This window comes from Corynebacterium sp. HMSC04H06, from assembly GCF_001815935.1.
Classification (GTDB): domain Bacteria; phylum Actinomycetota; class Actinomycetes; order Mycobacteriales; family Mycobacteriaceae; genus Corynebacterium.
In genome coordinates this window covers 1-180,668 of the sequence record NZ_KV823440.1, presented here as the reverse complement: position 1 = coordinate 180,668, position 180,668 = coordinate 1, and the positions used below count along the sequence as shown (strand labels likewise).

Sequence of the window (180,668 nt, the reverse complement as noted above, 5' to 3'; positions counted from 1 at the left end):
AAACGCCCGGGTCACCAACTCCGCACCACTGATCACCGCGCCGTTGGTCAGCTGCACGGTAATATCCGCGGCATCCTTGCCGCCGACCAAGTGCCCGAAATCCTTGAGATTGAGCACCACATTAGTGGTAACCGACGCGCGCACCCCGCCGCGGCACCTACCGCCGGCACCGACACCATCACCGGTCCCGGCACCTTCCCCGTCGCCGCTGGTGAAAACCGCGCGCGCATCCTCGACAGTGCGAACTTGAGCTTTGATATCGGCGACGAGACCAGCATCGGCGAGAAGACGCATCGACCACAACCCCTCAGCCGAACGCCGGTAGATCACCCCCGGCTGCGGCGTCAGGGCAGGCCGGGCCTCCTGAATCTTGCGGCGGGCCGTGGCGGCCATCTCCTTGACATCAACCGGCTGGGCAGACAACTCCTCCATGATGCGCCAAGCATCGTTTGTGTTTTTCACCCGCCGCAGCACCCCACGCAACACGTCGAGCACGGGCAGGCAGTGGCCGTGGCGGACAGCATTCGCGCGCACCCGACGCTGGCGGCGGACGTGCCTGACCGGGCCGAAAAACACCCCGGCCAAGTCGAAGAGACGCTCCAGCTCGTCACGGCCGGACCCAGCGGCCGCACGCTCGGCATCCCAATCAGCGTGCCAGGCGCCTTCCACGATCTCAATGCCAGGCTGGGTCACAGCAGCCACAAACCTAGAAAAACAATCCCCCGATGTCATACCCCACACACTAAGGCAGACCCCACCACCCCGCAACCGGGGCGGGGCAACTACTTGCCCAACCAGGCGTAAGCGGCGGTGATGAGGGCCTCGGTGCCGGTCTGCAGCGTCGGCTGCTGGACGGGCGCGAAGAACGGGCTGTGGTTCGGCATCTCCTCGCCCTCCTGGCCGCCGCCGAAGATCCAGTAGCAGTACGGGGTACCGAAGGCGTCGGCGACCACGGAGAAGTCCTCGGAGGCGGTAAACCGGTCGGCCTCCTGGACGCGGTCGCTGCCCAGGTGTTCCTCGAGGGCCTCGCGCACGCGGGCGGTGACGTCGGTGTCGTTGTCGGTAAGCGGGTAACGGTCGGAGAAGCTGAACTCCGGCTCCTTCGGCGAGCGCGCGGCCTCGCACTCGGCCTTCACGATCCGCTCGATGGCGGCGATGATCTTGTCCCGCACGTCCTCGTCGTAGGCGCGGATGTTGATCTTCAGGGTGGCATCAAACGGGATGACGTTGGCCTTGGAACCAGCCTGAACAGAGCCGACGGTAACCACGCCGAACTCGCTCGGGTTAAGCTCACGGGAAACGATGGTCTGCAGGCGCATGACGATCGAGCTGGCCAGCACCACCGGGTCGACGCTCAGGTGCGGCATGGACCCGTGAGAGCCGGTGCCGAAGACCTTGACGGTCACGCTGGTGCCCGTCGAGAGCACCGGGCCCGGCTTGATCGCCACGCTGCCGGCGGGCACCACGCTGCAGAAAACGTGCTGGCCCAGCATGACGTCCGGCTTGGCGACCTTGTCCACCACGCCGGCGTCCACCATGGACTGCGCTCCCTCGGCGGTCTCCTCGCCGGGCTGGAAGAGGACTTCCAGGGTGCCGGACCAGGCATCGGTGGCGTCCTTCATGAGGGCGGCCACGCCCATGAGCGCGGCGACGTGAGAGTCGTGGCCGCAGGCGTGCATGACGCCGTCGACGGTGGAGGAATACTCGAGGCCGGTGTCCTCCTGGATGGGCAGGGCATCGAAGTCGGCGCGCAGCATCACGGTGGGTCCGTCGCCGTTTTCTAAAACGCCGACGACACCGCCGCCGACCTCCACGACGTCGTAGTCGAATTCGCGCAGCTTGTCCGCGATGATCCCGCGGGTACGCTCCTCTTCCATGCTGAGCTCGGGGTGCTGGTGCAGGTCGACGTACAGCGCCTCCTGCTTCTCACGAATCCCGTCGTAGCCGCTAACGATGTCCCCTACTGCCATGGGCTGGCTCCTTCCGGTTCACTAAAGCGTACGGGAGCCAGCCTACGCCGAAACCAACGCCTAGCGGCTGGCCTTGTCCAGCAGCTCCAGGATGTGGTGGTAGTCGGAGCCGGTCGCACGTGTCAGCCCCAGCTCGCAGGTGCGGTTGGTCGACGCATGGTATTGGGCGCCGAATTCCTTGGCCTGGGCGGCCTCGGCCCGGGTGGCGGACGCGGTCAGCTCGGGGTGGAGCATGCCGCGGTCGCCGGCGTAGCCGCAGCAGTTCCAGGCGGTCGGCACGTTGACCTCGCGCGCGGCGGCACCGGCTACCTTTTCCAGGTCGGGCATAATCCCCAGCTGGAAGGCGGAGCAGGTCGGGTGCAGCGTGACGGACTCGGCGGGGTGCGCAACATCTAGGGCCGGGAGGATGTGCTCGGCGGTGAAGGCGATGGCATCGATAACGGTGACGCCGTGAGCTTCCAACAGGTCGCGGAAGCCGGCGGTACAGCTGGAGGCGTCGACGATAACGGGCAGCTTCCCGCCGTCGGTCAGCGGCGCGACGGTGTCCACGACGCGCTTTTCCATCACGTCGTGGCCCTCGCTTAAGCCCTTGGACGACCACGGGGTGCCGCAGCAGAGCTTGTCGATGCCACCGGGCACCTCCAGCGCCAGCCCGGCGCGCTCCAGGAGGTTGACGAAGGCATCGGTGGCGCCGGGACCGTCGCCCTGCGGGCCGAACATGGTGTTCACGCAGGCGGGCAGGAAGATGCCGGTCACGGCGGCGCGGTTGTCGCCGACGCGGCGGCCCAGGCGGGCGCGCGGCTTGCCGCCCTTGGACAGCTCGGGCTGATACTGCGGCATGACGTCGGAGCCGACCAGGCGGCGGCCGACGTCGGTGACGGCCTTGACCAGGGAGGTCGGCAGGAAGTGGGCGCCGGTCAGCGCTACCGATGCGCCTTCGCTGACCACCGGCCAGCCCTTCGCCGCGGCCTTCCACCCGGCCTGCAGGACCGGCTGGGCCTGATCGCGGCGCAGGCGCTTGATGAACTTGCCGGTGTCGATGCCCACCGGGCAGGCGGTGCGGCACATGGAGTCGACGGCGCAGGTCTCGATGCCCTCGTACTGGTAGGCCTCGTCGAGCTCGGCGACGGTGGCGTTATCACCGGCCTCCTCGGCGCGCTTGCGGGCGCGGCGGACCACGATGCGCTGGCGTGGGGTGAGCGTGAGATCCCGCGACGGGCAGACCGGCTCGCAGTAGCCGCACTCCACGCAGCGGTCGATCTCTTCCTCGACGGTTGGGTTGAGCTTGATGTTTTTGACGTGGGCGTCCGGGTCGTCGTCGAGGATGACGCCCGGGTTCATGGTGTTGCCCGGGTCGCAGGCGCGCTTGAGCTCCTGCATGACGGCGTAGAGCTCGTCGCCGTACTGGCGGCGCACATACGGCGCCATCGCGCGGCCGGTGCCGTGCTCGGCCTTGAGGTTGCCCTCGGCCTCCAGCACCAGGGAGACCATGTCCTCGTTGAAATTGTTGAAGCGGCCGATGGCCTCGTCGCCCTCGAAGCGGTCGGTGAGCAGGAAGTGGATGTTGCCGTCCTTGGCGTGGCCGAAGATGACGGCGTCGTCGTAGGAGTAGCGGGCGAAGATGTCCTGCAAGCCGGCGCAGGCGTCCGCCAGGTCGGCGACCGGCACGACGATGTCCTCCAGCAGCGCCGTGGTGCCCGACGGGCGGGCCTCCGCGACCTGGGCGTAGAGGCCCTTGCGGAAGTTCCAGGCGGCGGTGCGGGTGGCGGCATCGGCGGAAAATTGTGCCGGGGACTGGAGGTTGAGCTCGGCCAGCAGCTTCGATCCGGCCTGCTCCTTGGCGTTGATTTCGTCCTCGCTGTCGGCGTGGTACTCGATGAGCAGGGCGGCCTGGGAGTCGACGTCGAAGCCGGTGATGGCCTCCGGGACCTTGTCGAAGGTGCGGCCCACGCGGATGGAGGCCGAGTCCATCAGCTCCAGGGTGGCCGCGCCGGTATCCAGCAGGTCCGGCAGGCTGCGGGTGGCGGCGTCCACGTCCGGGAAGACGGCCACGGAGGTGGTGGTCAGGCGGGCGATCGGCACGGTGCGGAAGACGGCCTCGGCGATAAAGGCCAGGGTGCCCTCCGAGCCGATGATGAGGTGCTCCAGGATCTTCGCCGGGGTCTCATAGTCCAGGAAGGAGTTCAGGCCGTAGCCCATCGTGTTTTTCAGGCTGAAGTGCTTGGTGATTTTCTCCACCGACGCCGGGTTGTCCACCACGCGGCGGCGCAGGCGCTGGAGGGTCTCGAAGAGCTCGGGCTCCTGCTGGGCCAGCTGCTGATCGGCGTCCGGGCGGGCGGTGTCCAGGACGGTACCGGACGGCAGGACCAGGGTCATCGACTCCAGGGTGCGGTAGGTGTTTAGCTCCGTGCCGCAGGCCATGCCGGAGGAGTTGTTGGCGATCACACCGCCCATCGTGGCGGCGGACTCGCTGGCTGGGTCCGGGCCCAGCTTGCGGCCATACAGCCCCAGGCGGGCGTTGACCTGGCGGACTGTGGCGCCCGGCTGGACGCGCACGCGCTCGCCGCCATCGAGGACCTCGATGCCGCGGAAGTGCTTGCGCACGTCCACTAGGTAGCCGTCGCCGGCGGACTGGCCGGCCAGGGAGGTGCCGCCGGAGCGCAGAGTCACGGAGATGTTGTTAGCGCGCCCGGCGCGGAGGGCGGCGGCGACGTCATCGGCGTTTTTGGCTTCGATGACGGCTTGCGGGGTGAACAAGAAGTGGGAGGCATCGCTGGCCGCGGCCACGCGATCGATCAGGGCGGTGTTGACGTCGAGGCTCATGCCTTTAATTGCACGCCCGCCGGCACACCCCCGCAAGTAAGGAGGGGGTTAGAACGGGGTTAGTTCCGGGGTGCGGGCGGCGTCGGCGCACCCGCGGGCGGGGTGACACGCGGGTAGTGCCGCCAGGTGCCGCGGCGGGCGTCGGCCCCGGCATCGGTGGCGGCGCCGGCATCGGTAGCTGCCTCGTCGTGCGCGGTCGGCGCGGAGCGGTGTGGGGTGGGGTCCCAGTGGGCATCGACGAGCCGGACCTGGCAGAACCAGCCCAGGGCCAGCACGGCCAAACCGACGAGGCCGACCAGGATGAGGCCCACTACCCCGCCGGGCGCGGACGCCCAGCCGATGAGCATGCCGAACCAGCCGAAGTCGGCGTCGCCGAAGGTGGTGTTCGCCGATCCGAAGGAGCCCAACACGCCCAGCAGGAAGGCCGGCAGGAAGGTGATGAGCAGGCCGTTGGCAAAACCGCCGGCGGCCGCGCCCCGGCGCCCACCGGTGGCGTTGCCGTACACACCCGCGGCGCCGCCGGTGAAAAAGTGCGGGACGAGACCGGGCAGGATGAGTGCGGCCCCGAAGGCCGGGCCCAGCCACAGCGACAGGGCCGCCAGGCCGACCAGCCCGCCGGCAAAGGAGGTTAGGAAGCCGACCAGGACGGCATTTTGGGCGTACGGGAAGACGATGGGGGCATCGAGGGCCGGGATGGCTCCGGGCACGACCTTGGCGGCAATGCCCTGGAAGGCGGGCACGAGCTCGCCCAGGATGGTGCGCACGCCGAACAGGATGACGGCGACGGCCACGCCGAACTGCAGGCCCTGGGTCAGCGACTGCATGAGGTAGTTGCCCACCCCGGTCGCGCCGTTCTCGAAGGCGGCGAAGGCCGCGTCGCCGGCGCGGGCCAGAAACAGCAGGGCGAGCACGATGTACATCAGCGCCATCGACAGCGCGGTGGCGACCATGGAGTCGCGCAGGAAGCGCAGGCCCTCCGGCAGGCGGAGCTGCTCCGTGGAGGCGGACGGGCGACGCTTGCCGCCGACCAGCTTGCCCACCGCGCCCGCGGCGACGTAGCCGGCGGTGCCGAAGTGGCCAATTGCCACGGAGTCGTCACCGGTGATGCGCCGGGTCCACGGGTGCGCGATGGCCGGCAGGGAGACCATCAGGATGCCCAGGAGGGCGGCGCCGAAGACGATGACCACCCAGGCGGGGTAGCCGGCGGGGGCGAAGACCATCGTTAGCAGGGTGGCCATGAACAGCACATGGTGGCCGGTCAGGAAAACGTACCGCAGCGGCGTGAACCGGGCCAGCAGCAGGGAGACCACGAAGCCCAGGATCATCACCCAGGCGACCTGGCTGCCGAACTGCTGCTGGGCGATGCCCACGATGGCCTCGTTAGTCGGCACCACCCCGTGCGCGCCGGTCGCGCCGGTAATCATGACGCCGAGCGGCTCCAGGGAGGCGGTGACCAGCCCGGCGCCGGCGTCGATAAGCAGGAAGCCGAGCGTGGCCTTAATCGCCCCGCCCAGCACCTGGCCGATGCCCCGGCCCAGCGCGCTAAGCCCAATGGCGGTGATGATGCCGATGAGGAAGGCCGGCACGGCCAGGATCTCATTGACCACGAAGTTGGCGGCGTCTACCAGGATGTTCATGTGCTTCTACCGGCCTTCCTGTGCGGCGGGGATGTCGTAGATTTCGCGGAGCGCGCGGTCGAGCTCCGCGGCGGAGGTGAAGTTGTCGATGACGTAGACCGGCGCCCCCACATCGCCTAAGGCGGCGGCGATTTCGCCGGAGGTCAGCAGGACGTCGGCCTCGCTGGCGCGCCCCTTCGCGGAGATGGTGTCGGTGGCCTCGACGGTGAAATACGGCGACCAGCCCCACTCGCCCAACACGCCGTCCAGAGTGTTCTTCAAAAACAGCGAGGTGCCCAGCCCGTTGCCGCAGACGGTAAGTATCTTGCCCTTGCTCTCGACGGCGCCGTCGGGGCGCGCGGCGGGGCCGCCGGTTGCGGCGGCTGAGCCCGCCGTGCCGGTTGCGGCGGCCGCAGCGGCTTCTTGGGCCTCGCGCTCTTCGCGCTCGCGGCGCATGGCGATGGCGTTCGCAGCGGCGGTGGGCACGTAGCCGTCCAAGACGTTGCGCAGCTGCCCTTCGGAGGTGACGACGTCGAGAAGCTCGCGCTTGTCGGCATCGCCGAGCACGCGGGCCAGTTCCTTCATGGCGCGGGTGTGGGCGAAGTCGTCGCGGGCGGCCAGGGCCACGACCAGGGTGACCGGGTCGTTAGTGCCGTGGCCAAAGCGGACGGGCTCGGCCAGGCGCACCCAGCTAATCGCGGTGTGGCGGACCGCCTCCGAGGGGCGGGCGTGGGCGAAGGCGAAGCCGGGTGCGACGACGATATAGGGCCCGTTGTTGTCCACGGTCTCGATCATCGCCTGGGTGTAGTCGGCGGTGGCGGAACCGCTGGACTCCAGCAGGCGGCCGGCGCGGGTGATAGCGGCGCGCCAGTCCGCGGCGGGCGCGTCCAGCTCCACGGCCCCGGGCGCGAGTAAGGCTCCTAGTTTGGACATGCTCTCTCCTTGCACTTTTCGATTGCGTCAGCGTCAACTAGAGATCAACTAGGGCGCCGCCCTGCGGTAGATACACCTGAATTTAGCAACCCGCACGCCGCGGACTCAAAAAGCAAATCCCGCAGGTGTGTTGTTTCCCAAGCTCACCGACACCCTGAACGCGGGGGTGTGCGTGTTAACTTGAGTTATGGGCCCCGCGCCCGCCCACAGCGAGCGGAGCCTTCCCCCTAACTACACAAACCACAGAGGAAAAGAGGTTTGTCCCTATGGAGACAATGGAGACGTGGGAGCCGACGCTGGGCGCGGGCCCGCTGTTGGGCATCGCGGTGGCGGCCATCGCGCTGATTCTGGTGATGGTCATCTATTTCCGCGTGCACGCTTTCGTCACGCTGGTGGCCGTGTCTGCGCTCACGGCTTTGGCGGCGGGGCTGCCCATCGCCGGGGTGGTCGAGACGATGACGGATGGCTTCGGGAGCACGCTGGCATCGGTGGCGCTTCTGGTCGGCCTGGGCGCGATGATCGGACGGCTGGTGGAGGCCTCCGGCGGCGCGAAATCGCTTGCCGATGCCCTAGTAGCCCGCTTCGGCGAAGACCGCGCGCCGTTGGCGCTGGGCATCGCCTCGCTGATCATGGGCTTCCCCATCTTCTTCGACGCCGGCCTGGTGGTCATGCTGCCGGTCATCTTCGCGGTGGCGCGCCGACTCAACGGCCCAGTGCTGGCCTATGGCATCCCGGCCGCCGGCGCTTTCTCGGTCACGCACGTCTTCCTGCCGCCGCACCCGGGCCCGGTCGCGGCCGCGGAGTTTTTCAACGCGGACATCGGGCTTATTTTGGCGCTGGGCCTGCTGATCGCTATCCCGACGTGGTACTTCTCCGGCTACCGCCTGGGCCTGTTTCTGGGTAAGAAATTCCCCTTCGACGTTACGGAAATGCTCACCGGACCGGCCGTGAAGGAAGCGGAGATGCCCAACCGCCCGGCCTCCCCAGCGGCGGTGGTTTCGGTGCTGCTCATCCCGCTGGTGCTGATCTTCTGCAACACGGGGCTGAGCACGCTGGCGACGGCCGGCACCATCGATGGCGAGGCCACCTGGGCGCAGGTGCTCATCATGGTGGGCCAGACCCCCATCGCGCTGCTGATTACCACCTTCGCCGCGATGGCAATCCTGGGCCTGGGCCGCGGGGTGGACAAGAACGTCATCGAAAAGACCATGGAGTCCTCGCTGGGGCCCATCTGCTCGGTGGTGCTCATTACCGGTGCGGGCGGCATGTTCGGCGGGGTGCTGCGCACCTCCGGTATCGGGGATGCGCTGGCGGATTCACTGTCGGGTATCAGCATCCCGGTGATTCTGGCCTGCTACCTCATCGCCGTGGCACTGCGCCTGGCGCAGGGCTCGGCGACGGTCGCGCTGACCACCGCCGCCGCGCTGATGGTCCCGGCGGTCGAGGCCGGCGACTTTAACGAGGTCCAGCTCGCGCTCATCGTGCTGGCGACGGCGGCGGGCTCGGTCTTCGGCAGCCACGTCAACGACTCGGGCTTCTGGCTGGTCGGTCGCCTGATGGGCATGGACGTGGCCACCACTCTGCGCACCTGGACCGTCAACCAGATGCTCATCAGCGTGATCGGCTTCGTCCTCGCGCTAGTGCTCTTCGGAGTCGCCGCGGCGTTCTAACGCGTCGGGGAATCCCGCAGTGTTTCACCTAGCGGGAAATCCCACGATGTGTGGCTGGCTGCGTTTAACTGGCTACGTTCAAGCAGCCAGGTAGTCCGCCACCTGGCGGGCGATTTCTTCTTCCGGCTGGTCAACGTCAAAGACGGCGCCGGTCTCGTCGGCCTCTAGCGGCTCGAGAGTGTCGAACTGCGACTGCAACAGCGAGGCGGGCATGAAGTGGCCGGCGCGGTGCTGCATGCGCTCGGCCAGTACCGAGAATTCCCCGGCCACGTGCACGAACACGACATCGGGGCAGTGCTCGCGCAACAGGTCTCGGTAGGAGCGCTTGAGCGCGGAACAGCCGACCATGGTGCCGCTAGGCTGCTCGGCCAACCAGGTGCCGATGGCGGTGAGCCAGGGCCAGCGGTCGGCATCGTTGAGCGGGGTGCCCGCAGACATCTTGGCGATGTTTTCGGCCGGGTGCATGTCGTCGCCGTCGCGGTAGGCGTTACCGGTCAGCGCGGCGACGTTGTGGCCGACGGTGGTCTTGCCGGAGCCGGAGACGCCCATGATGACGACGTGGTAGGAACTGCTAGTCATTCTCCCAAGTTTAGTGGCGCGACCTGCGCCAGCGGCAAAGGGTGAGCAGGGGCACTTGACGAGGCGCGGTCTAACGTCGTAAATTTAGCCGCAAAACACAATGCAAACGTTTGCAGCAATCGTTTGCACCCCTCCCCTCCGACTGGGAAGAAGGTCCGCCCCCTACCATGCCTGCCCACAGCGCCAACCTGAAAGACGTCGCCCTGGCCGCGGGAGTCTCGGTGTCCACGGCCTCCCGCGCGCTGGCCGGCAAGGACTCCATCTCCGCGGCCACGCGCCAGCGCGTGGAGCGGGCGGCCCAGGCACTCAACTACCACCCGAATATCCAGGCCCGCGGGCTGCGCACCGCGCGCACCTACACGCTAGGCCTGGTCATCCCGACGCTGCTCAACCCCTACTTCGCCACGATGGCCGACGCGGTCCAGGCCCGCGCGACCGCCAATGGCCTGGCCACCATCATCACCTCCTACTCGGAGGACTCGAGCCGGCTGCGCGACGCGGTGACCACACTGTCGCAGCAGAACGTGGACGGCATGCTGGTCGTCCCCACCGCGGACGCGCTCTCCCTGCTCGGCGCGGTCAAGGCGGCGGGCACGCCGGTCGTGCTCATCGACCGCTCCCTTGCCGGATCCGACCTGCCGACGGTGGTCTCCGACCCGGAGCCCGGCATCACGGCGGCGGTGGAGCTGCTCTACGCGCGCGGACACCGGCGCATCGGCTACCTGGCCGGCCCAGAGGAGCTGTCCACCGGCGCGGAGCGGCGGGCGGCCTTTAGCGCGGCGGCAGACCGCGTGGGCATCGGCAGCGAGCATGTTTTCCAGGGCGGCTTCGAGGTCTCGCAGGGCATTACCGGCACGCGGGAGCTGCGGGAAGCCGGGTGCACGGCAGTCATCGCGGGCGATTCCATGATGACCCTCGGCGCGCTGGAGTACTGCCACCGGGAGAAGGTGCGCATCGGCAAGCAGCTGGCGCTGGTGGGCTTCGACGACCTGGACTACATGCGGGTCCAGCCCACGCCGCTTTCTGTCATCGACCAAGACGTGACTCAACTGGGCTACCGCGCCGCCGATGCCCTGGTCGCCGCCCTGTCCGGCATGTCGCCGCCGGACGTGACCCTGCCAACCCGGCTTATCACCCGTCAATCCACCGAACACTATCTCCAGGAGGTGCCGCGATGAACCACCCGGTCATCATGCGGCTAGAAGGAATCAACAAATCCTTCGGACCCGTAAACGTCATCCGCGACGTCAGCCTTGACGTGCGCGCGGGCCACGTGCACGCGCTACTGGGCGAAAACGGCGCCGGCAAGTCGACGCTTATCAAGATGATGTCGGGCGTCTACCAGCCGGATACCGGCCGCGTCCTCGTCGACGGCGCGGAGGTCCAGCTGCCGAACACGAAGGCGGCGGAGGCGCTGGGCATTGCCACCATCCACCAGGAGCTCAACCTGGTGCCGACGATGTCCGTGGCCGAAAACATCATGCTGGGCCGCACGCCGTCGCGCTTCGGGCTGGTCAACAAGAAGTACCTGCGCAACGAGGCGGCGGCCGCCCTGCGGCTCATCGGCCTGGACGTCAACCTGGACACCCCGGTCGGTGAGCTAGGCATTGCCCGCCAGCAGCTGGTGGAAATCGCCAAGGCACTGTCGATGAACGCGCGCCTGCTCATCCTGGACGAACCCACCGCCGCGCTGACCGGCAAGGAAGTCGACCAGCTCTTCGCCGTGGTCGAGGATCTGCGCGCCAAGGGCGTCGGGATGGTCTTCATCTCCCACCACCTGGAGGAGCTGGCCCGGATCGCGGATTCCATCTCCGTGCTGCGCGACGGCAACGTCGTCGCCGAGGTCGGCCCGGACACCCCGGAGGCGGAGCTGGTCCGCCTGATGGTCGGCCGCGACATCGACAACCAGTACCCGCGCGAGGCGGAAACACCCGGCGAGGCCCTGCTCAGCGTGCGGGGGCTTTCCACGCAGGGCAGCTTCGCAGACGTCAGCTTCGACGTCCACGCCGGCGAGGTCGTCGGACTAGCCGGGCTGGTCGGCGCGGGCCGCACGGAGATCATCCGGGCCATCGCCGGCGCAGACAAGGTGGATTCCGGCGAGGTCCGCGTGGCCGGCAGCCCGCTCAAGCTGGGCGATATCGCCGCCGCCATCCGCGCCGGCATCGGGCACGTGCCCGAGGACCGCAAGTCCCAGGCGCTCATCCTGGACGCCACCATCGGCGAGAACCTCGGCCTGGCCACGCTGAATAAGACCAGCAAGGCCGGGCTCGCCGACCGGCGCGGCCAGAAGGCCCGCGCCCGCGAGGTGGCCGAGAAGCTGCGCATCCGCATGGCCGACATCGACCAGCCCATCCGGGACCTGTCCGGCGGCAACCAGCAAAAGGCCGTCTTCGGCCGCTGGGTGCTGGCTGGCTCCCGCGTGCTGCTGCTGGACGAGCCCACCCGCGGCGTCGACGTCGGCGCGAAGGTGGAGATCTACCGGATCATCAACGAGGTCACCGCCGCCGGCGGGGCCGTCCTGATGGCTTCCTCCGACCTGCCGGAGGTGCTGGGCATGTCCGACCGGGTGCTGGTGGCCTCCGGCGGCAAAATCGCCGGCGAGCTGCCGCCGACCGCCACCCAGGACGAGGTCATGACCCTCGCCGTATCCAACGTCACCAGCACGATTACCGAAAACCCCCACGACTTTGAGGAGATCGCCTCATGACCACCACCGCTACCGCCGCCAGCGCGCCCGCCGGCGCCCCGACGGGCCCGAGCCGCTGGCACCGGGTATCCAACTGGATGATGAACAACGGCGCGCTCGTCGGACTCATCGTCCTGTGCGTGGCGCTTTTCATCGCCACCCCGCACTTCCTGACCGTTAACAACCTGGTCAACATCGGCATCCAGGCCGCCACCGTGGCCATCCTGGCCTTCGGCATGACGTTTGTCATCATCACCGCCGGCATCGACCTGTCGGTGGGCTCCGTCGCCGCCCTGGGCGCGATGGTCTCGGCCTCCTTCTTCGTCAACACCGGCCTGCCGGGCTGGGTCACGCTGATCCTCGGCCTGCTCACCGGCCTGCTGGCCGGTGTCATCTGCGGCATGGCGACGGCCTGGGGCAAGATCCCGTCGTTCATCGCCACCCTGGCCATGATGTCGATCGCCCGCGGCGCCACCCTGGTCATCTCTCAGGGCTCGCCGATGCCCACCGCCGACGCCGTCAACTGGATGGGCTCGACCGTGGCCGGGGTGCCCATCCCGATCGTGATGATGGTCATCGCCGGCCTGGTGTGCTGGTTCATCCTGGAGCGCACCGTGCTGGGGCGCTCCATGTACGCCATCGGCGGCAACCTGGAGGCCGCGCGCCTGTCCGGCCTTCCGGTCCGCAAGATCCAGGTCGCCGTCTTCGGCCTGTCCGGCCTCTTCGCCGCGCTGTCCGGCCTGGTCATGGCCGGCCGTCTGACCTCGGCGCAGCCGCAGGCGGGTGTGGGCTACGAGCTGGACGCGATTGCGGCGGTGGTCATCGGTGGGGCATCGCTAGCCGGCGGCGCCGGCAAGGCCACCGGCACCCTGGTCGGCGCGCTGCTGCTAGCCGTCATCCGCAACGGGCTGAACCTGCTCAACGTCTCCTCCTTCTGGCAGCAGATTGTCATCGGCCTGGTCATCGCGCTGGCCGTGGGCTTCGACGTCATCCGTAACAAGACCGCTAACTAAATACCCTCCCCTCCCCCGGCGGCGCGCGAAAAGTACCCCGCCGCCACACGAAAAGTAAGGAAAACTCATGTCTGCATCCCGGACCCGCACCCTTGTCCGCAAGTCCCTGGCCGTGGCCTCCGTCGCCGCGCTGACGCTGTCGGTTGCCGCCTGCAACCGCGGCGAGGCCGCCAGCGACAACGTCACTCTGGCGCTGTCGACCCAGACCAACCCCTTCTTCGTCGAGCTGCGCGACGGCGCCCAGGAAAAGGCCGACGAGCTGGGCATCAACCTGGATATCCAGGACGCCTCCGACGACGCTTCCACCCAGACCAACCAGCTGAAGAACGCGGAGACCTCCGGCGCCGGCGTCGTGATTGTCAACCCGACGGACTCCGACGCCGTGGGCTCGGCCGTCCAGTCGCTCAACGCCGCGGACATCCCGGTCGTGGCGGTGGACCGCTCCTCCAGCGCCGGCGAGGTTGCCTCGTTTGTGGCCTCCGATAACGTCGCCGGCGGCGAGCAGGCCGCCGATGCCCTGGCTGAATCCATCGGCGAGGAAGGCGAGATCCTCGTCCTGCAGGGTATTTCCGGTTCCTCGGCCTCCCGCGACCGCGGCGAGGGCTTCGAGAAGGGTCTGAAGAAGTACCCGAATATTAAGGTCGCGGCCAAGCAGACCGCGAACTTCGACCGCACCGAGGGCCTGAACGTGACCACCAACCTGCTGCAGGCCCACCCGAACGTCAAGGCCGTCTTCGCCGAGAACGACGAGATGGCCCTCGGCGCCATCGAGGCCCTGGGCGCTAAGGCCGGCAAGGAGGTCAAGGTCTTCGGCTTCGACGGCACCGAGGACGGCATCAAGGCCATCGAGGACGGCACCCTGGAAGGCACCATCGCGCAGCTGCCGGACGAGCTGGGAGCCAAGGCCGTGGAGCAGGCCGCTGCTATCCTGAACGGCGAGGACCCGGAAGCCGAAATCCCGGTCGAAGTTGTCACCGTCACCAAGCAGAACGTAGCTGAGTACAAATAATGACTGAACCGACCAGCATCCCGTCCACCGCTGCCGCCCAGCCCGGCCGCCTGGCCGTCGTGGGCTCCATCAACGCCGACCTCATGGTGGGCGTAGACCGCCACCCACACCCGGGCGAGACCCTCCTGGGCAGCGGCGGCGGCATCCTGGCCGGAGGCAAGGGTGCTAACCAGGCCGTGGCCGCGGCGTTGCAGGGCGCGCAGGTGGACTTCGTCGGCGCGGTGGGCGACGACCCCTACTCCGCCCCGGCGATGAGCCACCTGAAAAGCAGCGGCGTGAACCTGGAGCATGTAGCAACCCGTTCCTCCACGACGACGGGGCTGGCGGTTATCACGGTCAGCGCGGACGGGGAGAACACCATCGTAGTCATCCCCGGCGCGAACGCCACCGTGGACGGCGGCTACGTCGACGCGCACTCGGCGGCGGTGTCGGCGGCCGACATCGTCCTGCTCCAAGGCGAAATTCCCGCCGAAGGCTTTGCCGCCGCCGCCCGCCACGCCCACCGCCTGGTGGTCAACCTAGCCCCGGTCATTGAGGTCGACCGGGACAGCCTGCTGCGCGCGGACCCGCTGGTGGTCAACGAACACGAGGCCGACCTGGTGCTGGCCCAGCTGGGCGCACCGGTGGCCTCGGCGGACCCGCACGACTTGGTGCAGGCGCTGCTGGGCGTCGGCTTCACCAGCGTCGTGCTGACGCTGGGCGCCCAGGGCGCCCTGGTCGGGGACGCCTCCGGTCTGACGGACATCCCCACCCCGCGCATCCACGCGGTGGATACCACCGGCGCCGGCGACGCCTTCACGGGCGCGCTGGTAGCCCGCCTGCTGGCCGGGGCATCGCTAACCGATGCCGCCCGGCACGCCGCCCGCGTCGGCGCTTTTGCCGCCCTGTCCACTGGCGCCCAGCCGTCCTACCCCGGCTTGGACGCGGAACTACCACAGGTATAAAAACATGCGTAAACAAGGAATTCTAAACCCCGAGCTGACCTGGGCGATTAGCCGCTTGGGCCACACCGACACCTTCGCCATCGGCGACTGCGGCCTGCCGCTGCCGGACGGCGTGAAGGTCATCGATTTGAGCCTCGTCTTCGGCGTGCCGAGCTTCGCGGACGTCGCCCGCGCCATCCTCAACGAGGTGGTCGTGGAGGCCGTCGCGATTGCCGACAGCACCCCACGCGAAATCCGCGAGCTACTCCCAAACGTGCCCGTCCGGGAGACCACTCACGAAACACTGAAGAACCGGCTCGCGGAGTGCCGGTTCATCGTGCGCACTGGGGAGACTACCCCGTTTGCTAATGCGATTTTCCGCAGTGGCGTGGCCTTTTAATGGAAGACCATGCCGCCGTCGACCACTAGGGTCTGGCCGGTGACATAATCCGAGTCCTCGCCGGCCAGGAAGGAAATCGCCTTGGCGACGTCCTCGACCTCGGACAGGCGCTTGAGCGTGATGTTCTTGGTGAACTGCTCCCAGCCCCACTCCTCCGGCTGGTTGTTGCTGCGCGCCAGGTCCTGGGCGAGCTTCTCCATCAGCGGGGTGCGGACGATGCCCGGGGCGTAGGCGTTGACGGTGATGCCGTCGTCAGCCAGGTCCTGGGCCGTGGTCTGGGTCAGGCCACGGATGGCGAACTTGGTGGAGGTGTACAGCGGGATACCCGGGTTGCCCTTCACACCGGCCTGGGACGTGGCATTGATGATCTTGCCGCCGTGGCCCAGCTCGCGCAGCTTCTTGGCTGCCGCCTGGATACCCCAGATAACACCCTTGACGTTGATGTCGTAGATGGTGTCGATGTCCTTTTCGGTCACGTCGAGGATATCGATCTGCGGCGCGATGCCGGCGTTGTTGATGATGACGTCAAAGCCGCCGAGCTTTTCCACCGTCTGGTCCACCGCCGCGTAGACCGAGTCCCGGTCCGCCGCGTTGACCTCGATGGCGATGGCACCTGCGGCCTCACCGCCCAGGTCTTGCGCGACCTTCTGCGCGGTGTCCAGGTTCAGGTCCCCCACCGCAACGCGGAAGCCATCCCGGTACAGGCGCTTGATAGCCGCCTCACCGATTCCCTGACCGCCACCGATCATCAGGGCGACCTTGCCGTTTTCTACGCGTTCCGTAGCTTGAGCAGACATTGGTTTTCTCCTTAAGTCCAGCACGTTGGAATCCAACGTAAACTTCTGAATGTGCTCACCAGCAAGCCTACTCCGCACCAGCAAACACGGCAGTCCAACCAGCAACTAGCTGACCCTTCGCGTGAAAATAACCGATATCCGGTTGTTTTGGGGTGCTTTTGCTTGGATTTTGGAACACAGCTAGCCCCCCGGCGTTGCCTCTGTCGCTGCGCTCGGAGAACGAGACGGTCGGGGGTAGCGAAAATCCGCGGCTGCCCAGCGGGTTTAACCCTTGACCAACCGGGTGTCCGGCAGATGTTCATAATGAAGGAATGAGCTTTGTCATACGAGTTGTGGGCGCGGTCTTCCGCGCCGAGGACAGGATCTTGGCGTGCCGCAAAGCCCCCGGCAAGTCGCTTGCCGGCTACTGGGAGTTCCCCGGCGGCAAGATCGAGGCCGGCGAGTCCCCGGAGGAAGCGCTCGCGCGCGAAATCCGCGAGGAGCTGTCCGTCACCGCCGAGGTGGGCTCGCAAGTGACCACCACGACGCACAAGTATGACTTCGCCACCATCGAGCTGACCACGTTCTGGTGCACGATCTCCTCGGGCAGCCCGCAGCTCAGCGACCATGACGAGGCCCGGTGGGTCACCGCCGCCGAGGCCACGGAACTGACCTGGGCCCCAGCCGACGTCCCGGCGCTCAAACTGGTGGTGGACGCCCTGTGAGCCACCACCCCGACGACTCCACGCTGCCCTTCGGCTACTACGAGACTCCCCTATCCGCCCGGGTGCGCGACGAGCTGCGCCGGAAAGAGGCCGCCTACCCTACCGCCGGCTTCCAGATTGCCGACGGCGCGAGCGAGGAAGTCTCCCGCCGCTACCAGGCTGCGGTCTCCCAGGGCATCGCCAGCATCCTCGAGCAAAGGCTCCGCGAGCTGACCAAGCCGGCCGACCGCCTGGCTTTGGTCAACCGTCTCACCTCGGCACTAGGCGCCGAGGAAGCCATCGATAGCGAAGCGCTGCTGTACGCGATCTTCGACACCAAGCTCGCCGGTCCGCCCCAGATGCCGGAGATCCCTTTCCATTCGAGCGCCCTTTTCACCAACGCGCCTGAGGAATCGAACCTCTGGACCGAACTCGACCGCGAGATCAAGACCGCCGACGAGGTGCACCTCCTGTGCGCTTTCGTGAAGAACACCGGCGTCTCCGCGCTTACGGAGCAGTTCGAGTACCTCCGGGATAAAGGCATCCCGCTGCGGGTGTTGACCTCTACCTACTGTGGCGCGACCGACGCCCTGGCGGTCAAGACTCTGGTGGAGCGCTACGGCGCGCAGGTGCGCGTGTGCTACGAACACAAGAGCACTCGCCTGCACGCCAAGGCCTGGCTGTTTAAGCGTAATTCGGGCTTCGATACCGCCTTCATCGGCAGCTCCAACCTGTCCCGGTCCGCGCTGGTAGACGGCTGGGAATGGAACGTGCGCGGTTCCAGCAAAACCACGCCGGAGGTCATCGATAAGTTCATCAAGACCTTTGACACGTACTGGCACGACCCCCACTTCGTGGATTTCCGTCCCGAACGCGACTTCGACAAGCTCGATAAGGCACTGCTCCTTGCCCGCGGCGGCGAGCGCAAGAATGAGTCCTTGGAGATCTCCGGGCTGCGAGTCGAACCTTTAAGCTCGCAGCGGCCGATGCTCGAGGCTTTGGAATCCGAGCGCACCGAGCACGACCGGCACCGGAACCTCTTGGTGACGGCCACCGGTACCGGCAAGACCGTCGTGGCGGCCCTGGACTACCGCCACCTGTGCGAAAAATTCGGCCGCCAGCCGCGCCTGCTTTTCGTGGCTCACCAGAAGAGGCTCCTCCTCCAGGCCCAGCGCACGTACCGGGAGGTGCTTTCCGATGCCACCTTCGGCGAGCTCTTAGTCGATGGCCAGCGCCCCGGACAGTGGGACTACGTCTTCGCCAGCGTGCAGTCCCTCAAACCCGCGATCCTCGACCAATTGGCCCCCGATCACTTCGACGTCGTGGTCATTGACGAGTTCCACCACGCCGAGGCAAAGAGCTACCGCCGCATCCTGGACCACTTCGCCCCGCAAGAACTGCTGGGGCTTACCGCCACGCCGGAGCGCGCGGATGGCGAGAATGTACAGAAGTTCTTCGATTACCGCGTAGCCTACGAGCTGCGGCTTTGGGACGCCCTGCGCATGCAACGGTTGACGCCCATGCACTACTACGGCATCGCCGACGGCACGGATCTGACCGGGGTGACCTGGAACCGCCGGACCAACGGATACGACGTGGACGAGCTGAGCGAGCTCTACGTCAAAGCCGGACAAAAGCGCACGCGGTTTATCATCCAAGAAATTGAAAAACGCGTCCTCGACATGTCCGAGCTCAAGGCGCTGGGCTTTTGCGTGTCCGTCACCCACGCTCAGTTCATGGCCCAGCAGTTCACCGAGTTCGGAATCCCGGCCAAGGCCATCGACGGCAGCACTCCCACAAACCAACGCGAAGCGATCATCCGTCAGCTCCAGGACGGCGACATCAAGGTGATTTTCGCCGTTCACCTCTTCAACGAGGGCGTGGACATCCCCCAGGTCAACACGTTGCTGCTCCTGCGCCCCACGCAGTCCCCGGTGGTCTTCATCCAGCAGCTGGGACGCGGCCTGCGCCGGTCCGAGGGCAAGGACTCCTGCCTGATCCTCGACTTCATCGGGCAACAGCACCAAAGCTTCGACTTCACGGAGCGCTACCAGGCGCTGACCAAGAAGCGCGGGCAGAACCTGGTCAAGGAGGTGGAAAAGGGCTTTTATTCCATGCCGGCCGGCTCCAATGTCAGCCTGGACCGGGTGAGCCAGGAGCAGATTCTGCGGAGCATCAAGAAGGCAGCCAGTAGCTCCCTGAAGAAGATTAAATCCTTGGTCGCGGAGATCCGGACGACCGATTTGTCGCAGTTCTTGGCCGAGTCCGGCATCGATATCAGCGATATTTACAAGACCCGGCCCAACCAGTACTCGTGGACCAGGTTACTCCGGGAGGCTAACCTCCTGCCAGGAAGCGCCGACGAGACAGAGACCTTCCTCCTCAAGCGTCTGCGCACCATGTTGCACATCAACGATCAGGATCGCGCGAATGCCTACCTGCGCTTGCTCGATCCGGAAGGCCCCGATCCGGAAAACCTGAAGGGCGACGACCAGGCGTACGCGCGCATGCTGGTGCTGTCCTTCTGGGGCGGGCAGGCTACGGTCACGCCGCCGGAGGATTTCGCTGCGGCACTGCGACTGTTGCGCAACTACCCTGCCGTGCGCACCGAGCTAGGCCAAATCATGGACTACGCCGTCAGTTCCTCCCGCGTCATCCCGCGCCCGACGGGAATCTCGCTGCTCAAGAGCCACGCCGAGTATTCGCTGTCCGAGCTCGTCGCCGCCATGGAGGAACGGCCGCTGCCCAAGATGGTCAGCCTCCCGCGCGAGGGCGTGCGCTACTTCCCCGAGCAGAACACGGACCTGTTCCTGGTGACCTTGAAGAAGCGCGAAGACGTCAGCGCCTCAACCGATTACCACGACTACCCGGTCTCCCCGGAGCTCATGCGCTGGGAATCCCAGAACAGCACCACGCTTAAGAGCAAGACCGGGCAGCGTTATATTCACCACCAGGCGCTCGGCGGTTCCATCGCCATGGCGACCCGGTTCCTCAGCAGCAACGAGGTGGGCACCGCTTCGGCCTATACCTTCCTAGGCAAGGTCGATTACGTCTCCCACCAGGGCGAAAAGCCCATCAAATTCGAGTGGGCCCTGGAGCGACCCATGCCGGAGAAGCTCTTCGTCGAAGGCCGCACCGTGGCCTAGAACGACCGGGCCGCCACCGAATCGGAGGAAGAGATTAACTTTCTTCCGAAAACTAACGTGACGCACGGCACATCGGGGTACAGTGACTTCCATCACTGTTCCTCCTAGTGTCGCCCGTGAAGGAGTGCGTCATGGGATCTGACCCTGCTGCTCGTCCGGTTTGTGCGTCCGGTAGCTCGCCGGTTGCTGGTGCCGCCGCTGATGAGGGACAACAGAAGGTTCGCTGGACCCTGGTGGGGCCTGGCCTGGTGGCGGCGGCCACTGGCGTGGGCGCGGCGGACATGGTGGCCACGATGATTGCAGGCCAGCGCTACGGCTTTGCGCTGCTGTGGGCGGTCATTCTGGGCACGTTCATGAAGATCGTGCTCGTGGAAGGGGTAGGCCGATACAGCCTGGCCACGGGGAATACTATCTTCCACGGCTGGCGGGAGCTAGGGCCGTGGACAGCCTGGTACTTCGCGCCGTACATCGTGATCTGGGGGCTGGTCTACGGGGCCGCGGCGATGTCCGGTACCGGCTTGGCGCTGTCCGCCCTCTTCCCCGGCACGAGCCTGAACATGTGGGCCATCGGCACCGGGCTGGTCTGTTTCGCACTGACGTGGCTGGGCCGCTACCAGCTCTTCGAGAGGATCTCCGCGGTTCTGGTGGGCATCATGTTCGTCACCGTCGTGGGTGTTGCCGCGATTACCGCGCCTAACCTGCCCGGGATTATCGCGGGGCTGGTCCCCACCGTCCCGGACGGGTCTTTCGTCTACGTGCTCTCCATCGCCGGCGGCGTGGGCGGCACTATTACCCTGGCTGCCTACGGCTACTGGCTGCGGGAGAAGAAGTGGTACACCCCGAAGTGGATGAAGGTCATGCGCCTCGACAACTCGGTGGCCTACCTCGTCACCGGTATTTTCGTGCTGGCCATGCTGGTGCTCGGCGCGGAACTTCTCTACAGCGCCAATGTGGCGGTAGCGGACAACGACGAGGGCCTGGTCGACATGGCCGACGTGTTGGAGGCCCGCTACGGGACCGTGCTGTCCAAGGGCTTCATCGTCGGCTTCTTCGCCGCCGCGTTCTCGTCTTGCCTGGGTGTATGGAACGGGGTGTCCCTGATGTTTGCCGACTACATCGGCCACCTCAAGAAGCTACCGCAGGATGATCCTTCCACCAAGACCGGCGGCAAGTACTACCGCGCCTACCTGGTCTGGCTGACCTTCCCGCCCATGCTGCTTTTACTGCTGGGCAAGCCCACCGGCCTCATCATCACCTACGGGGTCCTCGGCGCGTTATTCATGCCGTTTTTGGGGCTGACCCTCCTAGTGCTGCTCAACACGAAGCTCACGCCGAAGCGCTGGCGCAACGGCTGGATTGTCAACACCCTGATGGCTGTCATCTCCGTCGCGTTCGTCTACCTGTGCATCACCCAGGTCGCCGGTCTCTTCACCTAGAAGCCCCTAGCCAATCTGCACCTTGGTCGAGCAATCGATCTTGGCGTACGGCCGACCCTGGTTGTCCACGGAGGTCAGCGCGTAGTTTCCGCCGTAGGCGCGGCAGCCGGTGTAGGTATCCGGCGCGGGCGCGGCGGGAGCTGGTGCGGCGGGGGCATCGTTAGCCGGGTTGGGGTTAGCCGGGGCAGGGTTAGCCAGCGCGGGGTAATCGGCGCTGTCGGGGCTGGCGGGGTCACCGGTCGGGCGGCTGGCTTCTTCCTGCCGTTTTTTGTCGCGCTCGGCTTTCTCGACCGCGTCGGCGCGCTCGTCGTGGAGGTGCTCCTCGGCCTCGTCGAGTTCGGCACGACGTTCGGCCAGTATGGTGTTGAGGCGATCGACCAGGTAGGTGCCGTAGAAGGCGTTGTGGCCGCCGCCCTCGATGGCGTCTAGATCGGCGCGGCGGGCGGCGGTGCCGGCCAGTAGCTTGTCGATGGCAGCCACCTCGTCGCTGGAACCATAGGTCGTGGTCGGGGACGAGCTCAGCGCGGTGGCCGCGGGACCACCGTCGGTGGCGAAGCACTCGGGACCCACGTCGAAGATGCCGCGGCGGGCCCGCTGGGCGGCATCGACAGCCTCCTGGACGGGCGGGTAGAATTTCCGGTTCTCACCGACCACCATGGCCGCGGCCAGGCCTTCCTCCGCGATGCGCGCGTTGACCAGCTCGTCATCCAGGAAGACGCCGGCCAGATCACGGCCGTACTTGTCCTGGTGCTCGACGTCGTATTCCAGGCGCACGGCGGTGCCGGCGGGCAGGAGATCGGCCAGGAAATCCCGGGCGGCCTCCGCCAGGCAGTCGGCGGGGCGGCCGTCACGGGCGAGCTCCGGGGTGTCGATGTTGAGCAGCCGCACGCGCTTGTCACCGTCGGCGGTGTGCACGTCGATGGTGTCGCCGTCGATGACGCGGTTGACGGTGGTCTGTTCCTCCCCGCCGCCTATGATGGCCACCCCGGCGACCGCGGCGATGGCCACCCCGCCTATGCCCAGAAGCGCTTTCCCGAAACCCATTGCGCAGGTCCTTCCTCTAAGAACAAAATCTTTCCGATCTTAGCCCGCCGCGGCTGTGGGGGTAGCCGGGGAATCCGCCAAACGTAACCCCATTCACAAATCGACGTGACGCGCGCTACACTAGATCCATCAGATTGTTCAACAATTTTAGGGATGGTGTTGATGTCTTCGCTTGTTATTGATCTCAACGCAGATTTGGGTGAGACGACCGCCGGCAACCCCGTGGCCGATGACGCGGCCATGCTGGAGCTGGTCTCCTCCGCCAACGTGGCTACCGGCTTCCACGCCGGGGACCCGCACTCAATCGCGCAGACGGTCCAGGCCGCGGCCCGCGCCGACGTGGTCATTGGCGCGCACCTGGGCTATAACGATGCCGCCGGTTTCGGCCGTCGCTTCATCAACTACGCCCCGGCGGAGCTGGCCGATGAGATTACTTACCAGATCGGCGCGCTGGAGGCCCTGGCACGCGCGGCCGGCACCCGGGTGCGCTACGTCAAGCCGCACGGGGCGCTCTACAACACCATCGTGCACGACCAGGCCCAGGCCCAAGCGGTCATCGACGGCGTACGCGCCTTCGGCGACCTGCCGCTGATGCTGCTGCCCGGCGGCGTGGCCGTGGACATGGCCGAGGACCAGGGCCTGACGGTGGTGCGCGAGGCCTTCGCCGACCGCAACTACAACGCCGACGGCACGCTGGTCTCCCGGCGCGAGTCCCACGCGGTCATGCACGACCCACAGGCCGTGGCCGCCCGCGTCCTGCAGGTAGCCCGCACCGGCTCTATCACCGCCTACGACGGCACCGAGCTGGCCGTCGATGCCCAGTCCGTGTGCACCCACGGCGACTCCCCCGGCGCCGTCGAGCTGCTGCGCGGCGTGGTGGACCTGCTGGGCCGCGAAGGCGTGGAGATTCGGAGCTTCCTCGATGTCTAACCCCACCATCCACCCGGTCGGCACGCGCGCGATGCTCATCGACTTGGACGGGCTCGACCAGGTCATGAGCTGGCACGCGGAGCTGTCCGAGCACCCGCTGCCGCACCAGGTCGACTGTATCGCCGCCGCCACCACCTTGCTGGTCACCTTCGACGCCCCGCGCGCGGCCGAGCTCGCCGCCGAGCAGCTGGCCGAGTTCCAGCCCACGAAGGCGGGCCGGCGCGAGCCGCGCACCGTGGACATCGACGTGCGCTACGACGGCGAGGACCTGGCCGACGCCGCGGAGTTGCTTGGCATGTCGGAGCAAGCGCTCATCGACTGGCACACTTCCACCACCTGGACCGCCGCCTTCGGCGGCTTCGCGCCCGGGTTCACCTACTGCGCGCCGGAGGACCCGGCCCAGGCCAAGGCCATGCCGCGCCGCCCCGACCCGCGTACGGCCGTGCCGGCAGGCGCGGTGGGCATCGCAGGCGATTTCTCCGCGGTCTACCCGCGCGTTTCCCCCGGCGGCTGGCAGCTCATCGGCACCACGAACACCCCGATGTGGGAGTCTCACGCGGAGCCGCCGGCGCTGGTCCAGCCCGGCGACCGGGTGCGCTACAACGCGGTGCGCGAGCTGCCCGAGCTGACCCGCGACCACGACGGAGCCAAGAAGTCCCCGGCGCGCCTGCCCCGCATGGAGGTCGAGGACGCCGGCCTGCTGACCCTGTACCAGGACCTCGGCCGGCCGGGCCGCGGCGACCTGGGCGTTACCCCCTCCGGCGCGGCGGACCGCGCGGCGGCCGCCACCGCCAACATCGCGGTGGGCAACCCGCGCAATGCGACGGTGCTGGAAAACATCGGCGGCATCAAGCTCAAGGCGCTGACCGACACGGTCATCTGCGTCACCGGCGCAACCGCCGTGGTGCGCGTGGGCGAATACCCGCTGCAGTTGGCCCGCCCCATCCTGGTCACCGCCGGCACCACCCTGACCGTCAGCCCGGCGATTACCGGCATGCGCTCCTACATCGCCATCCGCGGCGGCATCATCGCTGACACGGAGCTGGGCTCGTCCGCCACGGACGTGCTCTCCGGGCTGGGCCCGGACCCGGTGCGTGCCGGCGAGGTCATCGGCGTGCTGCCGCGCTCGAACGCCATGACCGACGCCCAGCTGGCCAACCCGCTGCGCGTGCGCGATGACAACGGCACCACCACCGGCGTGCTGCGCTGCGCGCTGGGACCGCGCGACGACTGGTTCGGCGAGAACGTCCAGCAGTTCCTGGACACCGAGTGGACCGTCACCTCGGACTCGAACCGTGTCGGCCTGCGTCTGGCTGGGGATGCCACCATCGAACGCGTCGTCGACGGCGAGCTGCCCTCGGAGGGCATGGTGGCCGGCAGCGTGCAGATCCCGCCCAACGGCAAGCCCGTGGTCTTCCTGCGGGATCACGCCGTGACCGGCGGCTACCCCGTCGTCGCCACCGTCTTGGAAGAAGATATTGATATTGCCGCCCAGCTCCCGCCCGGGGCCCGGGTCCGCTTCGAACTAGTCTCAGGAGTCAACTAACCATGGCCATTTCTGCTGTACTTATTGCTAACCGCGGCGAGATCGCCGTGCGCATCGCCCGCGTCGCCCGCGACCTGGGCATCCGCTCCATCGCCGTTTACTCCGAGGCCGACGCCGGCGCCCTGCACACCGTGGTGGCCGACGAGGCCTACGCCCTGCCGGGCAACTCCGCCGGCGAGACCTACATGAACATCCCGGCGCTGCTGGACATCGCCGTGCGCGCCGGCGCGGACGCCATCCACCCGGGCTACGGCTTCCTGTCGGAAAACTCCGAGTTCGCCCGCACCGTCAGCGCCGCCGGCCTGACCTGGATCGGCCCGGACCCGGACGCCATCGACCTGCTGGGCGACAAGATCGCCGCCCGCCGCGTGGCAGAGGAGGTCGGCGCCCCGCTGGCCCCGGGCACCTCCGATCCCATCGGCGACTGGCAGGAGGCCCGCGCCTTCGCCGAGGAGCACGGCCTGCCGATCGCCATCAAGGCCGCCTACGGTGGCGGCGGGCGTGGCCTGAAGGTCGTGGACACCATGGAAGAGATCGAGGGCGCGTTCAACTCCGCCGGCCGCGAGGCCATGGAGGCCTTCGGCCGCGCCGAGTGCTTCGTGGAGAAGTTCCTGGTCCACCCGCGCCACGTGGAGGCCCAGGTGCTGGCGGATACCCACGGCAACGTGCGCGTGCTGGGCACCCGCGACTGCTCCACGCAGCGCCGCTTCCAGAAGCTCATCGAAGAGGCCCCGGCCCCGAACCTGACCGAGAAGCAGTACCAGGGCATCATCGAGGGCTCCCGCGCAATCTGCCAGAAGGTCGGCTACACCGGCGCCGGCACCGTGGAGTTCATCGTCTCCGAGGACGGCACCATCTCCTTCCTGGAGGTCAACACCCGCGTCCAGGTCGAGCATCCCGTCACCGAGGCCGTGACCGGCGTGGACATCATCGCCGAACAGTTCCGGATCGCCGCCGGCGAGGAGATCTCCATCGCAGAGGATCCGGAATCCCACGGCCACGCCTTCGAATTCCGCATCAACGCCGAGGACATCCTCAACGGCTTTGCCCCCTGCCCGGGCACCATCGTGGCCTTCGAGCCGCCGACGGGCCCCGGCATCCGCGTCGACGCCGCCGTGCGGACCGGATCCATCGTGCCGCCGTACTACGACTCCCTGATTGCCAAGCTGGTGGTCTGGGGGCCTAACCGCCAGGTGGCCCTGCGCCGCGCCCAGCAGGCGCTACAGGAGTTTACGGTCTCCGGTGTGCGCACCGTGCTGCCCTTCCACCGCGACATGGTCAACAACCCGGCGCTGACTGGCGACGAGCTGGGGCTCTACACCGACTGGGTGGACCACAACTACCGCCCGTCCGCCGGGCACCAGACCGAGCAGGTGGAAGCCATCTACACGCAGCGCCGAACCATGGCCATCGAGGTCGACGGCAAGCTGATGAACATCGGCCTGCCCGTCGAGTTCTTCCAGGCGCCCGCCGGGGCCACTAGCTCCGCCGCCCCCGCCGGCGGCGAGGCCAAGGCCGGCTCCGCCGGGGCCGTGACCGCCCCGTTCGAGGCCAACCTGGTCGAGTGGAAGGTCGAGGACGGCGCCGAGGTCGCCGAGGGAGACGCTATCGCTACCATCGAGGCCATGAAGATGGAATCCGCCGTCAAGGCGCCCAACGCCGGCACGATCTCCATCAAGGTCGACGCCGGCGAGCGCGTTAGCCCCGACGACGTCATCGCCACCATCAACTAACCGCCTACCCCGCCGCGTTACCCCGGCGCGCGCAGGTGCTGCTTTCGGCTTGGAGGCGGCACCGGCAAGCTGGTTTGGCCAAAGTGCCCTGTAAGCCGGGGCGCGGCACTAGAGTGTTACGCATGCTTTCTCAGACCGTCGCGGCGGGCCTTCGGGACGCCATCTCCCGGGGCGAGTACCAGCCGGGCCAGCAGCTCAGCGAGGTCAAGGTGGCCGCGCGCTTCGAGTGCTCCCGCAATACCCTGCGCGAGGCCTTCGCCCGGCTGACCGCGGAGCGGCTGGTGGAGCGCATCCCCAACCGCGGGGTCTTCATCGCCACCCCGGACCGCGCCTATATCCAGGATCTTTTTCGCGCCCGCGCCGCCATCGAGCCCTCCGGAGTGCTCTGGGGCGACTTTTCCGACGCCGCGGCGCTGGTCGAGCTAACCGAGTCCGCCCGCGCTTCCGCCGCCCGCGGCGAGCACCAAGAGGTCTCCAACATCAACCAGCGCTTCCACAGGGCGCTGGTGGCTGCGCTCGGCTCGCCCACGCTGGACGAGCAGATGGGCAACCTGCTCGCGCGCATGCGCCTAACCTTCCTGTTGGTCATCCCCCGCTACCCGCTGCTGCACGCCGATCACATCGACGGCAACGTGGAGCTCGCAGGCCTTATCGCCCGCGGCGAGCGCCGCGCGGCCGCCGATCTCTCCCACGCGACGCTGCGCGCGACCTGCGACAAGATTTTAGCTGTGGTTTAAAGCCGCGGTTTAGGGCACCTGGTAGCCCAGGTCGCGGGCGTCGGTGACCAGCATCTGCCCCGGCGCGTGGGTAATGGCCAGGCTGGGCGCAGAGTTCATCACCACCGCCTGCGGCGTAACCCCGCAGGCCCAGAAGACCGGGATGTAGCCGGCCGGCACGTCGATGGCCTCGCCGAAATCGGGCTCGTCCAGGCTATCGATGCCAATCGCCGCCGGATCCCCCACGTGCACCGGCGCCCCGTGGACGCCGGGATAGCGCGAGGTAATCCGCACGGCATCGGCTACCTGGGAGGCCTTGATGGGACGCATGGAGACCACCAGCGGCCCGCTGAAAACCCCGGCCGGGGTGGTGGCGATATTCGTGCGGTACATAGCCACGTTCTTGCCCTGGGCGATGTGGGGGATTTCCACGCCGTTGTCCAGCAGTGCGGTCTCGAAGGTGAAGGAACAGCCGATGAGGAAGCTGACCATGTCCGGGGTGTAGAAGGAGGTGGCATCGGCAGTCTCCTGCGTCAGCTCGCCGTTTACAAAGACGCGGTAGCCCGGGATGTCGGTGCGGATGTCCCCGCCGGCAAGCAAGTCCGAGGAGTGCTGGCCGGCCTCCAGCACGCCCACGATGGGGCACGCCTTGGGGTTGCGCTGGGCAAACAGCAGGAAGTCGAAGGCGTATTCTTGGGGCACAGCCAGCAGGTTGGCCTGCATATAGCCGCGGGCCAGCCCCGAGGTCGTCGGCAGCGGGTGGTGGCGGGCGAAGGCGCGCACCTGGGCCGGGGTCGAGTTCGGGTTAAGTTGCTGGGTGCGATCCCATGCCATGGGGCGGCCTTCCTTAGTTGTTTTCCTTGACGCTGGTTGTTCCGGTCCGGCGTTCCCTGTTCTGAGGCCTAGGACCAGAGGGCGGCGATGCCGCTGAAGGCCATCACGCCGATGAAGATGGTCAGGAACCAGGCGAGGACGCCCAGGACCAGCAGCCAGGTCGGGTACTTGTAACCCTGCAGCAGGTCGCGGCGGCACCAAGCCACCCACATCACGATGGCGAAGCCAATGGGCAGGATGAGACCGTTGATGGCGCCGGCGAAGATCAGCAGGGTCTGCGGGGCGGAATTCAGGACTACGAAGGCCACGGCGCAAACGGCGATGAAGGCGACGGTGGCGAAGTTACGGGTTTTGTCGCTGGACTGCTGCGAGGTCACGAAGGACACGGAGGTATAGGCCGCGCCGATGACCGAGGACAGACCGGCCGCGAATAGGACCACACCGAAAGCGCGGAGGCCGAATTCGCCGGCGGCGTGCTGGAAGGCATCGGCAGCAGTGTTGTCCTCGGACAGGGTCACGCCGGTGGCCACCACGCCCAGGACGGCCAGGAAGAGTAGCACGCGCATGATGCCGGTGATGATGATGCCGGAGACCGAGGTGTAGGTGATGCTCTTGACGTTCTCCACGCCGGAATAGCCGGTGTCAATCAGGCGGTGCGCGCCGGCGAAGGTGATATAGCCGCCCACGGTGCCGCCGATGATGGTGGTGATGACAAACGGGTCGATGGTCTCCGGGGCCAGGGTGTTTTTCAGGGCCTCGCCCAGCGGGGGCTGGGAGACGATCGCGACGTAGAGCATGAGCAGGATCATGATGGCGCCAAGCGCGGCCACTAGCCGGTCCAGGGCCATGCCAGCGCGCTTGGACAGGAAGATGAAGATGGCGATGGCGGAGGCGATGAGGCCGCCCCAGCGGGCGTCCAGGCCCAGCATGGCGTTCATGCCCAGGCCGGCGCCGGCGATATTGCCGATGTTAAAGACCAAGCCGCCGAAAAAGACGAAGGCGGCCAGCACCCAGCCGAGCCCCGGCAGGACCGTGTTGGCCAAGGTGTTGGCGCGCATGCCGGACACGCACAGCACGCGCCAGACGTTGAGCTGGATAGCGATGTCCACGAGGATCGACACCGCAATAGCGAACGCGAAGGCCGCGCCCATCTGGACGGTGAAGACGGAGGTCTGGGTCAAAAAGCCCGGGCCGATGGCGGAGGTCGCCATGAGGAACATGGCGCCGGCCATGGCGCCGATCCCCTTCGAGGCCGGAGACTTCTTCTTGGCGCCCGAGGGGGAGGCTGCGGCATCGGCAGCCGGTTGGGCGGTGCCTGCGGCCTGGGCGGGGCCCTGGTTGTCGGCCGGGCTGGCGCTCTGGTTGCTGTGGGCGGGGCCCTGGTTGGAGCCTCGGCCTGGGTTAGAGCCGGCGTGAGAAGTGGATTCGGGTGTCTGTGCACTCATTGCTTTCCCTCCGCGATATAGGTCACACGGGTTTGTGATGTGCATCATCTTAGGGGGTTGTTGAACAATATGTAAAGGCGAACCCCACCCGCCTAGCCCCGCGGGCATCGTGGGTACCCCGGGGAACGGTCCCGGATGCCGGTACGGTTTACTAGTAGGCATGGAACCCGTCGATCTCGCCGCGTTGGTAGGTACAGAATCACGTACTTACCGATCGCGAAAGGTCACCCCGCAGATGCACAACGCGCCGGTGCACGTGGCCATCGCCATGTGGGACGTCCCCTGGAAATCCGCCGCGGAGGGCAAGCTCAACGGGTGGGTCATCGCCGTGGATGCCAAGCCCGGCCCGCGCTTCGTGCGCACCGGGCGGACCACGGAGGAAGACACCGTGGGGCCGGTGATGCGCGACCTCAATGACGCAATCAGCGGCATCCGCAGCTTCAACGGCGCCAAGAAGAAGGTCTGGTGCAACGTCGGCCGCCGCCGCGGGGCACTGCGCCTGGAGCTGGAGAAGCAGGGCTACCTGGTCACGGGTAGTTTCTCCGAATACAACCGCGCCTGCCCGCGGGCCAGCAAGCTGCGCACCGTCGAGGAGACCAAGGCTAAGCGCGAAGGCAAGCGCAACGGGCAGTCCCCCAAGCGCAAGCCCACTCCCCCGCCCGCCACGGAGGCCCACTGGTGGCCGCAGTTCTCCGACTTTTCTAACGCTAACGATGCCACCCCCACCCGCATCGCCACCGATGCCTCCTCCGACACCAACATCAAGGGCGCGTCGTGTTTCGTCGCCAGCAACGGCGACTACCAGCTGCTCACCCGCCGGACGAAGGCCTCCACGGATGAGCTAGAGCTCGAGGCCCTCACCCTCGCCCTGAAGTACTTGGCGCGCACCGATGCCACCGACGTCCTCATCGAAAGCGACAGCCAGGCCGCACTGCGCGCCGTCGATTACATCACCGGCGAGGGCAAGCTCGGCAAGCGCTGGCGCGGCATCCATCCGGGCGCGCTCTCCCGCTTCCAGCAGGCCTGGAAGGACAACCAGGGGCAGCGCCGCATCACCTTCCGGCGCGTCATGGGCCACTCCGGCGACCCGCTCAACCGCGCCGCCGACAAGATCGCCATCATGGGGCTGCGCGCCATCGCCTACCGGCAGAAGGAGGTCCGCGACACCCTGGCGGAGGGCATCGATAAGGCCCTGCAGGAAGCCGCGAAGGACGCCCACAAGCGGGCGGCGTCGCGCCTGCCCGAGTCGGCCACGCGGGGTACTGGTGGCTCTGGTGCTGGTTCTAGGTCTGGTTCTAGGTCTGGGTCTCGGTCTGGTTCTAGGTCTGGGTCTCGGTCTGAAGCTGGCTCTGGCGCTGGGTCTGGCTCTGGCGCGCGAAATAAGCGACGTCGGGGCGGACGCCGCGGGGGCCGTCGTCGCGGTGGGCGCCGGCGCGAAAGTTCGGGCGCGGGTTCTGAGGCCTAGTTTTTGGGGGACTGTTTAGGGGGCTGTTTGGACCCGTTCAGGATTAGTCGGGGCGGCCCTCGAGGCGGTGCCGGAGGCGTCGCCAAGCGATGCGCAGCGCGGAATGCGGCGTCGCGGCGAGCTCGCGGGCATAGTTATGTAGTTTGTGGCCGTGCGGAGTCGGGGCGGCGACCGTGTGGATGGGAATTTTGAGGTGCCAGGCCCAGAGTCGGGTGCGCAAGATGTGGAAGTTGCTGGTGACGACGGTCATCGTTGAGCCCGGGGACAGCAAGCGTGCGGAGTTTTCGAGGTTTTCGTTCGTGCTGGTTGCCAGGGGCTCCAGGAGGATGCGCTCCGGATTGATGCCTTGAGCGGTGAGGTAGTTGTGCATCGGTAGCGCTTCCCCGTGCCCGCTGACCACGATGGGGGCGTCGGGGTGCGCTTGGGAGAGGCGGGCAGCGGTGGCGAGGCGGGCGCGGAGCAGCAGTTCGGGGCGACCGGCGGTGGTGCGCGAGCCAAGGACGACGATGGGGGCCGTCGGATCAAGCGTTGGTCGCCGGGAGGCTTTTCCGCCGTCGTCTTTGAACATAAGAATTAGGATACTTGAGGGTATTGACCGCCCTGTTCGGCGCCGGATATACCTATTTCTGTCAGAGGTTACCCCCGTTTTACTAACAATGTAACCATCTAGAACAAAGTTTTGTTTGAGGGGGTTGCGTGAGGTGGTTGGATGAATAGGATTGAAGGCGTAATGAACAAAGGTTCGAGCACCTCAAGGGGGTGAAGGTCATGACCAAAGCAACTCAATCTATTGCCGAATGCGTAGCCGAAATCGAACAGGCATACTCACGCCTGCACGCCGCTGTCACGGAGGTGGACTCGGTGTACTTTGGTGAGATCTACCCTTATTTCGAGAAGCTCGCTGCCCTCTCCGGCACCATCACCACTATCGATGCCGCCTTTGCGTTCATCGCCGAACGCGACGACGCTGGCCGCCACGTCAACTCCACGCGGGTGATGGACTACCTAATGAACCGGCTGGGGCTGTCCTACGGGGAGGCGAAGGACCGGCTCCGCAACGGGCAGACCATCTTCGGGACCGCTCCCCTATCGGAGCCGCCGCTAAAGGACCCGCTGGAGGATGCTGCAGATTCTGGGGAAACTGGGGAAACTGGGGAAACTGGGGATTCCACGGAGGATGCGAAGGCAGCAGAAGAACGTCGGAAGCAGGCCGAGGAGCGCCGCAGGAAGGCCGAGGAAGAGGCGCGTCTCCGCAGGGAGCGCGAGGAACAGGCCCGCGCCGAGGCGCAGCGCAAGCTGCGGGAGAAGGAAGCTCTCCGTGGCCGCTACCTGGCCATCATTGACCGCGAGCTCAAGCACCTCAACGCCCACGCCACCCCGGGGCCGAACGAACTGCGTAACAAGGCCATCGACGAGGCGAAGAAGCGGAACCTCAAGGACTTCGCCCAGTGGCTGCGCCGCGAGGTCCGTGCGGCGAATGCTCGCAGCCGGGATCCCTTCGGCAACCGGGACCGGTTTGCCGCCACCCGCAAGCGTCATTTGGAGTTCAGCCCCGCGGACGCCGACGGTGGCGTGCACGTGAGCGGTTACCTGGACGGCGCCACCGCAGCGCTGATGAGCCAGGCGTTTGCGCCCGCCACGCGTCCGGGCACCCCGGACCTGCCGCCGGAGGAAGACAAGCGTAACTACCGTCAGCGGATGGCGGACCAGTTCACCGCAATTCTGCAGGAGTACCTCGGCTCGCGCGAGAAGGAGCACCCCGGCCTGGGCTCGATCATCATCTCCGGCACGGTCGATGATTTCGAGAACCTCAAGGCGGATTCCCTGCTGCCGACCAACACCGGGCACTCGCTGACCCCGCTGGACATTATCCGGCTCGGGGCCGCGGCTAGTGATTACCTCTGCATCATGGACTGCGAGGACTTCCAGCCGCTGGCATTGGGGCGCTCGAAGCGGACGGCGAGCTTCATGCAGAAGCTGGCGCTGATTGCCTCCGAGCTGGTGTGTTCCCACCCCGGGTGCGACCGGGCCGCCAATGCTTGCGATGTCCACCATCTGCAGGCCTGGTACTACGGCGGGGTCACAGACATACACAATCTGACCTTGTTATGCCGCTCCCATCACGTCAACAACAACGACAGACAAGATGGCAGAGGAAACATGGGCCACGCGGCCAGGGATCCGAGAAGTGGAAGGGTCGGGTTCGTCAGACCTGGAAGTAGCGACGTCGAATGCAATGAATCAGTCGCCGCCCAAGAGGCCGCCGGATATAAGCTCCGACGGCAAACCGCGGCCGCTAGTTAAAGTGGCCTAGTTAAAACGGTAGTGAATGCCGGTAGCGGATACTGGTAGTGCATACCAGCTGTGAATATCGGTAGTGGATCCTGCCCGCGGCTAGGTCAGTGAGATCCGTGCTAGTCACCCAGCAGTTTCCGGCGGAGGTTTGTGTCCTTTTCCTCCACGGAATCTGCCATGTCCTGCTGGTATTTGCTCATCTTCTCGATCAGCTGGGGATCGCCCGCGCCCAGGATCCGAACCGCCAGGAGGCCGGCGTTCTTGGCGCCTCCGATGGAGACGGTGGCGACCGGGACCCCGCCCGGCATCTGGACGATAGACAGCAAGGAATCCAGCCCGTCGAGATCCTTCAAGGCGCGCGGGATACCGATGACCGGCAGCGGGGTGGCTGCAGCGACCATGCCCGGCAAGTGGGCCGCCCCACCAGCACAGGCGATGATGGCCTGCAATCCGCGGGTGTGGGCCTGCTTGGCGTAAGCGAGCATCTTCTCCGGAGTGCGGTGGGCGGAGACGACGCCGACCTCGAAGGGGACGCCAAAATCGGCCAGCACCTGGGCGGCCGGTTCGACGGTGGGCCAGTCGGAATCGGATCCCATGATGATGCCGACGCGGGCCTGGGTGTTCTCTGGGGTAGCAGTCATGCTGTAGGGCACTCCTTCGGTGGGTTTCGGGTTCTGAGGCTGAGGCTGGGTTCTGGAGTCAGGTCCTGGGCTGGGGTGAAGATACGCGGGGCCCGGGGAAGCCGCCGAGCCCCGGTGGCCTAGTCGTCCCAGCGAGCGTTGACCAGGAAGCCAGCCGCCAGGCGGGCTTCGTGCCGGGTCTGCTCCGCGTCCTGGCCGGTCAGGTTAACGTGGCCAATCTTGCGGCCCGGACGGTGGCCCTTACCGTAGAGGTGGATCTTGGCCTGCGGGAAGCGGCGGTGGACCTCGACGGCGCGCTGGGCCATCGGCATCTCCGGATCCTCCTCGGCGCCCAGGACGTTGGCCATCACGGTGACCGGGGCAGTCGGGGTGGTCGACCCGAGCGGGTAGTCGAGGACGGCCCGCAGGTGCTGCTCGAACTGGGAGGTCACGCAGCCATCCTGGGTCCAGTGGCCGGTGTTGTGGGGGCGCATCGCCAGTTCGTTGATGGCGACATCCTCCTCGCCGGCATCGTTGGTAAAGGCGAAGAGCTCGACCGCCAGGACGCCGGTAACGCCGAGCGACTCGGCGACCAAGACTCCCAGCTGGGAGGCGCGGGACTCGAGGGCGGAGCTTAGCCCGGGGGCCGGGGCGACCGCCTCGGAGCAGATGCCGTCGCGCTGGACCGACTCGGTGATCGGCCAGGAGGCGGTCTGCCCCGACGGGGTGCGCGCCACCAGGGCGGAAAGCTCGCGGGTCAGGGCGACCTTCTTCTCCGCCATCAGCGGGGTGCCGGCGTCGAGGAGCTCGCTGACTAGGTTGACCAGCTCCTCCTCGGTGGAAGGAAACCAAACACCCTTGCCGTCGTAGCCGCCGCGGCGGGCCTTCAGGCAGACCTGGCCGGAGGTGGCGGACCAGAAGGAGGCGGCATCGTCGGTGCTGGTGATTTCGGCAAACTCCGGGACCGGGGCGCCGAGCTCCCGCAGGCGGCGGCGCATGACGAGCTTGTCCTGCGCGTTGACTAGGGCGGACGGCACCGGCTGCACGTTGTAGCCGGCCTCGATGAGGGCCTCCAAGTGCTTGTTCGGGACGTGCTCGTGGTCGAAGGTGACCGCGTCCGCGCCCTCGACGGCCCGCAACAGATCGTCGTAATCGGTGTAGTCGCCCACCACCACGTCGGCGCAGACCTGCGCGGCCGACGAATCAGGGCTGCCCGCCAGCAGGCGCAGGGACTGCCCCAGCTCGATGGCGGCGGTCTGCATCATCCGCGCCAGCTGACCGTCACCGATGACGGTGACCGCTGGCATACCGGGGGCATGGGCTTGGGGATTTCCAGCTTGTTCACTCACGTTTTCAATCCTAGCGCGGCGCCGGCGGCTCGCGCGTCACCCCAGGAAACCGGGCATGACGGTACCCCAATTAGCTAGTAGCCGGCCGCTAGCGCCAGATGGGAGATCGCAGCGCTCGCAGCTGATCCCCGATGGCCGCCTCGACCTTCTTGGTCTTCGGCACGTCCGGGAAGTACAGCGCCTGGTCGTAGCCGCGGATCGCCAGCGAAATCCCGCCCCGGCGACGCCGCGCCCCCACGATGTCGCGCAGCGGAATCGAATCCGGCCGGCCCCCCAGCCGGGCCGCCCGGGCGATAACCCGCCGGTCCGTGACGATGAAACGCTTCCGGCGAGAACGGATGACCGGCAGCACGAAGCGCCACACGCTGAGCGCGCCCCACAGCACGACCAGCGCGTTGCGCAGGCGCAGGTCCGCCCCCTGCGCGTCCAGCCAGCCGATGGCTATCCAGCACACCCCCGTAATCAGGATGAGCTCCAGCAGCGGGAAGACGAGCGTGCGGAAAGGCGCGGTCACGTCAACCCGCTTGGCCTCACCGGGCCCCATCGTCATATATCCCATAGCGCCCTAAAGCTTACCCGGGATGGCATCGGCGGCGAAGGGGCGGTGGAGGTTTCTAGTGCTGCGGCCGCAGGTGGGTCACGTCGCCGGCCGAGTAGTACTCGCCGCCGACGTTGATGCGGCCGTCGTCGGCAACGCCCTCAACGATGCCCTCCACATCACCCGTCGGCGCCTCCAAGCGCACCTCCTGGCCAATCGACGAGCACACCGCGCGGTAGTCCCGCATCAGCTGCGGATCCTGGTTCTGCCACTGCGCGATGCGGCGGCGCAGGTTGGTCAGCAGGTCAATCGCCAGCTGGGTGCGGTCCGTGTCGCGGCCCTCCAGCGCTAGCGATGTCGCCTTCTCAATCGGCAGGTCCTCCCGGGTCAGGGTGACATTCAGGCCCATGCCCAGCACGACGCGGGCGCTCGGGGAGGCACCGGCCTCGGTTTTGGGGGCTGCCTCGGTCTTAGGGGCGACCTCGGCCTTGTTCAGCTCGGCCTTGTTGATCTCAGCCTTGTTAAGCTCAGCCTTGTTCAGCTCGCCGGTGGCCTTGCCGGACTTGAACTCGCCGCCCTTGAACTCGCCGGTCTTGAAACCGCCCGACTTGAAGGCAGCGCCGACCGGGCCGGCCTCGGCGAGGATTCCGCAGAGCTTGTTGCCGTCGATGTGGACATCGTTCGGCCACTTCAGGACGGATCCCTCAACGGTGTCGGTCACCGCCAGTCCGCCCGCCAGGGGTAGGGTGCCCAGGTGCTCGAGGGAATCCGGGAGCAGCAAGACCGAGAAGATGAGCTGCTTGCCGGCCGGGGCAACCCAGCTGCGGCCTAGGCGGCCCTTGCCGCTGACCTGCTCGTTGGCGAGGAGGACGGTGCCGTCGGCGACATCGTTAGCCCCCAGCAGATCCGTGTTCGTGGATCCCGTCTGTTCCTTGTAGTCAACGGTGCTGTAAAGGCCGGACAGTGCGGCGCGGATGCGGTCCAGGTCCAGATCGCTGCTGTTGTGCACGGCATCGTTGTGCTCAGTTTCGTTTCGCTCAGTCATAACCCAAACAATACCCGCCGGGCCCACCTGCCCTGTGGGCGAGAGTGGTGCCGGGCCCGCTACCCCCGGCGTGGGGCAAGAACCCCAAAAACTATTCTTCCGGACGTTGGTGAATATAACCTGGAATACACCTACTGTTTCCCGAAAGGTAAATCACTATGATGCAGTCACCTTCCCGGCGCGCCGTGCGCAACGGCGTCATCGCCAGCACCGCCGCCCTCGCCCTGGCGCTTTCCGCGTGCAGCTCCGACTCCGGCAGCTCCAACGCCGACGGCTCCTCCACCGAAAACACCGACGGCCGTGGCCCCATCACCTTCGCCATGGGCAAGAACGACACGGACAAGATCCAGCCCATCATCGAGAAGTGGAACGAGGAGCACCCCGAGGAGAAAGTCACCCTCGAAGAGCTCGCCGGTGAGGCCGACGCCCAGCGGGAGACCCTCGTGCAGTCCCTGCAGGCCGGCAACTCCGACTACGACGTGATGGCACTCGACGTCGTCTGGACCGCCGACTTCGCCGCCAACCAGTGGCTCGCCCCGCTGACCGAGGACCTGGCTGTCAACACCGACGGCCTACTGCCGGCCACCGTCGAGTCCGCCACCTACAACGACACCCTCTACGCCCTGCCGCAGAACACCAACGGCCAGCTGCTCTACCGCAACACGGAGCTCGCCCCCGAGGAGGTCTCCACCTTCGACGACGTCAAGTCCGCCTGCGAGGCGCTCAAGGACGACACCGACTGCCTGACCACCCAGCTCAAGCAGTACGAGGGTCTGACCGTCAACAGCGTCGGGTTCATCGAGGGCTGGGGCGGCAAGGTCCTGGCCGACGACGGCACCATCACCGTCGACTCCGCCGAGGCCAAGGAGGGGCTGCAGGCCCTGGTCGACGCCTACGAGGACGGCACCATCTCCCCGGACTCGACCGCCGCCACCGAGGAGGAGACCAACCTGGCGTTCACCGAGGGCAAGTCCGCCTTCGCCATCAACTGGCCGTACATGTACACCAACGCCGAGGAATCCCCGGAGACCCAGGGCAAGTTCGAGGTCCAGCCGCTGGTCGCCAAGGACGGCGTGGGCGTGTCCACCCTGGGCGGCTACAACAACGGCATCAACATCAACTCCGAGTACAAGGCCACGGCCCGCGACTTCATCGAGTACATCATCAACGAGGAAAACCAGACCTCCTTCGCGGAAGCCTCCTTCCCGCCGGTGCTGGCCGCGATCTACGATGACCCGGAGCTCATCGAGAAGTTCCCCTACCTGCCGGCCCTGAAGGAGTCCCTGGAGGCCGCCTCCCCGCGTCCGGTCTCCCCGTTCTACTCCGCCATCTCCAAGGCAATCCAGGACAACGCCTACGCCGCCATCACCGACGGCAAGAGCGTTGACGACGCCACCAAGGACATGAAGGCCGCCATCGAGTCAGCCTCCCAGGCCTAAACCTTCCAGGTCTAGAACGTCCCGGCCTAAGGCCCACCCCGGTCCGGCCGGACACCGATCTAGCGAACGATGCCCCTTCCCGTGCGGCGAGGTGGCATCGTTCGCTTTTGCATGAACACGGTGAGTTTCGAGGCTGCGTCGGGGCCGTGCGTTATGATCAGTGCCATCCTCGGTGCAAACCATTGCACGCCGCACAGCAGCGGTAAGCACACAACACCACAGCAAGCATCAGAAAGGCCATGCGCGTGACCGAGAAAACCGCCCACCGGCGCCGCCCCGCGCCCAAGTCTCGGGCCTGGATGCCCGCCGGGCTCATCGCGCCCGCGATCATCGTGCTGGCGATCGTGATCGGCTACCCGGTCATCCGGGCCATCATCCTGTCGTTCAAGGGTAACCGGCAGCTCGACCCGACCACCGGGCTCTTCGTCGAGGGCCAGTTCGCCGGGCTGGACAACTACCTGTACTGGATCACCAACCAGTGCATGTCACCGTCCGGCGTGGCTGCCACCTGCCCACCCGGGGTTATCGCGACCGACTTCTGGCCGGCCGTGCAGATCACGCTGTTTTTCACCGTCGTGACCGTGACTTTGGAGACCATCCTGGGCATGGCCATGGCACTTATCATGAACGGCAACTACCGCGGCCGCGGCTTCGTGCGCGCCGCCGTCCTCATCCCCTGGGCCATCCCCACCGCCGTGACCGCCAAGCTGTGGCAGTTCATGTTCGCCCCGCAGGGCGTGGTCAACTCGCTGCTCGGCACCGACATCGCCTGGACTACCGACCCTTTCTACGCCCGCCTGGCCGTCATCATCGCCGATGTGTGGAAGACCTCCCCGTTCATGGCCCTGCTCATCCTCGCCGGCCTGCAGATGATCCCGAAGGACGTCTACGAGGCCGCCCGCATAGACGGCGCCAGCCGCCTCCAGATTTTTACCCGGATCACCCTACCGCTGGTCCGGCCGGCCCTGATGGTGGCCATCCTCTTCCGCACCCTCGACGCGCTGCGCATGTACGACCTGCCGGTCATCATGATTTCCAGCTCCTCGAACTCCCCGACCGCCACTATCTCCCAGCTGGTCGTCGAGGACATGCGCCAGGGCAATTTCAACTCCGCCTCCGCGCTGTCGACCCTGATCTTCCTGCTCATCTTCTTCGTCGCCTTCATCCTCATCCGCTTCCTGGGCGCCAACATCGCCGGCACCGACCGGGAGCCCCGCAAACGCCAGGCACGGCGAGGGCTGTCTCGGGGCAAGAAAGGCCCGAGTGAGTCCGCGGGCGAGGAAGCCGGGGCATCGGCAGTGCCTGCTTCTGCTGTACCCGCCTCTGCCAAGTCCACGAAGGAGGCCAAGTAATGAAATCGCGCATCTCCTGGGGAGCCGTGGGCCACTTCGCCGGCATCCTCTTCATCATCTTCTGGGGGCTGGCCCCCTTCTACTGGATGGTCGTGACCGCCCTGCGGCACAAGGACCACACCTTTGACACGACCCCGTGGCCGACCCACCTGACCCTGGACAACTTCCGGGACGCCCTGGCCACCGATAAGGGCAACGACTTCCTCGGCGCCCTGACCAACTCGCTGGTCATCTCCCTGGTCACCACCGCCCTGGCCGTGCTGGTGGGCGTGTTCACCGCCTACGCCCTGGCGCGCTACGAGTTCCCGGGCAAGGGGATCGTCACCGGCGTCATCCTGGCGGCCTCCATGTTCCCGGCCATCGCGCTGGTCACCCCGCTCTTCCAGCTCTTCGGGGACCTGGACTGGATCGGTACCTACCGGGCCATGATCATCCCGAACATCTCCTTCGCCCTCCCGCTGACCATCTACACCCTGCTCAGCTTCTTTAGGCAGCTGCCCTGGGAGCTAGAGGAGGCCGCCCGCGTCGACGGCGCCACCAAGGCGCAGGCCTTCCGCAAGATCCTGCTGCCCCTGGCCGCCCCGGCCCTGTTTACCACGGCCATCATCGCGTTCATCACCACCTGGAACGAGTTCATGCTGGCCCGCCAGCTCTCCTCCACCGACACCGAACCGGTCACCGTGGCCATCGCGCGCTTCTCCGGGCCCTCGGCCTTCGAGTACCCGTACGCGGCCACCATGGCCGCCGGCGCCCTGGTGACCATCCCGCTCATCATCATGGTCCTAATCTTCCAGCACCGGATCGTCGCCGGCCTGACCGCCGGCGGAGTCAAGGGCTAGGCGCCGCATGCGCTACGCCCTCCTCTGGGACACGGCTCTAGGGTTTTGCGGCTTCTTCGCCGCCCTGGCTCTCATCCAGGCCGTGGTCAACCTCTTCCGCCCCGAACCGGTCCTCTGGCCCGGTCTTCTGGCCGGGGTGTTGTGCCTAGCGCTGTACGGGATCTACCGTGCCAAGCGCGCGCACCTGGCCCGGATCGGACCGAGCGGGCAGCCGCGCACCCCTGCCCACAACACGGCGCCTCAAAACACGACGCCCCGAAACGCCGCGCCCCGTAACACCCTTCCCCAAAAGAAAGACCGAGTATGAGCTGGTACCACAACGCCGTTTTCTATCAAGCCCTGGTGCACGCCTTTAAGGACGGCAAGGGAGATGGCATCGGCACGCTGAGTGGCGTGACGGAAAAGCTAGACTATCTGCAGTGGCTGGGCATCGATTGCCTGTGGCTGCCACCCTTCTACGCCTCCCCGCTGCGCGACGACGGCTACGACATCGCCGACTACTACGAGGTCAACCCGGTCTACGGCAGCATGGCCGACGTCGAGGAGCTCATCGCCGCCATCCACGCCCGCGGCATGCGTATCATCACCGACTTGGCGCTGAACCACACCTCCTCCGATCACCGCTGGTTCCAGGCCTCCCGGCAGGACCCGGACGGGCCCTACGGCGACTACTACGTCTGGGGCAACGACCCGAACCGCTACCCGGAAATCCGCGTCATCTTCACCGACGTCGAGGAGTCCAACTGGGCGTGGGATCCGGTGCGCGAACAGTACTACTTCCACCGCTTCTACTCCCACCAGCCGGATCTCAACTACGACAATCCGGCGGTGCGCGAGGAGGTCAAAAACGTCATCCGCTTCTGGCTGGGCAAGGGCATCGACGGCTTCCGCTTAGACGCCATCCCCTACCTCTACGAGCGCGACGGGCTGGGCGGTGAGTCCCTGCCGGAGACCATCGCCTTCATCGAGGAGATCCGCGCGCTTATCGATGCCGAGTTCCCCGGCGCCGTCATGATCGCCGAGGCCAACCAGCCGCCGGCCGAAACGCGCGAGTTCTTCGGCGCCGGCAACCGCTTCCACATGGTCTTCAACTTCCCCGTCATGCCGCGCCTCTACCAGGCGCTGGCGCTGAACTCGGCCACCCCGGTCTACGAGATCCTGGACGAACTCGGATCCCTGCCCCACGGCTGCCAGTGGGGCACCTTTCTGCGCAACCACGACGAGCTGACCCTGGAGATGGTCGACGAGTCCGTGCGCGAACAGATGTACGCGGCCTACCTGCCGGACGATGCCATGCGGGCCCACCTGGGCATCGCCCGCCGGCTGATGCCGCTGATGGGCGGCGACCGCCGCAAGGTGGAGCTGATGTTTTCGCTCCTGTTCACCCTGCCCGGCGCCCCGTTTATCTACTACGGCGACGAGATTGGGATGCTGGACAACCCGGCCCTGCCCGACCGCCACGCCGTGCGCACCCCGATGCAGTGGGACGAGACCGAGCACGCCGGCTTCAGCACCCGCACCCCGCAGCGCTGGGCCGTAGTCGGCGGGGCCTCCGTGGCCGCGCAGGCCAACAACGAGGATTCGCTGCTGCACACGGTGCGCCGCATGATCGCCGCCCGGCACGCCCACCCCGAGCTGGGCACGGCTGAGTTCGAAGCAGTCGAGACCGGCCACGAGGCGGTCCTGGGCTTCCAGCGCGGCGGGCTGCTGTGTCTGCACAACTTCTCCGCCGATCCGGTGGATCTGGGACCGGTCGATCTGGGCCCCTACGGCTACAGCTGGCTGCCGGTCGAAGACTTGAGCTAGCGCTAGCCCCAGTCCGGGGCATCGCCCAGCCGCAGCTCGGAGTACTTCGCCTCCGGGGCGCTGGCCTGGTAGGGCTTGCCGGTCGGCTCCCAGACCTGGTCGGTGCTGCAGCGCACGTCCTGGGCGTCGACGTCGAGCATCGTAAAGCCCCAGACCAGCTGGCCCTGCGACTGCGGCGGCAGGGTGTACGGGCCGACCTTCTGCTTCAGCTTCCAGTGCTGTTCAGAAACGTAGTTGAAGCCGTAGGTCTGGGTCAGCACCTTGGCCAGCTCGCCCTCGCCGGTAACCCCGGCGCCGACCTCGGTGGTCTGGGTACGCGCCTGGGTCACGGTGTGGCTGACCGGCACGGGGCCATCGGTGTTGTTGGCCACGCTGGTGGCATCGGTCTGCTTGAACCAGCGCCGCTGCGCTGTGACGTAGGTGCCCGTGAAGCCGGGCGTCGCGCAGTGCGAGCCCGGGGCGTAGTCATCGTTCCAGCGCTGCGGCAGCTCGAAATCCGCCGCCGGGGAGACCGCGCTCGCCGATGCCGGGTAGCCCAGCGCCACCACCACCGGCAGGCATAGCGCCGCGAGTCCGGCGCACCGCTTTCCCGCCATGCTTACTCGCCCCAATCAGTGTTGTCGCGGGTGGAGACCTGGACGTGACGTTCCTTCGGCAGGGTGGCGGTGAACTTGCCGCCATTGGCCTGCCAGGTGTGGTCGGAACCGCAGACGGTCTTCTGGCCCTCGAAGTCGGAGACGACCCAGCCGGCCTTGAGCACCGCGGTCTTGCCCGGGGCGATGTTGTACGGGCCGACCTGCTCGCCGACCTCGTAGGACTGGCTGTCGGTGTAGCTGGAGGAGAAGCTGATGTTGATGAGATCCAGCAGCTTGAAGTCGATGCCGGCCGAGACGTTCCAGGTCTTGGTCTTGGTTTCCTTGATGGAGCGGGTCACCGGCAGCGGCTCGTCGTTGTAGTTGGACACGGTCCAGGTGCCGGCGGAGCCGTCGAAGTAGGTGCGCTTGATGTCGACGGTCTGGCCGGTATCGCCCGGGTTGGCGCACTGCTGGCCGATGACGGTCGGGTTGGCCGGGCCCAGGTCGCGGGCCGGCAGGGCCTGGGCGGCCGGGGTGGCAGACGCGGCGGCGACGATGCCGCCGGCCAGGGCCAGGCCGGTCAGGCCGGCGAGGGCGCGGGAAGAGATTGCGTTCAATGCGTGCATGAGGGAACTCCTTGAAGTATGTGGTTGGGGCAGCCTGGGCGTTAGCAGGCGGCCTGGGTGCTAGTAGGTGGACTGGGTGGGCACCGGCAGCGACCGGTACTCGTCCGGGGTGACGTCGACGGTGCGCTTGGCCCCGCCCGGGCTGGTGATGGTGGCCTCGGCCCAGAAACCGCTGGGCGCCGAGGTCTGCTTGTAGTTCGAGGTCAGGCTGTACTTGCCGTCCTTGCCACAGGTGATTTCGCGGTAGTTGATGCGGGTCATCGTCGTGCCGTACTCGACGCGCACGCGCTCCCCAGCGGCCAGGTCCACGTGGCCCAGCTCCGTGCCGACCGGCATATAGGCGCGCTTAACGGCGCCGACGGACTCAAGCCAGCCGCGCGGGATGTCACCGCGGTTGCCCTGCCAGTTGGTGTACGGGTGGTGCTCGGCGCCGACCACAAAGTCGGTGACCGGGGCGTACTCGTAATCTTTCTTCGACCAATTGAGGAAGTCGGTGGAATAGCCCGGCTTGCGGTAGGTCGGCTGGACGGCGGTGATATCCAGCGGGTACCAGGTGCGGGTGCCGGCCTGGCAGGTATCGCCCTCGTTGGGCCAGTCGGCCTCGCGCTGCGGCTCAGTGGTCGGTTCGACGACCTCGTCGCGGGCCGGATCGGCGATTTTTTCCAGGCTGGGACCGGACACGGAGGTGTAGCTGCCGTCGACAGGCTTGCTGTTCGCGCCCGGGGAACGCGAGGGGATCTCCATGGCCAGATCGGAGACCGTGCCGTCCGCCCGGATGATATAGGCGAACGCGTAGCGCTCGGCCGGGCCGGTGCCGCGCACGACGTTGGCGCCCGGGGTGTTTTCCAGGCGACCGTCGTTGCAGCTGACGAACATGGAGATGAAGTCTTTCTCGATGACGCCGTATTCGACGCGGAAAGATTCCCCCGGGGCCAGCTTGACCGGGCCGAAGGTCTCGGTGTCGCGCCAGCCGTTGGTCATCTTCAGGCCGATGTCGGACTTGGCGGTCGTGTCCCAGCCGTTGGGCAGCTTGGCCTTGGAGTTGGCATCGATCTCGTGGTTGGTGCCCGTCTCCACCTCGGCGGTGTAGGGAACCTCCTGATCGGTGGTGTTGGTGAATTGCAGCGTGCCGTCGCTTAAGTAGCGACGCCCGGTCTCGCCGAAGCGCCACTCGGGCTCCGGGGTGTTCTTGCCGGCGGCATCGCAGGACTTGTAGAGGTTGGCAATAGGGTAGCCCTGCGGCATGGGCGGAACAGCCCGTGCCGGAACTGCGGGGCTGGCCACCAGCGGGACCAGTGCCGCCGCGACGATGGCGACGGCTGCTCGTGCCCAGCCCTTCTTCCCTACGGTTAGCGCCTTGGGTGCGTGCACTTTAAGGGTTCCTTGTCTTGAGAGTGCGGCCCAAGACCCCTTCACTGAACTATACGGAGATTTTAAGCTTCCAGGAAGCTCCTGCGCAAGGCCAGACGGAAACCACGTGCTGAAACGGAGCGCTCCGGCGGCAGGCAGCGGGCGGCGGGCCAGGAAAGCGGCGGGGCGGCATCGGCAGCGGCGGCGCGCTCCCCCTAATGGGGGCAGCCCGGGCACCCTAGGTAAATGTGAGGACAATCTCATATTTGACGCGCGAGCTGCGAATTTCGTTTCTCATGCAAAATTATCGGCTCTTGGGTCTAGAATGGAGAGGACTTTGCGCACTACCATCCCTAAACATGACCATTTCCTCACATTTGACGGAACTAGACAGCTTGAACGACGCCAACACCACCGCCGGCAAGATCGCCGAGCTCAAACGCCGCCGCGCCGAGGCCGAGGCTCCCCTGGGCCAGAAGGCCTTCGAGAAGGTCCACTCCCAGGAGCGCCTGACCGCCCGCGAGCGCCTGGACTACCTGCTGGACGAGGGGTCCTTCGTCGAGACCGACATGCTAGCCAAGCACCGCACCACTGACTTCGGAATGAACGCCAAGCGGCCGACCACGGACGGCATCGTTACCGGCTGGGGCACCATCGACGGGCGCGAGGTGTGCATCTTCAGCCAGGACGGCACCGTCTTCGGCGGCGCCCTGGGCGAGGTCTACGGCGAGAAAATGGTCAAGATCATGGAGCTGGCCGTAACCACCGGGCGCCCGCTCATCGGCCTCTACGAGGGCGCGGGCGCGCGCATCCAGGATGGGGCGGTCTCCCTCGACTGGATCGCGCAGACCTTCTACCAAAACGTCAAGGCCTCCGGCGTCGTGCCGCAGATTTCCGTCATCATGGGCGCCTGCGCCGGCGGCAACGCCTACTCCCCCGCCCTGACCGACTTCGTGGTCATGGTGGACAAGAAGTCCAAGATGTTCGTCACCGGCCCCGACGTCATCAAGACCGTCACTGGCGAGGAAATCACGCAGGAGGAGCTCGGCGGCGCCGGGGTCCACATGGTCTCCGCGGGCAACTCCCACTACACCGCGGCCACCGACAAAGAGGCCCTCGACTGGGTCCACGATCTGCTGGGCTACCTGCCGTCCAACAACCAGCAGAGCAGCCCCGTCGAACCCTTCGAACCGGTCACCGAGACCAGCGTCGACGACCTGGCCCTGGACGAAATCATCCCGGACTCGCCCACCCAGCCCTACGACGTCAAGGACGTCATCGCCGCCCTAACCGACGACGCCGAGTACTTGGAGATCCAGGCCGAGCGCGCCGAGAACGTCGTCATCGCCTTCGGACGCATCGAGGGCCGGACCGTCGGGTTCGTAGCCAACCAGCCGCAGGTCTTCGCCGGCTGCCTGGACATCGACTCCTCTGAGAAGGCCGCCCGCTTCGTGCGCACCTGCGACGCCTATAATATCCCGATCGTCATGCTCGTCGACGTCCCCGGCTTCCTGCCGGGCGCGTCCCAGGAGCACGACGGCATCCTGCGCCACGGCGCCAAGCTGCTCTACGCCTACGGCGAGGCCACCGTCCCGAAGATCACGGTGACCATGCGCAAGGCCTACGGCGGTGCTTACTGCGTCATGGGCTCCAAGGGTTTGGGCGCCGACGTCAACCTCGCCTGGCCGACGGCCCAAATCGCCGTCATGGGCGCGGCCGGCGCCGTGGGCTTCATCTACCGCAAGGAGCTCAAGGCCGCCCGCGAGAAGGGCGTCGACGAGCAGGCCCTGGCCAAGTCCTTCGAGCGCGAGTACGAAGACCACATGCTCAACCCGTACAAGGCCGCCGAGCGCGGGCTTATCGATGCTGTCATCCTGCCGTCCGAAACCCGCGCCATGGTAGCTAAAAACCTACGTCTCTACGCGGACAAATCCGTACCGCGGCCCAGCCGCAAGCACGGCAACATGCCGCTCTAGCCCGCCCGGGGCTAGGACGGGCTAGGGCTGCGGCGGTTGCGGGAACTGCGGGGGTTTGCGGGGCGGGACTCTTGCCTAGGCCGGCGGCACGTTACCGGCCATCTCAATTTCTTCCGTTACCGGGTTCCAAGCGAACGACGCGAACGAGCTCCCCGTCGGGTTGGCGTTGGCATCGCCATCCTGCGGCCAGCGGTAGATGACATCCATCTGCCGGCCCGAGGCCCGGTTAATCTCCGGGGCGAAGCCGTAGGGCTGCGCGGTCGCGGTGCCCAAAAACTCGCCCTTGTGAAAGAGCATGATGTGGTACGGCGACGAGGCCGTCGCTCCGGTGACGGTGACGGCCGCCCAGGACAGATCCGCGCACGGATCGTAATCCGCGATGGCGGTGTCCGGGTTCCACTCCAGGTTGGGTGCGAGCTGCCCCACGTTGGCCGCGACCGCGGCGTGGGCGTCGGGCTCGCCGCACTGGCCTCTGGCCTGCGGGTCGGGCGCCGGCGCGCCCGCCTCCCCTGCGGCGCCGTTGGCACTCGCAGCGTTGCTCGCGTTCTTGCCGCCCGCGGCGGCCTGACCCTGCTGTACCTGACCTTGCTCTGTCTTGTCGTGCTGTCCCCTGTCGTGCTGCCCCTTGTCCTGCTGTTCGTTGGCCTTGGCCGGGCCAGTCTCCGCGATGGAGGCCACGGACGCCTCGCTGGCGGGGGCGGACTCGTTATCGGCGTTGTCTGCGTTCAGGCCCGAGCATCCGGCCAGCGCAAACACGGCGCCGGCGATACCGGTGACTAGTATTCCGCGCATGGTGGACATTGCTACTCCTAGACTTGTCTAGACTCCTGGATACGCCCCCATTATGACATGGGTCACCAGAATTCCAGATAACGTTTCCGTTTCAATGCCATGGCAAAAAGCTGTCCGAAAACTGTCCCTACGGTGCCTTTTAGGTGTGCCTGCGCGGTACGAGTTGGAGGCCGGCGCGGTGCCGCTTGGGCGTCGCCGAGTCGTCACGGTGCGTTACGAGGTGTTAACAGAAACGGGGCGGGCGCCGACTAAAAGGGAGTACCCAGGCAGCCGGGCAGGCCGAGGGCGCCTGCGGCGCCGCCCGCAGACCACAGGCTGCGAGTTTGTTTTATTTTTAGAGGTTGTAGACTAAGCGATTATGACAGATAAACCGGATCTGAAAACGACTGCCGGCAAGATCACCGATCTGGACAACCGCCTGAACGAGTCCCGCCAGCCCACCGGCGCTGAGGGCCCGACCGACGCCCGCCAGCGGGTGCTCGACCTGCTGGACGAGGGATCTTTCGTCGAGACGGACGCCCTGGCCCGCCACCGCTCCACCGACTTCGGGCGCGAGCACGACCGCCCCTACACCGACGGCGTGGTGACCGGCTACGGCACCATCGACGGCCGCCGCGTCTGCGTCTTCAGCCAGGACGCCTCCGTCTTCGAGGGCACCCTGGGCGAGGTCACCGGGGAAAAGATCTGCAAGCTCTACGACTTGGCGCTGAAGACCGGCGTGCCCATGGTGGGCATCCACGAGTCGGCGGGCCCGCGCGTGCAGGAGGGCATCGTCAGCCTGAGCATGCACGCGCGCATCATGGCCGCCGTCACGCGCGCCTCCGGCCTCATCCCGCAGGTGGCCGTCGTGGTCGGCGACAACGAGGGCATGGCCGCCTTCGCCCCGGCCCTGGCCGATCTGGTCATCGTGGCCCGCGGCGGCGCGCTCCACCAGGCGGCCCCGGCCGTGGTCCAGGAGGTCGCCGGCGCCGAGATGACCGCCGAGGAGCTGGGCGGCGCGGACGCTCTGGCCACCAACGGCACCGCCCACCTCATCGCGGAGACCGACGCCCAAGCCCTAGACTTGGCGCGCAGCGCCCTGGCCTACCTACCGGTCAACAACCGCGCCGAGGCCCCGCGCACAGACGCGGAGATCTCCCACGGATCCATCGCGGACAACGTCGACGAGACCGCCCGCGCCCTGGATTCCATCGTGCCCGACGAGGAGACCGGCGCCTTCGACATCACCGAGGTCATCGCGGCCGTGGTGGACCCGGATTCCTTCTTCGAAATCCAGGCCGACTTCGCCGGCAACGTCGTGACCGGCTTCGCGCGCATCGAGGGCCGCGCCGTAGGGCTCGTGGCCAACCAGCCGCTCGCCCTGGCCGGCACCCTGGACGGGGCGGCCTGCGACAAGGCGGCCCGGTTCATCCGCACCTGCGACGCGTTTAATACCCCCATCGTCGAGTTCGTCGACTCGCCCGGCTTCCTGCCCCAGCCGGCCGAGGAGCAGGCCGGCCTGCTGCGCCGCGCCAACAAGCTAGCCTTCGCGTTTGCCGAGGCCAGCGTCGGCAAGCTGACCGTTATCACCCGCAAGGCCATTGGCCCGGCCTACGTGTTCATGGGCTCCAAGGACCTGGGCGCCGACCTGGCTTATGCCTGGCCCACCGCCCAGATCGCGGTCACCCAGGCCTCCCAGGCGGCCCGCGCCATCTACGGCGACGCGGCCACGCCCGAGCAGGAGGCCGAGCTGGCCGAGCAGTTCCTGCACCCCTACGCCGCGGCCGAGCGCGGGCTGGTCGACGCCGTCATCGAGCCAGCCACCACCCGCGGCCACCTGGTTGAGGGGCTGCGGCTGCTGGAGCGCAAGATTTCCCAGCCCGCCATGAAAAAGCACGGTAATATAACGCTCTAATGCCCGCCCCGCCCGTGCCAGTTACCAACCACCGTGAGGAGCCACCCGCAGTGTCCGATACCGTGTCCGAATCCAAGCCCCTGTTCCAGGTAGTCAAGGGCCAGCCCAACGACACCGAGATCGCGGCCCTGACCGCCGTGTTCACCCAGCTCGCCGCCCAGGCCCGCGCGGCCGCCGCCGGCGCCGGCGCGGGTGAGCGCAACCTGTGGGGCACGCGCGACTTCGGCCGGCGCGGCCTGCCGGGCCGGGTGGAATACAACCCGAACGCCTTCCGCAACGTGCGTTACTACTAACGATGCCCGCTGCTAACAACGCGTCGGCGAAGAACACCGCCGCGAAGCACTCTGCGGCGGTGCGCCGGCCGCGCATCGTCTTGGCCTCCCTGTCGCCGTCGCGGGCCGGGATCCTGCGCTCGGGCGGGATTGACCCTGTCCTCGCGCCCGCCGGGGTGGACGAGGAGGCCATCCGGGCTAGCCTGCCGGACGCCTCCCCCGCCGAGGTCGTCGCCGCCTTGGCGCGCGCCAAGGCCCAGGCCGTGGCCGGGCAGCACACCGCGGACTACGCCGGCGACGTCGTCATCGGCGGCGACAGCATGCTCCTGCTGGACGGGCAGCTGCAGGGCAAGCCACACACCCGCGAGGCCACCGTGGAGCGCTGGCGCGCCCAGGCCGGGCGCACCGCACACCTATTGACCGGGCACTGCGTGCTCTTCGGAGGGGAAAAATTCGTGGAGACCGCCAGCACGACGGTCCACTTCGCCGCGGCCGAGGAGGCCGACATTGAGGCCTACGCCGCAACCGGCGAGCCGCTCGAGTGCGCCGGCGCGTTCACCCTGGAGGCCCTGGGCGGCTGGTTCATCGACGGCATCGAGGGCGATCCCTCCTCCGTTATCGGTCTGTCCCTGCCGGTGGTGCGCCGGGCGCTGTACTCCTTCGGGCTGCGCGTGGCGGATTTCTGGGACTAGCCTTAAGGACCCCAAACGCCGCAGACAGGACCGGGTAGGCGCGACTATACTGGCATGCCATGGAGATGAAAGACATGCTTGCCCCTAACCCGATTAAACTGCCGGCAGATCCCGGTGCGGAGTCCACGCAGGACCTGCCCGCCGGCATCGTCGAGCACCCCGACTCGCCGCTGCTGTGGGCCACCCTGGCCGAGCAGGAGCTGGCCCGGCTGCGCGCCGACGAGGCCCTGCCGACCGCGTACATCACCGCCTACGCCTACGCGCGCACCGGCTACCACCGCAGCCTGGACCGCCTGCGCGGCAACGGCTGGAAGGGCTGGGGCCCAGTCCGCTATTCCCACGAGCCGAACCAGGGCGTGCTGCGCGCCATCGCGGCCCTGGCGCACGCGGCCCAGGCCATCGGCGAGCAGGACGAGTACGACCGCCTGCGCCAGATGCTCAGCGACGCCGACCCGGAGTCGGTCGCTGCCCTGCTGGACTAGTTGGGCTGGCTGGGCTGGCTAAGACTGGCGGATAGACCACAACCGCCTCGAGACTCTTGTTCAGTCCCGGGGCGGTTTTTCTCTGCCGGTTTTGCGTTTCGGTCTTAGGCGGCGCCGTGCTTGGCCTCGACCCGGGAGATAGCCTCGGCGGCCACCCGCTGCTGGATGCCCATGTCCAGCTCGGAGGTGAAGCCCACGCAGGAGCAGTTGATTTCGCCCAGGACGTAGGTATCCTCGCCGTTCTCGCCGTCGGCGAGCATGAAGTCGGCGGTCCAGATCAGCGGGATGTTGTCGCCGCCGAGCTTCTCCGCAATGACCGGGCGGATCTCGGCGAACATGTCGACCAGATCCTGCCAGGACTCCGGGGAGTCGTAGGTGTATTTCGCGCCGGAAAACAGCGTGGCGGAGAAGTTCTCGCCGCCCTCGGCCGGTTTCTTGTGAACCACGAAGACCGGCTCCGCGCCGACCAGGAGGATGCGAATTTCGCCCTCGACGATGCGCGGCATGAAGCGCATGTCCACCAGCATGCCGTTGTCGCCCTCAATGTACTGGTCGCAGAAGTCCATGTACTCGCCCAGCTGGCGCTCCTCGGTGTGGTTGTCCACGGCCTCGGTGCACTTGAGCTCCGTATCCAGCGGCAGCGTGGTGCCCGGCTCGACGCTGGCGGCCAGCTCCTTGTCCTTGAGCTGTACGCGCCAGATGCCGGAGCCGGTGGACCCGCGGTTCTGCTTGAGGACGCGCTCGCCGTAGGACAGGGTCTGCGGGAAGGTCTCGTGGAAGCTCTCGACGTCGTAGTAGGCCTGGGTGTCCTCCGGGACCAGGTCGGTCTGGTTCAGCTTAACCAGGGCGTCCTTGGCGCCGTAGGCCATCATCTCCTCCGGGGTGGACATGCCCACCAGGCCGGCCTCGGACAGCTTGGTCAGAAGGTCGAAGTAGCCCTTCTCCCCACCCGGGATGTTGCCCGGGTTAACGCGGGAGATGTAGGCGTCGAAGTTGTTGGAGACGTAGTCGAAGAGATCCTCGGACCACTCCGGGCGGAAGTAGACGACCTCTGAGTGCCAGCCGGCCTCCTGCAGAGACTCGACGATGGGCATGGTGTCCTTGCGGTGGCCGTTGAACTGCTTGTCGGATCCGCCTTCAACCTCGAAGACGACGATGGCTTTGTGCATGGGTGAAACCTTTCGGGAAAGGGGGCATCGGTCTCGTCTGGGGCACCGGATTTCTAGCGGCTCCCGCACCCTATAATTTATCGGACTTCCCGCCGCCGCGCGCGCCGGGAATTACCCCCTCTATCCCCACCTTAAACGTTTTTTGGGGGTTATTCGGCCCGACGTAAACCCCGCAGCCACCCTACCAGCACACTTGTTCTAACCAGCGCCCGGGCGGGGCGGCGTGGGGCCGAGAGAGGGGGCGTCACCGAACCTTGGAATGTATTGAATACCACACCCGTCGCGGGGAAGTGACCAATCGTTTTCCGCGCGGTAGAGTATGGGGCAGTAAAAGCTATACGAAGACTCAACCGTGGTTCAGCCGCGCCGGCCCCGATCCCGGCGGCTGGGTCAACGCTTTTCAGACCGCGCCGCACAACCCCTACCCGCCTTGAAGTACGGCGCGCACCGCATCCCGACGAAAGGTTTCAAAGAGCATGACCGAATTCGACCCGCACCCGCCCTTCCAGGACTTCGCCCAGCCCGGCCGCTTGGTCTCCGCGCCGTGGCTGTCCGCACGGCTCGGAGTGAAAGATCTACGAGTCATCGAGGTCGACGAGGACTCCCTGCTCTACGACATCGGGCACATCCCCACCGCCAGCCGCATCAACTTCCCGAAGGAACTGCTGGATCCGACCACCCGCGACATCATCGACGGCGCGGCCTTCCAGCAGCTCATGCAGGACAAGGGCATTAACCGCGAGGACACCGTAGTCTTCTACGGCGACAAGTCCAACTGGTGGGCCGCCTACGCCCTGTGGGTCTTCGAGCTCTACGGGCACCCGGACACGCGGCTGCTCGACGGCGGGCGCGACGCCTGGATGGCCGAGGAGCGCGACACCTCCTTCGCCGTGCCGGAATTTCCGGCCTCCGATTACCCGGCCGTCGAGCGCGACGACGCCCCGCACCGCGTCTTCGTCGACGAGCTGCGCACCACGGACGCCGTCATCGTGGACACCCGCAGCCCCGAGGAATTCGCCGGCCAGCCGACCAGCGCCTCCCCGCAGGGCAACTCCGCCTACGGCACCACCATCCGCCACGGCCACATCCCGGGCGCGACCAACCTGGAGTGGGACCGCGCGATGTACCCGAACGGCACCTTCCGCTCCCTGGAGGAGCTGCGGGTCAACTACGGCAACCTGAACGCCGGGGATCCCACCATCCTCTATTCGCACGTCGGCGCGCAGGCCGCGCACACTTGGTTCGTCCTCAAATTCCTGCTGGGAGTCGAGAACGTCCGCACCTACGACGGCTCCTGGGCCGAGTGGGGCAATATGGTTCGAATGCCCATCGAGCGCTAGAATCCTAGTGTCTAAGCCGAGCTGGGTGTAACACGCCGGAGAAATTCCCGTATCTAACCTGGTACGGGATTATTTTTTGCATAATTTTTAGAACCTGACGGTTTTCTCATGTTTTGATGTGCAAGAATAGTAAGCGATCCAATACTAGTTTTTCAGGAGGATTCCTGCTGTGGCAGTTGAACAAAAGAAGATCACCAAGGTGCTCATCGCCAACCGTGGTGAGATCGCAGTTCGCGTCATCCGCGCTGCGCGCGATGCCGGCATCAGCTCCGTAGCGGTCTACGCCGAGCCCGATGCCACCGCCCCCTTCGTCGAGCTTGCCGACGAGGCCTTCGCGCTGGGCGGGACCACCTCTGCCGAGTCCTATTTGGTCTTCGACAAGATCCTCGACGCCGCCGCCAAGTCCGGCGCCGACGCCATCCACCCCGGCTACGGCTTCTTGTCCGAGAACGCCGACTTCGCCCAGGCCGTCCTCGACGCCGGCCTCATCTGGATCGGCCCCTCCCCGGAGGCCATCGCGGCCCTGGGCGACAAGGTCACCGCCCGGCGCATCGCGGAGCGCGCCGACGCCCCCATGGCCCCGGGCACCAAGGACCCGGTGGCGGAATCCTCCGAGGTCGAGGCCTTCGCGCAGGAAAACGGCCTGCCGGTGGCCATCAAGGCGGCCTTCGGCGGCGGCGGCCGCGGCATGAAGGTCGCCTACACGCACGAGGAGATCCCGGAGCTCTTCGAGTCCGCCACCCGCGAGGCCGTGACCGCCTTCGGCCGCGGCGAGTGCTTCGTGGAGCGCTACCTGGACAAGGCCCGCCACGTCGAGGCCCAGGTCCTGGCCGACATGCACGGCAACGTCGTGGTGGTCGGCACCCGCGACTGCTCCCTGCAGCGCCGCTTCCAGAAGCTGGTCGAGGAGGCGCCGGCCCCCTTCCTGACCGACGAGCAGCGCGCCACCATCCACGACTCGGCCAAGCGCATCTGCCGCGAGGCCGGCTACTACGGCGCCGGCACCGTGGAATACCTGGTCGGTTCCGACGGACTCATCTCCTTCCTCGAGGTCAACACCCGCCTGCAGGTCGAGCACCCGGTCTCCGAGGAGACCACCGGTCTGGACCTGGTGCGCGAGCAGTTCCGTATCGCCCAGGGCGAGAAGCTGCCCTTTAGCGAGGACCCGACCCCGCGCGGCCACGCCTTCGAGTTCCGCATCAACGGCGAGGACGCGGCCGCCGGCTTCATGCCGGCCCCGGGTACCGTGGTGGACTACCGCGAGCCGACCGGCCCGGGCGTGCGTGTGGACTCCGGCGTGCGCGCCGGCAGCGTCATCGGCGGCCAGTTCGATTCTATGCTGGGCAAGCTCATCGTCTGGGGCCCGGACCGCGAGACCGCCCTGCAGCGCTCCGCCCGCGCACTCGGAGAATTCACCGTCACCGGCCTGCCGACGGTCATCCCCTTCCACCAGACCATCGTGGCCGACCCCGCCTTCTGCGGCGACGGCGAGTGCTTCGACGTCTACACCAAGTGGATCGAGGAAGAGTGGTCCGGCGACCTGCCGGCCTACCAGGACCCGGAGGACGCCGAGGCCGAGGACGCCGAGGCCCTGCCGGCCCAGAAGTACGTCGTGGAGGTCAACGGCCGCCGCGTCGAGGTGGCCCTGCCGGGCGACCTGGTCCTGGGCGCCGGTGCGGGGGCGCCGAAGAAGAAATCCAAGAAGCGCCGCGGCGGCGGATCCAAGGCGGCCGTGTCCGGCGACGCGGTGGTCGCGCCCATGCAGGGCACCGTCATCAAGGTCGCCGTCGAGGAAGACCAGGAGGTCGCCGAGGGCGACGTGCTGATCGTCCTCGAAGCCATGAAGATGGAAAACCCGGTCAAGGCCCACAAGGCCGGCGTGGTCACGGGCCTGGCTGTGGAGACCGGCGCCCAGATCAACAAGGGCAACCCCATGCTGGAGATCAAGTAGCTAGGCTGGTGGGCATGACTGATAATGCCCACTCCCCCGCTGAGCGCCGCACCCCCTTGCACCCCGACGTTAATGACACGGGGATCAGGCTGCGGCTGGCTCAGGATGATGACCGCACCTACCTTTCGCGCCTGTTCTACCTGACCGACGTCCTAGGCGATGAGACGGCCGCGCTGGGCGAGGAGCACCTGCGCGACATCGGCGCTTACGTGGGCGAATGGTCGCCGCGCGTGGACGGCGGGGTCATCGCCATCTCCGAGTACGAGGTCCCAGCCGGCGGGGCCTGGCTGCGCTATTTCACCGGCGAGCACAAGGGCGTGGCCTACACCGGCCGCTCGGACGCCGATCCGCACGATGACAGCCAGTGGGCCACGGAATTCGACCCGGAAGACATCCCCGAGCTGTGCATCGCCGTCGAGCGGCGCTACGCCGGCCTAGGCCTGGGTAAGCGCCTGCTGCGCAACGTCTGCGATCTCGCCCGAGAGCAGACCGCACCGGCGGTCTCCCTGTGGGTCGATCCCCGCAACGAGCGGGCCCGCCGGCTCTACGATGCCGCCGGTTTCACCCCGCTGGAGGTCCCCGGCGGCGAACCGGGGACCATGATTTACTACTTCTAGCCTTTGTAAGCTAGCTGACCACCACGATGAGGTCGCCGCCCTCGACCTTGGTGGCCTGACCGATGGCCAGGCGCTCCACCGTGCCGGACTGAGTGGCGGAGATGGACGCCTCCATCTTCATGGCCTCGATGACGGCGACCTGATCGCCCTCTTCGACCTCGTCGCCGACCTTGACGGTCGGGTTGACCACGCCCGCGAACGGGGCGGCCACGTGGCCCGTGTTGGCCGGGTCGGCCTTCTCCACCGTCGCGACGGTGGACTCGGCGGAGTGGTCGCGCACCTTCATCGGTCGGATCTGGCCGTTGACGTTGAGGATGACCGAGCGCATGCCCTTCTCATCCGGCTCGCCGACCGCGTCCAGCCGCACGACCATGGCGTTGAGCGACTCGCGCTCCGTGCTGTTTTCCGGGAAGAAGTGGACGATCTTCTCCTCGCCCTCGGAAAGGCCGTAGAAGAACTCAGCATCGTTGAGCGCCTCGGTGTTGCCGTACTGGCGGCGGAACTCCTTGAACTCCTCGAACTGCTTCGGGAAGAGCAGGTGGTTGAGCGCCTCGCGGCGCTCGGTGGAATCCTCCGAGTCCAGGTGGCGAGCCTGGTCGGCCGGGATCTCAGAAATCTGCAGCCCCTCCTTCTCGCCCGCGCGGCCGGACAGAATCTTGTCGCGCAGCGGCGGCCAGCCGCTGGACGGGGTGCCCAGCTCACCGCGCAGGAAGGCGATAACGGAGTCCGGGATGTCGTACTTGGTCGGCTCCTTGGCAAAGTCCGCCGGGTCGACGCCGGCGCCCACCAGGTGCAGCGCCAGGTCGCCGACGACCTTCGAGGACGGGGTGACCTTGGTCGGCCGGCCCAGCATCTCATTGACGGCGGCGTAGGTGTCCTCGATGACCTCGAAGCGGTCGGCCAGGCCCAGCGCGGAGGCCTGGGCGCGCAGGTTGGACAGCTGGCCGCCCGGGATCTCGTGCTTGTAGACCCGGCCCGTCGGGCCCGGGATGCCGTTCTCGAACGGGGCGTAGACTTGGCGCACGGCCTCCCAGTAGGGCTCCAGGTCGGAGACGGCCTGCAGGTCGATGCCCGTGTCCCGGCTGGTGTTCGCCAGGGCCGCGACGATGGCCGACAGGGACGGCTGCGAGGTGGTGCCCGCCAACGGGGCCGAAGCGCCATCGACGGCGTCGGCGCCGGACAGGGCCGCCGCGTAGTAGGTGGCCAGCTGGCCGCCCGCGGTGTCGTGGGTGTGCACGTGCACCGGCAGGTCGAAGTTCTTGCGCAGGGCCATAACCAGCTTGCTGGCCGCGTCCGGGCGCAGCAGGCCGGCCATGTCCTTGATGGCCAGCACGTGGGCGCCGGCTTCGACAATCTGCTCGGCCAGGCGCAGGTAGTAGTCCAGCGTGTAGATGTCTTCCTTCGGCGAGGTCATGTCCCCGGAGTAGGCCATGGCGACCTCGGCGACGGTGGTGCCGGTCTCGAGGACGGCTTCGATAGCCGGGCGCATCTGGCTGACGTCGTTCAGGGCGTCGAAGATGCGGAAGACGTCCACGCCAGAGCGGGCGGCTTCCTCCACGAAGGCGTGGCAGACCTTGTCCGGGTACGGGGTGTAGCCAACGGTGTTGCGGCCGCGCAGCAGCATCTGAATGTTGACGTTCGGCATGGCCTCGCGCAGCATGTCCAGGCGGACCCAGGGGTCCTCGTGGAGGAAGCGCATGGCCACGTCGAAGGTGGCCCCGCCCCAGGCCTCCACGGAGTACAGGTTCGGGGTCAGGCGCGCGACGTGCTCGGCGGCAGACACCAGCGTGGTGCCACGCACGCGAGTGGCCAGCAGCGACTGGTGCGCATCGCGGAAGGTGGTGTCCGTAACGGCCAGGGCCTCCTGGGCGCGCAGCTTCTCGGCGAAGCCCTTTGGGCCCAGCTCGCGCAGCTCATCGCGGGAACCGCGCGGCAGATCGGAGTCGCGGTGGGAGCGCTCCGGCAGCTTGTCGAACGGGCGCAGCGGCGTCGGACGCTCGCCGTTAGGGCGGTTGACGGTGGTCTCGGCCAGGTAGTCCAGGATGCGGCCCGGCTCGTCGCTGGCCGGCGGGGCCTTGAGCAGGTCCGGGTGGTTGGCAATGAAGCCGGTGTCAATACGGTGCGCGGTGAAGTCCGGCTCCCGCAGCAGGGCGCGCAGGAAGCCGATGTTGGTGGAAACGCCGGAGACCGTGAACTCGTTGAGAGCGCGGATGGCGCGGGCCACCGCCTGCTGGAAGTCCTTGCCACGGCAGGTCATCTTCACCAGCAGGGAGTCGAAGTTCGGGGAGATCTCCGCGCCGACCGCGGTCGCGCCGTCCAGGCGCACGCCGGCGCCGCCCGGCGAGCGGTACGCCGTCAGCGTGCCCGTGTCCGGGCGGAAGCCGTTGTTCGGGTCCTCGGTGGTGATACGGCACTGCAGCGCCGAGCCGGTCAGGTGGATGGCCTCCTGGTTAAGGCCCAGGTCCTCCAGGCTGGCGCCGGCGGCGATCTGCATCTGGGACTTCACGATGTCCACGCCGGTGACCTCCTCGGTCACGGTGTGCTCGACCTGCACGCGCGGGTTCATCTCGATGAATACGTGGTTGCCGCGCTCGTCGACCAAGAACTCGACTGTGCCGGCGCCCTCGTAGTTGATGTGGCGGCAGAATTTCACCGCGTCCTGGCAGATGCGGTCGCGCAGCTCGGCGTCCAGGAACGGCGCCGGCGCGATCTCCACGACCTTCTGGTGGCGGCGCTGCACGGAGCAGTCGCGCTCGAAGAGGTGGATGACGTCGCCCTGGGAATCCGCCAGGATTTGGACCTCGATGTGCTGCGGGTTAATCACGGCGGTTTCCAGGTAGACGCTGCCGTCGCCGAAGGCCGCCTCCGCCTCGCGGGAGGCCTCCGCCGCCTTTTCCTTAAGCTCCCCCGGCGTCTCGACGAAGCGCATGCCGCGCCCGCCACCGCCGGCCACGGCCTTGACGAAGACCGGGAACTGGAAGTCCTCGGCGTAAGAAACCAGCTGGTCCACGTCGGTGGACGGCGCGGAGTCCTTCAGGGTAGGCAGCCCGGCCTCCTCGGCCGCGTGCACGGCGGCCGCCTTGTCGCCGGTCAGATCCAGGGTCTCCGGGGTCGGGCCGATGAATTTGATGCCGGCGTCCTGGCACGCCCGCGCGAGATCCGCGCGCTCGGACAGGAAGCCGTAGCCCGGGTAGACGGCGTCCGCGCCGGACTTCTTCGCCGCCCGGATGATTTCCTCGATATCCAGGTAGGCCTTCACCGGCTGGCCTTCGGTGCCGATTCGCACGGCCTCGTCCGCGAAAGCCCGGTGGAAAGAGTTTCGGTCCTCCCGGGGATAAACAGCAACGGTGGTGGCCCCGGTCTCAAAGGCCGCACGGAAGGCACGCACGGCAATCTCGCCGCGGTTAGCGACAAGCACCTTCGAGAACGAGGCGGGAGCAGTCTGAACCACGAGTTTTCCTTTCAGTTCAGCGAGTGATGCACCTTACATCTTAGTTCGTCCCCAACCGTTTTAGGGACGATTTCCAGTGCAAAGATTCACACAGTTGCAATGGTCTCTTTGTTAAGGCTGTAAAGTGGAAAACCCAGCACACGCACCCTTAAGCAGGAGCAGGAACGGATGAGTGTGCTGGGAGAATCTCGGCGACCAGACCCCGGCCGGGGGAGGGTCTTAGTAAGACTTCGGCGGGACCGAGCGCTGCTCCTCACCGACGTAGGCAGACAGCGGACGGATGAGCGAGTTGTTCTCGTTTTGCTCCACGATGTGGGCGGTCCAGCCGGTGATGCGGGACATCACGAAGATGGGCGTGAAGAACTCAATGTCGAAGCCCAGGATGTGGTAGGCCGGGCCGGCCGGGAAGTCCAGGTTCGGGCGGATCTTGATGGAGGTGTTTTCGTACATGGTCTTCGCCATGATGTCGTACATCTCGACCCACTGCTCCTGGCCGTGCTCCTTGGCCAGCTCCTTGAAGGCGGCCTCCATGGTGGGAACGCGGGAGTCGCCGTTCTTGTAGACGCGGTGGCCAAAGCCCATGACCAGCTCCTTGTTGGCCAGCTTGTTCTTGGTCCACTCCTCCGCCTTGGCCGGATCTGCAACCTCCAGGAAGTTCTTCATCACGGCCTCGTTGGCGCCGCCGTGCAGCGGGCCCTTGAGCGCGCCGATGGCGGCCACGATGGCGGAGTAGGTGTCCGACATGGTGGAGGTGACCACGCGGGCGGAAAAGGTGGAGGGGTTGAAGGAGTGCTCCGCGTAGAGGATGAGCGACTTGTCGAAGGCCTCGATATCAGCGCGGTTGTTGGCCGGGGATCCTTCCTCCTCACCGAAGACCATCCACAGGAAGTTCTCGGCGAAGCCCTTCTTGCGGGACGGCTGGATGTAGTCCTCGCCGCGGCGGCGGCGGATGTCCAGGGCGATGATCGTCGGGATCTTGGCCATCAGCTCTAAGGCGGTGCGGCGGATGTGCTCGGAGTCGCGGGTGTAGGCCTCCGGGTCCTGGGCGCCGATATAAGAGATGGCGGTGCGCAACACGTCCATCGGGTGGCAGGACAGCGGCATCGACTTGATGAGGTCGATGAGGTGGCGGTCCAGGTGGCGCAGGGCCTTTTCGCGGGCGGAGAAGCGGATGAGGGATTCCTGGCTGGGCAGCTTGCCGTTCCACAGCAGGTAGGCGACCTCCTCGAAGCAGCAGTAGCGGGCCAGTTCCTGGACCGGGTAGCCGCGGTAGGTCAGGGAGTTGGTCTCCGGGACGACCTTGGAGATGGCGGTCTCGTCGACGACGACGCCGTAGAGGCCCTTGCGGATCTCCGGTTCCTGGTTCTTGGTATCAGCTGCGGTATCAGACATGATGAATGCTTCTTTCTTTCAACGAAGGTGGGAAGGTGGGTGGTGGGGTCTAGAAGGTGGGACGGTAGGAGTCCTTGGAGTAGGTGAACACCGAGTTGTCGAAGGCGTTGTACTCGTCGTAGCGGACCAACTCGTAGAGGCGGGAGCGATGCTGCATGCGCTCGAGCCATTCGGCCTGCAGGCCGGTATTCGCCATGTCGCGGAGGAAATCCTCGGTGGCACCCATGGCGACGCGGAAGGTGGAGACCGGCCAGATGACGGCGTTGTAGCCCAGATCTTGCAGTTGCTGGGCGCTGAGCAGCTCGGTCTTGCCGAACTCCGTCATGTTGGCCAGCAGCGGGATGTCCACCGCGGCGCGGAATTTCTCGAAGTCGGCGGGGCTGTAGAGGGCCTCGGTGAAGATCAGGTCGGCGCCGGCGTCGGCGTAGGCCTTGGCGCGCTCGATGGCCTCGTCGATGCCGTGGATGCCGGCGGCGTCCGTGCGCGCACAGATGACGAAATTCTCGTCGCGGCGTTCGTTGACGGCGGCGGTAATACGGCGCACCATCACGTCGGTTTCCACGACCTCCTTGCCGTCCAGGTGGCCGCAGCGCTTCGGGTTGACCTGGTCCTCCAGGTGGCAACCGGCCAGGCCGGCGTCCTCCAGCGCGGCGATGGTGCGGGCGGCGGACATAGGCTCGCCGAAGCCAGTGTCGGCATCGACCAGCACGGGCAGGTCGGTCACGCGGGCTATCTGCCCGGCGCGCTGGGCCACCTCGGTCAGGGTGGTCAGGCCGATATCCGGCAGGCCTAAGTCGTTGGCCAGCACGGCGCCGGAGATATAGACGCCACCAAAGCCGCCGATGTCCTGGATGAGCCGCGCGGTCAGCGGGTTGAACGCGCCGGGCAGCCTGGTGATGTTCTCGTCCGCCAGGGCCTGGCGCAGCGCCTGGCGCTTCTCAGTGTCAGTAACGGTGGAACCAAACAGGCCAGCCATTAGAAGAGTCCTTCCGGGGTGTTGGGGGCTTGGGCGAGGGCGGCATCGTTAAGCCGGACGTTGAGCTCGCTCAAATCGGTGAGTTCGCGCAGGTTCTGGGCGGCGGCCAGGAAGCGGTCCTGCTCGGCCGGGTCGACCTGGCCCTCGGCGAGGGTGCGGAACTTGGCAATGTAGTTGTCGCGCTCGAACGGGCGCGCGCCCAGCGGGTGGGCATTGGCCACGGCCATCTCGTCCTCGACCACGGTGCCGTCGTTAAAAGTGATGACCGCCTTGGCGCCGAAGGCCTTCTCATTCGGGTCGTGGGAGTGGTAGCGGCGGGTCCACTCGGGGTCTTCCACCGTGGAGATCTTGTGCCACAGCTCCACGGTGTCCGGGCGGCCGGCGCGCTCCGGGAGGTAGGAGTCCACGTGGTGCCAGCCGCCGTCCTGCAGGGCCACGGCGAAGATGTACATGATGGAGTGATCCAGGGTCTCGCGGGAGGCCCGCGGGTCCATCTTCTGCGGGTCGTTCGCGCCGGTGCCGATGACGTAGTGGGTGTGGTGGGAGGTGTGCAGGACGATGGACTCGATGTCCGCGGTGTCCAGGCCCTTGTCCGCCAAGGTCTGCTTCATGCGGATGGCCAGGTCGATGGGCGCCTGGGACTGGTATTCCGCGGAGTGCTCCTTGGTGTAGGTGTCCAGGATGGCTCGCTTGGCCTCGCCGGGGGCCGGCAGCGGCACGGTGTAGGTGCGCTCCGGGGAGTGCAGCATCCAGGCGATGAAGCCGTCCTCGCCCTCCCAGATGGGGGCCGGCGCGCCCTCGCCGCGCATGGTGCGGTCGACGGCCTCGATGGCCATCTTGCCGGCGAAGGCCGGGGCGTAGGCCTTCCAGGAGGAAATCAGGCCCTTGCGGGACTGACGGGTGGCGGTGGTGGTGTGCAGCGCCTGGCCCACGGCCTGGTAGATGGTCTCGGTGTCCAGCTCGAGCAGGGTGCCCAGCCCGGCGGCCACGGACGGGCCGAGGTGGGCGACGTGGTCGATCTTGTGCTCGTGGAGGCAGATGCCCTTGACCAGGTTGACCTGGATCTCGTAGCCGGTGGCCACCGCGCGGATGAGCTCCTTGCCGCCCAGGCCCTTGTGCTGGGCGACGGCCAGCAGCGGCGGGATATTGTCGCCGGGGTGGGAGTATTCGGCGGCCAGGAAGGTGTCGTGGAAGTCCAGCTCGCGCACGGCGGTGCCGTTGGCCAGGGCGGCCCACTCGGCGGAGTAGGTGCCGTCGATGCCGAAGACGCTGGCGCCGCCTTCGGTGACCGGGTGGCCTTCGGCCATGGTGCGCGCGGAGGTGACCGGGCGGCGGGTGACGGAGGCAACCGCCACGGCCGCGTTATCGATGATGCGGTTGATGATCATGTCCGCGACCTCGTCGTCAACGGCCACCGGGTCCGCGGCGACCTGCGCCACCTTGTAGGCCAGGTGCTCCTCCAGCGGGAAGTCCTCCGCGGACTTGTGGGTGCGTACTTGGTGCTCGATCATGGTCTGCCGTGCCTGCCTTTCTAAGCCCCATTGTGAGGACCGTAACACTTGTTTGCGTTTCACATCACACTAGGCGGTTGCCACGGTCCCAGACCACAAGTAAAGTTTGCGGAATAGAGTGGAATATGACTGCAATTCCCGCAAAATCTGTAAAATCCGCAGCACACGAGCGCCAAAGGAAGATTGAATACGATGAGCAAGCACTACGCGGGGGCAAGGATCCACGCGCTCCGCAAGTCCCGCGGCCTCACCCAGGTGGCCATGGCCAAGGAGCTGGACCTGTCCACCAGCTACCTCAACCAGCTGGAAAACGACCAACGCCCGCTGACCGTGACGGTGCTGATGCAGCTGACCCAGCGCTTCGGCGTGGACCCGACCTACTTCTCGCCGGTCAAGGATGTGCGCACCATCTCCGATCTGCGCACCATCTTCCCCCAGGCGCCCGAGTCCACGCTCTCCGAAATCGCCGCCCGCTACCCCGAGCTCATGCCGGGGCTCGTCGACATCGCCCGGCGCGTGCCGGACTCCCGGCCCGCCGGCTCCTACGAAGTCGTGCGCGATTTCTTCTACGACGCCAACAACTACATCCACGAGCTCGACGTCCTGGCCGAGGAGCTCTCCGGCCGGCTGGGCGACAGCCTGTTCCGCCTGACCCAGCTGTCCACACTGCTCGACCGCGAGCTCGGCGTGCAGGTCCGCTTCCGCGCGGCCGGCCCCCACCTGCGCCGCCACTACGACCCTGAAACCCGGCAGCTGGACCTGCAGGACGGGCTGACCGATGCCCAGCTGTGCTTCCAGATGGCCCTCCAATACTGCCTGCTAGCCTACCGCGACGTCCTGTACAACCTGGTCTCCGAGCTGGCCGATGCCGATTCCCGCGACCTGGCCACCTACGGCCTGGCCCAGTACTTCGCCGCCGCCGTGACCATGCCGTACACCGCCTTCCTCGAGCAGGCCGAGGACTTCCGCTACGACGTCGAGCGCCTCGGCACCGCCTTCGGAACCAGCTTCGAAGCCACCGCCCAGCGGCTAGCCACCCTCCAGCGCCCCGGCGCCCAGGGCGTGCCGTTCTTTTTCATCCGCACCGACCGCGCAGGCAATATCTCCAAGCGCCAGTCCGCCACCAGCTTCCACTTCTCCCGCTCCGGCGGCTCCTGCCCGCTGTGGGTGGTCCACCGGGCCTTCGAGACCCCCAACCGCATCACCCGCCAGGTCGCCACCATGCCCGACGGGCACAGCTACCTGTGGATCGCCCGCCACATCCAGGGCCAGGTCCAGCCCTTTGGCACCCCGCGCAAGGAGTTCTCCGTCGGCCTGGGCTGCGACATCTCCCAGGCCCACCGGCTCATCTACTCCGACGCCCTCAACCTCAACCCGGCCGCCGCCACCCCCATCGGGCCCGGGTGCACCACCTGCCCGCGCAGCGCCTGCCCCCAGCGTGCTTTCCCGCAGTCCGGCGTCGAGGCGCACCACGATCTCAACGCCAGCCCCAGCGGCCTGCGGTTCTAACCGCGCTGGGGCGCTCGCCCCAGAAAACACCGCTGCAGCGGTTGACACACGGGCGGGAGTTTGACTAGCTTTGTGTAGCTATCTCAGAAATAGATGACCCCAAAATGAGGGATGGACGCCCGCCGTGACGATTACGCCCCGCCTGCCGAAGACCGCCGCCGCCATTACCCTGCTGGCCGTAGCCGGGGCCGTGGCCCTGCTCGTTGCGGAGGCCGGGGCCGCCTTTCGCGTAACGGAATGGGTGGCGCTTGTACTCGCCGTGATATCGCTGGTGTCCATCCTAGCGCGCCCACAGGCGCCGCGGATGCCGAAAATTGTGGGCAGCCTCGGCGCCGCGCTCATCATCGTAGGAGTGGGGTCCTTCATCGCGCTGACCGGCACCGCGTCCATCAACCTGGCGGGCCTGGCGGCCCTGGCCGTGGGCTTTATCGCGCTGCTGTCCTACCTCTTCCTGCCCCGGGCCTAGGCCGCGGGGGCGGCGGAAGCGCGTAGGAAACGCAGCAAAAGGGGGTTAAGTAGCAAAAAGGCAGCTGGTCTGTGACCAGCTGCCTTTAATTTATGCCGTCGGGGGCCGCCCCGGGAGGGGCGTTTGAGTAGTGCCTACTCTAGGTCGTCGTGGGCAACTAGACGGCGGGCGGCCTCGGTGATGGTGCCGGACAGGGACGGGTAGACCGCGAAGGAATCCGCCAGCTGGTTTACGGTGAGCTGGTTGGTCACGGCGACCGCAATCGGCAGGATGAGCTCGGAGGCCGTCGGAGCGACGACCACGCCGCCGATGACGCGGCCGGAGGTCTGGCGGCAGAACAGCTTGACGAAGCCGTGGCGCAGCGAGCGCATCTTGGCGCGCGGGTTGGTGCTCAGCGGCATGGTGATGGTGCGGGCGGCCACGTCGCCGTTTTCGATCTCGGCCTGGGTGAAGCCGACGGCGGCGATCTCCGGGCGGGTGAACACGGCGGTGGCGACGGTCTTCAGGCGCAGCGGGGACACGCCCTCGCCCAGGGCGTGGTACATGGCAATGCGGCCCTGCATGGCGGCCACGGAGGCCAGCGGGAACAGGTCGGAGCAGTCACCGGCGGCGTAGATGCCGGCCACGCTGGTGCGCGAGACGCGGTCGACCTCGATGTGGCCGGACTTGGTGGTCGCCACGCCGACGTTTTCCAGGCCCAGGTTCTCCGTCTTCGGGATGGAACCAATCGACATCAGGGCGTGGGAGCCGAAAATCTCGCGGCCGTCGGAGGTCTTGACGCACACGCCGCCGTCCTCGGTACGGGTGATGGTGTCCACGCGGGCGTGCTTTTCCAGCTCGACGCCGCGCTCGGACAAGACAGTCTCCAGCACGTCGGCCGCGTCGGCGTCGTCGTGCGGGAGGATGCGGTCGCGGGAGGCGACCATAGTGACCTTCACACCCAGCTCCGCAAAGGCGGAGACGAACTCCGCGCCGGTAACACCGGAGCCGACCACGACGAGGTGCTCGGGCAGGTCCTGCAGGTTGTAGACCTGCTGCCAGGTCAGGATGCGCTCGCCGTCCGGCTGGGCGCCCGGCAGGATGCGCGGGGTCGCGCCGGTGGCGATCAGCACCAGATCCGCCTCCAGGACCTCTTCCTCGCCGCCATCGTTGTGCACCGCGGTGACCTTGTGGCACGCGCTGGCGCTGGCGGTTTGGTCCTCGCCGAAGTAGCCGCGGCCGTTGATGACGCGCACGCCGGCGCGCTCCATGTCGTTTTGGATATCGCCCGACTGGTTGGCGGCCAGGGCCTGCACGCGCTCGTTGAGGGCCTGCAGTGCCAGCGGCATGTGCCCCAGGTGCTCGTTGAGCCCCATGGCCTCCGCACGCCGCAGGTCGGTCTTAATGTTGGCGCCCGCGATGAAGGACTTCGACGGCACGCAGTCCAGCAGGATGCCCGAGCCACCCATGCCTTGATCTTCAATCAGTGTGATGTCGGCGCCATACTTGGCACCGGCCAAAGCTGCTTCATAACCTGCGGGGCCGCCGCCGATGATGACAATTCGCTGCGACTGGTGAGACACGTAGAAAAGCTCCTTTAATAAACTTCAGGCGATTAGGTCACGGGGAAATAGAGACAAGACAAGTGTCATAAAGATACTTCCCCGCCTACTCTACCGCCCTAGCCTAGGTCTACGCCCTCCGAGTTCGCGAATTGCTCCACCACGGAGCCAAAGAGCTTAATGCCCACGCCGATGGCGCGCTCGTCCACCACTAGATCCCCCATGTGCAGATCGAACTGCTCGCCGTCGCCGGACCAGCAGCCCAGGCGCGCCATTGATCCGGGAACGTGCTCGAGGTACCAGGAGAAATCCTCCCCGCCGGAGGACTGCGGGGCCTCCACCACGGCCTGCGGGTCGATGTGGCTGGCCGCGCTGGCCAGCAGGGCGGTGGCCACGTCGTCGTTTAACACCGGCGGCACGCCGCGGTGATAGGACAGGACGTGCTCGACGCCAACGGGGGCGAGGATCTGCTCGATGAGCTCGGTGACCAGCCCCTGGATCTTGCGCCAGACCCCGATATCCGCGGTGCGCACCGTGCCCGAGGCCGTGCCGGTCTCCGGGATGGCGTTCGGCGCGTAGCCGGAGTTGACCTGGCCGAAGACAGCGACCGTACCGGTGCGCGGATCCACTCGGCGCGACAGCAGCGCCGGCAGCTCCGTTATCACCTTGCCCAGCGCGTAGACCACGTCCGCGGACAGGTGCGGGCGGGAGGTGTGCCCGCCAGGCCCGTTGATGGTCAGCTCGACGATGTCGGTGGCCGAGGTGATAGCGCCGGTGCGCACGCCGATGCGCCCGACGCGCAGCTTGGGCTCCACGTGCACCGCGAAGATGGAGTGCACGCCCTTGAGCGCGCCCCACTCGATGACGTCGGTGGCCCCGCCCACCCAGACCTCCTCGGCGGGCTGGAAGATGACCCGAACGCCGACCGGCAGGCCGAAGGCACGGTCATAGTCGGCGATGGCGCAGGCCAGGGCCAGCACCACGGTGGTGTGCACGTCGTGGCCGCAAGCGTGCGCCACCCCGCGGACCTCCGAGGTAAATTCTAGGCCGGTGACCTCCGTGACCGGCAGGGCGTCGATGTCCGCGCGGAAGGCCACGCGCCCGCCCTCGGTATCCGGGCCGATGTCGGCCATCAGGCCGGTCTCCGGGAAGCGGTGGGCGCTAACGCCGTACTCGGCCAGGCGGGCGGCGATATACCGGGTGGTCTCTACCTCCCGGTTGGCCGTTTCCGGGTGGCGGTGGATGTGGCGGCGCCAGCCATGAATCTCCGCCCGGTGTCCCTCGAACCAGGCGCCGACGAACGCGCTGATTGACTGTGGGACCACCGGGTCTCCCGCCTGGTCTGCCATGAATGGCCTCCTCACCGCGCTAGGCAACTGCTCGTTTAGTACTCGCCACAGTCTACAACTAGACCATGCTGTTCAGTTAGTCGCCCAGTATAACCGCCCCTCCCCCGGACGCCAATAGCCGGCCCCTCAACGTGCCCGCGCGGCCGGGAAGGGATGGCTCGTCGCCTCGCGGCGGCGCTGGCGCACGTACGCCGGCGAGAAAGCGGCGACGTCGGAGACCTCGGCCACCAGCGAGGCCGCGAACTGCCGGGTGTACGGCAGCAAGACCGCCGGCGGGATCTCCAGGGCCAAGGCCAGCTTGTAGACCGTGGAGATGGTCGGATCCGCGGCGCGGGCGCGCTCCAGGTTGCCGATCTGGTTGCGGGAAACACCGGAGATATCCGCCAGCGCCCGTTGGGACAGGCCGCGGCGCACCCGCGCTGTGCGCAGGTTACTGGCGAATAATTCCCCGCAGGATTTCCAAAAGCTCAAGGCCGGACGCGCGATCGTAGTCAAAACTTCCCCACCCCCGTGGAAGACGCTCGATGATGTGCGCCTTAAAGCCTAGCTTAGAAGTCGATGTTGCGCGGGCCGTAGAGGCGGTCACCGGCGTCGCCCAGGCCGGGCACGATGTAGGCCTCCTCGTTCAGGCTCGGGTCAATGCACGCGGTGACCAGGCGCACCGGCAGGCCCGAATTGGCCAGCGCGTCCACGCCCGGCTGTGCCGAGACCATGCAGATGGCGGTGATATCGGTGGCACCGCGGTCGGCCAGCAGCTGCAGCGAGTGCAGCAGCGAGCCGCCGGTGGCCAGCATGGGATCAACCACGAAGACGGTGCGGCCGGATAGGTCCTCCGGCAGGGCCTCCAGGTACGGGACCGGCTCGTGGGTCTCCTCGTTGCGCGCCATGCCGATGAAGCCGACCTGGGCGTCGGGGATCATCGCCAGCGCGGGGTCGATCATTCCCAGTCCGGCGCGGATGATCGGCACGATGATCGGCGGGTCCTGCAGGCGGGTGCCTTCCGCCACGTCCACCGGGGTCTGGCAGTCGAAGTGCTCCACCGGCAGGTTCCGCGCGGCCTCATAGACCAGCATGGTGCCCAGGTCCTTCAGCGCGGCGCGGAAGGCCGCGTTATCGCTGCGGGCGTCGCGCATCAGGGTCAGGCGGGACGCCGCGAGGGGGTGATCAACAACGTAGGTTTCCATGTCCCCCATCGTAGGGCATGGGCAGCACTGAGAAAGTGGCGGGAACCGTGTCGGCGCCCGCGCAGTCTAAGAAGGCATGAGCATTCTCGACGTTGACCCAGATCTGACCCACCAACTAGCCACCGACGTAGCCCGCAACGCCCAGGGCAGCCTGCCTGCCCCACCGGTAGTCCCCCTGGATGCCGCCACGCACGACTTCGGCGCCCACCTGGCCGCCGCTGTGACCAATATTAACCAGCGCACCGAGCGCCTGCGCGCGGACCTGGCGCATATTTCCCGGGCCGGCTACGCCCTGGCCGCGGCCGCGGCCGCTACTGACGAGCACACCGCCGGCCGCTTTAGCGCCCACGCGGGAGGTTCCTAATGCAGGTCATCACCCAGGCTCTCAAGACCATCTCCGAGATGCGCCCGGCCGATCTCCCCGCCGGCGCTCAGCTGCCTGTCAACCCCGACGTCGCGGCGGTGGAGCCGCTCGCACGCATCAGCCAGACCGACGCCACCCCGGTGCTGGCGGCCGCCGGCGCCCTGGCCAGCGACCAAGAATCCCTCCACCAGGCGCTCGCCCGCGGCCGGGACTTGGTCTTTGCCGCCGGCGGGGACATCGTAGGCATCGCCGTGGAGCTGGGGCGCCAGTCCCTGCCCATCGCGCTGGGCATGCTGACCATCAACCCGGCGGCCCGCGCCGCGGCGGCCGCCCAGCTGGCGGCCCTGGCCCAGCAGTTCGTCGCCCGGGCGGGCGCCCGCGTGGCCCAGCTGGTCGAGGAACTCGCCGCGGCCGCGCAGCCGCTGGCCGATATCGCCGCCTCCCACGTGGGCTCCGCCCTGCCGTCGGAAGAACGCGGCGCGCATGCGGTCGCCGCGCTCGAGGAGCGCGCGGCTTCCCCGGGTACTGGGGCTGGCAGCACACCGGCGGCCCTGCCGGAGACCGCGCCGGAAGACGAGGTCGAGCCGGTCGCCCACCGGGAAGATACCGGCGGGGAGGACGGCGGCAACGCCGCGGGCAAGGCGGCGGTTAAGGCCGCGCTGTCCCAGCAGGGCACGCCTTACGTCTGGGGCGGGACGACCCCGAACGGCTTCGACTGCTCCGGCCTGACCCAGTGGGCCTACGCCCAAGCCGGGGTTGACCTGCCGCGCACGGCGGACCAGCAGGCCGTTGGCCGGCAGGTGAACGCCAGCGAGCTGCAGGAGGGAGACCTGGTGGTGTGGGACGGGCACGTGGCCATGTACGCCGGCAACGGCCAGATGGTCGAGGCCGGCGATCCGGTCCAGGTCAACCCGGTGCGCACCTCCAACATCGGGATGCAGTTCCACGGATTCTGGCGGCCTACTGGCTAAAGCCCGGGCGGATCGCCTATCCAGGCGGGAGGTTTGGGTAGACTTAAACGCCATGAGCACCCGCGCGATCGTTCCTGTAAAGCTGAGTTTGCCCGCCGGTGATTACTTCACCCTGTGGGCCCCGAAATGGCGCCAAGACGGCTCCGAGTGGCAGGCCTTCTTAGGCAATGACGAATCCGTCCTGCTGTTCGGCTCCGCCGCCGAGCTGCTGTGCTACGTGGAATCCGACCACAAACACGATCTGCTCGATCACCCGGAGTGGCAGGCCTTCGCCGCCCGCGGCGAGGACCGCATCACCCCGGCCACCCGCGACGTCTACGACCTGGTAGACGTGCCCAACCGCTTGGCCGGCGCGCCCAGCCACGACAACGTCGGCACCGTGGCCCGCAACTTCGAGCTAACCCAGTCACTGGCGGAGGTCTCCGGCGCGGAACACTCCGTGATCTTCTTCGCCAGCCACTCCCTGCTGCGCAACGTCGCCCGCGGCGCCGACCACTACGCCGGCCCGCAGGGCATGAGCGAGTGGACCGGCGTCGGCAGCGTGGTCGCCGGCAACTGGGCCGAGGTCTTGGACGACCTGGAGGCCCACACCCAGGTGGTGGATAGCTCCGAGTTCGACTCCGCACAGGTCGAGGACGCCGACCAGCGCATCACCGCGGCCGCCGCGGCCACCCGAAAGGCCCGCGAGGACGCCGCCGCAGCCCGTAAGGCCGAGGAAGAGGCCGCCGATCCTTACGACAAGTCTATCTGGGCGGCCGCCGGCATCGACCCAGTGAAGATCACCATCGACCAGAAGTCCGTGTACACGCTGCGCACCTACCTGGGCTCCTCCCCTGTCTTTTTGGGCAAGTGGGGCGAGATCTTCACCTTCCCCACCGGCAAGCACCTGGCCCGGTGGGTGATAGAGAACGACGACCACGACCTGGCCCGCGTGTCCACTTGGGAGGACATCGTCAACGCCGGCAACGCCGGCGAGCTCGAGGTCACCGTCCACCCAGACAACCAGTACACCTTCAACGGGATCGCCCGGGACATAGAAAAAGGCCCGGAACACGTCGACTCGCAGCAGATGAACCGCTGCTACGAGGTCTGCGCGGATGCCGCCGACTGGACCGGCGACGACTCGGTGAACTCCTTCTTCCTGTCGCACCCGCGCTTCCAGGACTACCTGGGCTACATGCTGGGCTCGACCGAGCAGGCCGGCTACGTGCCGTCCAAGCCGTTTAACGACCACGCCGAGGCGTGGAAGGAGCTCGAGGAGATGCTGGTCAAGCGCTTCTCCAAGTTCTAGGCCAAGTTTTGGGCCAAGGTTTAAGCCCGACCACCGGCACGAAAGGCAGCCGGCATAGCGAAAGCCAGCACCGAGTGATTATCTTCGGTGCTGGCTTTTTGTTTGTTGACTAGCGCAGCGCGGCTAGGATGCGCTGGGCCAGCGGCTCCGAGGAGACCGGGTTCTGGCCGGTAAACAGGTGGCGGTCCTTGACCACGTTGGGCTGGAGGGGATCGGCGGCGCGGTAGTCCGCGCCCAGCTCCCGCAGGCGCTGCTCCAGGCTCCACTTCGCCTTCGCCAGCGTCTCCTCGCCCTCCTCGACGTCGCTGAAGGCGGTCATCTCGTAGCCGGCGAACGGCCACTCGCCGTTCTCATCGGCCGGCACGGCCAGCAGCGCCGCCGGCGCGTGGCACAGCAACGCCAGAGGGCGGCCGGCCGCGTGGCGGCGGGCCAGCAGGGCCGCCGAGGTGGCATCCTCAGCCAAGTCCTCCATCGGGCCGTGGCCGCCCGGGTAGAAGACGACGTCGTAGTCGGCCTCGTCGACCTCGGCCAGATCCAGCGGCTGGGACAGCTCGTAGTGGATAGCCGCGAGGTAATCCTCCTGGGACTCGCGCTGCATCTCATTCAGGCTTTCCAGGCTGGCCTCGTCCACAACGGGCTCGCGCCCTCCCGGGGTGGCAAAGGCGATCTCCCAGCCCGCGTTGGCAAAGGTGCGGTGCGGGGCGACGAGCTCTTCGGCCCAGAAGCCGGTCTCGCGCGTGCTGCCGTCGGCCAGCGTCCATTCCTGCGCCGCGGAGATTACGAACAGTACTTTCGACATGGTTTATACCTCTTCTCCTGGGGTTTCGGCAGCACCTGGGATGTCTTCGGCACCGTCGTGTTCGTGGTGGTCCTCGGCGAATTCGGCGTCGGAGAGTTCCTCGTAGGCCGGCAGAAAAACCGTCTCGAGCAGGTGCTGGCGGTCCTCCTGGGTAGCGAAGGAGTGCTCTATCGCGTTGACCGACAGGTCGAAGAATTCCTCCAGCCCGTAGCCGAAGGTTTCCGCCAGGGCACTGAGTTGCTCGGTCATGCTGCCGGTGTCCCAAGACCCGGAGCTGACCGCGCAGTTGAAGCCCAGCTGCTGCAGCAGCGGCAGCGGGTGGTCAACCAGCTCCTCGATCTCGCCGCGGTCCACCTCGAAGTGGGGTGCGGCATCCAGCAGGATGTGGCGGTCGCGCACCCAGGCCGAGACCCGGCCCGGCTCGATGCCCTCCAGCGTCGCGCTGAAGTCATCGATGATGCCGGCCGTCAGCGTCAGCCGCGTCGCACCCTCCTGCAGCGCCTGGCCGATGTCCTCTGCCTCCCCCGCGGCCGTCAGCCGCACCGCGAACGGCACGTAGGCCTCGCGCAGTACCTGGAAGGCCTCGGCGAAGCCGGCCAGCGGCGCCGCAGCCTGATCGTCATGGCCTTCCTGGCCGTTATCCGCGGCGAGCTCGAAGCCGACGATCTTGCCGCTGTGCTGGGCCACGGTGAGCTGGGCCAGCTGGGTCACGGCCGCAGGATCCTGCGCGCCGCGCTCGGCGGTGACGATGATCCGGGCGTCGATGCCCTCGACGTCCAGCCCGGCCACGGCCGCGGCCAGCGCCTCTTCCGCCGCGAGCTGGGTGCTGGCCGGGGTAAAGCGCAGCTCCGCGTAGACCACGTGGTCGTCTACCAGCCGCTGCAGGTGCGCGGAGACTGCCGCGGTGAGTTCCGCCGGGCTGCCGGCCTGCGCGACCGTGGCTCCAAGCTCCTCGAAGAGGGTGATCTTCGGCAGCTGGGCGAAAACGTCCGCGTCCGCGTCTTTGTTTTCCGGACTAATTAATGGTGCGTCATGCATACCGGCCATAGTAGGTGTGCCTTTAAGATATGTCATGCCATGAAAAGAATTATCACTGCAGCTCTAGCCGCAGCCCTCGTCGCCCCCGCCCCCGTCGTGGTGGCCCACTCCCCCGCCGGAGTCGCCGCCCAGGCCCAGGCCCAGGAGGCCGGACAGGGCGATCCGCCCGCCGAGGTGCCCGAGGGTTTTGAGGACCCCGCCGCCGATCTGACCGACGCTGAGGCCGCCGAGGGCCTGCAGGACGACGGTACCGGTGACGAGCCGAGCAGCTCCATCCGCACCACCGCGCCGGATACCAACGACTGCCCGCACTCCCTCGTGCCGGCCGAGCCGAGCACCACCTCCGAGAACCTCGCGCCCGGCCAGGAATCCCCCTCCCCGCTGCCGCCGGTGGAGGGCGCGGCCTGCGGTGTCACCGCGCCGGAAGGTTTCGATCTCAACCCCGAGGTCGTCGCCAGCGCCTGGATGGTAAGCGACATCGACACCGGCGAGATCATCGCGCAGAAGGATCCGGACGGGCGCTACCGCCCAGCCTCTATCATCAAAGCTCTTCTGGCCCTGGTCGCCATCGATGAGCTGGATCTCGACAAGGAGGTCGTCGCCAACGAGGAAACCGCCGGCATCACCGGCTCCTCGGTCGGGATCGGCGCCGGCGGCCGCTACACCATCGAGCAGCTCCTCCAGGGCCTGCTCATGGCCTCCGGCAACGACGCCGCCCACGCGCTGGCCCAGGAGCTCGGCGGGGACGCCAAGGCCTTGGAAAAGGTCAACGACCTGGCCCACGAGCTGGGCACCACCTCGACCTTTGCCGCGTCCTATTCTGGCTTGGACGCACCCGGCATGTCGACGTCCGCCCGAGACATCTCCCGCATCTACCGGGCGGCCTACGCCAACCCGACCTTCGCGCGGATAGTCAACACCGAGTCCGTGGACTTCCCCGGTTACGAGGACCACCCCGGCTACGAGTTGGGCAACGACAACGGGCTGTTCATGCACGATCCAGACGGAATCGGCGGTAAGACGGGCTACACGGACGACGCCCACCACACCTTCGTCGGCGCCCTCGACCGCGACGGCCGCCGCCTGCAGGCCGTCATCCTGGACACCACCATCGAGCACGGCCCGCGGGCCTGGGAGCAGGCCCAGATGCTCCTCCACGCCGCCTACGAGGTCCCGGCCGGGGCCGGCATCGGCATTCTCGACCAGGAGGATGCGGACGACAAGGAAAAAGATAGCGCCGCCCAGGACGCGACCCCCACGCCAGCCCCGCCGGCGGATGCCGGCACCCACCAGCGCACCAGCTGGATCGAGAAATCAGACGGCTGGCTGGGCATCGCCGCGGTGGCGGCGGTGGTCGTAATCGTTATTGCTGCCGCGGCTTTTTCGTTACTTCGGCGTCGGCCCAGCGGTCGTGGGAACCACGCAGCTCGTTAGACGGGCTGATAGAAGCCAGCACGAACAGAGAACCACCCATGGAGACCAGCGAACCCAGGCCGGGGATGATCTGCACGACGCGGAACCACTGCCGCTTGACGGACTCGCCCAGGGTCAGGTTCCGGCCGGTCTCCACGTTGGCGACCTTATAGCCCATCATGCGCTTGACCGGGGTGCCGCCCATGTAGGTCTCAAAGCCTAGGAAGTAGGCGATGGAGAGCAGGGTGAAGACCACGACTCCCAGCGTTCCGCTCATCGCGTCGGGGAGCACCCCACCGCCGGCGGCCAGCAGACCGCCGACCAGGCCGGAGGCGGCGGTGGCAAGAAAACCGTCGAACAGGGCCATGCCGAAGCGCCCGCCGGCGCTCGGGCGGGCAGCGATGCGCTCGACCTCCGGGTTGGCTGCCACCGCATTCGAGTAGCGCTGGGCCGCCGGCAGGTTCGCGCTCTGGGTGGGCACCTGGTGCGGGTTAAAGGGCTGCGCGTACGGGGACGCCGGCGGGGCGTACTGCGTCTGCGGCTGCCCGTAGGGCGAACCCTGCTGAGTTCCCGCCTGCCGCTGCGGCTGCTGGAAGAACTGCTGGGTGTGCTGCGTTTGTTGCGGGTGCTGGTTGTCGGCATTGGTGACCGGCCGGGCGAGGTTCGGATCCGGCCAGCGATCGAAGTTAGCTAGGTGCTCCAGGTCGGACCAGTCGACGCTGCGGCCGGCGGAGATGGCGGCATCGTAGAGATCGCGGCGCTGCGGGTTGGACAGCACGGCGAAGACCAGCTGGGCCTCGCGGCGCTGCGGCGACTGCTCGGATTCGCCCAGGCTCTGCAGGCGCGCGTCCCGGCCGGCCATGATGATCCCCAGGGCTTGGCAGCTATCGCTGGTATCAAGTTGGTGCGCCTGGTAGAGATTGTGCGCAATGGCCATCCGGGAAAACCTCGCTTAAATTACCTCGTCAAAACTTATTTCTTGCGGTTGAGCAGTGCCAGTATACCGGCGGCGGCAGCGCCCATAGCCGCGCCGGCCCCCAGGGTAACACCGGTGTTCGGCCCCTCGTGGATCTCGTTGCGTACGCGGATGACGGCCGGTTCCGGCGCCGGCAGCGGGGTCTGGGCCAGCGACTCATCGGTGGTCGCGGTCCAGGCGGAGACGTAGAGCACCACGCGCCAGATCAGGTACATCACAATCATCAGCACGATGACCGGGCCGAAGACCGCGCCGGCCGGGGAGCCGGTGGCCGAGGACATGATTACGGTGGACAGCTGCTTGATGACCTCGAAGGCGATAGCGCCCAGCAGCGCGCCCTGCAGGCCCGACTTGGTCGGGACCTTGGTGCGCGGGAGCACGACCACCAGCCACCAGATGACCAGGAAGTTGGCGATGAGGCCGACCACCAGGCCGGTGGCGAAGAGGACGAAGTTCATGCCGGGGAAGGACTCGATGCCCACCCACTCGAAGACCTTCTGGGTCAGGCCGGAGGTACCGGCGGCGGTCACGCCGAAGGCCACGGCGAAGGCCAGCAGCAGGCCGATAAGACCAATCAGGTCGTTGAGCTTCTTGACCACGAAGTTGCCGCCCTCCGTGGCGTCGATGCGCCACATGGCGGAAATGCCCACGCGGAGGTTGTTCATCCAGCCCAGGCCGGACCACAGGGCGGTAATACCACCGATGCCGAACATGGCGCCGCGCTGATCCACGGCCGTCTGCAGGACCTCGTTGAGGGTATCGCCCAGGTCGCCGTCCACGGCGTTGGTGATTTGGTCCTGGACCTGCTCGAACAGGTCCGGGCGGTTGGCCAGCACGGCGGCGACTGCGGCCATGGCCAGCATGAGGATCGGGAACATGGCCAGCACCGAGTAGTAGGTAATGCCGGCGGCGAACTGGTTGCCGCCCTCCGCGGAATAGCGCTCCTGCATGCGCATGGTGCGCTCAACAATCCGGGACTTGTCTCGCAGCTTGTCTACGGCGCCGGGTTCATCCTGGCGGGTGCGCTCGATGCCGTACTGGTCGGTGTTCTCGCGGCGCGAGGTGGTCTTGGCTGCCACGACGGGCTCTCCTCTTGGGTTCGGGGACGGGCTTGATTGCGGGCTAAGTTATTTCCTGCGGCTGACTTGACAGCTTAACCGTAATTGCTTATCGGCGCGCAGGCAGGAAACCTACCTTGGCGTAGACGTCGTCTACCAGGGGCTGGGCCACTTCAGAGGCGCGCTCGGCGCCGCGGGCCAGGATCCGCTCGATCTCGGCCGGGTCCGCCATTAGCTCGTCGAAGCGCGCCTTCAGCGGGGTGGTGAACGCCTCTAGGGCGTCGGCGGTATCCACCTTCAGGTGACCATAGCCCTTGCCGGCGTAAGACCCCACCAGCTCGTCGATGGCCATGCCAGTCAGCGCGGACTGGATGGCCAGCAGGTTGGATACGCCCGGCTGGGTCTCGCGGTCGAAGGCCACCACGCCCAGGTCGTCCGTCACAGCCGACTTGATGCGCTTGGCCGAGGTCTTCGGCGGATCCAGCAGGTTGATAATCCCCTTCGGGTTGTCGCCCGACTTGGACATCTTCGCCGTCGGCTCCTGCAGGTCGTAAATCTTGGCAGAGCCCTCCGGGATGAAGGCCTCCGGCATGCGGAAGGTCTCGCCGTACTTGCCGTTAAAACGCTCCGCCAGGTTGCGGGTCAGCTCCAGGTGCTGGCGCTGGTCCTCGCCCACCGGCACGTAGTGCGGCGAGTAGAGCAGGATGTCCGCGGCCATGAGCACCGGGTAGGTAAACAGGCCCACGGAGGTCCGCTCCGAGCCCTGCTTGGCGGACTTGTCCTTGAACTGGGTCATGCGGGAGGCCTCGCCGAAGCCGGTCAGGCACTGCAGGACCCAGGTCAGCTCCGCATGGGCGGGCACGTGCGACTGCACGAAGAGGGTGGACTTGTCCGGGTCAATGCCCAGCGCGATAAGCTGCGCGGCCCCGGCCAGGGTGCGCTGGCGCAGCTCCTCCGGGTTCTGCTCAACGGTAATGGCGTGCAGATCCGGGATGAAGTAGAACGCGTCGTGGTTGTTCTGCAGCTCGATCCACTGCTTCAACGCTCCCAAGTAATTGCCCAGGTGGTAGGAATCCGCCGTGGGTTGGATGCCGGATAGTACTCGGGTGGTCGCGGCCTCGGCCGCGTTCGCGTTCTGATCAGTCATGGCTCAAGTGTAATCCCTGTTACCCCCGCCCGGGTCACGACGCCCCCTCCCGGGCGCGACACCCGCGCCGCCCGCCGGCCGGAAGCAGGCACGAACAAGCACCGCCGGGCATGCCAGCGGCAAAACCACCGGGTATGAAAAACCGCCGGGCAACGCGGTGCCTGGCGGTTGGGTTTTTGGTTAGAAAGCTTAGAGCTTGCGGCTGGTGGGGCTCTTGACGTCCATCAGGACGGCCCAGCCGGCCACCATGAACGCGCCGCCGATGCCCATCGTGATGGTCGGGAGCAGGAAGGCAAAGCTCGGGCCCATCACGGTCCACCACCAGATACCGAGTGCCAGCAAGACAGCACCGAGCACGAAGTAAATGATTGCGCGCGCCATAGTTTCTATTAACTCCAAGTTTTCCGGGAAATATTGTGCGTGCCATAGTCTAGCACCCGGGCACGCAGATTGCCTTAATCGTTCTGCTCCCACTGCCCCTCATCCGGGCGGCTGCGCCGCGGCAGGCCGCCCTTCGGCAGGCGCGGCCACTTGGCTTTGGGCTTGGGCTTTTTGGGCGCCGCGGCTTGGCGCTTCGGATCCGGCTTGGCGTGCCGGGTGGGCTGGGCGGCCTTGCGGGGGCGCTGGATGACCCACTGCTGCTGCGGATCGCGGTCCCGGTTGCCACGGGCGTGCTTGCCGGTCTGGCGATTGACCGAGGTGTAGGCGGAGGCGTCGAAGCGCAGGCTCCGGCCGCTGGTCAGGCTGCCGGCGCGGCGCTTCATCGAGCGCGCCCCGTCGCGCACCAGGCGGGCGGACAGGCGCAGGCGCGGGTCGATGGGCTGCTCGGCGCCCTTGTATTCGAAAACCGGTAGGCCGCGCTTGGAGTAGATGGCCCACAGGCGGGCGCAGAAGCCGAAGATGACGGTGGCGATAGCGGTGATCTCTACGCTCAGGCCGACCTCCAGCAGCAGCATGTAGACCGCGGTGGCGGCCAGGGAGATGGAGGCGTAGAACTCGCCGGAAAAGACCAGCGGCACGCGGTCGGAGAGCAGGTCGCGCAGGATGCCGCCGAAGACGCCGGAGATGATAGCGGCGACCGAAGCGATGACGAAGCCGTGCCCCAGGTTGAGCGCGGCCTGCGTACCCAGCACCGAAAAGACCGCCAGGCCGAGCGCGTCCAGGATCAAAAATAGGTGCCGGAAGTAGTGCATCAAAAACGACATCCACACCGTAAGAAGTGCCGCTACCAGCACGAAGACGAGGTATTTGGGCTGGCCCACCCAGGTCAGCGGGTAGTCGTCGAGCACCATATCGCGCACCGTGCCCCCGCCCAAGGCCGTAATGGCGGCCAGCAGGGTCACGCCGAAGAGGTCGAGTTTTTGCCGCCCGGCGGACAGCGCGGCCGTCATCGCTTCGGCGGTGATTCCGATGATGTAGAGGACGCTAAACAGTGGGGTCAATCTGTTCTCCCGCCGTTTCTTAGGCGTAGGTCACCAGCAGTGGGGAGTGGTCCGACCAGCGCTGTTCCACCGTGGGCGCCTTATCCACGCGGCTAGACTGGGCGCGGTCCAGCATTGCCTGGGTGGCGGCTTGGTAGTCGATGCGCCAGCCCGCGTTGTTGTTGAAGGCCTGGCCGCGGTAGGTCCACCAGGTGTACGGGCCGTCCTGCTCCGGGTCTGGGTGCAGGCGCCGGTCGACGTCGAACCACGCCGGTTCCTCGGCCGCGGCCCAGACCTCGCCGCCCGGGTAGTCCACTACCCCGCGCCAGTCGCCCAGGCCGGCCTTGTCCTGCGGGGTGGGATCCGGGAAACTGCCGAAGACGTGGTCCATAAAGGCGCGCTCCTCCGGCAGATGGCCGGAGACCTTCTCGTTGGGCTTGTTGTTCTTCAGGTCCTGGGAGCGGTGGCAGATATTCCAGTCGCCGCCGATGACCATCTGCGGGTAAGTTTCCGCGCGCTCGGCCAGGACCTCAGAGAACTGCCCCAGGAAGCGGTACTTCTGGTCCTGCTTGGCCGTGCCAGTGTCTCCGCTCGGTAGGTAGAGCGAGGCCACGCGCAGGGCGCTGCCGCCAGCGGCGGCCGCCGGGTCCTCGACGGTGGCCTCGATCCAGCGCCCGGAGTCGCCGAAGGTGCCCAGCCCGACCACGACGTCGCGCAGCGGGGTGCGGGACAGAATACCCACCCCGGCCCGGCCCTTGGTGCCTGGGTCCAGGGACTCGGCCATCACCAGGTGCCAGCCGGCCTCCAGGGCTGGGGCCAGGGCCTTTTCGGCCTGGGTCTGAGAGGCCCGCACCTCTTGCATCAGCACCACGTCAGCATCAGTTTCTTGCAGCCAGGCGTTCATGCCCGGGTTGTTCTCATTGCGCTGTTTGCAGGCCGCGCGGATGCCGTTGACGTTGACGGTGGCGATGGTAAAGCTCATGCTGCAAAGCTTAACGCGCGCGCTGCGCGAGCGCCCAGATGCCCACGGCAATGGCGGCGAGCACCGCGCCTGCCAGCGCCGGGGAGCCGTAGCCCCACCCCGCGCCGACCACGGCCCCGCCCAGGGCGGCGCCGGCCGCGTTGGCGGTGTTCAGCGCGGACTGGTTGAGCGCGGCGGCCAGGGTCTGAGCCTTGCCCGCGTAATCCAGCAGGCGCACCTGCAGCAGCGGCTGCAGCGCCATGCCGAAAACGCCGATGCACATAAACGTCACGATGGCCGGCACCACCGCGGTGGAGGCGAAGTAGAAGGCCAACAGGGAGATGCACAGCAGCCCGACGCAGAGCACCAGGCCGCGCTCGACGTTCCAGTCGGCCAGCCGGCCGCCCAGCCAGTTGCCGGCGGTCATGCCTAGGCCGAAGAGCATGAGGATGAGCCACATCCAGCCCGCACCCAGCCCGGCGCGCTCGGTCATCACCCAGGTGATGTAGGTGTAGACGGCGAACATGCCGCCAAATCCCACCACGCCGATGGCCAGGGTCAGCCACACCTGGCGGTTGGCCAGGGCGGAGAACTCGGTGCGCAGGGAGGTCGCCGGCATGAGCGTCATGTGCGGCATGACCACCCACAGCAGGGCCAGGGCCACTGCAGCCAGGCCGGCGACGATCCCGAAGGCGGTCTTCCAGCCGACGGCATCGCCCACGGCCTGGGCCGCCGGCACGCCGAAGATGGTGGCCACGGTCAGGCCGGTGACCACGAAGGCGAGCGCCCGGCCGCGCTCCTTGGGCGGGGACATCGACGCCGTGGACAGCATGGCTACGGAGAAATACGCCCCGTGCGGGATGCCGGCTAGAAAGCGCGCCCCAGCAGCACCGGGAAGGAGCCGGCCACCACGGACAGGGCGTTGCCGGCCACGATCACCGCCAGCAGGACGATGACCAGGCGCCGGCGCGGCTGCCGGGCCGTTAGCGCCGCCACGCCGGGCGCGCCGACCACCACACCCAGGGCGTAGGCAGAAATCACCGCGGAGGCCTGGTCCTCCGTCACTCCTAAGTCCCCGGCGATAAGCGGCAGCAGCCCCATCGCGGCGAACTCGGTGGTGCCCAGGGCGAACGCGCCCAGGGCCAGCGAGAGCATGACCACCTTCCGGCGGGCCGGGGTGATATCGGTTTGGACCGGCCGCGGGGGCGGGCCCGAGCCTTCGCGACAGCCTTAGCGACGAGGCCTCGCGGGTTTTAGCTGGCCTTTTTAGCGCGGGCTTTGGCGGCCTGCGTGATGAACCAGACGACGATGGCGCTTAGCGCTAGGCCCGCGCCGGCTAGAGCCGGGCTAGCGTAGCCGAGGCCGGCGCCGACCACGGCCCCGCCCAGCGCGGCGCCGGAGGCGTTGGCCAGGTTGAGCGCGGAGTGGTTGAGCGCGGCGGCGAGCGTTTGGGCATCGCCGGCAACGTCCATGAGCCGGATTTGCAGCGAGGGCACCAGGGAGGAGCCAAAAAAGCCGATGATGCCGAAGTTCAGCACGCCTAGCACCGGTGACTGGGAGGTGAAGTAGAAGGCCACGAGCACGACGGCGATCATCACCAGGGAGAACAGGATGCCCTTTTCCAGGTTGCGGTCGGCCAGGGTGCCGCCGAAATAGTTGCCGGCCACGTTGCCTATGCCGTAGGCCATGAGCACCAACCAGATAAGCGACGGGTCTAGGCCGGCGCGCTCGGTCATGGTCCAAGAGATATAGGTATAGACCGCGAACATGCCGCCGAAGCCGACGGTGCCCATCGCCAGCGTCAGCCAGACCTGGCTGCGGCCGAAGGCGCCCAGCTCCGTGCGCACGGACGTGGCCGGCATGCGGGTCATGTGCGGCATGAGGAACCACAGGGCCACCAGGGTGGCCACGCCGATAAGCGCGACCAGGAGGTAGGCCGCGTGCCAGCCGGCCGCCACGCCGAGCGCCTGGGCGGCGGGCACGCCGGCCACGGTCGCCACGGACAGCCCCATGCCCACCAGGGCCACGGCCTTGCCGCGCTTGCCGGCCGGGGCCATCGAGGCCGCGGCTAGGCCGGCGACGGAGAAATACGCGCCGTGTGGCAGGCCCGCGATGAAGCGGGCGGCCAGCAGCAGCGGGTAGTTGGCAGCCACCACGGACAGGGCGTTGCCCAGGGTGAAGGCAATCATCAGCAGGATGAGCAGCCGGCGGCGCGGCGTGCGCCCGGTGACCGCGGTAATCAGCGGCGCTCCTACCACCACGCCCAGCGCGTACGCCGAAATGGCGTGGCCGGCCTGGTCCTCGGTAATGCCGAAGTCGTCCGCGATGAGCGGTAGCAGGCCCATGGAGACGAACTCCGTGGTGCCGATCCCGAATCCACCCAGCGCCAGTGCGACCATGACCACGCGGCGGCGGAGCTCAGAAATCTCGGTCTGCCGCGGCTTCGGCTGGCGGCGAAGGGCCCGCCCGGGCTGTCGCTTCTGGGGTTCTGACTGGTTGCGCATCGGACTTAGAGTACGCCGCGCCAAATATATTCGCACGTCAGCGCCATATTCCCGTGAACTTTCCAACGCGCACACGTGACGGGTGATATAGATCACCCTATTGCGGCTGGGTTACACCCGCCCCTGCCACTAAAGTAGGTAAGCCTAAACAAGCACCACCTAGGAGGTTCCCGCCCATGAGCAACTCTCATCTCCCCTCTGCCACCCGTCGCCGCGCCCTCACCGGCCCCGCCCGCACCGCCGCAGCCCTCGCCACCGCCGCCTGCCTGTCCTTCGGGCTGGTGGCCTGCTCCAGCGGGGATGAGTCCGGCAGCGACTCGTCAGCGCACTCGGCCTCCGGGGATAGCGCGGCCAACGACGCCGACGCGGAGCAATTCCCCACCACCGTCACCCACGCCTTCGGCGAGACCACCATCGAGCACCCCCCGCAGCGCGTGGCCACCGTCGGCTGGTCCAACCAAGAGGTCCCGCTCGCCCTCGGCATCGTGCCCGTCGGCATGGCCAAGGTCACCTGGGGCGACGACGACAACGACGGCACGATGCCCTGGGTCAAGGACAAGATCGACGAGCTCGGCGGCGAGCAGCCCGAACTCTTCGACGAGACCGACGGCATCCCCTTCGAGCAGGTCGCCGACACCCAGCCGGACGTTATCCTGGCCGCCTACTCCGGCCTGACCCGGGAGGACTACGAGACCCTGTCCAAGATCGCCCCGGTGGTCGCCTACCCCGACATCCCCTGGGCGACCTCGCTAGAGGACATGGTCACCCTGAACTCCCAGGCGCTGGGCAAGCCTAACCAGGGCCGCGAGCTCCTGGAGAATCTGGATTCGCAGGTCGACGCCGCACTCGAGAAATACCCGAAACTTAAGAAGACCAAGCCGCTGTTCACCGCCTTCGGGGGTGCGTCCGACAAGTCGAAGATCGGCTTCTACACCACTGGGGATACCCGCATGGGCTTCCTCACAGACCATGGTTTCGAGGCGCCGCAGATCGTCAAGGATCACTCAGAAAACACCGAAAGCTTCTGGGAGGAAGTCTCGGCTGAAAACCCCGAGCAGTTCGAGGACGTCGACTTCCTCATCGCCTACTCCTCCGGCAACGCGGACGAGGACGCCAAGGCCATCGAGGACATGCAGAAGGATCCGCTGCTGTCGAAGATCCCGGCCGTCCGCGACGGCCGCATCGCCCTGCTGCCCGACGGCCCGCTGGGAGCGGCCGCTAACGAGTCCCCGCTGGCCCTGCCACCGACCATCGACGACTACTTCCGAATTCTGAATGACGCCGTTGAAAATTAAAAACTCCGCTATTGTCGCCCTGCTGATCCTCGCCGCCGTCGCGGCGGCGGTCAGCTCCGTCATGTTCGGGGCCCGTTCCATCGGCGTCGCCGACGCCCTGGACGCCCTCCGCGGCCTATCCGCCACCCCGGAGCAGGCGGTGGCCTATACCCGCCTGCCGCGCACAGTCATGGCGCTAGTGGTGGGGGCGGCCCTTGCCGTCAGCGGCACCACCTTACAAGCCGTCACCCGCAATCCCCTGGCCGATCCGGGAATCTTCGGGGTTTTGTCCGGCGCGTCCTTGGCCGTCGTCATCGGCATCGCCTTCGGCGGGTTGGCGAGCGCGCTCGGCACCATGGTGGTGGCCATCATGGGCGCTTTCGCCGCCGCTGTCTTCGTCTACGCGATCGGCTCCTTGGGGCGCGGTGGGGCCACCCCACTCAAGCTCGCCCTGGCCGGGGCGGCCACCGCGGCAGCCTGCTCCGGGCTGGTCAGCGCCATCCTGCTGCCACGCACCGACGTCATGGACCGCTTCCGCTTCTGGCAGATCGGTTCCGTGGGCGGTGCCCAGTGGGACCTGCTCGGAATAGCGGCCCCGCTGCTGATGCTGGGCCTGCTGATCGTCGTGATACACACGGGCGGGCTCAATGCCTTGGCTCTCGGCGACGACGTGGCCACGGGGCTCGGCGTCAAGGTGCTGCGCACCCGCCTGCTGGCTACCGTCGGCGCCGTCGTCCTGTGCGGTACCGCCACGGCCCTAGCCGGGCCCGTCAGCTTCGTCGGCCTCATCGTCCCGCACGTCCTGCGGTTGCTCATGGGCCCCGACAACCGCTGGCTAGTTCCCGCGACGGCCCTAGCGGGAGGAGTGTTGCTGACGGTGGCCGATACCGTGGGGCGGCTTGTCATCCGCCCCGAGGAACTCGCCGTCGGCATCATCACCCCACTCATTGGCGCTCCGCTGTTCATCTGGATTGTCCGTGAAGTCAAGGTGCGTGAGCTCGCATGACAAAGCTTTCTTACCCCGCGCTCAGCGCCGACCGGCTGCGCGCCCAGCGCAACCGCCGCCGCGCCCGCTACGCCGTGGCCCTGGCATTACTGGGCATCGCTGTGCTTGCACTGTGGTGGATAACCCTCATGGTGGGTGAGACCACCTACTCGGCCGGGGAGATCCTGCGCGTCCTACGCGGGCAGACGGTCCCGGGCGCTTCCTTCACGGTCGGTGACCTGCGCCTGCCGCGGGCTACCGCGGCGGTCGCGGCGGGAATCGCCTTCGGCATCGGCGGCGCCACCTTCCAGACCCTGCTGCGCAACCAGCTGGCCTCCCCGGACATCATTGGCATATCCGCCGGGGCCTCGGCCGCCGGGATCACCACGATAACCTTCCTTCACCTGTCACAGACGGCCACCTCCGCCATCGCGCTGATGGCCTCACTGGCGGTCGCACTCATCATCTACCTCACCAGCCTGAAGTCGGGTTTTTCGGGCACGCGTCTCATTCTCATCGGCATCGGCTTTGCCGCCCTCCTCCAGGCCTGGGTCAACTACGCGCTGTCCCAAGCCGCCGCGTGGGATCTGAACACCGCCACCCGCTGGATTACCGGCTCCCTCAACAACATGAGCTGGGAACGCGGCCTGCCCCTGCTGGTCGTGGTCGCCGTCGTCGCCCCCGGCATGCTGGTGCTTTCCCACGTGCTCAACCTACTGGCCTTAAACGACGAGATAGCCATTGGTTTTGGCCTGCGCGTCAACCTCTCCCGCGTGCTACTCATCCTAGGTGCGGTCACGCTGGTTTCCGTGGCCACCGCGGCCACCGGACCCATCGCTTTCCTGGCCTTCATGTCCGGTCCCATCGCCAGCTGGCTGGTCCCGCGCGGCTTCCCCGTGCTGGCTCCCGCCGCCCTCGTCGGCGCGGTACTGGTGCTGGCCGCGGACCTAGCGGGCCAGCTTTTCTTCGGAACCCGCTACCCCGTGGGGGTTATCACCGGCGTGCTGGGCGCGCCCTTCTTAATCCTCGTTCTTATCCGATCCCACCGCTAAACCGATCCCTGCGTTAGGAAAGTCATGACCGCTCAATTACACGCCCGCGACCTCCGCCTCGATTACGGGCACGGCACCGTCTTAGACGGCCTCGAGGTCAAGCTCACCCCCGGCGCGATTACCTCCATCGTCGGCCCCAACGGCTGCGGCAAGTCCACCCTATTGCGCTGCCTGTCCCGGCTACTGGCGCCGACCTCCGGGTCGGTTTACTTAGACGGGCACGACATCAGCTCCCTGCCCACCAAGCAGCTGGCCCGTCAGCTGGGCCTGCTGCCGCAGTCGCCGGTCGCCCCGGACGGGATCGTCGTAGCAGATCTCGTGGGCCGCGGGCGCACCCCGCACCAGGGGCTGCTCGGCCACTGGTCGCAGGAGGACTACCGGATAGTTGCCGAGTCCCTGGAGGCCACCGGCACCGCCGCACTGGCCGAGCGCGCCGTCGACGAGCTTTCCGGCGGTCAGCGCCAGCGCGTCTGGATCGCCATGGCCCTGGCGCAGCGCACCGGCATCCTGCTGCTGGACGAGCCGACCACCTACCTCGACGTCAAGCACCAGCTGGAGGTCCTCGACCTGCTCACCGACCTCAACCGGGACAACGGCACCACCATCGTCATGGTCCTCCACGACCTCAACCTCGCCGCCCGCTACTCGGACGAGCTGGTGGCGGTCTCCGACGGCGACGTCTACTCCCACGGCACGCCGACGGAGGTCATTACCCCCGAGTCCGTCCGGCACGTCTTCGGCATCGACTGCCAGGTCATCACCGACCCGGTCTCCGGTACCCCGGCCGTAATGCCCATGGGCCGGCACCACGTCCCAGAGCACCCAACCAAAGAGCAACCGCGTTAAAGTGCACTAGCCCTACACCGCCTACTCCATCGAGGTTCTTAGAGGTCTACCCCATGCCATTTCTGCCTTTCCTCGCCCGGGTCCGGGCCAGCCGGCGCATTAGCCCCAATTTCCAGCGCGTGACCTTGTCCGGCCTGGCGGACATGGGCCCGGCCGGTCCGATCCGGGACCTGCGCATCAAGCTCATCATCCCCGGCCCCGAGCCGCTGACCGGTTTCGCGGGCGCGGCGGACTGGTTCGCCACCTGGCGCGGCCTCGATCCCCGCGTGCGCGGGGACATGCGCACCTATTCCATTCGCGCCCGCCGCGGCGACGAGGTCGATATTGACTTCGCCCTGCACCCCGGTGCAAACCCCGGCCCCGCCTCCGCGTGGGCCGCGTCCTGCCAGCCCGGCGATACGCTGTGGCTGATAGGGCCGACGGCGGATGATTCCACCGGGGCCGGCATCGAATTCCGGCCCGGAAACAGCGAGCGCGCCTTGCTCTTCGGCGACGAGACCGCCCTGCCCGCCATCGCCCGCATCCTCGACGAGTGGCCCACCGGCCTGGCCGGCCACGCCTTCTTCGAAGTGCCCTCCGCCGCCGATGCCGAGGCCCAGTCCCGCGACATCGCGCTGCCCGACCGGGTTAAGTTAACGTGGCTGGTCCGGGAAAACGCCCCGCGCGGGAGCCTGCTCACCGACGCGCTGCGGCAGTCGGCCGCCGCAGGGTCAGGAAAGACTGCGGAACAAAAGGCAGAAACGGAAGAAAAGACTACAGGGGCGGATAGGCCGGCTGACGCGAGAGAAGATCGCAGCGCCACTGACTCCGACGGGGGCGCCACTCTGGTGTGGGAGACACCCCAATTTTCGGCGTCGGGCGAAGCTCTCCCGCCCGCGGGCCCGGCGTTGCGCGATTATTACTGGATCGCCGGGGAATCGGGTGCGGTGACCAGCATGCGGCGCTACTTGGTGAAGGAATGCGGCATCGACCGGCGGCAGGTGTCTTTTATGGGGTACTGGCGCCTGGGCCGGGCAGGTTCCTAGAAATCCATAGAATTCGGCGCTGGTGCGGGGTAAACTGGCTCAAGCTGTACTTTAGTTAACCGACACTACGCAAGAGGAGATACTTACCTTGGCTAAAATCATGTGGACTCGCACCGATGAAGCGCCGCTGCTGGCGACCTACTCGTTCAAGCCGGTCGTCGAGGCCTTCGCCTCCACCGCCGGGATCGACGTCGAGACCGCGGATATCTCCCTGGCTGGCCGCATTGTCGCCCAGTTCCCGGAGCGCCTGACCGACGAGCAGAAGCAGGACGACGCCCTGGCCCAGCTCGGTGCCCTGGCCAAGCGCCCGGAAGCCAATATCATCAAGCTGCCAAACATCTCCGCCTCCCTGGTCCAGCTGAAGAAGGCCATCGCGGAGCTGCAGGCCGCCGGCTACGACCTGCCGGACTACCCGGACAACCCATCGACCGACGAGGAAAAGGACATCGCGGCCCGCTACGACTCCGTCAAGGGCTCCGCCGTGAACCCGGTGCTGCGCGAGGGCAACTCCGACCGCCGCGCCCCGGAGGCCGTGAAGAACTTCGTCAAGAAGCACCCGCACCGCATGGGCGAGTGGTCCGCTGATTCCAAGACCAACGTCGCCACCATGTCCGACGGCGACTTCCGCCACAATGAGAAGTCGGTCATCATCGACGGCGAGGACTCCCTGACCATCAAGCACACCGCCGCGGACGGCACCGAGACCGTCCTGCTGGACGGCCTGAAGGTCCAGGACAAAGAGGTCATCGACGGCACCTTCATGTCCGCCAAGGCCCTGGACGAGTTCCTGCGCGCCCAGGTCGCGCGCGCCAAGGAAGAGGGCGTTCTGTTCTCCGCGCACCTGAAGGCCACCATGATGAAGGTCTCCGACCCCATCATCTTCGGCCACGTCGTGCGCGCCTTCTTCGCCGACGTCTACGACAAGTACGGCGAGGAGCTGCTGGCCGCCGGCCTGAACGGCGAGAACGGCCTAGGCGCCATCTACGACGGTCTGGAGAAGCTGGACAACGGCGCAGAGATCAAGGCCGCTTTCGACGCCGCCTACGAGGCCGGCCCGGACCTGGCCATGGTCAACTCCCACAAGGGCATTTCCAACCTGCACGTGCCCTCCGACGTCATCATCGACGCCTCGATGCCGGCCATGATCCGCACTTCCGGCCACATGTGGAACAAGAACGATGAGGAGCAGGACACCCTGGCCGTCATCCCGGATTCCTCCTACGCCGGCGTCTACCAGGCGGTCATCGAGGACTGCAAGGCCAACGGCGCCTTCGACCCGACCACCATGGGCACCGTCCCGAACGTCGGCCTGATGGCCCAGAAGGCCGAGGAGTACGGCTCCCACAACAAGACCTTCAAGTCCCCGGCCGACGGCAAGATCGAGGTCCTCAACACCGCCGGCGACGTCCTGATCTCCCACGACGTTGAGGCCGGAGACATCTGGCGCGCCTGCCAGACCAAGGACGCCCCGATCCAGGACTGGGTCAAGCTGGCCGTCAACCGCGCCCGCCTGTCCGGCATGAAGACCATCTTCTGGCTGGACCCGGAGCGCGGCCACGACGCCAACCTGATCTCCCTGGTGGAGAAGTACCTGGGCGACCACGACACCGAGGGCCTGGACATCGAGATTATGGATCCGGTGGCCGCTACCAAGATCTCCGTGGAGCGCATCCGCCGCGGCGAGGACACCATCTCCGTGACCGGTAACGTCCTGCGTGACTATAACACCGACCTCTTCCCGATCCTGGAGCTGGGCACCTCCGCTAAGATGCTCTCCGTCGTCCCGCTGATGGCCGGCGGCGGCCTCTTCGAGACCGGTGCGGGCGGCTCCGCCCCGAAGCACGTCCAGCAGGTCGAGGAAGAAAACCACCTGCGTTGGGACTCCCTGGGCGAGTTCCTGGCCCTCGCCGAGTCCTTCCGCCACGAGCAGCAGTCCAACGGCAACGAAAAGGCCGGCGTGCTGGCCGCCGCCCTGGACCGCGCCACCGAGCGCCTGCTGAACGAGGGCAAATCCCCGTCCCGCAAGGTCGGCGAGATCGACAACCGCGGCTCCCACTTCTTCCTGGCCGCCTTCTGGGCCGACGAGCTGGCTAACCAGGCCGACGACTCCGAGCTGGCCGAGAAGTTCGCCGCCGTCACCAAGGAGCTGAACGAGCAGGCCGACGAAATCGCTCAGGCTCTGCTGGACGTTCAGGGCTCCCCGGCAGATCTGGGCGGCTACTACCTGCCGGACGAGGCCAAGACCACCTCCGTCATGCGCCCGGTCGACAAGTACAACCAGATCATCGACGGCCTGAAGGCTTAACCACTTCGCCTTCTCCGCCTAGCGCGCACTAAGCCCCAGGGCTCCCCGGGGCTTTTCGCATGCCTGGGGTCTAAAACCGGGTCGCCCGGCTTCCCACCCCAAGCAGCACCGGAGTCCCAGGCCGGCTTCCCAAGCCGGATTCCCCCGCCGGGAAGCCGGCTTTGCCGTTATCCTGAAGGGCATGGATATAGGCACCCACGACCGTGAATTCGACATCGTCCTGTTTGGCGCGACCAGCTTTGTCGGCGCCACCACCGCGCGCTACCTGGTGGACTGCCACCCCGAGCTGAAGATCACCGTGGCCGGCCGCAACGCGGACAAGCTCGCCGCGTTAGACCTAGGCTTGGAGACCATCGTCGCCGACGCGAAGGACGCCGCGGCTATCGACGCCATGGTCCAACGCACCGCGGTGCTGATTTCGACGGTGGGGCCGTATACCCGCTACGGCGACGAGGTCGTGCGCGCCTGCGCCCAGTATGGCACCCACTACGTGGACCTGTGCGGCGAGGCCCTGTTCATCCGCCGCACCATCGACCAGTGGCACGCCACCGCCCAGGAAACCGGGGCCAAGATCGTACCGTCGTGCGGCTTCGACTCGGTGCCGTCCGATATGGGCATGTTCCACCTGTTTAGCTCCGCCGGCTACCCGGAGTTCGCGGAGGTGACCATGGCGGTCGAGCACCTCCAGGGCGGGCTGTCCGGCGGGACCATCGACTCGATGCGTGCGGTCAGCAAGGACGCCAAGGAAATGCCCAAGGGCGGGGCCATTCTCCACAGCCCGCACTCGCTGTCCCCGGACCACAAACAGGAGCCGGATCTGGGGCCCGAGCCGGACCTGGTGGTCGATTTCGACGAGCTGCTGCAGCAGTGGGCCGGGCCGTTTTTCATGGCCATGTTCAACACCCGCGTAGTCCGCCGCAGCAACTCCCTGCTGGGGCACGCCTACGGGCCCATGCGCTACCGCGAGGTCATCCCCACGGGCACGGGGCTTGCGGGCAAGTTCAAGGCGAACCTGCTCAAGGCCGTCACCGCCGCCGGATTCGCCATCATCATGGTGGACAAGCTGCGCCGGCCGCTGTCCCATTTCATCCCGGAGCCGGGCGAGGGCCCGAAAGACATCGACGCCGGCGGCTTTATCATCTCCCACACGGGTCTGACCACCGACGGCGCGCTGCACACCTCCCGCGTGGCCGCCGACGGCGATCCCGGGTACAAGACCACCGCCATGATGCTGGCCGAGGCGGCCGTCACCCTGGCCACCCAGCCCGACGATCTGCCCGAGACCACCGGCGTACTCACGCCGGCCACCGGCCTAGGCCAGCCGTACCTGCGCGCGCTGCAGGCCCACGGCATGCGTTTTAGCTAAGCCTGGCTACGGGCTCACTAGGACGCTGGAAATACACAAAATACATAAAGTACACATCCATACACAACGAACTCTGCTATTTAGCGCACCAAAGCCCGAAATAACTTGGGCAGCTGGTTCACGAGCCAGCGTCATCCGACCTCTCAGCTAAAGATCGACGTTTCCTGGCAGTTATGTCCCTTGATGATGGCCCCTCGGAAATAATCGACGTCGCCAACCGGTTAAGAGTCAGCGTGCAACAAGCGTATAACTACCGGAAGCGGCTAGTTGACGCGGACATGGTCACGGCAGGCCGCGGAACAACGAAATTTTCCCTCCCTATCTTCAGGACTATTTACGCGAACACGTGGTTGCTGAATTACTCGACTAACGCTGCGGCCCGCAGCCAGGCCGCGTGGACTCGGTCATCGCCGTTTTCTTCCGGATGGAAGCTCAGCGCGGTGACGGCCTCGGCGCGCACGCCCACGACGACGGGTTCGCCGTCCGGGCCGGGCACGCGGGAAAGCACCTCCACGCCCTCGCCCACGCGGGTGACAATCGGCGCGCGGATGAAGCTGGCGTCGACGGTCAGGCCCGCGCCCACGGGCACGGCCTGCTCCGCGGAGTGGCGCTGGGAGCCGAACGCATTGCGGCGCACGGTCACGTCCATAACCCCCAGAGCCTGCTGCCCCGGGGCGGGGTTGTCCAGCTCCCGGGCACAGTAGATGAGCCCGGCGCAGGTGGCCAGGGTGGGCAGGCCGCCGCCGATGGCCGCGGCCAGTGGTCCTGCCAGGTCGAAGGTGCGGGCCAGCTTGTCGATGACGGTGGACTCGCCGCCCGGGATGACTATCCCGTCGAGGCCGTCCAAGTCCCGCGGCATCCGCACCCGGCGGGTATCCGCCCCGAGGCCGTCCAGGATTTCCAGGTGTTCTTCCACCCCACCCTGCAGGGCGAGTACGCCAATGCGCATGTGGGGCTTACCAGCCGCGCTCGGCCAAGCGGTGCGGGGCCGGGACGTCGGCGACGTTCAGGCCGACCATGGCCTCGCCCAGGTTGCGGGAGACCTCGGCCAGCACAGCCGGGTCGTCGTAGGCGGTGGCGGCCTTGACAATGGCGGCGGCGCGCTTGGCCGGCTCGCCGGACTTGAAGATGCCGGAGCCGACGAAGACGCCCTCGGCGCCCATCTGGCGGACCAGGGCCGCATCGGCCGGGGTAGCCACGCCGCCGGCGACGAAGAGAACCACCGGCAGGGAGCCGGTCTCGGCGACCTCGGCGACCAGGTCGTAGGGGGCCTGCAGCTCCTTGGCGGCGACGTAGAGCTCGTCGCGGTCCAGGTTGCGCAGGCGGGCGATTTCGCCCTTGATGGTGCGCAGGTGGCGCACGGCCTCGGAGACGTCCCCGGTGCCGGCCTCGCCCTTGGAGCGGATCATGGCCGCGCCCTCGGTAATGCGCCGCAGGGCCTCGCCCAGGTTGGTGGCGCCGCAGACGAAGGGGACGTCGAAGTCCCACTTGTTGATGTGGTTGGTGTAATCCGCCGGGGAGAGCACCTCGGACTCGTCGATGAAGTCCACGCCCAGCTCCGCCAGAATCTGGGCCTCGACGAAGTGGCCGATGCGCGACTTGGCCATCACCGGGATGGACACGGCGCCCACGATGCCGTCGATAAGGTCCGGGTCGGACATGCGGGCCACGCCGCCCTGGGCGCGGATATCGGCAGGCACACGCTCGAGCGCCATGACGGCGCTGGCGCCGGCGTCCTCGGCGATCTTGGCCTGCTCCGGGGTCACCACGTCCATGATGACGCCGCCCTTGAGCATGTCCGCCAGGCCGCGCTTGACGCGGGTGGTCGCGGTCTGGGCGCCGGCCGGGGCCTGTGCGTTCTGCTTAGCGTTCTTCTGGGTTTCAGTCATGGCCTACATCCAACCCCGCCCAAGTGGTTTATGACAAGAGCCACTTTTGGCGTGTTGAAATGGACCACTTACTATGGATTTTTATGCACACCCTGCCCCTGCCCGCCCGGATCGCCGCTGAGCTGCGCGAGCAGATCACCCACGGCGTCTACCGGCCGAAAGAGAAGCTGCCGTCCACCCGCGCCCTGGCCCACCGACTGGGGGTAGCCAGGGGCAGCGTGGTCACCGCCTACGAGCAACTCATCGCCGAAGGCTACCTCGTGGGCCAGCACGGCTCCGGCACCCGCGTGCACCCGGATATAAGCCCCGCTCCCCCGCGGCCCGCCCCGGCGCAACCAGCGCCCGAGGAGAAGGCCGCGCTGCTGCAGCTGACCCCGGGGCTGCCGGATACTGCGCGCCTTATCACCCCCGCTTGGCGGGCGGCGTGGCGCTCCGCGGCGGCCGGTGCCAGCCAGCTCACCGAGCAGGCCCCCGCCGGCTTGGCGGAGCTGCGCCGGGAGATCGCCGCGCACCTGCGCCACATGCGCGGGCTCAACGTGGATCCCGCCCGCATCATGGTCACCGCCGGGGCCCGCGAGGGCTTGGGCCTCTTGCTGCGCGCGGTGGGCGGGCGCTTGCGCGTCGGCGTGGAATCCCCGGGATACCCCAGCCTGCGCCAGATCCCGCCGGCCCTGGGGCATGCGCTCGTGGAACTGCCCACCGATGACCACGGCCTGCGGGTGCCCACCGGGCTCCCCGGCGGCGGGCTCGACCTGGCGCTTATCACCCCGAGCCACCAGTACCCCTACGGCGGCTCCCTGCCGGCCGCCCGCCGGACCGAGCTGGTCGCCTTCGCCCGCCGCCACGACGTCCTCCTGGTCGAGGACGACTTCGACTCGGAGCTGCGCTATGCCGGCCAGCCGCTGCCGGCCCTGGCCGCGCTGGGCCCAGAACAGGCCGTCCTGCTGGGCACGTTCTCCTCGGTGATTTCGCCTTCCATCGCGTGCGGCTACCTGGTGGTCCCCGACCGGCTCATCGCCCCCATCCGCCAGGTGCGCGCGGTCACCGGGCAGCCGGTGGCGGCCATTACCCAGGCGGCCCTGGCGAAGTTTCTAGCCAGCGGGGAGCTGCGCCGGCACACCGGGCGCGTGCGGCGCGATTACCGGCGCCGCCGCGATCTGGTGGTCTCCGCGCTCGGCCCAGCCGTGCGCCCCATCAGCGGCGGCCTGCACGCCGTGGTCATCTGCACCCGGCCTGCCCGCGAGGTCGTGGCCGCGGCCGCCGAGCGCGGCCTCGCGGTGACCGCCCTGACCGACTACTGGGGCGGCACGGCGGCCGACAACGGAATCGTCATCGGTTTCGGGCACTTGAGCGACGCTGAGCTTGCTTCTGCCCTAAATGTTTTTCAGGAGATTCTCGGTCAATCCCCCGCGGACTAGCTCCACGATGCCCCTACCCCGTTACTTGGCCTGGCTTTGGTGGGCGTCCTTAAAGCCCTTGGAAAAGGTCCCCAGGCTCTCCATGAAGCCGCCCATGATGTCGATGGGCAGAGGGAACACGATCGTTGAATTCTGATCCGCCCCGAGCTCCAGCACCGTCTGCAGGTAACGCAGTTGGAGGGCAGCGGGGGCCTTCCCCAACTCGTCAGCAGCTTCCCGCAGCTCCCGAGAGGACTGCAACTCGCCGTGGGCGGAAATCACCTTGGCACGGCGTTCACGCTCTGCCTCCGCCTCGCGCGCCAAGGCCCGCTGCATCAGTTCGGGGATTTCCACGTCCTTGATCTCCACGATGCGAGTTACCACGCCCCAACGCTTGGTCTGCCCATTAATGATGTTGGCCAAGTCTTCATTGAGTTCCTCGCGGTGCGCCAGCAAGTCATCGAGATCCGCGCGGCCCAAGAGAGTACGCAGCGTAGTCTGCGCGATTTGGGAGGTCGCCACGGCGTAGTTCTCGACTTCGAGCACCGCCTTTACTGAGTCGGTCACCTCGAACATGACCACCGCGTTTACCCGGACGGAGACGTTGTCCTTGGTAATGATTTCCTGCGGCGGGATGGTTAAGGTCACGACCCTCTGGTCCACGCGCTCTAGCTTGTCGATGCCCGGCCACAGGAAATGCAGCCCAGGCTCCATCAGCGGCCGCAAGTGCCCGAAGCGGAAAGTCACGCCGCGTTCGTATTGCTTAATAACCTTGAACGAGTAGGCGGCGAAGGCCACGAGTAAGGCGATGACAATGCCAATGACAATTGGCCAGAATACAAATGCAGACATTAGTGTGTTTCCTTTTCCATGCCGGACTTCTTACGGTCCGAAGCGAATTTCGACTTTCCGTATTTCGACCCGTACCTGTCGATCTGTGCGGCCAGCTCGGCCTCTCGGTTATCGAGCTCAGGCACGACGATCTTGGGCGCGTTAGAGGGGGTCCGCCACAAATGCCGAGACAGCGGGTACACGCCAAGTGCGGAAATAACCAGCACGGTAGCCAAGATGATTAACACCTCAGACAGCGAATGGTTGGTAATCAAAGAGCACAGCGGCAGTAGGTAGCCCATGGCAGCGACAGCAAAAGCAATCCCGCGGTGGAAACGCCCCGCGTCAGAATGCGGCCACGGGTCTAGCTGGCGGGTGACCTCGCGGCCGTGGTGTGACACCGTGCAGGAATCCTTGACCGGGCAGGTATTGCAGACGGTCGGGTTTCCCCGGTACCGCATAACGCGGTTTTCGGGATCGAAGCTCGACGGCCACAACCATTGATCCTCAGGGCACTGCCACGCGTCATGTTCCGCCAAGTAACGAAAGGTTCCCGCCCGGTTCGCCATGGTGCGGTTCGACGTTTGCTTCGCCATCCCGTCAAAGGCCCAAGCAATGGCCACGAGGAAAATTCCATAGACCACTGCTAGTAGGGTGAAAATGCCAGGAGCTTCCATCACTTCCCTGCCCTAGTTCTTCTCGCCATCGGAGGGGGCGGAGTCGTGACTCGAATCGGACCGGTAGGTACCGCCCCACTTCGAGTTGTACTTCCCGCCCCAGTTGGTCTCCGACTCAAAGCCAGGGGACCACGGGCCTGCCGGTGCCGAATCACCGCGGCCGGAATTCGGAGACTCTTGTTCGACAAACGCACCGCGCTCATCGATATAGCCATAACGTCGACCGGCCACACGCCCACTGTCGTTCCCGGCACGGCGGGCATCAACACGTGCCTTGCCACCGGATACCAACCCGACCGACGAAGAGGTTCCAGGCGCGTGGGACGCGTCGTATTCTTCCTCCTCAGCAGTGACGATGCTAAAGAGCGGATCGGCAGGATGCTCTTCGACGGTCGGAATGTGCTTGTTGTACAGCACGCCCCGAAGCGCCGCGATCAAGAGCGGAATAATCCCGACGAGGAATAGGACGTCACCAGGCATACGCAGCCATTCCATGATGGCGTTGCCAGGTTCGGTGATATAACCCAGGGAACGAGCTTCCACGTAGCCAGATGCCACGGACTCATAGAGCTGGAGGACGCCCAGCGGCAGCAAGGAAATCACTACCATCCACAGCAATCCGAGGTTCTGCAGCCAGAAGGCCCAGGCCATCGCTTTTTCCGACCACTTGTCCGGCGGCGTGAGATAGCGCAGCGCGAAAACGGATAATCCGACAGCCAAGAAGCCGTACACGCCCATCATGGCGCCGTGGGCATGGTTAGCGGTCAGGGCAGTGCCAATTTCGTAGTAGGACACGATCGGCAGGTTGACTAGGAACCCGAAGATGCCGGCGCCAAGAAAGTTCCAGAAGCCCACAGCGACGAGGAACATCACGGCCCAGCGGTGCGGGAACGGGCGTTCGCCGGACGCGCGCTGGCGAGAGCCGAGCTGCATAAAGGTCCACGCCTCAACAGTCAGCAGGGTCAGCGGCACAACCTCAGCTGCTGAGAAGAAGGCACCCAGCGCCATGTGCTCGACCGGCGTTCCGGAGAAGTACAGGTGGTGCATGGTTCCCAGCACGCCGCCGGTGGAATAGAGAATCACGTCGAGGAAAATGATGCCCAACGCAATCTTTTCGCGGATAACGCCCAGCAGGACGAAGACGTAGGCGACCATGACCGTCGTGAAAAGCTCCAGGAAGTCTTCCACCCACAGGTGAACAACCCAAAAGCGCCAGAATTCAGCTACCGAAATATGCGTTTCCGAACCCGCCAGGTTACCCACTGCGTAAAACGCTGGGATGGCAATCCCCGCGTAGAAGAACAACCACGGCATGTTGGATTTGTGCTCGGTTTTCAGCCGGTTGCGCAGTTGCCGGAAGATGATCCCGATCCACACAAACATGCCGATGGTGAGCAGGATTTGGAAGAACCGCGGCAGGTCAAGGAATTCCCACTGCTGAGAGAACAGAGTTCCTTCCTCGATGTAGCCCATCGTGGACAGCCACTCAAACGCCATGGAGCCAAAGACGACGAACGCGATTGCTCCCAGTAGGAACCAGACCAACCAGTGCTGCCCCTTCGGCTCTTTCTTGCCGACGAATGACGACAGGAAGATGCCAGCAGCTAGCAATCCCCCGGCCGTCCAGAGGAGCGATAACTGCAGGTGCCACGTTCGGGACACGTTGTACGGGAGTAATTCCTGCAAAGGGATTCCAAAGAATCCCGTGAGCTCTGTTCGGTAGTGCTGCGATGCTGCACCCAACAAAGCCTGGATGAGGAACAGTACCGCAATCACCAAGATGAACCAGGCGACAACCTTCTGAGATTTGGTCAGCCCGACTTCCCCCGGCTGGGTGAAATCGAGGTTAGGCGTTTCCTCTGCGTGCCAGCCAATAGACTTCGACCAGCGTCCGTAGATGGCGAAGATCAGGCCGGTACCACCGATCAGTGCGATCAAGGAAAGCACCGACCAGACCACGAGGTCTGCGGTGGGGCCGTTGTCCACGCGGGGTTCTGCCGGCCAGTTGTTGGTGTAGGAATAGTCTTGACCCGGACGTTCCGCCGCCGCGGCCCAGGCAGTCCAGCCGAAGAAGCCGGTCAGATTGTTGATGTCTTGCGAATCGGTAATGAATTCCGACGGCAAGCCCTTTTCGTTGGAAAGAGGACCAAAGTATTCGGCGTAATATTCCTTAGCGGCTTCAAATGCCGCTATCTGGTTATCGGTCCACTCGAGAACCCCGGTTTCGGGATCATATCGGTTGGCTCGAAATTCTTCTTTTACGGCTTCCTCGGGAGTTGCTGCGTCATCGACGAACTCGGGCAGCCCGTTCTCATCGTTGAGCTCTCGTGCCTTTTCCAACGACATACGCAGGTATTCAGCGGTGTAGTCGGGACCGAGATACGCACCGTGGCCCATGACGGAGCCATATTGCTGAAGACCACGCGCCTGATAGAGCGCCTGGCCGTTTAAGATTTCATCTTTCGTAAGAATCGTTTCCCCCGAGGACTGGGAAACGATTTTGTCAGGAAGCGGCATCGAGGCTGTGTAGGTGCGATAAGCCAAGAAACCCATTACCAAGAATCCAAAAATCATCACCAACGCGACGCCTTGCACCCAGACGTTGCTCACTTTTAGGACAGGTCTACGACGATCGTCCGTGCCAACTGTAGAGGACATAATTTCCCGTCTTTGTCGGATTACCCGCAATCCAGATCTAGTTCTGCCCGACTGCGGCAAGGTGGCACTGTGCCGGAAACCTCCCCTCGATTATCTACGGGTTTTCCCGTTTTAAATAGACCTGGGCGAATTCTCCCCACTCTTCGAGTCATCCAAAAGATTGAATAGCCAAGCCTTACTCCAGCCCAAAATCCCCCACAAAGCAAGCCGCAACAGCTGGTATTTCAGCACTACATTCACCCCTTTGGGCCGATCCGCAAAACAATCAACATAGATGCCAATCCTGAGCTGTTAAATCGAACACACCGCGGACTTCAACAGGATATTTAAACCGGTTTTTCCCGTAGTATTTGGAATATGTCTTTCACAGAACATACAAAACGCAATTGGCTAATCACGCTATTTGCTGCCATCTTCCTGGCCGCCATTACGTCGATGATCTTCCTCAACAACCCCCACCAGACCGTCGTCGTCGCCATGGTCTTCATTGCCGCGGCGCTAATTTTCTTCGGCCTCATCCTCGGCGGCTGGTACCTCATCAGCGGTCGCAAGGGTCGCCGGAAATAGACAAGAAGCCCACCCGCCAGACGTTCGCGCCAACAAAACCGACCGCTTTGTCTATTTTTATTCCCGTTGCGAACTGCACGTTTTCTGAAAGTCCTTCGTAATAGACAGAGCGGTTTAGTACGGTTTCTGGCATGACGACGAAATACGACAACACCGAATCCAACCCGAACTTCGCTAACTGGGACATCGCCACCCGGGCGCTGCACGTGGGCCAGGATCTGGACGGCAAGAACAACGCCCGGAGCCTGCCGATTTACCAGACGACGTCCTACGTCTTCGACAACGCCGAGCACGCCGCGGCCCGCTTTGGCCTGTCCGATGCCGGCCCGATTTATTCCCGCCTAACCAACCCGACGCAGGACGCGCTGGAAAACCGCATCGCCTCTCTGGAAGGCGGCGTGGCGGCCGTGGCTTTCGCCTCCGGCCAGGCGGCCGAGACCGCCGCCATCCTGACGCTGGCCGGCGCCGGCGACCACATCGTGGCCTCCCCGCACCTCTATGGCGGTACCGCCACCCTCTTCACGGTCACCCTGCCGCGCCTGGGCATTGACTTCACCCTGGTGGACAACCCGGACGATCCGGAGTCCTGGAAGGCGGCCATCCAGCCGAACACCAAGGCGCTCTACGGCGAGACCTTCGGCAACCCCGCAGCCGACGTGCTGGATATCCCGGCGATCGCCGAGGTCGCCCACGCCGCCAACGTCCCGCTTATCGTGGACAACACCATCGCCACCGCCGCCCTGGTCCGCCCGCTGGCCCTGGGCGCGGACATCGTGGTCAACTCCACCACGAAGTTCTACACCGGCAACGGCTCCGCCCTGGGCGGCATCCTCGTCGACGGCGGCAAATTCGACTGGACCGTTGAGCACGACGGAAAGCCGGTTTTCCCCGGCTTCGTCACCCCGGATCCGGCCTACCACGGCCTCAAGTACGCCGACCTGGGCGCCCCGGCCTTTGCCCTCAAGGCACGCGCCGGCATCCTGCGCGACACGGGCGCGGCCATCTCCCCGTTCAACGCCTGGCTCGCACTCAACGGACTGGAGACCCTCACCCTGCGCATCCGCCGCCACAACGAAAACGCCCAGGCCGTCGCCGAGTACCTGGAAGGCCACGACAAGGTCACCAAGGTCAACTACGCCGGCCTGGAGTCCTCCCCCTACCGCAAGATCAAGGAAAAGCTCGGCCTGGACTACACCGGCTCGGTGCTCTCCTTCGACATCGAGGGCGGCAAGGACGAGGCTTGGACGTTCATCGACGCCCTGCGCCTGCACTCCAACCTGGCCAACATCGGCGACACCCGCTCCCTGGTGGTCCACCCGGCAACCACCACGCACTCCCAGTCCGACGAAGAGGGCCTGCGCGTGGCCGGCATTGCCCAGTCCACCATCCGCCTCTCGGTGGGCATCGAGGATGTCAAGGACATCATCGCCGACCTCGAGCTGGGCTTCGCAGCGCTGGGCTAAACCCTGCTGCGCCGCACCGGGCCGCACCGCTGTGCACAGCACAGCACAGATCGACTCTGCCCGACCCGCACTGGATCTTTCCCTCGCCGCTGATTGTCCCCTTACTTAGGAAGTAGTTGATTATGTCCGAATATCCCCGCCTCGCCCCGCCCGGTCGCCGCACCACCGTGCCGGTGGGAGCGGTCACCACGGAGGCCGGCGCGGAGATCCCGGACGTGGTAATCGCCTACCAGCGCTGGGGCAGCTTCCGCGGGGATCCGGCAGGAGTGAACAACGTGCTCATCGTCGAGCACGCCCTGACCGGCGACTCAGACGTGACGGACTGGTGGGGCGACCTCATCGGCCCGGGCCAGGCACTGGACACGGATCACTGGTGCGTTATCGCGACCAACGTTCTGGGCGGCTGCGGCGGCTCCACCGGTCCGTCCTCGCAGCACCCGGACGGCCGGCGATGGGGCTCGCGCTTCCCGGCCGTGTCCATCCGCGACCAGGTCGAGGCCGAAAAGCTGCTGATCGATGCCCTGGGGCTCAGCACCGTCCACGCCGTTATCGGCGGCTCCATGGGCGGGGCGCGGACCCTGGAGTGGTCGCTCATGTACCCGGCAGCGCTCACCGCGGCCTGCGTCATCGCGGTCTCCGCGCGGGCTTCCGGGTGGCAGATCGGTATCCAGTCCGCGCAGATTTCCTCCATCGAAAACGACCCGCAGTGGCACGGCGGCGACTACTACGAGCTGGGGGTTGCCCCGGAGGCCGGCCTGGCCGCCGCGCGCCGGATCGCGCACCTGACCTACCGCGGCGAGCAAGAGATCGACGAGCGCTTCGGCACCACCGCCCAGCGCGGGGAGAATCCCCTTGGCGCCTACCGCGCCGGCGACCAGCGCTTCGCAGTCAACTCCTACCTGGAATACCAGGGAAAGAAGTTGGTCGACCGCTTCGACGCCGGCTCCTACGTCGCGCTGACCGAGTCCTTAAACCGCCACGATGTCGGCCGCGGCCGCGGCGGCCTGAACAAGGCCCTGGCCTCGTCGACCGTGCCGACGATGGTCGTCGGCGTCGATACCGACATCTTGTACCCCTATCACCAGCAAGAGCACCTCTCGCGCAACCTGGGCAACCTCCTGGCCATGGCCAAGGTCGTCTCCCCCGTCGGTCACGACGCCTTCCTCACTGAAACCCGCCAGATGGACCGCGTGCTGCGCAATTTCCTCACGCTGTCGGCCCCGGACGGCCTGGACCTGCCGGGCAAGCTAACCGATGGCGACTACGCCATCTAACTGACACCGCTAGCTGCCCAGCGCGTCCACGGAGACAGCCAAAAAGACTAGCGCGGCCCCCACCACCGCGCTGAAAATGCAGTCGAAGCGGCGCGAGCGCACCGAAAAGACCCCGACTCGGCGGGAGTCGCAGGTCGCGCGCACGACCACCAGCCAGAGCATCGCCGCTCCTAAGGCAAACGCCGCCCGGCGCCAGTGCTCCAACAGAGCAAAGACCCCAGAGAGCACCACCACGGCGACGAAGGCCCCGATCATCGCCCACTGCACCTTGGCCGGCAGCTTCGACGGCGCCACGTGCCGGTCGTGGGGATTATCCAGCGAGGTCTTGTCCAGCCCGGCGCCCTGCCGCGCGGGTGCGGCCTGCGCCTTATTAATCGGCGAGGCCATGAGCCTTTTCTGCCCGCTCGACGATGTTGCGCACCAGGAACGCGCGGGTCAGCGGGCCCACGCCACCCGGGTTTGGGGAGACGAATCCAGCCTTATCCCAGACGTCGTCGGCGACGTCGCCGGCCAGCTTGCCGTCCACGCGGGAGACCCCCACGTCCAGGATGGCCGCGCCTTCCTTAATCATGTCCGCGGTCAGCATGTGGGCCTTGCCGGCCGCCGCGATGACCACGTCCGCCGCGCGGGTCTCCGCAGCCAGATCCTTCGTGCCGGTGTGGCACAGGGTCACGGTGGAGTTCTCGCTGCGGCGGGTCAGCAGCAGGCCGATGGGCCGGCCGACAGTCACGCCGCGGCCGATGACCACGGTCTTGGCCCCGTCGAGCTCCACCCCGAAGCGGCGCAACAGGTGGATGCAGCCGTTCGGCGTGCACGGCAGCGGCGCGTCCTCATTGAGCACCAGCTTGCCCAGGTTCACCGGGTGCAGGCCGTCGGCGTCCTTGTCCGGATCGATGCGCTCGAGGATACGGTTTTCGTCTAGGTGCTTCGGCAGCGGCAGCTGCACGATGTAGCCGGTGCAGGCCGGGTCCTCGTTCAGCTCATCAATGACCGCCTCCAAGTCCTCCTGGCTGATATCGGCCGGCAGGTCCTTGCGGATGGAGTTAATCCCCAGCTGCTCGCAGTCGCGGTGCTTCATCTTCACGTAAGACTGAGAGCCCGGATCCTCCCCCACTAGCACGGTGGCCAGGCCCGGAGTAACCCCCTTCTCCTTCAGCGCAGCCACACGCTGCTTGAGGTCTTCAAAAATCTCGTCGCGGTACAGTTTGCCATCTAGTTTGGTTGCAGCCATGGCTTATATCCTAGTGGCAGGCGTTAGCCAGGACCCAGCAACAACCCCAAAGCAGCTCAAAACCGCCACTGTTTCTTGCATGGGCCCCAACCCCAGGGCCTCATTTTGGCTTTTCTCTACTGGAAAACGCTGAATTCTAATGTAGACTATTGGCTGCTCCGACCAATCGAACTCATAGCAATGCGTTAGAGCTCAATTACGACAGGTAAGCAACCAACTAGAGAGGTTGAGATTTCGTGAAAGGTACGCCTTCCGCCCCCAAAAAGGCCAATTGTCGCTTCTGTAATCGCTGCCCTGACGGTAACGCTATTACCCGTTAGTTCCGCTCATGCTGCTGTTCAACATCAACCAGTTCAGACACCCCCCGGCTGTTGCCAACACTAATTCGGACAAGAGTGCAGAAATCACACGAGAGCTTTCCGAGAGTTTCGAAACAGTATTCACCGAAGTAGTCTCTGAACAACCCACGGGGCAATGGGAGCCAAATTACGAAAACGCCGCTAAACACGGATTATCTGCCCAAGAGGCCGATGCACTAGCGGAGTTCATGGAAACGCCCCTCTCCCAAGAGCGCCACCCAGAGCAGCCGGACATTGCCACCCGAGATTTAGGCTCCTTTGCTGAATGCGTGGTCTGGAATATCGCTCCCGCACCAATGTCTCCCCAAGACGCACAAGCCATCGGTCGACTCCTCAAGGATAAACAATGGAGCCAAGCAGCTGAGAAGATCACTCAGGTTGCCGCCTTGAACGGCGCTACCGCAGCTCTTGATTACGGCATTTCAGCGATTGGTGGCCCTGTCGCTTGGGCAGCAAAACTGGCCCTGTACGCAGGGTCTTGCGCTTTGAATGAACAGATGTAGGTAGAAAGGTTTCTTCGATGGGATTCGGCGGTGCTCTACAAAGAACGGGCAAAGACGGTGGACCGTGGGTACCACCGGCGTGGTTCTCGTTTATTGTCCTACCAGCCATGGTCGTAGCAAGTTTCTACATCAGCCAAGTGACCGGCTGGCGCGGCGTAGCTTCACCCAACGAAGAAGGTGTCTCGTGGAGCGAGGTGAGCTCGGAAGGATTATTGGGCTATTCGGCGCAATTCCTTGCCTTTTATTACTTTCTGGTCCTGCCGTTTTTCCTTGTGCGTAGGCGCAGGTGGAAAAAGCGCGATCATCGCGGGACCGACGAATAAGAGAAACCGGTTTCTAAAGGCAGCGGGAGAACAAGAGGTGCGACTCCTACCCCTGCCTTTCACCGACTACCCTAAAACCATGACCAACCTGCACATCGTCTTCGACAACCCCGTGATCCCCACCAATACCGGCAACGCCATTCGGACTGCGGCGGTCACGGGCGCGCACCTGCACCTCATTGAGCCGCTGGGGTTCAACTTCGACGACAAGCACCTCAAGCGGGCGGGGCTGGACTACCACGACCTGGCCGATATGACCATCCACCCCAACTTCCAGGCCTGCATGGATGCCCTGCCCGGCGCGCGGGTCTTCGCGTTTACCACCCACACGGACAAGTGGTTTACCGATATCGAGTATCAGGAAGGCGATGTTCTTCTCTTCGGCACGGAGCCGACCGGCCTGCCGGCCGAGCACCTCGCCCACGAGCGGATCACCGAGCAGGTGCGCATCCCCATGGTGCCGGCGCGGCGCTCGATGAACCTGTCGAATGCGGCCTCGACGGCCGTGTTCGAGGCCTGGCGGCAGCTGGGCTTTAACGGCGCGGTTTAGGCCGGGGCCGGATCGTCTTTGGCGTTGATGCTCGGGGCCGCCGGCAGGCGCCGGGCGCGCAGGTGGCTCAGCAAGGCGGCCGCGTCGGCTGGATCCAGGTCGCTGCCGGCCATGCGCACCGGCCCGGCGACCAGTTCGTAACGGACGGTGCCCAGCCGGCACAGCTGAGCAATCGGGCCGGCGGTGTAGGCCAGTTCCTGAATGTGACTGTTGGCAATCACACTGACCCGGCGGTTGAGCAGCCCGGCGTGGGTGATGCTGTTATCGCCCACCAGGGTCACGGCCTGCCGGTGGGAGTCTAGCGGCGAGACCCACCAGGCCCGGCGCGGCGAGGAATAGGTCGGCTCACGGGCGCCTTCCGGTTGGGCGTAGCGGTCGATCTGCTTCTTGTCCAGCGGGCTGAGCAGCTCCAGCAGGCGGAGGGCCTGCTCCCGGCTGCCCACGGGCAGCACCCGGGTAGTGCCCGAGCCCTTGCCCGCGGCGGAACCGTAGCCGGCCACGGACACGCGGACCTCCCACCACTTGGTCAGGCGCCACAGCAGCGGCTGGCGGACCTGGACGCCGTGGATGCGATCCAGGCGCACCGACTGGTGGCGCCGGTCGGCCAGGCCGTAGTTGATGATGAGCAGCGCGCGGCCGGAGTCGTCCTCATCCAGGCGGGAGCTAAACCGCCACGAGGTGTCGATGAGCTCCCAGACGTTGGGCACCAGGCCCACCAGGATCGGCACCACGGTGGTATTCGGCACCGGGGTGAGAACCAGAACCGCAGCAATCACCACCACCAGCAGCGTGCTTAACCGCAGGGCCGCGCCGAGCAGGCTGCGCCGCGTCGGGATGGGTGGGATGACCACCTCCTGGTGGGCGGTGTCGTTGCCGGTGTCGCTGCTGGTGTCGCTGCTGGTGTCGCTGCCGGCGGCATCGTTAGCGGCAGCTGGCTCCGCGCCGGTGGGTGGGCGGCGGCCGCTGGTGCGGGTGAGGATCTCCTCGCGCAGCTGGGTGGCCGCGGGCTTTTTCAGGTAGGCGATCTGGATGTGGGAGGACGTCCCACCGGCGGTCTCGACGCGGACGGCCGCCACGCCGAAGATCCGGGCGATGACCGGCTCGATGACGTCGACGGCCTGGATGCGGTCGTAGCGGGCGGTGCGCAGCTGCGTGGACAGCACCCCGCGCCGCAGGGCCAGCTCGTCCGTGCCCAGCCGGTAGCCTAGGCGGCGCCACCAGATGGCGGAGAGGAACCAGATGGCCAGGCAGATGCCGATGAAGGCGGCCGCGGTCCAGGCGGCGTCCCGCAGGCCGCGGCCCCAGTGGCCGCTGGCGATGAAGCGCGCGGCATCCCCTAGGACCTCGAGGTTAATGTTGACCACCCCGATGGCCAGGATCGCCAGGATGACCGACCAGAACTGCAGCAGCGGCGTGAGCCGGTGTACGCGGTGGAAGCCGTCGGCGTCGACGGCCGCGTTATCCGCGCCGCGGCGGTGTTTGCTCACAGCCCGCTCATCCTCTCCCGGGCCTTGATGGCTAGGCGCTCGCGCAGCTGATCCGCGGTCTGGGCCGGCAGGCCCTTGACGGTCGCGTCCGTGGTCGCCGAGGCCGTGTGCAGCTGCAGCTTCTTAATGCCCAGCCAGCGCTGGATGGGCCCGGCGGTTACGTCCACGAACTGGATGCGCCCGTAGGGCACCACGGTAAAGGTGTGCCACAGCTTGCCGCGGGTGATCAGCAGCTCGTCGTCGGTTTCCAGCCAGCCCATGTTGCGCACCTGGGCGGGGATGAGCCAGGCCAGCCACGCGCCGAAGGCGGCGATGACGATAAGGCCCCAGTACCACCAGCTGGCCCAGAAAAAGCCCAGAGCGCCCACGCCCAGGGCCAGGGCTATCAGCCAGATGACGGCATTGATATAGCGGGCCTTGACCAAGGCTTGGGAGACCGGGTTGAGCTCCGGCGAGGCGACAACGTTCATGCGCTTTAGCCTAACAATCCTGGGCGCGGCTGCCGGGTGATAGCCGGGGTGCTGCTCCCGGGCGGGTGCCTCGCGCCGGAAAACTACACCTTGACTAGCCGTTATGTTTATACAATAATTTCTTGCATGTCCCCGAAGAAGAAGCCGCGCCGCCCCATCTACAACCGCGTGCGCCTGCTTCGCGTCGAGCGCGACGTCTCCCGCGCCGAGCTGGCCGCGGCCGTGGATGTGAACCCCCAGTCCATCGGGGCGCTCGAGCGCGGTGACCACTCGCCCAGCCTGGACCTGGCCTTTAGCATCTGCGAGTTCTTCGACCTACCTGTCGAGGCCGTCTTCTCCCGCACCGAGTTCACCCCGCTGTCCAGCGAGCTCTACCAGCGGATCTAGCCGGCCCCTCCCGGCGCCTCCGGCCGCCGGCACCCGCCTAGCGGAAGTCCCGCGAGCCGCGGCTGAAATACTCACCGATATCCAGCGGCTCGAGCTTGTCCGCCACCACACTGACCGCGCCCGTGGCGTTCTGGACAATACCCCGGATAACCAGCGCCTTGGCCGTGCGCGCCAGCACCTTCTGCCGCTTCCACAGCCCGGGCGAGACCATCACGTTCATCAGCCCGGTCTCATCCTCCATCCCTAAGAAGATGAGGCCGGCGGCCGTCTGCGGGCGCTGCCGGTGCGTGATGAGCCCGGCCAGGCGCACGCGGGTGCCGTCCGGGACCGTGGCCAGGTCGCGCGCCCGCAGGATGCCGGCGGCATCCAGGGCCCCGCGCACCGCGGACATCGGCTGCCGGTCGTGGCTGACCCCGGTGGCGGCGATGTCTTGGGCCAGCAGCTCGAAGGAGGACATGCCGGGCAGGGCCGGCGCGGAAATGGCAGACATGCCGGGCAGCATGCCGGCGCGCTCGGTGGCCGCCACCCCGGCCTGCCACAACGCCTGCCGGCGGCTTAGCCCCAAACAGTCCAGGGCGCCGGCCTCGGCGAGGGCCTCGACCTGGGCGACCTTCAGCCCCGCCCGGCGCGACAGGTCCGGGATATCCGTGTACGGCGCGTTGGCCTCCACCCGTTCGGCCGCCTTGTCGCCGAGTCCCTTGACCAGACCCAGGCCTAGGCGGATGGCCACGGGACCAGGTGGGTCGCCCGGTTGGCCCGGGGTGGGCTCGATGGCCTCCACGCTCGACTCCTTGCCGGAGACATTGATGCTGACCGGACGCACCGGCACGCCGTGGCGGCGGGCGTCCTGGATGAGCGACTGCGGGGAATAAAAGCCCATCGGTTGGGCGCGCAGCAGGCCCACGCAGAACTGCGCCGGGTAGTGGTGCTTGAACCAGGCGGAGAAATACACCAGGGAGGCAAAGGACTGGGAGTGCGACTCCGGAAAGCCGTAGGCTGCAAAGGCCACGATCTTGTTCCAGAGCTTGTCCGCCGTCTCCCCGGTGATCCCGTGGGTGGCGGACAGGCCGGCGAAGAACTGGTCTTTCAGCGCGGCCATCTTCTCCGGCGAGCGCTTCGAGCCCATCGCGCGGCGCAGATCGTCGGCCTGGGCGCCGCTAAAACCGGCGGCATCGACGGCAATCTGCATCAGCTGTTCCTGGAACAGCGGGATCCCCAGCGTCTTGCCCAGGGATTTTTCCAGCACCGGGTGCTCGTAGGTGACCTCCTCCAGCCCGTCGCGCCGGCGCAGGTACGGGTGCACGGACCCACCCTGGATGGGGCCCGGCCGAATGAGGGCAACCTCAACGACCAGATCGAAGAAGACGCGGGGTTTCAGCCGCGGCAGGGTGGCCAGCTGCGCGCGGGACTCGACTTGAAAAACGCCGACGGCGTCAGCCCGGCAGAGCATGTCGTAGACGGCCTCCTCCGCCAGGTCCAGCTCCCAAAGGTTGACCTGCCGCCCGATGGACTCGGCTACCAGGTCCTGCATGTGGTGTAGGGCCTCCAGCATGCCCAGCCCCAACAGATCGAATTTGACCAGGCCGGCGGCCGCGCAGTCGTCCTTGTCCCACTGCAACACCGAGCGGCCCTCCATCCGCGCCCACTCCATGGGCACCACGTCCGCAATAGGCCTATCGCACAGCACCATCCCGCCGGAGTGGATGCCCAGGTGCCGCGGCTGGCCCAGGAATTCCTCGGCGAGTGCGACCACGTCCTCCGGGGTCTCGTCAGTGCCCTTCGACCAGGCGTCCGCGCTGCCCTGCGGGTAGCCCAGGGCGCGGGCGGCGTCCCGGGTCGCGCCCTTGCGGCGGTAGGTGTTGACGTTGGCCACCTGCGCGGCCTGCTGGCGCCCGTAGGCGGAGTAGACGTACTGGATGACCTCCTCGCGGCGGCCGGACTCAATATCGACGTCGATGTCCGGCGGGCCGTCCCGGTCCGGGGACATGAAGCGCTCGAAGAGCAAACCCGCGGAGAGGGGCTCCGCGTTCGTGATACCCAGCGCGAAGCAGACCGCGGAGTTCGCGGCAGAACCGCGGCCCTGGCACAGGATGTTTTTCCGGCGGCAGAAATCCACCAGGTCCGTGACGATGAGGAAATAGCCGGGAAAGCCCAGCTGCTCCACCACGGCGAGTTCGTGCTCTATCTGCCTTTTCGCGCGCTCGCGGATATCGGCCGGCCGGCTGGCATAGCGCTTGCGCGCCCGCGCGTAGACCAGCTCACGCAACCAGGCCATCTCCGTGTGCCCGTCCGGTACGTCAAAGTGCGGCAGGTTGGGCACCAAAACGTCCCAGCTAAAGCTGCATTCGCGCCCCAGCTCGGCCGCGGCAGCCAGCAGATCCTCGCGCCCGGGCAGCAGGCGCGCCATGTCCTCGCCGGAGCGCAGCCAGCTCGCCCCCATCGGGTGCTGGTCCGGGTCCGCCTGCTGCAGGGACTGCCGGTGGGCCAAGGCGTTCTTCGCCGCCGCCAGGCGGGCCTGGCCGCGCCGCGCCGCCGCCGGGCGGGCGCTCGCTATAGCCCGCAGCCCCCAGTCTTTTCGGGCACTATCTAACCGGCGGTGGCGGTCCGCGTCCGCCGGCACCATAGTGCTGGCGTATTCGAGCACCACGTTGCTGGCCCCGGCGGCGCCCACCAGCTGGTCTAGCCGGTCCACCCAGTCCACGTCGGCGAGGTAGACCACCTCCTCGCCCAGGGCGCGGGCGACCTGCGCCAGCGGCGGGTAGGCGGTCTTATCCTTCTCCCCGGCCGCCATCTTGGCCTGGGCGATAAGCCGCGACAGGCGCCGGTAGCCCTCCGGGCCGCGCGCCAGCACCGTCAGGACGCCCTCGTCCAGGCTCAGCTCGGCGCCGAAGACCGTGGGCAGCCCGGCGCGGGCGGCGGCTTCGGCGAATTTCATCAGGCCGTAGAACCCGTCCCTGTCCACCAGCGCCAGAGATTCCAGCCCTAGTTCAACTGCGCGTTCGACCAGCTCCTCCGGCCCAGAAGCGCCCTGCAGAAACGAGTAACTCGACACGGCATGCAGCTCCGCAAACGGCACCGCGGACTTCTTTGTTTCGCGCGGTAAGTCCTGCTCATCGCTGTGGTTTACGGGCACAGGTGTGAGCGCCGGGCGGCCGGAAAGGATCCGCTCCAGCCGCGACCAGCTCAGTGCCCGTCCGCCGTTAAACTTCACGTCGCACAGCCTAGCAAGATACGAACTCGTGTTCTAATTGCTCGCACCTTACAAACCGAGCAGTCTGTGAATATGCATAAAATCTGCAAGTAAATAGACAAAGCGGTATACAGGCTGTTAGGTTATAACTCACCGAGGTTGCGCACCCCGCACCCCGCTTTATTACGCCTACCGGACGGCGCCCGGGCACTGCCCCGTAACACCGCCCGGCCTTATAAAAGTCACACAGAAAAGGACCATTCTCATGCAGATCCGTCGCGCTCTTGCCACAGCCGCCGCCACCGTCGTGGCAGCGACCGGCCTCGTCGCCTGCTCCTCCGACTCCGAGGGAGGGGAAATCACCAAGGACTCGAAGATCTCCGTCGGCACCACCGACGCCTCCAAGAAGGCCTGGGCGGCGTTTGAGACCGCCGCCAAGGACCAGGGCTTCGACCTGGACATCGTCAATTACTCGGATTACACCACCCCGAACCAGGCCCTGGAGCAGGGCGAGCTGGACACCAACAACTTCCAGCACCTGAAGTTCCTGGCCGAGTACAACAAGGGCAACGGCACCGACCTGGTGCCGATCGCCGCCACCGAGATCGTGCCGTTGGCCCTGTTCTGGAAGGACCACGACTCCCTGGACGGCATCGAGGGCGAGACCGTCGCCGTCCCGAACGACTCCACCAACCAGGGCCGCGCCATCAACCTGCTGGCCCAGCAGGATCTGGTCACCCTGAAGCAGGACGGGCTTTTGACCCCGACCCCGGCCGACATTGATGAGAAGGCCTCCAAGGTCAAGGTCACCCCGGTCGGCGCCGAGCAGACCACGTCCGCCTACAGCGAGGGCACCCCGGCCGTCATCAACAACTCCTTCCTGGAGCGCGCCGGCATCGACCCGACCACCGCGGTGGTCCAGGACGACCCGAACTCCGAGGAGGCCGAGCCCTACATCAACGTCTTCGCCGTGCGCTCGGAGGACGCCGACAACGAGACCCTTCAGGAGCTCGTCAAGATCTGGCACACCCCCGAGGTCCAGGAAGCCGTGCAGGAAGACTCCAAGGGCACGTCCGTTTCCGTGGAGCGCAGCCCGCAGGAGCTGCAGGACATCCTCAACCGCCTCGAGGAAGAGCTCTAAACTTCCTCCCCGGCCCCTTCTACCCCGCCGACGCGCCCAGCTCAATGGCTACCGCGTTGCCGGGGTTGTGCCACGTTTAATGAACCCGCCACTGCACACGCAACTACCAAGGGGCTTTAGTGACCAAATCACCCACTACCGGAACCCGCGTCGAGTTCCGCCACGTATCCAAGGTCTTTGAGCATAAAAAGACCACCACCCAGGCGCTCGACGATGTCAACCTGACCGTGGAGCCCGGCGAAATCATGGGCATCATCGGCTACTCCGGCGCCGGCAAGTCCACCCTGGTGCGCCTCATCAACGGGCTCGACACCCCGACCGAGGGCGAGCTGTTGCTGGACGAGACCAACATCGCCGGCATGTCGGAGAAGAAGCTGCGCTCCCTGCGCCGCTCCATCGGCATGATTTTCCAGCAGTTCAACCTGTTTAACTCCCGCACGGCCGCCGGCAACATCGAATACCCGCTGCAGCTGGCCGGCGTGGCCAAGGCCGAGCGCAAGCGGCGCGTGCAGGAGCTGCTGGAATTCGTCGGCCTGGGCGACAAGGGCTCGAACTACCCGGAGCAGCTCTCCGGCGGGCAGAAGCAGCGCGTCGGCATCGCCCGCGCGCTGGCCACCAACCCGCGCCTCCTGCTGGCCGACGAGGCCACCTCCGCGCTGGACCCGCAGACCACCCACGAGGTCCTGGAGCTGCTGCGCCAGGTCAACCAGAAATTCGGCATCACCATCGTGGTCATTACCCACGAGATGGAGGTCGTGCGCTCCATCGCCGACAAGGTCGCCGTCATGGAGGAGGGCCGCGTGGTCGAGCAGGGCTCCATCTACGAGGTCTTCTCCAACCCGCAGACCCCGGTGGCACAGCGCTTCGTGTCCACCTCCCTGCGCAACACCCCAGACCACGTCGAGGCTGACGACCTGCTGGCCCACGAGGGCCGCTTGTTCACCATCAACCTGACGGAAAACTCCGGCTTCTTCGGCGCGGCCGCCCAGCTGCGCGAGCGCGGCGTGTCCATCTCCATCGTCCACGGCGGCGTGACCACCTTGCAGCAGCACTCCTTCGGCAAGATGACCGTCCGCCTCAACGGCTCTGACGAGGCCATCGAGGAGTTCTACCACACCATGTCCCAGACCACCGACATTCAGGAGATCAAGCGATGACGACAACTATCTTGGCCGCAGCGGACTGGGACCGCCTGTCCGGCACCCTCATGGAGGCGATCGTCGACACCCTCATCATGGTCTCGCTGACCATGATCATCGGCGGCATCCTGGGCCTTATCCTCGGCATCCTCCTCTACACCACCCGCCCGTCGGGAATCCTGGCCAACCGGTTTATCTACACGATCCTCAACATCGCGGTAAACATCATCCGGCCCATCCCGTTCATCATCTTGCTGGCGTTCGTGCAACCGGTCACCGTGGCCGTGATGGGCTCGTCCATCGGCCGCGAGCCCGCCACCTTCGTCATGGCCTTTGCCGCCACCTTCGCCGTGGCCCGCATCGTCGAGCAAAACCTCGTGGGCATCGACCCCGGCGTCATCGAGGCCGCCCGCGCGATGGGCGCCAGCCCCTGGAAGATCATCACCAGCGTCATCATCCCCGAGGCCCTCGGCCCGCTGGTGCTGGGCTACACCTTCCTGTTCATCGCTGTGGTCGACATGTCCGCCATGGCCGGCTACGTCGGCGGCGGCGGCCTGGGTGACTTCGCCATCGTCTACGGCTACCGCGCCTACGAGTGGCAGGTCACCGTCGTGGCCACCCTGATCATCATCGTCCTGGTCCAGGCCGCCCAGTTCCTGGGCAACTGGGTCTCGGCCAAGATCATGCGCCGCTAACCAGCCCCGCCACAACACCCCACCCCCGGCCAGCCCCTAGCCGCTAGAGCTAGTGCCCGCCGGGGGGTTGGCTTATCCCCAGGGCGTCTTCTGGCCAACGATGCCCCGGGTGGCTAACGATGGCCCGGGGCCGGCCTTAGGCGACTTCCCAGATGAGCGAGGACTTTGGTTCCTTCCCGCAGGAGGCGACGATGCCGTCGTGTTCGCGCTGGACCAGCTCGATGTCCCAGTGCCGCCCGTCGCGGTGGGACACACGCACGGGCCCGGAACCGGCGTCCTCGGGGCGCAGATCCGCATAGCCTACCTCCTCGCCAGCCTCGATGAGGCGGCGGGCGACCTCCAGCTCGGCGACCTGCCCGCGCTGGGAATACAGGCCGCGGCCGCGGTTGGCCGGATAGAAATAGCTGCCGTTTAAGGCCCGCTTGGTCATCTCGCGCGCGGCCTCCAGGTTCAGGCGGCCGAAGGAATAGCCCCACGGCATCAGCAGCACCGAGGGGGCGAAACGGTGGCCCTTGGTGTGGGAGGTCTCCCAGACAATCGCCGGGAAGATCTCGCCCAGCTGCGCGGCCAGCGGGCGGCCCTTGATGGCGCAGCACTTGTCGCGCTTGGAGTGGGTGCACACCAGCACCAGGGGCGTATCCAGCTCACCGCCGCCGTTGCGTCCCGGGCCAGAAAGATCCAGGTCGAGAATGTCTTCCGGGCCTTCCAGCAGGAGCATCTCCATTTCCCCGCGCTCGGCCCAGACCAGGTAGCAGCGGTGCACGCTGCCGACCTGGCGGCCGGCCCGTCCGGGGCGCCGGATGAGCTGGAGGCCCGCCTGCCCGTCGAGCTTGTCCTTCAACCGGGCGGTGAGCTCCGGGGGGAAGGTGCCGCCGTCCAGGATGTCGTGGGACCACCCGCCGGGCCACTCGAAGAGGACATAGACGGATTCCTGCTTCGCGGAACCCGCCAGCGGCTCGACGTCCACGTCGGAGCACAACGCTTCAGTTGCCCCGTTTTCCCCGATCTTTTCAGCTGTTGACATGACCGTCATTCTACCTCCTGCCGGCCTGCCTATAACCCCTAGCGGAGGCACTGCAATAATTTTATTTCCCTTCGAGTGAAATCGAACTCGTATTTTGTTTCTCCCTGGAAAAACCGCTACCGTAGGCACTATGTCTGTCCCTGACCGAGCCCGCCGGGCCCAAATTGCAGCAATTTTTATCACCGCTGCGTGTGGCCTGTCTGCCTGCTCTACAGACGGCTCCCGAGACATGCTCGCCGGGATTGGCGTCGCCCACCCCACGGATTCTTCCTCGGCGGACTCCGACAAGCAGGATCAGAACGTCTCCGGTCCCAGCCCCCTGGGGGACGCCGACAAGGAGATGAAGACTCAGCGCCCACCGGCACCCGCCCGGCTGATGGTGACCAACATGCGCATCGGCCAGCACCCCGGCTTTGAGCGCGTGGTCTTCGACCTGGAGGGCGAGGGCCAGCCCGGCTGGTTCGTCGATTTCCAGGACCAGCCCACCCAGCAGGGCTCCGGCAAACGCATCAACTACTACGGCGCTACTGCCCTCAACGTCAACATCGACGGCACCGTCCTGCCCTACGAGCTGGGCAAGGACGACCCGGCACTCGGCACCATGACCGGGTACGGAAGCATCATCACCGAGGTCACCAGCGCCGGCACCTTCGAGGACCGCTCCCAGTTCATCATCGGTCTCGACCAGGCCCGGCCCTATTCCGTGGAGGTCCTCACCGACCCGAAGCGCGTGGTCGTCGACGTCCTTGACCGTTAGCCCACGCCGCGCAGACGTCATGGCACTGGGGCGGCCTTCCTAGACGTAGCTGGCCTCGACCGTCCACCGACCAGCTTGCCAATTGAGCAGCCAGGCCCGCGTCTTTTCTTGATCCGTGCCGACTATCTGCAGCCGCGCCAGGCGCGTGCCGGCGGCCGTCCACCAGCCCGTGTCCACCGGCCACGGGCCCGCCCACGCGGTGACCAGGTAGCGGTTTTTCCCCAGGCCAGGCCGGCCGGCTCAGCCGAGAGCAACGCTTCCTCAGTAACGAAGACGTCGTGACCTTCGGCATTGATCATCCGGATGCGGGCGGCCGGGTGGTTCGCGCTCGGGTGGTCGAGCTCCAGCTGGGCCGGCAGCGGCGCCGGAATCCGGCCCGGCCAGGCGCCCGGCGGCGCGGGCTCGACCCGCTCGCCGTAGGGCACGAAGTCAACCCGCTCGGCCACCCCGCGGCCGCCGCGGTCGACCGGTTGGACCACCTTGTCGATGCCCAGCTGAGACTGGACGCGCTCGATGACCTGCTGGGCGCGGGCCGCCAAACCCGTCCCGGATTCCACCAGGCTGTGCTGCTCCGGCTGGGCGACCTCCAGCGGCTCCAGCCCGAGCCCTACGATCCCGCCCTCGGCCTGGTTGCCCACCAGCCAGCCGTCAAGCTGCCAGCGCACCCGGTCCGCGGTGGCGGATTCGTTCAGCGCCGCGCGCGTGCGCCAGATCCGCCGCAACTCCGTGCCGTCGGCCCACTGCGCGCTCACGCGCAGGCGCAGGCACGACAGCCCGGCCCCGCTCAAGCGCTGGTGTAGCTGGGCGGCCAGCTGGCGGGCGGCGAACGCGGCGGCGTCCACGCGCTCCAGCGGATCCTCTGGGCGCATCCACACGTCTAGCTCAGCCCCCGCCGACTCCGGGGCGACCCGCCGGTCCGGCTGCGCGCTGGCGATGGCGTGGCACCGCCGCCCGGCGTTGCCAAAGCGGCTGGTGACCTGTTGCAGCGGCAGCTGCGCCACATCCCCCAAGGTGGGCAGGCCCAGCTGCACGAACTGGGCGACCAGCTCCGGCGGGCAGCCCAGGGAGACCTCCGTGGCCAGCACCTGGGCGCTGCGCGGGGCCAAGAACTGCCGGGAGGCCCCCGGCTCCACCACCGCGCCGAGCCCGCGGTCCCGGGCCGCGATAATGGCGGTGGCCAGCTCATCAGCCACCCCGACCATCATATCTAGACCCTGGCGCGCGGCGGCGTCGACCAACATCTCCACCGCGGTGGCCTCCCCGCCGTGGAAGCGGGCGGCCGCGGCGGCGTCCACCACCACGAGGCCGGGGCGGATGACCTCAATGGACGAGGCCACCGCGTCCAGGGATTCCACGATTTCTGCGAAGACGGCGCCCTCGCGCTCCGGCTGGGACTCCCAGACTAAAAGCTCCGGGCAGACCGCCTGGGCCGCCCGCACCCGCATGCCGCGGTGGACCCCGGCGCGGCGCGCGGCGGTATTGCAGACCTTCACAGCCCCGCCGGCAAGGACCCCGATGGGGCTGCCCGCCCCCGTCCCCTCCGGCAGGGTCTCGGCGTAGCGGGCGGCCTGGATGGGCCAATCGGGAAACCAGAGCGCAGCAATCCGCACTGCCGGCGCGCTCATGCGCACCTCACCACGGACTGCGCCGGGTGCGACAGATACTTCGAGTACACCTGCACCCGCACCTCGACCCCGCGGATACGCCCGCACCCGCGCCCGATCCCCGGGTAGGACTCTACCTGGGCGTCCAGCCGCAGCGCCGCGGACGGCACGTGCTGCCCGACAGTAATGAGCACGGCGCGCCCCTGCCGCAGCCGGGCTGCCACCGGGCGCGCCCGCGCGGGGCTGAGCACCCGCTGCTGGGAGGCCGCGCGCACGCGTTGGATGACAAAATCCATGCCCTCGACCAAGGTGGCGCTGACCGCCCACGGATCCGTGCCCGGGTCCGGCACCGCGACCACCTTGCTAATATCCCCGCGCTCGCACACCTGGGCCAGGGCCAGCTCCGGCCAGCCGACCAGGGCCACGTAGTAGCCTTCCTCCGTTGCTTGACACACCAGTTCTATTATGAAGGCCGGGCACTCGCTGCACCGCACCGCGCTGCCGCGCACCAAGCCGCCCGCCGGGAGGGCACCGGCCAGCGCGGCCTGCCCGCCGGAATCCCCGGAACTTTTGCCATTCCCCTGCTCAGCACCGCTTTCGGCGGAGCGCGCAACGTGCTGTTTAGGCCCGCGCGCGGGCAGGGCGGAGCCGCCGCCCATCTTTTCCATCTGCGCGCGCAGAGCCGCCACCCGGTCCTCGACCGACTGGCCCACCGCTTGGGGAACACTTGTTTGCTGCACCCCTTAAGTATGAACCCTCCCCCGGACACATGCAAACGTCCGTTCGACTGGCGCGAGGGGCGCCCGCCTCACCTGGGATTAATCAGTCCAGGTCGCGGCTGGCCGCCCAGCGGGTGAGCTGATAGCGGTTGGACTGCTGGGTCTTGCGCAGGATATTGGAGGCGTGCGTTTCCACCGTCTTGATGGAGATGAACAGCTTCTGCCCGATCTCGCGGTAGGTATAGCCGCGCGCCAGCAGGCGCAGTACCTCCAGCTCGCGCGGGGTCAGGGCGTCGACTATCGGATCCTCACCCTGGGCGGGCAGGGGCTTGGGCTCGCCCTCCGGTTCCGGGGCCGGCTCGCCGGCGGCGAAGGCGTCCAGCACAAAGCCGGCCAGCCGCGGGGAGAAATACGCGTCCCCGTCGTAGACCTGCTCGACCGCCCGCGCCAGCTCCGCGCCGTCAATATTCTTGGTCACGTAGCCGCGCGCCCCGGCGCGGATGAGGGCGATGACGTCTTCCGCGGCATCGGAAACGCTCAGCGCCAAAAACTTCGGGCCCGGCTCAATGCCCTGGATGACGGCCAGCCCGCCGCCGTCCGGCATGTGTACGTCCAGCAGGACCACGTCCGGGCGGGTCTCGTTGATGCCGCGGATAGCCTCGGCGACCGTCCCGACGTCCCCCACGATGTCTACTTTGTCGGCCAGCTCCGCGCGCACCCCGGCGCGGAAGACGGAGTGATCATCGACCAAGAAGACAGTAACCATGCCTATAACGCTACCGTGAGCTCCACTTCCGTGCCGGCCCCGGGCTGGCTATCCAGCCGCGCCACACCGCCCACGCGTTCCATGCGCTGCCGGATGGAGTCCCGGATCCCGTGGCGGTCGGCCGCCACCGCAGCCGGGTCGAAGCCCACGCCGCGGTCGCGCACGAACAGGGTCAGCTCGCCCGCCAGCACCTCGCAGAAGACGTCGACCGTGTCCACCTGCGCGTGCTTGCCGGCGTTGACTAGCGCCTCGCGGGCCGCCTCAACCGCCAGCTTGGTGTTATCACTCAGGGGCGCGTCCTGCCCCACGGTCACCGGATTAATCCGCATGTTAAACAGGTCCTCGACCTCGGCGCAGGCGGCTTCCACCGCGCCGAAGATGGTCTCCGGGGTAGCGGAGTCGGCGTCGAAAAGCCAGGCTCGCAGCTGGCGCTCCTGGGAACGCGCCAGCCGCGCGACCTCCGGGCCATCGTCGGCGCGTTTCTGGATAAGCGCCAGGGTCTGCAGCACCGAGTCGTGCAGCTTGGAGGCGATAACCGTCCGCTCGTCCGCCGCCGCCTTCGCCGCTTTTTCCTCCGCCAGCGAGCGCCACAGCTTCAGCACCAGCGGGATGACCAGCACGCCCAGCCCCAGCATGGTCAGCAGGGAGGCCACCAGCGCCGAGCTGAACCCGTGCTCACGGTCCCAGAAGACCGCCATGACCACCGTGCCGGCCAGCACCAGGGCAAAGCCGGCCGCGAGGCTGCCCATGCCGAGCAGCGTATTCGTCGAACGGTCATAGGCCTGCCAGGCCAGCAAGGCGCCCACCGCGACGAAAGCCAGCGGCATCAGCACCTGCGGCGGCACGCCCAGCACCACCGTCGCGATTGCGACCCCGGCCGCCAGCGCGAGGGCCACCACCAGCCCCCAGCTCCAGCGCGGGATCTCCCACTGCGAGGTCGGGGCCTGGGCGTCCTGGCGGGCCGGGGTGCATATCCACAGGCCCGCGTACAGGATCAGCCCCACCCCGGAGACCAGCGCCAGCCCGGCCAGCGCCAGGCGCACCCAGAGGATGTCCACGCCCAGGTTCTCGGCCACACCGCTGGCCACGCCGGCGACCATCCTGCCCTGCTGCGGGCGCACCATGGCCGGGTAGGGTGCCGCGCGCCGCTGGGAATACGCGGCGGGCTCGGACGGGGGAGTACTCATAGATCAATATCGTGCCACGCTCCCGCGCAGACCACATCCGGGATCACCCTGAGAGACCTAATCCGGGCAAAGATCAGGGCGCTCCCCGATATGCCGGAGCATAGACGCAGACCATACTTAAAGCATGACTTCCCCATACGACCCGTTCCACTCCGAGCCCCACCCGGACGCTTCCGCTAACGACGCCCCCGCCAGCCCCTACGGCGCCTCCTCCGACTCCACACCCACCGACGGCCTGGGCGAGACCCTGCACGCCATGTGGGCCACCCGCCCGCCGCGCATCCCCGCCGAACAGGGCAGCAACGCCAAGATCGCCGGCGTGTGCGAGGGGATCGGCGCCCGCTTCGGCATCGACCCGGTCCTGCCCCGCGTGGCCTTCGTGGCCACCACCCTCGCCTTCGGCGGCGGGCTGGCGGCCTACTTCCTGGCCTGGGCGCTGATGCCCCGCTATTCCAAGGCCTCCTCCCCGGTCGAAGACCTCTTCGGCCGCCGGGACGGGGAGACTTCCGAGTCCGGCCTAGCCATCGCCTTGCTCATCGGCTTCCTGATGACCTCCGGGGCGTGGTCGGTAACCATCATGGAAGACTCCTTCTTCTCCTCCTTTAGCTCCTCGGCGCTTGGCATTGCCCTGTTCACCGGCCTGATCTGGTTCTTCCTGTACCGCCACCGCCCGACCCCGCCGGCGGGACTTTTGGCGGCCGGGCAGCTCGCCCAGACCGACGCGCAGCAGGCGCAGCCGGCCGCGGACCCGGAGGTGGACATGTCGATGTTCACCCCGGTGGACGGTTACCCCTTCCCGCCGGGCCGTAACACCCCGCCGGCCTGGGATCCGCTCGGCGCCGCCCCGGACACTTGGCACCTGCCGGACCCGCGCCCAGCCGAGGAGCCGAAGAAGAAAAAGCGCTCCCTCGTCAAGACCCTCCTGGTCGTCGCCTTGAGCTTTTTCGGCGTGGTCCTGGCCGCCGCCCTGGTCATCGCCGCGACCGTGGGCTACCGGGTGGTCCGCCACGTCGACAACCCCACCGACGGGCTGACCGTCAGCGACGGCTTCGTCTTTGACGACCGCGAATACACTCCCACCTCGGTGAAGGACCTGCCGCAGACCTACGACTTCTCCGTCGGCTACGGCAAGGTGGACTTCAGCCAGATCCGCGACTGGGACCAGCTCAACCACCGCACCGAGGTCACCATCGACGCCGGAGTCGGCAACACCGACATCGTCCTGCCGAAGGGGGTCTCCTACAGCCTGACCTGTGACGACGGCGTGGGCGCTAGCAACTGCCGCGAGCAGGACAACCCCGACGCCAAGTTCGCCGTCCACGTCGACGCCGGCGTTGGCGACGTCACCATCGACTACCCCACCGCGGCCACCAATTCCTAGGCGCGCAGCCCGCTCTCTTCTCCCCTCTCCCCGCTCCCTTTCTTCTCTCTCCCTTTTCATCCTCCCCGACGTGATTTAGCGCAAGGCTTCTGGTGTTTCCGGAAATCATTCTCAGGGAGGATTAAGGAGAGGGTTTTCGAGTCTATAGTTAGCAACTACCAAAACTTGCCCGTCTGCCACCCCAGCGGTGCCAGAGCCTTAAAACCTGCCTTTGCCCCGAGGCCTTTACTCAAAAGGAGTACTAGCTGTTATGGCCATTGAGCCCGCTACCGCTAAGAAGAAAACCAAAAAGCCGCTGATTATCGGCGCCATTATCGCCGTAGTTGTCCTCGTCCTCGGCGCACTTGCCTGGTCCTGGTACGCCAGCGTGGCCAGCGGGAGCATCCTGCAGGCCGACGACGTCACCGAGGTCACCCGCGGGGACGTCACCAACGCGGTCAGCGCCAACGGCACCGTGGCCGCCCGCGAAGAGGCCGTGCTGTCCACGCGCCTGACCGGCCCGGTCTCCAGCGTGCGCGTGCACGTGGGCGACCGTGTCCAGGCCCAGCAGCCCCTGGCCGTCATTGACACCACCCCGGAGGAGCAGGAGCTGGCCGGCCAGCGCGCCACCCAGCGCACCGAGCTGCGCTCTGCCCAGAACCAGGTGGCTGACGCCCAGGCCGAGCTCGACCGCCTCTACACCGCCGCCGCCAACGGGGAGACCACGGCCGCGAGCGCCCGCGCGGACGAGGAGGGCGCTGCCGCCGCTGCCTCCGGCGATATCCAGACCCAGATCGCCGCCCAGGAGCGCGCCCTGGCCCGCGCCCAGGAGGACGTGTCCGCCGCGCAGGAGTCGGCCAACCTGGCCAACGCCGGGTTGGAAAACTCCATCAACGCCGGCACCCTGTCCGCCCCCTTCGAGGGAGTCGTGACCGTCTTAAACGCCAAAGAGGGCAGCCCCGTGGAAGGGCCGGTGGCCACCGTGGCGGATGACTCCACGCTGGAAATCCGCACCACCGTCAACGAGGCCGACATGCCTAACCTGCGCCCGGGCAACCGGGTGACGTTTACCTCCCCGAGCGCCCCGGGCAAGGAATTTGCCGGCAAGGTCACCGGCATCTCCCCGGTCGCCCAGCAGCCCGAGGCCGCCGCTGGCGCCGGCGCCGGCGGGGATAGTGCCGCGCTGGCCGGACAGGGCGGGGCCACCAAGGCGACCTTCCCGGTCACCATCGAGGTCACCGGCGACACCGAGGGCCTGCACATCGGCTCCACCGCGAAGACCAAGATCGTCTCCGCCGAACAAAAGCACGTGCCCACCGTGCCGCTGACCGCGATTCTCAGCGAGGGGCAGCGCGCCTTCGTGCTTGTGGCCGAGCCCGCCGGCGACAACCCGGACGAGGACGGCTACCGCGTGGTCAAGCGCCCCGTGACCGTGGGCATTACCAGTGCCTTCGCCGCGGAACTCAAGGGCACGGAGGTCAAGCCGGGCGAGATCGTGCTCCCCCAGGCCCGCGATCACGAGGGCCTGGTCGATCAGAACGTCACCATCGCCGGATTCGAAGGTAGGCAACAGTGACCGCGCCAAACGCCCTCATCGACATGCGCGGCATCGTCAAAAGCTTCAACGTCGGCACCGAAGGGGAACTGACCGTCCTGCCGGGGTGCGATTTCCAAGTCCCCCGCGGGGAATTTACCGCGGTGGTCGGCGCCTCCGGCTCCGGCAAATCGACCCTGATGAACATCATCGGGCTGCTGGACCGGCCGAGCGCGGGCGCCTACCTGCTCGACGGTATCGACGTGCTCGATAGCACCGACGACCAGCTGGCGCACTACCGCAGCCAGGCCATCGGCTTCGTCTTCCAGAACTTCAACCTGGTCGGCCGCATCAGTGCCGCCAAGAACGTGGAGATGCCCCTGGTCTACGCCGGAGTGCCCGCCAAGCAGCGCGCGCAGCGGGCCGCGGAGCTGCTCGAGCTCGTCGGCATGGCCGACCGCGCCCACCACCTGCCCAACGAGCTGTCCGGCGGGCAGAAGCAGCGCGTGGCCATCGCCCGCGCGCTGGCCAACGACCCCGACATCCTGCTCGCCGACGAGCCGACCGGCGCGCTGGACTCGCACACCGGCCGCCGCGTGATGGACCTTTTCCACACGCTGCACCGCGAACACGGCAAGACCATCGTGTTCATCACCCACAACCCGGAACTGGCAGAAGAGACCGAACGCACCGTCACCATGCGCGACGGCATCCTGCAGGAGGAGCCCCGTGAGCATTAAGGAATCCGTCTTCCTGGCGCTGACCAGCCTGCGCACCAACAAGATGCGCTCGTTTTTGACGCTGCTGGGCGTCATCATCGGCATCGCTGCGGTCATCGCCATCATGACGCTGAGCGCCTCGCTGAAAAACCAGTTCCAGCAAAACCTGGACGACGCGGGTATCAACAACCTCAACGTCGATGTCACCTCCCGCCCCGCCGACGGGGAGGAAGACACCCAGGACCCGGTGGCCATGTACGGCTCCGGCGGGGGCATTGATAGCGCCTCGCTGATTAGCCCCGATCAGCTCGACCAGCTGCGGGAGCACATGGGCGACTTGGTCACCGGGATTGGCGTCGGGGAAAACTCCGCCACCTTCGGCAAGGTCTCCATAGACAACCAGCTCGTGCCCCAGGAGGTCTCCGCGACCACCCGCGGCATCAACCCGGACATGGCGCTGATTAACGGCGACCCGCTGTCGGCGGGCCGGGACATCGAGGCCGCCGACATCGACGGCGCCCGCCCGGTGGCCGTGCTCAACGCGGATCTGGCGGAAGAACTCTTCGGCGCGGACCCGCACAACGCGATCGGCCAATTCCTGGAATTTACCCCGCAGGAAGGAAACGCAGTAGATCTGATGGTCGTCGGCGTAAAGGCGCGGGAGGAATCCGCCGGCCTGCTCAGCGTCAACGCCCAGGATCTCAGCATGACGGTCCCCTACCCGCTGGCGGCGAATTACTCGAAGCAACCCGGCACCGGGGAAGCTTTTAACCACCTGACGGTCCAGGTGGCCAATTCGGCCGACAAGCAGGCCGCGGCCGACCGCCTGCGCGCGGCCTTGGACGAAATGTACGCAGACAACGACGCCTACCACGCCAAGGTCACGGACTTTAGCCAAGACATGGCCAGCTTCAACCAAATCATTACCTCGCTGAGCATGGGGTTGGCTGCCATCGGCGGCATCTCCCTGCTGGTCGGCGGAATCGGCGTCATGAACATCATGCTGATCACCGTCACCGAGCGCACCCGGGAGATCGGCGTGCGCAAGGCCCTGGGCGCCACCCGGCGGGATATCCGCTGGCAGTTCGTTACCGAGGCCATCATCGTCTGCCTGGTCGGCGGCATCATCGGCATCATCCTCGGCGCCCTAGCCGGCATGGCCGGCTCCGCCGCGATGGGGCTACTCGCCTTCCCACCGCTGTCCGCCGTGGTCATCTCCCTGCTCTTCGCCCTCGCCATCGGCCTGTTCTTCGGCTACTACCCCGCCGGCAAGGCCGCTAAACTCGACCCCATTGAGGCCCTGCGGTACGAATAGACGGCCCCACCGGAACTGTTAAAGCCGCGAATATACAAAACCCGCCGCCGCTACCAGGACGCGTTCCTGAGGTAGCGGCGGCGGGTTTTTACGCTGAAAGGCGCGTGCCTTCAGCTGAAGCCGGTTTAAGCTTTCCGGCTTATTCCCACTCGATGGTTCCCGGCGGCTTGGAGGTCACGTCGAGCACGACGCGGTTGACTTCCTTGACCTCGTTGGTGATCTTGGTGGAGATCTTCTCCAGCACGTCGTAAGGGATGCGGGTCCAGTCCGCGGTCATGGCGTCCTCGGAGGAGACTGGGCGCAGCACGATCGGGTGGCCGTAGGTGCGGCCGTCGCCCTGGACGCCGACGGAGCGCACGTCCGCCAGCAGGACCACCGGGCACTGCCAGATCTCGGCGTCCAGGCCGGCGTTGGTCAGCTCGGTGCGGGCGATGAGATCGGCCTGGCGCAAGGTCTCCAGGCGGTCCTCGGTGACCTCGCCGATGATGCGGATGCCCAGGCCCGGGCCCGGGAAGGGCTGGCGGTTGACAATCTCTTCCGGCAGGCCCAGCTCGCGGCCCACGGCGCGGACCTCGTCCTTGAACAACAGGCGCAGCGGCTCGACCAGCTCGAATTCCACGTCGTCCGGCAGGCCGCCGACGTTGTGGTGGGACTTGATGTTCGCGGTGCCGTCGCCGCCGCCGGATTCCACGACGTCCGGGTACAAGGTGCCCTGCACCAGGTAGTCCACGGTGGAGCCTTCTGGGGCGTCATCCAGCACGCCCGCGACGGCGCGCTCAAAGGAGCGGATGAATTCCGCGCCGATGGCCTTGCGCTTGTCTTCCGGGTCGGTCTTGCCGGCCAGCTTCTCCAGGAAGGAAGCGCGCTCGTCCACGGTGACCAGCTTGGCGCCGGTGGAGGCCACGAAGTCCTTTTCCACCTGTTCGCGTTCCCCGGCGCGCAGCAGGCCGTGGTCCACGAATACACAGGTCAGGCGGTCGCCGATGGCGCGCTGCACGAGGGCGGCGGCCACGGCGGAGTCCACGCCGCCGGACAGGGCGCAGATGGCCCGGCCGGTCTCGCCGACCTGGGCGCGGACGTCGTCGATGAGCTGCTCGGCGATGTTATCGGCGGTCCAGTTCTGCTCCAGGCCGGCGATCTCGGTCAGAAAGCGGGTCAGAACTTCCTGGCCGTGCGGCGAGTGCAGCACCTCCGGGTGGTACTGGACGCCGGCCATCTTCTTGTCCACGCACTCCATGGCGGCCACCGGGGCGCCCGCGGAGGAGGCGGTCACGGTGAAGCCCTCCGGGGCGGCCGAGACCGCGTCGCCGTGGGACATCCAGACCTTGTGGGTTTCTTCCAGGCCGGCGTGCAGCACGCCGGCCTGGTCATCCACGTGCAGGTCGGTGCGGCCGTACTCGCGCTCTCCGGTGGAGGAGACGGTGCCGCCCAGGGCGTGGTTCATGGCCTGGAAGCCGTAGCAGATACCGAAGACCGGCACGCCGAGCTCCAGCAGCTCCGGCTTCAGGGCCGGGGCGCCGTCGGCGTAGACGGAGGAAGGACCACCGGAGAGGATCAGCGCGGCCGGGTTCTTGGCCTTGATCTCCTCCACGGTGGCGGAGTTGGGAACTACCTCGGAGTAAATCTGGGCCTCGCGCACGCGACGGGCAATAAGCTGCGCGTACTGAGCCCCGAAATCCACCACGAGGACTGGACGAGGGGTAGTGGAAGGCTTAGTCACCCTGCCAGTTTAACGTATAGGCGGCCTGACGCTATAGCCTGCCCATCCCCCGCAGCTTCCCCGCCTCGCGCCCGGTTGCATAATCATGCAATCCCCCCGAACCCATGCCCCGTGGTTTATCACTCGTCTATGCTAGAGTGTCATATTTCACATCCGACGAGAAGGACAGGAATGAGCACTCCCATCCACGGCGACAAGCTGCCTGAGCAACATAGCCCGGAGCATATTGCGCAGTCGCGCGAAGAATTCGACCTAGAGCACATCCACGAAGAGGACATCCAGGACCCGGTAGAGGGCGAAGACTCCTCCGCCGGCTCCGACCTGACGTGGGCTATCACCCTGTTCGGCACCGCGGTCGGCGCGGGCATCCTCTTTTTGCCGATTAACGCCGGCAGCTTCGGCTTCTGGCCGCTGCTCATCGCCACCGCCTTCATCGGGCCCGTGGTCTTTTTCTCCCACCGCACCTACGCGCGCATCGTGGCCGCCTCCCCCATCAAGGGCCTGGACGTTTTGCAGGTCATCACGGCGCTGACCGGGCGCAAACGCGGGCTGGCCACGGCGCTGCTGTACTGGCTGGCCATCTACCCCACCGTGCTGATCTACGGCATCAGTATCACCAACACCGTCGACAGCTTCATTGTCAACCAGCTCGGCGGCCCGGAAATCAACCGCTGGGTGCTGGCCAGCGTCTGCATCGGCGTACTCACCCTCGCCTTCGCCGCCGGCAAGAAGGCCGTGCTCTGGCTGGGCAACGCGCTAGTCTACCCGCTGATTATCGCCCTGGCGGCGGTCTCCTTCTACCTCATCCCGCAGTGGGATTTGGCCAGCTTCTACAGCTACCAGTCGGACACGCCCCTGTGGAAGTCCCTGCTGCTCATTCTGCCGGTGCTGGTCTTCTCGTTTAGCCACATGGCGGCGCTGTCCCAGTTCGCGCTCGACGCCCAGCAGGGCCACGGTGATGACGTCGCCGGCACCGAGCGCCAGGTCTCCCGGGTGGAACTTATCACCGCCTGCCTGCTGGTGGCCTTCACGATGTTTTTCGTCTGGTCCTGCTCCATGGCCATGGGCGCGGAAGGCATGGACGCCGCGGGCGAGGCCAACATCCCGATCCTGTCCTACTTCGCCAACGTCACCCACACCCCGTTCATGGCTTTCCTCGCCCCCGTGGTGGCCATCTGCGCCATCGCCTCGTCCTTCTCCGGCCACATGCTGGGCACCGAGGAGGGCACCAAGTACATCTTCCGCGTGCTCGCCCCGCGCACCGCGGACAAGCTCACGGGCAAAAAGCTCACCTACGTCATCTACGTGATGGTCTTTATCGGCTCGGTCGCCGTGGCGGTCTACAACCCGTCCATCCTGGATTTCATCTCCGTCGTCGGCGGCATCTTCGTCGCCTTCTTGGTCTACATCGTGCCCATGCTGCTCTTCCGCAAGGCCACCGCCTTCAAGCACTACGCCACCCGGCCGGACACCATCTGCGTCTTCGTCGTGGGCCTTGTCATCATGGCCGTCTCCGCCTGGGACATCGTCGCCGGCAGCTAGGACCCGCCGCCGCGATTAAACGGTCCGGCGCGACTGAACCGGGCCCGCGCGCAGGCCCGGGAGTTCGCGCGCTAAGACGCGAAGGAGGGCATCGCCGTGCTTGGCGATGCCCTCCTTGTCTTTCCTGTTCTTTTCTGAACAGCGCGCCCCGGGCTTTAGGCGCCTAACCATTGGCGTGCTAGCTTCCTAGCCCCCTATTCCCGGGTCCGTGCTTTGTGCCGCGTGCCTTCTCGGCTTAGCCGCGGATGGCGAGGTTGACCTTCTGGAAGGATTTGAGGTCCGTGTAGCCGCACTTCGCCATGGCGCGCTTGAGGCCGCCGACCAGGTTGAACTGGCCGAAGGGCTCGTTAGACGGGCCGTGCAGGACCACCTCGAGGCTCGGGGCGTTGTGGTCAGCCTCGCCGTCCAGGAAGTCGACGTCTAGGTCGCCCGGGACAGCGGCAGCGTAGTCCACGAAGCCGCGCGGGAAGCGCGGGTGCCCGGCGGCGGCCGGCCAGTACCAGCCCTTACCGCCGGCCTCGCGGGCCGAGGCCAGAAGCGGGCCCAGGACGACGCCATCGGCGCCGCAGGCCACGGCCTTGGTGACCTCGGCGGAGTTGACGAAGTCGCCGTCGGCCAAAAGGTGCACGTAGCGCCCGCCGGTCTCATCCAGGTAGTCCCGGCGCGCGGCCGCGGCATCCGCCACGGCGGTGGCCAGGGGCACGTCGATCCCGACGGTCTCCGGGTTGGTGTTCACGCCGCCGCCCACGATGACGCCGGCCGCGCCGGTCCGCATCAGGTGCAGGGCCGTGGTGTAGTCCGCCACGCCACCGGCGATGACCGGCACGTCCAGGGAACCGATGAATTCCTTGAGGTTCAGCGGCTCGCCGCCGGTGCTGACGTGCTCGGCAGAAATCAGGGTGCCCTGGATAAACAGCAGTTCCGCGCCGGCCGCGATGACCACCGGAGCCAGCTCACGGGCGTTTTGCGGGGACACGCGCACCGCTACGGTCACGCCCGCCTCCCGCACCTGGCGGATTCGCTCGGTAAGCAGTTCCGTGTCCAGATCCGCGCCGTGGAGGCGCTGTAGCACGGCGTTATCACCCGGGTGGGAATAGACCTGCTCGAGGGCGGCCTCCAAGTCGGTGTGCCGGCCCCACAGGCCCTCAGCGTTGATAACGCCTAGGCCGCCTTGCTTGCCCATCTCGATGACGAATTCCGGGGTGGCCAGGGCGTCGGTCGGGTGGGAAACAAACGGGATGTCGAAGGTGTAGGCGTCGATGTGCCAGGTGGTATCCACGTCCTTCGAGGAACGCGTGCGCCGGGTTGGCACCAGGGAAATATCGTCCAGGTCGTAGGTGCGTTGCGCCTGCCGCCCCAGTCCGATTTCTACGTAGTCGCGCATGTGCTGCTCCTTATCTGTGAGTGTTGCGACGTTGCGGGGAGTGCTACGTGTCGTATAACGGGTTTCCTACGCGCTGCTTAGCGGTAGTTCGGGGCCTCGACGGTCTGCTGCAAATCGTGCGGGTGAGACTCGCGCAAGCCGGCCGCAGTAATGCGGACGAAACGCTTGGTCTTGAGATCCGCGATGGAGGCCGAGCCAGTGTAGCCCATGGCCGCGCGCAGGCCACCGATGATCTGGTGGGTAATCGCGTCGATCTCGCCGCGGTAAGGAACCTTGCCTTCCACGCCTTCCGGCACCAGCTTGTCTTCGCTCCTCACGTCGGCCTGGAAGTAGCGGTCCTTGGAGTAGGAGCGCTTCTCCCCGCTCAGGCCGCGGCCCTGCATGGCGCCCATGGAGCCCATCCCGCGGTAGCGCTTGTACTGCTTGCCGCCCACGATGACGATGTCGCCCGGGGCTTCCCGGGTGCCGGCGAACATGGAGCCCAGCATGACGGTATCGGCGCCGGCGGCCAGGGCCTTGGCGACGTCGCCGGAGTACTGCATGCCGCCGTCACCGATGATCGGGACGCCGGCCGGGCCGGCCACGGCGGCGGCCTCCATGATGGCGGTGATCTGCGGGGCGCCCACGCCGGCGACGACGCGGGTGGTGCAGATGGATCCCGGGCCGATGCCGACCTTGATGGCGTCGGCGCCGGCGTCGATCATGGCCTGGGCGGCCTCGCGGGTGGCCAGGTTGCCGCCCACGACGTCGACGCGGTGGCCGAAGTCCTTCTTCACGCGGGAGACCATCTCCAGCACGCGGTTGTTGTGGGCGTGGGCGGAGTCGACGACCAGCACGTCGACGCCGGCATCGACCAGGGCGCCGGCGCGCTCGTAGGACTCCTCGCCGGTGCCGATGCCGGCGGCGGCCAGCAGGCGGCCGGAGGAATCCTTGGAGGCGTTCGGGTACTGCTCGGACTTCACGAAGTCCTTGACGGTGATGAGGCCGACCAGCACGTTGTTGTCGTCCACGATGGGCAGCTTCTCGACCTTGTTGTTCGACAGCAGCTTCAGGGCCTCGCTCTTGGACACGCCCTCCTTGGCCACCACCAGCGGCATGGAGGTCATGATGTCCGAGACCTTGCGCTGGAAGTCCGGTTCGAAGCGCATGTCGCGGTTGGTGCAGATGCCCAGCAGGACACCCTTGTCATCGACCACCGGCAGGCCGGAGATGCGGAACCGCGCGCACAGGGCGTCGACTTCCTCGATGGTCATATCCGGCGACGCCACCACCGGGTCGGTGACCATGCCAGACTCGGAACGCTTGACGGTTTCCACCTGCTCGGCCTGCTCCTGGGTCGACAGGTTGCGGTGCAGCACGCCGATACCGCCCTGGCGGGCCATCGCGATAGCCATGCGCGCTTCCGTGACCGTGTCCATGGCCGCCGAGGACAGCGGGATGCCCAGCCGGATGTTGCGGGTAAACTGCGCCGAGGTGTCTACCTGAGAAGGCACGATATTGGATTCGGCCGGCAGCAGAAGCACATCATCAAAGGTCAGCCCATTGAGCAGGATCTTATCCGGGTCGTTTCCCCCAGTTTGCACGCGGTTGTCAGTCATCTTGAGTGCCCATCTCCTTAAAACGAAGCCGAGTTTTGGTGGTATGCACCCTAACTGTAGTGCCTTTTAGCGCCACATCGTGAGTCCGGGGGAGAATTGCCTAAGTCTGGTTGAGTAAATAGGCTTCTAAACTGTGAACTTTTTCGCCAATATGCCCCGCGACCCTTTTGCCGACGACCCCAATGATCCCGCCTCCTTCTTGGAAGAAGAAGAGCAGGCACAGCCGCTGAGCCAAGAGGAGCGCGCCGCCGTGATCCACGACCTCGCCTTGGTCCAGGAATTCGCCCGCGCGCTCGGGCCCCGCGGAGTGGACGGAATCTTCTTCTACTGCGAGGACTGCCAGGAAAACCACTTCTACGAGTGGGACATCATGGCCGCCAATATGCGTGCGACCTTGAACAACGAACTCGCTCCGGTGCACGAGCCGGGCGCTGAGCCGGATCCGAACCGCTACGTTCCCTGGGACTACGCCCTGGGCTACCTAGACGGGCTCGACGCACGCTAAAACCGCCTCCGGCGAAAGGCGGACCCCACCCCGCCGAGAGCGGCTCTCTGAAAAGACGTTTCTTAGAAGGACTTAGCTACTTACTGCTGCACCTGCGGCGGAGCGAGTTCACCGTCGTTTTCCTCCGGGGAAGCGCTCGGCTCCTCCGTGGGTTCTGTCGGTTCGGGCAGCGGGTTGGGCAGCCCGGTCTCGGTCACCGTAACCGTCACGGTCTGGGTGGCCTTCTCCGTCACCGTGGTCGGCTCCGGGGCGGGAGCCGGCTTCTCGGCCTCCGTGCCCTGCTCTGGCGGCACGGTCTCAGTCACCGTCTCCGTCGGGCGCGGGCGGGCCACCCGCGACGAGCGGGCCTTGTCCTGCTTGACCTCGGCGTCGGCTTCCTTCTCTTCTGCCAGGTTCAGCATCTTACGGGCCTCCGCCAGAAGGGACTGCGCACCCTCCCAGTCGCCGCTGGCGGCGCGGGACTCAATCTCATCCAGCTTGCCGGCCAGCTCGACCGACTGCGGATCGTGCTGGGCGCCAAAGCCCTGGGTGTTGTAGACCACCGCGCCGGCCCCGGCGATGACCAGGGTGGCCGCGGCCGCGCCGATGAGGCCGTGGACGAACGGGTGCGGGCGCTTGGCCTTGCGGCGATCCGCCAGCGAGGCCACGGAGGCCCTCGCGGCCTTGCCCGTGTCCTCGGCGGACTCGGTATCCTCGCCCTCACCCAGAGCAACCACCGGTACCGGCGGCAGCGGCTGGTGGACCTCGTTGCGCAGATCCATCAGCAACGCCGCTAGCTCGTCGCTGCCGCCACTGGGGTCTTTTCCTGCGGATAGATCGGTCAGGAAGTGATCGTCATCAACTAAGGGCTGCAGCTGATCGGCCAAGTCATTAGTGTCATCGGGCCGACGTCGCTTTGACATGATCATCCCTCCTTTCCCATCCTGCCGTGCAGGACATAAATAAAAATCTGGTTTTTAGTTGTTATTGAGATTCAGCCAGCCGCTTGCGCAACTGGCCGAGGGCTCGGTGCTGAGCTACCCGGACCGCGCCCGGAGTAGAACCTACGGCTGCGGCTGTTTCCTCCGCGGAAAGGCCCACGAACACCCTTAAAATCACAATGTTGCGAGCCTTTTCACTTAATGTATCGAGCAACTCGCGAACTCTGTTACTTCCGTCTGTAACCAGCGCGTATTCCTCTGGACTTTGGCCGCAAGCCGTCTGTTCCGGCAGGTCTTCAGTGGGCACCGAGTGGTCGCGCCCCAAGGTGCGGTGCGCGTCCGCCACCTTGTTAAAGGCGATGCCGTAGACGTAGGCCATGAACGGTCGCCCCTTGTCCTCGTACTTGGGCAGGGAGGTCGCCACGGCGAGGCAGACCTCTTGCGCCACGTCGTCGGCCGTCGGGTGGCGGTGGCCGCCAATCCGGGCGCGGCAGTACCGCACCACCTGCGGGTGGATCAGACGGATGACCTCTTGCAGAGCCCGACGATCGCCCGATACCGCCGACGGCACTAGGGCCGCTAGCTCGGTTTCGGAATCACTCACGTTCAGGCTCTACTTTCTCGTTTAAGGTTTCACGACATCACGCCGGCCTAGGCACCCACGTTCAGGCGGTGGCGCGGGGCGGCTCAGATCGAAAATTAGCCGTCTCAGAACTATACCGATGATCAGCGTCTAATTCATCATCGTGATTTTGCTTTTAATCACGACGCGGAGCGCTTCATCTGGCCGTTTCTACCCCGAAGGTAGTAGCCCACGCCGCGGCAGACAAAGTTCACCAAACTTTAACCTTTGTGTATATAACCTGGCCAGACGGCTAATCGTGAGGATTGAAACAATCAGAAAACCAGCTGGCAACCAGCTGGAAACCCAACGTTTACCCGTGCGGGCCATACTGCCAAATCGGAATACTTCAAGTCCCGAGGAATACTTCAAGTCCCGAACTACCCAATTGAGGAGATTTCGTCGTGTCACAGCCGCATCTGCTTCCCGGACCGAACGCAGATTTTTGGGAATGGCAACTGCATGGAGCATGCCGCGGGAAGAACTCGGATGTTTTCTACCACCCGGACGGGGAACGCGGACGTGCCCGCGCGCAGCGCGAGAACCGCGCGAAGGCCATCTGCAACGCCTGCCCGGTCATCGAGCTGTGCCGTGAGCACGCCCTCCGGTCCGCTGAGCCTTACGGCGTGTGGGGCGGCATGTCCGAGTCCGAGCGCTCCCACGCTCTGCGCGCCCGCAACAAGCGCGCCCAGGTCACCAAGGTCGCCCCGGTTACCGTCTAGGCGGATTCCCGTTAGGGCTTGACCCCTACCGCCACTGGCACACAGGCAACCGCACTGCCCAATAATGCAGCCTGCTGCCCTGCCGCCCCGGTGGTTCCTTTTGTGGCCTCCTACCCTTCTTGGGTCTCTTGGGCCTCGTGGGCCAGGTAACGGGCCAGGTAGCTGCCGGTCACCGAGTCGGCGACTTCGTTGAGCTCGCACGAGCTCGTGCTGGCCACCACCCGGCCGCCGGCCGAACCGGCCCCGGGACCCAAATCGATGACGTGATCGGCGTGGGCGATAACCGCCGGGCGGTGCTCGACGCAGACGACGGTGTGCCCGCTGTCGACGAGCTCATCGAGCAGCTCCAGCAGCACCTGCGTGTCCAGCAGGTGCAGGCCCGCGGTCGGCTCGTCAAAGACGTAGGTGATATCCGTCAGCGCTGATCCCAGGTGCCTAACCATGCGGGTGCGCTGCGCTTCCCCGCCCGAGGGGGTGCCCGCCGGCCGGTCCAGGCTGAGGTAGCCCAGGCCGATCTCCACCGCGCTGTTGACTGCCTGGCGCAGGTTGTCCACCAGCGGGGCCACGCGGGCATCCTCCAGGCTCTCCAGCCAGGAGTAGACCTCGGTCAGCTCCCACCGGGAGACCTCCGCCAGGGAAGCACCCCGATATAGGACCGGACTGGGCGTAGCTCTGCCAGGTCCAGGAGCCGATCTTGAGGCGCGGGACGATGATGGCGCCGTCGTCGAGGCTGAGCGACTCATCAACTAGCGCCGTGAGGTCGAGGTCAGTGACCCGGCCGGTGCCGCTGCAGTCCGGGCACATGCCGCCGGTGCGCTGGAAGTGGGTGACTTCCTTCTTCGCCCCCGGCCTTCTCGACCTGGATGGCGCCCTGCGCGCTCACGGAAGGCACGTTGAAGGAACAGGCGGCCGGGCCGCCGGCGTTTGGCTCCGCGATGCGGGAAAACAGCACGCGCAGCATGCCGGTGATGTCCGTGGCCGTGCCGAAGGTAGACCGCGCGTTCGCGGCGAGCGCCTCCTGCCCCACCACGATGGCGGCGGTCAGCCCCTCCAGGCGGTCGACGTCGGGGCGGGCGGTCTGCGGCATAAACCCCTGGACGAAACCGGGGTAGGTCTCGTTGACCAGCCGCTGGGACTCGGCCGCGATGGTGTCGAAGACCAGGCTGGACTTGCCGGAGCCCGACAGCCCGACGAAGACGGTCAGCTGGCGCTTCGGGATATCGACGCTGATATCACGCAGGTTGTTATCCCGCGCGCCGGTGACCCGGATGAATTCTTGTTGTGGCACGAGGCATAGCTTAAAGCACGATTAAGGGCCCCGCCGGCTGGTTAGCCGGACGAGGCCCTCGCGCTCTTTTCAAGCAGGAGGCCCGCCGGTTACCCGTCGGAGCCTGCCTTACGCGCGCGTGAGCTCACGCGGTTTTAGTGATGGTGGTGGTGACCCTGGGAGGACTCTTCTTCCTCGGCGGGCTTTTCCACGACGGAAGCGTCGGTGGTCAGCACCATGCGTGCCACGGAGGTGGCGTTGACGACGGCGGAGTGGGTGACCTTGACCGGGTCGATGATGCCGTTGTCGATGAGGTTGCCGTACTCCAGGGTGTGGGCGTTGAAGCCTTCGCCGTTGGACATCTCGGCCACGCGGTTGGTCACCACGGCGCCGTCCTCACCGGCGTTAGCGGCGATCCAGTAGGCCGGGCGTGACAGCGCTTTGGCTACGGAGAGCACGCCGGTCTTGGCCTCGCCCTCGAAGTCCTGGGCGAAGGTCTCCAGCTCGCGCGCGATCTGGACCAGGGCGGAGCCACCGCCGGCGATAACGCCTTCCTCGACCGCGGCACGAGCGGCGTTGATGGCGTCCTCGACGCGCAGCTTACGCTCGTTGACCTCGGTCTCGGTGGCGGCGCCGACGCGGATGACGGCCACGCCGCCGGACAGCTTGGCCAGGCGCTCCTCGAGCTTCTCCTTGTCCCAGGTGGAGTCGGTGCGCTCGATTTCGCGGCGGATCTGGCCGCGGCGCTCTTCGACGGCCTCGGCGGTGCCGGCGCCGTCGACCAGGACGGTATCCTCCTTGGTCACGGTCACACGGCGTGCGGAGCCCAGAACTTCGAGGCCAACCTCGTTGAGGTTGATGCCCAGCTCTGGGTCCACGACGGTGGCGCCGGTGACGACGGCCAGGTCGTCCATGAAGGCCTTGCGGCGATCGCCGAAGTACGGGGCCTTGACGCCCACGACCTTCAGGACCTTGCGGATGGAGTTGACCACCAGGGCCTGCAGCGGCTCGCCCTCGATGTCCTCGGCCATAATCAGCGTCGGCTTGCCGGACTCGGCGATCTTTTCCAACAGCGGCAGGAAGTCCGGCAGGGAGGAGATCTTGTTTCGCACCAGCAGGATCTGGGCGTCGTCGAGCACGGCGTGGTTGGTCTCTTCCTCCGTCGCGAAGTACGGGGAGAGGTAGCCCTTATCGAAGGAGATGCCTTCCGTGACATCCACGGTGGACTCCATGGTCTGGGACTCCTCCACGGTGACCACGCCGTCCTTGCCGACCTTTTCCATCGCGCCGGCGACCATCTCGCCGATTTCGGGGTCGCGGGAAGAAACCGTTGCGACCTGGGCGATTTCGGAGGCGGAGTTAACCGGGGTGGCGCGCGTCTTGAGCTCTTCCACGGTCTTCTCTGCGGCCGCGGCAATGCCGCGGTTGAGCTCGACCGGGTTAGCGCCGGCGGCCACGTTGCGCAGACCTTCGAAGATCAGTGCCTGGGCCAGCAGCGTCGCGGTCGTGGTGCCGTCGCCGGCGATGTCGTTGGTCTTGACCGCCACGGACTTGACCAGCTGGGCGCCCAGGTTAGCGAAGGGCTCGTCCAAGTCGATGTCGCGGGCGATGGTCACGCCGTCGTTGGTGACGGTCGGGCCACCAAAGGCCTTGGACAGAACCACGTTGCGGCCGCGTGGGCCCAGGGTGACCTTGACGGCGTCGGCGAGGTTGTCCACGCCGCGCTGGATGCCCTCGCGGGCCTCCTGATCAAATGCAATGAGTTTTGCCATTAGTGGCTACACCACCTTTTACTTTTCGATAACGGCGAGCAGGTCGCGAGCGGACAGCAGCAGGTACTCCTGGCCGTCGTACTTCAGCTCGGTGCCACCGAACTTGGAGAAGATAACGGTGTCGCCTTCGTTGACGCCCACCGGGACGACTTCACCCTTGTCATTGGTGCGGCCCGGGCCGACGGCAATGACGGTCGCCTCTTGCGGCTTTTCCTTAGCCGAGTCTGGGATTACCAGGCCGGAAGCGGTAGTGGTTTCCGCTTCGACGATCTGGACCAGAACTTTATCTTCCAGCGGCTTGATGTTTGCCATGGTGTGATTCCTCCGTTTATGAATCAATGAGTTGTATGTGCCGGTTGCATGCATTGCCAGCACAGCCGTCGTCGCGGGTGAACAACTGTGGGTCAAACAACCTATCTAGCACTCTACCCGTGCGACTGCTAACCGACAACAACACCGCTCCCCCGCCGCGCACATGCCCGTCACTCCTCCACACCACCAGGCCTCGACGCCAAACCGCCCCACCAAGCCACGCTCCCTAAGCCACGCCGCCGGGACCCCGGCCGCAGCCAAAGCCAACGCGCAAAAGACCCCGCCCGCAGCTCGTGCAAGCCACCGGCGGGGCCACAGGCAAGCCCTGCGCCTTAAACCGTCAGCGCGGTACTAGCAGGAGACCTGGGCGACGGTGAAGCCCATGGTCTTGGCCAGCCCGCCTAGGGAGGTCTCCTTGTACTTGGAGAGCATGTCCCGGCCGGTTTCTGCCATGGTCTTAACCGCGTTATCCAGGGAGACAACGTGGGAGCCCTCGCCGCGCTTGGCCAGGCGGGCGGAATTGATGGCCTTGACAGCACCGACGGCGTTGCGCTCGATGCAGGGGATCTGCACCAGACCGCCGATGGGGTCACAGGTCAGGCCCAAGTTGTGCTCGAGCGCGATCTCGGCGGCGTTTTCCACCTGCCGGGGCGTGCCGCCCAGCAGCTCCGCCATGCCGGCGGCTGCCATGGAGGAAGCCGAGCCCACCTCGCCCTGGCAGCCGACCTCGGCGCCGGAGATAGAGGCGTTCGTCTTGATGATGATGGCCACCGCGCCGGCGGTCAGCAGGTAGCGGTGAACGCTGTGCTTGTTGAAACCGCGCTGGAAGTCACGCGCGTAGTGCAGCACGGCCGGCAGGATGCCGCAGGCACCGTTGGTCGGGGCGGTAATGACGCGGCCGCCGGCGGCGTTCTGCTCGTTGACGGCCAGCGCGTAAAGGTCCACCCAGTCCATAGCCTCTAGGCCGGAGTCCTCGTCTTCGCTCTGCGCCAGCAGGTCCTGGTAGAGCTTCGGCGCGCGGCGCGGGACCAAGAGGCCGCCCGGCAGGATACCGTCGGTCTCGATGCCCTGGGACACGGCCTGCTGCATAACCTCCCAGACCCGGTCCAGGTGGGCCAGCACGAAGTCCTCGCCACCTTCATCAGCGTGAAGAAAGGACTCGTTGGCCAGCATGATCTCCCAGATTGCCAGGTCGTGCTTCTCGCACAGCTCCAGCAGCTCATCGCCAGTGTCGAACTCGTAGGGCGCGCGCATGTTCTCCGGCATGGGCGTGGGGTTCTCCGCGGCCAGCTTGGAGGCCTCCAGCTCCGCGCGGGTCTGGATGAAGCCGCCGCCAACGGAGAAGTACGGCACACCCTCAGCAATGCACTTGCCGTCGGCGTCGTAGGCCGAGAACAGCATACAGTTCGGGTGGCCCGGGAAGGGCTCGTTGTCGAAGACCAGGCTGTAGTCCATGGTCCCAGTCGGGCCGGTGACACTGCCCTCGCGCGGGATGTTGGTGCCGGCGACCGGCTCCGCGTCCAGCGGCACGTCCAGCGGAGTCCAACCGACCATGCCGAGGATGACCGCGCGGTCCGTGGCATGCCCCAGGCCAGTGGCCGAAAGGGAGCCGCGCAACTCGCAGCGCACCAGCGTCGGGTACTCGACCAGCGAGCCCACGAAGGCCTTGGCCGCGCGCATGGGGCCGACCGTGTGCGAAGACGACGGGCCGATACCGATACTGAAAATGTCAGTCACTGTCAGGGTCATGAGGTACTCCTTTTAGTTGCTCCACTCGTGGCTCGCGCGCCTGCCGCAACCAGGTAGGGGTGCGAAGAAATTATCGCGACCGGGCGCGCCGCCTCTCACCGCCCATCCTAACGGTTGTAGCGATGCCAGGCACATCTAGAAAGTATTGTCATCTGACTCAAGTTTTTGAGCCGATACCCTGTCACTTTCGCCAATTGCACAAAAATTATCACTGCCCCTCTTACAAGGGACGGTGATTGACGGTCGCGCGGGGCGGCAGGACCGCTCCTGCGAACTTAGGCCTGCTTTTCCGTGTTGATAACGGCCGCGCGCCAGAGCTGGTATTCCTCCGGGTTGTCCTCGCGGTAGTTCAGCACGGCGCGAATGGAGTTTTCCACGCCTTCGACGATGTCATCAGTAATATCGTCGCCTTCCGCACCCACGAAGATAACCGAGCCGGAAATCGCCCGAATCGGGTCCTGCAGGAAGGCCGAGTTGCCAGTATCAGCGGTATTACGCGCCAACGATGCCACCGGGTTCGGCTCCGCACCCTCAGCGCGGGCATCCGGGTTGAACAACGCAGCGTAGGCCGAGCCATCTTCCTGGAAAGCCACCGCCACGCGGTCTTCAGTGGCCCCACCCAGGAACTGGTTAGCGTGCTCCAGCTCGAAGGTGATCTTGCGGCGGGTCAGATCAGGGTTGACAAGGAATCCAATAGTCATAATTCCTAAAACTAGCCGCCACACCGAAAAACCACACCCTGAGCAGGGAAAACTTTGGGTGAACATTCCGTGAACCACGGGCCAATAACCCCGATCGCAGGCGCCCGCGCTTTCCTCAGCGACCCCTCGATCCAACCGGGTGGCTAAGGCGCTAGCGGAGAGCTAAGTCAAAGGACAAGCAATTGTGAAAATATTGGGTTAATTGTCGTTTAAAGTTTGGCTCGATGGTGAGCAATGATTCTGTCTCTTACCGGGGCGTGGAGCATTAATCCACTCGGCCCCCTTCTCGAATCGGAAGACACGGAAGACTTGTGGAGCCTTGTCAACGCTACTGCATCCATAATGCCCGGGACTCCGCTATCTCCTTGGTTTGTAGGGAAAGCAACGATAGCGAGATCCGAGGCAACGGCCAATTAGACACCCTTGCCCTCGCGGTGTACGCCGCTGACAAGGACTCGGGATCTGCGGTTAGAAACCCGCCGGAACCAGCGGGATCTCAACCTCCAGCTGGGTGTCCGTGGCGGTGGCGAGGCCGGAGGGTTCGGCGCCTTCGGCGATGAGTTGTGCGGCGACGGCGGCGATCATGACGCCGTTGTCGGTGCAGAGTTTGAAGCTCGGGACGCGCAGCTCGATGTCGGCTGCGGCGCAGCGCTCGGCGGCGAGTTCGCGCAGCCGGGAGTTGGCGGCGACTCCGCCGCCCAGCAGCAGGACGCCGGCGCCGGTGTCTTGGCAGGCACGCACGGCCTTGGCCGTGAGCACATCGCAGACGGCCTCCTGGAAGGAGGCGCAGGTGTCTTCCACGGAGATGACTTCGCCGTTGCGCTCGGCTTGTTCGACGTAGCGGGCCACGGCGGTCTTCAGGCCGGAGAAGGAGAAGTCATGGCGGTGGTCGCCGCGCAGATCCTCTGCCTTGCTGAGCCCGCGGGGGAACTTGATGGTGGGCTCACCGCGGGCGGCGAGTTTGTCGATGACCGGCCCGCCCGGATACCCCAGGCCCAGCAGGCGGGAGACTTTGTCGTAGGCCTCGCCGGCGGCATCGTCAAGCGTGGTGCCCAGCTCCCGCATGGGGCGGCCGACGGCTTCGACCTCCAGTAGCTGGGTGTGTCCGCCGGAGACCAACAGGGCCACCGCGTGCGGCAGGGGCTTGCCCTCCAGGTTGGCTACGGCAACGTGGCCGCCCAGGTGGTTGACCCCGTAGAAGGGCACGCCCCAGGCGGCGGCATAGGCCTTGGCCGCGGAGGCGCCCACCAGCAGCGCGCCCGCCAGGCCCGGGCCGACGGTGGCGGCCACGGCATCGGGGCGCTCAACACCGGCCTGGCGCAGGGCTTCCTCCATCACCTGGGGCATGGCCTCCAGGTGAGCGCGGGAAGCGATCTCCGGCACGACGCCGCCGAAACGGGCGTGCTGCTGCATGGACGAGGCCACCGCGTCCGCCAGAACGCGCATCTGCCCGGCCTCGTCGACCTCCACGATGCCGACGCCAGTCTCGTCGCAGGAGGACTCGATTCCCAATACGATCATTGCCGTTCGCCTTCTTTAGTTTCTTGTCATTCCCGCCCGGCCGCGCTGTGGCCCGGCGCCAGGCTGGTTGCTAGTTCGCTGCTTGCTAACTGTCGTCGGCGGGCTGCCCGCCTTCTCGCTTATAAGTGTAGGCATCCGCGCCGGAGGGTTGGTAATAGTTGCGGCGCAGGCCCAGCCGGTGAAAGCCATAGGCCTCGTACAGGCTCATGGCCGGCGCGTTGTCCACGCGCACTTCCAGGAAGATCGGGGCCTTCTCACGGTCGGCGATAAAGCAGATATTGTCCATCATCATCCGGCCGATACCGCGGCGCTGGTGCGCCGGATCCGTGCCAATGGTGTGAATTTCATACTCCGGGTCATCGGCCGGGCCCATCCGCCCGATGCCCGCGTAGCCCACCAACAGATCCGCCTCGGTATCCTGCACGCCCAGGTAAAAGGTGTGCGGCTGGCAAAACTCCGCCTGGAAGACCTCTTGCGACCAGGGGGTCTCCCCCGGGAAGAGCACGGTTTCCAGCTCGGCGCACCGGGCGGCGTCAGATGCTTTTAGCTCCCGCAGGACGAGGCTCACAGCTCAACCTCGGGGATGGCCGCCGAGCGCGGCTTCGGCGCCGGCTCCTTCGCGTCGGGCCGGCGCAGGTACAGCGGCACCAGCGACTCCGGCTGCGCGTTAAAGTCCACGGCTGCTGCCAGCGCGGCCGGGCACGGGTTCAGCGCCGGGCGCACAGCGGCGTGCCACTTCTCGGGCAGCCGCTCCCCCAGCGCCGCGGGGATGTAGACGGCAGTGACGGCGTCCGGGAAGTCCACGTCCTCGGGGCGGGCCACGTCCGGCCCGCTGACGCGCTCGGTGCCGCGGTAGACGGAGTAGTAGATCTCCTTGCGGCGGGCATCGGTAGCCACCACGAGCTCGCCGGTTTCTGCGGAGCCGCTGGTGTGTGTGCCTTCCGCGGCACCGCTGTCCTGGGCGGCTGCGGCCACCGCGATGGCGTCGTGCGAGCAGAGCCCATAGACCGGGATTCCGCGCGCTTGCGCCAGGGCGGAGGCCGTGGCCATGCCGACGCGCAGGCCGGTAAACGGCCCCGGCCCGCACCCGGCCACGACGGCGTCCAGCTGGGAATAGTCCCCGCCCAGCAGCTGGTCGATGGTGGGCATCAGCAGCTCATTGTGGGCCCGGGTGTCCTTAACGGTCGCGTCCTGGGCCGCCGACGGTTGGGCATAAGCCGCGTTGCCCGGCTGGGACGGGTCGATATCCACCAGACCGGTGACCAGATCCGTGGTGGAGGTGTCGATGCACAGAACACGCATTAGGACGCCAGGACCCAGGTTCCGTCTTGGTTCTGCATGAACGGCAGCAGGGAGAAGCCGTTGATGACCGGCGGGACCTGCTGGGAGCACAGGTCAACCTCGCTGCGGTCCAGCTTCTCCGGGAAGGTGTTCAGGTCATCGTCCAGGGCCACCAAGTAGTTGGTGTCCTCCGGGACCTTGCCGTCCACCAGGTCCAGCTCGTCCGGGTTCAGGTCGAAGGCTTCCCGTAGCTCATCGCCGGAAACGCCCGGGCAAACAAACGCCGCGGCGTTCCACTCTTCGCCGTAGACGTCCGCCGGGGACAGGGCCGTGCCGTGCAGGCCCTTGTTCTTGGTCTCTTCCAGGATGTGGCCCACGCGGCCGACCGGCTCGTCGGCGCGGGCGGCAGTCCAGCCGACCAGGCCCAGGATGGCGATGAGGAAGCCGACGGTGACGACGGCCACCAGTGCGGCGGCTGACTTGGACAGTTTCATCATGGTGACTCCTTCTGCGCGACAGTCGTACGCCCGACTATCGGATTATTTCTATGGGGATTAAGTGCCTAGACAGGCTTGGGCATTGTTTTTACGCCCTGCAATGGTACATCGTGCAGGTTCCGCGAGTGTGTGGCGCCTCCGCGCTCATCGCGGGCGCGGCCGGCTAGCGGCTGTGCCACTGCCAGGAAATAACGCGGGGTCCGTCTTCATCCAGCGGGGCGTCGTCAGCCCGCGCGCTTTCCCGGTCGATGCGCACGAGCAGGAAGTCGTCGCTGAGCTGCTCAACCAACCCGCCACCCCATTCGGCGACGACGACGGCGTCGGCCAGCTCCGTGTCCAGGTCCAGCGCGTCTAGGTCCCCGATGGGATCACCTGAGCCGGCGCCGAAGTCATCCAGCAGGCGGTAGGCGTCCACGTGCACCAGGTTCGGGCCGGGCTGCTTCGCGCGATGCTCCCGGGCGATGACGAAGGTCGGCGAGGTCACCCGGCCTTTCACGCCCATGCCCGCCGCGATGCCCTGGGTCAGGGTGGTCTTGCCCGCGCCCAGCGGGCCGTCCAGGATCACCACGTCACCGGCCTCCAGTGCGCGTCCCAGGCGCGCTCCTAAGTCCTGGGTCTGCTCGCGGGTGCTCAGGGTCTCGCTGCCACAAGCGGGAAAATCGCTGCGCATCCTAGGCCTCCTGCCGGGGAAGGTAGGTCCGCTGGGTGCGCCCGGTGGGCCGGCAGACCACCTCGTAGTTGATGGTCCCGGCGGCGTTCGCCAGATCGGTGGCGCTGCGCCCGCCGGTGCCGAAGAGCACGGCCTCGTCCCCGATGGCCACCCCGTGCGGGTTGGGGCCTAAGTCCACCACGACCTGGTCCATGCACACCCGGCCGACCTGTGGGTAGAGGTGGCCGTTGATGCCCACTTTCAGCTTGTCCTGGAAGTTGCGCGGCAGGCCATCGGCATAGCCGGCGGGCACGGTGGCCAGGTAGCCCGGCTCGGACGCGCTCCAGGTCAGGCCGTAGCAGGTGGCCTCCCCCAGCTCGATCGGCTTGACGTTGATGACGGTGGCAGCCCAGGTCATCGCCGGGCGCAGGTCGTGTTCCAAGCCCTCGATTGGCTCCAGGCCGTAGCAGGCCAGGCCCACGCGCACCTGCTCGAAGTAGGCGCTCGGGCGGGTGAGGGTGGCCGGGGAATTCGCCAGGTGGTTGACCGGGCACTCCAGGCCCATCGACCGCGCCTGCTCTAGGGCGTTGCGGAACTGCTGTTCCTGGTAGTCGTTGTGCGGATGATCCGGGGTATCAGCGCACGCGAAGTGCGACATCAGGCCGGTGACCTCCAGGAAGGGGCAGTCGCGCAGCAGTTTAAAAGCTTCCGGCCAGTCCGCGCGCTGGATGCCCGAGCGGTGCATCCCGGTCTCCACGCCGATGATGACGCTGGCCGGAGTCTCCTGGTTGATCAGTGCCCGGGCGTGCTCCAGGGAGGGCACGCCGACGGTAATCCCGTGGGCTAGCACCTCCGAGAGATCATCGCTGGGGTCCCAGATCCACGCCGCGATCGGCTGGTTGACGCCGACCTGGCGCAGGCTCACGGCCTCCGCGGTGGTGGCCACGCCGAAGGCGTCCGCGCCGGCGGCCTCCATCACGGGGGCCACCTTTTCGATTCCGTGCCCGTAGGCGTCCGCCTTCACCACGCACATCAGCCGGGTGCCCGGTCCCACTTTGTCCTTGAGGTAGGCAACATTGTGGGCGATGGCATCCAAATCGATGCGGGTGGTGAGTAACGACATGGAAGCTACTCTACCGTCACCGACTTTGCGAGATTACGCGGCTGGTCTACGTCGTAGCCCTTCGCGGCGGCGACGTTGCAGGCGAAGATCTGCAGCGGCACGGTAGCCAGCAGCGGCTGCATCAGGGTCGGGGCCTGCGGGATGCGGATGATGTAGTCCGCGTAGTCCTCGACCGCGGCGTCGCCTTCCTCGGCTATGACCACGGTGACGGCGCCGCGGGCGCGGATCTCCTGGATGTTGGAGACCACCTTGGAGTGCAGCGAGTCGCGGCCGCGCGGGGACGGCACGATTACGAAGACCGGCTGGCCCTGCTCGATAAGAGCGATCGGGCCGTGCTTGAGCTCGCCGGCGGCGAAGCCCTCGGCGTGCAGGTAGGCGATTTCCTTCAGCTTCAGCGCGCCCTCCAAGGCTACGGGGAAGCCGACGTGGCGGCCCAGGAAGAGCACGGAGGTCGCATTCTGCATGGACTTGGCCAGGTCCGCGACCTGCTGCTCGCCGTCGATGACCTCCTGAATCTTGTCCGGCATGGCGCGCAGCTCGCGCAGGATGGACTCGACCTCGTCAGTGAACTTGTTGCCGCGCAGCTGCGCCAGGTACAGGCCCAGCAGGTAGGTGGCGGTGATCTGCGCCAGGAAGGCCTTGGTGGAGGCCACCGCGATCTCCGGGCCGGCGTGGGTGTAGAGCGCGGCGTCGGATTCACGCGGGATGGACGAGCCCTGGGTGTTGCAAATAGCGATGACCTTCGCTCCCTGCTGGCGGGCGTGGCGCACCGCCATCAGGGTGTCCATGGTCTCGCCGGACTGAGACAGGGCCACCACGAGCGTCTTTTCGTTGACGATGGGATCGCGGTAGCGGAACTCATGCGCCAGCTCCACCTCGGTGGGGATGCGGCACCAGTGCTCGATGGCGTAGCGGGCCACGTGGCCAGCGTAAGCGGCGGTGCCGCAGGCGATGACGATGATCTTGTCGATGGACTTGAGCACGGATTCCTCGATCCGCAGCTCGTCCAAGATCAGCTTGCCGGACTCGTCGAAGCGCCCCAGCAGGGTGTCGCGGACTGCGCTCGGCTGGTCATGGATCTCCTTGGCCATGAAGGAGTCGAAGCCGCCCTTTTCCGCCTGCGCGGCGTCCCACATGATTTCAAACGGCTTGCCCTCGGCCGGGTTGCCATCGTAATCGGTGATGGCGACCTCGTCCGCGGTGATGGTCACAACGCGGTCATTGTCAATCTCGACGGCGGACTTGGTGTAGTCGATAAAGCCCGACACGTCGGAGCCCAGGAAGTTCTCGCCCTCGCCCAGGCCGATGACCAGCGGCGAGTCGCGGCGGGCAGCCACGATACGGTCCGGCTGATCCGCGTGGATGGCCAGCAGCGTAAAGGCACCTTCAAAGCGCTGGCAGGCCAGCTGCATAGCGCGGGTCAGATCACCTTCGGCCGCGCCGTGGAAGACGTCGGCGAGCACCGTGGCAGCTACCTCGGTGTCGGTCTCCGATGCGAAGTGGGCGCCCTTGTCGATGAGCTCGGTACGCAGCTCGGAGAAGTTCTCGATGATGCCGTTGTGGACGACGGCGAGCTTCCCGCCGTCGACGACGTGCGGGTGGGCGTTGATATCGGTGGGGCCGCCGTGGGTGGCCCAGCGGGTGTGGCCGATGCCCAGGACCGAGTCCGACACCGGGCGGTTGGCCAGCTCCTTATCCAGCTCGGCTACCTTGCCGGCCTTCTTGCGCCAACCGATCTCCCCGTCCGCGTACATCGCGATGCCGGCGGAGTCATAGCCGCGGTATTCCAGACGGCGCAGCCCCTCCAGCACGACGTCGAGGGCAAAATATTCACGGTCGTTTCCCGATTGACCAACGTATCCGACGATTCCACACATAGCCCCAGATATTACAGCATTATCCAGCACTCCGACGGAGGCAGGTTGTATATTCACCTCGCCGTAACAATTGCCCGGAGATTTCGGCCCCGGTCAGGTGCTACCGTGCCAAGGTTTGCTCTATCCTGGTAGATGTGTCTGCGAATTTGAAGAAGCATCTATCGACCCTGTCCAAGCGCGGCCCGCACCGGGTGCTCGTCGGCGATCTGTCGTACGCCGGCCTCAACGGCAAGGTGTATGCCCCTGCCGAAGGCAACGCGCTGCCCGCTGTGGCCTTCGGCCACGACTGGATGAAGAAGGTGAAAAGCTACCACGCCACGCTGCGCCACCTGGCCTCGTGGGGGATCGTGGCGGTCGCCCCGGACACGGAGACCGGCTTTCACCCGAACCACCGCAACTTAGCCGCTGACATGGAAACCGCCTTGCAGATCGCCGCCGGCGTGAAGCTGGGCCAGGGCAATATCTCCGTCGGCCCGGGCAAGCTCGGCATGGTCGGCCACGGCATGGGCGGCGGCGCCGCCGTCTTGGCCAGCGTCGACAACGACAAGGTGCGCGCTGTCGCGGCCATTTACCCCGCCTCCACTGCCCCGTCGGCCTCCCGCGCCGCCCGCCGCCTGGAGATCCCCGGCCTGGTCATCGGGTCCGGCCGTTCCGATATCTTCAGCGCCGGCAACCCGGCGAAGCTGGCCTACAACTGGGCCGGCGACTGCTCCTACCGGGAGATTGCCAAGGGCACCCAGCAGGGCTTTAGCGAAGACCGCCTGACCAAGCTCATGCTCGGCACCCCGGCCTTTGAGGGCGGCCCCACGGAGACCGCCCGCGGCCTTATCACCGGTTTTTTCCTCCACCAGCTCAACAACGACAGCAAGTACTCCGATTTTTCCGATCCGGAGGCCGTCGGCAAGAACGTGGAGAGCTTCATCGGCGAAGATCTCAGTGAGAAGGCCGGCGTCACCCGCGACGACTAGCCCCTCCGCAGCACGGATTTTACCTGCCCCGGCACACTTGTGCGCTGGGGCTTTCTGCGTTCCTCCCGCCCCAACCGCGCCGGCGCCCCGGGGTGCGCCGCCGAAGTCCGCGGCGTCTTGCCGGCCGCCTTCGCCTCGGCACTAGCCTGGTTCTTGGCATTGTCCGCGGCCTTTTCTAAGTCTTCCTGCGCCTTGGCCAGGGTGCGTTCAAATTCCAGCAGCCGCGCCGCGGTACGCTGGCGGAACTGCCGGGCAAATTCGTCGAAGTCGTCTACCATCGTCCTGCCTTTCGGGCTCGCTCTTGCTGTTCATCTCCAGTATCTTCTTCCTGCACTTGCGCCTCCTGCGGGGCAAGCCCCGCCCCACCACCGGCGTCCGCAGCCGGTGGTGCCGCCGGCTCGGGCGCCGGCGGCGCGGCATCCATATGGGCCAGCTTGCCTGCCGGCGGTTCCGGCTCCGGCACCTCTGACAGGTCCGGCGGCCCGGGCTTAGGCTCAGGAGCCCGCTCTGGTTCCGGTGTGGGTTCCGGCTCAGGCTCCGGGCAGGGCTCGGGTTCTGGTTCCGGGTCTGGCTCTGGCTCTAGCTCAGGAGCTGGTTCTGGTTCCGGGCATTCCATGCCCTCCAGGCACTCGGCCGCGGCCGCCAACAGCAGGCCAGCCCCGATAAGTGCCACGCCGGCACCGGCGACGCCGAGGACGCCGCAGCAGCATTGCGCGGGCTCGCATGGGACCGGCTCCGGGCAGGGCTCGGGTGCTGGCTCAGGCTCTGGCGTGGGTTCCGGTTCGGGTGCGGGCTGTCTGGTCGGCTCGGTTTCCGGTGCTGGCTTCGGCTCGGGGCAAGGTTCAGGCTCCGGTTCGGGCTCCGGTTTAGGTTCTGGCTCAGGCTTGGGCTCAGGTTGAATTTCTGGTTCCGGGCAGGGCTCAGGCTCAGGGTGAGGGGCCGGTGCCGGTTTGGGCTGTGGCTGTGGTTCTGGTTGTTTTTCTGGTTTTGGTTCAGGTTCTGGGGCCAGCTTGGGCACAGGGTCCAGGGACGACGGCTCGGTCGGTGGTGGGCCGGCATCCGGTGTGGGCTTGGGTTGTGGTTTGGGTTCGGGCTTGGGTTGCGGTTCTGGTGTGGGTTTCGGCACGGCCTCTGGCTGGTCCTCGGCGCAGGGTTCGGTTTCTGGTTCTGCGGGGGCTTCCGGTGGCTCGGGCGGTAGGGGGCGCTCGCAGGCGCACTCACAGCGGCGCTCGAATTCCTCGTAGCAGCTGTCGATGGCCTCGTCGCGCTCCCGGCAGGTGCCGGCGACCTGCTTGTTGGTGTCCTCGATGACGCGGCCGCCGATGGCGGAGATGGCCGAAATGAGGAACTGGGCCACGGGGTGGCGGCGCAGCACCATCGCCAGGATGTCCAGCAGCCCGATGGCGGCGCTGAGCAACTCCCCGATCGCGGAGTCGGAAACGTCCACCACGTCGTCGATGGCTTGGGCGCAGTCCTCCGCGTCGCGGGCGAGCTCGTCGGCCTGGGTGCGGTCATCCTCGTGGTCGTCGTTAAGGGTGCGCAGGCGGTCCAACAGCTTGTCGCCGGCGACGAGGAAGCCGCCGCCGAGCAGGAATTCGCGCAGCTCACCGCCGCCGCGGTTGGGCCGGTCCGCGCCGACGGCCGCCCGGGTGCCCGCCACCAGGTCGGCGCTGCTGAGCCCGTCGACGGAACCGACCATCTTCTGCAGTACCCCGATTGGCAGGCTCGGGCCGGAATACGCGCCCTGGCTGGCCAGCTGGAAATTGCTCACCGAGCGGGAATAATCGGCTAATTGGCTGCGGGTCATGGCGCTAGTGCTGCTCATGGTCATCCCCCTGCCCCAGGCGGGCGCCGAACGCGTCATCGCCGCGGTAGACGGCGGTGAACTGGTCGGCCGCGGCGCGCACGGTTGCGTCCATGTTGTTAATGCGCCAACCGCCCAGCTCATGCAGGCGGTTAAGCAGCTGCTGGATGCGCTGCCCGTGGCCGGCGAAATCACGGCCGGCGGCGGCCTGCGGGTACTCCGGCACGCGGCGCAGGTGCGCCTGGCGCTGCGCGCTCACGCCGGTGGATACCTGTCCCAGGCGAGCGACAATATCAGTGTGGTCGAACTCGAATTCCGGCACCGAGGGACTCCCTTTCTTGCAGTCTCTTCTCTTCAGGTCCGAGCCGCCCCGAATGGGAGCAGCTTCACCTCTTTGGACTGCCGGAAGTCCCCGGCGGTTCCCACCAATTTTTTCTGGAACCGCTCGTGGGCTCTCGGTTGCCGGTGGCGCGGGTGTTTTTAGACCCCGGCGACCACGGCGGCGAGCCGGCCGGCGACCTTGCGGGCCTGCTCTTCCTCGGCAGCTTCGACCATGACGCGGAAGAGCTCCTCAGTACCCGACGGGCGCAGCAGCACGCGGCCGGTGCCGTGGAGTTCCTCCTCGGCCTGGGCGATGGCGGATTTGACCTCATCGTTGCCCATGATGGCAGACTTGTCGGAAACCGGCACGTTGATGAGCACCTGCGGCAGGACCTTCATCACGCTGGCCAGCTCCTGCAGCGACTTGCCGGAACGGGCCATGCGCGCCATGAGCGACAGGCCGGTCAGGGTGCCGTCGCCGGTGGTGCAGTCGTCCGGCAGGACGATGTGGCCGGACTGCTCGCCGCCCAGAGAGAAGTCGCCGCGGATGAGCTCTTCGACCACGTAACGGTCGCCGACCTTGGTCTGAACGACCTCGATGCCCTGCTCCTGCATCGCCAGCGTCAGGCCCAGGTTGGACATGACGGTGGCGACCAGGGTCTTGTGGCGCAGGTCGTTGTCCTCGTGCATGCCGACGGCCAGGATAGCCATGATCTGGTCGCCGTCAACGACGTTGCCGGCGGCATCGACAGCCAGGCAGCGGTCGGCGTCGCCGTCGTGGGCCAGGCCGAGGTCCGCGCCGTGCTCCACCACGGCCTTCTGGGCCTGCTCGATGTGGGTCGAGCCGCAGTCCTCATTGATGTTGAAGGCGTTCGGCTTGTGGTGGATCGGGATGACCGTCGCGCCGGCGGCCTCGTAAGCCTGCGGGGCAACCTTGGAGGCGGCGCCGTTGGCGGTATCCACCACGACGGTGATACCGGACAGGTCGGCGGTAACGACCTCGGCGAGGTGCTTGAGGTAGCGCTCGCGGGCATCGGGAGCCTCCGAGATGATGCGACCCAGCTTGGTGCCGGTCGGCCCCTCCTCGCTCAAGGAGTCCATTACCTGCTGGATGTCGTCTTCCACCGCGTCCGGCAGCTTCCGCCCGCCGGCGGAGAAGAACTTGATGCCGTTGTCCGGCATGGGGTTGTGCGACGCAGAAATCATCACGCCCAGGTCCGCCCCGTAGTCATCGGTGAGGAAGGCAATCGCCGGGGTCGGCAGCACGCCCACGCGCAGCACGTCCACGCCGCGGGAGGCGAGCCCGGAAGCGATCGCCGCGTCGAGCATCTCCCCGGACACGCGCGGGTCGCGGCCAATGATTGCGAGCGGTCGGCGCTCGTAGGATTCCCGGTTGGCGGTAAACACCTCCGCCGCCGCTTGGCCAAGTTTCAGTGCCAGCATGGGGGTCAGCTTCTGGTTAGCCAGACCCCGTACTCCGTCGGTGCCAAATAGTCGAGTCATGTCCAACATTATGCCCCTACCGTTATGCTTCGCGCGACCGGACCGGACCTATTCCCACTTCCTGCACTCACCTAAAGTGGGGGAGCCGCACCGGTACCGAATAGCGCCGCGCCCGGACACGCTTAAAATGGCCCCATATGAGCGCAGGCGGAACCTTAAGAGAATCACTGATTAACGTCACCGGTCGAGCTACTAATGCGCTAGCCCGCGCGTTACCCGGCCGCACGGTCGACGCGGAAGACATCCAACCCATCGGCTGGCACCGCCACGCAGAAGGCGTGCGCCGGCTGCTGAGCAGCTTCGCAGCCGTCCCCGCCGGCAAACGGGTGCGCCTAGCGAAGAAGACCTCCAACCTCTTCCGCGGCCGCGAGTCCACCACCCCGGGGCTGGACGTGAGCGGCCTGGGCGGGGTTATCGCCATCGACCCGGTGGCCAAGACCGCCGACGTGCAGGGCATGTGCACCTACGAGGACTTGGTGGACGCGACCCTGCCCTTCGGGCTGGCGCCGCTGGTGGTCCCGCAGCTGAAAACCATCACCCTGGGCGGGGCGGTCACCGGCATGGGGGTGGAATCCACCTCCTTCCGCAACGGCCTGCCGCACGAATCCGTGCTGGAGATGGACGTCCTCAACGGCAACGGGCAGATCGTGACCTGCTCCCGGGAAGAAAACGTGGATCTGTTCCGCACCTTCCCCAACTCCTACGGCTCGCTGGGCTACGCGGTCCGCCTGACCATCGAGCTGGAGGAAGTCCCCTCCCGCATCGAGGTCCGCTCCGTGCGCTTCCACGACCTTGACAGCTTCCAGGACGCCCTGGCCGAGGCCTCCGCCAGTGGAAAATTCGACGGCACGCGCCTGCACGGTCTCGACGGGGTGGCCTTCAGCCCGCAGGAGGCCTACCTGGTACTGGCGGTGGCGGCTGGCAATTCCGCCTCCCATACCTCGGACTACACCGGCCAGGCCATCTACTACCGCAGCCTGCAGCACCCCCACGGCACGAGCCACGACCTGCTGAGTATCCGCGACTATATCTGGCGCTGGGACACGGACTGGTTCTGGTGCTCCCGGGCCTTCGGCGCGCAGAACCCGACGGTGCGCAAGATCTGGCCGCGCCAGTGGCGCCGCAGCTCCTTCTACTGGAAGATCGTGCGCCTGGACCGCAAGTACCAGCTGGAATACAACTTCCTCAAAAAGCCCAAGGGCCTGCCGGCCTCCGAGCGGGTGGTCCAAGACGTGGAAGTCACCGCCGATAAAACCGCCCAGTGGCTCGACTGGTTCTTCTCCGCCAGCGACATCCAGCCGGTCTGGCTGTGCCCCATCCGGCTGCGCGACGGCGTCGAGGACCTGGTCGGCACCGGCGAGGTTACCGCTTCCTCGGACTCGCCTTGGCCGCTGTACCCCCTAAAGCAGGGGACGACCTGGGTAAACGTCGGCTTCTGGTCCGGAGTCCCGGCCGACCACGTCAGCCCGGAGCAAGAGCCGGGCGCCTTTAACAAGGTCATCGAGGCCAAGGTCAGCGAGCTGGGCGGCCACAAGTCCCTGTACTCCGAGGCCTTCTATACCCCGGAGCAGTTCGCCGAGCTCTACGGCGGCGACCTGCCGGAGAAGATGAAACAGCAGGCCGACCCGGCGGGCCGTTTCCCCACTCTCTACGACAAGACCGTGAACAACTCTTAAGACAACGAAAGAAAGAAAGGAAGCCCTATCCCATGCCCGGTAAGTTTCAGCCGATGACGGTAGCCGAGATCATCGACGCCTTCGTCCCCGCCGCCAACCCCTTCTACTGGACCGCGTTTGATGGTTCTTCCACCGGCAACCCGGACTCGCAGTACCACGTGTCCATCAACAGCGTGGAAGGCCTGTCCTACATCGCCACCGCCCCGGGCGACGTCGGCCTAGCCCGCGCGTTTATCACCGACGGCATCACGGTCAAGGGCGAGCACCTGGCCCACCCCTACGGCATCTTCGACGCCCTGCACGAGATGTACCGGAAGTTCGAGCGGCCGGATACCAGCACGCTGCTGAAGATCGTGCGCTCGCTGGCCTCGATGGGCGCTATCCAGATCCAGCCGGTACCGGAGGCCGAGCGCGCCGGCCGATTCGAGCGCATGTTGCGCCAGGGCCTGTCGCGGCACTCCAAGGAACGCGACGCGGATGTCATCTCCGACCACTACGACGTGGGCAACGACTTCTACGAGCTGTTCCTGGGCGATTCCATGACTTATACCTGCGCCTACTACCCCAGCCCGGACGCCTCGCTGGACGAGGCCCAGGCCAACAAGTACCGCCTGGTCTTTGAGAAGCTGCACCTGAAGGAAGGCGACTGCCACTTGGACATCGGCTGCGGCTGGGGCGGCATGGTCCGCTACGCCGCCCGCCAGGGCGTGAAGTCCATCGGCGTGACGCTCTCGCGCGAGCAGGCCGAGTGGGGCCAGAAGAAGATCCTGGAGGAAGGCCTCGAGGATCTGGCTGAGATCCGCTACATGGACTACCGCGATGTGTCGGAGGAAAATTTCGACGCCATCTCCTCCATCGGCCTGATGGAGCACATCGGCGTGAAGAACTACGCCAGCTACTTCGACTTTTTGTCCGGCAAGCTGCGCGAGGGCGGCGTGATGGTCAACCACTGCATCACCTACCCGGACAACCATAAGACCCCGCGCGGATCCTTCATCGACCGCTACATCTTCCCGGACGGGGAGCTGACCGGGTCCGGCACCATCGTCCGCAAGATGCAGGACCACGGATTCGAGGTCTTCCACGAGGAAAACCTGCGCTTTGACTACATGCGCACGCTGTCGGCCTGGTGCGAGAACCTCAAGGACAACTGGGAAGAGGCCGTCAGCCTGGTCGGCCTGCCGACCGCCCGCCTGTGGGGCATGTACATGGCCGGCTCCCAGTGGGGCTTCGAACACAACATCGTCCAGCTCCACCAAGTGGTGGGCATCAAACTGGACAAGACCGGCTCCCGCTGCGGCACCCCGGAGCGCCGCTGGTGGAACGACTCGGTATTCTAACCCCTTGCTGTCCTAGTCCCCGGGTGTCCTAGACCGAGACCCCGCCAGGGTTCCGGGCCTAGATAACACGAACGCCGCTTGGGCTTCCCGGAAAGGGAAGGGCCCAAGCGGCGTAAGTGTAAGTACCAGCGAAGAATTAACGCTTGGAGTACTGCGGGGCACGACGTGCCTTGTGCAGACCAGCCTTCTTGCGCTCGACGGCACGGGCGTCACGGGTGAGCAGGCCGGCCTTCTTCAGGGCGGCGCGGTCAGCCGGGTTGTAAACGTTGAGTGCGCGGGCGATAGCCAGACGCAGAGCGCCGGCCTGGCCGGTCGGGCCGCCGCCGTTGACGGTGACCTTGATGTCGAACTGGTTCTCGCGGTCCAGCAGGGTCAGCGGAGTGAGGATGTCCTGCTGGTGCAGCTTGTTCGGGAAGTAGTCATCCAGGGTGCGGCCGTTGACCACGATCTCGCCGGAGCCGGCGATCAGGCGGACACGAGCGACGGCGCGCTTACGGCGGCCGACGGTCTGGATCGGGCCCTCGTGGATGGCCGGGGCAGCAGCCTCGGTCTCCTCGGCGGACTCCGGAGCAACGACGTCACCGATGGTGTTGGTGAACTCTTCGGTTGCGGCTGCTGCGGCTGCGATGTCAGCAGCGTCTGCCACGTTGTTATCGATGTTGTTCTGCTCGGTCATTACTGTGCCACCTGCTTAAGCTCGTAGGATTCCGGCTTCTGGCCGGCGTACGGGTGCTCCTCGCCTGCAAAGACGTGCAGCTTGCGGGCGGAAGAACGGGAAAGCTTGTTGTGCGGCATCATGCCGGTGACAGCTTCTTCGATAACGCGTACCGGGTTTGCGTCCAAAGACTGACCCAGGGTCATGGTCTTCAGACCACCCGGGTAGCCGGAGTGGCGGTAGCGCTTTTCGCGGTCACGCTTGTTGGAAGAGATGTGGATCTTGTCAGCGTTGATGATGATGACGTGGTCACCACAGTCAACGTTCGGTGCGAACTGCGGCTTGTGCTTGCCACGCAGCAGGTCTGCCACGGTGGAAGCGAGCTTGCCCAGCACCACGTCAGTAGCGTCGATGACGTACCACTTGCGGGTGATGTCACCGCTCTTAGGGTGGAAAGTAGACAAAATGACTCCTTGAAAGTCTGTCTCGGAACTGCCGGCCAACGCCATGGTCCTTCGACTGCCCCTAGATACAGCGGCCGGTGGAGACCTGCACTAGGCGCCGCGTCCAGCCCCGAAGCAGGGCTGTCTCGCTCAGACACATAGGTCTAATACTTTAGTGGTTTCGCCCCAAAATCCCAAAACGCCGCTAGGCAGCGGCAACGCTCCCCCACTACACACAAACCCCGCCTTCCCCTTTGGACGGGGAAGACGGGGATGACAGACGGGATTGTGTGGTGGGTGCGTTTAGCCCCAGCTGGCGGCGGCGCGGCGGTTGACGTCGCTCATGGCGTCGTTGCCCTCGGAGACGGTGCGGGAGATGGTCATCAGCACCTGGTTTAGCTCCAGGGCGGCGTTGTCCCACTTGCGCTGGGCCTGCTGGTAGGCAGCTGCGGACTCGCCCTCCCAGGTAGCGGCCATGGGCTCGATGATGGACTTGAGCTCATCCAGCAGGCCGTTGATGCGGGCCGAGGTGGAGTTGATATCGGCAGCGGCGGCCTCGATGGCGCCGAATTCGTACTTGATAGCGGTCATGCGGGAATTTTTCCTTCCTGGTGTTTATCTTGTGTGCGCTCGCGCGGTGGGTGTTGTGCCGGGCGGCTACAGGGCTAGGCCGGCGCCGCCGACGTTGTTGAGGACCTGCGCGTTCTGGGCCTCGACGTCGTCGAAGTTGCGGGCGTTGCTGCGGATGTTGTCCGAGATGGCGGACAGGGCCTCACGCAGCTGCTGGGCGGAGGCGTTGTAGCGCTGCATGAGGTTGTCGAAGGACAGCTGCGCGCGGCCCTCCCAGCTCGCGCGGGCGCCCTCCACGACGTTGTGCAGGCGGGACAGCTCGCCCTGGATTTCCTCATTGGTCGAATCGACATGCCCGGCCGTGGCCTGCATGACCTCGGCTTCGGTCTTGAACGTAGTGTGCATAGTGTTCGCCCCTCCTCGAACGGGTTGACAGTGTGGTGTCACGGAATGTGTGTGTCGCGGTTGCTTTTCAGACTGGTGGAGGAAGTCCCCCGCCGCCACGTTCTTTCCGACGCGGTGCCTTCCTCATCTTTATTGGACTGCCCTGCCGCGCGATCGGTTCCCGGTGTTTTTAAAAAAGTTCTAGCCCTCCCGGACCAGGGATTCTTCGGCCATGCGGCAGGCCGCCTTCTGCGCGACGCTGGGCAGCTCGCGGGTGTGACAGCCCACGGACAGCTGGTGATCGCCGTCCACCCACGTCGCCCAGACCACGTGCGAGTCGTCCCCGGGCTTTTCCACGTAGGTCAGCCGGCCGTCGTGCTCCTGCGGGTGAGACAGGGCGTCGTCGTCGGCGATTTCTTCCTGGATTTGTTCCAGCAAGTAGTCCGCGGGCACCGAATAGAGCGGATCCGCGGCGAAGAGCACCCGCAGGTCCGGATCCGGCCCCGTGGCCGTGACCAGCCCATCGCCCTCGGCGGATTCCTCGGCGTGAAAGCCCTGCGGCAGCTGCACCGACAGGCCCGCCGCGTTTAACTGCTCCGGTGCCGGCGGCGGCTCGTTTGCCGGCCTGTCGCTGCCCGCCTCCCCGGGCGCCGGTGGGCCCGCGTCCTGACCGGCTGGGGCGGCCGCCACCGCGTTATCGGTTGCCCCACCGCCCGCGCTCTCCTCGTTCGCATCGCCGCCGCGGCCGACCACGAACCAGGCCACGCCGGCCACGATCAGCACCACCACGGCCAGCAGCGCGTAGAAGGGCTGGAACCACCCACTCTTCGCGGAATCGTCGGCTTTCGGCCGCAGCGGCTCGGCGCGCGGCGCGTCCTGGTGTGAGCCGCCAGTAAGGGTGGCATCGGCAGCCGGTGCGAGCGGGGCGAAGACCTCGGTTGCCGGATGGGAGACCGCGTGCTCATCAGTGTCCACCACCGGCACCTCCCGGCCTTCGAGCTGCCGGGTAATGATGCTCACGGCTTCCGCTGAGACCGCAGTCGCGCTGGAATCCGCGCAGACCTTGATGGAGGCTTCCGGCCAGTGCGCGCCCAGGATCTTCTCCGCCTGCTCGAGCGCGCCGTCCAGGGCCCAGCCCTCGACTATCCCGGTGCCGGGCAGGTCGTAGCGGTACACGGTTTCCGGGCCCTCGAAAATGGTGGCGGTGTCCAGGATGGTGATGGTCAACAAAGCGGGTGCGGCGGTCGTCATGGGGTGTCCTTTCGCTTGCTTTCTGCTTGGTTGCTCTCGTCTCGTTCTTCGGCGGCTGGTGGTGCTGCGTCTTCTTGGTCGTCGGCGTGGATGATTTGGCACAGGCCCAGTTCCTCGCCGCGGACGTGGAAGCGGCCGCGGCCGGGCGGCTGGCGCTTCGGCTTCATGCCGAAGATGGGGCCTTCCTCCTTGTCGGCGTCCAGGAGCAGGACGGCGGGCTGGGTGTCTTTGAGCGCCGAGCAGAACTTGCCGAACATGGCGCGGCCGATGCCGCCGGCCTTGCGGGCGAAGATGACGTGCAGGCCGATGTCCTGGGCGTGCGGGATGAGCTCCACCAGCGGGTGCAGGGCGGCCTCGCTGGTTAGTTCTGCGTCGTCGATGACCACGTAGATCTCCGGGCCGCTCCACCAATCGCGGGCGCGCAGGCGCGCCGGGGTGATATCCGGCCCCGGCAGGCGTTCGCGCATAGTCGCCGCAGTATCGCGCAGGGCCTTCTCCGCCGCCGCGGGCGTGGCGGCATAGGCGGCGAGCATGTCCTCGTCGAGCGCGCCCAGGTGCGCCCGGCGCGGATCGATGACCACCAGGCGCGCGTCCTCCCGGGGCAGGCCAGTCACCGCGCCGGCAATGACCCGGACGAAGGTGGACTTGCCGGACCCGCTGGCGCCGACGCAGACCAGGTGGGCGCTGGTGGCCGGGTCCCAGGCCACCGGCTCCAGGTCGCGGCCGCCGATTCCCCAGACCAGCCCGGCGGTCAGCGCGTGCCGGGGCAGGTCGGACGGGAGCAGCTGGTCGGGCAGGGTCTTGAGCCGGGGCACCGGGTCGCCGCCGCGGGACTGCAGGTGCGCCACGTCCTGGTTGGAGGTGCGCGCCAGTAGCATCATCTCCCCGGTCTCGGTGAGCCCGCGGCCGGGCAGGGCCGGCAGCTTCTGCTGGGCCTTGCGGTCCACCAGGGACTCCATGGCCTCCCCCAGGCGTAGCTCCAGCCGGTGGGCGATGAGGTCCCTAATCGACGGGCGCAGGGTGGTCCACCGCGGCGTGGACAAGACCAGGTGGACGCGGGTGCTGGGGCCGTCGGCGGCTAGGGCGGTGATCTTCTCCGTGAGATCGTTAAACTCCGCGCCGGCGGTGCCCACGTGGTGCCAGCCGTCTAGGACCAGGAAGGTGTGGCGGGGCTCGGGGCGCTCGACCAGGCCGGTGACCTCGTCGACGACGCGGCGGACCGTGTCCGGCTCGTCGCGGCCGGCCACGCCCGCCACGTGCGGCAGGCGGTCCAAGTTGGCTAGCGCCCCGCCGCCCAAGTCGATGACGTAGAAGCGGACGGCCTCAGTTCCATGGTTCGCGGCCAGGGAGCCGACGAGGGTGCGCAGCGCCATGGACTTGCCCGTCTGCGGACCGCCGCAGACGGCCGCGTGCCCGCCGGCGGTGGAAAAGTCCACCACCAGGGGATCCTGGCGCTGGTGGTAGGGACGGTCGATGAGCCCGACCGCGGCCTGCAGGTGGGTGGTCTGGCCAGCCCGGTGCAGGATCTCGGGCAGCTCGACCGCGGCGGGCAGCGGCGGCAGCCAGATGCGGTGGGCGCTGTGCCCGCGGTTGTTGGCCTCCGCGCGGGCGGCGGCCACGACCTCGTTGAGCAGCGTCGTCGACTCATCCCAGACAAGCTCCGGCTCGCTGTCCTCGGTGATGTGAGCGTCCCAGCCATCGAAGACGGACACCCGGGCCGACGGTACGCTTTCCCCTTCAGCTGGTTCGGCCGGGCGGGCGAGCGGCCCGGAAACGTAGGTGGCTTGGAAGCGCTCGAGGGCGTCGCCGTTGGTCTTCAGGTAGCCGGCACCCGGCTGGGCGGGCAGGTGGTAGGCATCGGTAGCGCCTAGGACCTGGCGGGACTCCGCGGCGGAGAAGGTCTTGAGCCCGATCCGATAGGACAGGTGTGAGTCCAGCCCGCGCAGGCGGCCCTCCTCCAGCCGCTGGGAGGCCAGCAGCAGGTGCACGTGCAGCGAACGGCCCAGGCGGCCAACGGCGACGAAGAGGTCGGCGAAGTCCGGGTGCTGGCCCAGCAGCTCGGAGAACTCGTCCACCACGATGACCAGGGCGGGAAGCGGCGGGAACTGGTCCGGGTCGCGCCCGGCGTTGTAGTCGCCGACGTTGGCGAAGTTGCCGGCCTGGCGCAGGATCTCCTGGCGGCGGTTCATCTCCCCGGAGATGGCGTCGTACATACGCTCGACCAGGACGGATTCTTCCTCCAGGTTGGTAATCACCGCCGCGGTGTGCGGCAGCTGCTCGCAGCCCAGGAAGGTCGCCCCGCCTTTAAAATCCACAAGCACCAGGTTCAGCTCCTCGGGCGAGTGCGTGGCTGCCAGCGCGGTGACCAGGCTGCGCAGCAGCTCCGACTTAAACGAACATGGGTTGTGGGTACGATACCTCCTACGTAATTACGAGAAAGTAGAAATTGCCGCTGTGTGCGGCAAACATACGGTCTAAGCGGAATGTTCGCGCCGTAAGTGGCTAAGTAGCACCGTGTGCGGCAAACATACGGTGTACACCAAACGACCTCCCTACAGTTTTGAACCTAAGGCACTGATAAAAGTAGAAAAAAATGAAAGGTTGGTATATACCCATTAATCATTTTTTTCCATTATTTTTCAATAGGGCGGCGCCCTGCTCCAGCGGGCGACTTCTTGCAAGCCACCCGTTTGGCGCACAGGCTGCTCATTGCCATTAGAGGTACGGATGTATTGACACACACCCTATATTTGCCGCACACAGACTGCAGGGCTGCGTTGTACCGCACTGTGAATTGTTAGTTACAAAAGGTATTGCGCAGGCCGCGTTACTGCTGTAAGATGTACAGCAGATTGCACGTGGTGACTTTCTATACTTTCTGGTCTTGCTAGCCACGGACAAGGGATAACCCCGAGGATATGACGTAAAGAGATAGCATCTCGACCGAGATAAGCACGGTTCCTCCAACGAGATTGACCGGCTGGTAACGGCATTACCGGCCACAAAAGCGGTCAGGTACAGAGTTCGCTCTCTGGTAAAGCAATGGACGCACTGACCAGCGTCTAGCGAGTTATGCACGGCTCTCCACGCCGCCTGAATATAGCCGGAAAAGCACCCCGCTCCGGGTAGTTAACACTGCTCAGGAGCGCTTTATTATGTCTGCACAAGACACCGCTACCCCGACTATCGGACCTCGTTTCTACTCGCTGCAAGAACTCAACGAACTTGGCCTCGGCTCGGAGTCTCTACTGCGTAAGGCCATTAAAGAAGGCCGACTTGCCGTTCACCGTTTCGGTTCTGCCTACCGCGTCAGCCAGGAAGATCTCGACCTCTATCTCGATGCTGCGCGTGTGCCGTCGCCACATATGTTTGACAACTTTGTTGATGCTGTCGTTGATGCTGCACCAAAACTCAGCAATGCGCAGCGCCAGCAGCTCGTGACAGTGCTTGGAGGTGCAGCGTAACCATGGAGGCAAAGAAAAAGACCCCCGTAGCGAGCGGGGGCCAAGAAACAACAACGGGTCAGGATGCTGCGGTTTCTGACCTCAATGATACCACCGTGGTATCACTCGGTCAACCGGGAGATACAACTTCTTCGCCTGTCCATACCGTGACTCCGAAACTCACTGATGAGCATCTCGAAGAGCTGCGCGCGAGCGCGATCTCCGATGAGGTTATCGAGGCTTGTGGCGTGTACTCAGCTCGCACCATTGAGGCCCTACCTAAGGAATTACAGCGGATCGGCCCGGATGCGCTGACATCTCTCGTCTTCCCGATGGAAGAAATTAGTGGTGAAACCACGTACCAAGTCAAGCCCCGGCCTGGATCTGTGTGCGACAGCAAGGGTCGGCCGAAGAAGTACATCTGCCCGACCAAGGACAACGAGTGGGGCACTCCCCCGCCTGCGCTGACGGTGCTGCGACCTGTTACTGATGAGACGAAGCTCGTGCTCATCGTCGAGGGCACGAAGCAAGCCCTTGCCGCCTTGTCGAACACGGACGAAACGGTTGCCGTCTACCGCATCACGGGTATTTGGGGCTGGAGAGGCTTGCAGAATTACGCTGTACTCTCGCAGTTCATGGGTCTGTACGTCTGTATCGTCCCTGATGCAGACGCCAGTGAGAACCGGTACGTCTATGACGGCGCGCGCGAGTTTCGCGAACTGCTTATCCAGTGGGGTGCAACACCAGTGCGCTTTGTGCAGGTGCCTGGTCAGGGCAAGCAGGGTCTCGATGACGTTCTGGCATCTCTGCCTGAAGACAAGCGTGCGGAGATGCTTGAGCTGTGGATCAGCAAGGCCCAAGACAAGCCTGCTCGGAAGATGCCGAAAATGCCTGAGCTTCCCGGTGGTGCAGCTAATGAGAGTGAGTTGGACGCTCTGATGGAAACGATTCGTTATCCCGGGTCTGAGGTGATGGATATCCACGAAGGTAATGATGAGGTTCGCAACGAGAAGATCTTCGAGATTGTCAACGAGAAGTTTGGTGGCGAGTCGCTATTTTCTCAGGGTGAGCGGGCTGTCCAGATGCTGCATAGGCCTGCAACGTCTGCTTCAGATAATCGTCGTTGTGACGTTGTGCCTGTCACACGCTCGAACGGTATGAGTATCATTCGTCGCTCGGTTACGACGTTTATGATGATGAAAAACGGCCCGAGAAGTGTCAGTCTCCCTGGCTCTGAAGTTGACAACATTTTTCAAAGCGAGTCTGTAAAGAACTTGCCTCCGCTCAACGGTGTTGTGCATTCGCCGGTTGTTACTGAGAGTGGTCGAATGATTCTCCACTCTGGATATGACGTTGAAACTGGGTTGGAGTTTGACCTCGATCCAGCTGTTGAAGGTTTGGAAGTACCGGCCAACCCGACTGAGCAAGAGGCGGACGAGGCACTTGAACTTCTTCGCGAGATGTTTTGCGACTTTCCGTTTGAAGACGAGTCTGACTTTTTTCACGTACTGGCCTGGATGATCACAAGTATCGTGCGTCTCTGGCTTGACGCTGTACCTGCGTTGGCCATTACGGGTAGTGGTCCTTCGGTGGGTAAAGAAAAGCTCCTGAAGGCAGCGGCTATTCTGCTCACGGGTGACGCGCTTCCCGTTTCTACGTGCCCTAACAACGACGAAGAGTGGGGGAAGGTGCTCACGTCGGTTTATGCGGCTGGTCATTCCCACGTGCATTTCGATGAGCCTCCCCGCGAGATTGATTCTCGCTACCTTCGATCTGCGATCACGAGTAAGACCTACAGGGGCCGTGTACTCGGTGAGTCACGACAAATTGCCGTTCGCAACATCCTTATGATGGCCTTTACCGGCAATAACGTGCGGTTTTCTCGCGACATGGCTCGCCGCATCTACTACTGCCGCTTATCAACAGACGTAGATTACGCGGAGACGAGGTCGGATTTTAAGCACAGCCCGCTAGAGGACTGGGTGTTGGAAAACCGTGGCCGGCTAATGACTGCACTGCTCACGATCATCCAGTCGTGGATAGCGGCGGACAAGCCAAAGCCTCCGTCTGGAAGGGCCGAAGGCAGTTTTGAAAAGTGGTACCAGGTCGTCGGAGGTGTGATTGTCCACGCGGGCTTCGAGGACTTTTTCGCGGACATTGAGGAGCAACGTCGTGAGCGTAATGATGGCGAAATTGCCGATATCCAGCACCTTCACTGGCTGTACAAGTATGTGCAGGATAACGAGTTTTACGACTTTGAGGACGGTTTCCGCGCGTGGGATATCGAGCGGATCATTAGCTCCATTGGCGAACAGCTGGACCTAGAAGACTCAAAAGATGTGTTGTGGAAGCAGCTGGGTATGGCAGATGCTCACGTACCTCTCCCCGACGGTATCTACGGCCTCCAGGACGCAAAAGCATACAGTCTGCAGAAGGTGTACAACTTTCTCAAGAACAGAAATCTTGAGGGTCTTGCAGTCAAGCAGATGGAGACACCTAAGTTTGCAGATCTGCGCTACAGAATTGTCTGGCTTGGCGATCCTGAGGACGATCCCTTGGGTCCGGGGAACGGTGATCCCGACGATGACGACGGTGATGGCGGCAGCGGTGGCAACGGTAACGGCGGTGGGACTCCCCCGCCAGCACCGGAACCAACGCCACCAGCAGAAACAGTAGACGAGCCAGCAGCCCCTGCAGCGCCCGCCGACAAGACCATTGTTGTGTTTGATACCGAGACTGGCAGCGCAGACGATGCACAGGTCACGGATGATCCTGGCTTCGTGCGTCTTGCTGCTTACTCGATCAACGGCGCGGAGCCGGTGACCACCACGGATATTGCCGGTGAACTGATCCCGCTCCTGGAGCGCGCAGATACCATCGTCGGTCACAATATCGTGCAGTATGACCTGCCTGCCCTGCGGCGGCTGTACGGCCTGGACGACAAGGCGCTCATCGACGCTGGCAAGGTGCATGACACGCTGGTCCTGTCCCGCCTGGCTGCTGGTGGGGATACGAATTTGGGCTACGGCCTGGAAGCTGTAGCCGCGCGCTGCGGTGTGGACGGCAAGCTGCTCAGCGGCAGTGATACCGCGCTCAAGGCGCTGGCCAAGCAGTACGGCGGGTTTGAGAAGATCCCTGTAGATAACGCTGAGTACGTTGCTTACGCACTGCAGGACGTGCGTGCAAACGTAGCTGTCTACAACAAGATGCTCCCAGCTGCCTTGGAGGCAGTTAGCGCAGAGTATCTGCAGCGCGAGCACGAGAAAATGCACGCACTGAGCGTGGTTGAGTCCCACGGTGTGCGTGTAGACACTGCCAAGGTTGAAGAGTTTTTGGCAGAAGAAGCAGCCATCAAGGCTGAGATCCGTGCTTGGCTCGTCAGCGTGGTCGGTATCCCAGATAAGGGGAAACAGCCCTGGTCGTCTAATAACGGGAAGCAAGCTATTGCCGAGTACCTTCAACGGTTCGGCGTTGCTGCCCCACGCACGGCCAAGGGTGCGATCAGCACCAGTGCGAAGGCGCTGAATGAACTTGCCGAACAGCACGCTGATGTGCCCGAGGTCGTCGAACTGGCCGAGAAGATGGAGACGCTACTGCAGTCCTCTACCCCGGCCTCGACGATCAAGAAGCACTTGCACGGAGACAAGGTGTACCCGAGTATTCAGTCAAGCCAGGTCACTGGCCGGCTGAGTACCACGAACCCCGGCATGACGGTGTTCGGTTCTCGCGATGCGCAGCTGATCCGCCAGCGTCAAATGATCTTGCCCGACAACGCTGATGAAGCATTGATCGCGGTGGATCTGTCGCAAATCGACGCGCGCTGCATGGCAGCAGGTAGCGGTGATACCAAGTACGCAGAACTCTTTGCGCCGGGCCGCGACGCCCACACCGAGATGGCCATCAGGGTCTTCGGTGACGCTGAGCGCAGGCCTGAAGCGAAGGCGCTCGGCCACGCCGCGAACTACGGCATGGGATCAAAGAGTTTTGCAGCGCATGCTGGCATCTCCGAGGTCGAGGCGCAGGGGCAGTTGGACCGCATGCACTTTGAGTTCCAGACTCTCGAACACTTCAAAAACCACCTACGCAAGCACGCCGAGGCACTCGGCTGGGTTGCAACTGGTTTTGGCCGTCGTGTGGCTGTAGGACGCTCCACTGCGTACACCCAAGCCCCTGCCGCGTACGGCCAGGGTACTGCACGTGATGTGTTCCTCGAAGGCGTGATGAACCTCCCTCAGGAGGTGCTGGGGATGATCCGCATCTTCGTCCACGACGAGATTGTTCTCTCGGTCCCACGTGACCGTGCCGAGGAGATCACGCAGACGGTCCTGGCTGCGTTCAACGCTGTCACACTGCCCGGCAAGGACGGTGTGGAAGTCCCTGTCCTGTCCGACTCTGCAGGCCCTGCGGAGTCATGGGCAGGGTGCAAGGACTGACCGAAGATGAGCGCCCTACTGCCCACGCGTGGTCCGCCGCGTGTGGGTGATCCAGTCCTACAGATAGACCCCAACCAAGGAGAAAAATCATGTCTTTTCGTGAAGACTACGAGGCCGCGATGCTTGAAGAACAGAGGGCCAAAGACGCCGTGAATGAAGCCCGCCGTGCACACAAGGCGGCGAAAGAACGGCTAGAGAAGATGCGTGAGTACGCCAAAGAGTTTGAGGTAAACCTCGACGGCGATGAGCCACCCAAAGAGGGCAAAGACAAGCCTGACAAACCCTCCGAGCCTGACGGTGAGAAGCCGTCTGATACCCACAGCGGAGCGTCCAGCGAGCCGGATAACTCCGGTGAGTCTGTACAGAATTAGGCGCGTGGCTGTACAGCCTCACCCTGTGTCGCCGTACAGCCTGAGCGCGAAAACTGTACCGCCGTAGCGGTCCTCCCACATCGAAACCCCGTCCTCGTGGCGGGGTTTTGTCGTGCCCAGAGCCACTGTCGTGGCCGTGCTGCAGGGCTGCAGCAACGCGAAAACAGCATGGCCTCAGCGAGATATTCCGAAGGATATGTGTGTCAACCGGTTACGAACCGGTTACACGCAAAAAACAATCGGTTCATAACCGATTTTTTACCGTCTGAGCTGCAGCGATGACGGATTTGATGTGTCAGGGCTGGTTTTCAGCGCTGACACCGTAAACCCAGCATAAGGGTGTGCGACGCCAGGACTTTTTTGAAAAGTCTTATTTTCACTGCATGAGCAGGGAAAATGCACCGCTTACATACCGGCGTCAATTTTCGCGCCGAAAATGCGCACCGCTTCATAACCGGTACATTTTTAATGTGACGGTTATGTCGGGCTTCGTCAGAAGCCTCAGGCAGGGTCGAACGGGGCGAATAGCGCCGTGAAAACACTGCCCTGCTACGGGACCAAGGAGATCGCCACAGCGTATCTTCGCAGGTCACGTAGCTTTTCACACAAGGCGAAGCGTGAAAAAGCCGACCGAGTAGGGAGGGTTTTTGCGCGAGCAGATTGCCCGCTGCAGGCGCCCCCGTGAGACCTCAGTTATCCGAGCTTGCGAGGAGGTTAGACTGAGGTCTTTAGGGGGCTAAAGAACTTGAGTTTTTTGGGGTAGAATCGTGTGGGACGGCGTAGCTAAGGGACCCGAACGATTCTTAGGGGTCCCCAGAAAACTCAAGTTCGCCATGTGTGCGCGTACATGGAGGGGTCGAAGACAGAGGCTCCGTGTGCGCGCACACATCTACAGGAGGTACACAGATATGTCGGAGACATCTACAGCGCAGAAGGGACGCGCAGCGTTCAATCTGCGCCATCTTCGCCGCGATAACTGCGGCGGAGACACACGTGGAGATCGCAAGCGACTCCTCAAGGAGGCGATGCGAGAATTAGATCCGCAGGATCTCGCGCATCAGGCCGCGATGAACTCAAACATCGTCGTGGCCGACGCGCACTTGAACGTCCCGTTCGTGAACAACGGAGATGGGACGTTCAGGCGCGCAACATCCGTCGAGGAAGTCCTGCAGTACCAGGACGCCCGTATGGACGGTGTACGTGTACAGAAGAACTCGTTTGAAACGTCATTGTTCGTCGTGCATCTGCCGAAGTCGATGTGTGTGGAGGTCCCCGATTTCTACACCAGTGAGGTGGACGGCCGTGAGGTGAAGCGAGCACGGCTGGTAGCGCGCGACTACGACGAAGCGAAGGAGTACCTCGAAGAGTCGATGCGCTGGCTCGCCGAGAACTTCATCCCCGGCGGCATCGATGCTGTGGCCGGCGGGGATATGAACTTCGATGAGAGCACGCCTCACATCCAGTTCCAGGCTGACACCTTCTCCCCTGACCCGAAAGACCCTGCCAAGCTACGTTGCCGCCCCGGCATCGCGTACAACACCGACACCTCGGTGCGGTACAAAGATGGCCCGAAGAAGGGCAAACAAATCTCCGGGAACCAGAAGTTCATCGACGCGCAGCGCGGACTCCGCGAGCACATGTACGCGCTGGGTTATCCGGTAGAGCTAGATGTGTCTGAACGACACGACGAGTCACTCAGTCCTGACCGCTATGCGGAGCAGCAGGACCGGGAGCGTGACCTCACGAACCGCGAGGACGAGGTGGAGGTCAAGCGCCGTTCTGTACAACGAGACATGGACGCGATTGACCGTGATCTCAAGCAGGCCGCAGAGGAACTCGAACAGGCCAAGAAAGACCGTGAAGCAGCGCAGGGCGTACTGGAGAACGCTGACACGCAGGCGCGTGCAGTGGCCGAACGCGTACTACGCGAGACACGCGAGAAGGCTGAGCAGGAGGCAGAGCAGATCCGTAGTGAAGCACGCAAGGATGCTGAGCAGACGGCAGGGCTGGCCGAAGCTCAAGCAGATGAGCTGCTGGACCGTGCCGAAGAGGTCAACAGTGCTGCAGAGGGCAAGCTCAAGCGTGCGGAACAGGACGCAGAGAGCATCCGCACCTCAGCACGCAAGGAAGCCGAGCGGGACGCTGAGAGCATCCGCAGCGAGGCCGCGCGTGAGCGTGAACAGCTGGCTAGCGAACGCGCAGCCCTGGACAGTGAGCGTGAAGCCTTTGACACGGAGAAACGTGCGTTCGCCGAAAGTCTCGAAGCGCGCCGCGCAGCTGCAGAGGAGGAAGCCAAGATCATCATCGAAGAGGCTGTTGAGTCTCTGCAAGAGATTTCCCACGTAGACCGGGACTTCCTGCATGTCGAACTCGATAACGACCCTGAGATGAAGCAGCGCTACCTCGATACTGTCGAACAGCGCACTCAGCAGGAACGGACCGCCGCACGCCGTCGTGCTCAGGAACGAACCAACAAGCGCCGCCAGCAGCAGCAACAGCGCGACCGCGATGGTGGCATGGAGCTGTAGTAGCTCACCACGCGCCCTGTACGGCCCTGTAGCGGCCTAGCAGGGTGTCGCCGGGGTCAGTGTCCAGCGACAGCGCTAAAACCGCTCTAATTCAGCGAAAATCGAAGAATTAGAGCGGTGTTTTTTGAAGCGTCCTGGGTTCAGATTCAGGTAACTCAAGGATGAGTGTGAATCCGGGGTTTGTGTCTTTGAGAAGGCCCTTTAGAAGCCTTCAAGTACTTCGTAGAGGGCGGTGGCTAGGGTTAGTCGCCGTCGCTAGCTGTGCTTGGCTGTTAATGTCATGTCGACCAACTGCAGGAAGCGTATAACGTAGTCTTTGACAAAGCCTGCGGTGCCTTCATTGAGATGGCCGGAGTCTTCGAAGAGGGTGGGGGATTGGCCAAGGAATACCTCGGGCTGACCAGGAAGCGGCATATCGAAGTAGGACAGGGCGAGCCGGAGGTTCTTCTGTGAACTGTAGCCGCCCATGCGGCCTACAGAGTGACTGATGATACCTGCGGGAAGGTTCTTCCAAGCCACATCCGAGTTGGGCTTGGAACCGATGTCCACTGCATTCTTGAGACAGGCAGGGATAGTACGGTTATTTTCCGGGGTAACAAAGAGGACGCCGCTCGAGTTCTTGATGGTGTCGCGGAAAGTGGTGTACTCAGCTGGAATGGGCTTGTCCGTGACCGAGGGGTCATCGTAGTCGAAGTCATAGAGCGGCAAGTCACGGATTTCAACGATGTCTGCCTGGTAGTTTTCAGGGATCATTGTGAGCACTTCGTGTGCAATCTTGCGCGCAAATGAGCCGCGGCGCAGGCTGCCGACGATAACACTAATGCGTGGGGTGGTCATAGGAAGTCCTTTCTTCTTAGTTGGGCGTAGGTACGTGCGATCAAGGGAGAAAAGGCTTGCAGCCAAAGGCAGGCGGTGGCCCGGCGGCGTGGGCGGCAGTAAGAAAGTTATCCACTTTGTCTTCTTCATGGCGGAAGTACAGTTCGATGAGTCCTAACAGTCCCCCGAGGACGGCCTCCCGTGCGGCGGACGTATCCAAAAGCCGCATGGCTGCTGGTTGGTTTCCTTCGCGGATGGCTTCAAACAGCGCGATGGTCTCAAGCCAGCTTCCTTGGTCTGGTCGTGGAAACGGTTTAGAAATCCCAGTCATCATCACTCGTTTCTTCAGCGGTGCCAATGACATAGGAGGAACCGGAGCCGGAGAAGAAGTCATGGTTTTCATCTGCTCCAGGTGCTAGGGCAGCGAGGATTTCCGGGTTCACTTCCGTTTCTTCAGGTGGGAAGTAGTCCGGGTAGCCCAAATTCATGAGCGCCTTATTGGCGTTATAGCGAACGAATACAGCTACATCATCCATGAGCCCCAACGGCTCATATAGCTCGCCGGAATAATCCAGCTCTAGGGCATAAAGCTCTTCGAGCAAGGAAATAGTGAAATCATGCATCTCCTGTTGCCGTTGTGGAGCAGACGTTTCCAGTCCGCGCTGGTACTTGTAGCCTGAGTAGTAACCGTGCACTGCCTTGTCACGCAGAATGAGGCGAATCATGTCTGCCGTATTTGTCAGGGTGGCGTGGACGGAAAAATGCAGGGGAAGATAGAAACCCGCGTAGAGAAGCAGCGAGGAAAGCAGCGTCGATGACACTTTGCGCTTGAGTGGATCGGGTCCAAAATAATGAGTGAGCACTTTTTTGGCGCGTGCCTGGAGAAGGTCATTATTCACCGCCCAGCGGTATGCCTCATCAATTTCTTTCGTACTGCTCAAAGTAGAAAACACTGAAGAGTAAGAACGGGCATGGACTGATTGCATGAAGGCGATGTTGGTATACACGGCCTCCTCGTGCTCGGTGCGGGCATCTTGGATCTGACAGATTTCGCCCACAGTGGCCTGGACGGTGTCCAGGGTGGTGAGTCCCGTGAACACCCGCATGGTGAGGTTGCGTTCCTCCGGTGTCATCCTCTGCCACGCCGGGAGATCGTTTGAAAGTGGAACCTTTTCTGGCAACCAAAAGTTGGCGGTGAGGCGGTTCCACACTTCAAGATCCTTCTCATCGCTCACCCGATTCCAATTGATGGCGCGGATGCGGGCTGAAGGGTCATGCCGGTAACTTGGCGGCGTAACTGAGATGCTGGTTAGCTCAGCAGTGTTTGATGTTGAAGACATAGCTTCTTTCTTTCTTGATGGATGGTTGTGAATGAAGGAAAGACCGTGTTCCTACAGAGCACAGGAAACGCAGCCTTCGACCTCGGTTCCCTGGAGTGCAGGTTGGCGTAAACGGATGTAGTACAAGGTCTTGATTCCGGCTTTCCAGGCATAGATTTGTGCCTTGTTGATGTCCCGCGTAGTGGTGTCAGCGGTGAAGAACAAAGTCAGGGAAAGCCCTTGGTCCACGTGTTGGGTGGCCATAGCGTAGGTGTCGATGATTTTTTTGTACCCCACGGTGTAGGAGTCATCGAAATACTCCAAGTTGTCGTTGGTCATTTCCGGTGCGGGGTAGTACACGCGCCCCAAGCGGCCTTCCTTGCGTATTTCAATCTTGGAGGCAATCGGGTGTATGGACGCGGTGGAGTCATTGATGTAGGAAATTGATCCAGTGGGTGGAACTGCCTGCAAGTAGGCGTTGTAGATGCCGTCTTGCATCACTTGGTTCTTGAGCCGTAGCCAATCCTCGCGTTGAGGAATCTGCACGCCAGCCTCATGGAATAGCTGTTTTACGTGGTCAGTGGCCGGCGCCCAGTCTTGGTCGATGTACTTGTCGAAGTAGACGCCAGTGGCATAGGTGGATTCTTCAAAGCCAGTGAATCGTTGACCTTTCTCAACCGCTAGCGCATGGGATGCACGGAGCGCATGATAGGTCACGGTCAGGAAATAGATATTTGTAAAGTCCAGTGCTTCGGCGCAGCCATAAGGAATACGCTTGGAAGCCAGGAAACCGTGGAGATTCATTTGGCCCAACCCGATGGCATGCATGGATGCATTACCGTGAGCGATGGAAGGAACAGCTTCGATATTTGTTAGGTCTGAGACCTTCGTGAGAGCGCGCACCGCGGTTTCAACAGTTTCCCCAAAGTCCGGTGATTCAAAAGCTTTAGCGATGTTGAGCGACCCTAGATTGCAGGAAATGTCCTGGCCAACGGTGGTGTAGTTACCTGAGGCGCCGTAGGTGGATGGCGTGTTGACCTGGAGGATCTCACTACACAGATTGGACATATTGATATGTCCTTTGAGGGGATTAGCGCGGTTGACCGTATCCTCAAAGAGTATGTAGGGGTATCCAGATTCAAACTGAAGCTCAGCCAGCGTGGTGAAAAACTCGCGGGCCTTGATAGTCGTATGAGAAATTCGCGGATTGGAAACCAGCTCGTCGTAATACTCGGTGATAGACATGTCAGACATGGCTACGCCGTACTCGCGAGCGATGTCATACGGGCTAAAAAGATGCATATCCTTGTTCTCTTTGGCCAGCTGGAAGGTTATATCTGGAATAACAACTCCCAGCGAAAGAGTCTTAATGCGGACTTTCTCATCGGCATTTTCCCGCTTGGTATCCAGGAAACGAAGAATATCTGGATGGTGCGCATGTAGGTAGACGGCTCCAGCGCCCTGTCGAGCGCCCAATTGGTTGGCATAGCTGAAGCTATCTTCCAGAATTTTCATGACTGGGACTACGCCGGAAGCTTGGTTCTCAATCTTTTTGATTGGGGCTCCGGATTCGCGCAGATTGCTCAGTAACAAGGCCACACCACCGCCGCGTTTTGAAAGCTGCAGTGCAGAGTTCACGCTGCGGCCAATGCTTTCCAAATTGTCTTCGATGCGAAGGAGGAAGCAGGAGACCATTTCGCCACGCTGGGCTTTTCCTGCGTTGAGAAAAGTAGGGGTGGCGGGCTGGAAGCGTCCGGTCATGATGTCATCCACCAGCTTCTCCGCAAGCTCTTCATCGCCCTGTGCAAGGTACAAAGCTGTGGTGGCGACGCGTTCTTCGTAGCCTTCCAGAAATCGCGAGCCATCAAAGGTTTTCAGTGCGTATGAAGTAAAGAACTTAAATGCGCCGAGGAAAGTGCGGAACTGATGCTTGGCTCGGTGGGCTCTGTCGTACATAGTGCACAGAAAATCGTCATCATAAAGCTCAAGGAATTCCCGCTCGTAGTATTCGTTATCAACCAACCACTCCAAGCGCTGCTTGGTGGATTCAAACTGATGCATGCGGGGAGTGACATGGTGCGCTAAAAAGTCTTGTGTTGCCTCAATGTCCTTGTCGAACTGGATTCTTCCCGAATCGTCGAATAGGTTCAGCTGCGCGTTGAGTGCATGGTAGCTCTTGCGCTTACCGACACCGCCGGCATCGTCTGCTGAAGCGGTGCGGGGCGTAGGGCCAATGGGCTGTGTGGGGGTGGCCTTAAGTGGCGGCATTGTGGTTTCCAATCTGTGTGTTGCGGATGTGGTCTTCATTTTGTGGGAAATCAATGGGGTGTAATTGTTAGTTGCTTTGCTGCTCCCAAAACTTGTGAAGGCCCTGCTTTACAGCGGCAACGTCCTTCTGCGTGCCGAGCAGTTCGAAGTGATACAGCTCTGGAACGTGGCACTTAGCGGAAATGATGCGGCCGGCGACGCAGTAAGCGCTTCCGAAGTTGGTATTGCCTGAGGTAATCACGCCCCGGATAAAGGAACGGTTGATTGGGTCATTGAGGAAGTCGATGACCTGTTTGGGGACTGCGCGTTTGAGCGAGCCACCGCCGTAGGTTGGAACGATGAGTACGTACGGGTGTGAAACCTGGATCATTCCGGTTTTCTTGGGCCGCAGTGGAATGCGCACTGCGGGTCTATCTAAGCGTTCGACGAATCTTTTTGTGTTTTCAGAAACGCTAGAAAAGTACACCAAATCTGGTGAGTCTGACATGACAATCCTGCTCATCCTGGCCTTAGCCATAAGTGGGATAGGTGATGATCGAAAAGATTAACTACATACTACCGTAGTTGCAAACTACGCCGCACCGTAGTTTTTAAAAGGGCAGGTAGGGACAGGATTAATGAGAAGGGGAAAGACTACAGGCTGTGGTGTGCTACAAACACTGCGTCCGTAGCTGGGCGCCCAAGTACTACCCACTGAGTACTGTCGGCTACCTGTACTTCGAGCGATTCTGAAAAGGGCGTTCCTTCGCGCGTGGTAAGAACAGCCCCAATGACGATGCCTTGCTCTTTGAGGAAGGCCAGCAGTTGTGGGTCGGAATCAGAAATGCGTTCCACGGTCACCTGCGGTTGTGCGCCGCTGTCGGTGAGACGGTGCGCACTGGGGATAGTGACCTGTCCATCAACCGTAGGGATAGGGTCGCCGTGTGGATCCCTAGTGGGGTAATTGAGGAACTTATCCACGCGCTCTATGAGCATGTCAGACACCGCGTGTTCAAGATTTTCGGCTTCATCATGGACCTCGTCCCACGTATAATCCAATGCTTGAACCAAAAAAGACTCAAGCAATCGGTGGCGGCGCACCATGACCAATGCGTACTGCCTGCCAAGTTCGGTTAACTCCACAGAGCCATAGGGCGTGTGTGACACGAGCCCTTGCTTCGACATTTTGCGCACTGCATCGGAGACCGAGGAGAGCTTGAGTCCCAGCTGTTTCGCTATAAGTGTGGCGGTAACGGGCTCGGATGACCATTCCTTTAGCCCCCAGATAGCTTTCAAATAGTTCTGGGTACTGGTGGACAGCTCAGAAACAGACATGAGTAAATGTTAACCCAGCTTCCGTATGCGCCTTAGGCGCTGTGCCCCAACGCTCATAGCGAACAGAGGCCAAGTTTGAGAGGAATGCCGGTAAGGTGGGGCCAGTTAAAGCATTCTTCACTTGAAGGAGAACCACTAATGTCTGAGAAGATTTCAATGAACTTGAAGTGCGCCAGCGTAGTGCGTAATGGAATGGCTAGTACACAGTGCAGTAAAACAGCGCATGTAATGGCTCATGTAATGCACTGTGTAGAGACAGAGCGTCTGGAGCAGGAGTATCAGCGCTCCCGTACTGGACGGCGACGGCGTTATGCGTGGTCTGTGCTGAAAAAATAACCCCGCAGGTTTCCCTGCGGGGTGTTGTTGCAACTAGAACGGCACTTCTTCAGAGTCATTAGCAGCAGCGTTATCTGCGCTGTTCTCGCGGCGTGCTGCTCGTGCCTCAGACTCCTTCTTGGAGTCGATCAGCTGCACAGTGTCGATGCGCGCTACCAGCGGATAGTGCTTGTTGCCGTCCTTATCGGTGTAGTTGTCAGTCTTCAGCGAGTAGCTCACTGCAACGCGATCACCAGCGCCGATGCATCCGAAGACGCCGAGGTTCTTGGCGTCAGCCACGTAGCCAGTGAGTTCGACAATCTCTGATTCCACCTTGCCTGTGGACTTGTTCTTGAACGTATTACGTGCGTAGACGTTGAGCTTCACCGTCGCACCGCCGTTTGCGTGCTCAAAGATCTTCGGCTCGCGTGCTGCGTTGCCAACGATGGTGCCATTGTTAAACGGGTTGGACATTGTGATTTCTCCTTATATGAGTGAGTGTGTGATTGTCTTTCAATTGTGTGTTTGAGCAGCTGCTTTGCTGCTGCTGTAAATGCTGTTACAGCACGGCCCAGGGCAGGTGTGCTCCGGCTGCTTCTAGGTCGCGTAGCTCCTGCGTAGCCCCCGGATCGGCGTCTTCGCCATCAACGCCGTCAGAGAGCATGTAGAGCAGTTCGAGATCTTCGCTGGTGTAGTGGTACATGATGCGTCTCCTTGTCGTGGATTGATTCTCAATCCGGTTTCTGGAGACAGCTCTGCTGTCTAGGTGCTTCTCCCCTGCTCGGTGGAAATGACCTTCTTCCCTGGTCACGGCACTGGTAGAAAAAGAAACCCCGCTACAGCGCATGCTGCAACGGGGTGAAAGATTTAAGCGTCGAACAGAAGATAGTGTGCCTTCTCTGCACCCTGTTTGACGCTTGTAATCAGCTTGCTGCCTAGGCCAAGGTTGAGGGACCTGGCCACCAGGTTCGGAAAGTTCTCTGTCTCGCTCAGCTCGGTGGCTTTGTTCGCTGCCACGCCTGCAAATCCTGTCTGGCCAGTGGCTTGCGCGAGAACAGCCACGGTAGCGGTTATTTGCGACCGCATCTTGAGCCAATCTCGTGGCACGGTACGCATAAGGGGTTCTGCGAACTCAAGACCCTGCTCTGGCTCGTCCAGTAGCGCTGCGAGCAGTGGATCGCGCAGCATAGGAGTAGTGAAGCACCTCAGCGCAGATCGGATAGCTCGTGTGTCAGTGGGGTTTGCAATCCCCACAGTGGCCTGCTCATACTCACGCTGCAGGTCGTCGCGGAGGAAGTGGATCTCTTTCTCGTAAGCCTCAACATCAGCGATGATGTCCTGGTACTCGGCCTCGTTGATGCCGTGAGCCGTGCTGTCGAGACGTTGCTCCAGTTCACCACGCGACAGTGCTGGTAGCTGACCGGTATCTAAGATCATCTGCTGCAGCGCAGCGGAGCTGGACACCTCGCTAACTACGCCGCTGCGCGGTGCTGACAGACTCAGCTGCTGGTAGACAGTCCACCATCCCGTCCCAGAGGTGATCTCTGGAACCTGCACGATGGCAAGCACCGTTGGCAGTGGTGAGTCCTCGCTGAGCAGGAACTCCGCCAGGTCGTCGGCAGCAGATGGGTTGCTGCTGACCACGTACGCGATGACGGCGTCGGTGTCGAGGCTGCCGGACAGGGCAGAGAATTGCGCTTGGTTGTCGATTAGCGTCTCGACAGCGTCGTCGAGGTCGAGACGGGCAAGCGGCCCCAGGTGCAGACCAGGGGTGTCACTGTTTCGTTCAAAGAACGAGATGACCAGCGAGTTCTGTGGATAAAAGCCCAGGATGCCGGGGATGTTGGCGAGGATCTCGCCGTGGGACGTAAGAGTTTGCGAGTAGGTGGACATGAGCACTCCTTGCCAAATACGGATGTGTGTGATCAATTCCGTATTTGGCCCCGGCTGTGCCGGGCAGTGCTATTACCGCGCCCTGCAGCACCCCCACGCGCTCAGGGCGTCGCTAGCGCTGTTCGGTGCTTGGCTTGCAGGACAGTGGCGCTAGCGACGCAGCCCTCGTGATAGGTCTGGGCTATTATGCGTCAGCCTCAAGGCGCTCGATGGCTCTGTAAATGGTGGGCCTAGATACGTTGAACGTCCTCGCCACTGCACTCACGGACTTGCCACCGTCGAGTAACTCTTTGGCCACCTGGGCTTGCTCGTTGGAGAGTTTGGGCTTCGGCCCGGCTACCCTGCCCTGTGCTCGGGCGTGGGCTACGCCTTCACGGGTGCGCTGGATCAGCAGGTCGCGCTCCCACTCAGCCAGCGACGCCATGACGTTGATCACCACCTTGTCGGCAGGCCGCGACGTGTCTAGCGCTGGCTCTAGCACCTTGACGTTGATGTCGCGATCCGCCAGGTCAGCGATGGTGTTCACAGTCTCCGCCAGGTTGCGGCCGAGACGGTCCAGCCTGGTCACGACTAGTGTGTCGTCTGGGCGCATGTAGGCGAGAGCATCGTCGAGGCCCGGCCGCTGCCACTTGGTCCCCGAGATGGTGTCGGTGTAGATGTGCGCAGCGTCGCAGCCAGCGTCGATGAGCGCCTCGCGCTGGGTGTCGAGCGACTGCCCTTGCTTGGATGTGGACACACGTGCATAACCGATGAGCATGGTTAGCTCTCCTCTGCATCGGTTTCGAGAAGCGATGCGAGGTAATCCGAGTACTGCCTGTACTTCCTGAGAAGCATATTCTCGGCGTACTTCTCCATGTACTCGTAGTCGATATCCCCGTCGCTTGTCACGGGAAACATGAGAAGCTGGCGAGCCATTCTTCCGGCATTGAACTTGTAACCGTAGGAATACTTCGCCCTTTGTTGCATGACGACAACCTTGCAGAACAGTAAGACCAGGGCGTTATTGCTATGATGCAGCAGCCTCAAACGCTTCACATCATCTGTGAAAATAGCCTCATAGGGATGATAGAAGGCGATGCACGGAGCGCCGTTGTAATTAACTCCCAAGACGTTTGAGTCCAAAGAAGGATTCTCGTTGGAAACAAAGCCCGTAACGCCATTGGTATTGTCAGTAGCGCCGATAAACGGGCGTTGTCCAGGGGTTTTGTCGGCCGTAGTCAACCTGACACCGGACTTCACGGCGAAGACTTCATTGAGCGGGAACTCAGACCAGTCCTTTTCGCTAAGTTCGGGGATGTCATGGTGTACGAGGTCGGAAAGCCGGGAGCGCAGAACACCTTGATAGCGTTCGAGCAATCGCTCTCGGGTCTGAGCAGAATATTGCTCCATGTAGTCGTAATCAACATCGCCGTTACTGGTTGTCGGAAGAAACACTTTCTCGCGTTTCACGACATCTAGCTGAGCCTGACGACCGTAAGAATACTTAGCACCGTTCCGCATAATCATGGTTGCTAGGAACTGCGCATTTTCAGCGTTCAGAGAGCTGTTGGTCAATGTGCTCACGTCATGAGAGCAGTAAAAGGGAGCGGGCTGGTAGTAAGCACTCAGCCTCACTTTTTCAACCGTCAAGTGGTTACCGGGGAACAAGACTCGGTTGCCGATAAAACGATTAAGACCGTTCCCCCCAGCTTTCGCAGTTACATAAGGGATGTCTCCGTCGACGACGCTGTCGGTTTGGAGGTAGACGCCTTTGGCGCAATCAAACTCATCCTGGAGAACACGAGGCTCCCAGTTCAATTGATCAAGAGGCTTCATTGTTGTCCCCTCCCTCGAAAAGGTATCCACGGTTTTGCATGATCATTGAGAACTCGAATGTGAGATAGTCACCAATGGCCTTCTCAAAGTCATTGTCCGTAGGGATCTCGTCGTTGAAGTAGTAAAAACTGTGTAGCCACTCGTCGGTTGACAGCACTGTCGAGGAAACACAGAACTCTGACGAAGATTCGATCAGACCGTTCCACACATCTAGCAAGTGCTGACGCTTGTCTTTAGCGGTGTCACCTTCTATCAGACCGATGTGAGGTCGGACCACAAAGCCATCATCCCGAAAGTCGATGAACTTGGCTTCGTGTTCCGGTGGATGGGGCACACCTGCGGTGAAGATCGCAATACACGCATGAGTGCCGACACCATAGAAAGTGTTTGGGTTACAGGTGATTACGCCTTCCAGCGTGTGTCGCTTCAAGATGCGCTGCTTGGCTTGTCGCTCAATCTTGGTCTTATTAGTGACGCAAGATTGCGGAATAATCACCGCTACACGCCCCTCTTCGGTCATCGAGTCGAGAAGGTGCTCTGTAAAGAGAATTTCGTACTGATTAGGGTCGTCCTTGCCCTGACTGTACGGCGGATTCATCAAACCAACAGACGCATGCTTTTGAAGTTGGAGGTCTGCCGGGTTCTGGGACAGAAAATCGGCGGCTTGAATGTTCGAGTTTCCGTCATGCCGGAGGATCATGTTTGTTGCAGCAATGGCGAACATATTTGGCTGAATCTCAAAGCCGTGCAGCTGCTTCTTCTTGATGCTTCGACGCTGCGAATCACTCTCCGCCGAGTGCAACATTTTGTGCATTGCGGCGATAAGGAATCCGGCAGTACCGCAGGTAGGGTCCAGGACGATATCGTCGGGACGCACGTCGACGAGGTCCACCATGAGGTCAGTCATGTGCTTAGGCGTGAGAATAATACCGAGAGATTGACCGTCGCCTCCCGAGTAGCTCATGAACTCGCCGTAGAAGCGACCGATGAAGTCTTCGGATGTTTGCTGGTATTTGATGGCCTGGAAGACCCGCTTGTTCAAAAACTCGGTGTAGTACTTCAGGGGCGTCTTCCCGAGCGTGGGGTTAACCTCGTTCAATCGCACGCTATCGGTAATGACGGCAAATTCACGCAGGAGCTTGTCGCGCTTAGCGTCGGGGCCGACGTTTGATCGGGTTAGGCGAGCCTTGATAGCGGCCATGATCTTGTCGCCGTCGCGAGACCCAGCAAGTTTGTCACCGTGGAGCGAGGCAATGGAGAAGTTTCCGTATTCAACCTCATCGAGAGCGAGCAAAATACCCGAGACGACCAAGGGCTTGTCTTGGTCCTTGAGAGTGCCGAACGTCCGCAGCTTTTCGTGAAGCTCGGCCGCGTCTTTCAGGATCTCCTTGGTCGTCTTCTCGTAGTCAGTGACTTCTTCGAGTACATGGCGGGTGTAGTACTCGTAGATATTCGACTCATTGAACCAGATGAACGACTCGATATCATCGAGCTGTTTGAACTCACCCCGATCATCGACGTAGTAAGGCGTGATCCGATGACGCTTTTCGCCACCGGAGACAGCGACAGCAAAAACCTTCGTAAACCCACTCTTGGTAGAGATGTGACGCGCATAGTGAAGGGCACCGTTAACAGCGTAGGAGGGTGTCAGGAAGTTTGTGTGTGAGGC

At 65.3% G+C, this 180,668-nt stretch carries 157 protein-coding genes and 4 pseudogenes; 68 read left to right on the top strand and 93 right to left on the bottom strand.

All coding sequences use genetic code 11. From position 1 onward, the window contains the following. The 5 genes and pseudogenes from HMPREF3067_RS08520 to HMPREF3067_RS08500 form a co-directional block, all read right to left on the bottom strand. Positions 1–693 (bottom strand): annotated as a pseudogene (locus HMPREF3067_RS08520) (hypothetical protein); the annotation flags it as partial. An 89-nt stretch (positions 694–782) separates the two neighbouring features. Continuing rightward, positions 783–1,970 carry an amidohydrolase gene (locus HMPREF3067_RS08515; RefSeq protein WP_070769283.1) on the bottom strand — a complete coding sequence of 396 codons (1,188 nt, stop codon included), beginning with the start codon at positions 1,968–1,970 and terminating at the stop codon, positions 783–785. Positions 1,971–2,030: 60 nt separating this feature from the next. Then, complete coding sequence (locus HMPREF3067_RS08510; protein ID WP_070769282.1) at positions 2,031–4,793, bottom strand: FAD-binding and (Fe-S)-binding domain-containing protein; 2,763 nt, start codon at positions 4,791–4,793, stop codon at positions 2,031–2,033. 59 nt (positions 4,794–4,852) lie between these two features. Then, the gene (locus HMPREF3067_RS08505; protein ID WP_070769281.1) at positions 4,853–6,430 is read right to left on the bottom strand and encodes a PTS ascorbate transporter subunit IIC; all 1,578 of its coding nucleotides are present in this window, start codon (positions 6,428–6,430) and stop codon (positions 4,853–4,855) included. Between the two features lie 6 nt (positions 6,431–6,436). After that, complete coding sequence (locus tag HMPREF3067_RS08500) at positions 6,437–7,342, bottom strand: PTS sugar transporter subunit IIA (protein WP_070769280.1); 906 nt, start codon at positions 7,340–7,342, stop codon at positions 6,437–6,439. 275 nt (positions 7,343–7,617) lie between these two features. Here HMPREF3067_RS08500 and HMPREF3067_RS08495 point away from each other — a divergent pair, with 275 nt between their 5' ends. Then, positions 7,618–9,012 carry a GntP family permease gene (locus HMPREF3067_RS08495; RefSeq protein WP_070769279.1) on the top strand — a complete coding sequence of 465 codons (1,395 nt, stop codon included), beginning with the start codon at positions 7,618–7,620 and terminating at the stop codon, positions 9,010–9,012. 78 nt (positions 9,013–9,090) lie between these two features. On the opposite strand, the gene HMPREF3067_RS08490 is transcribed toward HMPREF3067_RS08495, so the two are convergent. Beyond that, entirely contained in the window at positions 9,091–9,591 is a 501-nt protein-coding gene (locus tag HMPREF3067_RS08490) for a gluconokinase (protein ID WP_070769278.1), read from the bottom strand. 167 nt (positions 9,592–9,758) lie between these two features. On the opposite strand from HMPREF3067_RS08490, the gene HMPREF3067_RS08485 reads away from it, so the two are divergent. The 6 genes from HMPREF3067_RS08485 to rbsD all read left to right on the top strand — a co-directional run bounded on the left by HMPREF3067_RS08485 (position 9,759) and on the right by rbsD (position 15,622). Continuing rightward, positions 9,759–10,769, top strand: coding sequence for a LacI family DNA-binding transcriptional regulator (locus tag HMPREF3067_RS08485; protein ID WP_070769277.1), 1,011 nt, complete (start codon positions 9,759–9,761; stop codon positions 10,767–10,769). Continuing rightward, positions 10,766–12,298 carry a sugar ABC transporter ATP-binding protein gene (locus tag HMPREF3067_RS08480; protein ID WP_070769276.1) on the top strand — a complete coding sequence of 511 codons (1,533 nt, stop codon included), beginning with the start codon at positions 10,766–10,768 and terminating at the stop codon, positions 12,296–12,298. Before HMPREF3067_RS08485 ends, HMPREF3067_RS08480 begins: the two co-directional genes overlap by 4 nt. Before the next feature lie 77 nt (positions 12,299–12,375). Further along, the gene (locus HMPREF3067_RS08475) at positions 12,376–13,290 is read left to right on the top strand and encodes an ABC transporter permease (protein WP_070769302.1); all 915 of its coding nucleotides are present in this window, start codon (positions 12,376–12,378) and stop codon (positions 13,288–13,290) included. A 67-nt stretch (positions 13,291–13,357) separates the two neighbouring features. Beyond that, on the top strand, positions 13,358–14,299 hold the full coding sequence (locus HMPREF3067_RS08470) for a D-ribose ABC transporter substrate-binding protein (RefSeq protein WP_070769275.1): 942 nt from the start codon (positions 13,358–13,360) through the stop codon (positions 14,297–14,299). After that, a complete protein-coding gene (locus HMPREF3067_RS08465; RefSeq protein WP_070769274.1) occupies positions 14,299–15,243 on the top strand; it encodes a ribokinase in 945 nt (314 codons plus the stop codon). Before HMPREF3067_RS08470 ends, HMPREF3067_RS08465 begins: the two co-directional genes overlap by 1 nt. Before the next feature lie 4 nt (positions 15,244–15,247). Then, on the top strand, positions 15,248–15,622 hold the full coding sequence (gene rbsD, locus HMPREF3067_RS08460) for a D-ribose pyranase (protein ID WP_070769273.1): 375 nt from the start codon (positions 15,248–15,250) through the stop codon (positions 15,620–15,622). Here the strand turns inward: rbsD and HMPREF3067_RS08455 are convergent. After that, positions 15,619–16,419: a (S)-acetoin forming diacetyl reductase gene (locus tag HMPREF3067_RS08455; protein ID WP_070769272.1), complete on the bottom strand. Its 801-nt coding sequence runs from the start codon at positions 16,417–16,419 to the stop codon at positions 15,619–15,621. The genes rbsD and HMPREF3067_RS08455 overlap by 4 nt on opposite strands. A 311-nt stretch (positions 16,420–16,730) precedes the next feature. Between HMPREF3067_RS08455 and HMPREF3067_RS08450 the strand changes: the two genes are divergently transcribed. The 3 genes from HMPREF3067_RS08450 to HMPREF3067_RS08440 all read left to right on the top strand — a co-directional run bounded on the left by HMPREF3067_RS08450 (position 16,731) and on the right by HMPREF3067_RS08440 (position 21,684). Next, positions 16,731–17,123, top strand: coding sequence for a (deoxy)nucleoside triphosphate pyrophosphohydrolase (locus HMPREF3067_RS08450; RefSeq protein ID WP_070769271.1), 393 nt, complete (start codon positions 16,731–16,733; stop codon positions 17,121–17,123). After that, the gene (locus tag HMPREF3067_RS08445) at positions 17,120–20,248 is read left to right on the top strand and encodes a DUF3427 domain-containing protein (RefSeq protein ID WP_070769270.1); all 3,129 of its coding nucleotides are present in this window, start codon (positions 17,120–17,122) and stop codon (positions 20,246–20,248) included. Before HMPREF3067_RS08450 ends, HMPREF3067_RS08445 begins: the two co-directional genes overlap by 4 nt. Before the next feature lie 131 nt (positions 20,249–20,379). Beyond that, positions 20,380–21,684, top strand: coding sequence for an Nramp family divalent metal transporter (locus HMPREF3067_RS08440; RefSeq protein WP_083319230.1), 1,305 nt, complete (start codon positions 20,380–20,382; stop codon positions 21,682–21,684). Between the two features lie 6 nt (positions 21,685–21,690). Here the strand turns inward: HMPREF3067_RS08440 and HMPREF3067_RS08435 are convergent, their stop codons facing one another. Further along, a complete protein-coding gene (locus tag HMPREF3067_RS08435; RefSeq protein ID WP_070769269.1) occupies positions 21,691–22,728 on the bottom strand; it encodes a thermonuclease family protein in 1,038 nt (345 codons plus the stop codon). Positions 22,729–22,890: 162 nt separating this feature from the next. Between HMPREF3067_RS08435 and HMPREF3067_RS08430 the strand changes: the two genes are divergently transcribed. From HMPREF3067_RS08430 to HMPREF3067_RS08415, 4 genes are all read left to right on the top strand, one after another. Continuing rightward, entirely contained in the window at positions 22,891–23,658 is a 768-nt protein-coding gene (locus HMPREF3067_RS08430) for a LamB/YcsF family protein (protein ID WP_070769268.1), read from the top strand. Beyond that, complete coding sequence (locus HMPREF3067_RS08425; RefSeq protein WP_070769267.1) at positions 23,651–25,204, top strand: 5-oxoprolinase subunit B/C family protein; 1,554 nt, start codon at positions 23,651–23,653, stop codon at positions 25,202–25,204. The genes HMPREF3067_RS08430 and HMPREF3067_RS08425 overlap by 8 nt, the downstream gene beginning before the upstream one ends. 2 nt (positions 25,205–25,206) lie before the next feature. After that, on the top strand, positions 25,207–26,937 hold the full coding sequence (locus HMPREF3067_RS08420; protein ID WP_070769266.1) for an acetyl-CoA carboxylase biotin carboxylase subunit: 1,731 nt from the start codon (positions 25,207–25,209) through the stop codon (positions 26,935–26,937). Between the two features lie 122 nt (positions 26,938–27,059). Continuing rightward, positions 27,060–27,674 (top strand): GntR family transcriptional regulator, encoded by a 615-nt coding sequence (locus tag HMPREF3067_RS08415; RefSeq protein ID WP_070769265.1) that lies wholly within the window; start codon positions 27,060–27,062, stop codon positions 27,672–27,674. Positions 27,675–27,683: 9 nt separating this feature from the next. Here the strand turns inward: HMPREF3067_RS08415 and HMPREF3067_RS08410 are convergent, their stop codons facing one another. Both HMPREF3067_RS08410 and HMPREF3067_RS08405 read right to left on the bottom strand, forming a co-directional pair. Continuing rightward, positions 27,684–28,487: a putative hydro-lyase gene (locus HMPREF3067_RS08410; RefSeq protein ID WP_070769264.1), complete on the bottom strand. Its 804-nt coding sequence runs from the start codon at positions 28,485–28,487 to the stop codon at positions 27,684–27,686. Between the two features lie 68 nt (positions 28,488–28,555). Then, a complete protein-coding gene (locus HMPREF3067_RS08405; RefSeq protein WP_070769300.1) occupies positions 28,556–29,719 on the bottom strand; it encodes an NRAMP family divalent metal transporter in 1,164 nt (387 codons plus the stop codon). Positions 29,720–30,092: 373 nt separating this feature from the next. Here HMPREF3067_RS08405 and HMPREF3067_RS08400 point away from each other — a divergent pair, with 373 nt between their 5' ends. Continuing rightward, positions 30,093–31,397 (top strand): RNase H family protein, encoded by a 1,305-nt coding sequence (locus HMPREF3067_RS08400; RefSeq protein ID WP_083319228.1) that lies wholly within the window; start codon positions 30,093–30,095, stop codon positions 31,395–31,397. Between the two features lie 43 nt (positions 31,398–31,440). On the opposite strand, the gene HMPREF3067_RS08395 is transcribed toward HMPREF3067_RS08400, so the two are convergent. Continuing rightward, on the bottom strand, positions 31,441–31,965 hold the full coding sequence (locus tag HMPREF3067_RS08395) for a YdcF family protein (protein ID WP_070769262.1): 525 nt from the start codon (positions 31,963–31,965) through the stop codon (positions 31,441–31,443). A gap of 200 nt (positions 31,966–32,165) precedes the next feature. On the opposite strand from HMPREF3067_RS08395, the gene HMPREF3067_RS08390 reads away from it, so the two are divergent. Further along, the gene (locus HMPREF3067_RS08390) at positions 32,166–33,701 is read left to right on the top strand and encodes an HNH endonuclease signature motif containing protein (RefSeq protein ID WP_070769299.1); all 1,536 of its coding nucleotides are present in this window, start codon (positions 32,166–32,168) and stop codon (positions 33,699–33,701) included. A gap of 110 nt (positions 33,702–33,811) precedes the next feature. On the opposite strand, the gene purE is transcribed toward HMPREF3067_RS08390, so the two are convergent. The 4 genes from purE to HMPREF3067_RS08370 form a co-directional block, all read right to left on the bottom strand. After that, a complete protein-coding gene (gene purE, locus HMPREF3067_RS08385) occupies positions 33,812–34,333 on the bottom strand; it encodes a 5-(carboxyamino)imidazole ribonucleotide mutase (protein ID WP_070769261.1) in 522 nt (173 codons plus the stop codon). A 119-nt stretch (positions 34,334–34,452) separates the two neighbouring features. Then, the gene (locus tag HMPREF3067_RS08380) at positions 34,453–35,661 is read right to left on the bottom strand and encodes a 5-(carboxyamino)imidazole ribonucleotide synthase (protein WP_083319227.1); all 1,209 of its coding nucleotides are present in this window, start codon (positions 35,659–35,661) and stop codon (positions 34,453–34,455) included. 88 nt (positions 35,662–35,749) lie between these two features. Then, positions 35,750–36,220 carry a hypothetical protein gene (locus tag HMPREF3067_RS08375; protein WP_070769259.1) on the bottom strand — a complete coding sequence of 157 codons (471 nt, stop codon included), beginning with the start codon at positions 36,218–36,220 and terminating at the stop codon, positions 35,750–35,752. Between the two features lie 55 nt (positions 36,221–36,275). Next, a complete protein-coding gene (locus HMPREF3067_RS08370; protein WP_070769258.1) occupies positions 36,276–37,244 on the bottom strand; it encodes a biotin--[acetyl-CoA-carboxylase] ligase in 969 nt (322 codons plus the stop codon). Positions 37,245–37,405: 161 nt separating this feature from the next. Here HMPREF3067_RS08370 and HMPREF3067_RS08365 point away from each other — a divergent pair, with 161 nt between their 5' ends. The 5 genes from HMPREF3067_RS08365 (at position 37,406) to treS (ending at position 42,680) form a co-directional block, all read left to right on the top strand. Further along, positions 37,406–38,683 (top strand): ABC transporter substrate-binding protein, encoded by a 1,278-nt coding sequence (locus HMPREF3067_RS08365; RefSeq protein WP_070769298.1) that lies wholly within the window; start codon positions 37,406–37,408, stop codon positions 38,681–38,683. A gap of 299 nt (positions 38,684–38,982) precedes the next feature. After that, positions 38,983–40,035: a carbohydrate ABC transporter permease gene (locus tag HMPREF3067_RS08360; protein WP_141759373.1), complete on the top strand. Its 1,053-nt coding sequence runs from the start codon at positions 38,983–38,985 to the stop codon at positions 40,033–40,035. Further along, a complete protein-coding gene (locus tag HMPREF3067_RS08355) occupies positions 40,035–40,874 on the top strand; it encodes a carbohydrate ABC transporter permease (protein ID WP_070769257.1) in 840 nt (279 codons plus the stop codon). The genes HMPREF3067_RS08360 and HMPREF3067_RS08355 overlap by 1 nt, the downstream gene beginning before the upstream one ends. Positions 40,875–40,881: 7 nt before the next feature. Next, positions 40,882–41,181 carry a hypothetical protein gene (locus HMPREF3067_RS08350; RefSeq protein ID WP_070769256.1) on the top strand — a complete coding sequence of 100 codons (300 nt, stop codon included), beginning with the start codon at positions 40,882–40,884 and terminating at the stop codon, positions 41,179–41,181. Continuing rightward, on the top strand, positions 41,178–42,680 hold the full coding sequence (treS, locus tag HMPREF3067_RS08345) for a maltose alpha-D-glucosyltransferase (RefSeq protein WP_070769255.1): 1,503 nt from the start codon (positions 41,178–41,180) through the stop codon (positions 42,678–42,680). The genes HMPREF3067_RS08350 and treS overlap by 4 nt, the downstream gene beginning before the upstream one ends. Before the next feature lie 2 nt (positions 42,681–42,682). Here the strand turns inward: treS and HMPREF3067_RS08340 are convergent, their stop codons facing one another. From HMPREF3067_RS08340 to HMPREF3067_RS08330, 3 genes are read right to left on the bottom strand one after another with little or no spacing between them, the layout of a single operon-like run. Continuing rightward, complete coding sequence (locus tag HMPREF3067_RS08340) at positions 42,683–43,276, bottom strand: hypothetical protein (RefSeq protein WP_070769254.1); 594 nt, start codon at positions 43,274–43,276, stop codon at positions 42,683–42,685. 2 nt (positions 43,277–43,278) lie between these two features. Further along, complete coding sequence (locus tag HMPREF3067_RS08335) at positions 43,279–43,881, bottom strand: hypothetical protein (RefSeq protein ID WP_070769253.1); 603 nt, start codon at positions 43,879–43,881, stop codon at positions 43,279–43,281. A 60-nt stretch (positions 43,882–43,941) separates the two neighbouring features. Next, positions 43,942–45,126, bottom strand: a complete 1,185-nt coding sequence (locus HMPREF3067_RS08330) for a hypothetical protein (RefSeq protein WP_371259788.1) — start codon at positions 45,124–45,126, stop codon at positions 43,942–43,944. A 464-nt stretch (positions 45,127–45,590) separates the two neighbouring features. Between HMPREF3067_RS08330 and HMPREF3067_RS08325 the strand changes: the two genes are divergently transcribed. Then, a complete protein-coding gene (locus HMPREF3067_RS08325; protein ID WP_070769252.1) occupies positions 45,591–47,207 on the top strand; it encodes an acyl-CoA carboxylase subunit beta in 1,617 nt (538 codons plus the stop codon). Between the two features lie 75 nt (positions 47,208–47,282). Here the strand turns inward: HMPREF3067_RS08325 and HMPREF3067_RS08320 are convergent, their stop codons facing one another. Continuing rightward, positions 47,283–47,999: an LppP/LprE family lipoprotein gene (locus HMPREF3067_RS08320; protein ID WP_168166962.1), complete on the bottom strand. Its 717-nt coding sequence runs from the start codon at positions 47,997–47,999 to the stop codon at positions 47,283–47,285. 358 nt (positions 48,000–48,357) lie between these two features. Between HMPREF3067_RS08320 and HMPREF3067_RS08315 the strand changes: the two genes are divergently transcribed. From HMPREF3067_RS08315 to HMPREF3067_RS08300, 4 genes are read left to right on the top strand one after another with little or no spacing between them, the layout of a single operon-like run. After that, positions 48,358–49,893, top strand: a complete 1,536-nt coding sequence (locus HMPREF3067_RS08315) for an acyl-CoA carboxylase subunit beta (protein WP_070769250.1) — start codon at positions 48,358–48,360, stop codon at positions 49,891–49,893. Between the two features lie 50 nt (positions 49,894–49,943). Further along, a complete protein-coding gene (locus HMPREF3067_RS08310; RefSeq protein WP_246819278.1) occupies positions 49,944–50,186 on the top strand; it encodes an acyl-CoA carboxylase subunit epsilon in 243 nt (80 codons plus the stop codon). 2 nt (positions 50,187–50,188) lie between these two features. Beyond that, positions 50,189–50,857, top strand: a complete 669-nt coding sequence (locus HMPREF3067_RS08305; protein WP_083319224.1) for a nucleoside triphosphate pyrophosphatase — start codon at positions 50,189–50,191, stop codon at positions 50,855–50,857. Between the two features lie 59 nt (positions 50,858–50,916). Beyond that, positions 50,917–51,339 (top strand): DUF3151 domain-containing protein, encoded by a 423-nt coding sequence (locus tag HMPREF3067_RS08300; protein WP_070769249.1) that lies wholly within the window; start codon positions 50,917–50,919, stop codon positions 51,337–51,339. Positions 51,340–51,443: 104 nt separating this feature from the next. On the opposite strand, the gene HMPREF3067_RS08295 is transcribed toward HMPREF3067_RS08300, so the two are convergent. Further along, entirely contained in the window at positions 51,444–52,508 is a 1,065-nt protein-coding gene (locus tag HMPREF3067_RS08295) for a Cj0069 family protein (protein WP_070769248.1), read from the bottom strand. Between the two features lie 476 nt (positions 52,509–52,984). On the opposite strand from HMPREF3067_RS08295, the gene HMPREF3067_RS08290 reads away from it, so the two are divergent. The 3 genes from HMPREF3067_RS08290 to HMPREF3067_RS08280 all read left to right on the top strand — a co-directional run bounded on the left by HMPREF3067_RS08290 (position 52,985) and on the right by HMPREF3067_RS08280 (position 56,416). Beyond that, complete coding sequence (locus HMPREF3067_RS08290) at positions 52,985–53,848, top strand: sulfurtransferase (RefSeq protein WP_070769247.1); 864 nt, start codon at positions 52,985–52,987, stop codon at positions 53,846–53,848. Between the two features lie 169 nt (positions 53,849–54,017). Further along, positions 54,018–55,799, top strand: a complete 1,782-nt coding sequence (locus HMPREF3067_RS08285) for an acetyl/propionyl/methylcrotonyl-CoA carboxylase subunit alpha (protein ID WP_070769246.1) — start codon at positions 54,018–54,020, stop codon at positions 55,797–55,799. Between the two features lie 14 nt (positions 55,800–55,813). Continuing rightward, entirely contained in the window at positions 55,814–56,416 is a 603-nt protein-coding gene (locus HMPREF3067_RS08280; RefSeq protein ID WP_070769245.1) for a GNAT family N-acetyltransferase, read from the top strand. A gap of 10 nt (positions 56,417–56,426) precedes the next feature. Here HMPREF3067_RS08280 and HMPREF3067_RS08275 read toward each other — a convergent pair whose 3' ends face one another. The 4 genes from HMPREF3067_RS08275 to prpD form a co-directional block, all read right to left on the bottom strand. After that, the gene (locus tag HMPREF3067_RS08275) at positions 56,427–59,867 is read right to left on the bottom strand and encodes a pyruvate carboxylase (RefSeq protein WP_070769244.1); all 3,441 of its coding nucleotides are present in this window, start codon (positions 59,865–59,867) and stop codon (positions 56,427–56,429) included. A gap of 219 nt (positions 59,868–60,086) precedes the next feature. Next, positions 60,087–61,259, bottom strand: coding sequence for a bifunctional 2-methylcitrate synthase/citrate synthase (locus HMPREF3067_RS08270; RefSeq protein ID WP_070769243.1), 1,173 nt, complete (start codon positions 61,257–61,259; stop codon positions 60,087–60,089). A 49-nt stretch (positions 61,260–61,308) separates the two neighbouring features. Then, positions 61,309–62,235 carry a methylisocitrate lyase gene (gene prpB / locus HMPREF3067_RS08265; protein WP_070769242.1) on the bottom strand — a complete coding sequence of 309 codons (927 nt, stop codon included), beginning with the start codon at positions 62,233–62,235 and terminating at the stop codon, positions 61,309–61,311. Next, a complete protein-coding gene (prpD, locus tag HMPREF3067_RS08260; protein WP_070769241.1) occupies positions 62,235–63,746 on the bottom strand; it encodes a 2-methylcitrate dehydratase PrpD in 1,512 nt (503 codons plus the stop codon). The genes prpB and prpD overlap by 1 nt, the downstream gene beginning before the upstream one ends. A gap of 192 nt (positions 63,747–63,938) precedes the next feature. On the opposite strand from prpD, the gene HMPREF3067_RS08255 reads away from it, so the two are divergent. Further along, positions 63,939–65,255, top strand: a complete 1,317-nt coding sequence (locus tag HMPREF3067_RS08255; protein ID WP_070769240.1) for a short-chain fatty acyl-CoA regulator family protein — start codon at positions 63,939–63,941, stop codon at positions 65,253–65,255. A 124-nt stretch (positions 65,256–65,379) separates the two neighbouring features. Next, the gene (locus HMPREF3067_RS08250) at positions 65,380–65,721 is read left to right on the top strand and encodes a hypothetical protein (protein ID WP_070769239.1); all 342 of its coding nucleotides are present in this window, start codon (positions 65,380–65,382) and stop codon (positions 65,719–65,721) included. 134 nt (positions 65,722–65,855) lie between these two features. Here the strand turns inward: HMPREF3067_RS08250 and HMPREF3067_RS08245 are convergent, their stop codons facing one another. The 4 genes from HMPREF3067_RS08245 to upp form a co-directional block, all read right to left on the bottom strand. Continuing rightward, positions 65,856–67,283, bottom strand: coding sequence for an NAD(P)H-quinone dehydrogenase (locus HMPREF3067_RS08245; protein ID WP_070769238.1), 1,428 nt, complete (start codon positions 67,281–67,283; stop codon positions 65,856–65,858). A 98-nt stretch (positions 67,284–67,381) separates the two neighbouring features. Beyond that, the gene (locus HMPREF3067_RS08240; protein ID WP_070769237.1) at positions 67,382–68,611 is read right to left on the bottom strand and encodes an amidohydrolase; all 1,230 of its coding nucleotides are present in this window, start codon (positions 68,609–68,611) and stop codon (positions 67,382–67,384) included. Between the two features lie 126 nt (positions 68,612–68,737). Then, positions 68,738–69,106 (bottom strand): helix-turn-helix transcriptional regulator, encoded by a 369-nt coding sequence (locus HMPREF3067_RS08235; RefSeq protein WP_371259787.1) that lies wholly within the window; start codon positions 69,104–69,106, stop codon positions 68,738–68,740. Positions 69,107–69,159: 53 nt separating this feature from the next. After that, a complete protein-coding gene (gene upp, locus HMPREF3067_RS08230; protein WP_070769235.1) occupies positions 69,160–69,795 on the bottom strand; it encodes a uracil phosphoribosyltransferase in 636 nt (211 codons plus the stop codon). Positions 69,796–69,871: 76 nt separating this feature from the next. On the opposite strand from upp, the gene HMPREF3067_RS08225 reads away from it, so the two are divergent. Genes HMPREF3067_RS08225 through HMPREF3067_RS08215 form a run of 3 tightly spaced genes read left to right on the top strand, consistent with a single transcriptional unit; the run spans position 69,872 to position 72,421 of the window. After that, positions 69,872–70,159 carry a hypothetical protein gene (locus tag HMPREF3067_RS08225; RefSeq protein ID WP_070769234.1) on the top strand — a complete coding sequence of 96 codons (288 nt, stop codon included), beginning with the start codon at positions 69,872–69,874 and terminating at the stop codon, positions 70,157–70,159. Then, entirely contained in the window at positions 70,159–71,130 is a 972-nt protein-coding gene (locus HMPREF3067_RS08220) for a C40 family peptidase (RefSeq protein ID WP_070769233.1), read from the top strand. Before HMPREF3067_RS08225 ends, HMPREF3067_RS08220 begins: the two co-directional genes overlap by 1 nt. A gap of 52 nt (positions 71,131–71,182) precedes the next feature. Further along, positions 71,183–72,421: a hypothetical protein gene (locus tag HMPREF3067_RS08215; protein WP_070769232.1), complete on the top strand. Its 1,239-nt coding sequence runs from the start codon at positions 71,183–71,185 to the stop codon at positions 72,419–72,421. A 109-nt stretch (positions 72,422–72,530) separates the two neighbouring features. Here HMPREF3067_RS08215 and HMPREF3067_RS08210 read toward each other — a convergent pair whose 3' ends face one another. Both HMPREF3067_RS08210 and HMPREF3067_RS08205 read right to left on the bottom strand, forming a co-directional pair. Next, the gene (locus HMPREF3067_RS08210; protein ID WP_070769231.1) at positions 72,531–73,220 is read right to left on the bottom strand and encodes a type 1 glutamine amidotransferase domain-containing protein; all 690 of its coding nucleotides are present in this window, start codon (positions 73,218–73,220) and stop codon (positions 72,531–72,533) included. Positions 73,221–73,223: 3 nt separating this feature from the next. Next, the gene (locus HMPREF3067_RS08205) at positions 73,224–74,267 is read right to left on the bottom strand and encodes an amidohydrolase family protein (RefSeq protein WP_083319223.1); all 1,044 of its coding nucleotides are present in this window, start codon (positions 74,265–74,267) and stop codon (positions 73,224–73,226) included. Positions 74,268–74,297: 30 nt separating this feature from the next. On the opposite strand from HMPREF3067_RS08205, the gene HMPREF3067_RS08200 reads away from it, so the two are divergent. After that, positions 74,298–75,692 (top strand): D-alanyl-D-alanine carboxypeptidase family protein, encoded by a 1,395-nt coding sequence (locus HMPREF3067_RS08200; protein WP_070769230.1) that lies wholly within the window; start codon positions 74,298–74,300, stop codon positions 75,690–75,692. Here the strand turns inward: HMPREF3067_RS08200 and HMPREF3067_RS08195 are convergent. From HMPREF3067_RS08195 to HMPREF3067_RS08160, 9 genes are all read right to left on the bottom strand, one after another. Further along, entirely contained in the window at positions 75,622–76,608 is a 987-nt protein-coding gene (locus HMPREF3067_RS08195; RefSeq protein WP_070769229.1) for an RDD family protein, read from the bottom strand. The two genes, HMPREF3067_RS08200 and HMPREF3067_RS08195, sit on opposite strands and share 71 nt — an antisense overlap. 35 nt (positions 76,609–76,643) lie before the next feature. Then, positions 76,644–77,726: a YhjD/YihY/BrkB family envelope integrity protein gene (locus HMPREF3067_RS08190; protein WP_070769228.1), complete on the bottom strand. Its 1,083-nt coding sequence runs from the start codon at positions 77,724–77,726 to the stop codon at positions 76,644–76,646. Between the two features lie 88 nt (positions 77,727–77,814). Further along, positions 77,815–78,852: a tryptophan--tRNA ligase gene (trpS, locus tag HMPREF3067_RS08185; RefSeq protein ID WP_070769227.1), complete on the bottom strand. Its 1,038-nt coding sequence runs from the start codon at positions 78,850–78,852 to the stop codon at positions 77,815–77,817. A gap of 189 nt (positions 78,853–79,041) precedes the next feature. After that, complete coding sequence (locus tag HMPREF3067_RS08180) at positions 79,042–79,233, bottom strand: hypothetical protein (RefSeq protein WP_070769226.1); 192 nt, start codon at positions 79,231–79,233, stop codon at positions 79,042–79,044. Between the two features lie 74 nt (positions 79,234–79,307). Further along, complete coding sequence (locus HMPREF3067_RS08175; RefSeq protein ID WP_070769225.1) at positions 79,308–80,294, bottom strand: trimeric intracellular cation channel family protein; 987 nt, start codon at positions 80,292–80,294, stop codon at positions 79,308–79,310. A gap of 19 nt (positions 80,295–80,313) precedes the next feature. After that, positions 80,314–81,255 (bottom strand): exodeoxyribonuclease III, encoded by a 942-nt coding sequence (locus HMPREF3067_RS08170; protein WP_070769224.1) that lies wholly within the window; start codon positions 81,253–81,255, stop codon positions 80,314–80,316. 10 nt (positions 81,256–81,265) lie between these two features. Continuing rightward, on the bottom strand, positions 81,266–82,066 hold the full coding sequence (locus HMPREF3067_RS08165) for an MFS transporter (protein ID WP_371259786.1): 801 nt from the start codon (positions 82,064–82,066) through the stop codon (positions 81,266–81,268). Between the two features lie 35 nt (positions 82,067–82,101). Further along, positions 82,102–82,389 (bottom strand): MFS transporter, encoded by a 288-nt coding sequence (locus HMPREF3067_RS11670; protein WP_371259785.1) that lies wholly within the window; start codon positions 82,387–82,389, stop codon positions 82,102–82,104. Between the two features lie 98 nt (positions 82,390–82,487). Beyond that, complete coding sequence (locus HMPREF3067_RS08160; protein ID WP_070769223.1) at positions 82,488–83,738, bottom strand: MFS transporter; 1,251 nt, start codon at positions 83,736–83,738, stop codon at positions 82,488–82,490. Positions 83,739–83,914: 176 nt separating this feature from the next. On the opposite strand from HMPREF3067_RS08160, the gene HMPREF3067_RS08155 reads away from it, so the two are divergent. From HMPREF3067_RS08155 to HMPREF3067_RS08125, 7 genes are all read left to right on the top strand, one after another. Continuing rightward, complete coding sequence (locus tag HMPREF3067_RS08155) at positions 83,915–85,033, top strand: iron-siderophore ABC transporter substrate-binding protein (RefSeq protein ID WP_083319222.1); 1,119 nt, start codon at positions 83,915–83,917, stop codon at positions 85,031–85,033. Beyond that, positions 85,014–86,018 carry a FecCD family ABC transporter permease gene (locus HMPREF3067_RS08150; protein WP_070769222.1) on the top strand — a complete coding sequence of 335 codons (1,005 nt, stop codon included), beginning with the start codon at positions 85,014–85,016 and terminating at the stop codon, positions 86,016–86,018. The genes HMPREF3067_RS08155 and HMPREF3067_RS08150 overlap by 20 nt, the downstream gene beginning before the upstream one ends. After that, entirely contained in the window at positions 86,015–87,049 is a 1,035-nt protein-coding gene (locus HMPREF3067_RS08145; protein WP_070769221.1) for a FecCD family ABC transporter permease, read from the top strand. Before HMPREF3067_RS08150 ends, HMPREF3067_RS08145 begins: the two co-directional genes overlap by 4 nt. A gap of 24 nt (positions 87,050–87,073) precedes the next feature. Further along, complete coding sequence (locus tag HMPREF3067_RS08140; RefSeq protein ID WP_070769220.1) at positions 87,074–87,895, top strand: ABC transporter ATP-binding protein; 822 nt, start codon at positions 87,074–87,076, stop codon at positions 87,893–87,895. Between the two features lie 53 nt (positions 87,896–87,948). After that, positions 87,949–88,920: a siderophore-interacting protein gene (locus HMPREF3067_RS08135; protein ID WP_070769219.1), complete on the top strand. Its 972-nt coding sequence runs from the start codon at positions 87,949–87,951 to the stop codon at positions 88,918–88,920. Positions 88,921–89,008: 88 nt separating this feature from the next. Then, the gene (locus HMPREF3067_RS08130) at positions 89,009–91,225 is read left to right on the top strand and encodes an NADP-dependent isocitrate dehydrogenase (protein WP_070769218.1); all 2,217 of its coding nucleotides are present in this window, start codon (positions 89,009–89,011) and stop codon (positions 91,223–91,225) included. Between the two features lie 181 nt (positions 91,226–91,406). Then, on the top strand, positions 91,407–92,591 hold the full coding sequence (locus HMPREF3067_RS08125) for a saccharopine dehydrogenase family protein (protein ID WP_070769217.1): 1,185 nt from the start codon (positions 91,407–91,409) through the stop codon (positions 92,589–92,591). A 358-nt stretch (positions 92,592–92,949) separates the two neighbouring features. Here HMPREF3067_RS08125 and pdxT read toward each other — a convergent pair whose 3' ends face one another. Next, positions 92,950–93,540: a pyridoxal 5'-phosphate synthase glutaminase subunit PdxT gene (pdxT, locus tag HMPREF3067_RS08120; protein WP_070769216.1), complete on the bottom strand. Its 591-nt coding sequence runs from the start codon at positions 93,538–93,540 to the stop codon at positions 92,950–92,952. A gap of 7 nt (positions 93,541–93,547) precedes the next feature. Continuing rightward, complete coding sequence (gene pdxS / locus HMPREF3067_RS08115) at positions 93,548–94,480, bottom strand: pyridoxal 5'-phosphate synthase lyase subunit PdxS (protein ID WP_070769215.1); 933 nt, start codon at positions 94,478–94,480, stop codon at positions 93,548–93,550. A gap of 83 nt (positions 94,481–94,563) precedes the next feature. Between pdxS and HMPREF3067_RS08110 the strand changes: the two genes are divergently transcribed. Then, positions 94,564–95,898, top strand: a complete 1,335-nt coding sequence (locus tag HMPREF3067_RS08110) for a MocR-like pyridoxine biosynthesis transcription factor PdxR (protein ID WP_083319221.1) — start codon at positions 94,564–94,566, stop codon at positions 95,896–95,898. Positions 95,899–95,919: 21 nt separating this feature from the next. On the opposite strand, the gene HMPREF3067_RS08105 is transcribed toward HMPREF3067_RS08110, so the two are convergent. The 3 genes from HMPREF3067_RS08105 to HMPREF3067_RS08095 are packed head-to-tail and all read right to left on the bottom strand — an operon-like array spanning position 95,920 to position 100,043. Then, the gene (locus HMPREF3067_RS08105; RefSeq protein ID WP_070769213.1) at positions 95,920–96,729 is read right to left on the bottom strand and encodes an SPFH domain-containing protein; all 810 of its coding nucleotides are present in this window, start codon (positions 96,727–96,729) and stop codon (positions 95,920–95,922) included. Further along, entirely contained in the window at positions 96,729–97,385 is a 657-nt protein-coding gene (locus tag HMPREF3067_RS08100; protein WP_070769212.1) for a hypothetical protein, read from the bottom strand. The genes HMPREF3067_RS08105 and HMPREF3067_RS08100 overlap by 1 nt, the downstream gene beginning before the upstream one ends. 12 nt (positions 97,386–97,397) lie before the next feature. After that, a complete protein-coding gene (locus tag HMPREF3067_RS08095) occupies positions 97,398–100,043 on the bottom strand; it encodes a nitric-oxide reductase large subunit (RefSeq protein ID WP_070769211.1) in 2,646 nt (881 codons plus the stop codon). A gap of 357 nt (positions 100,044–100,400) precedes the next feature. On the opposite strand from HMPREF3067_RS08095, the gene HMPREF3067_RS08090 reads away from it, so the two are divergent. The 3 genes from HMPREF3067_RS08090 to HMPREF3067_RS08080 all read left to right on the top strand — a co-directional run bounded on the left by HMPREF3067_RS08090 (position 100,401) and on the right by HMPREF3067_RS08080 (position 103,347). Next, positions 100,401–100,610 carry a hypothetical protein gene (locus HMPREF3067_RS08090; protein WP_070769210.1) on the top strand — a complete coding sequence of 70 codons (210 nt, stop codon included), beginning with the start codon at positions 100,401–100,403 and terminating at the stop codon, positions 100,608–100,610. Between the two features lie 131 nt (positions 100,611–100,741). Beyond that, positions 100,742–102,073, top strand: a complete 1,332-nt coding sequence (locus tag HMPREF3067_RS08085; RefSeq protein ID WP_070769209.1) for an O-acetylhomoserine/O-acetylserine sulfhydrylase — start codon at positions 100,742–100,744, stop codon at positions 102,071–102,073. Between the two features lie 122 nt (positions 102,074–102,195). Then, positions 102,196–103,347: a homoserine O-acetyltransferase MetX gene (locus HMPREF3067_RS08080; protein ID WP_070769208.1), complete on the top strand. Its 1,152-nt coding sequence runs from the start codon at positions 102,196–102,198 to the stop codon at positions 103,345–103,347. Positions 103,348–103,356: 9 nt separating this feature from the next. Here HMPREF3067_RS08080 and HMPREF3067_RS08075 read toward each other — a convergent pair whose 3' ends face one another. Next, entirely contained in the window at positions 103,357–103,734 is a 378-nt protein-coding gene (locus HMPREF3067_RS08075) for a DUF3017 domain-containing protein (RefSeq protein ID WP_083319220.1), read from the bottom strand. Next, complete coding sequence (locus HMPREF3067_RS08070) at positions 103,718–104,578, bottom strand: bifunctional methylenetetrahydrofolate dehydrogenase/methenyltetrahydrofolate cyclohydrolase (protein ID WP_070769207.1); 861 nt, start codon at positions 104,576–104,578, stop codon at positions 103,718–103,720. The genes HMPREF3067_RS08075 and HMPREF3067_RS08070 overlap by 17 nt, the downstream gene beginning before the upstream one ends. A 328-nt stretch (positions 104,579–104,906) precedes the next feature. On the opposite strand from HMPREF3067_RS08070, the gene HMPREF3067_RS11275 reads away from it, so the two are divergent. The 3 genes from HMPREF3067_RS11275 (at position 104,907) to HMPREF3067_RS08065 (ending at position 106,313) form a co-directional block, all read left to right on the top strand. Next, complete coding sequence (locus tag HMPREF3067_RS11275; protein ID WP_141759371.1) at positions 104,907–105,440, top strand: hypothetical protein; 534 nt, start codon at positions 104,907–104,909, stop codon at positions 105,438–105,440. Positions 105,441–105,457: 17 nt separating this feature from the next. Beyond that, positions 105,458–105,763 (top strand): hypothetical protein, encoded by a 306-nt coding sequence (locus HMPREF3067_RS11095; protein ID WP_083319219.1) that lies wholly within the window; start codon positions 105,458–105,460, stop codon positions 105,761–105,763. 79 nt (positions 105,764–105,842) lie between these two features. Then, positions 105,843–106,313 (top strand): tRNA (cytidine(34)-2'-O)-methyltransferase, encoded by a 471-nt coding sequence (locus HMPREF3067_RS08065; protein ID WP_070769206.1) that lies wholly within the window; start codon positions 105,843–105,845, stop codon positions 106,311–106,313. On the opposite strand, the gene HMPREF3067_RS08060 is transcribed toward HMPREF3067_RS08065, so the two are convergent. Next, complete coding sequence (locus tag HMPREF3067_RS08060; RefSeq protein ID WP_070769205.1) at positions 106,310–107,800, bottom strand: PH domain-containing protein; 1,491 nt, start codon at positions 107,798–107,800, stop codon at positions 106,310–106,312. The genes HMPREF3067_RS08065 and HMPREF3067_RS08060 overlap by 4 nt on opposite strands. Continuing rightward, positions 107,797–108,270 (bottom strand): PH domain-containing protein, encoded by a 474-nt coding sequence (locus HMPREF3067_RS08055; RefSeq protein ID WP_070769204.1) that lies wholly within the window; start codon positions 108,268–108,270, stop codon positions 107,797–107,799. Before HMPREF3067_RS08055 ends, HMPREF3067_RS08060 begins: the two co-directional genes overlap by 4 nt. 126 nt (positions 108,271–108,396) lie before the next feature. On the opposite strand from HMPREF3067_RS08055, the gene HMPREF3067_RS08050 reads away from it, so the two are divergent. Continuing rightward, the gene (locus HMPREF3067_RS08050; protein ID WP_070769203.1) at positions 108,397–108,657 is read left to right on the top strand and encodes a helix-turn-helix transcriptional regulator; all 261 of its coding nucleotides are present in this window, start codon (positions 108,397–108,399) and stop codon (positions 108,655–108,657) included. A gap of 37 nt (positions 108,658–108,694) precedes the next feature. Here HMPREF3067_RS08050 and HMPREF3067_RS08045 read toward each other — a convergent pair whose 3' ends face one another. Then, positions 108,695–111,868 carry an error-prone DNA polymerase gene (locus HMPREF3067_RS08045; RefSeq protein ID WP_070769202.1) on the bottom strand — a complete coding sequence of 1,058 codons (3,174 nt, stop codon included), beginning with the start codon at positions 111,866–111,868 and terminating at the stop codon, positions 108,695–108,697. 244 nt (positions 111,869–112,112) lie between these two features. Here HMPREF3067_RS08045 and HMPREF3067_RS08040 point away from each other — a divergent pair, with 244 nt between their 5' ends. From HMPREF3067_RS08040 to HMPREF3067_RS08030, 3 genes are all read left to right on the top strand, one after another. Further along, positions 112,113–112,988 (top strand): MetQ/NlpA family ABC transporter substrate-binding protein, encoded by an 876-nt coding sequence (locus HMPREF3067_RS08040; RefSeq protein WP_070769201.1) that lies wholly within the window; start codon positions 112,113–112,115, stop codon positions 112,986–112,988. A gap of 119 nt (positions 112,989–113,107) precedes the next feature. After that, complete coding sequence (locus HMPREF3067_RS08035; RefSeq protein WP_070769200.1) at positions 113,108–114,145, top strand: methionine ABC transporter ATP-binding protein; 1,038 nt, start codon at positions 113,108–113,110, stop codon at positions 114,143–114,145. Continuing rightward, positions 114,142–114,822 carry a methionine ABC transporter permease gene (locus tag HMPREF3067_RS08030; protein ID WP_070769199.1) on the top strand — a complete coding sequence of 227 codons (681 nt, stop codon included), beginning with the start codon at positions 114,142–114,144 and terminating at the stop codon, positions 114,820–114,822. The genes HMPREF3067_RS08035 and HMPREF3067_RS08030 overlap by 4 nt, the downstream gene beginning before the upstream one ends. 136 nt (positions 114,823–114,958) lie before the next feature. Here the strand turns inward: HMPREF3067_RS08030 and HMPREF3067_RS08025 are convergent, their stop codons facing one another. Beyond that, entirely contained in the window at positions 114,959–115,846 is an 888-nt protein-coding gene (locus HMPREF3067_RS08025) for a sucrase ferredoxin (protein WP_141759370.1), read from the bottom strand. A 130-nt stretch (positions 115,847–115,976) separates the two neighbouring features. Between HMPREF3067_RS08025 and HMPREF3067_RS08020 the strand changes: the two genes are divergently transcribed. After that, a complete protein-coding gene (locus tag HMPREF3067_RS08020; protein WP_070769197.1) occupies positions 115,977–116,603 on the top strand; it encodes an AMIN-like domain-containing (lipo)protein in 627 nt (208 codons plus the stop codon). A gap of 39 nt (positions 116,604–116,642) precedes the next feature. On the opposite strand, the pseudogene HMPREF3067_RS08015 reads toward HMPREF3067_RS08020, so the two are convergent. The 4 genes and pseudogenes from HMPREF3067_RS08015 to HMPREF3067_RS08000 all read right to left on the bottom strand — a co-directional run bounded on the left by HMPREF3067_RS08015 (position 116,643) and on the right by HMPREF3067_RS08000 (position 120,879). After that, positions 116,643–118,228 (bottom strand): annotated as a pseudogene (locus HMPREF3067_RS08015) (DNA polymerase Y family protein). After that, positions 118,225–118,947, bottom strand: a complete 723-nt coding sequence (locus tag HMPREF3067_RS08010; RefSeq protein ID WP_141759369.1) for a hypothetical protein — start codon at positions 118,945–118,947, stop codon at positions 118,225–118,227. Before HMPREF3067_RS08010 ends, HMPREF3067_RS08015 begins: the two are co-directional and overlap by 4 nt. A gap of 82 nt (positions 118,948–119,029) precedes the next feature. Next, positions 119,030–119,692 (bottom strand): response regulator, encoded by a 663-nt coding sequence (locus HMPREF3067_RS08005; protein ID WP_070769196.1) that lies wholly within the window; start codon positions 119,690–119,692, stop codon positions 119,030–119,032. A 2-nt stretch (positions 119,693–119,694) separates the two neighbouring features. Then, positions 119,695–120,879, bottom strand: a complete 1,185-nt coding sequence (locus HMPREF3067_RS08000) for an ATP-binding protein (protein ID WP_070769195.1) — start codon at positions 120,877–120,879, stop codon at positions 119,695–119,697. Positions 120,880–121,003: 124 nt separating this feature from the next. On the opposite strand from HMPREF3067_RS08000, the gene HMPREF3067_RS07995 reads away from it, so the two are divergent. The 4 genes from HMPREF3067_RS07995 (at position 121,004) to HMPREF3067_RS07980 (ending at position 125,807) form a co-directional block, all read left to right on the top strand. Continuing rightward, positions 121,004–122,260 (top strand): PspC domain-containing protein, encoded by a 1,257-nt coding sequence (locus tag HMPREF3067_RS07995; RefSeq protein WP_083319216.1) that lies wholly within the window; start codon positions 121,004–121,006, stop codon positions 122,258–122,260. Positions 122,261–122,510: 250 nt separating this feature from the next. Continuing rightward, positions 122,511–123,815 carry an efflux RND transporter periplasmic adaptor subunit gene (locus HMPREF3067_RS07990; RefSeq protein WP_070769194.1) on the top strand — a complete coding sequence of 435 codons (1,305 nt, stop codon included), beginning with the start codon at positions 122,511–122,513 and terminating at the stop codon, positions 123,813–123,815. Positions 123,816–123,838: 23 nt separating this feature from the next. Further along, complete coding sequence (locus HMPREF3067_RS07985; RefSeq protein WP_070769289.1) at positions 123,839–124,513, top strand: ABC transporter ATP-binding protein; 675 nt, start codon at positions 123,839–123,841, stop codon at positions 124,511–124,513. Beyond that, a complete protein-coding gene (locus HMPREF3067_RS07980) occupies positions 124,503–125,807 on the top strand; it encodes an ABC transporter permease (protein WP_070769193.1) in 1,305 nt (434 codons plus the stop codon). Before HMPREF3067_RS07985 ends, HMPREF3067_RS07980 begins: the two co-directional genes overlap by 11 nt. Before the next feature lie 139 nt (positions 125,808–125,946). Here the strand turns inward: HMPREF3067_RS07980 and guaA are convergent, their stop codons facing one another. Then, entirely contained in the window at positions 125,947–127,527 is a 1,581-nt protein-coding gene (guaA, locus tag HMPREF3067_RS07975) for a glutamine-hydrolyzing GMP synthase (protein WP_210400100.1), read from the bottom strand. Positions 127,528–127,698: 171 nt separating this feature from the next. On the opposite strand from guaA, the gene HMPREF3067_RS07970 reads away from it, so the two are divergent. Then, the gene (locus tag HMPREF3067_RS07970) at positions 127,699–129,069 is read left to right on the top strand and encodes an amino acid permease (RefSeq protein ID WP_070769192.1); all 1,371 of its coding nucleotides are present in this window, start codon (positions 127,699–127,701) and stop codon (positions 129,067–129,069) included. 235 nt (positions 129,070–129,304) lie between these two features. Here HMPREF3067_RS07970 and HMPREF3067_RS07965 read toward each other — a convergent pair whose 3' ends face one another. Then, a complete protein-coding gene (locus tag HMPREF3067_RS07965; protein ID WP_070769191.1) occupies positions 129,305–130,453 on the bottom strand; it encodes a GuaB3 family IMP dehydrogenase-related protein in 1,149 nt (382 codons plus the stop codon). A gap of 77 nt (positions 130,454–130,530) precedes the next feature. Then, positions 130,531–132,051 (bottom strand): IMP dehydrogenase, encoded by a 1,521-nt coding sequence (gene guaB / locus HMPREF3067_RS07960; protein ID WP_070769190.1) that lies wholly within the window; start codon positions 132,049–132,051, stop codon positions 130,531–130,533. A gap of 133 nt (positions 132,052–132,184) precedes the next feature. On the opposite strand from guaB, the gene HMPREF3067_RS07955 reads away from it, so the two are divergent. After that, a complete protein-coding gene (locus HMPREF3067_RS07955; RefSeq protein WP_070769189.1) occupies positions 132,185–132,556 on the top strand; it encodes a DUF5319 domain-containing protein in 372 nt (123 codons plus the stop codon). An 80-nt stretch (positions 132,557–132,636) separates the two neighbouring features. Here the strand turns inward: HMPREF3067_RS07955 and HMPREF3067_RS07950 are convergent, their stop codons facing one another. After that, on the bottom strand, positions 132,637–133,458 hold the full coding sequence (locus HMPREF3067_RS07950) for a hypothetical protein (RefSeq protein ID WP_070769287.1): 822 nt from the start codon (positions 133,456–133,458) through the stop codon (positions 132,637–132,639). Between the two features lie 61 nt (positions 133,459–133,519). After that, entirely contained in the window at positions 133,520–134,080 is a 561-nt protein-coding gene (locus HMPREF3067_RS07945; protein WP_070769188.1) for a sigma-70 family RNA polymerase sigma factor, read from the bottom strand. 422 nt (positions 134,081–134,502) lie between these two features. Between HMPREF3067_RS07945 and HMPREF3067_RS07940 the strand changes: the two genes are divergently transcribed. Continuing rightward, positions 134,503–134,820 (top strand): WhiB family transcriptional regulator, encoded by a 318-nt coding sequence (locus HMPREF3067_RS07940; protein WP_070769187.1) that lies wholly within the window; start codon positions 134,503–134,505, stop codon positions 134,818–134,820. A gap of 299 nt (positions 134,821–135,119) precedes the next feature. Here HMPREF3067_RS07940 and HMPREF3067_RS11555 read toward each other — a convergent pair. The 12 genes and pseudogenes from HMPREF3067_RS11555 to glmS all read right to left on the bottom strand — a co-directional run. Next, positions 135,120–136,108, bottom strand: a pseudogene (locus tag HMPREF3067_RS11555) (excinuclease ABC subunit UvrA); the annotation flags it as partial. A gap of 134 nt (positions 136,109–136,242) precedes the next feature. Next, positions 136,243–137,859, bottom strand: a complete 1,617-nt coding sequence (gene groL / locus HMPREF3067_RS07925; protein WP_070769184.1) for a chaperonin GroEL — start codon at positions 137,857–137,859, stop codon at positions 136,243–136,245. An 18-nt stretch (positions 137,860–137,877) separates the two neighbouring features. After that, positions 137,878–138,171 carry a co-chaperone GroES gene (gene groES, locus HMPREF3067_RS07920; protein ID WP_070769183.1) on the bottom strand — a complete coding sequence of 98 codons (294 nt, stop codon included), beginning with the start codon at positions 138,169–138,171 and terminating at the stop codon, positions 137,878–137,880. A 351-nt stretch (positions 138,172–138,522) separates the two neighbouring features. After that, positions 138,523–139,920, bottom strand: a complete 1,398-nt coding sequence (locus tag HMPREF3067_RS07915; RefSeq protein ID WP_070769182.1) for an L-serine ammonia-lyase — start codon at positions 139,918–139,920, stop codon at positions 138,523–138,525. A gap of 275 nt (positions 139,921–140,195) precedes the next feature. Continuing rightward, complete coding sequence (locus HMPREF3067_RS07910) at positions 140,196–140,621, bottom strand: hypothetical protein (protein WP_070769181.1); 426 nt, start codon at positions 140,619–140,621, stop codon at positions 140,196–140,198. Between the two features lie 468 nt (positions 140,622–141,089). Further along, the gene (gene tsaD / locus HMPREF3067_RS07905) at positions 141,090–142,142 is read right to left on the bottom strand and encodes a tRNA (adenosine(37)-N6)-threonylcarbamoyltransferase complex transferase subunit TsaD (RefSeq protein ID WP_070769180.1); all 1,053 of its coding nucleotides are present in this window, start codon (positions 142,140–142,142) and stop codon (positions 141,090–141,092) included. Between the two features lie 85 nt (positions 142,143–142,227). Further along, positions 142,228–142,710: a ribosomal protein S18-alanine N-acetyltransferase gene (rimI, locus tag HMPREF3067_RS07900; RefSeq protein WP_070769179.1), complete on the bottom strand. Its 483-nt coding sequence runs from the start codon at positions 142,708–142,710 to the stop codon at positions 142,228–142,230. Beyond that, entirely contained in the window at positions 142,707–143,444 is a 738-nt protein-coding gene (gene tsaB, locus HMPREF3067_RS07895) for a tRNA (adenosine(37)-N6)-threonylcarbamoyltransferase complex dimerization subunit type 1 TsaB (protein ID WP_070769178.1), read from the bottom strand. Before tsaB ends, rimI begins: the two co-directional genes overlap by 4 nt. Next, positions 143,444–143,920: a hypothetical protein gene (locus HMPREF3067_RS07890; protein WP_070769177.1), complete on the bottom strand. Its 477-nt coding sequence runs from the start codon at positions 143,918–143,920 to the stop codon at positions 143,444–143,446. The genes tsaB and HMPREF3067_RS07890 overlap by 1 nt, the downstream gene beginning before the upstream one ends. Positions 143,921–144,083: 163 nt before the next feature. Next, positions 144,084–144,590: a tRNA (adenosine(37)-N6)-threonylcarbamoyltransferase complex ATPase subunit type 1 TsaE gene (tsaE, locus tag HMPREF3067_RS07885; protein ID WP_070769176.1), complete on the bottom strand. Its 507-nt coding sequence runs from the start codon at positions 144,588–144,590 to the stop codon at positions 144,084–144,086. A gap of 1 nt (position 144,591) precedes the next feature. Then, positions 144,592–145,692 carry an alanine racemase gene (gene alr / locus HMPREF3067_RS07880; RefSeq protein ID WP_070769175.1) on the bottom strand — a complete coding sequence of 367 codons (1,101 nt, stop codon included), beginning with the start codon at positions 145,690–145,692 and terminating at the stop codon, positions 144,592–144,594. Between the two features lie 5 nt (positions 145,693–145,697). Then, on the bottom strand, positions 145,698–147,569 hold the full coding sequence (gene glmS, locus HMPREF3067_RS07875; RefSeq protein ID WP_070769174.1) for a glutamine--fructose-6-phosphate transaminase (isomerizing): 1,872 nt from the start codon (positions 147,567–147,569) through the stop codon (positions 145,698–145,700). Positions 147,570–147,703: 134 nt separating this feature from the next. Here glmS and HMPREF3067_RS07870 point away from each other — a divergent pair, with 134 nt between their 5' ends. Next, entirely contained in the window at positions 147,704–148,537 is an 834-nt protein-coding gene (locus HMPREF3067_RS07870; protein ID WP_070769173.1) for a poly(ethylene terephthalate) hydrolase family protein, read from the top strand. Here HMPREF3067_RS07870 and HMPREF3067_RS07865 read toward each other — a convergent pair. The 4 genes from HMPREF3067_RS07865 to glmM form a co-directional block, all read right to left on the bottom strand. Continuing rightward, positions 148,534–148,815: a hypothetical protein gene (locus HMPREF3067_RS07865; protein WP_070769172.1), complete on the bottom strand. Its 282-nt coding sequence runs from the start codon at positions 148,813–148,815 to the stop codon at positions 148,534–148,536. The two genes, HMPREF3067_RS07870 and HMPREF3067_RS07865, sit on opposite strands and share 4 nt — an antisense overlap. Further along, positions 148,809–150,362 (bottom strand): hypothetical protein, encoded by a 1,554-nt coding sequence (locus HMPREF3067_RS11380; protein ID WP_083319233.1) that lies wholly within the window; start codon positions 150,360–150,362, stop codon positions 148,809–148,811. The genes HMPREF3067_RS07865 and HMPREF3067_RS11380 overlap by 7 nt, the downstream gene beginning before the upstream one ends. Next, positions 150,349–150,663 carry a hypothetical protein gene (locus tag HMPREF3067_RS07850; RefSeq protein WP_083319214.1) on the bottom strand — a complete coding sequence of 105 codons (315 nt, stop codon included), beginning with the start codon at positions 150,661–150,663 and terminating at the stop codon, positions 150,349–150,351. Before HMPREF3067_RS07850 ends, HMPREF3067_RS11380 begins: the two co-directional genes overlap by 14 nt. 158 nt (positions 150,664–150,821) lie before the next feature. Further along, positions 150,822–152,165, bottom strand: a complete 1,344-nt coding sequence (gene glmM, locus HMPREF3067_RS07845) for a phosphoglucosamine mutase (protein WP_070769285.1) — start codon at positions 152,163–152,165, stop codon at positions 150,822–150,824. Positions 152,166–152,302: 137 nt separating this feature from the next. Here glmM and HMPREF3067_RS07840 point away from each other — a divergent pair, with 137 nt between their 5' ends. Next, a complete protein-coding gene (locus HMPREF3067_RS07840) occupies positions 152,303–153,841 on the top strand; it encodes an FAD-binding oxidoreductase (protein WP_070769169.1) in 1,539 nt (512 codons plus the stop codon). A 32-nt stretch (positions 153,842–153,873) separates the two neighbouring features. Then, positions 153,874–155,181 (top strand): SAM-dependent methyltransferase, encoded by a 1,308-nt coding sequence (locus HMPREF3067_RS07835; protein WP_070769168.1) that lies wholly within the window; start codon positions 153,874–153,876, stop codon positions 155,179–155,181. A 136-nt stretch (positions 155,182–155,317) separates the two neighbouring features. On the opposite strand, the gene rpsI is transcribed toward HMPREF3067_RS07835, so the two are convergent. The 6 genes and pseudogenes from rpsI to eccCb form a co-directional block, all read right to left on the bottom strand. Next, positions 155,318–155,857, bottom strand: a complete 540-nt coding sequence (gene rpsI, locus HMPREF3067_RS07830) for a 30S ribosomal protein S9 (protein WP_070769167.1) — start codon at positions 155,855–155,857, stop codon at positions 155,318–155,320. Continuing rightward, entirely contained in the window at positions 155,857–156,300 is a 444-nt protein-coding gene (gene rplM, locus HMPREF3067_RS07825; protein ID WP_070769166.1) for a 50S ribosomal protein L13, read from the bottom strand. The genes rpsI and rplM overlap by 1 nt, the downstream gene beginning before the upstream one ends. A gap of 282 nt (positions 156,301–156,582) precedes the next feature. Continuing rightward, entirely contained in the window at positions 156,583–156,870 is a 288-nt protein-coding gene (locus tag HMPREF3067_RS07820) for a WXG100 family type VII secretion target (protein WP_070769165.1), read from the bottom strand. 66 nt (positions 156,871–156,936) lie between these two features. Beyond that, the gene (locus HMPREF3067_RS07815) at positions 156,937–157,254 is read right to left on the bottom strand and encodes a WXG100 family type VII secretion target (protein WP_070769164.1); all 318 of its coding nucleotides are present in this window, start codon (positions 157,252–157,254) and stop codon (positions 156,937–156,939) included. 180 nt (positions 157,255–157,434) lie between these two features. Further along, a complete protein-coding gene (locus tag HMPREF3067_RS07810) occupies positions 157,435–158,484 on the bottom strand; it encodes a type VII secretion-associated protein (RefSeq protein ID WP_070769163.1) in 1,050 nt (349 codons plus the stop codon). After that, positions 158,481–160,880 (bottom strand): annotated as a pseudogene (gene eccCb, locus HMPREF3067_RS07805) (type VII secretion protein EccCb); the annotation flags it as partial. The gene HMPREF3067_RS07810 and the pseudogene eccCb, both read right to left, overlap by 4 nt. 759 nt (positions 160,881–161,639) lie before the next feature. Between eccCb and HMPREF3067_RS11075 the strand changes: the two are divergent. The 4 genes from HMPREF3067_RS11075 to HMPREF3067_RS07790 all read left to right on the top strand — a co-directional run bounded on the left by HMPREF3067_RS11075 (position 161,640) and on the right by HMPREF3067_RS07790 (position 169,259). Then, the gene (locus tag HMPREF3067_RS11075; protein WP_070735991.1) at positions 161,640–161,948 is read left to right on the top strand and encodes a helix-turn-helix domain-containing protein; all 309 of its coding nucleotides are present in this window, start codon (positions 161,640–161,642) and stop codon (positions 161,946–161,948) included. A gap of 2 nt (positions 161,949–161,950) precedes the next feature. Beyond that, positions 161,951–166,360 carry a DNA polymerase gene (locus tag HMPREF3067_RS07800; protein ID WP_070769161.1) on the top strand — a complete coding sequence of 1,470 codons (4,410 nt, stop codon included), beginning with the start codon at positions 161,951–161,953 and terminating at the stop codon, positions 166,358–166,360. Positions 166,361–166,449: 89 nt separating this feature from the next. Beyond that, positions 166,450–166,731, top strand: a complete 282-nt coding sequence (locus HMPREF3067_RS07795) for a hypothetical protein (RefSeq protein ID WP_070769160.1) — start codon at positions 166,450–166,452, stop codon at positions 166,729–166,731. 908 nt (positions 166,732–167,639) lie between these two features. Next, positions 167,640–169,259 (top strand): plasmid recombination protein, encoded by a 1,620-nt coding sequence (locus tag HMPREF3067_RS07790; protein WP_246819277.1) that lies wholly within the window; start codon positions 167,640–167,642, stop codon positions 169,257–169,259. Between the two features lie 255 nt (positions 169,260–169,514). Here HMPREF3067_RS07790 and HMPREF3067_RS07785 read toward each other — a convergent pair whose 3' ends face one another. From HMPREF3067_RS07785 to HMPREF3067_RS07740, 12 genes are all read right to left on the bottom strand, one after another. Further along, entirely contained in the window at positions 169,515–170,096 is a 582-nt protein-coding gene (locus HMPREF3067_RS07785; RefSeq protein WP_022862715.1) for an NADPH-dependent FMN reductase, read from the bottom strand. A 40-nt stretch (positions 170,097–170,136) separates the two neighbouring features. Continuing rightward, positions 170,137–170,439 (bottom strand): hypothetical protein, encoded by a 303-nt coding sequence (locus HMPREF3067_RS11265; protein ID WP_141737323.1) that lies wholly within the window; start codon positions 170,437–170,439, stop codon positions 170,137–170,139. Continuing rightward, entirely contained in the window at positions 170,390–171,415 is a 1,026-nt protein-coding gene (nrdF, locus tag HMPREF3067_RS07780; RefSeq protein WP_034666259.1) for a class 1b ribonucleoside-diphosphate reductase subunit beta, read from the bottom strand. The genes HMPREF3067_RS11265 and nrdF overlap by 50 nt, the downstream gene beginning before the upstream one ends. A gap of 51 nt (positions 171,416–171,466) precedes the next feature. Continuing rightward, the gene (gene nrdE, locus HMPREF3067_RS07775) at positions 171,467–173,662 is read right to left on the bottom strand and encodes a class 1b ribonucleoside-diphosphate reductase subunit alpha (protein WP_052205721.1); all 2,196 of its coding nucleotides are present in this window, start codon (positions 173,660–173,662) and stop codon (positions 171,467–171,469) included. A gap of 67 nt (positions 173,663–173,729) precedes the next feature. Further along, complete coding sequence (nrdI, locus tag HMPREF3067_RS07770; RefSeq protein ID WP_052093126.1) at positions 173,730–174,179, bottom strand: class Ib ribonucleoside-diphosphate reductase assembly flavoprotein NrdI; 450 nt, start codon at positions 174,177–174,179, stop codon at positions 173,730–173,732. A gap of 116 nt (positions 174,180–174,295) precedes the next feature. Then, positions 174,296–174,976: a metal-dependent transcriptional regulator gene (locus HMPREF3067_RS11620; protein WP_022862719.1), complete on the bottom strand. Its 681-nt coding sequence runs from the start codon at positions 174,974–174,976 to the stop codon at positions 174,296–174,298. A 369-nt stretch (positions 174,977–175,345) separates the two neighbouring features. Further along, positions 175,346–175,765 carry a single-stranded DNA-binding protein gene (locus HMPREF3067_RS07760; RefSeq protein ID WP_070362918.1) on the bottom strand — a complete coding sequence of 140 codons (420 nt, stop codon included), beginning with the start codon at positions 175,763–175,765 and terminating at the stop codon, positions 175,346–175,348. Between the two features lie 85 nt (positions 175,766–175,850). Continuing rightward, entirely contained in the window at positions 175,851–175,994 is a 144-nt protein-coding gene (locus HMPREF3067_RS11375) for a hypothetical protein (protein ID WP_168166961.1), read from the bottom strand. 164 nt (positions 175,995–176,158) lie between these two features. Continuing rightward, positions 176,159–177,184 (bottom strand): DUF4192 domain-containing protein, encoded by a 1,026-nt coding sequence (locus HMPREF3067_RS07755; protein ID WP_070769159.1) that lies wholly within the window; start codon positions 177,182–177,184, stop codon positions 176,159–176,161. Positions 177,185–177,368: 184 nt separating this feature from the next. Then, a complete protein-coding gene (locus tag HMPREF3067_RS07750) occupies positions 177,369–177,941 on the bottom strand; it encodes a recombinase family protein (RefSeq protein WP_070769158.1) in 573 nt (190 codons plus the stop codon). Positions 177,942–177,943: 2 nt separating this feature from the next. Further along, a complete protein-coding gene (locus tag HMPREF3067_RS07745; RefSeq protein ID WP_070769157.1) occupies positions 177,944–178,999 on the bottom strand; it encodes a restriction endonuclease subunit S in 1,056 nt (351 codons plus the stop codon). Then, a partial coding sequence (locus HMPREF3067_RS07740; protein WP_070769156.1) for an HsdM family class I SAM-dependent methyltransferase occupies positions 178,986–180,668 on the bottom strand: 1,683 nt, incomplete at its 5' end. The genes HMPREF3067_RS07745 and HMPREF3067_RS07740, both read right to left, overlap by 14 nt.

Bases quoted from the DNA above. Each gene is read 5' to 3' on its own strand.
- HMPREF3067_RS07950 (WP_070769287.1), bottom strand. From the start codon at position 133,458: ATGTCAAAGCGACGTCGGCCCGATGACACTAATGACTTGGCCGATCAG.
- glmM (WP_070769285.1), bottom strand. From the start codon at position 152,165: ATGACTCGACTATTTGGCACCGACGGAGTACGGGGTCTGGCTAACCAG.
- HMPREF3067_RS08145 (WP_070769221.1), top strand. From the start codon at position 86,015: ATGACAAAGCTTTCTTACCCCGCGCTCAGCGCCGACCGGCTGCGCGCC.
- HMPREF3067_RS08280 (WP_070769245.1), top strand. From the start codon at position 55,814: ATGACTGATAATGCCCACTCCCCCGCTGAGCGCCGCACCCCCTTGCAC.
- HMPREF3067_RS08335 (WP_070769253.1), bottom strand. From the start codon at position 43,881: ATGCACGCATTGAACGCAATCTCTTCCCGCGCCCTCGCCGGCCTGACC.
- HMPREF3067_RS08465 (WP_070769274.1), top strand. From the start codon at position 14,299: ATGACTGAACCGACCAGCATCCCGTCCACCGCTGCCGCCCAGCCCGGC.
- prpB (WP_070769242.1), bottom strand. From the start codon at position 62,235: ATGGCTGGCCTGTTTGGTTCCACCGTTACTGACACTGAGAAGCGCCAG.
- nrdF (WP_034666259.1), bottom strand. From the start codon at position 171,415: ATGTCTTCAACATCAAACACTGCTGAGCTAACCAGCATCTCAGTTACG.
- HMPREF3067_RS08070 (WP_070769207.1), bottom strand. From the start codon at position 104,578: ATGGCTGCAACCAAACTAGATGGCAAACTGTACCGCGACGAGATTTTT.
- HMPREF3067_RS08165 (WP_371259786.1), bottom strand. From the start codon at position 82,066: ATGCTGTCCACGGCGTCGATGTCCCCGCCCAAGGAGCGCGGCCGGGCG.
- HMPREF3067_RS08415 (WP_070769265.1), top strand. From the start codon at position 27,060: ATGCTTTCTCAGACCGTCGCGGCGGGCCTTCGGGACGCCATCTCCCGG.
- HMPREF3067_RS08420 (WP_070769266.1), top strand. From the start codon at position 25,207: ATGGCCATTTCTGCTGTACTTATTGCTAACCGCGGCGAGATCGCCGTG.
- HMPREF3067_RS08340 (WP_070769254.1), bottom strand. From the start codon at position 43,276: ATGGCGGGAAAGCGGTGCGCCGGACTCGCGGCGCTATGCCTGCCGGTG.
- HMPREF3067_RS08095 (WP_070769211.1), bottom strand. From the start codon at position 100,043: ATGTCCTCTACAGTTGGCACGGACGATCGTCGTAGACCTGTCCTAAAA.
- rpsI (WP_070769167.1), bottom strand. From the start codon at position 155,857: ATGACCGAGCAGAACAACATCGATAACAACGTGGCAGACGCTGCTGAC.
- HMPREF3067_RS07800 (WP_070769161.1), top strand. From the start codon at position 161,951: ATGGAGGCAAAGAAAAAGACCCCCGTAGCGAGCGGGGGCCAAGAAACA.
- HMPREF3067_RS08395 (WP_070769262.1), bottom strand. From the start codon at position 31,965: ATGTTCAAAGACGACGGCGGAAAAGCCTCCCGGCGACCAACGCTTGAT.
- HMPREF3067_RS08135 (WP_070769219.1), top strand. From the start codon at position 87,949: ATGCCATTTCTGCCTTTCCTCGCCCGGGTCCGGGCCAGCCGGCGCATT.
- HMPREF3067_RS08500 (WP_070769280.1), bottom strand. From the start codon at position 7,342: ATGTCCAAACTAGGAGCCTTACTCGCGCCCGGGGCCGTGGAGCTGGAC.
- HMPREF3067_RS11380 (WP_083319233.1), bottom strand. From the start codon at position 150,362: ATGAGCAGCACTAGCGCCATGACCCGCAGCCAATTAGCCGATTATTCC.
- HMPREF3067_RS07835 (WP_070769168.1), top strand. From the start codon at position 153,874: ATGCCCGGTAAGTTTCAGCCGATGACGGTAGCCGAGATCATCGACGCC.
- HMPREF3067_RS11620 (WP_022862719.1), bottom strand. From the start codon at position 174,976: ATGTCTGTTTCTGAGCTGTCCACCAGTACCCAGAACTATTTGAAAGCT.
- tsaB (WP_070769178.1), bottom strand. From the start codon at position 143,444: ATGCGTGTTCTGTGCATCGACACCTCCACCACGGATCTGGTCACCGGT.
- HMPREF3067_RS08350 (WP_070769256.1), top strand. From the start codon at position 40,882: ATGCGCTACGCCCTCCTCTGGGACACGGCTCTAGGGTTTTGCGGCTTC.
- pdxS (WP_070769215.1), bottom strand. From the start codon at position 94,480: ATGACTGAAACCCAGAAGAACGCTAAGCAGAACGCACAGGCCCCGGCC.
- HMPREF3067_RS08160 (WP_070769223.1), bottom strand. From the start codon at position 83,738: ATGCGCAACCAGTCAGAACCCCAGAAGCGACAGCCCGGGCGGGCCCTT.
- HMPREF3067_RS07915 (WP_070769182.1), bottom strand. From the start codon at position 139,920: ATGACCCTGACAGTGACTGACATTTTCAGTATCGGTATCGGCCCGTCG.
- pdxT (WP_070769216.1), bottom strand. From the start codon at position 93,540: ATGCGCATTGGCGTACTCGCCCTGCAGGGTGGGGTGGAAGAACACCTG.
- HMPREF3067_RS08105 (WP_070769213.1), bottom strand. From the start codon at position 96,729: ATGTCTGCATTTGTATTCTGGCCAATTGTCATTGGCATTGTCATCGCC.
- HMPREF3067_RS08455 (WP_070769272.1), bottom strand. From the start codon at position 16,419: ATGTCTGCTCAAGCTACGGAACGCGTAGAAAACGGCAAGGTCGCCCTG.
- HMPREF3067_RS07810 (WP_070769163.1), bottom strand. From the start codon at position 158,484: ATGACGACCGCCGCACCCGCTTTGTTGACCATCACCATCCTGGACACC.
- HMPREF3067_RS08080 (WP_070769208.1), top strand. From the start codon at position 102,196: ATGTCCGAATATCCCCGCCTCGCCCCGCCCGGTCGCCGCACCACCGTG.
- HMPREF3067_RS07790 (WP_246819277.1), top strand. From the start codon at position 167,640: ATGTCGGAGACATCTACAGCGCAGAAGGGACGCGCAGCGTTCAATCTG.
- HMPREF3067_RS08205 (WP_083319223.1), bottom strand. From the start codon at position 74,267: ATGGCCGGTATGCATGACGCACCATTAATTAGTCCGGAAAACAAAGAC.
- HMPREF3067_RS11095 (WP_083319219.1), top strand. From the start codon at position 105,458: ATGGGATTCGGCGGTGCTCTACAAAGAACGGGCAAAGACGGTGGACCG.
- HMPREF3067_RS08195 (WP_070769229.1), bottom strand. From the start codon at position 76,608: ATGGCCATTGCGCACAATCTCTACCAGGCGCACCAACTTGATACCAGC.
- HMPREF3067_RS07995 (WP_083319216.1), top strand. From the start codon at position 121,004: ATGACTTCCCCATACGACCCGTTCCACTCCGAGCCCCACCCGGACGCT.
- HMPREF3067_RS07760 (WP_070362918.1), bottom strand. From the start codon at position 175,765: ATGTCCAACCCGTTTAACAATGGCACCATCGTTGGCAACGCAGCACGC.
- HMPREF3067_RS08475 (WP_070769302.1), top strand. From the start codon at position 12,376: ATGATGAACAACGGCGCGCTCGTCGGACTCATCGTCCTGTGCGTGGCG.
- HMPREF3067_RS08170 (WP_070769224.1), bottom strand. From the start codon at position 81,255: ATGAGCTTTACCATCGCCACCGTCAACGTCAACGGCATCCGCGCGGCC.
- HMPREF3067_RS08155 (WP_083319222.1), top strand. From the start codon at position 83,915: ATGAGCAACTCTCATCTCCCCTCTGCCACCCGTCGCCGCGCCCTCACC.
- trpS (WP_070769227.1), bottom strand. From the start codon at position 78,852: ATGACTGATCAGAACGCGAACGCGGCCGAGGCCGCGACCACCCGAGTA.
- HMPREF3067_RS08425 (WP_070769267.1), top strand. From the start codon at position 23,651: ATGTCTAACCCCACCATCCACCCGGTCGGCACGCGCGCGATGCTCATC.
- HMPREF3067_RS08090 (WP_070769210.1), top strand. From the start codon at position 100,401: ATGTCTTTCACAGAACATACAAAACGCAATTGGCTAATCACGCTATTT.
- treS (WP_070769255.1), top strand. From the start codon at position 41,178: ATGAGCTGGTACCACAACGCCGTTTTCTATCAAGCCCTGGTGCACGCC.
- HMPREF3067_RS08440 (WP_083319230.1), top strand. From the start codon at position 20,380: ATGGGATCTGACCCTGCTGCTCGTCCGGTTTGTGCGTCCGGTAGCTCG.
- HMPREF3067_RS08485 (WP_070769277.1), top strand. From the start codon at position 9,759: ATGCCTGCCCACAGCGCCAACCTGAAAGACGTCGCCCTGGCCGCGGGA.
- HMPREF3067_RS07985 (WP_070769289.1), top strand. From the start codon at position 123,839: ATGCGCGGCATCGTCAAAAGCTTCAACGTCGGCACCGAAGGGGAACTG.
- HMPREF3067_RS08370 (WP_070769258.1), bottom strand. From the start codon at position 37,244: ATGACTGAGCGAAACGAAACTGAGCACAACGATGCCGTGCACAACAGC.
- tsaE (WP_070769176.1), bottom strand. From the start codon at position 144,590: ATGCGCAGCGATTTTCCCGCTTGTGGCAGCGAGACCCTGAGCACCCGC.
- HMPREF3067_RS08330 (WP_371259788.1), bottom strand. From the start codon at position 45,126: ATGCCGCAGGGCTACCCTATTGCCAACCTCTACAAGTCCTGCGATGCC.
- HMPREF3067_RS07865 (WP_070769172.1), bottom strand. From the start codon at position 148,815: ATGGTAGACGACTTCGACGAATTTGCCCGGCAGTTCCGCCAGCGTACC.
- HMPREF3067_RS08065 (WP_070769206.1), top strand. From the start codon at position 105,843: ATGACCAACCTGCACATCGTCTTCGACAACCCCGTGATCCCCACCAAT.
- HMPREF3067_RS08495 (WP_070769279.1), top strand. From the start codon at position 7,618: ATGGAGACGTGGGAGCCGACGCTGGGCGCGGGCCCGCTGTTGGGCATC.
- HMPREF3067_RS08505 (WP_070769281.1), bottom strand. From the start codon at position 6,430: ATGAACATCCTGGTAGACGCCGCCAACTTCGTGGTCAATGAGATCCTG.
- HMPREF3067_RS08220 (WP_070769233.1), top strand. From the start codon at position 70,159: ATGCAGGTCATCACCCAGGCTCTCAAGACCATCTCCGAGATGCGCCCG.
- HMPREF3067_RS08365 (WP_070769298.1), top strand. From the start codon at position 37,406: ATGCAGTCACCTTCCCGGCGCGCCGTGCGCAACGGCGTCATCGCCAGC.
- HMPREF3067_RS07965 (WP_070769191.1), bottom strand. From the start codon at position 130,453: ATGCGCGACTACGTAGAAATCGGACTGGGGCGGCAGGCGCAACGCACC.
- HMPREF3067_RS08390 (WP_070769299.1), top strand. From the start codon at position 32,166: ATGACCAAAGCAACTCAATCTATTGCCGAATGCGTAGCCGAAATCGAA.
- HMPREF3067_RS08100 (WP_070769212.1), bottom strand. From the start codon at position 97,385: ATGGAAGCTCCTGGCATTTTCACCCTACTAGCAGTGGTCTATGGAATT.
- alr (WP_070769175.1), bottom strand. From the start codon at position 145,692: ATGTCGTTACTCACCACCCGCATCGATTTGGATGCCATCGCCCACAAT.
- nrdI (WP_052093126.1), bottom strand. From the start codon at position 174,179: ATGGCTAAGGCCAGGATGAGCAGGATTGTCATGTCAGACTCACCAGAT.
- HMPREF3067_RS08040 (WP_070769201.1), top strand. From the start codon at position 112,113: ATGCAGATCCGTCGCGCTCTTGCCACAGCCGCCGCCACCGTCGTGGCA.
- HMPREF3067_RS08125 (WP_070769217.1), top strand. From the start codon at position 91,407: ATGGATATAGGCACCCACGACCGTGAATTCGACATCGTCCTGTTTGGC.
- HMPREF3067_RS08025 (WP_141759370.1), bottom strand. From the start codon at position 115,846: ATGTCAACAGCTGAAAAGATCGGGGAAAACGGGGCAACTGAAGCGTTG.
- HMPREF3067_RS08325 (WP_070769252.1), top strand. From the start codon at position 45,591: ATGACCATTTCCTCACATTTGACGGAACTAGACAGCTTGAACGACGCC.
- HMPREF3067_RS08110 (WP_083319221.1), top strand. From the start codon at position 94,564: ATGCACACCCTGCCCCTGCCCGCCCGGATCGCCGCTGAGCTGCGCGAG.
- HMPREF3067_RS08210 (WP_070769231.1), bottom strand. From the start codon at position 73,220: ATGTCGAAAGTACTGTTCGTAATCTCCGCGGCGCAGGAATGGACGCTG.
- prpD (WP_070769241.1), bottom strand. From the start codon at position 63,746: ATGATCGAGCACCAAGTACGCACCCACAAGTCCGCGGAGGACTTCCCG.
- HMPREF3067_RS08360 (WP_141759373.1), top strand. From the start codon at position 38,983: ATGCCCGCCGGGCTCATCGCGCCCGCGATCATCGTGCTGGCGATCGTG.
- groL (WP_070769184.1), bottom strand. From the start codon at position 137,859: ATGGCAAAACTCATTGCATTTGATCAGGAGGCCCGCGAGGGCATCCAG.
- HMPREF3067_RS11670 (WP_371259785.1), bottom strand. From the start codon at position 82,389: ATGCTCTCGCTGGCCCTGGGCGCGTTCGCCCTGGGCACCACCGAGTTC.
- HMPREF3067_RS08400 (WP_083319228.1), top strand. From the start codon at position 30,093: ATGGAACCCGTCGATCTCGCCGCGTTGGTAGGTACAGAATCACGTACT.
- HMPREF3067_RS08075 (WP_083319220.1), bottom strand. From the start codon at position 103,734: ATGGCCTCGCCGATTAATAAGGCGCAGGCCGCACCCGCGCGGCAGGGC.
- HMPREF3067_RS08270 (WP_070769243.1), bottom strand. From the start codon at position 61,259: ATGTCTGATACCGCAGCTGATACCAAGAACCAGGAACCGGAGATCCGC.
- HMPREF3067_RS08225 (WP_070769234.1), top strand. From the start codon at position 69,872: ATGAGCATTCTCGACGTTGACCCAGATCTGACCCACCAACTAGCCACC.
- HMPREF3067_RS08405 (WP_070769300.1), bottom strand. From the start codon at position 29,719: ATGGCCGGCGCCATGTTCCTCATGGCGACCTCCGCCATCGGCCCGGGC.
- HMPREF3067_RS07795 (WP_070769160.1), top strand. From the start codon at position 166,450: ATGTCTTTTCGTGAAGACTACGAGGCCGCGATGCTTGAAGAACAGAGG.
- HMPREF3067_RS08320 (WP_168166962.1), bottom strand. From the start codon at position 47,999: ATGCGCGGAATACTAGTCACCGGTATCGCCGGCGCCGTGTTTGCGCTG.
- HMPREF3067_RS08435 (WP_070769269.1), bottom strand. From the start codon at position 22,728: ATGGGTTTCGGGAAAGCGCTTCTGGGCATAGGCGGGGTGGCCATCGCC.
- HMPREF3067_RS08200 (WP_070769230.1), top strand. From the start codon at position 74,298: ATGAAAAGAATTATCACTGCAGCTCTAGCCGCAGCCCTCGTCGCCCCC.
- HMPREF3067_RS08055 (WP_070769204.1), bottom strand. From the start codon at position 108,270: ATGAACGTTGTCGCCTCGCCGGAGCTCAACCCGGTCTCCCAAGCCTTG.
- HMPREF3067_RS07745 (WP_070769157.1), bottom strand. From the start codon at position 178,999: ATGAAGCCTCTTGATCAATTGAACTGGGAGCCTCGTGTTCTCCAGGAT.
- HMPREF3067_RS07840 (WP_070769169.1), top strand. From the start codon at position 152,303: ATGAGCGCAGGCGGAACCTTAAGAGAATCACTGATTAACGTCACCGGT.
- HMPREF3067_RS07755 (WP_070769159.1), bottom strand. From the start codon at position 177,184: ATGTCCACCTACTCGCAAACTCTTACGTCCCACGGCGAGATCCTCGCC.
- purE (WP_070769261.1), bottom strand. From the start codon at position 34,333: ATGACTGCTACCCCAGAGAACACCCAGGCCCGCGTCGGCATCATCATG.
- HMPREF3067_RS11275 (WP_141759371.1), top strand. From the start codon at position 104,907: ATGCTGCTGTTCAACATCAACCAGTTCAGACACCCCCCGGCTGTTGCC.
- HMPREF3067_RS11265 (WP_141737323.1), bottom strand. From the start codon at position 170,439: ATGTCATTGGCACCGCTGAAGAAACGAGTGATGATGACTGGGATTTCT.
- HMPREF3067_RS08375 (WP_070769259.1), bottom strand. From the start codon at position 36,220: ATGGGATATATGACGATGGGGCCCGGTGAGGCCAAGCGGGTTGACGTG.
- HMPREF3067_RS08240 (WP_070769237.1), bottom strand. From the start codon at position 68,611: ATGGCAGACCAGGCGGGAGACCCGGTGGTCCCACAGTCAATCAGCGCG.
- HMPREF3067_RS08355 (WP_070769257.1), top strand. From the start codon at position 40,035: ATGAAATCGCGCATCTCCTGGGGAGCCGTGGGCCACTTCGCCGGCATC.
- HMPREF3067_RS08510 (WP_070769282.1), bottom strand. From the start codon at position 4,793: ATGAGCCTCGACGTCAACACCGCCCTGATCGATCGCGTGGCCGCGGCC.
- upp (WP_070769235.1), bottom strand. From the start codon at position 69,795: ATGGAAACCTACGTTGTTGATCACCCCCTCGCGGCGTCCCGCCTGACC.
- HMPREF3067_RS08290 (WP_070769247.1), top strand. From the start codon at position 52,985: ATGACCGAATTCGACCCGCACCCGCCCTTCCAGGACTTCGCCCAGCCC.
- HMPREF3067_RS08140 (WP_070769220.1), top strand. From the start codon at position 87,074: ATGACCGCTCAATTACACGCCCGCGACCTCCGCCTCGATTACGGGCAC.
- guaB (WP_070769190.1), bottom strand. From the start codon at position 132,051: ATGACTGACAACCGCGTGCAAACTGGGGGAAACGACCCGGATAAGATC.
- HMPREF3067_RS08085 (WP_070769209.1), top strand. From the start codon at position 100,742: ATGACGACGAAATACGACAACACCGAATCCAACCCGAACTTCGCTAAC.
- HMPREF3067_RS08150 (WP_070769222.1), top strand. From the start codon at position 85,014: ATGACGCCGTTGAAAATTAAAAACTCCGCTATTGTCGCCCTGCTGATC.
- HMPREF3067_RS08315 (WP_070769250.1), top strand. From the start codon at position 48,358: ATGACAGATAAACCGGATCTGAAAACGACTGCCGGCAAGATCACCGAT.
- HMPREF3067_RS08295 (WP_070769248.1), bottom strand. From the start codon at position 52,508: ATGCACAAAGCCATCGTCGTCTTCGAGGTTGAAGGCGGATCCGACAAG.
- HMPREF3067_RS07820 (WP_070769165.1), bottom strand. From the start codon at position 156,870: ATGACCGCTATCAAGTACGAATTCGGCGCCATCGAGGCCGCCGCTGCC.
- HMPREF3067_RS08180 (WP_070769226.1), bottom strand. From the start codon at position 79,233: ATGGCGCGCGCAATCATTTACTTCGTGCTCGGTGCTGTCTTGCTGGCA.
- HMPREF3067_RS07910 (WP_070769181.1), bottom strand. From the start codon at position 140,621: ATGACTATTGGATTCCTTGTCAACCCTGATCTGACCCGCCGCAAGATC.
- HMPREF3067_RS08490 (WP_070769278.1), bottom strand. From the start codon at position 9,591: ATGACTAGCAGTTCCTACCACGTCGTCATCATGGGCGTCTCCGGCTCC.
- HMPREF3067_RS07785 (WP_022862715.1), bottom strand. From the start codon at position 170,096: ATGACCACCCCACGCATTAGTGTTATCGTCGGCAGCCTGCGCCGCGGC.
- HMPREF3067_RS07890 (WP_070769177.1), bottom strand. From the start codon at position 143,920: ATGATGAAACTGTCCAAGTCAGCCGCCGCACTGGTGGCCGTCGTCACC.
- tsaD (WP_070769180.1), bottom strand. From the start codon at position 142,142: ATGATCGTATTGGGAATCGAGTCCTCCTGCGACGAGACTGGCGTCGGC.
- HMPREF3067_RS11075 (WP_070735991.1), top strand. From the start codon at position 161,640: ATGTCTGCACAAGACACCGCTACCCCGACTATCGGACCTCGTTTCTAC.
- groES (WP_070769183.1), bottom strand. From the start codon at position 138,171: ATGGCAAACATCAAGCCGCTGGAAGATAAAGTTCTGGTCCAGATCGTC.
- HMPREF3067_RS08030 (WP_070769199.1), top strand. From the start codon at position 114,142: ATGACGACAACTATCTTGGCCGCAGCGGACTGGGACCGCCTGTCCGGC.
- HMPREF3067_RS08515 (WP_070769283.1), bottom strand. From the start codon at position 1,970: ATGGCAGTAGGGGACATCGTTAGCGGCTACGACGGGATTCGTGAGAAG.
- HMPREF3067_RS07970 (WP_070769192.1), top strand. From the start codon at position 127,699: ATGAGCACTCCCATCCACGGCGACAAGCTGCCTGAGCAACATAGCCCG.
- glmS (WP_070769174.1), bottom strand. From the start codon at position 147,569: ATGTGTGGAATCGTCGGATACGTTGGTCAATCGGGAAACGACCGTGAA.
- HMPREF3067_RS07750 (WP_070769158.1), bottom strand. From the start codon at position 177,941: ATGCTCATCGGTTATGCACGTGTGTCCACATCCAAGCAAGGGCAGTCG.
- HMPREF3067_RS08255 (WP_070769240.1), top strand. From the start codon at position 63,939: ATGAGCAAGCACTACGCGGGGGCAAGGATCCACGCGCTCCGCAAGTCC.
- HMPREF3067_RS08430 (WP_070769268.1), top strand. From the start codon at position 22,891: ATGTCTTCGCTTGTTATTGATCTCAACGCAGATTTGGGTGAGACGACC.
- HMPREF3067_RS08450 (WP_070769271.1), top strand. From the start codon at position 16,731: ATGAGCTTTGTCATACGAGTTGTGGGCGCGGTCTTCCGCGCCGAGGAC.
- HMPREF3067_RS08305 (WP_083319224.1), top strand. From the start codon at position 50,189: ATGCCCGCTGCTAACAACGCGTCGGCGAAGAACACCGCCGCGAAGCAC.
- HMPREF3067_RS08020 (WP_070769197.1), top strand. From the start codon at position 115,977: ATGTCTGTCCCTGACCGAGCCCGCCGGGCCCAAATTGCAGCAATTTTT.
- HMPREF3067_RS08470 (WP_070769275.1), top strand. From the start codon at position 13,358: ATGTCTGCATCCCGGACCCGCACCCTTGTCCGCAAGTCCCTGGCCGTG.
- rbsD (WP_070769273.1), top strand. From the start codon at position 15,248: ATGCGTAAACAAGGAATTCTAAACCCCGAGCTGACCTGGGCGATTAGC.
- HMPREF3067_RS08300 (WP_070769249.1), top strand. From the start codon at position 50,917: ATGGAGATGAAAGACATGCTTGCCCCTAACCCGATTAAACTGCCGGCA.
- HMPREF3067_RS08005 (WP_070769196.1), bottom strand. From the start codon at position 119,692: ATGGTTACTGTCTTCTTGGTCGATGATCACTCCGTCTTCCGCGCCGGG.
- HMPREF3067_RS08050 (WP_070769203.1), top strand. From the start codon at position 108,397: ATGTCCCCGAAGAAGAAGCCGCGCCGCCCCATCTACAACCGCGTGCGC.
- HMPREF3067_RS11375 (WP_168166961.1), bottom strand. From the start codon at position 175,994: ATGTACCACTACACCAGCGAAGATCTCGAACTGCTCTACATGCTCTCT.
- nrdE (WP_052205721.1), bottom strand. From the start codon at position 173,662: ATGCCGCCACTTAAGGCCACCCCCACACAGCCCATTGGCCCTACGCCC.
- HMPREF3067_RS08215 (WP_070769232.1), top strand. From the start codon at position 71,183: ATGAGCACCCGCGCGATCGTTCCTGTAAAGCTGAGTTTGCCCGCCGGT.
- HMPREF3067_RS08480 (WP_070769276.1), top strand. From the start codon at position 10,766: ATGAACCACCCGGTCATCATGCGGCTAGAAGGAATCAACAAATCCTTC.
- HMPREF3067_RS08410 (WP_070769264.1), bottom strand. From the start codon at position 28,487: ATGGCATGGGATCGCACCCAGCAACTTAACCCGAACTCGACCCCGGCC.
- HMPREF3067_RS07815 (WP_070769164.1), bottom strand. From the start codon at position 157,254: ATGCACACTACGTTCAAGACCGAAGCCGAGGTCATGCAGGCCACGGCC.
- HMPREF3067_RS07990 (WP_070769194.1), top strand. From the start codon at position 122,511: ATGGCCATTGAGCCCGCTACCGCTAAGAAGAAAACCAAAAAGCCGCTG.
- HMPREF3067_RS08000 (WP_070769195.1), bottom strand. From the start codon at position 120,879: ATGAGTACTCCCCCGTCCGAGCCCGCCGCGTATTCCCAGCGGCGCGCG.